The following is a 230,686-nucleotide window of genomic DNA, read 5'->3' on the forward strand; positions in this document are numbered from 1 at the left end:
TGCTGCCCCCTGATTTCCCAAAATATCGGGCAGCAAGTGCGGCAATTTTCTCCATATTACGAAGCTATACGGATTTAGTAGAACCTGTATCGATTGATGAAGGCTATTTGGATGTAACGGAACGCTCCAAATCACAGCATCCGCTCCAATTTGCCGAGGAAATTCAGCAGCGAATTTTACATGAGCTCGATTTACCGTGCTCCATTGGTATTGCCCCTAACAAATTTCTCGCTAAAACCGCTTCAAACATGAAAAAACCGCTCGGAATTACGATTCTTAGAATTCGCGAACTGCCGGAGCTTTTATGGCCGCAGGAAGTCGTGACAATGCACGGGATAGGGGAGAAAACAGCGAAGAAGCTGAATGGGCTAAATATTTTTACAATCGGTGATTTGGCACAAGCGGATGAGCGACTGTTAATACGGAATTTAGGGAAAAACGGAGCTCGACTCATCAAACGTGCAAATGGCATTGATTCACGGCCGGTTGACCCGAACGCTATATTTGATACGAAAAGTGTCGGGAATTCGACGACCCTTCCAAGGGATGAGACCGAATATTATATTTTGAAGGAGACGTTTGAAAAGCTGAGTAAAAGTGTATCCGAACGTCTGAAAGTGAAATATTTGGCGGGGACAACGGTGACAATTCAAATACGCAATTTTGACTGGCAAAATGCTTCGCGCAGTAAAACATTGCGGAACGCCGTCAATCAGGCAGATGAAATATTTGAAATCGCGTGGAAGCTATTTACCGAACACTGGGATGAAACACCTGTTAGACTGATCGGCATTACCGTTTCCAACGTTGTCGATCAATCCGAATTAACCCAGCAGCTCAGTCTGTTTAATTTTGAACAGCATATTAAAGATGAGCCGATTTTGGAACTGGTCGAAACTATTGAAAAGAAGTTCGGAAAAGGAGCCATTAAACGCGGAGTCCGGGCGAAATCAAAAAGCTACGCCTCAAAAACAAGCTTCAGTAAGGACTTTCTGGAGGATCATACGAAGTGAACGCAAGCTGAGTTTAAGTGGAAACTTCTACACAGCTTGCAATGTTTAAATTCTCCGAAACTCGTACATAGTGTTATGAGAATAATTTTCATTTAGTTAGGTAACTACGAAAGACCCATGCTATAATAGGGTTGATATTATGCTTCAGGAGGACAATATGAGTATTCATCCGATCCGGTTTTTACGAATAATGGGCTTACTCGATGGGATTTCGCTCATTACGTTATTACTTATTTCCATGCCGCTTAAGTATTTCGCGGATTTACCGCAAGTTGTGACGGTAAACGGCAGCGTACACGGCGGTATTTTTATGGTTTATTTTCTTGCAATCGTCATCGTGCAACTGCGCATTCAATGGCATATCGGCTGGTCATTGTTAAGCGTGCTCGTCGCATTTATCCCGTTTGGCAATTTTTTGCTTGATAATAAACTGAAAAAAATGCAACCATCATTACATACAAAGCCATTTCCGAAACATTGGCTCGTTTACGCCATCATTTTCTTCTCGTTTTTCGATCTGTTCGTCCAGCTGCCGATCATGAGTACATATGCATTGTCGGTCGGCGCGACAACGTTTATCGCGGGGATTGTCGTTGGTCTATATTCATTTATGAACACATTCGGCAATATCTTTTCCGGTATTTTTACTGATAAAATTGGGGCATTTCGTGTATTAGTATTCGGTTTGTTGACGTCTGCGATCTCGCTATTATGTTACCAGCTTGTCGATAATGCGACGGCCCTTTTAATCGTCCGCTGTATTCACGGTTTCAGTAGCGGGTTTATTACTCCGGCAGCCTTTACATTGCTTGCGAATATGCGTGCATCGAACGAACAGGGAAGCGGAAGCGCGGTTACTGGTTCGTTTGTCGGCATTGCGGCGATTGTCGGTCCGGCTTCAAGTGGTATTTTAGCAAGCAAAATTTCAGTGCCGAATGTGCTTGGAATCGTTGCACTGTACGGCATTGTCTTATTGGTCGGCCTGTTCGTGTTTTTACGCAAATCACCGTTACCAAAACGGAATAAGCAGCAGGTAACCGAAAAGTTGAACTGGAACAGCGGTATTTTAAAGGCATATGGCGGCGCATTTTTCCTTATGTTTTCACAAGGTGTTCTCGCGTATTTATTGCCGATTTACGTACAGGATTTAGGGTATGGCTCGCGAGTATCCGGTACATTACTAAGTGTATTCGGAATCGTCGCTGTCCTGATCTTTATTTTACCGACGAACAAAATTTTTGATTATTTGAATCCGCAAGTGACATTGTTTGCAGGAGTGCTATTACTCGGACTTGCTCAATTCGGCATCGGCCTGACAACGGAAATGTCATGGCTGTATGCAATACTGGCACTATACGGAATCGGGTTTGCGTTTTTATTCCCTTCTATTAATGCCATATTAATTGAAGCAACGACAGAACAGACTCGCGGGAAAGCATACGGCTATTTTTATGCGTTTTTCTCTATCGGGGTAGTCGCAGGGTCTTCACTATTAGGTGCACTTGATTTAGTAGGAACATCCGGTTTTGTATTTACAGGAACATTATTGTTTAGTTTCTGTATCGTTGTGCTCTATTCATTTATGAAATCGGGTGCGGTATTCGTGAAAGTTCAGCATAAAGAAAAAATACATCATTTATAAATATCAGGTTTTCCGTTTTGAAAGAAATTTCTTTCTAATGCGCTTTAAACAATAGTCATGTATACTGGACTAGGTGATTTTTTAACGGGCGAATATGGAATCGAAAGGAATTATAATCATGGTACAATTACAATTAGAAGTTTTAGAACGATGCAGTAAAGAAACAGAAGATACAATTACAGTGGAAAGTAATGCATTTGCATCAACACCAATCCACTATTTAAAGGACAATCAAGGTGAATTTATTTATGTGGAATGTGCACAATTCAACGATATCCGAATCGATGCGGTAGCACTTGAATTTGATGATGCATTTAATCTGTATACGGCATTATTCGGCTTGAAACTGCAAAAGAAACATGGTGAAGTAATTCGTCAATATTTGAAAGACAATGTGAAATCTGCATTAGGAAGCAGCAGTGCAGCATTCTCCGGACAAGAAGGACTTTGGGAACTGAACATTGCGGTTGACTGCATAGAAGGCTTCCATGAGAAGATGCCGATTACAGAAGTTTGTGAAATGCTTTACCAATTTGTTGCGCAATTATTATCGACAGTCGAGAAATAAATGACGCAAAAATACTTATATAGTTTTACTTGGCAAAGAGATGAATATGAACTTTCACGTTTGGAAATGCGCACATTTTTTAACTTTCACGTGGAAGGAAATGTTTTAATTAGCCAAGAAAAAATAGAGCCGAGTCGTAGTCCGTATATGCGTTCAAGGCTAGCTGTTTTGCATGAAGCAAGTTCAATAGAGCAGCTGGTAGAAATGGCGGCACAGCTGGAGCTTGGACAAAAGACCTACAAAATTCACTGTTTGAACAATAGTAGTGATGCGATTAAGCCAAAACTTAACCGAGCGATTCGAAACGACTATATGATTCGCGTCAGCTCAGCAATCAATGCCGAACCGGAACTTGTAAAGCCGGATGTAGTATTGGGTCTTGTTATTCACGAGGAGCGCTATTATTTAGGTGAGCTTACATACGGTGAAGCGGTTTGGCTAAAGCATATGCAAAAGCCTGAAATGTACTCTACGGCACTAAGTACACGGGATGCCCGTGCGATTGTCAATATCGCGGTACCGTTTCCGGACGGATTAAAGGTAATCGATCCTTGCTGCGGTATCGGTACAGTGCTTGTGGAAGCGATGAGTATGGGCATTGCGATTGAAGGGCGCGACATCAATAAACGTGTTGTGTGGGGTTCCCAAATTAATCTTCGCCACTTCGGCTATGAACCGAATGTGGAGATCGGTCCAATTGAAGAGGCAAATGAAGGCTATGATGTGGCAATTATTGATATGCCGTACAATTTATTTACGCATATTACGGGTGAGCTCCAGCAAAGCATCATTACAAATGCCCGTCGGATCGCAAAACGGGTCATCATTGTGACAATCGAATCGATGGATGATAAGATCCACGAAGCCGGTTTAACAATTATCGATCGAGCCGTATTGAAAAAAGGAAAATTCGAGCGCCAAGTTTTAATATGTGAATAGAAGAAACGTTTCAATTCAGGGTGAACCTGGATTGGAACGTTTTTTGTTTGACACTGCATTTTTTACATGGTATATTTATCTCGAATTAAAGATAAATGAATTCGTGATAACAGGAAGGAGGGTACTTTATGAGTAAATATGACAAACAATTAAAAGCATTTACTGTTTTGCATCGGGCTCAAACTTCCGTTCAAGAAGCGACGAAAAAAGATATCCAGCAGCATGATCTGAATTTAACGGAGTTTGCTGTGATGGAATTGCTTTATCATAAAGGAGATCAGCCTATCCAAATTATCGGTAAAAAAGTATTGATCGCAAGCAGCAGCATAACATATGTCGTCGATAAACTGGAGAAGAAAAGTCTCGTTGCACGTGTTGCCTGTCCGACAGATCGCCGTGTTACGTTTGTTTCGTTAACTGATGAAGGAAAACAGATGATTGAATCGATTTTCCCTTCACATGAAGAAAAGATTGCATCGATTTTTGATGTGTTATCGGATGAAGAACTGCAAAACTTAACAGATTATTTAAAGCGCGTGGGACACTATGCGAACAAATTTTAGAGTGATTACAAGCATCGGGATCGGTGCATTTTTCTTAAACTAATATCTCGATATCGAGAAAAAATGGAGGCAATACAGATGAACCATATTAAAGGGATCCACCACGTAACAGCTATTACAAGCAGTGCAGAAAAAAACTATGAATTTTTCACATATGTATTAGGAATGCGACTAGTGAAAAAAACAGTCAACCAGGATGATATTCAAACATACCACCTGTTCTTCGCGGATGATAAAGGTTCTGCAGGAACAGATATGACATTCTTTGATTTCCCGGGTATCCCGAAAGGTCGTCACGGTACGGACGAAATTTACAAAACAGCTTTCCGTGTACCGAATGATGCTGCACTGGAATATTGGGTAAAACGTTTTGACCGCCTGAAAGTGCAGCATGAAGGCATTAAACCATTGTTCGGTAAGCAAACATTATCATTCGTCGATTTCGATGACCAGCAGTATATGCTCATTTCAGATGAAAACAATGAAGGGATCGCTTCAGGTACACCTTGGCAAAAAGGTCCGATTCCATTAGAGTTTGCGATTACAGGATTAGGTCCAATTCATGTGCGCGTTTCGAACTTTGATTATTTCAAGGAAGTACTTGAAAAGGTCTTAGTAATGCGTGAAACAGGTAAAGAAGATTCACTGCACTTATTTGAAGTAGGAGAAGGCGGCAACGGAGCATCTGTTATTGTCGAGCACAATACGGTGTTACAGCCAGGCCGTCAAGGTTTCGGTACAGTTCACCATGCAGCATTCCGTATAGAAGATACAGCCGTATTACGTGAATGGATCGGGCGTCTTGAAAGCTTCGGGTTCGGAACTTCAGGCTATGTGGACCGTTTCTTCTTTGAATCGCTATATGCACGTGTAGCACCGGGAATTTTATTTGAATGGGCAACAGATGGACCTGGATTCATGGGCGATGAGCCATATGAAACAGTAGGGGAAATACTATCATTGCCGCCATTCCTTGAAAGCAAACGCGACTATATTGAAAGTGTTGTGCGTCCGATTGATACAGTACGCTCTACAAAAACAATCGAAAAAGAATACGAATAATTCGACTATCAAAACGAGAATGGAGAATGCCCGATGAACTATATTTTTAATAAAGGTAAAGAAGACAAGCCGGTATTTTTACTGTTGCACGGTACAGGCGGAGATGAGAACAGCCTGCTTGCACTGGCAGAAATTATTGATCCGGAAGCATCGGTTTTAAGTGTACGCGGCAATATTTTAGAACACGGGATGCCACGGTTTTTCCGACGTTTAGCTGAAGGTGTTTTTGATATGGAAGATTTGGCTTTCCGTACGAAGGAACTGTATGAATTTATCGGCGAGAAAGCAAGTGAATACGGCTTTGACCGACAAAACATCATTGCAATCGGTTATTCAAACGGTGCCAATATCGCAGCAAACTTGTTATTCGAATATGAAAATGCATTAAAAGGTGCGGTTCTGCATCATCCAATGGTACCGAATCATGAAGCAACTGTTGCGAAACAAGACGGCACACAAGTATTTATCGCAGCAGGGGTGAATGACCCGATTTGCCCGCAGGAAGAAGCGATTGATCTGGAGCGTTACTTAACGGATGCAGGAGCGAACGTGACATTGGAATGGGAATCGAACGGTCACCAGCTGACGATGAATGAAGTACAAAAAGCGAAGGCTTGGTATGATCGCACGTTTTAATTAAAGGTTGTTCATGCATAAAAGACCCTTTCCGGTTTCAGGAAAGGGTCTCTTCTCGTTAAGTGTTTTTCTTTCTACATTTTTTATTATCCGCAAAGACAGCAATTAAGGTTCCGGATAACACCGTCATCCATAAAATAAGGCTTATTTTTTCAACTCCAATCGTTTTCTTCATTACTATATGTTTAATGATAGGGAAGGATTAGTTGAGTAGTTAGTTTGGCCCGTGACGCAGGTTTTTAATAGGGATTAAGGAAAGTTAAACTTAATTTCTTGCTAATCAAGTGTAGAAGTGGGAAATTATTATCATTCCACATGGTCATTTCTTTTGCCGCCTCATTTTTTCTTTGCATAAACTTATTTGCGACCTATAATAAATACAACGTTAGTAAAAAGCTTCTACATGAGGCAAACTAAACTCGTGTTAGGAGGAAATGACATGCAAATCCAATTTTTAGGTACCGGTGCAGGGATGCCGTCAAAAGAACGCAATACGAGTTCGATCGCATTCAAACTGCTGGAAGAACGGGGCTCAATTTGGCTGTTTGACTGCGGGGAAGCGACACAGCACCAAATTTTGCATACAACGATTAAACCGCGCAAAATCGATAAAATCTTTATTACACATTTACACGGCGACCATATTTTCGGGCTGCCCGGCTTTTTAAGTTCCCGTTCCTTTTTAGGCGGAGAGGACATACTTACAATTTACGGGCCGGCGGGATTACAACAATGGATTGAACAAACATTACAATTATCTAAAACCCATTTAACATATCCGATTGAATTTGTCGAAGTAAAAGATGGCATCGTATTTGAAGATGAGAAGTTTACGGTACGTGCACTGTCGCTTCAGCATGTTGTCCCATGTTTCGGCTACCGGATTGAACAAAAGCCGATGCAGGGCGAGCTGCTGATCGACAAGGCTTTAGCATTAGGTGTGCCAAAAGGTCCGTTATTAGGCCAATTAAAAGCAGGTCATTCTGTAAAATTGGAAGATGGAACAGTTGTGGAAAGCAGCGATGTGACGTCACCACCACAGCAAGGGTTCACAGTAGTCATTTTGGGGGACACAAAGTATTGCGAAAACAGTATCCGATTAGCACAAAATGCGGATGTTGTCGTACACGAAGCAACCTTTGACCATTCCACAATAGAACTGGCGGGCAAGTACGGACATGCGACAAATACAGAAGCGGCAAAAATCGCGAAAGAAGCACAAGCGAGACATTTGCTGTTGAATCATATAAGCGCCCGTTTTTTAAAGCATGATCTGATTCCGTTTTTGGAAGAAGCAAAAGCGATCTTCGAAAACAGCTATTTAGCAAATGATTTCAGCCAATACGAGTGGCGGAAAAACGAATTGCTGGAAATCGAATAGATGAATTTAATCGAGGTGTATAGTAAATGGGGTGATATTTACTATATGCCTCTTTACTTTTTTAAGAGAATTTTGCCCAAATTACAGAAAGTTTCCGCTATAATGGAGAAAAGGGGGATGAATGATGCAGCAACCGACAATTTCACCGAAAGTATTACGATTGCTAGTTATTTTTCCAAATGTCATGAGCTATATTCTGTTATTTGGGGTCGTTGTGTACATAAGAACAAACTTGGAAATGCTGAAGGCGACAGACGGCTTAACGACATGGCTGATCATTGCCGCAGTATTAGGGCCAATTTCGCTCTATACGACATTCAGTATTGTGAAGCGGATTAAGAATGGATTATTGTAAAGGTTCCGGTTCGCGTAAGGGGAAAAATATTAATTGATCACATGCCAAAACACTCAGTATTTTTTGAACTGAGTGTTTTTTATTATCTACTCTCTAATTAATCGAAGCAACTGCAACCCATCAGATGGATTTCCACTATATCCCGACATCCAGCGAGGATAGGTAATGGGTATGATCGTGATGAAAAATTGAAACAAGTTTAAGATTGCGGTTGCCCTTAAGATTGAATGCATATCCCCGGTAGAAATAGTGATTGTGAAAAAGAAACAAATTACGGAAATTAATAATGACATTGCCGGTCCACCTACTAAACTACAAATGCATTGTTGTTTATTCAATTTACTTCCCCAGTAACAGTATCCGATATATGACCAATTGATATGAAAATGAAGTCTTCCCAACCGGAAATTTTCCGTATTCTTTTCATCTGGTTTCCCTAAATAAATTTTGGCTTGAGCTTTTGAAGAAACGATCACTCCAAGTCCATGTCCAATTTCATGCAATAAGGTCGTCATTGGCCATACGATTAAATAAAAAATTAGAAATACTAACAAATCATTTTCTCCTCACATAGCACACTCTTATCTCTTAATTAGATATTTAGAGGATTTCTCCTTCCTAAAGATTAAAAAGTAATACACCAGCTCTTATTCAAGCACTTTGATGAGTCATTCACTTACCTATTAAATATTTACTTTCTACAGCAGGGATTTCTCCAACGATGGGTGATGCCAAGAAAATTTTAGATGTTAACCTGACAGGAACAATTAATGTATTAAATGCATTTCATCCGCTGGCAACTGAAGGTACTTCAGCGGTAATTATTTCATCAATGAGTGGTTATATGGTACCGCCACAAGGCCCGCACATGGATGTGATTCGCAATCCATTTGGTGAAAATACAGTCGAAACGCTAGAGCAGTTCTCACAAGGTAACCCCGGCGCAGCCTATACATTTTCAAAATTAGCTGTGCAAATAATTGCTGAAGACCAGGCTTGGCATTGGGGTGAAAAAGGTGCACGTATTAATTCGCTTTCTCCAGGGACGATTAATACAGCAATGGGTCGCCAAGAGGCACAACAGTCAGCGCAAATGGCACAATTACTTGCGGTTACACCGTTAAAAAGAGAAGGGGAAGCACGTGAAATCGCAACGGCAGTTGAGTTTTTATTAAGCGATGCAGCTTCTTACATTACAGGTATCGATTTACGTGTAGATGGCGGAACAGTGCCAAACCTGCGTAAAGTCCAAGCCGCACAGCAATAATAAATGGGAATTGTTAAAGAAGAAGGGCTTAGGTGCAAATACCTTAAGCTCTTTTTTTATTCTATATACATAGTAGTCTTTAATTGCTCACCCATCTTTAAACGGAAATATGCTAATATTGGCCTAACCTTGTATAAAGGAGGATATTTTTGAATAAGTTTGGCAGAGGGATTGTAGCATTATTAGGAATTTTGCTTACTATAATTTCAAGTATTATATCAGGTGTGAATTTCTTTGATTTGAGTGGTGGTAAAGGCTTAAATACAGAAAAGATAGAAAAGAATATAGAAAAATTAAAAGGCTATTCCTGGTTTACTGAAGTATTTAAAATTGAGGAGCATCAGCGTTCATTTTATGTAAGCTTAAAAATTAGAAAGTACTTACAAAGCTCAATGCGTGTAAATAGATTAATTCGTAGTGAAAAAGAGCAAGTAAAGTTTATTTTAATGTTAGAAGAAGTGGCCCGATTACGTAATAAATGATTATTTAAATTTACCTTGTGAACCGGTTGTTAAAGAATAAATTTATACGGAGGAAAGGCACATGAAAAAAATAATTCTCTTTAATCTAATATTTTGTATAGTAGTTGTTATTGTTGCATTCAATTATTTTAATATTAAATCTCGAAGCGCGGTTGTATTCAATTATGTGGGAGACTACATGGAAACTAACTATGGGGTTGATCGGGAAAATATCATTTTAGTAGAAAATAATTACCGAAGAGGAATGGGGTTGTTTGAAATAGAAGTTAAAGATGTAGTTACGGAAACCTATTACTTTTATGAAGTCGACATTAGGGATGACTATTCATTATATTATATTAGAGATCTTTCAGAGCTACATCGTAAAAATAAGGCTGATCAAGAAGGGTGAGAGGTGGGAAATGATGAAACAAATTTATGCTTTTGAAAGTATTCCGGATTATGAAAAGTATAAAGACGAAATCGATTTATTGAATAAAAAATTAAAGACGTATAAAGAATTGTTAATTAACCAATTTGAGCTCATAGAGTTACCCAAATCAATCGTTTGGACAAGTAGTAAGAATGCTACTAACGTATTTTCACAAGTCCCTGTACCTGCCTATACCAATCGGGAAACAATTTATATGTCGCCAAGTGTTAGCGAATGGAAGGCATTTTACCTTTCCCAATTGGATGGTGAGGAACTGGAGCATAATGATGAAATTCAGTACATAAAAAATTATTTCCAATCACTGACAATCGATGATGTTTTTTGTATATTAGCACATGAGCTTACACATCATATTGAACTCTTTCCTGATGAATTTGAAGAAGAGCGCCATAATAGTATTTGGTTTGAAGAAGGAATGTGTGAATATCTCTCTCAAAGAATGACATTATCGGAACAGCGATATAATGAATTAAGGAAAAATGAAAACTTATTGATTAAACTATTTAAGCCAAAGTATGGCGGCTTTTCATTAAATGATTTTGGAGCAGGTAGCTATAATCAAACATCGTTAGCTTCAATTATGCTGAATTATTGGAGAAGCTCCGCTGCAGTTCATTATTTAGTAGAATGCTGCTACGAAGGCGACGTTATGAAGGTCTTTAGCAAATATGAAGAATGGCATGAAAATGGGAGACAGCAACCACTAACTGAATATTTTGGTGTGGAGAAATTTTAAATCCAACAAAGGGGTGGAATTCATAATGAAGAATTCCGCCTTTTTAGCTTAACTAATTTATATAGTGATATGTAAGGTGTGTCCGTTTCATCAAATAAGTAATCTGTTTGTGCTAATATAATCAATAAGTCTTTGCAATAGGAGGTCCCCATGGATTTAATAGCGCAACATCCTTATTTTAAAGTAGAAAGAACTGTGACAGGTACTGAACAGTTTGAAGTAGAACATGACCGAATTATTTACTTATACCACGATAAAGTCGTTACTCAGCATCGAGAATTTCCGACTAAGATTGTGATGGATTTTTCTTACCGGGAAATTGCAAAACAAGGGGGGATTCTCTATTTACATACGCTGCAAGGTGTATATGCGTATACTGTGAAATCCTCACCTGAAGCATTCATCAGTGCATATAGAGCTTACTTCAAGTGAAAGTAGTATTTAAATAATTGGTTTTTTATGGTAGTATTCTGAGTGAGTCTTGAATGAACACAAAAAGTTTAGTCGCATAACAAGGAGGAGAAATTTGTTATATTTCACACTATTAATAGGCTTGTTTCTAGTCATAATGACAACGAAGCTTACTCAAAAATTTAAATTATCAAGCATTTGGTTGATAGTAGGTCAAATTGGCGCATCATTACTCATTATATTGTTTGGCGATCTTGAGGTTACTTATATTAATCAAATTGAATTAGGATTCTTGGCAATTCCATTTTCTTTATTATTTCTAGTAGGGTTAACTAATGTAATGAATATAGAAAAAGAGCAACAGCCCATAATCTTGCTGCTCCCATGTATTTCTTTACTTTGTCTTTCCATAGTGGCTCTATTGATGGATTATACATTTGTTTCTATTTCCGGACTATTTGCTGTGTTAACTATTATGTTATGTGCTTCTATTTCAGGGAAAAAAAATTTAGGGAGAACCTTTACGACATCTATAGGTTTTGTAATAGCAGTGCTGTCACTATTTTTATTTGAAATTTCATTTATTACAATCTACATTCCAATTTTTACTTTAGCATTACCGTTAGCAATTTATCTTTTCTTACAAAATAAAATAACTAGTGCACAATCAATGATTATTAGCGCTTCAGTAGCAGTATTGTTCGGGTTACTAATGTTTGTCATTCCATTTAATGTAGTATGGTACATGGTCGTTGGGGCAACTGTTATTTTGGCCATTTCACAATTATCCAGTAAGTATCGATTTATTTAGTGAAATCCAATTTTCTTTTAATAAACTATTAGTAGGTGATGACAATGGGATATATTATGGAGTTACGAAAGAAGATTGGTACGGATCCCATAATTATGGTGGGAGCTTGCGTTTTAATATTGAATGAGAAAGCACAACTGCTTCTCCAACAGAGAAAAGATAATAAAAGCTGGGGACTTCCTGGTGGGGCAATGGAATTAGGTGAAAGCTTGGAAGAGGTAGCAGTAAGGGAAATGGAAGAAGAAACCGGATTAATCCCAACACGGTTAGAGTTATTAAAAACATTTTCAGGTAAAGAATTTTATTACAAATATCCTCATGGTGATGAGGTTTATAACGTCGTTACTGCATTTATCTGTAAAAACTATGAAGGTTCAATTAAATACGATGAATCAGAAGCCATTGATATAGGATTTTTTGATTTATCAGATTTACCTCTACGTATAAGTCCACCAGATTATTTAGTAATTATGGATTTCTTAAAAACACAACATTCAATTTAAACGGTAAGCAAAAATGCTCAGAAAATCTGAGCATTTTTTGCTTAATTCACGATTAATATTTTAGAGATAGGCGGTACTTGATTCTCTCGACCATTTCGTGTTCTTCATCGTGCATCGTATCATATGCAGATTGCGGATTGTACGAAACAATATCTCTAAAATCTTTAATAATGAAACGAATTGCCTGGAGAACTTGATATAAATCAGCAACCTCTTCTTTGGTAAGTGATGCTCCATAAACATAATCGATTAAATATGTACGTACATTTGATACTCTATATTGCAATTCTGCATGGACTGAAGCATTACTGCCTATAAATAAGAGATTACTTGTTATAGTACGGAAATCCTCGGATACCTTTGAAATCATACTATTGTTTTCATCAGTTATCGGCTGATTGAAATTATAATTCAGGAGCTGCTCAGACACATTTTCTAATAAAGAGATGTCGTTTATATAATGTTCACCGATTTGTACCTCAAGGATACTTACTTTTTCCTCTAATTGATTTACTTCTATTTTTGTAGGGAGTTTAAACCAAACAACTGTACATAAAGCTATTACTACTACAAGTCCAATTACATACTTTAACCATTTCACTCTATCACACTCCAATTTTAATACATTAACTACTACTTGTTAAACCTATTTAGTCTGCAATTCCTTGTAAACAACCAATATCCTTGTTTAATAAATAGTATGTTATTATATTGCTATATTAACATAAATAACCAGTATTTTCTGTTCGGCTTATAGGGAATCGAAGTTGTGTCGGAAGGCGATGGGATTTATGTTAAAATCTAGTGAGTTATTTTTAAGGTTTTCAATAATAAAATAAATATTTAGGAGGTAGAGAATGAAAAATATACTTGGTTTAATAATAGGAACTTTTGCAGGTTGGCTAATATGGGGATATTTTACGGGTGAATTTTCAGGGGAAAGGTTTTTCATGTTTTTAATGGGAATCATTATGGGGTACATTATCGGTAGAATTAAACCAAAGGGAAAAAAGTTTGATTTAGAAACTTGATGGTTGCTTATCATTTTATGAGAAAAATATATTCATGAATGCTTTATTTAAATAAGCATTTTAATTAAATGGGCGTAATTCTGAAACAAGAATTAGCGTCCTTTTCTCTTTTAAGAGCCATATTATGTAGGAGAAATGTTATGAAGTGCATGAATTTAAAAGAGGATAAAGTAGCGGATTACAAAAACCCTATTGACTATGTATATTTCATATCTAACAATAACCTTTATGCAGAAGCTGATTCGTCAGACTAGAAGGTGGAATAAAACGTGAGAAGAACGGAAAGAAGACAGCAAGAAAAATTAACCTGGAATATATGGAGTAAGGTTAAAGATAAAAAAATAATGGTGAAGGTTATAGCAGTGGGTTCAGTATTTTTATTATGCTGTTTCCTCATATTTAATATTTTTATTTGGGCAAGCGATGTCAGTAAACTAGAAGACCCCACTCCGCAGCCAACGATTATTTATGATCAAAATGGAGATATAGCCAGCAAGGTAACGGGTTCTAAAATAGATGGGGTCAGTATAGGACAGATTCCGGAACATCTTATTCATGCTGTAATTGCAACGGAAGACCAGAAGTTTTACAAGCATGGTGGAATTAATATGATAGGGATTGTTCGGGCATTGACTCAAAACATGATGAGTGGAGAAATAGTGGCTGGAGGCAGTACGATTACACAGCAGTTAGCTAAAAATGTCTTTCTAACACAAGAACGTACATATACGAGAAAGTTAAAAGAACTCATATTGACGAAGAAAATTGAACGAACATACGATAAAGACGAAATAATGGAACGGTACTTAAACCAGATTTACTTTGGTGAAGGCGCATGGGGCATACAGCGTGCTTCCGAAACGTACTTCGGCAAAGATGTTAGTGAATTAACATTAGGTGAGTCGGCTATGCTTGCGGGGTTGATTAAAGCGCCGTCAGTTTTGTCACCATTAAAAAATATGAATAAATCAGTTCAACGGAGAGACCTTGTTCTAGCATTAATGGAAAAGGAAGGTTACATTACTCAAAACGATGCAAAAAAAGCAAAAGAACAACCTATCGAATTAGAGGGCAAAAAGATGGATGATTATAAGGGGAAATATCCTTATTATGTAGACCATATTATTGACGAAGCGATCGAACAATACGGGCTTACAGAAAATGAGGTACTTTCGGGTGGACTTCATATTTATACAGAACTTAATCCTGCAATACAAAATGCAGTTGAACAGGTATATAAAGATAATGAAATGTTTCCTGAAGGGCAATCGGACCAGTTAATCCAAAGTGGAGCAATCTTCATCAATCCCTCAACCGGAGGAATCACTGCACTAATTGGAGGTAGAGGGGAACATACTTTTAGAGGATTTAATCGAGCTACTCAATTAAAACGTCAGCCTGCGTCAACTATGAAACCATTGGCGGCGTATACTCCTGCTTTGGAGCAAGGATACGAAATCTATGATAAGTTACAAGATTCACCTATTAATATTGACGGGTATCAACCAATGAACTATGACAAACGATTCCATGGTGAAGTAACGATGTATGAAGCATTGGTGAATTCATACAACATCCCACCGGTATGGTTATTAAATAAAATGGGATTGAAATACGGTATAAATGCTGTTGAGCGTTTTGGTATTAAATTAAAAGAAGAGGATCATAATTTAGGGTTAGCACTTGGTGGTTTAAGGGAGGGTGTATCGCCTTTACAAATGGCTCAGGCATATTCCACATTTCCTAATGATGGTGTAATGGTAGCAGCACACTCTATACAAAAAATTGAAGATGCAGATGGCGAGGTCATTGCTAAGTGGCATCATAATGAGACGAGTGTTACGAAGCCCCTAGTCGCTCAAGAAATAACATATATGCTTAAGGGCGTTGTTGAAGAAGGTTCAGCAAAGAACGCTCAAGTGGAAGGATGGGAAGTAGCAGGTAAAACGGGCACGACCGAGCTTCCTTTTGCGAATTCAGGGGGCGCGAAGGATCATTGGTTTGTTGGATATACGCCAGAAATTGTTGGGGCAGTTTGGATGGGATATGATCAAACAGATGAAAATCATTATTTGATGGGAACTGGCGGATCTACTGTCACAAAGATTTTCAAAGCAGCTTTGGCTGAATCTATGACGGAATTTAACCAAAAAGAATTTAACTTACCTCTACTGGGCAAACAGCTAAAAGAGCAGGCGAAGATAGAGGAAGAGCAGAGGAAGAAAGAGAAAGAGATAAAGAAAAAAGAGAAGAAGGGGAAGGATAAAGAGAAGAAGGAGAAAGAAAAAGAGAAGAAAGAGAAGGATAAGGAGAAGAAAGAGAAAGAAAAAGAGAAGAAAGACAAGGAAAAGGAGAACAAAAAGGAGGAAAAAGAGTAATTTGAAATGATCGAGGTTTATTATGAGGGACATCCTACTTTTCTAGATATAATCTGTTTGCCGACTTTTGTAGCCATTTTTTCTAAGCAATTATTCATTTAGCCGAAGAGAGGGGTTCCATACCATCTTTATTAAAAAAGTTTAAGTTTTAAAATTTTTTAATCTAAAGTGAAAAAGCCCGTGAAAAAATCTCACAGGCTTTGCTAATAAATTTATCAAGACTTAGGTTTTCTACTTATCAAAATTCGCACCATTATCACGCTTAAATGCTTGGTCTTTAGTAGGGGGGAATTCCTTTGCAATCTCTTCTAGGCTCTTCTGTTTTGATTTCATCGGAGCAAACGCATTGGACATTCGATTTGTTTGATTATTGGCAGGGAGGAATTCTTTCGCAATTTCTTCCTGGCTTTTCGGTTGTGATTTCATTGAAGCAAATGCATTGGACATTCGGTTAGCTTGATCAGCAGGAAGGAACTCTTTTGCAATTTCTTCGATTTTGGATTTAGCATCGGTTGAAAGGATGGGTGAAAATTCTTTCGCGATCTCGTAAAGAGTACCTAGCTTCGATTGATCATTACTTGCCTGCTTGTTTTCTTTATTGTTCTTATTTGACAATGTTATCATCTCCTCATTCCTTAATATGAGAGATAGTGAATGGAATTATATCAAGAAATGATTGACAAAATTTTTAGTGATATTCTTGTTTTTTAGATAGGTGAAAGTCATGAAAAGAATAAAAATAAAATTGATTATCGGGCGCGATTCTATCAAAAGAATCAGCGCTCTATCGTTATGACGCTTGTATGTAGCTTAGTTGTTTTTCTTTTATTCCGAATCAATTTTTAATGTATTCCAAATAGAACCCCAATTTTTACTTTGTACTCGATTTGAATAAATAGGATGTAATTTGGAGTCTGGATTAAATGGAGGAGTAGGTCTAACTAGTCCTTCAAATAAATCATTTAAGCCATAAGGAGCTAAGATTTCTATCTGATTGTTATTTAAACGAACGGCTACTGCAGTTGGAGTTTCAGGGAAATGAGCAACACTTTCAAATGATGATGAATAGGGAGAAAGTCTGTTTTTAACATGCATTCTGGCTTGATTTTTTACGGACCAGGGCAGATGAGGCATACTCTTTTGCAACTCGGATTCTAACGCTTTTTCAGACTCTATTGAACTATTCAACTCGTTAAAATATATAACATCAATATCATTTATTTCAGTTTGTACATTATGTAAGTAATCCCAAATTTTATTTCGAATAACACCCGCTGCGACCCAGCAATCATTTAATTGTAATTCTTGCACGGTTTTTAAAATCGACATCATAAGTTGATCTGATTTTATAATGTTCGTTAACTCTAATTCGTAATCCAAATGTAATCATCTCCTTTTTTACTGCTATTATATCCTTTGTAACTAGCTATTCCTTATAAAAGATTATACAAACTTAATGCTTACAATGTTTTGCCTTAGAGAAGCACTGGAAGTCAGATTGATTTCATTATGGGAAATTCTTAACAAGTTTTCAGTTTAACTGGTAAAGTATGTATATGGAGGGGAGTTTAATGGGGAATTTTTTAGTTGTACTAATGATCTTTTTAATCGTTATTGCAAATGTTATTGGGTTTATAATCTTCAAAAAGGAGAAAAGCCTGTACTCTGCTGCATTAATAATATTACTGCTGGCAGGTGTATTTGGGGGACTAGGAATTGCGTTATCATTATTTATTAATGATGCCTTTGCCATATTCTACGGGCTGAATCTTGCCGGCTATTTACTAATTAATAGTCTGATTGTATTCCTTATTGCCATTTTAGTAACTATAATTAAGAAATTTTACAGTATTTTCTAAAATCGAATTATAAAGGCAATCCTCATCAGATGAAGATTGCCTCAAATTGGTTATTTATAGAGAAGACTTCACTCTCTTATGCAACAGTATCATCGGTAGTATGTTTATTTCCTTTATAGATAAAATATAGGGAGATAAACATAAAGAATAAGGCAAAGGTTCGTTTAACATCTAATTCTATGACTAAACTATTGAACCACCCGAAATGATCAATAATCACTCCGATTACTAGTTGACCAGCTATACCAGCAATACTGGTTGCAATCACTCCAATTCGTGGTACTGCCATAACTGTCAACAGTAAATACATAGTACCTAAAAACGCTGCACTTAATTGCCATTTTGGCGCCTCTAAAATTCCTAGCAGATTCCCGTTACCAAAAAATAAAATAAATATGGTCAAAAACATTGTCCCAGTGAGAAAGGTTAAAAATGTTGTTTCAATTGTTCCGGCTTTTTGACTAAATGTACCATTGATAGATGATTGTGCGCTTAATGTGATACCGCCAATCAATGTGAATAGAATCATAAATAATCCCATGGAAATGCCTCCTAATTTATTAATATAAGTGCAATGATCATTGAAATAACTGCATATATTTTTTCTTTATTAATCTTATTTTTCTTACTACCTAACCACCCGAAATGCTCGATCGTCATACTCATCACCAATTGCCCGATGATGACAGCAACCATTGTTATGCCTACTCCGACGAACGGAACACTTACAACGATGGAAGTTAAATAAACAACACCTAAGAGCCCTCCAAGCAATGCCCATTTAGGTGCCTCCAATGTATAGGAAATCCTGCCTTTTCCAAAAAAGAGCCACAAAAGCCCCATGATGATTGAGCCCATAAAGAAGTTATAAAAGCTTGTTTCTATTTGTCCGATTGTTTTTCCTAGTTCAGCGTAAATTGCGCCTTCAAAGCTAAGTGCTGCTCCAGCTAAAAAAGCAAATAGATAAAATATAAAGCGCATAGATGAAATCCTCTTTTCGGTATAATTGTATATCTAGAAATATCGATATAAGTATTGATAAAAAAACAGAAATCAATAATATTAGATATCTGTTTTAAAGTATTCAGCTAACTGTTGAATAAATTCTTCATTACGTCTGTAGTATGTCCATTGTCCATGGCGAATCGACTCAAGTAAACCAGCTTTTTGCATCATATTTAAGTAGCTAGAAACAGTAGATTGAGAAATTTTGGCCTTTTCCTGAATATCCCCAACACATACTCCACCCTTGTAACTTACCTCCTTCGGTAGGTGAGCGCCTTGTTTTGGGAAATGTTTCTCGGGTTCCTTTAACCACTCTAAAATATTGAGTCTTGTTTCATTCGATAATGCTTTGAATACATCAATAGGTTCCATGCGTGTAATTATATATCTAGAATTTTCGATATGTCAAGGTAATTTATTGAAGTATTTCCCAGGAAAAGGTCCCACTAGTTTAACTTATCTATGGTTATAGTTAGAATAAAACTATTAAAAAGTACTACATTTTTAATGATGTAAATGTGTTTGGTTTGAAAATTGATTTTAATAAATATTAAGATTCGAAAGAGATATATCCTATACTATTCAACAATAAGGCGCGACGCGTTTTTCAAGGTCATTTTCTGGAATAATATTTAAATAGTAAGTTTGATATTTATGTTAAAATTCAATGATAATTAATTTATTTAAATAAGTGAGAAATAGTACAAGTGTAATGATTGTGGTAATCATAATTGCAATAATTCTTTATTCAATTGCTGTTTTCTTTTAAATATAATTAACCTAATATAAAATGTGAGTATTTTCCTTATTAACTAACGAAGTGCTTTAGTTTTTTGTTTAGTAAACGAGCATTTTCTTCTTACGTCTCTAGAAATAAGTAAACCATTCGTTTTTGAAAGGGGAGCTACATATGAATTTTGGGAAAGTTGGTTTTTTGGTTATCTTGCTCGGTATTTCTCTTCTATCTGCTTGTGGACAGAAAACCGTTATATTTTCTGGGGAAGGTGAAAACTGGAGAGTTCAAATTGAATATGAACATAGGGGTGAAGATAGTAAAAAAACTGGTTACATTAAATATATTGGTACAGAACCAATTCCAAAAGAAATTGAATATTCGTTCACTGTTGTTTCTTCTTCTGGAAAAGGAGCATTAGGTTCAGATGGGGTCATGTCATTGGGAATAAGTGAGTGCAGTCCTTGTACCTCTCCAAGTGAGGATTCGGAAATTGTAGGATTAATAAAATGGAACAATCGATCAGAAACAATTACCATAACAGGAGAGTAATTCGGACAGCTATTTTAGTAGTAATCAATTCTTGATCTTCAACAATTGGGTGCGATTCTTCAATAAGAAAATCGCATTTTTCCGTTATAGGGTTATATTGTTGAACAATGCCTCTAAAGAAATTAAAGATGAGCTGTCATCTTAAAGACTGGATTTTAATAACAAAAAGAGGTGACTTGAATGAGAAAGACTTCTATTGCAAAGATGCTAATTGCCCCGATAATAGTAGCATTAGTTACCATATTAAGTATCGTATTTATCGAAGGAGTATTCCGATCCGAAATAATGCCTCCTTCGACAGCTGAGAAAATACAGCTTGCTGTACTGCTCTATTTAGGAATCTATTTATTTACTATTATCTTTGTAGTCCCTATTGATATTTATTTAACTAATAGAATAAAAAACAAAATACTTTTTTTTGTTCTAACAAATGTTATCGGTTTATTTTTGGTGTGGTGCATTGATCTTTGGTTCTTTACTCTTGGTGGTTTTATGTCTATATATTTGATTTTCCCATTGTTCTCAATTTTAACGTTAATACGATTCAATTCTGATGCGAAATAAAATATATAGAGAAGGATGAGTGAAGGTTGGTTATCATTCTTTCAATATTCAACCATCGGGTGCAATTCTTGATAAGACATATGCCTTCTTCAGCTAAAGAGCCATATTGTTGAATAACATTCTTTTAAGAAGGTTCCCAAACGCCGCTTTTGGAACGATTATGCTATATTTGCGTGGAATTACCGAAACTTTTTGAATTCTAATCCGTAAATGTAATAATAGTTTCGAAGGAGGTGAAAATTTTGAAGAAGTTTTCTGTATTTATAATTAGTTTCATAATATTATTTCTAGCATTTCAAATATTATCGGGTTTGATACTTACTGCTTTTCACACTCCCAATCTCCCTTCAATTGCAAATGATTTAAATCAAGAAATATCATTTGGAAGTGCCTCAAATCCATTACTATTGGCATTGTTAACAGCCACAGTTGCTTATTCTCTATCTCAAAAGATATTTAGAGTATCAAACACTCAAACCAGCTAACTTGTGCTTATATTCCACAAGGGTGTATAAAGTTTTTAAATACGTTCCCAAATAAAAGTTTGGAAACACAGAAAACGATATTCAACAATCGCGCCGAGTATTGAATGATGACATTTTCTTTTTTTCATAGCCACAATCTTTGAGAAAAGTGATTTAAGTAAAGTAATGACCAAAAATTTAAAAAAACATCCATTATCTCAATAAAGGTTTAATGGATGTTTTTTAGTTTTATTAAAAATTTTTGTTATATACAACAAAACTTAAATCCCCTAAATATAAGTACTGTTTTATTTTATTATACTTTTCACCCTATATTCGAATTATTAGTAGGTGTTTTTTTATTCCTCACGCGCCAGTTCCCTTGAACGGTTTTCGGCACTTCGAACACAGTTCACAATCGCTTCGTTAAAGGACATCGATTCAAGTGCTTTGATCCCGGCTTCAGTCGTTCCTCCTGGACTTGTTACTTTTTTGCGCAGTAGGGAAGGTTCCAAATTACCGGATTTCAGCATTTCCGCGGAACCAGCAATCGTCTGTACCATCAGTTCCCGTACAATTTCCTTTGATAGACCAAACTCAGCACCAGCCCGTTCAAATGCTTCAACCAAATAGTATAAATAGGCAGGACCACTTCCGGAAAGGGCTGTAACTGCATGAAGTTTTTCTTCCTCCACTTCGATTACAATGCCAATCGCTTCTAACATTTGAATATAAAGCGCACGCTTCACGTCTGTTACATGGTTATTGAATGCAATGCCGGATGCAGACATGCCGATTGTTGCGGAGGTGTTCGGCATTACACGAGCGATTGGGCGGCTGCCGAGATGCTGTTCAATCGTATCAATGCTGACACCAGCCAGTACCGATAAAATTGCAGTATCAGCACTTAGATGGGGTGCGATGACTTCCATAGCAGCACGCGCATCTTTCGGTTTCATTGCTAAAATAACGAGGTCTGCATCCCGCAAGTGTGTAAGGTCCTCCAATAGGTTGACATTATAGCTTTCCACCAGTTCGTTTAGACGTTCTTTATTCGACCGATTGGATATAAACAGGGCATGCGGGTTGATGACATTCTTTTTAATCCATCCATGAATGAGTGCTTCTGCCATCGAGCCTGCGCCAATAAAAATAATTTTTTGCATAAAGTATCCCTCCGATTTTTAAATCCGATTCCTTAAAGGAACATAAAAAAAGCATTTCCATCCCTACAATTAAGTAAGGACGAAAATGCATTGATCTCCGCGGTACCACCTTTATTCACACATAATGTGTGCAGCTTCAGCCTTTTTATCGCAAAGGGTACGGTTATGTTGTCATAACGGCTCAAAAGGAGGTTCAATTATTCCAGCGGGTTATGCCGATTTCAGCAAAGACGGCACTCTCTATAACCTTAAAATAATCTACTTGGCTTTTTCATTGCCTGTAAATTTTGAATTATCCAAAATTATAGTGCTGTATTGAAAAACTGTCAACCTTTGACGTGACGAATGAAGAAAAAAGAGTTAAAATAAATGAATAGTCATTCATTACGAGCATATCAATTACGCCTCGGCGTAATTGCGTCCAGATTTTTTTGAGTTTAGGCCCACATGACGTGGGTCAGTCAGCCGTTGTCGCAGGATGCGGCGTTTTTAGGCTGACTTCCTCATTAAATTCAATTTAAAATCTGTGACATCTGCCAGAGGCTTATCTTTATTCAGCTGGCTTTTGTACCAGCAGCTGGGTTAAACAAAACAAGCAGCTATCATCTACTTGAAGAGGTGAGTGATTGCTGAATTAAGATAAAGGGGATTAAAATATGGAAGTACATAAAATTGTTATACCGACACCATATGCAGTGGGAGATGTAAATGCTTTTCTAGTAAAGGGGGAGGCACTGACATTATTCGATGCAGGTCCGAAAACGGAAGAAGCATATGAAGCAATCAAATGGGGTTTACACAGTGCAGGTTATGACTTGAAAGACGTGGAACAAGTCGTGCTGACACATCATCATCCGGACCATGCCGGTTGGATCGACGCATTTCCAGCTGCGGAAGTATTAGGGCATCAATATGTTGATTACTGGATGAAGAAAGAACCGGAATTTCTGCAGTATCATGAGCGGTTTTTTAAAAAGCTTTTAATCGAGCAAGGAGTACCGGAAAAATACGTAAACCGGATTTTACATGTTAAAGGGGAAATTGAGTTATTCGGTACAATTCCATTGACTGGCTATTTAAAAGAGGGCGATGAAGTGCCAGGTCATCCTGGTTTGAAAGTATATGAAACACCCGGTCATGCACAAAGCCATCTGATTTTTGTCGACGAGACTACTCGGGAATGTATCGGTGGAGATTTACTGCTGGAACGCACATCATCGAATCCATTAATCGAGCCACCACTAGATTTATCGATGGAACGTCCTAAATCATTGCTGCAGTATAATGAATCACTCAAGCGACTGAAAAATTTAGAGATTTCAAAAGTGTACGCGGGGCACGGAGGGGAACTGACAAATATCGAACCACTCATCGATGAGCGCTTGGAAAAACAAAGACAACGTGCATTAAAAGTATACGGTCTGCTTCAAACACCGCAGACAAATTTTGAAATGACTACTCAATTATTTGAACGCATTTACCAGCAGCAGTTAGGATTGACACTATCGGAAACATTAGGGCAGTTTGATTACTTGGTCGATCAAGGGATGGTCGAGATTGAAGAGCGGGATGGGATTCATTATTATAAGAAAAGTGATATTTCCCGTCATGCTTCAAGAGAAGCGAATAAATCATTAAATAAAACAGGGTATTAATAGAAAAATGAAAAAATCTTAAAGATGTTCAGTATTTATTAGAGCACAATGACAATGGGTGGGAAATTTCTTCTTTAGATATAAACTATTTCGCTGAAACGATTTCCCTTATAGTTGAAAGTGTGAAAGGCCAAAATATTATTAAAACGCATGTAACTTTTAAAGAAGTTATTTCTTATTTTATTTATCAGGAACCGGTCGTGTATGATCAGGAGTCAAACAAAACGTATAGGTTAAATGACCGCAAATATAATGATAATAATTTTGTCAGTGAAATTGGCTACCATCAGAATGGATTCGGAAAAATTAAAATTGAAAGTTTAAACCGAGATTTAACAGCGATTGAAGATATCAGTTCAAATACAAATTTTTACTTCCAGGTGAATAATAAAGATCACTTTTTTATTGAAGCGAACAAAGTTCAAATCAATGATGAAACATTTAGTGATATACTTCAAAGCAGTGGTAATTTTAAAATTCAATAGTTCGGATGCCTCCTAATTAAAAATTGGGAGGTTTTTTTGTAACCGGGTTGATTTAAATATTTTTCAAGTGACGTCTAACATATAAACAACTGCCTTTCATCAACTGACCAATTCATGTTCCTGCCTCCAATTTGCCTTTTGCCCTATATATGCCTCCCAAAAACAAAAAAGGGGACAAACTAAATGAAAATAATTTCTGGGTAGAGGAGATTATTAAAAGCCATAAAGAAAAAACTACCCGGTTGCGTTTTAACGCAACAATATATATTTTTTAAATTATTTAAAAGATATAAGATCTTTTTGAGGGGACGTTTTTGGCCACATGTGGATGGGATATAATTGACCTGTTCTGGAGGAGTCAGAACCGTCCGATGGGATGGACTAATTTGTACGTAAACAGGAAAGTGTAGAAGTTAAAGAAATTTCTATTTTAAAATAATAATTATAAAGTGGTGAGGAATAAAAAGTGTTATTTCTATAAAATAAAGCTCAGTAAGATTTTTAACAAAAATCGTTTACTGGGCTTTAATTTACAGATATTTGTTTATACACAAATTAATTGAACGATTTAGTTTTCGGAATCTGCTTCACCATTCTTTGAATCCTCTTCCATAACGTCAGGGAAGACCATTGATTCAGTTTGTTCACCAGTTTTTTCGTCGATTAAATTAACCTTAGTTTTAATATCGTCACTAGATTTGCCATCAAATGCACTGTAAAACATAGATACATAGGCCAATCCCATTAACCCAAATGCATCAAAACTATTTTCAAAGCTTGCCGTATCCACTGTTACGTCAAATTCTGTGAAATCTTTGTTATATGAAATTTCTTTAAATGATTTAAAATCTTCGCCATTTACAAGATCATCGACCGTACTGACGATACTTTCTTCCATTTCTTTCATCATTTTTTTATGAGCAGACTTACTCATTTTATAATAAACAGAACCGTCTGGATTAACTTTTACTTCCTTAACACCTTTTTCTTTAGCAGCTGCTTCGATTTCTTCTGGCGTTTCATCTTCAAAAAACTCTGCAGGTAAAGTGAGTTCAACATTTAAAAGCCCTTTTTCTACCTCTAAACTTTGTTCCTTTTGACTATCTGATTGCTTCTTATCTTCTTCTGCACTACAAGCCGTTAAAAATAATAGAGCTGTACTTATAATAAATAATGATTTTTTCATCCTATATACTCCTTCGTTTACCAAGTGAAGCCGTAGCTTTTTACTTCGATTTTATTTACTTTTGAACCAATATTATCTGGTAAGGGCGGGTAGCTAAGTTCAAATCCTGCTTCACCGCCAGCAGCTAATCCTACATCAACACTGCCTAATAATCCGCCTAAAATTTTACCGTTCGCATCATATAAAATGGCCGCAAGACGTATATCTTCTTGCTGAACGTCTGTAGGGTTTTTAACAATCCCTGTAACACTATAGCCGTAGTCACTGGGAATCCCTTTAACTGCACTAACTTCCATTAAGTTTGAATCTTCTTCAGTTGCATCAAAATTAAAATTAAAGGTTGTTTCAGCAAAATTATCCAGTGATGTTGCTTCATCGAGTGTTGTGCCTTCTACGATAAATGCTGATTCTCCAGGCTGAACAATTTCAGGAACAGCATAAATCATAGTTGAAGTTCCTAAAATACTACCGTCTTTTCCTTTGTAATTCATTTGTGTTTCACCAATATCAACTGGCATATCGCCTGTGTTTTTAAAAATGGCTGCTGTATTGATCCATATTGAGTCAATAGAGTCGCTCCATACATTAGATCCTGAATCTTCAATTTCTAATTTAGCATTGGCTTTTACTTCAGTATTTGCACTTTCTTCAGTTTTACTTTCTTTATCTGCAGATTGTGAAATTGTTTGTTTTGAATCTCCACATGCAGTCAATATGAAAAGTAAACTAAACATTAATATCGTAAGTTTTTTCATTTAATTTCCTCCTTTTATAATACTTTATATTAATATAATTCCTGAATGATTATAGCATAGTCTAAAAGTTATATTTAATTTTTCCATAAATCAAAAATTACTGAAAAATTCCACCATGTACGTCGTTTCAAACTTCGCAAAAACCTACAATATTTTACTATCTTCCCCGTACTTTTTTTAGCATTTCCTATCTACAGCTAGACTTCAAATAGTAAGATTTTATATGCTGATTTCAACACGATTTGAATACAAAGGATGGGATACGATGCAGCATAGTACGGCGGTTTATAATATTGAACAGTTTGGTGCGGTTGGTGATGGCTGGGCCAATAACACATCGGCGATTAAGCGTGCAATAGAGGCTTGTTCACAAGGCGGGGGAGGAACGATATATGTGCCTGCCGGTGTGTATGTTACCGGTGCGATTGAATTAAAAAGTAATATGCATCTGCATTTGGAAGCGGGTTCCGAGCTTTTGTTTTCAAATGATCGAGCGGATTACCCGGTCATTTCTTCACGCTGGGAAGGGGCGAGTCGTGATGTGTATATGTCCTGTATTTATGCCTGTCATGCGGAAAATATCGCCATTACCGGTTTTGGCACATTGAATGGGCAGGGTGCATATTGGTGGAAGCTGTTTAAAGAAGATTCTCTTGCATACCCACGCCCTAATTTAGTGAGCTTTGATCATTGTGAGCGTGTACATATCGAGCAGGTGAAAATGATCAATTCTCCGAGCTGGACCATCCATCCGAATGTTTGTGATAATGTGACCGTTTCGGGAGTTACGATTATAAATCCGGCGAATTCCCCGAATACGGACGGCATTAATCCTGAATCATGCCGCAATGTGAAAATTTCCGATTGTTCGATTGATGTAGGGGATGACTGTATTGCGATAAAAGCGGGTACCGAGGATGCGGAGCGCGCAATTCCTTGTGAAAATATAACGATTACGAACTGTACGATGCTGCATGGTCATGGCGGGGTTGTCTTTGGCAGTGAGATGAGCGGGGACATTCGCAATGTCGTCGTATCGAACTGTATTTTTGAAGGAACAGACCGGGGCATTCGCTTTAAATCACGGCGCGGCCGAGGCGGTACGATTGAAAATATCCGTGTAAGCAATATTGTGATGAATAATGTCATTTGTCCGTTTATACTAAACTTATACTATTATCATGGTCCAAGAGGTTTGGAGCCCTATGTTTCGGATAAGAGTGCGCAACCTGTGACAGCGCTGACACCGAAGTTCATGCATATTCATTTTTCAAATATTACTGCAACAAACGTAACGGCGGCTGCGGGATTCTTATACGGTTTACCTGAAATGCCGGTTGAGGATATTACATTCAGCCATATCCGTGTTGCGATGAAGTCGGGTGCTGAACCGGATCTGCCGGCAATGATGATGGATTTGGAACCGATGAAACAACGTGGTTTTTTCTGTTCCAATGCAGAAGATGTATTGTTTGAGCATGTGACGGTCCAACAACATGAAGGGCCGGCATTTGAAATAATAAATAGTAAAAATATCGTAATGGAACATTGTCGCTCCAAAGAGACGGCAAAGGATGAAAGACTTGTTCAAATGACGAATGTTATAAGCTAGCTGGCGTTAAGGGGGAATCACATTGAGCAGCTTAAGAAAAACCTATTTGTTTTATGTCTTCCCCATTTGTTTACTATTCTTGCTCTCGGGTTGTTCAAGTGAGGAAGTAGAAAAAGTGGATGGCACGCAAAAAGATGTGACATTAACTTTTTGGTTTGATGATGCCGGTCCGTTAAGAAATGCTATTTGGGAAGAAATGATCGCCGCTTTTGAAGAGGAGTATCCACATATTCATATTGAATACAAAGGCTTCGTGAAGGATATTGCAAAAGTGAAATTCAATTCGGCACTCGCGATGCAGTCACTGCCGGATGTAGGAAGTATATATACAAGCTGGTTACCGGAATATACATACCGTGAAGCATTGGTGCCACTCGATACCTATTTTGGAAATTGGCCGGACGGTGATAAAATTGAGGAATCTGTCATTAATTACAATCGTCAATTAACACCGGATAATAAATTGTACGGATTGCCTTACACGCGAAATATGGATGTCCTTTGGGTTCGCAAAGATTGGCTCGCCGACTATGGTCTGGAAACGATTGAAACATGGGATGACTTTTTTCATACCGTTGAAACCTTTACAGATAAAGAGCTACAACAGTACGGCTACAGCATTCGTGGCGGGGAAGGGTCGTCACTGCAGCTGCAGCGGATGATGTATGCCTACTCCGGGATTTCGACGTATATCGAAAATGGTGAAAGTACGATTGATGATCCCCGCCATGTGGAGTTTCTGGAAAAATATTTGTCGCTATATGATTTGCATACATCCAGAAATGATATTGTAAAAGATTATAAAGGAATGCTCGATGATTTTGAGCATGGGGCTGTCGGTTTAATCCAGCATAATATCGGCTCTTATGCAGAACATCAAAAAGTGCTGTCTCCGGATCAGTTCCAGTCATTGCCATTGCCGAAGTCAGTTGATGGGCACTTTACTGTCGAGGCAGGCAACACGATGGACATGGTGATGTTCGAGGGTACGAAACATCCAAAAGAGGCGTGGACATTTATTTCTTTTATCGCGTCGCTAAAGGGACAAAGCCATTGGAACAAACGGGTTGGACAATTGCCGACACATCAGGAAGTGCTGCAGGAAGATTGGGTGCAAAATTCCCCGCATTTGCAATCGGCGCTTTCTGTCTATGAAGATCCGAAAACAAAAATGTACGAGCCACCTTTTTATTTAATTAGGTACAACTCCATCCGGTATACGATTGTTGAACCGGGGCTCCAGGAAGTGCTGAGCGGTACGAAAACAATCGAGCAGTTCTTGAAAGAGTGGAGCGTGGCCATTGAAAATGAATATGCACTATATGAAAAATATCATGCCCAAACATCGAAGCGCTGAGTAAGTGAAAAACTTGCTCGGCGCTTTTTTTATGACATCTAAATGTGAAGATTCTTAAAATTTTTATCTAACATCTTAATATTTTGAATATTTCGGGAAAGCGTTTTCAATTAGAATAATGTGTAAGAAGGGAGGAAATTTAATGAGTTATTCCCCAGAAGTAAATGAACCAGTATTGGAAAAAAAGAAAAGCGAAAAAGTCCGTAAATTTAATAAGGCGAAGTTGGTTCCTTATCTATTCATTACGCCGGCCGTACTAATGGTTGTAAGTTTCCTTTTCTACCCGATTGGAATGGTATTTTATTATAGCTTCCAAAACTATGATATTTCGGCACCTTACTATAATAGTTTTGCAGGGCTCGATAACTTCGTGAATATTTTTACCAGTGATAAGCTGTTCTTCCCGAGTTTACTTAATAGTTTGAAGTGGGTTGTTACAGAAGTGGGGCTTCAATTGGTATTTGGTTTGATTTTGGCTCTATTGCTGAACCAGACATTTAAATTCAGAGGGATTATACGTGCGGTTGCTTTTATTCCTTGGGCGATTTCAGGTGTACTGGCATCTGTTATCTGGTCACTGATGTACAACGAACATATGGGTGTACTGAATGATATCCTGATGCGTTTCGGCATTATAGATTCACCGCAAGCCTTTTTGGCAAGTACATCTACCGCATTTGGTGCAGTAGTTATTGCCGAACTGTGGAGGGGGATTCCATTCTTTGCGATTACCCTTTTGGCCGGTCTGCAAAGTATTCCGCAAGAATTGTACGAAGCAGCGCGCGTAGATGGTGCGAGCCGCTGGAAATCATTCCTGTTCGTAACATTGCCGCAGCTGAAAAATACGATTATTTTAACGACACTGCTGCGAGTGGTTTGGGAGTTTAATAACGTTGACCTGATCTTCAACTTAACAGGCGGCGGACCTGCCCATTCAACAACGACACTGACTATGTATATTGCAGAATTAGCTGTTCATGGCAGTAACTTTGGATATGGCTCAGCGCTTACAGTCATTTCGTTTGGTATTCTATTAGTTTTCGCGGCGCTTTATCTGAAATTATCGCGCTATGAAAAGGAGTGATAGCCTATGTTTTCTAAAAATAAAAAAATAGATAAGTTATTGACACTTTATGTGCCGCTCGGTATGTTGTTAAGTTTTACCCTTTTCCCACTCTATTGGACAATCAATACGGCATTCAAGCCTGAGGGAGATATTATGAAACGTCCGCTTGAATATGCGCCGCTTAATCCGACAGTGGAAAACTTTGTGATGGCGTGGAATAATGTCGGGTTTGCCACATTCATGAAAAACAGTTTGATCGTCGGCGTCAGTACAGTGATTGTCGTATTGATCTGTTCAACATTATCCGGCTATGCATTGGCCCGTTATCAGTTCAAGGGAAAACGCGCCTTTATGCTGATGCTGTTATGTACGCAATTTATACCGAGATCAATGATGATTATCCCGTTATTTATCATTTTCAAAAATTTAGGGCTGATCAGCAGTCCACTCGCTCTAATTATTACGTATACGGCGATTGAGATTCCGTTTACGACCATATTGATGAGCGGGTTCATCGCAAACGTTCCGAAAGAGTTGGAGGAAGCGGCGATGATTGATGGGTGTACGAAACTTCAGTCCATCCGCCATGTCGTGTTCCCGCTGCTGCTTCCAGGTATTGTTGCAACAGGGGTGTTTACATTCATTTACACATGGAATGAATTTTTAATTGCCTTAATGCTCACAAATCGTCAGGACCGGTTCACCTTGCCGGTCGGTCTAAGTACGATGATGGGCGAATTCAATGTCAACTACGGTGCGTTGGCAGCAGGCAGTGTCATTGCCTTAATTCCGGCAGTAATTTTATTTGCATATGCACAAAAGCATTTAGTCAATGGTATGGGTGGAGCAGTAAAAGGTTAATTGTACATGAATTCATAAGGGGTGAAGGTTGATGTTCAAAAGCAAGTTCAGAAAATCGATAGCAGTAGGTACGATTGCAACAGCGTTATTATTGGCCGCTTGCGGGGATGATGAGTCGGCGGGTAAAAAAGAGGTGTCTGCAGAAAACGGAAAGCCGGTAAAAATTACGTTCTGGGATGAAAATGCCGGACCGCAGCGTACACCGATTTGGGAAGAGTTAATCTCCCGTTTTGAAGAAGAAAATCCGATGATTGATGTGGAGTATGTCGGATTACCGAAAGACTCGGCAAAATCAAAAATGGATGCAGCCATTGCAGCGGACGATACGCCTGACTTGGCGTCTGTCCAAACGAGCTGGCTACCTGAATTCTCGATTCGTGAAGCATTACTGCCACTGGATGATTACTTTGCTGATTCGGAACTGAACGGTCTGATCAATGAAGGGGCACTGAATTTCAATAAAGAAATCGTAGCGGATAAAAAGCTATATGGAATTCCTTACACACAAAACCTGGATATCCTTTGGGTACGTAAGGACTGGTTTGAAGAAAAAGGAGTAAAAATTCCTGAGACTTGGGATGAGTTTTATGCGGCTGCAGAAGCAATGACGGATAAAGCGAATAATCGCTACGGCTACACAATCCGTGGAGGTGCAGGCGGATCATTCCAGATTCAGCGTATGATGTATGCATACAACGGGTTTGAAGATTATTTGACGGAAGACGGCAAAGCAACGATCAATGATCAGAAAAACGTCGAGTTTATCGAAAAGTATTTATCGTTATATGAAGATTACACACCGAAAAGCGATATTACAAACGGCTATAAAGAAATGATCGCCGGCTTTGATACAGGTGTAGTGGCAATGGTACAGCACAACATCGGTTCATTCGGTGAGCACAAAGAAGCACTGGAAGAAAGTCAGTTCCAGGCGATCCCATTGCCTAAATCGGAAAACGGCAACTACGTGGCAGAAGGCGGTAATACGATCGGTATTTCAATTTTCAACGGGACAGATAATCCGGATGAAGCTTGGAAATTTGCAGAATTCCTGAACTCGGCTGCTAGTCAAAGTTTCTGGAATGAGCAAGTCGGTCAGATCCCAACGAACAGTGACGTGTTAAAAGAAGACTGGATTAAAAATTCACCTCATATTCAAACAGCATTTGAAGTGTATGATGATCCGAACACAGTTCTTTATAAGCCGCCATTCTATTTACCAGAATACCGTTCAATCCTGGATGGTACGGTCGATGCCGGAATTCAATCGGTTATGAGTGGTAAAGCGTCAGCACAGGAATTTTTAGATGAGTGGGCGGGTGCGATGGAAGCTGCAGAAGCTAAATACTCAGAGCACTTCGGCAAATAATACAAAAAAAGGGTGCGGTGCTTCAGCCACACCCTTTGTTTTTTGAAAAATACAAACAACGCTAAAGCTAAAGGAGATGGCATAAATGAGAACGACATCTGAAAATATTACGGTTAATACACCGCTTGCACTGGCGGAAAAAGCATGTAAGGCGATTATGAATACGTATACACCGGACCAGCTGCCACCGGCGAATTCCTTTCACTATCATCAGGGGGTATTTTTATACGGTATGCTTCGTGTATGGGAAGCGACAGGTGATCAGCAGTACTTTGAATATATGAAAGGCTATATCGATAGCCTGATTGACGAAGAAGGTAACTTATACTTTGCACGGGATGAGCTGGATTCTGTGCAGGCCGGCATTTTATTGTTCCCATTATATGAACAGACGAAGGACCGTCGTTATTTAATTGCAGCGAAAAAACTCCGTCATCTGCTGTATTCGATAAACCAGACGACAGAGGGCGGCTTCTGGCATAAAGACAAATATCCTTATCAAATGTGGCTGGACGGGTTATTCATGGCAGGTCCGTTTATGCTTATGTACAATAACCATTTTGTCGAAGAAGAGCTTGTGCTGAATGTCGTACGCCAGGAAAAACTGATGCGTACACATATGAAAGATGAGAAAACAGGCTTACTATTCCACGCATGGGATGAAAAAAAAGCTCAACCATGGGCAGACCCGGAAACAGGGTGCTCACCAGAGTTATGGGGACGTTCTGTCGGCTGGTACGGGACGGCGCTCGTCGATATATTGGAACTGATCAACGGTGCACGCGGTCAGGAAGATATCGTCCAGTCATTGAAAGATCTAGTGCCTGCTATTAAAAAGTTCCAGGATGAGAAGACGGGATTATGGTATCAAATCGTGGATAAAGTTGATCATACCGATAACTGGCTGGAATCTTCATGCTCGTCGCTGTTTATTTACTTCATTGCAAAAGCGATTAAACTAGGTTTAGTTGATGATTCGTACCAATCAGTAGTAAATAAAGCGTATGACGGGTTAATCGAGCATATGGTCGATGTGAAGGAAGATGTGGCCAATCTAAAAGGCATCTGCATCGGCACATCGGCAGGGGTATACGACTATTATGTGGACCGCCCGACATCAGAAAACGATTTACACGGTATGGGCGCATTCATTCTAGCAAGCATAGCTTTGCATGATATAACGGTAAAATAGTAATAGTTAAGAAAAAGTACCCGAATCAAGGGTACTTTTTTCTTGCCTCTGAAAAAATAAATGTCAAGTGTTTACATATTATGTTAGAATTATTGGAATATAAAGAAAATATAGATTATACTACTTTATTCTATTTGTATGCGCTTTAAGCTTGGAATATCTTATTTTTATATGAAAACGGAATGTTTGGTAGGTGTGGCATCTGGAACGACTAAGGACATTTATGTATAAATATATTTTTCATTCCTTTAAAACAACGATGAATATGTTATTTTTGCCGATTGTGATTATATGTATTTTAGTAACCGGCGGTGTGTCGACTTATATTGCTACCGCCCAAATTGAAGAGAATACGTATCAAAGTATGAACGATACGATTTATCAGACGAAGAATTATTTAGACCATACCCTTTCGGATTTGTTTTCGCAGCTAGTGTCCATTTCGTATGATACACGGCTCGTCAACTTATTGATGAAGGAGCAGGAGCAAATCGTACCGGAAGATTACATTCCGATCGATAAAAATCTGCAGATCATTTACGGACGTTACAGTACGATTTTGGAGTCGGCTACGATTGATCTGAACGAAGGGGAATTTTTGATTTATCAAAGTGAATTTACGAGGAAACCTGTCATTGATTATGATGACTTTTTTGTGAATTACCGGGCAGATAGTGAGAATTTTAAATGGAAAAATGTGCATGAAGACGTAGCGTTCCATACCGGAAATGCGGTGATGTCGATGTACAAGCTTTTGGAACTGAATGATCTGGAGAAAAGAGGTATTGTGCTCTTTAATATTCGTGAGGAATTTTTCGGAAAGGTGCTGAGCCGATCACTCATCGGGGAGAATGGTTATTTGGCGCTCATTTCAGAAGATGGTATCTATCAGTCGAAGGAACTTGAGTCTAAATATACGCTTGATGATGAGACCTTTCAGAAATTGCATCAATTATCAACTCCAAAAAATCAAATTACATATACAAATGAAGACAATGAAGAAATGATTGTCATTTACGATACGCTTGAATCCAATGGTTGGAAAATCGCGGCGATTGTACCTGAAGATGATCTGTTGAACAAAGTGGAGTATATCAAAATATTCGCTGTGTTCTTAATAATCATCATGATCGGTCTCGTCGTATTTGTGACGAATATTTTTATTTCCTATATGTCAAAACCGTTTCAAAAATTAGCAAAACAGATGGATCTCGTCAATGAAAACCATCTTTATCTGGAAGAAAGAATTTCAGGACCGAAAGAGATGCGCGTGTTGAACCGCGGATTTATCGAACTGATCGACCGGATTAACGTGTTGATGGACCAGGTGATTTTGGAGCAGGAAGAAAAACGCCAGCTGGAATTTGCGATTATGCACGCGCAAATCAATCCGCATTTCCTCTATAATACGCTTTACTCGATTAAAGGGCTTTGTGACATGGGTATGACAAAGGAAGCGAGCCATATGGTCACGGCGTTATCGAATTTTTTCCGTATCGGGATTAGTAAAGGGAAGGAAATTATCTCGGTCAAAGAAGAAATCGAGCATATCGAAAACTATTTAATCATACAGGAGATGCGCTATGGGGATGATTTCACGTATGAGATCGATGTGGAAGAAAGTATTTTAGATAATGAGATTGTTAAACTTTCGTTGCAGCCGATAATTGAAAATGCGATCTATCATGGCGTAAAGCAAAAGCGCGGTCAAGGAAAGATTGTTATTAAAGGGTATTGCGACGCAAATTATATTTACTTGGAAGTTTCTGACAACGGCACAGGGATTACGGAGGAGCGGCTTGAAGCGATTCATGCCGAGCTGCAGCTGAATTATCAAGAGCAGAAGCAATATATCGGAATTGGCATAAAGTCTGTCAATGACCGGATTAAAATGCAGTACGGGGAAGCTTACGGACTCACAATCCGAAGCAAATATGGTGAAGGAACATCGATGATTATTACTATTCCGGTAACAACAGGGGGCTTGACAAAGGATGTATAAAATAATCGTAGTAGAGGATGACCGCATTATTCGTCGAGGCATTTGCCAGACGATTCCATGGGGAGAAAACGGGATAGAGGTTGTAGGAGAAGCAAGTGACGGGGAAATGGCACTTGAACTGATTGCACAGCAGCAGCCACATCTCGTCATTTCAGATATTAATATGCCTTTTTTAAATGGGCTCGATATGGCACGTCAATTAAAAGAAATTAGTCCACAGACAAAATTTATCTTTTTAACGGGTTATGAGGATTTTAGTTACGCGCAGCAGGCCGTTCAGTTAAAGGCATTTGACTACTTACTGAAACCGGTCGATTCGGAACTGCTGCTGGAAAAGGTGAAGGAAGCACTCGCTGAATGGTCCGAAACGTTTTCGAATGAACAGTTGCTCGTGGAGTCGCGTGCAATACGGCAACAGAAATTCTTTAAACAGCTCATGGCAGTTGGTGAAACGGAAACCGATATCGAAAAAGGGCTTTCAGATTTGGATGTACACTTAGATGGGACATGCTATTCGGCAATTGTTGTTCATGATGGATGCGAAGGACAGTTGCTTAATGAGCAGATTGTTCAACTTGCTTCGAAAAAGCTTGATGAAGATAAATTTCATCTGCTCTCGGTCGAGGACAATGAATGGGTACTGCTGATCGGACATGATGCAGCAGTAGAGGCTGTAGACATGGCAACCTTCTTGCTTGAACAGTTGCCGGATGTAACGTTGGCATATGGGCGTCCATATACGAATTTGTTCGAGATTGGCCGTTCGTTTATTGAGGCCAAAATGGCGCTGGATTTGCGTTATATTATGGGGACAGGCAAATTGTTTTCAATTGACGATAAAGTGACGAATGGTGAGCAGACAGCGGAAAATTTAAGAGCGTTTGATGTGAAACTGATTGCACAGATTAAGCAAGGAGTTCCGGAAAAGGTGGAAGAGCTGCTTGAAGAATTTCATGACGCAATCATCAACTATCAATCGTTATCGCTCACGGATCTTAAAGTGATGACGCTAAAATATGCAACACTGTTATCATTTGAAATCGACCGCTGGAGTAAAGACGAGGCATCGACCCATTCGGCTGATGTATATAAGGCAATAATGGAAATGAATTCACTGTACGACATGATGCAAATTATCCGGGAGCTTATTCAACAATGGTCTGAAACTCTTTATCAAAAAGAGGAAAGTAAGTTTAAAAGCCATGTTGATTTAGCGATCCACTATATGAATGAATATTATTCGGACAGCACATTAACATTGCAGAAACTGGCCAAAATGATTCATGTAAGTGCACCGTATTTAAGCAATCTGTTTAAACTCGAAAAAGGGTTTAATTTTGGGGATTACTTACTGGAATTGCGCATGAAAAAAGCGATGGAACTGCTGCGAGAAGAAAGTTTGAAAACATATGAAATCAGTGAGCAGGTAGGGTACAGTAACCCGCAATATTTCAGTATTTGTTTTAAGAAATACACTGGCCATACCCCGGCCGAATTTAAAAAGAAACTGAATCCTAATGTCAGCTAGCGGTATTAAATGCCGCTAGTTTTTTTATGTTTCAGACTGAAGCAATGCTTATGAGTACAAATATTTAAGAAAAGCGTTTGATATTTTAAGGACATCGTTACGTAACATTGTAAACCCTTACATCGTTTTTTATAATCGGGTTGTAACAATATTCAGAAAACAATAATAGAGGTTATGGAAAACAGACCTAGATGATTAAAACTGTTCATTAACCGGAGGAGGTAGCAAAATGGAAACACGTTATGCCAATCACCCTGAAGAGATTAAACGCTATAATACGGACAAATTACGTGAGCATTTTTTAGTGGAAGCATTATTTGAACTTGGAAAGGTACATTTAACATATACACATGTCGACCGTATGATTTTTGGCGGGGTGACACCAGCTGATACGGAACTGACGATTGAACTGGATAAAGAATTGGGCGTGAGTTACTTTTTAGAACGCCGTGAACTGGGCATCATCAATATCGGCGGTGACGGGGTTGTCGTATTGGATGGTATTGAATATGACATGCAGCGCCGAGATGGATTATATGTGAGCCGCGGTACGAAACAAGTGCTGTTCCGGTCAAACGATGCAGCAAACCCGGCGAAATTCTATATCAATTCCACACCGGCGCACCATACATACCCGACGGTGAAGATTGATATTAACAACATCAAACCGTTAGAAGCTGGTGCACCGGGTAGATTGAACGAACGAAAAATTTATCAATATATTCATCCGAATGTTTGCGAGAGCTGCCAGTTGCAGATGGGCTTGACGATGCTGTCACCGGGAAGTGTGTGGAATACAATGCCTGCTCATACGCATGAACGTCGCATGGAAGTATATTTATATTTTGATATGGAAGCTGATACACGTGTTTTCCACTTTATGGGGCAACCGGATGAAACACGTCATCTTATTCTGAAAAATGAACAGGCGGTAATTTCGCCGAGCTGGTCGATTCATACAGGTACAGCGACAAGTAACTATACATTCATTTGGGGAATGTGCGGAGAAAACATTACGTATGACGACATGGACCATGTAAAAATGGAAGATTTACGCTAAGCGAATGGAGGAATAATAGATGACACAGGAAGTAGCCGGTTTTTCATTAGATTACTTTAGCTTAAAAGGAAAAGTTGCCATTGTAACAGGCGGCAATAAAGGATTAGGCCAGGCATATGCGGTCGCTTTGGCAAAAGCGGGTGCAGACATTTTTGTTATTGCACGCAGCGCGGACTGGAGTGAGACAGAACGTTTAATTAACGAAACAGGCCAAAAAGTGACGTTTTATCAGGGGGATTTAAGCGATCGTACGATTATCAAACCTGCTGTAGAAGCTTGCCTGCAAAAGTATGGCACAGTGGATATTTTAGTAAATAATGCCGGTACGATCCGCCGTTCACCATTACTGGACTACCAGGAACAGGACTGGGACACGGTAATGGAAATTAACTTAAACTCTCTATACCTCTTAAGCCAGGAAGTTGCGAAAGTAATGGTAGAAAAAAAGAGCGGGAAAATTATTAATATCGCATCGATGCTATCATATCAGGGTGGCAAATTTGTTCCGCCATATACAGCGAGTAAACATGCCGTTGCCGGTTTAACTAAGGCATTTGCCAATGAACTCGCAGAACATAATGTACAGATTAACGCGATTGCGCCAGGTTATGTGGCGACAGATAATACGGCGCCAATTCGCCAGGATGAAAAACGCAGCGCGGAAATTTTATCCCGTATTCCTGCAGGACGTTGGGCTACGACTGCAGACTTGATGGGATCTGTCGTGTACTTGGCTAGCCGCGCTTCGGATTATACGAACGGTCATATTTTAGCCGTTGATGGCGGCTGGCTGGCAAGATAACTACTAAAAATAATAGGAAATAATTATAAGCCGTATCACGCAATGCTGATACGGCTTTTACTAAAGGATGTGGGAATAATGAAAGCAAATTTAGGTATTCGTGCACATGATCTGGAAGCTGAAAATTTACAGGAACTCGCCGCAAACGTCAAAGCTAGAGGTTTCTCAGCTGTCCAGTTGGCGCTTGCAAAATCCATAACTGCATTTTCAACTAGTACAGGGGCATTATCACCTGGGTATGGCCACTATATAAAATCGGTATTTCAGCAGCACGATGTTCGGATCGCTGTTTTAGGCTGCTATATTAACATGATTCATCCAGATTTAACTGAAAGACAGCGTCAGCTTGATCGCTTTAAAGAGCATATCCGCTTTGCACGTGATTTCGGCTGCAGTATTGTCGGAACAGAAACGGGCAGTGTCATTCCGTCACTCGGATACAGTGAAGATAATTTTACTGAAGAAGCTTATTCAGCAGTTGTAAATAGTGTGCGTGAGCTCGTAGAAGAGGCAGAAAAATTTGGTGTCATCGTCGGCATTGAAGGCGGTATCAATCATCCGATTCACACACCGAAACGGATGAAGCGTTTACTGGAAGATGTACCGTCGCCGAACTTGCAAGTCATTTATGACCCGGCGAATTTTATGAGCTTGGAAAATATCCATGATCAGCATTTCGCAATGGATGAAGCCTTCGAATTATTCGGCGATCGGATCGTTATTGTTCATGCGAAAGACTTCATTGTGAACAACGGTGAAATTGTAATGGTACCAGTCGGGACCGGCCAGCTCGATTATAAGTATTTAGCGGAACGACTGAAGAAGGAGAAGCCGTTCATCAATATTCTTTTGGAAAATACGCGCGATCCTCATATTGCCGAAAGCATTCGTTATATACAAGACCGGTATAAACAAGCTTAAAAGAGTGCAGTAGTGAAACACAATGTGCATATATGCCACTTATTATAAGATTTTAAACAATTATCTAAAAATTTTAAATTATTTCTGAAAGCGTTTTCTATTACTATTAAATTAAGAAATACATTAGCAGTGTTCACATGGAATCGATTGAGGGGGTAAGGAAATGGCAGAATTAAAATTAAATAATATTTATAAAATTTACGATAATAAAGTAACCGCTGTAGATAATTTTAACTTGCATATCGAGGATAAGGAATTCATCGTTTTTGTTGGTCCTTCGGGTTGCGGAAAATCGACAACATTACGGATGATGGCCGGTTTGGAGGAGATTTCAAAAGGGGATTTCTATATTGATGATAAGCGTGTCAATGACATCGCACCAAAAGACCGCGATATCGCAATGGTATTCCAAAACTATGCATTGTACCCGCATATGACGGTTTATGACAATATTGCATTTGGTTTAAAATTACGGAAGCTGCCGAAGTCGGAAATCGATGAGCGAGTGCGCAATGCGGCGAAAATTTTAGGCATTGAAAATTATTTAAATCGTAAACCGAAAGCTTTATCTGGTGGACAAAGACAACGTGTTGCATTGGGCCGTGCCATTGTACGGGATGCGAAGCTATTCTTAATGGACGAGCCGCTGTCAAATCTGGATGCAAAGCTGCGTGTCCAAATGCGTGCGGAAATTATTAAATTGCACCGTCGTATCGGAACAACGACAATTTATGTAACACATGACCAAACAGAAGCAATGACGATGGCGAGCCGTATTGTCGTAATGAAGGACGGTATTATTCATCAGGTAGGCGCACCGAAGTATATTTATGATAATCCGGAAAATGTGTTTGTTGGCGGCTTTATCGGTTCACCGTCTATGAACTTTTTAGATGGACGTGTAGAAGATGGCTATTACCAGCTAGGAGATAGAAAAATTATCATTCCTGAAGATAAAATGACGATGCTTCGTCAGCAAGGCTATGTCGGGAAGGAAGTTATTTTAGGAATTCGTCCTGAGAGCTTTTTCGTAGGAGAAGAGACGGCAGAGCTTGATCCTTCTGTTGTGTCTCAATATGAAATTGAGGTTGCGGAGTTAACAGGTTCTGAAATTATGCTGTATTTCAAAATCGGTGATCAGGAAGTTGTAGCATTGACGGATGCCCAACAAACAATTGAAGCAGGACAAAAAATCAGTTTTGCCGTTAATACGAATAAAATGCATTTCTTTGATAAAGAAACAGAAATCCGTATTCGTTAATAACGGAGTGGAAGAAACAATAGAAAAGCTTCTAACTTAATAGAAGAAATAAGGCTGTCCAAAGGTCATTCACTTTTAGGACAGCCTTTCTTTCAACGATTACTTGTATGAAGGCAGGGGGAGAGCTCATGGAACGACACTATATTTTTACTTTAGGGGATGCACTAATTACATTTAATCCAGTGACTACAGGTCCGTTACGCTATGTTAATTCCTTTGAGCGCAAGTTAGGCGGGGCCGAGCTGAATTTTGCCATTGGCTGTGCCAGATTAGGGCTTCCCGTTAAGTGGATGAGCCGATTAGGCGGGGATGAATTTTCGAAATATATTTATAACACAGTGCGCGGTGAAGGCATCAATATGGAATATGTGGAGCATGTTTCCGGCTATCCGACTTCGCTGAATTTTAAAGAAATATTGGAAAACGGCTCCGGAAAGACGTTTTACTACCGGTATCAGTCACCGATTTTAACAATGACCGAAGAGGATATCGAGGAATCGATGTTTGATGACATAGCGTATGTTCATCTGACGGGCGTATTTCTGGCAATTGCACCTCAAAACCTGCAAATTGCATTGGCTATTTTACGCATCGCAAAAGCAAAAGGTATTCCGGTTTCTTTTGACCCGAATATCCGTTTGAAACTTTGGACATTGGAGCAAGCAAGGGCTGTCTATTTTGAGATTTTCCCGTATGTCGACATTTTATTGACCGGGCTGGACGAAATCGAAATGATTATCGGTACTCAGCCATTTGAGCAGTTTGCCGCACAGTATAACATTTCCGAACTCGTCATTAAGGACGGTGCAAATGGATCGAAAGCTTATGTAGACAGACAATGGCATATAGCGGAACCGTTTCAAGTTAAACCTGTCGATACGGTAGGTGCTGGTGACGGCTATGATGCAGCATATATTTTCGGGGTGATGAAAAACTATGATGTGACCGAGCGTCTGCGCATGGCGAATGCTGTTGGTGCAATGGTGACAACGGTAAAGGGTGACAATGAAGGTTTGCCTGAATACACAGATGTGGAAGTGTTTTTAGGACAGAAAACGCTAGTTGAAAGGTAAGGGTCTTATGAAAAAATATGAAGTGATTCACCAACTGAAAGAACATAAAATTGTAGCGGTCATTCGCGGAAGTTCGGTTCAGGAAGCGACAGAAATTATTCAAGGTGCTGTACAAGGAGGAATTCGCCTTATAGAGCTTACATATACAACACCATTTGTTCAGGGAGTATTTGAGAAAATCCGTTCTTTAGATGCAATCATAGGAGCTGGAACCGTATTAGATTCGGAAACGGCAAGACATGCCATTTTATGTGGTGCGAAATTTATTGTCAGCCCGAGCTTTAATGCGGACATCGCGAAATTATGCAACCGCTACGGCATACCCTATTTACCAGGGTGTATGACTTTAAATGAAATAGTAACCGCATTGGAAGCGGGCTGTGACATCGTAAAACTTTTCCCGGCGAACCATTTCTCACCCGGCTTTATCCGTACGGTGAATGGGCCGTTGCCTCATGTGGAAATTATGCCGACAGGCGGGATTAACGCCAACAATATGCAGGAGTGGCTCGATGCAGGTGCTGTCGCTGTAGGGATCGGCAGTGATTTAACGAAGGCCTATGCGACAGGTGGAATAGATGCTGTCGTAGCTGCAAGTCAGGAATATTGCAGGAAGCTGTAAGCAGAGTTTGGTTGACAGTTAGTTCACTCCTCATATTCTCCATTTAAAACGTCAAAACCTTTTATCAATGATTGGTTTTGACGTTTTATTATTTATTCTTAAACACCCACAAACCGTCTACAGTTAGTCAATAAAAAATTAATATTAAGAATCCGATATAACGAGTGGTAAAAGTGTAATTAATAACCAATAACGGGAGCGCATTAATTTTATTTTATCAGTATAATATTTCCATATGCATACATAACGAGTCTGCACAATGTTATACAAGAAATAAAATGAAGCAGGAGGCTGTTTATGAAAACGATGTTGCAGTTACCTTTCCAATTAAAAAGCTTTTTGGAATTGGGTGATGCTGTACTGATTACAGACAGTGATCATATTATTTTAGCTGTTAATGATACATATGAAGAGGTAACAGGCTTTGAAAGAAATAAAATCATCGGTGTGAAAGCGGGCTTTATTAAATCGAACCTTACGAGTAAAGAAACGTATCGGTCAATGAAAGATTCATTAAAGCAGCATATCCCTTGGTCAGGAATTTTTGTGAATCGAAAGAAATCCAGGGAACTTTGGCATTCATCTATTACCATTACGCCTTTCAAAATTGAGGATGAATGGTTTTATATAGGAGTTTTTCGCGCGTTAGAACAGCTGGAAGAGGGCTTATACTTATCGGAAGACAAGATGATAGAAGTGCAGAGAGAGCTGTTGAAAGTGCTGGCCATCTCCTGTGAAATCCGTGATCCCGGAACGGAAGAGCATTTACTAAGAGTTCAGGCATTGACGGAAAAACTTCTGAAGGCACACAATGAGAAAAACAACCTTCAATTAGAATCTAATTATATGAACAATGTGATTCATTCCAGCATACTGCATGACATCGGAAAAGCGGGTATGCCAGAAGGGATTTTATATAAACCGGGTGCATTGTCCATTTATGAAAGAAAAATAATCGAGATGCATCCGTTGACAGGGGCAGACATTCTTAACAAAATGTCGAAGGAAATCAATTATGATTTTATAAAAAGTATGGAAGTGGCAGAAAATATTATTTTGTATCACCATGAAAAATGGGATGGAACGGGCTACCCATTCCAGTTAAAAGGCGAGCAGATTCCACTTGAAGCAAGAGTCGTATCAATCGTCGATGTGTTTGATGCGTTAACGACGCGCAGACCGTATAAAGATTCCTGGCCTGAAGAAAAAGCATTGGCATTTATTGAGGATAACAAAGGTAAACATTTTGATCCGTTAATTGCGGAAACGTTTATCAGCCTGTTTTAAATATGAGTCCGGTATTACACCGGACTCATTAATTTTAAGATGAAATTTATTAATAGTGGTGCTAACATATTAGAAGTTCTCGGCAGCTTATTAGAAGACCTCGACCACTTATTTGAACATCGGCGACTTATATTAGAAGATCGGTGTTTTATTAGAACCTTTTCGGGTTTATTAGAACATCTCACCACTTTATTAGAAACATAGTAAGTAAATAGTAGTGAAAGGGGAGGAAAACAAAAAACCAGTCCCCGGTATGGTTACCGGAAACTGGCCGTTTCTCCTTCATAATAAATTAAGCCGTTTTCTTAATCTGCAACGCCATCGCTGCACCGAAGAATTCATAATGAATTTTCTCAGCAGGTACACCCAGCTCAACTAAGTATTGGATTACAGTTTCCATGAATACTGTTGGACCACATACATACACTTCTGTACCAGGCACCAGGAATTCCTCGATTTGCGCTTTTGTAATATAGCCGTCTAAATCTGAATATACCGCTTTATATTTACCGTCTGTCGCTGCAACGTTTTCTTCGATTGTTTCTTTAAATGCCGCTACATTTTCATTGCGTGCACATTGGATAAATGATGCTTGGCGGCCTTCAATTGTTTTTAGCATCCCTTGTAATGGTGTTACACCAACACCACCGCTGATGAATAGAACTGGGCTATCATTTTCCACTAATGTGAATACACCTGCAGGAGCACTAACATCCACTTTTGTACCGATTTCTGCTTTGTGCAGGAAGTTTGAAACAATTCCGTTTGGTGTTACATCATCTTCACGTTTTACAGAAATGCGGAAATAATCTTCCGAACCGTCTGTTAATGTATATTGGCGGTTCATTAAGTATTGTTCACCAGGTACTTGTGTGCGCAATGTAATGAATTGTCCAGCTTTGAATGGAGGCAGTTTCTCGCCGTTAACTGGTTTTAAGTAGAATGATTTTACTGCTTCGCTTTCTTCCACAACTTCTGCAATTGTAAATTCTTTGAATGCGCGCCAGCCTCCAGCATTTTCTGTTGCTGTGTATAAATCTTCTTCAACAGAAATGAATACATCTGCAATAACTCCGTAAGCTTTACCCCAAGCGTCGATAATTTCATCTGTCGCCGCATCTCCTAGAACTTCTTTGATCGCTTCTAATAAATACTTGCCGACAATCGGATAATGCTCCGGTAAAATGCCTAAACTTACATGTTTATGGGCAATTTGAACAACAGCCGGAACGATTGCCTCCAAGTGATCGATGTGAACTGCTGCTGCATAAACCGTGTTTGCTAAAGCTGTTTGCTGACGATCTTTCTTTTGGTTTGTATGGTTAAAAATATTTAATAATTCAGGGTTTTCTCTGAAAAGGTTTGAATAGAAAGTTTTAGTAATTGCTAATCCGTGTACCTCCAATACAGGTACTGTTGATTTAATAATATTAATTGTTTGTTGTGCTAACATATAGTGCACGTCCCCTCGAAATTGGTTTGTTTATTTCTTGCACCATCAATATACTGCTAAAAAAAACTTAAAGCAATATTAAAAATACATCTTTAACAGATCTGTCACAAAGATATATCAAAAATACACCTTTAACAAAATGGACACAAAACATTATAATGAATTCATCGATAAACATAAGCCGTTCTATTCGAACATTTTATTTAAAATGTTATACTTAAGTTGAAGAAAGATGGTGAACAGCGTGCGGTTAACAGTATATACAGATTATTCTTTACGTACGCTCATGTATTTAGGTGTACGGGGCAGAGAAAATTTAGTTACGATTCAAGAAATTGCAGATGCGTATCAGATTTCCAAAAACCATTTAATGAAAGTAACCCATGATTTAGGGAAACATGGCTATATTGAAACGATTCGCGGACGCGGTGGCGGCATTCGTCTGGCACTTGAACCTGAACAAATCAATATCGGTGATGTTGTCCGTAAAACAGAAGATGACTTTCACCTTGTAGAATGTTTCAATCCGGAAGGAAACCTTTGTAAAATATCACCGGAGTGCAGGCTGAAATTTGCTTTACAGGAAGCATTAAAAGCGTATTTGGCTGTGCTTGATACCTATACATTGGCGGATGTGCTCGTATCGAAAGACATTTTAAGTGAATTATTCGGCATTACCCAAACTAGTAAATAATCATTTACTAGTTTTTATATACATAAAAATAAACGGATAAAGAGGGAAGCTATGAAAAAGACAGTTTTTATTACAGGTGCGACAAGCGGTATTGGACGCATCATTACAGAATTGCTTGTAAAAGAAGGTCATACTGTTTATGCAACCGGCAGAAATGACAGTGCCATTAACTATTTAAATGGGATAGGAGCGGTCGCCTTTAAAGCGGATTTAAGAATTCCATCTCATATAGATGAAGTCGTATCGCAACTACCACCAATCGACATCGCCATTTTAAACGCCGGACTGGGCTATTTTGAAAGTGCAGTTGACTTGGCAGACCAGGAAATCGACCAGATGCTCGATGTAAATGTTCGTGCGCCGATTTACTTGGCGAAGCGTTTGGCACCGGCAATGATTGAAAGAAAGAATGGTCATTTTATCTTTGTCGGCTCACAGGCAGGCAAGGTCGCTACGAAAAAAGCGAGTGTTTATGCAGCGAGTAAACATGCAATTACCGGTTTTGTGAATGGCCTTCGTCTGGAGCTGGCGGAATACAATATACACGTTACCGGAATTTATCCGGGACCGATTGATACACCGTTTATTCAAAAAGCCGATGCAACGAACGCTTATAAAGAAGCAATCGGGAAATTTCTGTTACCGGCTGAAAAAGTCGCGAAAGAAGTTGTCCATGCAATCGAGAAGCGTCCGCGCGAAGTGAATCTGCCTCGTATTATGAGTGTAACGAGTAAATTATATGCGGTAGCGCCAGCACTTGTAGAATTTGTCGGCAAAGGATTCTTTAATAAGAAGTAAGTGTGAGAGCATTCGATTTTTAATCATAAAAATTGAAATGCTCTCTTTTGAAATCTGCTGCAATTAATAGCATATTTATGCATGAACGAGAGCTTGTGAAAACTTCCGGAATGAATGTTTTTAGATTGTATCAAAAAGTGAAAAAATTTATATAAATGCAGTTGCGTTTATTTTTATAACGTGTTACTATTCGTGTATAAACTATTAATTCAATGTATAAACATACATCATTTGGGGGCAATTAACATGGCGAACAAGAAAGTCGTATTAGCATATTCAGGTGGTCTTGATACATCAGTAGCAATTCCGTGGTTAAAAGAACAAGGTTGGGACGTAATCGCAGTATGTCTTGATGTTGGTGAAGGTAAGGACTTAGAATTTATCCGTAACAAGGCACTTCAAGTAGGTGCTGTTGAATCATATATGATCGATGCAAAAGATGAGTTTGCAGAAGACTTTGCATTAATCTCATTACAAGGACACACTTGGTATGAGCAAAAATATCCATTAGTTTCTGCATTATCTCGTCCATTAATTTCTAAAAAATTAGTAGAAATCGCAAATGAAACAAATGCCGATGCAGTAGCACACGGTTGTACTGGTAAAGGAAATGACCAAGTACGTTTTGAAGTATCAATTAAAGCATTAAATCCGGATCTTGAAGTATTAGCACCTGTACGTGAGTGGGGCTGGAGCCGTGACGAAGAAATCGAATATGCAGCAAAACACGGTGTTCCAATTCCTGCAACACTCGATTCACCATTCTCGATTGACCAAAACCTATGGGGCCGTGCAAACGAAGCTGGCGTAATGGAAGATCCTTGGGTTGCACCACCAGAAGAAGCATACGGTTTAACGGTTTCATTGGAAGAAGCACCAGATACACCGGAATACGTTGAAATCGAATTTATTGAAGGAAAACCTGTTTCAATTAACGGAATTCAAATGAAACTAGCAGATTTAATTCAAGAATTAAATAAAATTGCCGGTGAACACGGTATCGGCCGTATCGACCACGTTGAAAACCGTCTAGTTGGTATTAAATCTCGTGAAGTATACGAAATTCCAGGTGCGAAAGTGTTATTAACAGCGCATAAAGAATTAGAAGATATTACATTAGTAAAAGAATTGGCGCATTTCAAACCAATCATTGAACAAAAACTATCTGAAATTATCTATAACGGTCTTTGGTTCAACCCGATCCGTACAGCTCTAGAAGCGTTCTTAAAAGAAACGCAAAAGTATGTAAACGGAACAGTTCGCGTAAAACTTTACAAAGGTCATGCGATTGTTGAAGGACGTAAATCTCCAAATTCTCTATACTCTGAAGAATTGGCGACATATTCTAAACATGACCAATTCAACCACGCTTCAGCTGTAGGCTTTATCGAATTATGGGGTATGCCAACAGTTGTAGCATCAGAAGTAGCAAAAAGCACAAAACAAACAGTAAATAAATAATTAGATATACGGTTAATGAAGTGAGCGATTCGGAACCCGAGTCGCTTCTTCTATTATGAGGAACAAAAGTTGAGGAGTGAAACTACTATGGCAAAATTATGGGGCGGTCGTTTCCAAAAGTCTGCAGAAAGCTGGGTTGACGAGTTCGGGGCATCGATTGGCTTTGATCAGCAGTTAGTATTGGAAGATATTGAAGGATCTGTAGCGCATGTCACAATGCTTGGAGCACAAAATATTTTACCAAAAGAAGATGTCGAGAAAATTCTGGATGGTCTGGCACAATTAAAAGTAAAAGCCGAAGCAGGTGAACTGGAGTTTTCAGTTTCAAATGAAGACATCCATTTAAATCTTGAGAAAATGCTGATTGATCTGATCGGTCCTGTTGGCGGGAAGCTGCATACAGGGCGCTCACGTAATGACCAAGTCGCAACAGATATGCACTTGTTTTTGAAGAAACGCGTACCTGAAGTGATCGGTTTAATCGAACATTTCCAAAAAACGATTATCGAACAGGCGGAGCAGAATGTGGATACGATTGCACCTGGCTACACGCATTTACAGCGTGCGCAGCCGATTAGTTTTGCCCACCATTTAATGGTGTACTTCTGGCAGCTGCAACGTGATAAAGAGCGTTTTACAGAATCGATAAAACGCATTGATATTTTACCGTTAGGTGCCGGCGCGATGGCAGGTACAACATTCCCGATCGACCGCTTAAAATCGGCAGAACTGCTTGGATTTGCGGAAGTGTATGCCAATTCTATGGATGCGGTAAGTGACCGTGACTTTATCGTCGAATTTTTATCGAATTCAGCATTATTAATGACACACTTATCACGTTTTGCGGAAGAAATCATTATTTGGTCTACGGATGAATTTAAATTTATCGAGCTGGATGATGCATTCTCAACGGGTTCATCCATTATGCCACAAAAGAAAAACCCGGATATGGCGGAACTGATCCGCGGGAAAACAGGCCGTGCTTACGGGAACTTGATGGGGCTGTTAACAGTTTTAAAAGGTACGCCGTTAACATATAACAAAGACATGCAGGAAGATAAAGAAGGCATGTTCGATACGATGGAAACGGTATTAGGCTCACTGAAAATCTTCGAAGGTATGGTTCGTACGATGACGGTCAATAAAGCGCGTCTACACAGTGCAGTACATTCAGACTTTTCGAATGCAACAGAGCTTGCGGATTATTTGGCGACAAAAGGAATGCCGTTCCGTGAAGCGCATGAAGTAACAGGGAAGCTTGTATTTACATGTATCCAGCAAGGAATCTACCTACTGGATTTGCCATTGGAAGAAATGCAGAAAGAATCTGCATTAATTGAAGAAGATATTTATGCAGTACTTGCACCGGAAGCTGCTGTGAGCCGACGTAATTCATTGGGCGGCACAGGTTTTGAGCAAGTGGCACTTCAAATCCAAAATGCGAAACAGCTATTAGTTTAACAATGGATGTCCTGTAAAAATTTTTACAGGGCATTTTTGTTCCTTTTTTTGGTACTTTTACTTAGTCAATTTCAAAATTAGCAGTATAATAATAGGTAACTTAAAAAGAAAGGTGTCTTTTTATGACGAATGCGAAGACTTCACAAACATGGGTGCTTACGTTATTTGCACTTGGCGTATTTATGGCGGCACTCGATAATGGAATCATCAGTGCAGCTCTCACTACGATCAACAGCTCGTTCAATGTTGAAGCAAACTGGGGAGCTTGGGGTGTCACGTTGTATACTCTTGGCTTGGCAATCAGTGTTCCGATCGTAGGGAAACTTTCGGACCGTTATGGACGAAAAAAACTGTTTATTGTTGAAATTGCATTGTTTGGTCTAGGTTCACTGCTCGTTGCACTAAGCCCGAACTTTACGTTTTATTTAATTTCCCGCTTTATCCAGGCGATGGGCGGAGGCGGTATTTTTATTATCGGTACTTCGTATGTCGTGAGTACACTGCCAGCAGAAAAGCAGGGGAAAGCATTAGGATTACTTGGCGGGATGAATGGGGTTGCAGCTGTTTTAGGTCCGAATATCGGAAGTGTCATTTTGGATCTGACAGGCAGCTGGCATTGGCTGTTTTTAATTAATGTGCCAATCGCAATTTTCCTTGTCATCATGGGTTTTCTCAAACTGGAAGAAACGAAAGACGCAGCACCCGGCAAGCTTGATATGACGGGTACGGTCCTACTTTCTGTCGCTATTTTAGGGATTATGTACGGACTGACAAATATTGAGGGCATCAACTTCTTTAGCTCTCTTATCGAACCAACAGTATATCCGTATTTGCTAGCTGGCATTATCGTACTTATTATCCTTTATTTCTATGAAACACGTCTTGAACGCCGTGGAGGGGACCCGATTTTACCGGTGGCATTAATGCGTCAGCCGACTTATTTACTGACATTGCTGCTAGGTCTTCTTTCAGGTGCGATGCTTGCGGCAATGATTTTCATTCCGGCCTTTTCAGAACAAGTATTGGGCATTAAATCCGAGCATGCCGGGTACTGGATGACACCACTTGCACTAGCTGCAGGTATCGGGGCAGCGGTTGGCGGTATTTTAGTTGATAAGCGTGGTCCGGTTTTAGCAGTACTGTTTTCAGGTCTCGTTGCTGCAATTGGCTTTTTCCTGTTCCCGACATGGATTGATGCCAAATGGCAGTTTGTTATTGCATCCGTAATTGGCGGTGTAGGCATGGGAGTTCTTCTAGGAGCACCACTGAACATATTGGCGACGGAAAAACTCGAAGCAAATAAAGGGACTGCTCTAGCGTCATTATCGTTAATCCGAACAATCGGGATGACGATTGCGCCGACAATATATGCAGGATTTATCGCACGCGGATTCAGCGAAATCCCATCGATTTTTAAAAACGATTTTCAAGGGATTCTGCAGCAAAATGTACAACAGGCGAATTTATCGGAACAGGCAACTGCGGAACTTGCTCAAGTGGGCAGTCAGTTCGCGGCGGGCGGTCAGTTTTCCGAAGACCAAATGATGACTGTCGTCCAAAATATTCAGGATCCGACATTAAAGGAAGTCATTTTGAATTCTGTCAATGAAGTAACAGTCATGGCGGCACAAAACGGCTATGGCGGCTTGTTTTACTCGGCAGTTGTCATTGCCATCTGTATTTTTGCAGTTGGTTTGATTTTAAAACCGATTCGAAAAAAATCACTGGAAATTTAAAAAAAGTGTTTTAGGTTGAACGATTTGGGGTAATTTATCTTTAGACTCATGCAAAGCTTGTGTGGGTGTGAAGTCTCTCCCCCAATAGTAGACTTACAAAAAGTGCCCTTTTGCGCATAAAAGGGCATTTTTTGTTGTCTGAAAGCGATGCATTTGTTTTCCGGTAGCCTTAAATTAGAATATTCACAATGTTTTGCGTTATAATTAGCAGCAACAACATGAAACTTTTCATCAAAATTTACGTAAATACTAGTAATACATAGAATGGAGGAATCGAACATGGCTGAAAATCCATTATTTGATGATTTAAATAAACGAGCTGAGCAAGAGCCGGCACCAACGACTGATATAGTCGAACAACCACAAAAACAACTTGTTTCGGAACAGGAGCTTTCTCAAATCCGTCAGCGTCAGGAACAATTAAAACAACAGCCGCAAGTTCAGCAGCTTGCAGAAAAAATTGACGTGAAAAACCAAATCGCGGTTCTCGAATTCGGTAAAGAAACGGCTCAGGGCATTTCAACGTTTTCAGATCGTATGCTTGCAACAATTAAACAAAGCAATTTGGAAAAATCAACTACATTACTAAACAATTTAAATAAAATTATGGACCGCTTTGATCCCCAGGATTTCCAGGAGGAGCAGAAAAAAGGCTTCCTGAAAAAACTGTTTTCAAAAAGCAAGGAGCAATTGGAGCGCATTTTATCTAAATACGACACGTTGAACAAAGAAGTCGATGTCGTTTATAACGAAATTCAGAAGTATGAAGTGGAAATGAAACAAAACACGGTGCAGCTGGAACAAATGTATGATGAGAACTTAAACTACTTCCATACGTTAAGCGAGCATATTGCGGCAATCGATATTAAAGTAAATGATTTACGACAGCAACTGCCGGCATTGTCAGCGAAAGCGGATTCCGGTGACCATGAAGCAATTATGGAGCTTGAAACGGTTACACGCGGAATCGAGTTACTGGAGCAACGAGGCTACGATCTTGAAATGGCACAGCAAGTTTCATTCCAGTCAGCGCCGCAAATTCGTTTAATGCAGCAAGGGAACAACCATTTGATCGGAAAAATCAACTCGGCATTCGTGACGACAATTCCGATTTTCAAACAAGGTCTGATCCATGCCGTTACAATGCAGCGACAAAAGCTTGTTTCCGATTCGATGGCTGAACTGGACCGTCGAACAAATGAAATGCTTGTACGAAACGCGGAAAATGTGCGACAAAATTCAGTGAACATTGCGCGTCAGGCAGGCAGTCCGAGCATCAAAGTCGAAACGATCGAAACAACGTGGAAAACGATCATTTCCGGTATTGAAGAAACAAAACAAATTCAGGCAGAAACAGTGCGCAATCGTGAAGAAGGTCGTAAGCGTATTGAACAATTACAACTTGAATATGAAAAATTAAAGAGCATGTAATCAATACATTATTCTTACAGGCATCGAGCAACCATTGCTCGATGCCTTTTATCATTTTTCGGAACGCCCTTTACTTTTTTTAAAATGCCAAGCTTTTAATATTTTCAATTATAGGAGGGTTGGGGGGCTGCCATCTATTGTGGCATACACCTAATATTCGATAAATATATATTCAAAAATACGAATTAACATTCAATTTAAAAGCTTGTTATATTAGGCAAATAAGCGGTCTAAAATTTCCTCTTGGTGATTAATTAGGGGTGAATTTGGTGAAATTGGGTAAATAACAACAAAAGAAGATTTACACAAGTATTGCCATGAGGGAAGGGAAGACAAAGATGGAAAAGAACTTAATGAAAATCGACGAATTTCTTAAAATGCCTAAAAGTGTTATACGCAGAGCAAATGAACGGGACGTATTGAGTATAAAGAATGAACTGCTGATATTAATGAATGAAAAAAGCGATATGTATGATAAGGCGCATATCCGAAAATTAATTAATGAAATACAATTTTTAAATGTGTTTGTAGTAAAGGATGATTTTGATAAAACCGTATTTTCCTACGAACCCCCAAAGTACGCATCACCCCGCGTAACGATTAAAGAAAGTGGCTGGATCGAGCTAATCAAATAATAAGTACTATATTCCCGACAATGGAATCATGATAAAATTTTATTATGATTAGAACGTTGGAAGAAGGTAGTAGTTGTGGAACGATTGAAAGGCATAGCGATGATAATAGTAGGCTCGATGTTTTGGGGGGCTACCGGTCCGATGATGGAATGGCTCCTGCAAAATACAGCGATGACCGCCGAATTTATGCTTGCTGTAAGGTTAATGATTGCAGGCATCTTAATACTTGGCATTGCAGCTATGCAGAAAAAATTGGTATTCTCCATTTGGAAAAACCGGAACCATTCCGTACAATTACTTGTTTTCAGTGTAATCGGAATGGTAGGGTTACAATTTACGTTTGTAAAGTCAATTGAAGTGAGCAATGCGATAATTGCAACACTATTGCAGTTTTTAGCGCCCATCTTCATCGTCATCTATACATCGGTTATTGGGAAGGTTCTTCCTCCACGCAGTCAACTAATCGGTATTTGCGGTACGCTTTTCGGGCTGTTTCTATTGCTGACAAATGGCTCGGTTTCTGGGTTACTTGTAAGCAATGAAGCGCTTGTATGGGGGCTGCTGTTAGGATTTACGTATGCATTTTATACACTGTATCCTGCTCGGTTAATGGCTGAAGTAGGGGTAATCATTATAATCGGCTGGGGTATGATCATAGGCGGGCTTATATTTTCGGTAACGGGACAGCTTTGGGAACCGGAGCAATGGCTGTTGCTGCTGGATCCGGTAAATGTAGTCATCATTATTGCTACTGGCATTTTGGGATCCTTCGCCTATATTTTATTTTTAACAAGCCTGAAATACATATCACCAGTTGAAACGAGTATTTTATCGAGTTTCGAACCGTTGACGGCAATGGCGATTTCCGTTGTCTGGCTCGGTGCGACATTGTATAACTGGCAGTATGTCGGTATTTTATTAATGCTAGTATTTGTCGCCTATTTATCAATTGCCGGGAGCAAAAAGTCTCCCACTTCGAATGTCTAAGTGAATGTCACTTAGGCATTTTTGGGTATAGAAAACGAAGGAGGCGTTGTTATGGAAGCATTCGATTTTTTTACATTGCATGAAAAGGATATAAAAGATGATATTAAACGCTTAGTATTAGCCGATTCACCTTCGCAAAACAAAGAGTTGCTTGATCTATGCAAAGATGTACTACAGTCGATGTTTTATGACTATTTTCATGTAAAGGCAACGGAATATGCGATGGAGCATAACGGCAATCATCTCCGCTTTGAAATGGGCGAAGGAACCGAACAGATTTTAATGATCGGTCACTATGATACCGTTTGGGATAAAGAGGTTTTACCGTACCGGGAGGAAGAAGATAAAATTTTTGGTCCTGGTATTTTGGATATGAAATCAGGTCTCGTCAGTGCTATCTGGTTTTTTAAATATGTCCAAAAAATGAATCTACCTTTGAAGCGGCGGGTTGTTTTTTTCCTGAACAGCGACGAAGAAATTGGAAGCCCTACATCCAGAGCGCTAATCGAAGAAGAAGCAAAAAAGTCGGTGGCGGCTTTTATATTGGAGCCTGCTGTTACTGTTTCGGGTGAACTGAAAATTGCGCGGAAAGGGACATCCAGGTATTTACTGAACATTCGAGGGCTAGCATCGCATGCGGGCAATAATCCGCGGGATGGTGTCAGTGCGATTACGGAAGCAGCAAGGCAAATCCTGAATATTGATGCACTCAACGATTACGAGAAGGGAACAACGCTGAACGTCGGTATGATTCAGGGCGGCGGTAAACTGAATGTCGTACCTGATGAAGCGCACGTAGGAGTCGATGTCCGATCGGTTACTCGCACAGAGCAGGAACGTATCGACGATTATTTTGAAGAGCTTAAACCATATGATCAGCGTACGAAAATCGAAATCGATGGGGGAGTTAACCGGCCGCCGATGGAACGTGATGAAGACAGCGAAGAATTGTTCGAAATTGCGCAGGAAGAGGCGGAGGAACTTGGTTTTGATGTAGATGAAGCGTCAGTCGGCGGTGCCAGCGACGGCAATTTCACGTCGTTATACACGCCAACATTGGATGGTCTTGGACTAGTTGGGGACGGTATTCACGCAGAACATGAGCATATTTTAAAAGAGCATATCATTGAACGTTTTGCACTTTTGACGAATACATTGCTGGAAGTTGTGAATGAAATTGAGATGGAGGGGAATCGGAATGACGGCTGAAACACTGGCTCACTTGATAAAAGATTCGAATCGTACGGTCGTGCTGACAGGTGCGGGGATGTCGACTGAATCGGGCATACCGGATTTTCGCTCGTCAACAGGCTTGTGGCAAAATATCGATCCACGTATTGTTGCCTCTACAGAAAGTCTGCAAAAGAACTATGAACAGTTCCGTGAGTTTTACCAGATGAGGATTACCGCATTGGTCAATTGCAAACCCCATCAAGGACATCTAATATTGGCGGACTTCGAAAAGCGCGGACTTGTTTCGCTTATCGCAACCCAAAATGTCGACCAGCTTCACCAGCAGGCCGGAAGTAAAAATGTAGCGGAACTTCATTGCAATATCGTGTCAATTCGCTGTCAAAAATGCGGCAAACCCCATGGAAAAGAGCAGTTTTTGAATAACAGTATTTGCACATATTGTTCGGGGAAATTACGACCGAATGTAGTGCTGTTTGGTGAAACATTACCGACAGAGGCATGGGAACGTACGCTACACGAAATACACGAGGCAGACCTTGTCATAGTGATCGGCACAAGTTTGGAAGTATACCCTGTCAATCAGTTGCCGAGCATGTCGAAAGGGAAGCTCGTCTATATTAACCGCGAGCAAACATCCACGAGCTTACATTATTCTTTTGATTTAGTGTTGGAAGGGTCGGCCGGGGAGATTTTGGCACATGTTCATCGAGAGTTGGGGGATTTCAAAAAGTTATAACAAAGCCTGTATGAAAATGCAGGCTTTTTACTTTGGCAGTAATGAAAGCTATAAACAACAAATTGCAAATTTACAAACATTTACTCAAGCACTCCTTTATAATAGAATTTAGTAATTATCCCTAAAAGGAGAATATGTAACATTATGCAATTATCTATTTACACGAAAAATCCGCATGCGAGAGCAATTTCACATTTACTGGCGAAAAACCCGGCTACCGTTTATGAGCGCAAAGTAAAAGGGCACGCAGTACGATTTGTATATCATAAAATGACAGATGACGAATTATACGCTTCCATCTTTGTTACACCTGATTCATTGGCGCTTGTAAAAGACAATGAAGCGTTTGATATTACCCATTACATTAATGACCGTGAATTTGCTGTAAGTACCATTTTCTTATCGCTTATTCGTTCAGCTTTAGGCACAGCGCTGAACGGAAAGCCTAAAGAAGAATATTTACAATTTGCAGCAATGGACTTTCCGTTTACATTTGAGTTTGGTCCAATTTCATCAAAGCTCACAGACGAGGAACTCCGAAATTTATGGGAACCGTTAGGCTATGAAGTAACGATTAATACGATGACTGACGCTAAACGCGCACGATTCTTAACGCTTGCAAATACCATTACGTTAAAGAAAGCACTACAGCAAATTTTTATATTAATCCCGGTTATGGATGACTATAAGCATTATTTTATTGATGAAGCCGAGCGGGAGCGTTTGGAAAACTACGGTGAGGGCTGGCTTGAAACTCATCCGATGCGTGAATTTATTTACAAAAAAGCATTGCGCTTTAAACAATTGTATATGACAGAAGAGAATGAGCAAAAAGTCGATAAACCATCTTTAAATACGCGTCGCTATGAAACAATTGCCGAGGTAGTTACAGCATTAAAACCTGAAACGGTTATCGATATGGGGGCAGGAGAAGGGAAGTTATCGATGCTCCTTGCGCAAATCGAATCGATTACAAAGCTGTACAGTGTCGATCCTAGTAATCATGCACTTGCTAAAATGCAAAAACGTTTTGCCGATCAGCAATTTGCTACAAGACCTATTATTAAGTGGGGATCACTTTACTATGAAGATAAAGAGTTTACAGAGGCGGATGTCTTTATTTTATGCGAGGTTATTGAACATATAAATGAGGAACGACTGCCTCAAATGATGCAGCTCATCACACAAAATTATACGCCTAAGCATTTAATTATTACGACACCAAACGCAGAGTATAATACGGTTTACGAACTTGAAGATATGCGCCACGATGATCACCGCTTTGAATGGAATCGCAAGCAGTTTGAGGCATGGTGTAAAGCAGTTGCGCCAAACTATGATTTACAATTTGAAGGGATCGGTTCTGTACATGAACAATATGGTGCTCCTACTCAAATGTGTATCATGACAAGGAGAGATTCACATGCAATTTAAACTTCCAAACGGGGCCATCGTACTTGTAATAGGGCCATCAAATAGCGGGAAATCCACATTACTGCAATCATTAGTCGATTCAGGTCAGCTCCTTGAAAGCGAGATCATTAGCTCTGACTACTATCGTCGGCTTGTGGCGGATATAGATTTCATCGATTTTACAGCGGTATCTAAAGATGATGAGGATATTGTTTATGAAGAATATCAGCGTATTTCAGAGCAGGCGTTTCATGTGCTTCATACGGTTGTGGAAGCCCGTGCAAAGCTAAATAAAGTATCGATAATTGATGCCACAAATTTACGCGGCTTTGAACGTGTCAAATATTTTGAAATTGCTAAACGTCAACATGTACCTGTTTTAGCGCTAATTTTGAATACAACAAAAGAGCAGCTGCTTGCACGTGATGTATTGCGTGATAACCCTAGAGGTCGTAAACGTGTGCTGCAACAATTTAATACGTTGAAATATGAGTTGAAAACAATAAAGAAAGAGCCATTCGCCAAAATTTATAAAGTAAATGACGAAAGCGTCGAGATAGTGCGAGAACCGAATAAGCTTTGTTTAGAAATCGAAAGCGGTTTTGATATTATCGGGGATATTCACGGCTGCTATGATGAGATGCTTGTGCTCTTGAAGGATCTTGGATATGGGCAGCGCGGCGATGTATATGTTCACCCAGCTGGACGCCGGTTAATTTCTGTCGGCGACATTATGAGCCGCGGCCCTAAATCAATTAAAACAATGCAATTTTGGTTGAATCAGATTGAAGCAGGATTAAGCTATATGACAGACAGCAATCATGGCTGGAAATTAGCGCGCTGGTTGGACGGGAAAAATGTATCTCTAAATCATGGGGATGAACTTGTCGAGCAAGAATTTACCGAGTATGAGAAGGTGCATGGCGAAGAGGCTGCTAAGGCACTAAAAGAACAATTTGCTAACATGCTTTTAAAAGCACCGTCACATTATATTTTAACGAAAAATAATATGACAAAAGCTGTTGTTACACACGCCGGCATTAAGGACCATTACATCGGGAAGGAATCTAAACGCATATCTGATTTTTGTCGATACGGTGATATTCAGCAAACGGACAGCTCCAGTAAGCCTGTTCGCGGTGATTGGTTCTCGCAGCATAAAACGAGCGAACTGATCATTTGGGGACATGACGTGAAAGTACAGCCGTTTAAAGCAAACCGAACAATTAATATTGACCAAGGTGTTGTATTTGGCGGGGAGCTTACGGCATTTCAATATCCTGAGCAGACATTAAAAAGTGTTAAGGCATTCGCGAATTATGCCGGGACTGAGGACAACCCTATTTTAGAGGCGAAAAATAAGCGGTTTAGTCCGCCAAATGTTGCACAATTTATAAATGGCTTTGCGGTTCATACAACGAGCGGGGATCAAATAACAATCCCGAGAGAAAATGCATTGGCAGCAATGGATACATTTTCTCACTATACATTGCCCTTGGAGCAGGTAATTTACATTCCGCCAACAATGAGTCCAACTCCCCAAACATCTGCGTTACCGGATTACTTGGAACACCCTGCAGATGCTTTTCATTACTATAAGAAAAACGGTATTCAAAAATTGATTGCCCAGAAGAAGCATATGGGTAGCCGCGCTGTTATCTTTATTGCAAAAAATAAAGAAGTTGCAAAAGAGCTCATTAACAGTGATAGTCTGGGCTACATTACAACTCGTACAGGCCGCGCCTTCTTTGAACAAAAAGGGCAGCAACAGATGGTGGAGAATATTCATGCTGAGCTAGTCGGTAAAAATTACTTCGAGCAATTTAATACAAATTTCGTCTTAATGGATGCCGAAATATTACCATGGAATTTAAAAGCACAAAGCTTAATCGATCAACAATATGAAACGGTCGCTGAAAATGCGTTGATGGATCGCTATAAACTTATCGAAAAGTTGAAAGCAACAGAGCATGTGGACGTGACGAGCTGGATGGAGGAATATACCGATAAATATAAAAATGCTGCACGCTTCGATGCGGTTTTCAAAAACTATTGCTGGCCAACAAATGAGCTTTCAGGCATACAAATAGCACCGTTCCATATTCTTGCACATAGCTCATCAGCAAACTTCCACCAGTCTCATAGCTGGCATATGAAAATGAATGCGTATTTGGCCGAAAACAGCTCGCTATTTATAGCGACAGAATACCGTTTGATTGAAAGCGAGCAGGATGAACAGGAAGTAATAAATTGGTGGAAGGACATGACTGAAAATGGTCATGAAGGCATTGTTATTAAGCCATTTGATTTCCTGGCTTATCATAAAGGGAAATTACTGCAGCCGGCTATAAAAGTACGTGGCCGTGAATATTTACGCATCATTTATGGCATGGACTATACAAATGAAGACACTATGAAGAAGTTAAAACAGCGTAACCCTTCCCGTAAAATGAAGAACGCTTTATTGGAATTTAAATTAGGTCTGGAAGGGATTTCACGCTTTGTAAGTTTGGAAAGCAGCAATCGTGTACATGAATGTGCACTTGCAACGCTTGCGTTAGAAAGCGATACAATCGATCCGCGCTTATAAAATAATATGAGACTCCCTTTAATTCAGTTAATTGGATTGGAGGGAGTTTTTGTTTTGCTGCAAGACTTTAAATTGCTAGGCAAACAAGTAGAAATTAGCCACTGTATAATTGGGTGTATAAATCCTGAAAAGGAACTTTTTTGAAGATGTTTCGTTAAAATAACTGATCTTTGAGTGCATGAATCAACATAAAGGGAGGTTGGAAAGTTGAAAAAAGTTATAATTACAGTGGTTGTGATATGTTCAATATTGTTAGGCGGATGTAATAAAATTGAGGTAATAGAAACCGAGCAGGAAGTTATAGTTTCTTATAAAACCTTATTTGCGGAATTACAAAATGAAATTATAGTATCAGTTACAGAGAAAACGGAACTTGAAAGTGATGCGCTCGCACTAATGATAGATGGTGGAGCAAGTGATTTAACAGTTTCAGTAGGTTACCCGAAAGATTCAAAAATTGATGCTACGTTGATTCAACAAATAGTAGAAGACTCGATTAAGAATATTTCTGAAAAAGATACAACTAGCGAAGAGAGAGTAAAAATAACTATTAAAATCGAGAAATACTAGCAGATAGTATGGTTGAAAAGAGTATGTGGAGGTTTGAAGTTGTTTAAGTATGTGTTGCAAATTATAGCTGGGATCTTAACATTAGTAGTATCAACTTTTATTGCATGGTATGAAGGAAGCGCAATTATAGAAAATACATTAGAATGGAAGTACTCAACACCTTTTACTAGTTTGTTTCAAAGGGAGATTATTAATGGGCATGATATTAGCCAACTCGATTATTTCGTTTATGCAGCTAAATTTCAGCCTTTCTTTCCCACAATTATGATAGCAAGTGTCCTCTATATTCTAAGTGTAACTGGCTATTTTCTTATAAAAAGAAAACCGAAATGGGAAATTGGTTTCTGTGGATTAATAGGTTTTATACTCTTATTATTTAGTAGCTTGTTTTATAATTCCACAACTATGGGGGGGAATGTTTTTTTCTGGATTTCCTCAATAAGCGGACTTTTATTTATAGTAATTACAGTTTTACAGTATAAGTTGCATAATACTAAAATGTTAACGGAGGTTAAATAATGCCAGTTATTATGACGAGTGTTTTTTCGGCAATCATCATTTTTATTACTGTTTTTTCTATGATTAAAGTATTAAGTATAGCCTATAAAAGAAAAGAGATTTCTAAGTCAAAATATAGAGTGTATGCAACATGTTTTATCGTGGCAGGGATTTTAGTTGCTGCAATAATACCTTTTGGTTATCAAAAAATATACGAAATGATCCTCTAACTGTGTCATGCAATTTAGCATAGTGAAATTATGATTGGAGCTGGTTAAAGCAGTGAAACAATTAATACCTATGAATGAAGTTGAATACGATACATACATAAAAGATAAAACGGAGAGGTATGCTCTTACCCTTGAAGAAAATACTTTTGAAATGATAAGTGAAACTGCTTTTGTTAGAGCAGAAAAAGCGATAAAAGGATATTTGCCAAATGGATTCAACACAGAAAATCATGAATTCTATAATATTTTAGAAAATGAAAAAGTGGTAGGTTATGTATGGATAAAAATAGTAAAAGAAAACAAAAGTGCCTTTTTATATGAAATCTATCTCAAAGAAGAGTTTCGTTCTAAAGGGATTGGGAAAAAGGTGATGACTGAGCTTGAATCCCTTTTAGCTGTTCGTAAAATTGCCTTTTTTAAATTACATGTTTTCGGAAATAATGAACATGCTCTAAATTTATATAATAATTTGGGTTTCCGTGTTGCAGGTATCAACATGTATAAAGAAATAGACAAATAAATATCTATTTTAAATCTGTGAATTTATTTTAATATAGGGAGGGGTAGTAATTAGCCCAGCAGTGATTATTGGATTATTTATAGTTACAAGCGGTGTCCTTGCTGTTAGCTTGCTAGCTTTTCTTTTACCTAGAAAAGTTAGAAAGTTTATTTGGATTTTATTGATTATTGTTCTAATAGGTTATTTTAGCTATTACGGAGCGATTAGGCCATTTATAATACAGAATCAAACGCATCAGGCTATCGAGGAATTAGAAGACCATTTAAAAGAGAAGTATCCTGAAGATTCCTGGAATATAACCGATACGGATCAAACTGTTATAAAACCTGACATATATCTTCATGTGATTTTTGAAAGTGAACCAAGAATAGTTTATGAATATAAAGTTAAAGACACAATAATAAGTCAAGAGGATATATGGACCGTAGCAGGCAGTCCTATTGAAGAAACAGATATTGATCCTCAACATGAAGAATGATCTCTTACTTAAATAAAAGTCAATTTTTATACCAAACTATCGGCTTACTTAAACTAGCGCGACAATCTGTAAGAAGGTGAGTAATAAAACAAATGAGCCAGCATATGGATTCAAAAATTTTGTATTATAAAAAATTTAAAGGTGAAGAAATGCCTATTAACTACATTAATTGGGCTAACAGCATGTTGGAAAACGAAAACTCTACAACATCCCTAAATATCCTTGCTTCTTTGAGAGAACCGTTAAATATTTTTGAAATTGAAGAATATTTTAAAAGAGCTTTGGGTGAATTAGGTATGAAGGAGCCTTCAAATGTAGAATGTGCTAAACACTACATACGTCATTTATTGAAGGAAATATTAAATGATAAAAATAATGCAATAAACTTAGCTTATGAAATATATGAAGTGGTGCGTGAACACTTTTTTAATGAGGAGTTAGAGATATGGTATATATGGTATGGAATAAGTGAAATGATAGACGACTTTCGATATGGAGATAATCCAAGAAACATCACTCTTGAATACCTAATTTCCATTATTGTACACGAAACGAAAAAACAATTAAGTAACAAGTTTTATATTTACTAAGGTGATTTTTCTTAAAAAACGTATTTTAACAAACCTGTGTTTTCCTTGAAAATGTAAAGGTCTTTTTGCGTTAAGTACTGGTTTGCGACATCGATATAAAATGCTGCATTAACAATATCAAAAGAATAGGCACGAAATGCTGATATAACTACATTCGTGCCTTACTGCTGTATTCCCAATCTTTTAGAAACGTTATTTTGTTTGAAGATGTGTAAGCTTATACTCCATAAAAGGATATATTCTACCAGGTATAACTGTTGATTCCACATAAATTATTCTTTTTGCACCCATTTTTAAGTAAAATTCATATGCATTTGGATCACTATTAAAATGGAAGCTACTTAATCCAAATTCTGCCGCCTTCAGTAAAATATCTTTCCATAATAATCTCCCTAAGCCTTGACCAATGTATGTAGGGGCTACAAATAAGGATTCTAATTCTTTCGTTTCTATACACAAACAATAGAACCCTTTAATAGCCTTTTCTTCTTCTAGCAGATAAATAACTTTAGACTGGATATCGTCTACTGTAAGTGTTAAAACATCTTTCCATGCATTCATAAAATCATCTGAATAACCCCAATAGCCTTTTGCTTTAAAAGCTATATCCGTCAGTGTCGCTGCATCCTCGACATTTGCTTTTCTTATCTTATTCATAACTTATTCCTCTTGATTCATATTTTCAATATGCCGCATTCATTCCAATCAACAAATTCTTAATTCCTGATGAAGGATTGGGCTTAAACTTTTAGTATTTACTTCATCTTTTAATCTCCCTTATTTCCTAATGCGCTGTACAGACGGAAAAAACGAGAAATAGTTTCAATATATTTTAGATTTTTATGAAACGCCCATATCTCCATATATGCCAGTCCTTGAATTAGAATGGTCCTTGTCATTATCTGGCGTTTTCCTTGAGGAAGAGTCTTTTTTTATTGAAAGCCACACATTCAATTAAGAAAAATTGAGGATAATTTTGGTTAATAGTTGTAAAATAGTAAAAGAAAGAGAATGTTTGGGTATAAGGGGGGAATTCAAATTGTTTTAAAGTTATCGTTGATGGAAATTCTAAATAAGGTTTAACGGACAGAGAACAACTAATTTTACAAAATTCAATTTTACATTTTTCAACAATGACAAATGCAATTATTACAGACGCAGGTGTTATGTTAAACCCGCCGGATGAAGGTACAATTGGGATTACTTTTGCATATCCTGAAGCGCTAGATGCTGAAAAGGAAGTTGAAGTTCGGGAAAGTATTGTTAAAAGATTGAACAGCTTTTTTGTGTCAAATCTTGAATTAAATGCAGTTATTACTTGAAAAATCAATCATCAAAAATTGGGCACTTTTGCTGGAAGACTGTCAGAGTGGTCTTTTCGGAGGAGGAAAGATGAAAAGCAAAAATATTATAAAAATAATAAACTGGGTTACATTTATTATAATTTTATTGGTCGGAATTTTTACAGCAGGGTTTTCGCTGGATGACTTAAGTACACAGGTTGCCTTAGGGGAAGAAGGGCAGTCTCGCGCAGGATTCCGGTGGGGGATATTCCACATCATCATTTTAGTTATAATAGTAATGTCAGCTACTTTTTTAGGTTTTGCTTGGAAATTATTATTCCCGTTTAATGTACCCATTGCAATAATAATAGCTGGTTTATGCTATCAACTATTTTTCCTTACGTTCACTATTGGTTGGGTCGGTTTAAATGGAACATTTGGCTTCGTTATCGCATTTTTGATTGGAATAATATTAATTATTTCTTACACAGTTTTAAAATTTCTAGAAAGCCGTAAGCGCAGTGAAACGAATTAAAAGGTTCAATGCTATTTTATTCAATTAGTGCTGTTAAGAGGGGGCATTATTATGGGCGGAGATTCTATTGTTTGGTTGGTTATAATTTTGTCTATTTTAATTTGTGATGGAATAGCCGTGTATTTATACCGTATAAAAAAATTCCCTATATGGGCATCGGCAATTTTTATAACCCTTTTAGTTCCAGTGATCGTTTATATTTTTGTTTCTTTAGGAATTGATTATTTTAAAAAAACCAATACCGATCTGGATGATACAGGAGAAGGAATAGCTTTTGCAGGTGGATTTATTGCAATAGTACTGGCATTCAATGCGATAGTTATGTTTGGAACTGGAGTTATTTTAAATATCTACACTTTCATAAAAAAGAAATAAAGGGTATAACTGCATTTGAAATAATCCTTTGGGTGATAGTTTGTTAAGAATAATTTTTTCGGTAGTATCCGCATTCTTTGTATTTTAACAATTTCATTATTTAATAAAATTCCTCTTCATTTGGGGGGAAAATTTTTAATAAATACAAAATATAAGGGGTTTAAATTGTGAAATATAAGCTTTGGAATGGTGCATCAGCCATTATAATTAAAGATAATCGTATTTTAATGATACGTACAAAAGATTCTAATAGTTGGAACATTCCTTCGGGGGGAGTAGAAGTTGGTGAAACCGCAGAGGAAGCTTGCATACGCGAAATTTCTGAAGAAACAGGTTATGAAGCTAAGATAGTTAAAGAATTACATACCAAAAAAATAATTATCAAAGAATATAAAGTAACAACACAATATTTTTATGTGAAGTAACTGGTGGGGAAATTCAATATCAAGACCCTGATGAAGAAATTGAAGAAATTTCTTGGAAGAATAGCAATGAATTTTCAAAATTAATGCTTACATATCCTGAAGACCAAGAAGTTATTGAACAACTATTATCCGATTTTTCTTAATAAAACCTTCAACAATCGGGCACGGTTCTTCAATAAGAAGTTCGTGTTATCCGTTAAATGGCTATATTGGGAATAGCTTTTATCTAGAGGTGGCGTCAGAAAATTTCAGATTTTGCCGATAAGAAATTTGTTATTCCTGTTTCATACAAATTAATGAACATTTCCAGCTTCCATTAAAAAATCGGTAAACGTTACTACAACAACGTTTACCGATTTTTCTGTTGACCCCAAACTTTAATTTGAGAACCATTTTTGAATGAAGTTGTATAATTTAAACTAAAGCATAAGCTAATTATTGCATGTCATCTTTTGATGCATTTAATAATAATGGTTTTTTACTTTGGCGATTTATTAAAAGAATTACTCCAGCCTGTATAGTCATTGATAAAACAAGAAGGATTAAATGTGTATAACCATGACCAATCCATGAAAAGATATAGTAAAGTGGTGCTGATGAAAGGTACGAAATATATTGATTTTTTGTTAAGATAAAAATTATTGTTGAGATACAAGAAGTCACCAATAAAACCTCTAAAATAATTCTAGCAAAGTCTAAATTAAAAGAATTCATATAGTATAGTTCATTAAGTAATTCCATTTTATTCCCCCTCTTATCTTGTTACCTTCCATATTCTTCAATTTAAAGTATCAATCCTTCTAAAAATATAAAAAACTTTCCAACCATGAACTACCTCCTTATTAGTGTGTGGGTGCAGTTCATCTTTCGGGATTTTCTTGTACTTAACTTGGTGAATGTATAGATTTAATGCTCCTAGTTATTCCATAATCGGCAGCGATTCTTCATTAAAAAAACCGCGCTTTTCAGTTAAAGGACCATTTTCTTGAATAAATATTTTGGAGATTTATATTAAAATCCAATTAAGTTGGTAATGTAATGTACTTCATCTAACGGGTCCGGTTCGTGAAGGGAGGCTATGCTATAATAAAAATGCGAAAAGAAGTTTTTTGAATTCAAGATCTAGGATTGAGTCAATATTTATTTATGTCCTTATTAAAAGTTAAGTTTCAAAAGCTAATTCCTTTTGTACGATATTGGCGAGAAAACAGTAAATAACAATGGTTTTGGAAGTGCAATTAGCAAACTAATTCGCACTTCCTTTTTTGTAGTTGTATCAGTGAAAGATAACTATTTTTGGGAGATTTACGGTTGCATTCCTGACGATGTTACCATTTCTGATAGTTCAATTTTTTCTTATTCCTTCCGATAATGTCTTTTTAACCATTGGTGGGGCAGGTCTTATGGCAACGGTCTGTTTTTTACTCTCACCATTTGTTGTTCGATACAAAGAGAGATTGTGAGGAAAACTTTTAGTAACGGAGGGCTTTAGTTTAATTAGGTTAGTAAAATATTATATCAAAATTTTTCGCCCTTTTTTGATTGATTCGAGATATGTTTCGTGTAATGCCATTTGATGTATCATGAATTCTCCTCCAGTTACATTTAATTTTTATTCTAAATGTAATAAATCACTTTTTGAATTGGATGTAGAAAACCCTTGTTGGGTAATATCATGTTTATTACGAGCGAAATATGTATATTCCACTTGTGGTTCATTATCAAATATGACACCAATAAAATATGGATTCGAGGATTCATAACCATCTTCACGATGAGGCACTGTTCGAAATTCCCATGTTTCCCCAGGGTACTTTTTCTCCAAATGCAACTGTATATAACTTACCTTCTTTTCAATTTGCATATCTGTCCAAGATGGACGTACGAAATAAATGATGCCAAAAGACACTAAAAATAATAGAGCCAACCCCTGAATCCTTTTTCTCCGCTTTCCTTTAAAGATAAAAGAAATGAATAAAATAAAAACTAAAATTCCACTGGCTAGCATCAATTGAATAAATTCTATTGGGTGCAATGAATCCCCCCCTTTTTCAGTTAGTCCGTTAATCAAATTAAAAAGTCCCCAAACCTGAAGTGACTATTCTTCCGATTCACTATAAGGATATACATACATATCAATATCAATAAATGCATTGATATCAGAATCAAATTGACTAAATTCAGGTGAAATTACCAAACCAGGTGTTTGACCATCATGCATTGTTATCATTAACCACTAGAACTCTTTAATAAATGCGTTCAGTAAAAGAATTAAAATTCCTAATACAACACAAATATCAACAATGACTATACCAATTTTGTTATTATTCTTTTCTTCGTTACGCTGTTGTTTTATTTCCCTATATAAACCTTGCACTTTTCTTTGCATTTGAATTTTATCGTGTTTATTTTTGCTCAATCATTTCTCCTCCTTTAATTATAATAATATTTCTAGAAGACTTTTCTGTATTCCTTTAAATGTGCCGAAAGCGGTGGCAACTTTTGAACAATGACTTCTCCCAATTCCGTTATATAATAGCTGGATTGGTAGTCCTCATTCGGGTTACAACGCTTGGGGAATGCTAAAATTGAACTAATAAAGGTTTGACAAATAGAAGGGGAGAATAAAAATATGAAAGAATTTTGCTGTGAGTATATGGATTATCATGCAAATTTCAAGTGTGATATTCATAAAAATCCTTATGATTGTCCTGATAATATAATTATATTTTATGAAAAATCTAATGACTACGGAATAATAATTCATGATGGTGGTTCTTCAAGAATAGAAATTAACTTTTGTCCATGGTGCGGAAAAAAATTATAATATGTTCCCAATTTGTCAAAGGCTTTAGGGAAATAAGCAAAAGATTATCAATGATGAATAGTGAAAATTAAAATTAAAGGTGTTCTATCGTTCTATGTAATATTCATTGGCAATGAATATACTTCATTGGTAAATAATCCTAAGTAAACTGAAACCAAATGAGAGTTCAACCGTATTAGTAGTATTAGTTTACTGGGGTGATGCTAAAATGCTGCAAAAGGTGTTAGAAATAATTATAGGGGTTATCTTAACTATTCCACTATATGGGATATTAATTTGGAGTTATTTCTACCCTGAAGAAAGCTTACTAGTTGGAAAACGGTGGATGTACAAAGAGGAACCTGAAATATCGGATGGCGCTATTCGTTACATAAAAATTGCATCAGTAACCAGTATTATTGGATTAACACTATTTTTCGGTATTTTCATATTAGCACAACTTAGAAATTGATACTTTGCAGGGAGATTGAGATTTTGGAATGGCATTACAAGTAAATAAAAAGGGTCATACATAATCGTGCACTTTCCTTTAAAAAGGAAGGTGCATTTTCCAGTAAAGGCCATAATTAGCTCACATTTGAGTTGATAGAAAATATCTGTTGTTACTCTTCTCTTTTCAGCCAATCATCTAAAGTCATCATCTTAAAATCTTCTTGGAAATCTATTCGGATGGGAGCGATTAATTCAATTGAATTACCATCTGGGGCATCAAAGTATATTGCAGCATGTGCATGTGGATGATTAGGTAATACTAGTGGTTGACGATCTTCATTAAAGCCAAATGAAGTACGAATAGCGATTCCTCTTTCATTCAGCCATTTTTTAGATGAGATGATATCCTCTTTCTCTACTCGAAATGCGATATGACGTATAGAAGGATGATAGGCTAGCTCAACTTTTTCGCTTTCCCATAAACCAAGCCAGCTTTCATCTTTTACTAAATTTCGGTAAAACAAAATGGAGTTTTTTAAGTTACTTACTGGTAAATGTGCTTCATATAAACCTTTTATCATAGTGACACCCCTAGTTTCAAATATTGTATTCATATTACCGTTTTATGGGAGTTGCCGCTTCATTCAAAGGTCTAATATTCCTTCATTAAGTCCTCAATCTATCTTCTTTAATCAGCATACATGCCCTGATGCCCAAACATATTTGTCTATTTATGTTAAAATATAACAGAATGAAATATATTTAAACTAACGAATCGTATAGTAAATCAAGAAGGATTGCTGAAATCTCGAGTTGTTTATGGAGATATTAAATGTCTATTTCAATACATCTGATTTATAAGAAAGGAAGAGAAAAAATCATGTCGATTTTTTATAAAGAGATTGGAGAAGGCTTCCCAATCATTATGTTGCATGGTTGGACACTTGACCATCAAGTGATGTTACATGCAATGGAACCTTTATTTGAGAATAGAAGCGGTTGGAAGAGAATATACATAGACCTGCCTGGTATGGGTCATTCCCAGTCACAACAATCTATTCAAAATTCTGATGATATTTTAGCATCAATATTGCTTCTTCTGGATGACATTATCCCTAATCAACCGTTTATAATTTGTGGTAATTCGTATGGTGGATATATTGCAAGGGGTATAGTCCAATCACGACAGGATACAGTTCGTGGATTATTGCTGATGGCACCATTAACTATACCTGAAATCGATAAAAGGGTAGTACCACAGCATACCGTCTTAAAAAGAGATTGCAACTTAATATCAGATTTGTCTCCGGAAGATGCTCACGAATTTTGCTCTATGGGGGTAGTGCAAGGTCAAACTGAGTGGGAGAGGTTTCAAAAGGGAATTTTAGTTCCTTCTCAAAAAACAAATTACGAATTTTTAAACCACATTCGTCAAAACGGGTATGGATTTACCTTCGATATTAAATGTAAACTTGAGTATCCCACGCTCATTATTACAGGGCGTCAGGATAATGTAGTCGGTTACCATGATGCATGGCGATTAATTGAAGATTATCCAAGGGCAACTTTTGCCGTACTTGATATGGCTGGTCATAATCTCCAAATTGAACAAACTGATGTCTTTAACGAATTAGTTCATAACTGGTTAAACAGGCTTGAGTTAGAAAATTCTAGACCGGTATCACCTTAATGATTAAGATTGCGAAGAAACTTAAAATAAGACTCTTTTCAAAAGGAGAATATCATGAGCTATATTGAATCACTTAGAAGTATTATTGGAACAGCACCAATTATTGCTCCCGGATCAGCGATAATTGTGATGAATAACGATAATGAGTTATTACTACAATTGCGTTCCGACACAAAAGATTGGGGAATTCCAGGAGGCGGTATGGAATTGGGCGATAGTTTTGAAGAGACAGCTAAAAAAGAGTTGTATGAAGAAACAGGACTTATTACAAATCACTTAGAAATTTTAGGAGTAGCTTCTGGTAAGGAGTTTTATTATAAATTTCCTCATGGGGATGAGATATACAATGCCACTGTTATCTTTAAAGCTATGGATATAAGTGGAAAGTTGAAAAAAGATGAAGAAAGTTTAGAGCTGGCATATTTTCCATTAGATTCTTTACCCGTTTTAAATTATACTACCCAAAAGATTTTAGAAAAGATTGAACTCATAAAGTAGTAGAGTAGGTTTGTATTCCTTTCCGCGGAATAATCCGTGTAAACCTAGATTTTTGCAGTATTTAAGACTCGTGAACAATCGTGCGCCATTCACATTATATACTTTTGAAGTAAATGAAAACGCACAACAATTTTTCGAAAAGAACGGCTTAAATCATATCTAGAGGGCACGAAAATGAAGGAAATTTACCTGATGTTCTTTATAAATGGATTTCCAATAAATAATGGAGAAAATGGAGTGATAGTTTGTTAAGAGTAATTTTTTCAGTTGTATCCGCATTTCTTTGTTTTTTAACAATTTCATTATTTGCTGAAATGCCTTTTCGTTTGGGGGAAAAGATTTTTAACTTAATAGTTGCTCCTAATTTATACTTACCATTTGGATTAGGTGTTTTAGGATTTTTATTTGCTATGTTCGGTATGAAAGGATATATAAGGCTTACATTACTAGGATTAAATATAGTTGGTTTGGTTGGCTATCTTGTGATATTTCTAATGGCAACAGTGGGTTTTCAAGAGCCATAATATTTTCTACTTATCTTCTAAACAGTATGTAATAGCTAACAATGGAAGGGGCAGCGCATTTGTATCAATATTTTAATAGTTTCGTCATTAGAGAAGGCACTGAAGGGATACCTGCGGAGTTTATTGAATCCTTGTTTAAAGACGCCGGATGGGCAAAAAATATTCCATCATGGCAAAAAGAAAAATACTCACTAATTTTCAAGAATTCAACTTGGGCATTTACTGTCTGGGATAATGAGAGAATGATTGCGATGGTGAGGGTGATATCTGATCAAATCATGGCAGCGAATATTATGGATTTAGTCGTTTTAACAGAATATAGAGGCAATGGGATAGGAAAAAAACTTGTTGAGTTATGTATTCAAAAGCTTCCGCATGGAGACTGGTTTGCGCACACTTCAGCAAATAATTTCAAATTTTATGAGAGCTGTGGAATGGAATTAAAAGATTTATCTACCCATGGGACGTGTGTCTATTATGGTTATATCCAAGCAAGGAAAGATGGACACCGTTAAAATCTATTACTCAGATAGAAGTTTATATGGAGGGGAAAAATGACTACAACTTATGTTAATTGGGGCAAATCAAGAGTTAAATTAACTTGGGAAGAAAACCCTTTACTTCCTCAATATAATTTAATTAATAGTGTACATGGTTTTTGTTTTCTAGAAGATCAGCTGTTACTAGTCGACTTAAAGGATCTAGGGTGGGATTTTCCAGGAGGACATATTGACCCAGAGGAAACTCTAGAGGAATGCTTTAAACGGGAAGCTTTGGAAGAGGGGGATATTGAAGGGGAATGCAAGTTATTAGGGTATATAATCGTAGATCAATGTGAAAATCCAATCTGGACAGAACGCAGTCCATATCCTAAAATCGGTTATCAGGTTTTCTACAAAATGAATATCACAAAACTGGTACCGTTTGAGGGGAGATATGAATCTACCCGACGTATCTTTATCAACCCTAATGATATTTCCGACTATTATACAAAATGGAATAGGATTTATCAGGAAATAATGGACTGTGCTAAACAATAAATGGCGTATGAAATTTTATACATATACCTTATGTTTTTGATGTTGATGTAAATTAACTGAACTGATCGAGCTTAAAGAGATGGGTGCAGGATATTCAAATATCCGTGCGCCTTTTGCTGTTTATAAAAATAGTAGAGAACCCCTCAATGCAATTAACTTATATTAAGGGATTAAATTATTTCAATCCCCTTTTTTTGGTATTTCTAGATTAATTAATGAATGTAGTGCAATTAAAATCCTTTTTTACTGTTCAAGGCAGAACCGGGAATGGACTAATAGTTGGCATAATCTAAATACGGTTTACACCCATTCAATTGTAGCCTTTCATGTATTTATAACATATTTTTCTAATTAAAGAAATAAAAGCAACTTTCGACGTTACCCAGTCGTCTCACTTTTGAAGGGAAAATGGTTCAGGGAGATTAAAAATGTCTAAAATGAATCCTTTAGTTCTAATTGAAGAAATATACAATGAGCATTATGCATATTTAAGGAATTTTTTATTAGGTCTTACCAAGAGTGACATAATAGCTGATGATATTATACAAGATTTTTTTACAAAAATTCTAGTTTCGCCTTCAGTAGTTACAGATGTTAAGTATATGAGGAGTTGGTTAATAACAGGGGTTAAAAACACTCTACTTGATTATTATAAAAAGAAGAAGCCTGAATTGCTTCAAGATGAGAATATTATAGAAACGTTGTTGGTTGACAATTATACACCAGAAGTAAGTGCAACAATAAACAATGAATTGGAAACAATTTTAGGCAAGCTATCCACTTCTGAAAAAGCAATTATTATAGCAAAAGAATATTATGGTTATGACTATAATGAAATTAGCGATCTTTTAAATATACCAGTATCTACAATAAAATCGATAGTGTTCAGAATGAGGAAAAGAATGATTAAAGCGAGGTAGTTCTATGGATTCTTTTAAAAAAATACATCTTTTATCCCTAGAGTTGATTCCCATAATTAATGACTTGGACGAAGAACCAAGACAGGTTATTTTAGGACACATCACAAACTGTGAAGATTGCAGAAAATTATATGATAATACTGAGAAGTTTAATAATACTTTGCTAAAACACGATTACTCACAGAATGTGGAGTTGAAGCCCTTAAAAAAATTAGTTCAGTTTAATAATGGATTAAAGTTATTACTGATTACTGTAAGAGCGATAATTTTGTTTTATATTGTTTACTCGAGCTTTAAATATAATGGTGCGGAGTCTGTATCATCATTGCTGGTGTACATTAAATCAGGAATATTTCTATTTTATATACCAGCTGCATTATTTCTATTAGTATTTACATTTACTTTCTTCAATAAAAAATGGGTCTGGATATCCCTGGTGACGGATTTAGTAATTATTTTATTTTTAGAAAAAGTGTTGCAGTTATTTTTATAGAGGGAGGTGCTAACATGATCTATTTAATTATGTTGGTCGGATTGTTTTTAGGTATTTTATTTTTTGCGTTTGTTTTTATTGCTTCAAAAAGGAACGGCAAATACTATTTGGCACCTGTCATTACTTTTCTCTTTTCAGGGATGACTGTTGCGTACGGCATAGTCATGGTTGGAGGATTTGAAGGGATGGGTTATTTGTTTCTAGCAGTAGGTTTTTTTATTGTTAGTATATTGGGGACATTATTTTTACCCTTACTAATACGTAGAATTGAATCACAGCATCTTAATAAGAGAGATAAAATCAGTTTATTCCTTTTACCTATTATATTTTTTGCAACAATCGGGATATCTATTTTTTCACAGGATGGATATTGGATTATTGAACAGGCAAGTGCTGCTCCTGTTGAAACAGAAGGTTATCGAATTTCCACTATTTCTGAAGGAAGTAAAGCAATTACTTTACTGTTAGGTGAAAAATATCTCGGAAAAGAAATTGAAGTGGAAAGCGTGAGCAAATGGGGCTCTACGGAAATTATTTTGAAATTTGTAGATGGTGGGGATGAGGATAAAGTTCCTTTTATACAAATAGGCCTTAATGAAATAAACGAATCATTGAAGGTACAAACAACAGACGGTGAAATCCTTCAACCAATAGGAAGTCCATGATTGTGAAATAGAATCCAGTGACATCACCTCTTTCAGTGACGATGAACCCACACTCTTTTAGTAGTGCGGGTTTTTTTAAAGACTACAATTGAATGACAGAAAAAATAGAATATCAAAGATTAAAAAGGGATAGACATCCTTTACAAAGAGATTTTTGAAAAGATTGAATTATTATAAACTTAGTTACAGAAAAGGGTCTACTCGAGATTAAAATGGGGGTGAATGAATTAAATTCAGATAATATACTCTTTGAAAAATACAATAAGCATAGGATAGTCTTATCGAAGGATAATTGGCCAACAAGGGAGATGATGTGTTGATTATAATGTTAAATGGAGCATTTGGTGTGGGTAAAACTACAATTGGAAATAGGCTCTTGCACGAAATAGAAAATTGTATGATTTATGACCCGGAAGAAATAGGTTATATGTTAAGAAATGTTATTCCCACTGATATCAAAAGAACTGAATCCGTTACAGGAGACTTTCAAGATCTGGATTTATGGAGAGAGTTAACAGTTGATATGGCAAAGAAGTTAATTTCTAAATATGAAATCAATCTAATCGTACCAATGACAATCAGAAAAATTGAATACTTTCAATACATATACAACGGATTTAAAAGTATTGATGAACAAACCTATCATTTTTGTTTGAATGCAAGTAAAGAGACCATTTACGAAAGGTTAAGACTACGTGGGGAGGAAGAAGGTAACTGGTGTTTTCAACAAACCGATAAATGCTTAGAAGCCTACAATCGATACGATTTTGGAGAATATATAGATACTGAAAGAAATAGTATCGATGAAATTATTCAAGAAATAAAAGGAAAGTTAAAGCTTTCTTAAGTAATAAATTCAATTATATTAATCTGTAATTCTTTAAAAATAGAGGGGTGTTCAATGAAAAAATTCGCTGCTGCAATACTATCTTTAGTGTTATTAACAAGTTGTTCTCAAAAGGAGCTTGTTATAGAGGACAAAATACAATTTGAAATTCAAAATGTAAACGAGCAGGAACTTGAATTATTGATTAATCGTGCAAGTAACTTTACTAAACAAGAGATTGATCAGTATTATGCAGTGATTGTTGTAGACTATCAAATATTAAACGGGAATGAGTTTAACAAGTTAACCGTAAAACATGATTTTGATTGGGCTGCATTTATGGATGAAATTGAATTAGAATATGGACCTATGTACATGAATGGTGAAGGTAGATCAAGCAATTATAAAAATGGCAGCTTTAAGCAGGATTCTATGCGTTTTATTTATTATACGAAAGATTTTTCGAGAGAGCAGTTACAAAGTATTTTTGAAACATATAAGCTTAATTTATCATGGCAACAGAAAGATGATGGTGAAATTATGGAAAAGACGATTCAAATTGGGGATTACTTTCAGGATAAGCGCTGAGTTATTCTACCGTAAAGGATGATGTTAATATGGAAATTTTATATCCAGTAAGTGCTTTATTGTTCTCGATCCTATGGTTTCTAAATTTAACTCAGCTCTTAGAAAAGTTACATCAAGGGAAAAATATACATAATCAAAAGATATTAGGCTGTGTTTGGACTGCTTGTTTAATTTTATCAATCATCATTTCTACATCTATCGGTTTATAACATCTTAAACTGACAGATGACGAATTTACTTTACTTTAAAGTTTAATATTTTTACAATTGTGCAGATTTTTATAGGATAGAAAGGGAAGTTAAAATGACAACACAGATTACACTAGCGCCTGTACAACATGACGAGCTACAGCAATTGAAAGAAGAATTACAGGAAGCTTTTATGAAAGGTTTGCAGGATAGTTTTATAGATGTAGAGGACCCGACGGAAATGGGACCATTACCGTCTGATGAGGACTACGAGCATTCATTGCATGCAAAAGGCTCGGTTGTACGCCAACTGATGCAAAATGGTAAAAGAATCGGTGGCGTTGTCCTTCAAATAAATGAAGAAACAGGACGAAATGAAGTTGATTTCTTGTACACATTATCTTCAGCACACGGCAAAGGCATCGGTACGAAAGCATGGTTTGCAATTGAATCAGCATTCCCGGAGACGAAGGTATGGGAACTGCATACACCATATTTTGAAAAGCGTAACATACACTTTTACGTCAATAAGTGCGGCTTTAAAATAGTCGAATTTTATCATAAAGGAAATCCTGGTCCAAATGTGGAAGGCGAGGAACCAACATCAGATGAAGAGTATGAGTTTTTCCGCTTTGAAAAGGTCATGACAAAAGAAAATAGTGACTTATAAGGCAGAGGAAGGTTCATAGCTGTAGAAGACGAAACGATATGGAAGTCGCAGTTCCAGACAAACAGTTAACGCTATTTGACTAATGGAGGCTATTAGTTACAGAGAAAGTTGGGGGAACATGATATTTCAATTTCGGCTGGAAGATGAGCATTTAAAACAAGATCAGAGGGCATTTGACAATGATTATATTGAAGGAGATTTACAAATTTACGTAGATGGACAACTGTATTTGACTGAAACCTGTGTAAATATGGTAGAGCTGGCGAATCAGTTGGGTAAATGGCTACAATCGGTGACTAGTGGTAACCTATGTGAATTTAAGTATGAATGCAATAATCGTGACGAACTTCTTTTACGTTTTTTGGTACAAGAAAACGGGATTATGATACAGGCAAACCTTGAAAGCTATGAGCAACCAATTTTACCTGTTGAAACGGTGAAAAATGCAGTTATTCGTTTTTTAGTAGCGTTAAATGTAGCGCTTCATCAAACCTTTCATATGGAGAAGCTAGACCAATCTTTAACAGGTCTCATTTCGGAAAATACGAGAGCGATTATGCTGTTAGAGCAAAATAACTATGATGAATCCTTTACGCTATTTAAAAAGCTGGCTACAGAAACACCGTCTGTTCAAAGTCTTAATAATTTGGCATGGTTTATGCTGCGTGAGGAAGAGAACCGAGATGAAGCAAGGACATTATTAGAGCAAACGCTGGTCTTTAACCCGAAGTCTTCCTTTCCGTATATGCTGCTCGGTGAAATTGCATTACATAACAAAGAATATAATGAAGCAAAGCATTATTTATTGCAGGCACTCAGCTTCAGCGAGACGGAGGAAGCGACCTATAATTTAGGAATGGCGCATTTTCAGCTCGGTGAATATGAGCAAGCAGCGAAAGTCTTTTCTCGCTGTGATGGTGATTCGGGAATTACGCAATTATACGAGGTCGTATCATGGCTGTATGCAGGTCATGTTAACAAGGCAAAGGCACTTTTAGCCAATTGGAATGATGAAGCGGATGATTACACAGGTGCTATGGAAATTGCAGATGTTTACGTAGAGCTTGGTTGTTACAATGAAGCACGAGTACAGTTTGAAAAAGAATGGAACAGCTATTACACTTCACCTTATTGCGTCAGTCGCTATGCGTATACCCTGTGGCAATCAGAGGACTATGATGCTTGCCGGGCAGTCGTTCAACAAGCTATTCAACAGAAAAAAGAAGAACGAATCGATGAACAACAAAGGGAGCTAGATGAGCATTGGACAGCGCAGGATCGTGACGAGTGCATAATTGAATTAATCGAACAGCAACAAACCCTCGAAACGCTATGGCATCGCTTAGAAAATGGTGTTGTACCACCCTTTGAATATGATATGTACCCTAATGGCGGCTGTCAGCTTTTTGGCTGCATGCAGCATGGTCATCCTGAATATGAAGAGGTGACAAATTAATTAAGCACTATGTGTACGAATGGCACCGGCACTTACGTGGAGAAATACTGTAAGCAATAAAGTCCGTAATGCTTAAAATTTAAGCTATACGACTGGCTAGCAACCAGTAGTGATTAAATATGTTAGTTGAAGTGGATGGGTATGATCAGCAAGTGCAGCTATCTGGACCAAGCTATACATTAAAGCAGTTAAACAAAATATATAGACAAGCACAAAAGCAGGCATCCTCCAGCATAGAAATTACGCAGTTTATTTGTTCATATTATCAATTTAGCCGAATTCCGTATGATGCAACGATTCAGGTGGAATTTGTGATTGATACGGATACAGGGAGAATTTATTCACCGACATATTAAATAATGAGGGATAAGGAGAGTTGAGTTGGTAAAAGGAAATACAGTACTGAAGCAATTCATCCGTAAAAATTGACTTACTTAATAAAAGAAGGTGTTTAAACGTGTTTACAAACGAACAGTTGAAAGCAATGATTCGTCAGGAAATCATTAGCGAGCAATATCCGTATTCGGAGCAAGATGACCAGGTACTCAAAAATTATTTGAAGGCGGTTCTTGCTGAGCTAGCAAAAATGAACATTCGCTATAAAGTAGAGCCCGACCATTTCGGCAGCGGCTATGCTTCGTACATACAGTGGTTTGTTTATGATAATTCAGGAGTGCAAATAGAAGAAGACCGCTTTACACGTACGGAAAACATAACGGGGCTCCATGTACTCATTAGCCGATTGGCACCCGTCATTGGGATTGGTGATGCGGACCAAACAAGCACGTATATCCTGAAAACAGGCGCGTATTCAAACGGAGGTCAGTCTGTTATTTGTGAACCAAAAGATCTTTCGGTTGATTCAACACGGCATCAGCTTGCCAATCAACTAGAGCGTCTATTTATGAAATATCAATTTACGATTTTACGAAAAGAGGATTTGGAATCACCGTTACCGTTTAATGCCGACATCCCAACCATTTGGCGTAAAAAACGTGATTATTTAGTTTGGGATGCGGTGTTTTATTGGGAGGATTAGATGAAAAATTAGCTATCTGTTTTGGTTAACGAACCAAAATTTCTGTAAAAAAAAGGGAATTGTTTGTATTGTAAATATATTGAAACTATTAAGTATTGTAACCGTATATTAGGTACAGGATTATTTAGGGAGGTGTTGAAAATGGTGGGGGTATTTTTATCGATCATTATTATATATGGAGTTTTAATATGGACCTATTTCAACCCAGAGGAAAGTTTGTTATGGGGAAAACGTGGGATGTTCAAAGAAGAACCTCAATTAACTGAGAGTGTAATTCGCAACACAAAATTGAAAGCCTTAATCAGTATTATTGTAATAACGCTAATCATTATTATTTTTATATTTACTCAATTTTAAATAAGTAAAAAACAGCAATCAGGAGTCATACTTGAAAAATTGATGCTCATTTATTCAATGATAATAACAACTTAAAGAATTATCTTTTCTCCAATATTTTTTAGATCCCTTTTTAAGTTAAAAATAATAAGTATTTTATGAGACCTTTCTGTGACTCGACCAAAATCCACCACTTGCTGGATTTCCACTATGTCATTTGTATAAACTTTTTGTGAATCTCTAACTTCAATAATTTTCTCGCCTATATTAGTAGTATCCCAATTCAAAATGTTTAGTTCTACTGCATCTTGATAAGAAGTTTTTTGACTCAAGTCTTCATCTCCTGTATTTTTTAAAAATTATAACATATTCCATCAATTAAATGGAATAAAAAGGATTTTATCTGGATTAGGGAACCAAATTATTACAATTCATGTCTATATTAGCAATGGAAGAAAAAAGGTCTGGAGGCAATATGATGTGGATATTAATAGGTGTTATTGCAATAGTGGCAACTTTTATAAACTTGTTTATGTACATAACCGGTAAAGATTACAAACTTGCGATGGCAATGGGGCTATCATTTACAGCATTAACACTTTGTGCCGAATACACTCTAATAACGAATTGGGTAGAAGTAAAAGATTGGGCGGCAATTGAAGATGTAGTTCCAAGTATGGAAAAAGCATTATGGTTTTTAACTATTGTTTCTATCTTATTAAATATAACACCGATATTTCTAGAAAAAAAAAAGAAATAGCAGCAATTAACGTATCGCAATTGGTACTTTAAAAAACCGTGGAACACTAAGTATTGGATAGCATAAAAAGGCTTTAATTTTTTATGCTATTTTTTCTCACAAATCACCGGAGACCAAAACCCATCTTTCTTTACCACTACTTCTTCTGCTTGATCGAAGTTTTCAAAGCATTTCTCGATAATAAGTTCATTTGCTTGATGATTCTTATAAATTTGGTTAAGTGCTATACCGCCAATAGTTAGAATAAAAATACTTCCAACTATGGCCATTAACATACTACGATTATTATTATTCAATGGCAATATCTCCTTTCTTGTAAATCCATATATATTTTTTCTAACTCACTCATCTATTGAACGGAATACTGATAAAATAATTTATCCACTTGTAATACAGGGAAGCTTTCAGGTAATTCGTTAGGATTTATCCTTGTAAATCCATTCTTTTCGTAAAATCGGTGAGCGGCTAAAAATTGTGGTGTAGTTCCTAGATAGATAACCTCTACTAAATGTTCTTTTGCCCATTCGATTGCACTGTTTAATAAAAGACTTGCAGTTCTAAATTTGGCTCCGCGATAGTTTTTATCAACAAACATCTTCCTTAATGCAACTCGGTTATCACCTATATCCAAAAGACTTATTGTACCTACAACCTTTTCATTATAAATAGCTACCCAAAAGTTACCGTTTCCTGTCTGATAAAATTCTTCTATTTTAAACAAATCGGGTTGATCATTTTTAGTTATCGGAATGTTGTATTCCTGCTGCTGAATATGAAGAATTAAATCTACCACTTGAGCTTGATATTCATTACTATACTGTTTCACAATGGGGTAGTTCATTTTCTGTTTACACCGCCTATAAATATATGTATTTTCTAAATTTTACAATATAATTCAGTTTTAGCAACCCTATATTTAAAAACTCTAAAGATATGAAAGTATATTTTGTCGAAATTATTATTTAATATAGACTAAAAGAATAACTTGGAGTTGACGGGAGGACCAAATATGGGGATTGATTTTCATAATGAAAATTCCCGCAATATTTATACAAATCGAAAAGCAGTTAAGTAATTTAGTCGGATGATTAAAAGAATAGAAGGAGCTAGGAATCAATGATAGATAAAGAACTTTATAATGCAGTAAAAGAATTAGTGAATGTGAGATATCCGATTGGTTGGGGTGGTGCAGCAGCGGTTCGTGTTGAAGATGGGACGATTTATACAAGTGTGGCACCAGAAATTATCATTGATGCAACAGCTCTTTGTATGGAAACGGGTGCTATTTTAGAAGCGCACAAATTCAATAAAAAAGTTACACACAGCATTTGCTTAGCAAGGGAAAATGAACATTCACCATTAAAAGTACTTTCACCTTGTGGTATCTGCCAAGAACGCTTATTTTACTGGGGACCTCAAGTACAATGTGCGATTTCAAATGATACAGGAGCAATTATTTTTAAAACTTTAACAGAACTGCAGCCTTACCATTGGACAGATACATATTACGAAGAAATGGACGAACATTGGCAGAAATTATAGTCGCTTAGAATTAAATTTCTATACATAAAATCGAATTTGTTAGAGGTGAGTGGAGATGTTAATCAAACCTGAAAAATTACAGCCGGAAGACCGGATTACTACAGTAAGTCCTTCTTGGGGTGGTGCGGGTGAACCAGGTGCGAATGTTGATTAAACAATATTCGTACCTTTTTGTTGTTTAAATCCGACATTTTGTGGAAGAGTTGATTTTATTTCGGTATATTAAATGCAAGGAAATAAAAAAGATTTTATTTTTGATCTTACCGATTGAATTAATAGAAATATCACATGTTATGGAAGGGAGAATCATATGGGGAGTTTTAATACTTTTAAAGACAAACGTTACTGGATTCTTTTAGTTCCATTCCTAATCATCTTAGTCCTGTACATTTATTTTACTCCTAGTTATATCCTTGAAAAGCCGTATGTTTCAGCACTTTCACTTTTTATTTTTCCGACATTATTTTGGGCTACATATCATCTTTGGAAATATTTTGGAGATAAAAAGAAAAGAAATGATATGGAAAGTGGTAGCGACTTGTAACTTATAGAGGATGGTCATAGAAAGCTTATGGCGATTTTTTTCGTAGCAACATCAAATAGCCCCCACCTAACTTTAGATGGGGGAAAGCTGTTATTGTCGTTTCTTCGTTTTCTTATTATTTAGTCTCTCGGCAGCTGTCAACGGTTCGTTTGCTAGTTCGTGATCAAGCTCCCTTGATAAATTTTTTCTTATTGCTTGCTCATCACTAGTGCTGCGATTGTTTTTATTGTTAGAACTCACTCTATACACCTCCATGATCGTAGTTTGCCACAGGGTGTCATGAGTATGCATTTTAGTTAAGCCACGCTAACGTCATTTGACTCATTAATTCTACTCCAATTAAGGAAGGCTATTCTTCAACAGAAGAGCAGCTTTTTTTATTTTTATAAGGGGCGTAGGCTAGGTATCAATACATGAAATTCTCATTAGAAAAAAATTTTTATTTTCTTGTAAACTTTTTGATGAAAAGAGACTCTTTAGTAGTGAAGGCTTTAGAAAGGAGTACCTATGGATTCGCATCTTTTGTTGGAAATATACAAAAAGCAAGCAAGGATGATTTATTTTTATTTAAAAAAGAACGGCTGTAGTCATGAAGATGCAGAGGATATTGTTCAAGAAAGCTATACGAAATTCATTGCTTATAGCAGTGGTGTTCCTTCTGATAAAGCACTTTCCTACATTTTTACGATTTCCATGAATGAACTAAAAAAACTGTTAAGGAAACAGGGCAAGGAACATTCCATATCAATTGACAATGAATATTTCTGGAACAATTTTGCTGATGACCAGGATACGGAACTGAGTGTATTATCGATTGAAATGAACCATGAAATCACAGCTGTATTGGATGGTATTCAAGAAATCTTTAAGCAGCTTTTACTATTAAAATATGAGCTGGAACTTAGTTATAAAGAGATTGCTTTGTTACTGGGCATGAAGGAAGAAACGGTAAGGACTTATTTATTTCGAGCAAGAAAAGAATTTCAAAAGAAGTGGAGAGAGCTACATGAATGATTTTCCGGATGATCTTTTTGATGAAAAGAAAATCAAGAAAGCAGTAAGAAGAGGGAAAATGAAAACAATCATTACGGTAATTATTATTTCTTTCTTGGTATTCGTCGTTTTAAACATAGCTAATTCTGCAATTTTGGCAAACTATAGTGAAAAGGCATTTAAGCAGTGGGATGCTTATGTCCGTCTCAGCACGCCAAACGGTTACATAAGTGAAACCGTAGAGTCCAGAGGTTTATTGGGCGGAGTAAGCAACTATGAAATTTCGAAAGACTTTAAAATCAAATCGGTTGTGATTGAACGAAAACAATATTCATTTGGTCTGTTGCCATCTGTTCTAACATCTAGATACTCAGGTGGGAAAATAGGGTTGAAAGATAAAGATTGGCATTTTGGCTATAAAGAAAATGGTTGGCGAGAAATGATGTTTTTCCATCCGAATGTAACCTATAAAAAATATAAAGATGATGAAGGACAGATAGAGCGTATGCAAGGCGATAAAATTTATGAAGTGGCACTTTCCTTTGATCGGCCATACAAACCAGGAGAAATTTTCGTACAGCTTCCCGAAATGACATGGTTTTGGATAGATACTTATAGTAGTGAACAATTAAACGAGTTTCAACAAGAGGCAAAAGAAAATGATGGGTCTTCAACATTTATTAGGGAATATGATACGCTGGGGTTTTCAATAAACAGGCCTTATATTTCAATCCATGATTTAGAAGGAGAGTATGACGAATTTCTGGAATTATTGCAAATGAGTATTTCCCCTGATCACCAACAAGCTTTTAACAGGATGAAAGATATCAAGTTAGAGGATGTAGAAATATTGGGGGCAGTTGTTTATGGAACAAAGAAAGAAATTGTAGAAATATTAAAAGAGCCGATGATAAAAGCTTCATCAATAGGAGGAGTCATTGAAAATTATTAGTTGATGTGAACCTGATATTCCAACGGAAAGGTAATAGAATCCTTACTAAAGAAGGGTTTATTCCGTAAAGGAAATTTTGCGGAAAGTAAAAAAATCCAGTTTTCTTACAAAGGAAAACTGGATTTTTGTTTCGTTTCCAATGGGAACGGTATTTTACAAATCAGCGCACAGCACAAAACTATTTAACGATAAGGGAGGCTTTGCTTGCTCATTCATTAAATAGGCATAACTATGAATCAATGACTGAATTTTAGTCGGAACCTCCGGGAATTCATTTAGCAAGTAATTACTGTAGTCGACTTCCCAAGACCCGTCCTGCAAATAGCTGGCGTCGACGGTTTGTTCAACATTGATCGAAAAGCCTTCACTATGCATAAGTTCCTTTATTTGCGTTTTATGAAAGAGATTTTGGATATTCCCATCATTTTCTGTAAAAGCTGTATAAAGCAACGTAATATTGGCTGCGCAAAAATGGGCACGCTGGGCATCCATTGTATAATCGATATCCCATTCAGCAAAACAGATTCGATCTGCTACTTGCTTGATTTTTTGCATGTAATTCTTTAAGAGCTCAATACTTTCGAAATACCATGAACAATGGGATAGTACAACGACATCAAATTTCTCGTCGAACGCCATTTGCAAAAAGTCCGTTTCAAAGTGGAAGTCGATTCGCTGTCCTAAAGGCGAGTGTGAAATTGTTTCTGCTGCTTCGCCTAACGTGATCGGGGCACCATATTCAGTTGAGGCAATATCGATGGCTACAACATGTCCTGTCTCTCCGACCGCATCTGCCAATACGACGGTTGTGTCACCTTGTCCGCATCCGATTTCAAGTACTTTCATACCTTTCTTAACTTGAAAGGTTTTTACAAGCTCAATACGATGTGTTAATTGTGTGCGTTGGATTGTATCGTCCCCGATGATTTTCATACAGTTTAATAAATGTTCCAATGTTTTCAGCTCCAATAATGTTTGATTTTTAAGCCTATTTTTCAGCTCAATATTAGTTCTGAACGTTCCACCTGTTTTATAACATCAATTCATCGACTCCTTTTTATAAGTCTATTAATACATGGGGACTAGTAAGAGAGCAATGATTATTTGAAAGTAAAATTACAGAAATAAGAAAATAAGATGTTTTAATAAATAATTTGGTAATAGCTATTGTAGAAATAGGTAAATATTAGTATTTTGTGAATTCCTAGTTGACTAATAAGGAATGTTTGTAATAAGATGATTTTAATTCAATAATCAAGTTAGTTGATTGGAAAACCAAAGACTACAATTATCTCTTTTTCTATAAGGGGGAAATTGTGGTCTTTTTTCTTTTTCTTATTTACATAACTTACATACATTAGAGGGGGATAACCATGAGCAAATTTAGTTACGTATCACATTTAGAATGTCCGAAATGTGATGAAAAATATAGGGAAGATCAAATTCATCACTTATGTAATTGTGGATCACCATTATTGGTTCGTTATGACTTAGAAAAAGTTAAGAAAAATGTTTCAAGGGATGATATTTCAAATCGTAAAAATAGCTTATGGCGCTATCATGAACTACTACCTGTACATAGCGAAGAAAATGTCATTTCCCTTGGTGAAGGTATTACACCATTTGAAAAACTCAATACTTTGGGCGCAGAGTACGGTTTAAACAATTTATATATTAAAGATGAAGGCATTATTCCAACCGGCTCTTTTAAAACGAGAGGAGCTAGTGTAGGGGTATCAAAAGCATCAGAGCTTGGCGTTAAACAATTAGCGATGCCGACGAATGGTAATGCAGGTGCAGCATGGGCACTTTATGCATCGAAAGCGAACATCAAAGCAACGATCGTTATGCCACTGGATGCGCCCGAAATTACACGAAAAGAAGTGTATATTGCAGGCGGTGATTTGCATTTAATTAACGGTTTAATCAGTGATGCAGGGAAGGTAGTTGGCCAATTAGTACAAAATGAAGGAGTTTACGATGCTTCAACACTAAAAGAGCCTTACCGTATCGAAGGTAAAAAAACGATGGGATATGAAATTATTGAGCAGTTTGGCTGGAATGTACCGGACGTCATTTTATATCCGACAGGCGGCGGTGTAGGGATTATAGGGATTTACAAAGCAATTGTTGAGTTACAGGAATTAGGTTGGATCGAAAAAGGGAAATTCCCTCGATTAGTGGCTGTCCAAGCTGAGGGTTGTGCACCGATTGTAGAAGCGTGGAAGAAAGGCCAAAAAGAATCGGTTTTCTTTGAAAATTCTAAGACGTGTGCGTTTGGTATTAATGTCCCGAAAGCATTAGGAGATTTCTTGGTACTAGAAAGCATTTATACGACGGAAGGCTGTGCGATTGCAGTTTCAGAGAAAGAATTATTAGAAGCACAGAAGCAGGTAGCTTCATTAGAGGGGAATTTTATTTGTCCGGAGGGTGCGGCTACATTTGCGGCTGCGAGAAAATTGCGTGAGCAAGGATGGATTCAAGCCGATGAGCACGTAGTTTGTCTTAATACTGGATTAGGGGTTAAATATCCTGAAACGGTTGAAATTGAAGGTGTGCAAACACTACAGCCAGGAGACAAGATTTATGTAAATAATTAATCGTTAGCTAGCGGGGAGATAAATTATGGATTGGCAATATTTCAGTGAAGTATTACCACATTACAAAATGGCACTTTGGCTAACGGTAAAGCTTGCTACAATCGGGATTTTCTTTGCGGTAATTGTAGGTGTTATTTGCAGTGTCATTCAATACTTCAAAATTAAAGGGTTACATCAAATAGTTCAAGTATATTTGGAAATTACTCGTAATACACCGCTGTTAATCCAGTTATTTTTCCTGTATTTTGGCTTGCCGAAAATAGGCATCACGCTCAGTGGCGAAATGTGCGGAATTATCGGATTAACTTTTTTAGGTGGTAGCTATATGGCAGAAGTTATCCGATCTGGAATGGAGGCAGTTTCGAAAACTCAATTAGAAAGTGCAAAGGCATTAGGGCTGAGTAATATGCAGTTAATGCGTTATGTCATTATTCCACAGGCAATTTCATATAGCGTGCCAGGTTTGGGTGCCAATTGTATTTTCTTAATTAAAGAAACATCTGTATTTAGTGGAATTGCAATTTTAGAGCTGACTAATACGACAAAAAATTTAATGGGAATCTACTACAAAACGAATGAAGCTCTTTTCATGCTCGTCATTGGTTATTTAATCATTTTACTTCCTCTTACATTCTTCTTGATGTGGTTGGAAAGGAGAGTGCGAAATGCTGAATTCGGGGCTTAATGTCCTTTTTGAAGGAATAAATTTTCTTCGCTTATTAGAGGGGCTTGTTCATACGTTACGTATTGCTTTTATAGCAGTTATTATTTCGCTAGTGATGGGGACGATTATTGGGGTTATCCGAACATCCAATAATAAGTTTGTTCAGTTTCCATTTAAAATTTATTTAGAGTTATTTCGTATCATTCCAATTCTAGTCTGGCTTTTTGTCATTTATTATATTGTACCGGTAAACTTCGATGTGGAATTAAGTGCAGAAACAGTTGCACTCATCGTTTTTAGTTTATGGGGGGCAGCAGAAATGAGTGATATTGTGCGCGGTGCAATTATTTCATTGCCTAAACACCAGGTGGAGTCAAGTAGAGCATTGGGTCTTGGGAAAATTCAAATGTACCGTTATGTACTGGTGCCTCAAGCTGCAAAACGTTCGATTCCGCAGATAATCAACCTTATTACACGTATGATTAAAACTACAGCATTGCTAACGATGATCGGTGTAGTCGAGGTGATTAAAGTAGGGCAACAAATTATTCAAGTGAATAACACTGAATATCCGACAATTTCGTTTTGGATATACGGAGTGATATTTTTGTTATATTTTTGCATCTGTTTTCCATTATCACGTATTTCACGAAAACTGGAACAGAAATGGGCGATGTAAGGAGTTGGACATAATATGGCAGAACAAATGCCGATTTTACAAATTAATGGCCTTGTCAAAAAATTTGATGACAAAGTCGTCTTAAATGGCATCGACTTGCATGTTGAGCAAGGGAAGGTTATTGCAATTTTAGGGCCGTCTGGTTGCGGGAAAAGCACATTTCTACGCTGTTTAAACGGGCTGGAGGAAGTGCAGAGTGGTGAAATTATCTTTGAAAACCAAAATCTTATTAAAGAAACTTCCAGATGGCGCGAAGTACGCCAAAAAATCGGAATGGTTTTCCAAAGCTATGACTTGTTTCCGAATTTAACGGTGATGGAAAATATTTTATTGTCTCCTACGAAAGTGCAAAAACGTTCGCGACATGAAGTTGAGGCGCAAGCAAATGAGCTGCTTGAACGAGTTGGACTGGCGGATCGTGCAAATGATTATCCGCGCCAATTATCTGGTGGGCAAAAACAGCGAATTGCAATTGTCCGTGCACTTTGTATTAACCCGGAAATTATGCTGTTTGATGAAGTAACCGCTTCTCTTGATCCAGAGATGGTACGGGAAGTATTGGATGTTATCGCGCAGCTGGCCAAGCAGGGTATGACAATGCTTATTGTGACACATGAAATGAATTTTGCAAATCTAGTAGCGGATGAAGTGATATTTATGGATAAAGGAAAGATACATGAACGAGCATCTGCGAAGGATTTTTTCTCAAATCCTAAAACGGAGCGCGCCAAGCAATTTTTGAATATATTACAATTTTAGGAGGAGAAAAATTGAAAAAGATTTATTTATTCTTTTTTGCGGGGATATTAACTTTAGTATTAGCTGCATGTAGTGGTGATAATGAGGCAGTATCAGGTAATGCAATATCAGAAACAGATTCAGCAATTGATAAAATAAAAGAGCGTGGCACATTACGTGTAGCAGTATTTAGTGATAAACCGCCTTTTGGTTACGTTGATTCAAATGGTGACAACCAAGGCTATGACATTTTACTAGCAAAACGTGTTGCGAAAGATTTATTAGGTGATGAGTCAAAAATTGAGTATATCATTACAGAGCCGCAAGCACGTGTTGACTTATTAAAATCAGATAAAGTAGATATTGTTTTAGCAAACTTTACAGTAACACCAGAACGTAAAGAGCAGGTTGATTTTGCCAATCCATATATGAAAGTAGCAGTAGGTGTTGTGTCACCGGAAGGGTCGCAGATTACCTCGGCAGAACAATTAGAAGGTAAAAAACTAATTGTCCCAAAAGGTACCACTGCAGAAACATACTTCATGAAGAATCACCCTGATGTGGAGTTAGTTAAGTATGACCAAATTACAGAGGCTTTTGAAGCGTTAAAAGATGGTCGTGGCGATGCATTGGCACAAGATAATGCACTATTATTCAGCTGGGCAAATAATAATCACGGATTCGTAGTAGCACTGCCAACATTAGGTGAACAAGATTACATTGCACCAGCAGTTAAAAAGGGCAACAAAGATCTATTAGATTGGTTAAATAGTGAGCTTGAAACATTAGGCTCTGAACAATTCTTTACCCAAGCATATGAAGAAACATTGAAGCCAGCATTCGGTGATTCAATTAGTGCGGATGAAGTAGTAGTTGAAGGTAAGACAGAATAAGTAACATTTCCTATTCTAATAAAGCCTAAAGAAATTACAAAACTAGGTAAATCGAAGAAGCTACTGTCTGTATTTTACAGGAAGTAGCTTCTTAATTTGGGTTTAAATAAAGTACTTCTTTTAATTCACAAAATGTTTCTCTTCCTCTGGAGATAAATAATATTATGTTAAATTAACTGTATGTAGCTATTTACAAAGGAATAATCTCAAGAAAATAGCTGAAAATCCGAACGATTAACTTTAATCTAATAAAATAATTCGTTTTTAGGTTGACAACGCTTTCAATGTTTTGTAAAGTAACAGATGTCGAATGATTATTATAAAAACACGAAAAATGTTCGTATTTAGGAGTGTAGTGAAATGATAGATACAGTTTTTGATTATGAAGATATTCAATTAATCCCTGCAAAGTGCATAGTGAAAAGTCGTACAGAATGTGATGCAACAGTAACTTTGGGTAATCATACATTTAAACTTCCGGTAGTTCCGGCAAACATGCAAACAATTATTGATGAGCAATTAGCAGAAAAATTAGCTGCACAAGGCTATTTCTATATTATGCACCGTTTCCAACCTGAAAAGCGTGCGCAGTTTATCCGTGATATGCACAGTAAAGGCTACATCGCATCAATTTCTGTTGGTGTAAAAGATGAAGAGTATACGTTCATCGAAGAGCTGAAAGATGCTCAGCTTGTACCGGACTATATTACGATTGATATCGCACACGGTCATTCAAACCAAGTCATCGAAATGATCGGTCATATTAAAAAGCATTTACCGAACAGTTTTGTTATTGCTGGAAATGTCGGTACTCCTGAAGCAGTACGTGACCTTGAAAATGCAGGTGCGGATGCGACAAAAGTTGGTATTGGTCCAGGTAAAGTGTGTATTACGAAAATTAAAACTGGCTTTGGTACAGGGGGCTGGCAGTTGGCAGCACTTCGCTGGTGTGCAAAAGCTGCTTCAAAACCGATTATCGCGGACGGCGGTATTCGTACACATGGCGACATTGCCAAATCAGTACGTTTCGGTGCATCAATGGTAATGATCGGTTCACTTTTTGCAGGTCATGAAGAATCACCGGGTCAAACCGTGGAAATTGACGGCAAACAAGTGAAAGAATACTTCGGTTCTGCATCGGAATTCCAAAAAGGCGAGCGTAAAAACGTTGAAGGCAAGAAAATGTATGTTGACTCAAAAGGATCGATTTTCGATACGTTAACTGAAATGGAACAAGATCTGCAGTCATCAATTTCATATGCAGGTGGTAAAACATTATCTGCGATTCGTAACGTTGATTATGCAATAGTAAAAAATTCAATTTTCAACGGCGATAAAATTTAACTTATTTTATTGCGCAAAAGAAGTTAGCCCTGGCGGATTTCAACTTCATTATGCTGAATTGAAATTTAAATTTTCTGATAATAAGTGTTGACATTTTATTTCATTGCCGGTAAACTTCATTTCAAGGTAATATCTAGGCAATGATTGGAAGTAGTAAATAGCTTGTATACTTTAAGAGAGCCAGTGGGTGGTGCAAACTGGCAGATACAACTGTTGAACTCGTCCATGAGCTACGACCTGAAATTAGAGTAGGGAAGTCGGAAGTCTCCGTTAAAAGACTGGCAAACTATTTGTCGATAAGTGGAATGTTTCAGCAATGGACATTCAATTTAGAGTGGTACCGCGAGTTTAACCTCGTCTCTATGGAATTTTTCATAGAGGCGAGTTTTTTTATTTTTATTTACTGTTTAAAAATCAATTTGAGAAGAAAAGGGGAAATGAAAATGAGCAGAAAAATTTGGGTTTTTGATACAACATTACGTGATGGTGAGCAAGTGCCAGGGGCTAAACTGAATTTATATGAAAAAGTGGAAATTGCCCAGCAGTTAAAAAAGCTCGGTGTTGATATTATTGAAGCCGGATTCCCAGCGTCTTCACAAGGTGATTTTGATGCAGTAAAAGCTGTGGCGCAAAAGGTCGGCCATAATTCGAATATGATGATTACGGCACTTGCCCGTGCTGTAAAAGATGACATTGATTCTGTTTACAATGCAGTCAAATATGCAAATAATCCGATGATTCATATGGTTCTAGGGACATCCGATATTCATGTGGAGAAGAAGTTCAGTAAATCGAAGGACCAGATTCTGCAAATCGGGGTAGACGCAGTGAAATACGCGAAAACGTTACTGCCGCAAGTACAATATTCAACGGAAGATGCATCCCGCTCTGATTTTGAATACCTTTGGAAAACGATTGAAGCGGTCATGAAAGCCGGAGCAACGATGATTAACGTACCGGATACAGTCGGGTATGCCGAGCCGGAACAGTGGGGCGAGATGATTGCCAAGCTGAACGATCGAATGAAAAACCTGGATGATTCCGTACTGCTTTCAGTTCACTGCCACAACGATTTAGGGATGGCGACTGCCAATACGTTAGCGGCGATCAAAAACGGTGCAGATAAAGTAGAAGTGACGATGAACGGTATTGGCGAACGTGCCGGAAACGCGGCATTAGAAGAAGTGGTTATGGCAATTAAAACACGCGGGGACGTTTACGATGTGTTCACAGATATTAATACAAAGGAAATAATGAATACATCTCGCTTAGTGTCGAGCTTTATGGGACTGGATGTCCAAGTAAACAAAGCGATTACAGGTGACAATGCTTTCGCCCATTCATCAGGTATTCACCAGGATGGCTTACTGAAATCACGTGATGCTTATGAAATCGTTCATCCGGAAGATGTAGGCCTTGATGATATGGAACTTGTCTTAACAGCACGCTCTGGTCGTCATGCAGTAAAAAATGCACTGTCTAAACTGGGATTTGATGATTTTGCGGAAGAAGAGTTTGAAGGCATTTTTGAAAGCTTCCTAAAGCTGGCTGATTCGAAAAAAGAAGTTTACAATCATGATTTATATGTCATTGTTGAAAACTACTATGAAAAAACAGAAAAGAACAATCCGAATAAAGAATCATACTCTGACCAATTTTATGATATTGAAGACTTACAGATTATTTCAAACGCTGCTTTCCCGTCTGCCAGCGTAAAAATCCGCCGCGGAGAAGATATTTTCAAATCAAGTGCGGTCGGCTCCGGTCCGATTGACGCCCTTTACTCAGCGATTGCGGATGTTACTGGAATCAAGGTAAAGCTTGTTGAGTACAATATCAGCTCCGTATCACGCGGCCAAGAAGCATTAGGGAAAGTTAAAATCATTATCGAATACGGCGGGGAAAACTATATCGCAAAAGCAGCAGATACTGATATTTTAAAAGCTTCTGCAATGGCTTATATTAATGCGGTAAACAGCGTCATCGTATCAAAAATCGCCCCGCAACCCGTTACGACGACAGCTACAGTGTAACTAAACAGGTAGAAGTGAATAAGATTTAAAAATGAGAGCCAGTTCAAATTTTACGATAAGTAAAGTTTGGACTGCTTTTTTAGCAGCTTTGTCATTATTATTCTTAGACTGCATTACCAACGGACTATATGTAAAAGAAAAAGGTAGTGCCACTTGAAATTTCAAACGGCACTACCTTATTAAACTATTATTATTTATTAAACTGTTCCATTAATAGACGATAGCTGTTCAGGCGCTGATCAATCGTATATAAATTACAGTTTATCATCGCTTCGTCAAAGCCATAGTATTCCTGTTCTTCTCTAATCTGATTCGCTACTTCCTCAGCAGAGCCGATCAGCATAAGCGGACGGTTTTGCTCCAGAAGCATTTTATCCATCTCAGTAAGCGGGATGTCATTCGCTTCTTCAGGAGAAAGCACGTTTATAATCTTTCCGCGCATTAAGTTAAGACGACTGATCTGCATCGGCATTGATAAGTATTCCGCTTCTTCAGCCGTTTCAGCTACACTGATTGCATAGGTAGTAATAATTTGCGGCTGTTCCATGAAGTACGAAGGCTGGAAACTGTTACGGTATGCATCGAATATCCCTTTAGACATTTGTCCATTGAAGAACTGGGCAAAGGAATAGCCCACACCCGCTTCACCCGCTTTTTTCGCACTTTGTCCGCTTGATCCAAGCAGCCAGCTTTGCGGAAGCTGTATTTTGAAAGGAGCGGCTACAACATTATCATAAACCGCTTCACCTGTACGCTGTTCATTCATTAATTGTAAAATGACTTCGAGTTTATCATATTGTTCCGTCAGATCAGGTCTGCGTCCACTTGCAAGCGCGGTCATTGCGGGCATATCCCCGCCAGGAGCGCGGCCTGCGCCAAAATCAATGCGTCCCGGTGCCAATGCAGCCAATGTTTTGAAAACTTCTGCCACTTTATACGGGGAGTAGTGCATCATCATAATGCCGCCCGTTCCGACACGGATACGCTCTGTTTTCGCAGCTATATAAGCAGCTGTTACTTCAGGCGCAGAGCTTGCCAGTGTTGTTGTATTGTGATGTTCTGCAAACCAGATTCGTTCATAACCGTGCTCATCACCAAGTTGGGCAAGCTTCACTGCATTAGCTAGTGCATCGGTTGATGTCATGCCTTTGGAAATAGGTACTTGATCTAATATACTAAGTTTCATTGAAATTCACCTCAACTGTTCGTTACAGTTTACGATAACGAATTGAACGGCAAATGTAAAATTATTGGCCTCTCGTATAGGCCTTAATGATTGCAAGACGTTCGCGAATACGTGATTTTGTGTTGATGACTTTTGGAGTAGGGGCTGCGACCACATCTGCCTTTAGACCGAGTTTTCGGGCAAGAATTGTTGCACGTTTCAAGTGGAAATCATTTGAAATAATCGTGATGCTCGTTGTATTTTCGGGCAACAGTTTTTTTGCGAACAACAAATTTTCATAAGTCGATGTAGACTGATCTTCCAATAAGACCCTATCTTCAGCAATCCCGTGTTCGATTAAATAGTCTGCCATAACCGACGCTTCTGTACGATCTTCATCAGCACCCTGGCCACCTGTAACAATCGCTTTTAAAGTGGGATATTTTTGCAGATAATCCACTGCCGCATCTAAACGGTTTTTTAATGACAGGGAAGGGATGCCACCTGGTTTTACTTTTGCGCCTAAAATGACAACATATTCATTTGAACCGTCTGCCTCATTTTTTAACGCTGCTTTCATTTCATAGTCAAGCCAGTAGAAAATTAACACGAGTATAATTAGAATAAATAATAGTGCGAAAATAATTCTTTTCAAAAAAATCCCCCCTTTATGTAGTATACGATGCATAAAGGGGGAATGTTTCGCTATTGCGGAACAATTATGAAATGGCTTCTTTTTCTTCTCGGATGACTCTGCGCTGTTGTCGTACTTGTACGGATAAGTAGTTGATATAGCGGATAAAGACGTAAAATACAATTATTGCAGAGAATGTTAATTGAAAATAAAAATACGTTTCCAGCCAGCTTGTCGACATCCCATTTTGCTCGAAATAATGAATGACACCATAAGTGGCAGTCGCAGAAATAACTAATGGGAATGTAAAGGCAGCATAGCTTGGATAAAAAGGCAGCTGTAATGCACTCGGTAATTTCGAGAGTACTAAAAGATACAATATTTGCGCGACAATGAATAATGTCAAAACAATACCGAAATGACTTTCAAACTGCTGGAAATAAGCAGCTAAACTGATCGAAGCGGGTGCAGTTAAAATCGTAAGCATCGGAATCGTAGGCTCCGGCAAATCTTTTCTAATAAATACACGGAAAATAAGAATCGGTACTAACACAATAAAAGCGCATATCGCAAAAATAACAATCGCTTTTGTGAATAGGCCTGAAAGATCACTCGCTGTTAAAGGCAGAACCGCTGTTCCGACAAACATAATAAGCCAGCTTGGATAAATATCCGAAATCGTAATCCGTTTTTTCCAAATAAATGTTCGAATAAAATAAAAGATAATAAAAATTTGAGTCGTTGCAGCAAGAATCCAGATCATATGTATAACGAATTCGCTTATACCGTAATAGTGCAAACCACTACTTATCGATAAAGTCCCCATCGTAAAAGTGGGGGATACTGACGCAATAATCGGATTTTGCATTTCTGCAAGGATACTGGAAAACGCAAAAATCAGTTTTCCAATGATTAATAGAAATAAAAAGATTCCTATAAAAAAACAGACATGACCGAAAGCGGCTTTGTCCATACTTAAAAATAAATTTCCCAATGAAACCAGTCCGAGCATTAGCCCGCTGATTGGAATTGGGACGACTTGAAATAAATTTCTCACGATGGCCTCCAAAATATAACAACAATGTGCACAAACTATGAAAATATACATGAAATGTACACATTGTTTCTACTAAATCCATTCTACTGCGTAATTTTTAATCCGACAACCGCAATAATAATAAACGAAATAAATAGAATTCTCTTCCAGTCTTTGGATTCGTTATAGATAAACATCCCTACAAGGGTGCCGCCGACTGTACCAATTCCTGTCCATACAGCATAAGCAACTCCCATAGGCAATTCCTTCATTGCCATTGAAAGGAGTGAGAAACTGAAAATAAAGGAACCGATTAGAAATGAATAGGAGCCGAGTGACTTTTTCTGGGCAACTTTGTTCATTCCGATGACACCACCGACTTCAAAAAGTCCGGCAAAAATTAAATAAACCCAAGCCATTATGCATCCCTCGTTTCTTCCGGTTCATTTGAAATGAGTTTCAACCCAATAACACCGATTAATAATAATCCGATAAATCCTATTTTCGTTAAGCTAAAGGGCTCGTTGAAAATGACCGTTTCCGCTATGACTGTACCGGCCGTACCAATTCCCGTAAATACCGCGTAAACGGTAGCGACCGGCAGTTTCTCTGTTGCGATGATTAAAATATAAAATGATACAACGATCAATGCGGCAACGCCGACCCATAGCCACACTGTATTTGCGTATTTCAGTCCCATTGCCCAAACAATTTCAATGATGCCTGCCAATAGGACGAGTATCCAGTATTTTGTCATGATGTCTACACCTCAGCTCTTATTCCTCTGTAAAATATTGTCCATCCAGCCTGCAAACGCTTTTCACAACGTTCACTGCCACCATATAGCATTTCGACATAAAGGCTATCAAGCAATGCCAAAAAACCAATTGCTGCTTTATTTGCAGAAACGGACAATTTTTGTTCTTTTAAATAATCCGTGAACAGCCTTTCTAATTCGTCTAAATAGATGTAGGTTTGTTCACTTAATAGCTGCTCCAAATGCTGTGGCATTAAGAAAATCGAACGCATGAAAAATTTAGTTTCCGCAATGGATTCAAAGCGTTGTGGAAAAGACTGCAGAAATGGCAGCAATACTTTTTCGACAGAAAGTTGTTGATGCTTTTCGATAAATTCTTTTGCAAATAACAGTTCAGCTTCCATTGCCTGTTTCGAAATTGATAAATAGAGCGCATCTTTACTTTTAAAATACGTATAGATCGATTGTTTCCGTATTCCTACTTCTTCTGCGATCTGGGCCAGTGATCCGCCACTGTATCCGTGTTCGCTGAAATTAAGCAGAGCGGCTTGTATTATTTTCTCTTTAGTCACAATATCACCTTCCTGACGTTCGTAAGGTAAGAGTAACAAAAATTGTTTGCGATTGCAAACGAGTTGGATTACAGTGGTTAAAAAGAGGTGAGGACATGGAGCGTTGCAGTTGGGTCAAGCTGGATGAACCTGTATATGTGAAATATCATGACGATGAGTGGGGCGTGCCCGTTTATGACGACCGGAAGTTGTTTGAAATGCTTTGTCTTGAAGGGGCACAGGCAGGCTTAAGCTGGCTGACAATATTAAAAAGAAGAGAAGGGTATTTGGCGGCATTTGATCAGTTCGACGCGGAAAAGATTGTACAATATGATGAAGAAAAACTTGAAGCATTAAGAAATGACGAACGCATTATCCGCAACCGGCTGAAAATCAAAAGTGTTGTCACGAATGCAGAAAGCTTTTTGGCTATTCAAAGACAATATGGCTCCTTTTCGAATTATATTTGGTCTTTTGTCGACGGCAAGCCGGTGATCAATTCATGGGAATCATCCGCACAAGTACCTATTACGACAGAAACAAGCGATCGTATGAGCAAGCAACTGAAAAAAGACGGATTCAAATTTGTCGGCAGCACAATATGCTATTCCTATATGCAGGCAGTTGGCATGGTGAATGACCATACAACGAATTGCCACTGTTTCAAAAGGTAAAAGAGGGGGCGGGCTCCAACAGGAAACGAATGCGGAGTTTCTAACCCCAGTTTTTAGAAATAATCGATTTGAGGATTATATAGCCCGAAGTGAGGATTATTTTGCCGGAACTGAGGATTATATTTTGGATCAGCATAATTTAACCAGATAACTTTTAAAACAGGCTGTAGCAGAAGTTTAAGGTACATTCGGTTCTGCAGATATTAAAACAGCCTTTTTACTTTTCTTGACTTCGTAATTAAAAAAATATTCTTTCTCTACTTCAAAAGAATAATCATTAGTTTTTGGAATAACGAGTTCTTTTGTTTCTCCACCCCAATTTTGAATGATAATCGAATTCTCCTTAATTTCCTTCACAGTAGCAAACTCTGCAACTACAGTATTGCTGCAACCAAACCAAATAATAACAGGAACAATGAGTAATAAAAGTAGTTTTTTCAAAATTATCTCCTCTGTATGGATTTTACTAATTTATTTACGCATTCACGTTAAATAAAATTAGAACAATAAATGTTGAAAAAGGGATACAGTTAATAGAATTGCCGATAAAGTTCCTGCGGATAATAAAGTGATCATCTTTCGTTTGTTCACCGCTTTTGTAGGCTTTGTAGCTTCTTTAGATACAGTAATCCATATCATAGTTGAAACTATGGCTAGTATTATTAGAGCATCATTGGACATAAATAGTTCCTCCCCAGTAATTCTAGTTTTTTATCGCTTGTTCTACATATGCTAAAAAATTTTTATAGTTGGATTTACCATCAAAATATTGCTTCACTTCATAAATGGGACACAATATGTGATCCAATTTTTTAGAATAAAGAACAGATTCATCGTCTACACTCAATCCATAATTATTTAGATGTTCGGTATTTTCTTGAATCGAATTAAAATCAAACCAGCGATATTGCCCGTCTTTGTGATTTTTAATTACTTCGCCTAAATAGGCACCAATACGTGTGATGAAATTTTCTGAATGCTCTTTCAAAAGCTGCTGTCCAAATTCTGTATGGATTAACCGTTCAGCATACTCATTAACGAGACGAACACTATCTATTGAAAAATCCAAATTAGCTTTCGTTAAATGTTCCTGATCCCATTGATCTGGTGAAACATCTTTAAATAACAATTCCGCATTAGATTTCTTACCATTTTTAATTAGTTTGGGCTTTAAGAAAAACACAGTTCCCACCTCATCCTGAATTTGACATGTTGACTCCAATTATATCAGATATACATAAAAAAAAGACAAAACATATTAGTCGCTCTAAAAATGTTTTGTCTTTTCTCTGTTTAGTTTTCCCTTACTTCACAAGCATTGCAGGGCATTGGACGCGCTTCATCACTTTATGTGATACGCTGCCTAGCACCATTTCCTGCAGGCTGTTTAAGCCGCGGCTGCCGATCACCACTAAATCCACATTTTGCGTGTTGGCAAATTTGATGATTTCAGGTCCTGGTGAGCCGTGAATGATTTCCACCTTATAATGGACTTGATTCCCGTTGAACAGTTCCTCGATTGGCACGAGCTTTCGACGACGTTCCATGTAAAGACTTTCGATGGAGCTTGAATGCAATACATCCGTTTTCGCTTTTTCCATATCAATGATAAAGATGATTGTCACCAATGTTTCAGCATTTATTTGGGCTATTTTTAAAGCTTCTTTTGCTGCACGTATCGAGTTTTGCGAACCATCAGCGGCCAGTAAAATATGTTGATACATAAGCCACCTCCTAATCGATTAATGTCGTACCGGTTAACTTCTTCAATAGCTGTTTACTTGACTCATCAATATTCAAGTAGGTTACTTCTATATTTTTCGCTTTCAACTGGTCTTTCACCTTCATTAAAGCACCGATTGCCGAATCATCCCACACTTTACATAGTGAAAAATCGATGACAATTGATGACTGCTCATTTTGAACCGTTTTGAAATAGTCGATAAATCCTTCTGTTGAAGCGAAGAATAGTTGCCCTTTGACAAAGTATGTTTTCCCTTGCTTTGAAATACTTACACGTGAGATTTCGTTGACGAAAAACAGTGCACTGACAATAATACCGGCTACAACACCTAACGCTAAGTTATGTGTATACAGGACAACCGCGATTGTCAGAAGCATTACAAACACATCTTTTTTCGGTGCTGTCACAGCATATTTGAATGATTGCCAGTCAAATTGGGTAATACATACAACAACCATTACACCAGCAAGTACCGGCATTGGAATTTGAACGACATAATCGCCCAGAACGAGTATTAAAAACATTAAAAATACACCAGCAACAAAAGTGGAGAGTCGGCCACGTGCGCCGGATTTTACGTTAATCACGGATTGTCCGATCATCGCACAGCCGGCCATACCACCGAAGAAACCGTTAATAACATTGGCAATCCCTTGTCCGCGCGCTTCTTTATTTTTATCACTTTCAGAAGCCGTCATATCGTCCAAAATTGATGCTGTCAATAATGATTCGACCAATCCGACAACAGCTAAAGCCAACGAATAAGGTAAAATAATCATCAACGTTTCTAAGTTAAACGGAATATCCGGAATTAAAAATGTTGGCAGTGATTGTGTAATTGTTCCCATATCTCCGACTGTATTTAAATTAAAGCCTGAATAAATGGCTACTGCCGATAAAATTACAACAGCAATAAGAGGGGCAGGGATCCCTTTAATGACAAAAGGGATTGCGTAAATAAGTGCAATTGTCGCAAGCAGGAATGCCCAAGTAACGAAGTCGCCACCAATAAAGTGCGGTGTTTGAGCCATGAATACTAAAATCGCTAATGAGTTAACAAAACCGATCATGACTGCATTTGGAATAAACTTCATCAGGCGTGCTATTTTCAGCATTCCGAAAATGATTTGGATAATTCCAGTTAAAATCGTTGCAGCGAGTAAATACTGCAACCCATGGTCTTTTACAAGCGAGACGATAACGAGGGCCATCGCTCCTGTTGCAGCGGAAATCATCGCAGGACGACCACCGACAAAGCTGATTGTTACAGCGATTACAAATGAGGCATAGAGTCCGACCATCGGATCTACACCGGCTAAAATAGAAAAAGCAATTGCTTCAGGGATGAGGGCCAGTGCGACAACAAGTCCTGCCAGCACATCTGAGCGTACATTCCCAAACCATTGCTCACGGATATTGTACATATATTGTGTAGCTCCTTTTAAATATTCTTCTACTATAATAGCACGCAAATCATGCCCGGCAATAGCAACATTATGATGAAATTTAATTCCCTCTATAAATTTTCCGTGTGTTAATACCTAGTCAGCGTTGTATTGATTAAGTATGAGGAACCAATTATTTCGATTTTCGTAATTACTTCTCCACATGGAAATCACTGCGTTTATAATAGAATAACAATTGTTTGTAAAGGAGTGACCCGTATGACTGAGCGATTCAGCGAACAGCTAAACAACTTTGATGAACATAATCCGTTGGAACAATTAATTGAACGGTTAAAACCTTTGCATAGTATTCTGTCTCAAAATAGTTATGTAAAAGATACGACATCCCGTTTAAAACAGATTATAGATGATGCTGACAGTCAGCCAATCGTGCTCTTTCTAGGAAAAGAGCGGGTTGGGAAAACGACAGTAATCAACAGTTTAATCGGCAGAAATCTGCTGGAAGACCGCCCCACAGAACCGACGAGGACCAATACATTTTTAAAATACGGTAATGAGGAATATATAAAAGCTGTATTTTTAAATGGAATGGTAGTGACATTTGATATTGCCAACCTTTCACTATTCACCATTTCAAATACGGAAAGTGCACAAATAATTCGTAAGCACCTGGATTATTTGGAAGTGTATATAACTTGCGAGCTGTTAAAGAAAGTGACAATTGTTGACTCGGTTGCGCTGGAAGCAGGCGCAAATAATACAGCATACTTTTCACCAGCTCTATTACAGCGCTGTAATGAAGTTTTCTGGGTATTGCAAGCGGGTTCACCTGCTACGGAAGCAGAATTGAATTTTATCGAAAAGCTGAACAAAATGGGAATTACTGCTCATTTAGTCGTAAACGGGATTGACCAGGTAGATGGGGAAGTGGAAAACTTTCTTGATATGGAGAAAGAACGTTACGGCTATTTTATAGGAGAGGATGTACCAGTATCGGCTTTACAGGCCCAGGAAGCACGTAATACGAACAGCACACAGCTGCTTATTGATTCACGCATTACACAGCTGTCACAACTGATGTTCCAGTTAATTGATAACAAGCAAAAAAAGACGCGACATATAACAGAGCGGTTTATACAATGGCTGGAACGTCTCCGTATAGAAATTAATACAATTCCTGCAAGAGAACCGTATATTTCGGCATTTGAATATGTCATACAGCATCAAAGTGATTTTCATAGTGATGCAGCTCAATTACAAAAGGATAAAGCGCTCATCGACTCTCTTGACAAACAATATGAATCGGTTAGTAAAGTGTTCAAAGAAGTACAAACTCTTTTTCAGCTTTTACAGACACTGAATGGCCATTCCTATTTACGCGATCCAATCATCGATATGTATGAGGAAATGGCGGTACTTTATCAAAAAAATGTACGTGATTACCGAAAATTGCATGTAGAATATTCAATGGAATATGGACAACTTGAAAAGCAGTTCAAAAAACAAACGGGGACGTCGCTCAAATTCCCGTTAGAAGAGAGTGAACTTACACCGTTTTTGTCCGAGCATATTCAAACGTTAAATAAAGTCCAAAAAAATTGTGAACAAAAACTGGTGCTCATTAAAAAATACGAACAATTTGTACTGGAAAAACTGGATTCAGTACAAAGTCGTCTGAACGAGCTGGTGGAAAACCAATTATTATCAATACACAATCAGTTAAACGAATTGGAATCGAAACGCATTCGTGAACGGGCCAACATGACAGCCTCTGTAAATAAACTGGCCGAATTCAATTGCATTGCCGAAGCACAAAGCTTTATAAAAGATGCACTAGAGCCTCTTTTATTGGAAAGAGTACTGCCGATTAAAGAGCAGGAAAAAATGCAAATTCAACAGACGATTAATCATCTTGTTACGGTTGATTTTACGTATGAAACACCAATTGCAACAGAACCGGATGAAATATTGGAACCGCTGAATTTGAAAGAAAAATATCAACTGTTTGAGCTGCGGTTAACCGAAGAAGATATTATCTCGGATATTCCGGAATTACCTGAAAAAATCGAATTTTAAAAAATTGGCTGCGCGGGATTTTTAACTCGTGCGGCCATTTGCTTTTTAAGGGAGTGCTGCGAATTCCTTGTAAACAATAGCCTTTCCAATGCAAAGTTTTTATGAGAAAATTGTACTCGCAGAAAGGAAGTATTTAAATGAATACAATTTTTAAACCTCATGATGAATGGGAACCATATATTGATATCGACCAACATGGTAAGCTAACTTTATCTAATATAGAGTTTACGACAACAAACTTATGTAATATGAGATGCTCTCATTGTGCAGTAGGATATACGTTATTGACAAAAGAATTACCGGCCATCCCGGCAGATGAAATTATTCGTAAACTGGAAGAGGTTGAAACGTTACGAACAATGAGTTTTACAGGTGGAGAACCACTATTAACTAAAAAGGGAATTAAGGATAACCTGTTACCGCTATTGAAATATGCGAAGAGCAGGGGGATAAAGACACAAATCAACTCCAACCTTACATTACCGATGTCTCATTATGAGCTGGTTGCACCTTATTTAGATGTCATGCATATTTCGCACAACTGGTGTGATGAAAAGGAATTTGTTGAAACAGGATTCGCGATGATGGAAAAAACGCCGTCAGTTGAATATAGAGGGAACTTATATCGCAATATTTTTGACAATGCAAGAGAACTATCAAAAGGCGGCATGTTCGTTTCCGCAGAAACAATGTTAAACCGCAACACAGTGCCGTTTATGGAGAAAATCCACCATGAAGTAGCCAATGAAATGCTATGTAAACGACATGAGATTCACCCGATGTATGCAAGTGATTTTGCTGAAAGCTTAGAAACGATCGGTTTGGATGAATACAGAACAGTTATCAATGAAATCCTGGATTACAGAAATAAAGATATTTGGGTTTTATTCGGAACATTGCCGTTCTATCCGTGCAGCCGTGATGAGCGCGATATCGCATTAATCAACCGAATCAATAATGCATCGAATACAACAATGAGAAATGATGTTGACGGTCGTTCAAGAATGAACCTGAATATATTCTCAGGTGATATTTCGGTTACCGATTTCTCGGATGACGGTCAAGCATTCGGTAATATTAAAAATGAATCATTAACTCAAATCTATAAAAGATGGCTAGATTCAAATATTTCCAAATCGATCAATTGTCATTGTCCTGCGGTGAAATGTTTAGGGGCAAACGTCATAGTTAAAAACATGTATTATCCGTCTACTGAATTTGTCAGTGGGATTGTGAAATAAATAATTTAAATACAACAATCTATCCAGATGTGGGTAGATTGTTTTTTATTTTTTGTTTCACCAATACTAAAAAACCTACCTGCAACAGAAAAAGTCGCAGGTAGTAATGTCATTAGCTGATTTCATCAAGATTCGATGAAATTTCGCTGTTATTTTCACTGTAAAACTTTGAACCGAACGAGTTGTCGACCATTGTTTCGGACAGATAAATTTTCGAATAGTTGACCGCCTGGATGTTGAAATCAAACTTCGCATTTTGAATAATGCATTTCGAAGCATGGAGAACCGATTTGTTTTGTACAAATATATCGGATTCATGGCCTTCAATAATCTGTGTTGTGTTCAGCTCAACAGAAGATTCGGAGTCAATCCATAACTGGGAATACATATGATTGGAAATGAACGTATCCTGAATCAACGCCTCTGCATGGTTTTCAATTATTAAACCGTTCCGTTCACCTTCCATCAACTCGCTGTCTTTTAACACAAGAGAACTGTCATTGATGATGATTTGCGGCATTTTATGACAAGAAATTTGGCTTTCGATAATATGAACCGATGCATCTTTCATCGCCACAATCCCGTTCGTTTCGCCGCCGCTAATTTGGGAATGCTGAATTGTGGCATTCGTATTGCCGACCATTTCAATTTGAATTCCCGTGCCATCTTTCACAACCGATTCGGTTACTTCAAGTTCACATGCATCCATGACAAAGATACTTTTGCCGCCGATTAATTCGCTTTGGTAAATCGTTACCGTACTGTTATTTTTCCCGGCTATATGTGCTAGGTCATTATGATTGAAATGGCAATTGTCCACAGAAGTTTTCGCATGATTGACCGCTAAAATGCCATTGCCTTTATTATGGTGTACCGTCGTATTTAACAGGAATAATTCCGCTTCCATTACCGTTAGCGCCGCATTTTTATGACCTGTAATCGTACTGGAAACAATCGAACATGAAGCACCTTTTTCTGTATAAACTCCAATCTGTTTTCCTTCCTGAATTGTCGCATCTTTTATTGTACAAATGGAGTTATCAGTAATGAAAAGCTGCGGCAGCACATTATAGGCAAACACCGTACTATTGAAGTTTGCGACCGATTTTTCCTTTATATGAATCCCGACGCCTTGGCAGCTGTATACTTCACAGTTCGTCATATTTAGGAAAGACTCGAGCAACAGCTGGACATTTGCGATTTTATGAAAAGCAATCAATGTATTCTCGATCATTGCTTCAGAATAGTCCCGTAAAATAATACCGGATTCATTGCCGTATTGTATTTGGCAATCTGTCACGTTTAGGGAACTTCTTTGCAACCAGATTTGGGGAAGGTGGTGGTGTTGGATTGCTGTTTTCGTTAAATGAATGTTTGAATGGTCTGATGCATATATACCATTACCTTCGCCATGCAGAACTTCGCAGGCATCCATTTCCAATAGGGCATGGTCCTGGATAATGAGCTGTGTGCCGGAATGATGCTGGACTTTCACACGAGTTAAATATGCCCTTCCATGAGATTTAACCCAAAGTGCCTGATTCGCTTTTGAAAGGGTACAATCCGTTAAATGAAGCATTGAATTTTCCGCTAATATATGAACTTTTTTATTGTTTTCAAAGTGACAATGTTCAAACTGGGCTGCACTATTGTAAATCAATGTCACTGCCGCATCCGATGCATCCTTGAATGTTGTTTTTTCACAATGTAATGTTCCGCCGTTCATTGCTAACAGTACATTCGTACGTCCACCTTGAATTACACAGTTTTTTAATATAATTTTACCTTCGACATAAATTTGCGTTGTAGGTTGAATCGTCATGTTTTCAAATGTGACTGTCGCAGATTCAGCGATCACGATAGATCCTTTTAAGCAGACAGTTGCATCCTTTTGCGCTGCAACCGTTCTGTTTTCCTCAAAAGTTAAAGTTTCTTTATATGTCCCGGATGCAACGATAATTTCATCATGGCTCGTTGTTCGTTGCACTGCTTTTTGAATAGTTTTAATGCGTGAAAAAATTGAAGATGACACTCTTACTGCCGCCATACGATTCCTCCTACCAAACATGCTATATGTAATATGTTCACGTAAAATAACAAAATTAATCATTTGCAATTAAAATTGTGTAAAAACATGAAAATAATATTACCTTTGCTCTTACTAAAATAGTGCAAAGTCACCTGAAATATTCCTAGTTCTTTAAAGGAAGAAATATGACAGGCAAAAGGTTTAAAAAACGTACAGGAAGTGTAACGTTATTAGGAGAGGATTACATAAATGTGCGGGTAAACGGATTTACGTAAAAAGGGAAAGGTGGTCAATCAATGTGTGAACAGCTGCAAACGATCCGTCAGCAACTGAATGAATGTTTTTATGATCGGGAAGAAGAAATTGAAGCCTTATTAATTGCCCTATTATCACGGCAGCACCTTTTATTTATCGGTCCAGCGGGGACGGGGAAAAGTGTGTTATCGTCCATGCTTGGTTCAATTGTTGAAGGGAGTCATTGTTTCCAGCATTTATTGACGCCTTTCAGTACACCTGAAGAATTGTTTGGTGTGCTTTCTTTAAAAGATTTGGAGCAGGGAATTTATAAACGGAATGTGACTAATATGCTGCCGGAAGCCCATTTTGCGTTTATTGATGAAATCTTTAAAGCAAACTCCGCGATTTTGAATTCACTGCTGACACTAATCAATGAACGAATTTATTATAACAACGGGGTTCCGATTGCTTCTCCACTTTTGACGATGGTCGGTTCATCCAATGAATATATCGAAGAAGGGGAAGGGCTGGAGGCATTATTCGACCGTTTTTTGCTGCGCTATGAAGTTAATTATATTCGCGAAGAAGAAGCCTTTATTGCAATGTTAAAGGACGATAGCGAAAAGGAAGTAACGAAAATAACATTGGACGAGCTTTATGAACATCAGCAAAAGACGAAACAGATTGCGATTTCAGATACGATTTTTAAAGTACTTGCTAAAATTAGGCAGGCGCTTCAAGATGAAGGCATTCGTCCGTCCGATCGACGTTTTAAACAGTCACTGTCAGTTTTAAAAGCAAAAGCGTATTTAGACGGGCGGACAGAAGTGATCCGGGAAGACTTGCCGATTTTGACGAATATTTTATGGGAAACGGTTGAACAAAAATCATTAACAGAACAAACCATTAAAGAAGTGGCCTTTGATACGGTCGAAGCGTTTATTCACAGGACATCGACAGAGTTTGAGATGATTATTTTAACTGCGAGAAATGCGATGCTTCAAAAATCCCCGTTTGCCAAATCGGAGCTGAGTCAACTGCTCCTGCAAGGGAAAACATTATTTATGGAAGTACAAAATATGAGCCGTCAAATCCCGAGTCGTCCGGAATTAAACAGTCTCAAAACGGAAATGCATAAACAATTACTTCGAATAACTTCAGATGTTATCGGGTTTTAAAGAATACAGAAGGTGGGATGCTCTTTGAGTGAGAACATACATGTAATCTACAGCCGAACTGTTTTTGAGGGGAGCACTGAGCAAAAGACACGGTTTAACGAATTGTTGAAAATGGCCACTTTGTTGAATGACAGCAGCATTGCAGGGGAAAAAATTGTTCCCGGCTTTACGAATATCATCGGGGATTGCTGGCATGCTTTCTATTATAAAGCACCTGTACTAAATAAAAATGCAAAGCAACTGGACAAAATGCAATATGATTTTATGAAAGAGCTGCTGAAAAATGAAGAGTACATCCAATGGCATGAGCTGACAAAAGGTGACGAGCTGTTAAGTGTCCTTACTTCCGTCAGCATTGCAGAACAGCTTCTTAAAAGCTTTCAATATTATGAGGAACAGAAAAACCCATTTCAGATCGAGCAACTGGAAGCCTTTCAAAATCAGCGACAAAGCCCGAATATGACAAACGATTTACCGGAAAAAAGGGAATATTTAAAGCAGTTATCGAAAACGTCTATCGGCATGATGCTGCAGCAAAACAAAAAGAATATTCATCATACAAAAACAGCAGTCATGAAAGTCGGGACGATGGACGGCAAAAAAATGGATCAAGTTCCTTTAAGCGATCAGTTTAAACTGGCGAGAATGATTAGCGAGCGAAAGGAATTGCATAAAATTGCCGAATTAGTCGGCCGTTTTAAAAAAATTGCGACAAGAAAGCAGAAGTCTAAACAAGACGAGACGATTCAGCATCAATCGGTGACTTTTGGTCATGAGCTATCCCGATTGTTGCCGGCTGAATTGGGCAACTATATGTTAGGATATAGCAAGCTCGATTTTTTAAAGCGGTTAAGCGAGCAGCAAACACTCGTTTTTAATAAGAAGGGGAAAGATCGTCAAGGAAAAGGACCGATTATTGTATGCATGGATGAAAGCAGTTCCATGACATCAATTAAAGCCCAAAGTAAGGCGTTTTGTATTGCCTTGCTGAACATCGCTAAAAAACAGAAAAGAGATTTTGCGATTATTCCTTTTGCAACAAATGTGGGGGAAATTAAATTTTTCCGAAAAGGTCAGGCAAAGACGCAGGACCTCATTCAGTTCAGTGACAGCTTCATCGGTGGCGGTACAAATTATGAGCTGCCATTACGTGAAGCATTGAAGCTATTAAAGAAAAGCGAATTTAAAAAAGCGGATTTGCTGTTCGTAACAGACGGGTCCAGCTTTTTACCATCACGTTTTATAGAGGAATTTGCACACACAAAAAAGCTGAAGCAATTTGAATGTACTTCCATAGTTTTAACAAATTTATTCAATACCGTCGATCTGAATGTTGTCGAGCGCTTCTCGGATCGTGTTATTGAAGTAAATGAATTATTTGAAGCAGAAGATGCATTTGTTTTATAAAAACGGGTATATTCAGAAGGTGTGCGTCTATTAGAAGAGCTTTTACCTAGTCAAATGATCATACGTCTCTTACAATATTGTTATGCATTTGGTTAGGAGGCGTCTTTTTGTTAGTGGAGGATTATGAAAAGTTTTTTGAAATGACGACGGAAGAGCGAAAACAATCTATTCAGGAGCACCCGTCGATACTGAATGATATACTGGAGACAATCGGTCATGAAGAAGCAGCAATCCGTGACCAGCTGAATTACCGCCTGTTCATTTTGCTGTTGTCGGAAAATGCACTCGGTGAGACAGTTATTGCCGATTTTGTGAGCAAACTTTCTTCAACAGACGGATTACTTTATAAAGTTGGCGAAAAGGGGACATCTTCTGTTTTTCAGCGTTCCTATGCGGCTCTTTATTTAGCGGCAATCGTGAATGCGGATCGACAGCTTGTCATTTTATCGAGTGAGCAGTTGGAGCTCCTTGCACAAAATGCGGTGGCGCTATTAACGAAGGAGCAGGATTTGCGAAGCTTCGTCGATCCGAAGTCGGGCTGGGCGCATAGCGTTACAAATACAACGGAGTTAATTAACGCCATTATTGCGCATCCGCTTTATCCGATTCGCTTTACGGCTCAAATATTGCAGGCAATCCGCGCAAATATTTGGAAGGGCTATGTATTTGTCGATGATGAAGAAGAACGTTTCTGCAATATCATTCAGGCATTGTTAGCTAAAAACATCGACGAAGAACTGTTTATAGAATGGTTTGAACAGCTGTTTGACCAGCTGGAAATGGTCGCCTATGAGCGCGGCTATGATGCACTTTGGTTTAAAGCTAGAACAAACCAGCTGAACATGGCAAAAACGCTCTACTTTTATTTGAAATTTGCCAATCGGAATGAAAAATTGCGCAGTATTGTGTCCACGCTCATTCAGCGCTGGCTCAAATTAAACTAGTAACATTATTTTAGTACAATAATATATTTAAATTTATTCAAATTTATACACATATGTACTAAAAAATATGCCATTTAAAATACAATCTGAAATTGTTGAGGAATACTGTGTGAGAAGAACTTTCTGACAAAGTAGGATTTCTGAAGGTATTGCAGAAGAAAAGGGCATTTCCGATAGGTCATAATTTTAACTTATCGCAAAAGATAATAATAATGCAATTTACTTATGTTTGAATGTGCGCTATTATTGACTGTGGAGAAAAGAGCATTACAACCTTTTCAATTAAGAAAAACTAGGGGGAACACAACATGGCAAACTTACACAACAGTCGTTCGACTTTTGAAGTTAACGGTAAAACTTATAACTATTTCCGTTTAGCTGCAATTGAAGAAGCTGGTATCGCAAAAGTATCACGCCTACCTTATTCAATTAAAGTATTATTAGAATCAGTATTACGTCAATACGATAACTATGTAATTAAAGACGAGCACGTTAATGAATTAGCTAACTTCGGTAATCACAATGCAGATGCTGAAGTACCATTCAAACCTTCTCGTGTAGTATTACAAGACTTCACTGGTGTTCCAGTAGTAGTTGACTTAGCTTCATTACGTTCTGCAATGAAAGAAATGGGTGGAGACCCAGCTAAAATCAACCCTGCAATTCCGGTTGACCTTGTAATTGACCACTCAGTACAAGTAGACAAATACGGTAACGCAGCAGCATTACAAGCGAACATGGATTTAGAGTTCGAGCGTAACGCTGAACGTTATAACTTCTTAAAATGGGCTCAAACTGCTTATGATAACTTCCGCGCTGTACCACCAGCAACTGGTATCGTACACCAAGTTAACTTAGAGTATTTAGCTCCAATCGTTCACGTTAACGAAACAGAAGAAGGTTTAGTAGCATTCCCTGACTCAGTAGTAGGTACTGACTCTCACACAACTATGATCAACGGTATCGGTGTTCTAGGTTGGGGTGTTGGTGGTATTGAAGCTGAAGCTGGTATGTTAGGTCAACCATCTTACTTCCCAATTCCTGATGTTATCGGTGTTAAATTAGTAGGCGAATTACCAAACGGTACTACAGCTACTGACTTAGCATTAAAAGTAACTCAAGTATTACGTGCTCGTGGTGTAGTAAACAAATTCGTTGAGTTCTTCGGACCTGGCGTACCTGGTTTACCACTAGCTGACCGTGCTACAATCTCAAACATGGCTCCAGAATATGGTGCTACTTGTGGTTTCTTCGCAGTTGACGAAGAATCATTAAACTACATGCGCTTAACTGGCCGTGACGAAGAGCACATTGCTGTTGTTGAAGCTTACTTAAAAGCTAACGACATGTTCTTCAACCCGGACTTAGAGCCTGTTTACACTGATGTTTTAGAAATTAACTTAGCGGACATCGAAGCTAACCTTTCTGGTCCTAAGCGTCCACAAGATTTAATTCCTTTAACTGAAATGAAACGTGTTTACCGTGAATCAGTAGTAGCTCCACAAGGTACTCAAGGTTTCGGTTTAACTGAAGAAGAATTCTCTAAAACATCTACTGCTAAATTTGCAGAAGGTGACGTAGAAATTCCTGCAGGTGCTGTAGCAATCGCTGCCATCACTTCTTGTACAAACACATCTAACCCATACGTATTATTAGCTGCTGGTTTAGTTGCTAAAAAAGCGGTTGAGTTAGGAATCAAACCTGCTAAGTGGGTTAAAACTTCTTTAGCTCCAGGTTCTAAAGTAGTAACTGGTTACCTAGAAGAGTCTGGTTTACAAGACTACTTCGACCAAATCGGTTTCAACACTGTAGGTTACGGTTGTACAACATGTATCGGTAACTCAGGTCCGTTATTACCAGAATTAGAAGAAGCAATCAAATCAAACGATTTATTCGTAACTTCTGTATTATCAGGTAACCGTAACTTCGAAGGCCGTGTACACCCATTAGTAAAAGCTAACTTCTTAGCTTCACCACCATTAGTTGTTGCTTACGCTTTAGCTGGTACTGTAGATATCGATCTACAAAAAGACGCAATCGCTGTAACTCCAGAAGGCAAAGAAGTATTCTTCGCTGATATCTGGCCATCAACTGAAGAAGTTAACGAAGTATTAAATAAAGTTGTTACTCGTGAATTATTCCAAAAAGAATACGAAACAGTATTCACTGCTAACGAAGCTTGGAATGCAATCGAAACTTCAACTGAAAACTTATATACTTTCGATGTTAAATCAACTTACATCCAAAACCCACCATTCTTCACTGGTCTTTCTAAAGAGCCAGGTGCTATCCAAACATTAGCTGGAATGCGTGTAATGGCTAAGTTCGGTGACTCTATCACTACTGACCACATCTCTCCTGCAGGTGCAATCGGTAAAGATACACCAGCTGGTAAGTACTTAATCGAAAACGGTGTTGCAATCCGTGACTTCAACTCTTACGGTTCTCGTCGTGGTAACCACGAAGTAATGATGCGCGGTACATTCGCTAACATCCGTATCCGTAACCAAATCGCTCCAGGTACAGAAGGTGGTTTCACTACTTACTGGCCAACAGGCGAAGTTGAGTACATTTACGATGCTTGCATGAAGTACAAAGAAGCAGGTACTGGCTTAGTAGTATTAGCTGGTAACGACTACGGTATGGGTTCATCTCGTGACTGGGCTGCTAAAGGTACATTCTTACTAGGCGTTAAAACTGTAATCGCACAATCTTACGAGCGTATTCACCGTTCTAACTTAGTAATGATGGGCGTATTACCATTACAATTCATGGCTGGCGATTCAGCTGAAACTTTAGGATTAAAAGGTGACGAAACAATCGACGTTAACTTAACTGATGATGTTAAACCACGTGATATCCTAACTGTTACTGCAACTTCTCCAGAAGGAAAAGTAACTGAGTTCAAAGCGTTAGCTCGTTTCGACTCTGAAGTAGAAGTAGACTACTACCGTCACGGTGGTATCCTACAAATGGTATTACGTGCTAAAGCTGCACAACAATAATTCCATTCTATAACATGAAAGACAAAGTCAATTTCGATTGGCTTTGTCTTTTTTTGTGTAAAAGGACCTAAAGAATGTATTTTTTGTTAAATAACAGTAAAATTTTCCGGAAAATGTGGAAATTTTTATAATATTTCGTTACTATCAAAAGGTAGGTTAAAAATTTTGGGGGGTCTTTTGGATGAAGAAAAAAAGAATGTATTCAGCAACAGCTTTAGCAGCATTTACGGCAGTAGCTGTAGGAGCAACAGGTGTTATGGCAGAAGAGACAATTTTTACGGATGTAACAGTTAGCCATCCATATGCAGAAGGGATCAATGCTTTAACATCTGCAGGTATCGTAAAAGGATTTGAAGACGGTACTTTTAAACCAGATACAACGGTTACTCGCGGACAAGCTGCGAAAATGATTGCGGGTGCTCTTAAACTTGATACAACAAATGTAAAAAATCCTAACTTTAAAGATATTAAAACGTCAAACCAGTATTATAGTCAAATAGCGGCATTAGTAGCTACTGGATTTGTTAATGGTTATGAAGACGGTACATTCCGTACAGCGGATAAAATTACACATAATCAATTAGCTAAAATTTTAACGAATGTTTCTGCGGTATATCCGATTGATGCAACTTCGTTATTAACAGAGTCTAAAGTTGTATTCAACCCTACGAAACAACTTACTCGTGGTGAATTGTCAAGCGTATTGGCAACAATGCTTGCAGCAGCTGCACCAGCACCACAACCACAACCTGAACCGGAAACAAACAATTATAAATTATCAATTATGCATGTGAACGATACTCATGGACGTGTTGATGCATTTCCAAAATTAATGACGGCGGTTAATGAACAACGCGCAAAAACACCAGATGCGCTTCTATTGCATGCGGGTGACGTTTTCAGCGGTACTTTATACTTCAATGAGTTTGAAGGACAAGCTGATCTACCGTTTTTAAATGCATTGAAATTTGATGCGATCACATTAGGGAACCATGAATTTGACTTAGGTTCTTCACCAGAAGGACATAAAGCATTAGCTGAATTCATTAAAGCTTCACAATTCCCGGTTTTAACGGCGAATGCTGACTTTACAAAAGACAGCCTGTTTACAGGTATGTTCTCCGATTTAGTATCAAGCGAGCCAGAAAACGGCAAAATTTACGCTGGTATGATTAAAGAAGTGAACGGCGAAAAAGTCGGGATCTTCGGATTAACGACAGCTGAAACAAAAGATATCGCTTCACCAGGCAGTGTAGCATTTGAAAATTATATCGACGAAGCGAAAAAAGCGGTAAAAGCGTTTGAAGATAAAGGTGTCGATAAAATTATTGCTTTAACACATATCGGATTTGACGATAACCCTGCATATGACAATGATCAAATTCTAGCAAAATCGGTACCTGGCATTGATATTATCGTAGGCGGTCACTCACATACAGAGCTTAAAGAGCCATTCGTAGTTGATACAAACACAGTTGGTGAGAAAAAGGACGCAACATTAATCGTTCAAGCAAAAGAGTATGCTGGATTCCTAGGTACAGTGAATGTTGAATTTGACGAAAATGGTGTCATCGTTAAACATGACGGTCAATTAGTTGAAATCGGTAAACTTGCTGATGACGCTGAAGGTTTAAAAATACTTGCTCCATTTAAAGAAAAAGTAGATGCACTTTCTAAAGCAGAAATCGGTGTTACTTTAGCAGAAGATTTAGTGAGCCCTCGTGCATCAGACGATAATCCAGTGAGTGTACGTAATAGTGAAACGGTATTAGGAAATATCATTACAGACGGTATGCTTGCAAAAGCGAAAAAGTATACGGATAAAAAGGTTGTAATGGCATTGCAAAATGGCGGCGGTATTCGTGCTGCAATTCCAGCAGGCAATATTACAACTGGACAAGTAATTACAGTATTGCCGTTTGGTAATACATTAGCATTAATGGATGTTACAGGTGCTGAATTAAAAGAAGCATTTGAACACTCTGTGAAAGATGCTCCTAAAGAGAATGGCGGATTCCTGCATATCTCAGGTGCTAAACTAGAATACGATTCTTCTAAAGAAGCGGGCTCTCGTGTCGCTTCATTAAAATACTACGATGAAGCAACAAAAGCATATGTAGATGTTGCCGATAACGAAACTTACACAGTTGCTACAAATGCATTCACTGCTAAAGGTGGCGACGGTTTCAGCTCGTTTGAAAAAGCATATGGCGAAGGTCGTGTAACAGACTTAGGTTTATCGGATTGGGAAAACTTAAAAGAACAATTATTATCAATGAAAGAAATTAAGTTTACTACTGAAGGCCGCATTGTAGATACAGCTGCGCCAGTAGAAAAATAATTTAACAGCTAAACCACTAATTTGGGCAACCATTTTAGTGGTTTTTTTATTTTTTTTTTGCAAAATACATTATGTAAATTAAACCTTTCAACATATCACTGGATAACAATAAAATTAGAATATTCAGATAAATAAAGGGGGTCCCGAAATAGAATGTTATTTAACGATTATATTGTCCTATTTTTTGAATATTAATATGAACAAAATTCACGTACTAACAAGAAAATATTTACATTTTCTAGTAGAAATATGTAAAAACTTAGAATATATTATTGTTATACGCAATGAGTATTTATTCATTCGTATAGGTCTAATTTAACAAAAAGGGGGGTTTTTATGGGGTCGTTTCAGTTGTTTGGGAAGGAATTGCAGTCACTGAAAAATCGTAAAGGTTTACTCATTGCGTTGATCGGTGTCATGCTCATTCCAATTGTTTACGTAGCAGTTCTTCTGTCAGCTACATGGGGACCATATGACAACCTGGATAACTTACCGGTTGCGTTCGTCAATAAGGATGCAGGCGGAGTTTCGGGTGGTCAAGCTATCAATGTCGGCAATGATTTAATGGAAACATTAAAAGAAAGTAATTCATTAGGCTGGCATTTTGTGACGGAAGAAGAAGCGATGGAAGGATTGGATAAGCAGGAATTTTACCTAGTGGTAGAAGTGCCGGAAGACTTTTCACAAAAGGTGACAACCGTTCTTGATGCAAATCCGCAAGTACCGGAATTGCGTTATATCCAAAATGAAGGATTAAACTTCATGGGAGCGCAAGTGACAAACAGTGCTGTTGAAAAACTTCGCGAACAATTAGGGGACAAAATTACAGCGACTTATGCCAGAACGGTATTCTCCAGATTTACGGATATCGAAACAGGATTTGCTACTGGGGCAGATGGTTCGAAGCAAATCGTCGACGGCACTGAGCAGCTGGCAAATGGGACGAACACATTATTAACATCGTTGACGGAAAAATCGGCAGATATTAACAAGCTTGCTGTCGGTGCGAAAACGGCAGATGCGGGGGCAAGCCAACTTCTTTCCGCGATCAATGGGGGAACGGGCGATATTAACAAGCTAGCGTCCGGATCACGTCAAGTGGCATCGGGTGCTACACAATTAAAAGGCGGATCTCAGCAAGTATTAGCAGGACTTAATTCATTAAAAGGTGGTTCAACGGAAATCTATACAGGTTTACAGAAATTACAGCCGGGTTCCGAAAATCTCCTGAATGGGTTGCAGCAGCTTTCTGCTGGAGCGAACCAGCTTTATTCAGGTATCGCTGTAGGAGACGGTACGCAGGCGAATCCGGGGTTGGCAAAAGGCCTGAACCAGCTGGCAACCGTATTGAAGTCAAAACAGGCGGATATCGAACAAATGGCACAAGGTGCAGCATTACTGCAAACATTGGCGCAAGCACCTGGCATGGAAGCATATCGTGAAAATTTACTTGCTTTAAGTGCAGGCTTGGGAGAGCTTGGTACCGTTTATCCGGTTGCCGTTCAAAGTGCCAATGCATTAAGCAATGGTGCCAACCAGATGGCGCAATCCATGCCTGCATTGACAACAGGTCTTGAAAATGCAATTGCCGGTCAAAAAACGATCGTGTCCGGTATTGGTTCATTAACGGCTGGACAAGAAAAAGCTGTAAAAGGAATCGATGCACTTGTTTCTGGTCAGACAGCAGTCGTTTCTGGTGCATCTACTTTAGCGGGTGGTGCATCACAAGTAGCAAATGGTAATGCATCGCTAACGAGCTCGTGGAACAAATTAGGTGCAGGTGTTTCCAACCTGAAAAGCGGTTTAACGCAAATCAGCACAGGTAATGAAACTGTTGCAGTTGGTTGGCAAACGATGACAGAAGGCGTTACGTCATTAAATGATGGGGTTAACCGTCTTCAGGCAGGTTCATCGGAATTGGCGACTGGTTTGGAAGGCGGTCGTGAGCAAGTGGCGGCATTACGAATTACTGATGATAATATTGCGATGTTCTCTTCGCCGGTCACATTGGCAGGGGAAAAGGTCAATGAATATGAATATTATCGCGATTCAACAGCTCCGTATATTTTATCTTTGGCACTATTTGTAGGTATGCTTGTGTTGTCCATGTTTGTGGACTTTAAAAAACCGGCTGTATTGCCAAAGTCTGCTGTAAGCTGGTTTGTCAGTAAATGGCTGCAATTAGCACTGTTTGCTACAATTCAGGCTGTATTGGTTACGGTATTTACATTAGTCGTATTACAGCTTTCTGTAGATCATGTGGTGCAGTTTATTTTATTCGGGATTTTTGTCAGCATTGTATTCATGTCGATTATTTTCTTCCTTGTATCGGTTGCCGGCAATATTGGGCGATTTATTGCACTTGTACTGGCTGTTGCACAATTATCGATTACAGGTTCGAATTTACCGATTCCGATGCTTCCTGAAAATTTACAGGCGGTAAGTGCATATTTACCGTTTACGTATTCGATCTCAGGATTTAAATCGGTTATTTCATTAGGTGATCTTTCATTACTATCATCGAATGCTTTAGTCCTTGTTATTTATTTAGTCGTTGCTTCTGTGTTGGCATTGATTGCGTTTATCGTAAGCTATAAATCACTTACGACGAAGTACACACCGGAAGTGCAGCCGACTGCATAACAAAAAAGACCCGTCTACTCTCAAAATAGAGAGTGACGGGTCTAATTATGTTGAATTAAAACTCTACGTGAGCAATCATGCCTTCTTCATCATCAATAGCAAGTGAAATACGGGCTGACATTGAATCACGGCCAAGCTGCTCATCAATATACAGACGAAGTGCCATAATGAAATTCACAGAGTTGTATACTTCCAGTTGTCCGTTGTAGAAAGCTTCCGCTGAATATCCGGCAACATCATCATACATCAGCTCCACTTCCACATCTTCTGGTGCTGTGTTTTTGAATTTTGCATGGAACAGACAAACGGCATTAATTAAATCTTGTTCAAGTAATGTTAGTTTTTCCACGTATCCGTAACCTCTTTATCTTTTTTGCGTTTGATTAACTGGTAAATCTTCACTAGGAAGAAGACAATTGCCGCAATTGCTGCTACGTTGATTAACAGACCTAAAATGTTACCTAACATACCCATGCCGGCAAATAAGCTACCGAATAATAAACCGGCTAAACCACCAAGCATTAAGCCTTTCATTAAACCGCCTTTGTTTGATGCTGTATTTGAATCATTCTTTTTCGTTGTATTATTGTTTTGTTTAGTTGTTGTCGGGTTTGTAGCATCATTATTGTTTTTTTGAATATTAGTATTGTTATTGTTGCTGTTGAAGCCTTTTTTACCTGACTTGTAACCTTTTGCTTCAACTGACTGTGCATCATTAGCAAATAAAATCGTAGTCCCTACACTTGAAAATACAAGTGTGAATGCTAATAAAACCGCTGATAATTTCTTCATGTTTTTCCCCCAATTAGTCTATTTTTTACTTTCTTAGTATATCAAAAATCTACCTGAATAGAAAATGAAAACACTTTTCAGCAAATAATACAAGCAATACGCGAAAGATAACATTTCTTGTGAAAATCACAAAAATTATTGTATTCATAATTATGAAACTGTATGATGAAATATAATTTAGACGAAAATTCTGAATTTACATCATTATGTAAAGAATACACGTCAAATAATTAAGTTGGGGGAATAAATAATGAGTAAAATTCGCATTGGTATTGTAGGTTACGGAAATTTAGGTCGAGGTGTGGAAGCAGCAATTGGTCAAAATGCTGACATGGAATTGGTAGCTGTATTTACGCGTCGTGATCCTGCTTCAGTTGCCATCCAATCACCAAATGTACCGGTTTATTTAGTGGATGATGCACCGAATTACAAGGAACAGATTGATGTTATGATTTTATGTGGTGGATCTGCAAAAGATTTACCTGAGCAAGTGCCGCATTTTGCGCAATGGTTCAACACGATCGACAGCTATGATACACATGCAAAAATCCCGGAATTTTTTGATACTGTTGATGCTGCTGCACAAAAAAGTGATACAGTCTCCATCATTTCGGTTGGCTGGGACCCGGGGCTATTTTCATTGAACCGTCTATTAGGTGAAACAGTTCTGCCTGAAGGAAATACATATACGTTCTGGGGAGACGGCTTAAGCCAAGGCCACTCAGATGCAGTACGCCGCATTGAAGGAGTAAAAAATGCAGTACAATATACTTTACCGATTAAAGAAGCGGTTAACCGTGTTCTCAACGGTGAAAATCCTGAGCTGACAACACGTGAAAAACATGCCCGTGAATGCTTTGTTGTATTAGCTGAAGGTGCAGATGCAGCAACAATCGAAAAAGAAATTAAAGAAATGCCAAACTATTTTGCGGACTATGATACAACGGTGAACTTTATTACAGAAGCAGAATTTAAAGAAAATCACCAAGGTATGCCACATGGCGGGTTTGTTATCCGTTCTGGTCAATCAGGCGAATCAGACAAGCAAATTATGGAGTTTTCTTTAACGCTTGAATCGAATCCGATGTTCACATCTAGCGTTCTCGTTGCCTATGCACGTGCTGCATACAAATTGCACGCGAAAGGAGATAAAGGTGCAAAAACTGTATTCGATATTCCGTACGGTTTATTATCACCAAAATCCCCAGCAGATTTACGCAAAGAATTACTGTAATTTTCAAACAAGCGTCGTCTAATAAATTTAGGCGACGTTTTTTCGATTTTTGCTAGACAAATCGTCGATAAAGACTTTTCTTTCGCGGTTTTGCAACGTAGAATAGAGAAGTTAAGTCTCTGAAATATGGTTGTCCACTTTAGAGCGATTTAAAATCCCCTCATGAATCTGAAATTACAGCAGATTTAAATGGTATACAGAAAGGATGTTTAATGTGCAGGATAAGCGTTTTAAAATCGCACATAAAGAAGCACTAATCGGTGTCGTGCTTGTCATCATCAATTTTGCGATCTGGTTCGGATTTGCATATGGACTCGGTTCCGGTGACCCGCTAGAATATGATTACGTATTCGGATTCCCGGCATGGTTTTTCTATAGCTGTATCGCAGGAACAATTTTCATGATTATTGCCATCTGGATTGCGATGAAGCTTTTCTTCAAAGACATTTCACTTGAAGAGGAGGATGAGCAAAAATGATACATTGGTCTGTTATTATTCCATTATTAATATTTTTAATCATCATTTTTGGCATCGGTATTTGGGCAAATCGCCAAGTACGCACATCTAATTCGTTTTTACAGGAGTATTTTTTAGGCGGCCGAGAAATGGGCGGGTTCATCCTGGCGATGACGATGATGGCGACATATGGGAGTGCCTCAAGTTTTATCGGGGGCCCGGGTGTGGCCTATAATACAGGGCTTGGATGGGTTCTGTTAGCAATGGCACAGCTGCCTGCAGGTTATTTTGTTTTAATGGTGCTCGGCAAGAAGTTTGCGATTGTTGCACGCCGTATTGAAGCCATTACATTAATCGACTTTTTAAAGAAACGCTATGACAGTCATACAATCGTTATTTTATCGGCGATCAGCATCATTATTTTCCTTTTTGCATCGATGACAGCACAATGGGTAGGTGGTGCACGTCTGATTGAATCATTGACAGGACTATCCTATATAAATGCATTGCTCATTTTTGCGGTAGCAGTTTTGGCTTATGTAATTATCGGTGGTTTCCGGGCTGTCGCGTTAACGGATGCATTGCAAGGGTCCATAATGATTATTGGTACAGTCGTTCTCCTTATTGCTACAGTCATTGCCGGTGGTGGTGTTGACACGATTATGCAAGGACTGGTAGCAGAAAATCCGAATTTAGTGACGCCATTTGGTGCAGAACAAAATCTGACACCATTATATGTATCAACATTTTGGATTTTAATTGGACTAGGTGTGATCGGTTTGCCACAAATTGCAGTTCGTGCGATGAGCTACAAAGATTCGAAAAGCTTACATAAAGCAATTCTAATAGGTACAATCGGGATTGGTACAATCATGTTCGGCATGCATTTAATTGGTGTATTTGCACGTCCGGTTATGCCTGGAATTGAAGTCGGCGATAAAGTGATGCCATTGCTGACATTGGAGGTGCTGCCGCCGGTATTGGCAGGAATCGTACTCGCAGCTCCAATGGCAGCCATCATGTCGACGGTCAATGCATTGCTGATTCTAGTTAGTTCAACAGTTGTAAAAGATATTTATTTAAACTATATCAATCCGAAAGCAAGCGATGCACAAATTAAAAACCGCAGCTTCTGGGTGACGAGCATTATTGGGATCGCGGTAGTTATTTTCGCCGTCAAACCGCCAGAACTGTTAATCATGCTGAACTTGTTTGCGTTCGGCGGACTGGAATCAGCCTTTTTATGGAGTGTTGTATTTGGCCTGTATTGGAAGAAAGCAAATAAATACGGGGCTATCAGTTCGATGATTGTCGGCCTGACATTATATATTGTCATCTACCGTTTTGCGGAAAATATTTATGGCATGCATTCCGTAACAATTCCGATCATAGCTTCTCTTATCACATTTGTAGCAGTAAGTATGATTGCTCAAAAGGTAAAAAAAATAGAAGATTACCATTTTTAATAGCCAGAATCGTTTTGGCTCTGTATGATAGAAACCAGAACTATCAATTGATAGTTCTGGTTTATTTGACGTTAAACGCTTATTATTGTAAACTAGGTTACATAAAGTAACTTAATAAAAAATAAAGGTGATAAGATGAAAAAAATAATGGCTATTTTAGAAGATAAAATTCAGCTTGTACGTCGTGATGATCTGCAAAATATTGCAGTAGTCGGACCGGTAAAGCTACCTATAAAACAAGAAAATCTAGAAGCAACATTCCAATGGTATTCATGGACGACTGTTGAAAAAAATCAGACAAAAGAACAGGTCGTAGAATCTGTATCGTCTATGCATTTAGCTTTTGGCCAGCAGTCTTCTGTACTGGTGTATGGAGATTTTGCCAACCAGGATGATGCTTTGATCCGCATGCACAGTATTTGTCATACAGGTGATATTTTTGGTTCGCAGCGTTGTGACTGTGGCTATCAGTTGCATGAATCGATGAAAATGATTGTCGAGCACGGCTGTGGCGCAATCTTTTATTTAGCAGATCATGAAGGGCGCGGTATTGGACTGTTTTCAAAATCATTAGCTTACCTATTACAGGAAGAAGCGTTTGATACAGTGGAAGCAAATCATGCACTTGGTTTTGAAGATGATGTCCGTTCATATGATGATGCAATCCGTGTACTACAGGTGCTTCGTTCAAAACCGGTAACACTCATTACGAACAACCCGAAAAAGCTTGCAGCGCTGCAGGAAAACGGATTACTTGCGGATGGCCATATTCCTTTATGGGGCGGTCTTACGGAAACGAATGAACAGTACTTGAAAACAAAAGTAGAAAAGTCTGGGCATATCGCGATGGTTGAAAAGCTAACTGTGTAAGGAGAATTTCAAATGAAAACTGATCAGGACTATATGCAACTTGCGCTTCAATTGGCGGCAAGTGCCAGAGGGAATACAAATCCAAATCCGTTAGTAGGAGCCGTCATCGTAAAAGATGGTGTCATCGTCGGTACAGGACTTCATCGAAAAGCAGGGGAACCCCATGCTGAAGTCCATGCGGTGAACATGGCAGGCGAGCTTACAAAAGATGCGACCATTTATGTCACATTGGAACCGTGTTCGCACTACGGTAAAACACCACCATGTGCGAAGCTGCTGAAAGAAAGCGGATTTAAACGCGTTGTTGTTGCAACGGAAGATCCAAACCCTGAAGTGGCAGGGCGCGGTATTCGCCTGTTGCGTGAAGCGGGAATCGAAGTGGAGGTTGGAGTTCTTCAGGAGGAAGCTCAAAAGCTGAATGAACGTTTTATTCATAATATGCTGACAGAGTGTCCATTTGTTGTTGCAAAATTCGCAATGACACTTGACGGCAAAATCGCGACATATAACGGGCATTCACAATGGATTACAGGTGAAGCAGCACGTGCGGATGTCCATGAATTGCGTCATGAAGTGGACGGGATATTAGTCGGTGTACAAACAGTTTTAAATGACAACCCGAAACTGACTACTCGTTTAAAGGATAATCGACAAGGTCGTAACCCGATTCGGGTAGTCTTGGACAGTACTTTGAAAACACCGGTTGATGCGCATATTGCGGATACGACAGAAGCTCGTACAATCATTGTCACTTCACTTGATTCAGATACGGTAAAGGCACAGCAGCTGGAACGCAACGGTGTTGAAATTATCCGTGTGGAAAAAGAATCAACAGGCTTGAAAATAGAGGATATGTTGAAAGCATTATATAAAAAGGGCATTACGCATCTGCTTGTTGAAGGTGGCGGCAATGTGAACGCATCATTTTTACGAGGCGGCTTCATTGACCAGTATATGGTATATGTCGCTCCGAAAGTATTGGGAGGGAAAAACTCCATTACGCCGTTTACCGGATCTGATGTGGAAACCATCGATTTGGCTAGCCAGCTTGAATTCGGTGAAGTCACTCGCATCGGGGAAGATTTGCGTATTATAGCCTATCCAAAGAAGGCTGGTTTATATGAATAGAAAAGTGGATGTTTGCATTGTTGGCGGTGGTCCGGGCGGTGCACTGCTTGCCAATATTTTGGCGAAAAATAATGTGTCGGTACTTTTAATTGAGCGGACTAATGACTTTGCGAAGGCATTCCGCGGGGAACACTTAAATGAAGAAGGCGAGCGGATTCTTAAACAGTACGAGCTTTTCGAAAGAATTGAACAGCTCGGTTTGCTTCGCATGGAAACATTGGAATATTGGATGAGCGGTGAAAAGTTTAAAACAATTGAACCGGATCCGGCTGTAGGCCATTTAGGTATCCATGTTCCGCAAGCTCATTTACTTCAGGCAATTATCGAGCAGGCAAAGGGCTATCCAACGTTTAGCTATTTATTGAATACAACGGTTAAAGAGCTTATTCAAAACGAGCATGGACAATATACAGCGGTTCGCGCTAAACAAGGTGATACTGATATTACAATTGAGGCACAGCTGATCATCGGTGCGGATGGACGCTATTCCACAGTGAGAAAATTGGCGGATTTGGATGTAACAATCCGTGATCATGGCTATGACTTGCTTTGGGCGAGAATACCGGCACCTGAAAATTGGACTCCTTCAATTAAAATGGCCTTAGTTGACGGCATGCAAATTTCCTTGTTTACGCAGGCAAAAGGATACATCCAAATCGGCTGGAATATCGAAAAGGGAAGCTATCCGGAATTACGCAAACAGCCGTTTATACTGTTTATAGAAAAACTTGTAAAAGCATTTCCTCAATTGGCATCCGTCGTACAGGAGCATATTCAGTCCTGGAAAGACTTTGTGCTGCTTGATGTATTCAGCAGTACGACCGAACAATGGGGAAAAGAAGGTGTCGCATTAATTGGTGATGCTGTTCATACGATGACTCCGACTGGCGCTTACGGATTAAATAGTTCGTTAATGGATGCCCATGTGCTGGCACAAATGCTGCTGGAAAATGAGGAATTTGATTTTGTCAGCTGCGCAACGGCACGAAAAAAACAAATCGAAAAAATTCAGGCTATACAAATAGAAAAAGAGCAAAAGTTCCATGAAGCTTTTCTCGTATTAAGTTAGGTGAGATATATGAAATTTGGTTTTGATATTGATGATACGTTAATCGATTTACGTCGACATGCTTTTCAATTATATAATAAGAAATTGAACAAGATGATTGGCGAAGATGTTTTCGATACAATCCCTACTGTCGAAATTCACGCACCATTTGGATTAACAAATGAAGAAGGCAGCCAAATGTGGAAAGATACGATGGAAGAAATCTATTTCACGGACTGTCCAAGCTTTGAAGGGGCAAAGGAAGTTTTAAATGCTTTGGCAGATGAAGGACATGAAATCTATTATATAACGTCTCGTCCCAAAGGGTATTGTGAACAGACCCGTGCATGGGTAAAAGCACAAGGATTCCCGGTTGTTGATGAGCGTTTTTACTGCGGCATGGCAGACCATGAGAAAATCGATATCATCAAAAGTTTGGAACTGGACGTTTATGTAGATGATAAGCCGGCTGTTTTAAACACATTGGCGGGGAGTTCAACGAAAGTCATTGTGAAAAATCAGTCCTACAATCAGGCAGTAGAGTATACGCGTCTGACAAGTTGGGATGAATTCAATAAACTGATCGGTTATGCCTCGGTGTAATCGAAAGAAGAAACTCCCGGAGTATTTCCGGGAGTTTTTTTTATATAAAAAGTGAAAATAGTTTGAATTTTTTCCTTTCAAGTGAATGAATATGTGGTATTGTTAACAGTGTATAGACATACCGGTTGGAGGATTTTACTATGATAACACAACAACATTACGAAGCAAGCGTTCATTACAATGGGATTATATTACTGTCGGCTTACTTACAACGCCAGTATGTATATCGTACAATTCAAGTACGTCTGAACGGAGCAAGTGTAGAACCATTAAATAAAGTGAAAAATATGCTTGAACATACAGAGCTGATGCTTAATATTTTTGAGGAATCAAAAGATCTGATGGAAGGCCAGCGCAGCAAACTTAAATCATTTGCAGATGAGGTAGCCCTTTTGATGCAAAATTATATTAAAGAAGATCCGGATTTTAAAGAGCGTCTAGCAGTTGTCGGCTCAACACTTTACTCGGAGCAGCTGATGAATAACGGAATTATTAAACTCGGCTATATTTTCAAGCAAAATATCGGCAAAGATTTCCCGGCACGCGTCAAGTTTTATGAAGAACGTACAAAAGTTATCGACGTGATGGTACAGCTCGTATCGGAAGGTAAAGAAATCGAAAAGGGCATGCAGGACATTTTAAATAAATGGTATGACGGCATTGCCAATCAGAAAAAAGGCATTATGGAAGATTTATCGAAAATTAACGAAATGCTCGATTTTAAAGCAGAATAATTAAAGATTTGTGCAGAAAAGTAGAAGTAAATTAATAAACGGATATTTTGTAAAATTGATTGGAATGGAGGGCGACTCCAGCGGGAACAGCACGACGCCTGAGACTACAGGCTCAGGCCGTGCCCGCGGAAAGCGTCCCGGAATGGAAATCAATTTTTAACGCATAGAAAAAATGCCATTTTTCTCTCTCGGAGGAAAATGGCATTTTTGGGCTATGTCTCACAATTTATGCGCGTTCAAAAAATACTTTATCGATATTGTATTTTGACTGGAATTGATTGATCGCATATGTTTCGTAGATTTCACGTTCCATTGGATCTTCAATTTCATATACTTCAATTTTGTGGATTTCGGCACGGTGGTTTTTCATTGGAGATACATTATCTTCAAAGTGCTTTTTAATACGCTGACGGATTTTACGTGCTTTCCCTACGAATAAAAGCTCGTTCTTTTCGTTGTAGAAGAAGAAGATTCCGCCTTTATCACGCGTAATTTTATGGAAATCAATAAACCCGAAGTACGGAGTAATTTCCACTTCACCTGGTTTTAACACTTGTTCGCGTTGACGAATTACTAAATCTGGTTTTGGCATTTCAATATTAATCAAACTGTTCACGTCCCTAAATTATTCTAAAAGTTTATTTTACACGATATTCCGGTAAATTGCTATTGATATAGTAGTCCAAGCATTGGAGAATTGAAAAATAAGTAGGGATTTTACCGTTATTTTCAAAATCAAAGGGACTACTTACTATATAAATATTCATATTATCCGACACTATACTTTTTTTAATTAAATCACCCCTTCGAACAAACAAACAATAAACTATAATCTACATACCCTTAAGCTAATAAAAAAATCATTTTCAACACTCTAAGGTCAAGCAAAAAATTCTAACTTATTTGCTTGTTTGGATAGATTTTGAATTTTCGCTTTCTTTTTCATGGAAGATTGCTTATGGTAATAATAGTTTGTTCAGCAATAAGCAATTATACATATTAATTTTAAACTGCAGTTTTAACAGAGAGAAGGAATCGTATGCAAAAATTTAAAGGTGAGCTGCTCATGCTCATCACCGCTGTTATGTGGGGAAGCGGTTTTGTAGGAATGGCAAAAGGGCTTGAACATTGGACTGTATTTCAATTGATGGCCGGGAGATTTTTACTGGCCTCCATTATTTTAAGTTTCATTTTCTATAAAAAATTAAAACTAATTTCTAAGGCAGTAGTATGGAAAGGGGCAATTCTCGGCGTAATCCTATTTGTCGCGTTTGCATTACAGACAATGGGTTTGGAATATACAACACCTTCTAAAAATGCATTCCTGACAGCGATTAATGTTATCATCGTTCCAATAATCGCTTATGTCATCTATAAAAGAAGAATTGACCGGTTTGAATTTATCGCAGCTGGTGTAGCAGTTGTCGGAATTGGATTTTTATCATTGCAGGATTCAATGACGATTAATTTTGGCGATTTCCTGTCAATTCTTTGTGCAGTCGGATTCGCTTTTGATATTTTTTATACAAATGTCTTTGTAAAAGCGGAAGATGCTTTAGCGCTGACGATTGTTCAGTTTTATACAGCGACTGTACTGAGTGTAGTAAGTGTCATCATACTTGGGGAAGTACCGACTACTTATACTTCAGAAGGCTTGGGGATCATCGTTTACTTGGCGATATTTTGTACAGCTGTTGCATATGTGTGTCAAAATATCGGAATGCAATATGCAAACCCAACGAAATCAGCCATAATTTTATCGACGGAATCATTGTTCGGTACGATGTTCTCTGTGCTTATTTTAAACGAACTTTTAACAGGTCGTATGCTTGTTGGATGTATCCTCATCTTCTTTGCGATATTGTTTGCGGAAGTCAAACCGACCTTTAGACGAAAGAAATCCTATGTTTAACAAACAGCCATTTTAAGCGATCCGTTTAAAATGGCTGTTTTTGTTTATTATTATAGAAATCCGGAAAAGGATAAGAGATGAAATAAGGGGAGGACTGGTTAAATGTTAAATTATACTCGAAATGGTTTAGGGGAAGTTGTCGTATTAGTACATGGATTTTTAGGGAGTGCAGCAATATTTGAAAAAATTATGGAGCCATTAACAAAGCAATTTGACGTAATTGCAATCGATTTGCCAGGACACGGAAAAAGCGAAATGCCGGAAGGGGAATATACAGTATATCGCTATGCCGAAGATATTATCGATGTATTAGTAACAGAAAAAGTTGAAAAGGCTTATTGGATCGGGCATTCGATGGGTGGCTATATTACATTGGCCGCAATCGAGAAACAATATTCTAAAATCGAAAAGGCTGTCTTGCTGTATTCATCCGACTCATCGGACACACCGGAAGCAATCGATAAGAGAACGAAGCAACAAGAAGAGATTCAGGAACATGGAACTGGATCGTTCGTTGATGGTATTATTCATAACTTCCTTGCGCCTGATGCAAAAACGGAAGATGTACTGTTCGCAAAAGAAGTTGCCTATGAAGCAAAAGAAGAAGGGCTCGTTGCGGCACTTGGTGCAATGAAGTCACGTCCAAACCAACGTGATCTTGTCGATACGTTACCGATCCCAATCCTTGTAATCGAAGGAGAACAGGACAAAGCGGTTACACCGATTACGACTTCCAACCCGAATGTGGAAAAGGTAAAAACAAATACAGGGCATCTCGGGATGGTGGAAGATGCTCAAACCGTAGCAAGAGAAATCATCCGTTTCCTGAACAGCGAAAACTAAAAAGAGAGGGATCCATATTTATTGGGTCCCTCTCTTTTTAACTGTACTGCTTTTTCAAATATAATGTAATCCAATTAAAGCATTCGTTTTTCTCTAAATTGGCGACAAGACCCATAATGATCGCATTTCTTGGATTATCGCTTTTCAGTTCTTCTATTAATAACTGTATGGAATCGAGTTCTAATTTATTCGTTGTCTGTTGTTGAAGTGACAACAAATCCTCCATTATATGGTCAATCGAATAATTTTCGATACGTTTGTAAAACTGGGAAGGATGTTCAAGCAGTGCGATTTTACTTTTCGTTGCTAATAAAGTAGTCTTCTCAACAAGTGAATCAGCAAATTTCCCCGAATCGAATGGCTGGCATGAATCGAAAATATACTGCATATACGATTGTACCATCCCATTTATTATAACGACTAAATCGTATTGTCTTCCTTCGATTTGCTCGCCAAACACTTCGAATAACAGCTTCTCCAAATTTTTATTGGAAAACTCTACATAATAATGAATCCGCTCAATTAATGCTTTATTGATGGCAGAAACGTTTTCCTTCATCAAAATATCCGCAAATCCAGCATAGTGTGACAATACTTTCATAGTATGAACAAAGTAGATATGGAGCTTATCTGAAGGTGTATGGCCTTCACTGACTGCTTGGTCAACTTCGCGAATTATATTGTTCATAAAATGTTCAATAATAGAAAAAACGAGCTCGTCTTTGGATTTAAATGATAAATAAAAAGCCCCTTTAGAAATGCCGCAATGATCGGTAATTTGCTGCACTGACGTAGCTTCTATCCCTTTTTCGGCAAATAAATGTAGTGCTGAATCGATGATCAATTGTTTTCTTGTCATAATATTTTCAAGCCCCTTTCAATTGACACGTGACCGACTAGTCATTATTATAGAATGGTGGTTACATATAGTCAAGAAAGGTAAGGTGGAACCGTGAAAGGCTTAGTAAATTTCGTATTGAAAAATAAGCTTGCCGTATGGTTACTAACAATCATAATCGTGTTTTCCGGTATTTATTCATCCACACGTATGAAAATGGAATCGATTCCAGATATTTCGATCCCGTTCTTAATCGTGATGGGTGTTTATCCTGGTGCAACACCCGAGCAAGTAATGGATGATCTTTCAATTCCTTATGAAAAGGCAGTTGAAAGTCTGGAAGATGTAAAGGCTGTATATTCTACATCTTCATCAAATGTTTCACAAGTTCAAGTGGAATATGAATATGGCGTGGATATGGATGAAAAGAAACGTCAGTTAGAAGCTGCTTTAGATAATATTGAGCTTCCTGAAGGTGCACAAGAACCTTCAATCATGGCAATCAGTATGAACATGATGCCTGTCATTGCATTATCAGTAAGTAGTTCGGATGAAGATATTGTTGAACTGACGTCAACAGTAGAGCAAACGATTCTGCCAAAACTAAACAAAATTGATGGTGTTGCTTCTGCGACAGTTACAGGTCAACATCTTGAAGAAGTAGCCTTCACATATGATGAAGAAAAGATGGCACAATTAGGTCTAACAGAAGACTCTGTTAAGCAAATGATTCAGGCAAGTGACCTTGCAGTCTCGTTAGGATTATACGAGTTTGAAGATGGCGAGCAAGCTGTTGCAGTTGACGGCAAGTTCAAAACAGAAGAGCAGTTAAAAGAAATGCTGATTCCTGTTACGCCTTCTGAAACAAACCCGGTTCCTTTCGTGAAACTAGGGGATATTGCTGAAATCGAAAAAGTAGGTAAAGTGCAGTCTGTATCTCGAACGAATGGTAAAGATGCGATTGCAATCCAAATCGTAAAAGGTCAGGATGCCAATACGGTTACTGTAGCAAATGCAGTAAAAGATTTAATTGAAGAAGAGCAGGAAGCCATTTCTGGTCTTAAAATCGATATTTCTTTAGACCAAGGGAAACCAATTGAAGATTCTGTCTTTACAATGGTTGAAAAAGCGGTGTTTGGTGGTTTAATCGCAGTATTGATTATCCTATTATTCCTGCGTGACTTTAAATCAACAATCATCTCAATCATCTCCATTCCGGTGTCAGTATTCATGGCATTAATGGCATTGCATTGGTTGGATATTACATTGAATATTATGACGCTTGGAGCGATTACTGTTGCGATCGGACGGGTAATTGATGACTCGATTGTAGTAGTAGAAAATATTTATCGTCGTATGCACTTGAAAGAAGAGAAATTACAAGGCCGTGCGTTAATTCGTGAAGCAACAATTGAAATGTTCAAGCCGATCATGTCTTCAACATTAGTTACAATTGCTGTATTCGCACCACTTGTATTTGTAGGGGGTATGGTAGGGGAATTATTCGTACCATTCGCATTAACAATGTCATTTGCATTAATCGCATCATTAATCGTAGCGGTTACAATCGTACCAGCACTTTCACATACATTATTCCGTAAGAAAATTTACGGTGAAAAGTCTGAAAGTCAGCATAAAGAAGTTGGTAAGCTTGCAGTAACATACCGTAATTTCTTGGAAAAAACATTAAACCATAAATGGATTTCATCGATTATTGCTGTAGTTCTATTAGTCGGTTCACTAGCGTTAACACCATTAATCGGCTTTAGTTTCATGGGCTCTCAAGAAGAGAAAGTGATGTACTTAACATACACACCAGGTACTGGCGAATTAATGGATAAAACACTGGAAAATATTGAAGAAGTAGAACAGGAATTACTGAAGCGTAAAGATATCGATGTTTTACAATTATCGGTGAACACGGAAACTTCTACTGATGCTGCAGCAATGATGACTGGCGGCGGTGCAGGCGGCGGTTTAATCTATGCGATTTTCGATCCGGACATGGATGATTTCCCGAAAGCGAAAAAAGAACTAGAAGACTATATCTTTAATGTTGGCCAATCCGGCGAATGGAAAACACAAAACTTCGCGATGGGTATGTCATCGAATGAAGTTAGCTATACACTATACAGTGAAAATTTAGATAAGTTAAACGAAGCAGTTGCTCAAGTTGAAGATGTTCTAGTGGACATTAAAGGACTTGATGAAGTTGAATCAAATGCTTCAGCACCGTATGTAGAAAATGTAATTAAAGTAGATCAGGAAAATGTATTACAATACGGCCTGACTACTGCCCAAATTTTAATGGCTTTACAAACAAATACAGCAAAAGAAGTACTGACAACTGTTGAAAGTGACGGCGCTGATATTAATGTAGTTGTTCAACGTGAAGCAAAATCTGCGGCAGCGGATATTGATGAATTATTGGAAACACCGATTCAAACGGCAACTGGTCAGACAATGACAATTGGTGACATTGTTAAACTTGAAGAAGGCACAACTTTAAATTCATTATCTCGTCAAAAAGGTGAATACTTTGCGACCGTATCGGCAACGATTACAGACAAAGATATTTCAAAAGCAACATCTGCAGCAGATGAAAAAATTGCTGATTTAGATTTACCGAAAGGCGTTACGACTGGTGTAGGTGGTGTTGCAGCAGATATGACTGAAACATTTACTCAACTAGGTGTTGCGATGATTGCAGCAATTGCAATTGTTTACTTCATCTTGGTAGTAACATTCGGTGAAGGTTTAGCACCATTTGCGATTTTATTCTCATTACCATTTACTGTTATCGGTTCATGGATTGGATTATTCGCAACAGGTCTTACAATTTCAGTTTCAGTTATGATGGGATTACTGATGTTAATCGGTATCGTAGTCACAAACGCAATCGTACTTGTTGACCGTATTATCCGTATGGAACATGAAGGTATGAACATGCGTGAAGCGATACTGGAAGCCGGAGCAACTCGTTTACGTCCGATCTTAATGACGGCGATTGCAACAATTGGTGCTATGTTACCAATGGCATTCGGTGGAGCTGGCGGCGGTCTGATTTCTCAAGACTTAGCTGTAACAGTAATTGGTGGTTTATTATCATCAACATTATTAACATTGATCATCGTACCGATTGTATATGAAGTATTATCAAAAATGCTGAAGAAAAATCGTAAAGATGTAAAAGACAATTAATACGAGCAGCCTGTAAGAAGTCATTTCTTACAGGCTGTTTTTTAGTGTAAAGTAATGGGTATAGATGAAAAGTTTTGATATACATAAAAGGAGGCATGAGATGAAGAAATTATTGTTGTTAAGTCTAGTAGTTGCAGCGATATTCAGTTTCAATGCGAGTTCTGCCAAAGCAACTTCAGACACAATCGGGCTTGGCAAAAACCCTGTGCAAGTAATTGTGAAGAAAAATACGGAATTAATTGATGAACAGGGCAAGTTCATCAAAACTGTAGCAAAAGGAGACAAGCTATTACTGCAGGCGATAAAAGGGAAGTCTGGAGTAATTAAATATTCTTCTAAATCAGCTTACATTCCTTTAACCGATGTTCATTATATCCAATTAGTCGATGGTGCGAAAACAATTCCCTATGACGAAATGGCAGCAAAGCTAAAGCTTGTTTCAGCAATGTATCCGTCGCTGACGAAATTGCAGGAAATCGGAAAATCGGTTGAGGGACGGCCATTATATTCATTGAAAGTTGGCTCGGGTAAAAAGGAAGTATTAATGGATGCGTCTTTTCACGGACGTGAACATATGACGACAAATGTTTTGATGGAAATGATTGATTCGTATGTTAAGGCTTATGTAAACGGAACGAAAATCGAAAAATACGATGTAAAGAAACTATTAAGTGAAGTGAGCATCGTATTTGTGCCAATGGTGAATCCGGACGGAGTAACACTTGCACAAGGCGGCAAAGTAAAAACATCGATAACAAAACTGAAAGCGATGAACAATAACAGCACCAATTTCAATCGTTGGAAAGCAAACATTAACGGTGTCGATTTGAACCGTCAATTTAATGTAAACTGGCATTTAATTAAAAAGACAAAACCTTCCTTCAAAGAATATAAAGGTAAAGCGCCAAATACAGAACCGGAAGCGCTCGCAATTAAACGACTAATCGATCGCGGCAATCATTTAGCGTATGTCTCTTATCATTCTTCCGGTCAGATCATATATTGGAGCCAAGCGAAATCAAAATTCAGCCGAACGAAAAAGTTGGTAAAAGGAATATCAAACATTACCGGTTATAAATTGATGCCTGTAACCAAAAAAAATGAACCGATTGCAGCATCTGAAGATTACTTTACAAAAGTAAAAGACCGCCCTGCGATGACGGTCGAAATCGCACCATTTGCAGGGGAAGCATCAGTTCCGTTAAAACGTTGGAATAATGTTTGGAAGCAGAATAAAACAATCGGACTGTACGTAGCCAATGAAGCGCGAAATTGGTAAAAAAACTGGTGAACCCCAATTGCGGAGGTTCACCAGTTTTTAGTTTGCTTATTGAGTGGGTATTTTTCGTTTATGCTTTGGAACGAAAAGTACGATGATAAAGGCGATGATCGTTAATAAGAACATATAGAAATACGTTGAGCTTGCCGCATTTGCATAACTTTCATTTGCCAGTACGGAAGAGTCAGTTAACTGCAGAGAATATACGGTTACGATAACAGCTGTTCCGATTGCCCCTGCGAGTTGCCTTATTGTATTATTCACTGCAGACCCGTGTGATGCCAGTTCTCTCGGAATCGCATTAAGCGCAGCTGTATTTAAAGGCATTGTAATGAACGCTAACCCGATCCGCAAAACAATAGTACGTAATAAAATATATACATACATAGTTGTTGAAGATAGGTCAATAACAAGCCACATTGAAATCGCGATTAATAGTAACCCGAAAATAAATAATGGTTTCGCACCATATTTATCAAAAAGTTTTCCTGTAACTGGTGACAATAGTGCATTAATAATCGCACCGGGAAGCAGCAGCAACCCTGCATCCAATGCGGAAAATCCTCGCCCATCCTGTAAATACATCGGAAGTAAAATCAAGTCTGCATACATGATGATCGTAATTACGACATTAATAATTGTCGTCATGGAATACATTTTATAACGGAATACCGATATATTCAGTAAAGGATCCTGTGAAGACAGTTGACGTTGGCAAAACAGAAAGATAATGATCAATCCCGCACCAATCGTTGTTAAAATAACCCCATCATCCCATCCGCGACTTCCGGCACTACTAAAGCCGAACAACAAGAAACCAAAGCCGAAAGTTGAGTAAAGTAAGCTGATCAAGTCAATTTTTAATTTTGCGCCGTCATTTACATTCATCAAGTATTTATACGCTAAGCCAATAATAATAACGATGAAAGGAATTAAACTGATAAACAGCCAGCGCCATGATAAATAATCAATAATAAATCCGGCAAGCGTCGGAGCAATGGCAGGTGCAAATATAATTGCAAATCCCACTCGTCCCATAATCGCGCCCCGTCTTTCTTCAGGGAACAAGTAGACGATTACGGTCATCATTAAAGGTAAAATAATGCCGGCACCTACAGCCTGAATCATACGCCCTGTTAAAAGCATGCTGAAGTTCATGGCACATGCTGCGACAACAGAACCAGCTAATAAAAATAGCATTGCACTAATAAACAGTTGACGTGTTGAAAATCGCTTCATTAAAAAAGCAGTAATTGGAACTAAAATTCCGTTTACGAGCATAAATCCGGTTGCCAGCCATTGGATTGTCGTAGGCGCAACTGAAAAGGTGGTCATTAAATCACTTAAAGCAACATTGAGTAACGTCTGATTTAAAGTGGAGAAGAAACAGCCTGCGATCATGACAATCAGCAATATTTTTCTTGTTTGTTCAGATAAATCGTTTTGCATTTTAAAACTCCTTACGCTACGATAACTTTATAGACAATCTGTCTAATAAGTATCATAACAAGTAAAACAAGCATTTGACTATAAACAATAAATCACGAACTGTAGACTAATCGACAAATCAGTAAAATATGTAGATATAGTAGCGTTTAATAGACAGGAATGATAAAAATGAAGAAAATGGATCCTCGTACAATTCGTACGAAAGAAATGTTGAAGAGAGCGGTATTTAAACTTTTAAACGAAGGGGTTATGCTCAACCAGTTATCTGTACAAAAAGTAACAAAGCAAGCTACGTTAAATCGTACAACATTTTATTTGCACTATGAAGATATTAATCATTTGCTGGAAGATTTAACAAAGGAGATTTTTAATGAAGTAACAGAAAAAATAACGGATTTAAACCATATTCATTTGTTAAATGAAAAGGAACATTTAGTTGAGCTGCTCAATTATTTAGCCTCACAAAGACATGCTTTACGATTACTTTTCCAGTTTGAACAATTTGAGAAAGTGCTATTTCAATTGATGAAGCAATTAATTGATACAAGAAGGCTGAACAGTGACCGGGTTACATCGAATTCCCTTGTTGACAGCCATATAAAAGCAGCTTCCATTGTTGGCGTGATTTCTTGGTGGTTGAAAGGAGGCGGGCATTTTACTGCTGGATATATTGCAGACCAGATTCACCTCATGTACAGAAGATAGTTTAGCTGCTCCTTGCAACTAAACTATAACTTATACGAAATTGAGAACATGAGAGGTAAAGTCGGCAGTTATTCACTTGGAATAAACCCGAGCGTTTTTAAGTTCTTAATTGCTGATTTTCGGTAAAACCTGTTTAGTCACAACTACTTTTATGAGTGATGCTCGCCATATACGGGCGTATGTAATTGACAATTTTCTGAATTCGTAATATGTTAATATATGAGTATATGTTCATATATAAAAGATAAATGGGGGCGTTTTAAATGGGAGAGCACCATCATCACCATCATTCACATAGTACGAACAAGAAAGTCCTTTTCATATCCTTTTTAATTATTACCGGATTTATGATTGTCGAAGCGATTGGTGGGGTGCTGACGAACAGTCTTGCGCTGCTGTCTGATGCAGGGCATATGTTAAGTGACGCCGTGTCACTTGGAATTGCATTAATGGCTATTATTTTTGCGCAAAAAGTAGCAAATGCCAGTAAAACATTTGGCTACAAACGTATCGAAATTTTAGCGGCCACACTGAATGGCCTGACATTAATTATCATTGCCCTGTTTATTTTTTACGAAGCCATTGGGCGATTTATGAATCCTCCTGAAGTTGCTTCAACCGGAATGCTCATCATCAGCAGTATCGGATTGGCGGTTAATATTTTAGTTGCGTGGATTATGATGCGCGGGGCAGATACGAAAGATAATTTAAATATGAGAGGCGCGTACTTGCACGTAATCAGCGATATGATCGGTTCAATCGGTGCCATTGTTGCCGCTTTACTTATCCTGTTCTTTGATTGGGGATGGGCGGATCCATTAGCCAGCGTTTTTGTAGCTGCACTTGTGTTACGTAGCGGATATCATTTAACGAAAGCTTCATTGCATATCTTAATGGAAGGTACACCTCAGGATGTAACTGTCGAAGAAATTATTCAAACGATTGAAAAGTATGATGAAATAACAGCGCTTCATGACTTGCACATCTGGACGATCACGAGCGGATTAAATGCCTTGTCTTGCCACGTTGTTGTAAATGACGACTTGACGATTAAAGAAAGCGAGCAACTTTTAGATAAAGTCGAACATGATTTACTTCATCAAAATATTCAGCATGTGACGATTCAGGTAGAGACAAATACGCATCAGCATGATCGTTCGGTTTATTGTACAGCAAAGCAGGATATAAGCCATCAGCATCACCACCACCATCATCATTAATCAATTACGCCTGGCGTATAGGAGAAAAGAGTGTTTAATCGTATGACAATGGAAAAAAGAACCCAACATGAATTGGATGAAGAAACATTGTTTGTCGTGTCGCAAACGTTCAAAGCGTTAAGCGATCCAACACGTATCCGTATTTTAAACATGTTATGCTGTGAAGAACATTCGGTAAATGACATTGCGGAAAAGCTTGATTTAAATCAGTCGGCGGTTTCCCACCAATTGCGTTTTTTGAAGAACTTGCGTTTAGTAAAGTTCAGGCGTGAAGGGACGACATTGTACTATACAAGCGCAGATGACCATGTTATCAACTTGCTTCATCAGGCAATTGATCATGCCCATCATTAAGTAAATAAAAACCAGCAACACGCAAAAGTTTTTTGATAAACTTTTACGTGTTTTTTATTTGGTTTCGTCACTTTAGGATGTTGGGTATATCTATAAACGGAAGTCGTAAACTAAAATCATTGCCCATTTAAGGTTAAGGCCGAAGCAAGACTATCGATTAAATCTATAATAATGGAGGTTTTTTTCAATATGAAAGTTGTAGCAATTGTAGGAAGTATCCGCAAAGAATCATACAATCTAAAAATCGCAAAATATATTCAGGGCCGTTATGCAGATCAATTCAACTTGGAAATTCTCGACCTTGCACCTCTACCAATGTACAACCAGGATATCGAAATGGAAGCTCCCGAAGCTGTACGTAATTTTAAGGCAAAAGTAAAAGAAGCAGATGCAGTTCTTTGGATAACACCTGAATACAACGCCACAATACCCGGTGTTCTGGGAAATGCAATTGACTGGCTAAGCCGTGTGGACAAGGTAATGAACGGCAAACCATCTATAATCATGGGGTCATCAATGGGAATGTTAGGTTCTGTCAAAGCTCAAATGCATTTACGCGATATTTTATTTGCAATCGGCTTAAATTCACCGGTTTTACCTGGTAATGAAGTGTATATTGGGGCCGTTCATGAAAAAATCGATGCGCAAGGACAGCTGACAGATGAAGTGACAATCGCATTTTTAGATGGCGTCATTGCAAACTTCCTGGAATGGATGAGACTGTTTTAATATTATTGGCATCTCTTTTTTTTAAAGAAGAGGTGTTTTTTTATGAAATGAGTTTATATGACAATATTAACACAATAATAGGAACTTCGAGCGTAAGATGAAGCGTGAAAGGTCCGGGAACAGCGTTTTGTCAATAGATTAATGTTGCGAAAAAGCAGGTTTTTAAGTGAAAGAAAACTCCCTAAATCCGCTTTTTTATTTACTATAGTTTTTTTCTATCAAAATTATAGGAAGTATCTAATGGACGAAAGACGAATCTCTCATTACAATGTAGATAAGGCGGTTAAAAAATAAGGTGTAACGGATTTTTTAATTGGCTATATGGATTTACAGAAATTCATCGTAACAACGAACTAAAAATACTATTTTGGGGTGATTGTTAATGGGAAAAGATTTAAGTCAATTCATCAGAAATGAAGCGTTTTTAAACAAAGTTGTATCAGCGGAGGAAGCTGCGTCTTGGATTGAAGACGGCATGAATCTGGGTATGAGTGGTTTTACGCTTTTCGGAGAGCCAAAAGAATTTCCGCTTGCACTTTCTAAACGAGGAGAGCAAGAAAATTTCAAAGTAAATCTTTATACTGGTGCATCATTAGGGCCAACTGCTGACCAATCAATGGCAGAAGCAGGAATCATCAACTTACGTGTACCTTATCAAGGAAATGCGATTATGCGCGGTAAAATCAATAACGGAGAAATTTTCTATATTGATCAGCATTTATCACATACAGCGGAAGAAGTTCGTAAAGGTTCACTTGGTAAAATTGACTATGCAATCATTGAAGCAGCAGCAATTACAGAAGACGGCCTAGTAATTCCAACAGGTTCTGTAGGGAACTCACCGATCTTTGTAGAAAAAGCTGAAAATGTCATTATCGAAATTAATACAACTGCCCCAAAAGCATATGAAGGGCTTCATGATATTTATGTTCAGAAAGCACAAGGCGAGCGTAAAGAAATTCCTATCTATAACACAGGGGACCGAATTGGTGAAATCGGAATTAAAGTAGACCCTGCAAAAGTAAAAGGAATTGTTTTATCGGAGCAGCCGGATATCCCTTCACCATTATTCGAGCCAAACGAGGAAACACAGAAGATTGCCGATAATTTATTAGCATTCCTGGCAAATGAAGTGGAAGTAGGGAATTTACCTGAATCATTAGCACCGCTTCAATCAGGTGTTGGTTCGGTAGCAAATGCCGTATTAAACGGCATGCAAAAGTCTCAATTTAAAGATCTTGAAGTATTCTCGGAAGTACTGCAGGATGGTGTGTTTGACCTGATCGATGCGGGTATTGTTAAATTCGCTGCAGGTACAGCATTCTCACTTTCCAAAAAGCGTGTGGACTCACTAGCGGAAGACTTGGAAAAGTACAAAGATAAAATTATGTTCCGCCCACAGGAAATTTCGAATAATCCGGAAGTAATTCGTCGCTTAGGTGTTATTTCATTTAACACAGCAATTGAAGTCGACATTTACGGTAACGTCAACTCAACACATGTTAACGGCACAAAGATTATGAACGGTATTGGCGGTTCTGGTGACTTTGCACGTAATGCGCGCATTACAATTTTCGTAACATCTTCATTAGCGAAAAACGGGGCTATTTCAACAATTGTTCCGTTCGTTTCACATATTGACCATACAGAACACGATGTCGATGTCATCGTAACAGAGCAAGGCTATGCGGATCTTCGTGGACTTCCACCAGTGAAGCGAGCAGAGAAATTGATTGAAATTGCACACCCGAAATATAAAGAACAGTTACGTGCTTATTTCGAAGAGGCAAAAGAAAAAGTAGGCGGCCAAACACCGCATATCCTTGAAAAAGCATTCTCATTCCATAACAATTTAAAAGAGAATGGGACAATGTTATTTGAAGACGACAAAATTAAACACTAATGAGTAAATCGATAAAGGTGGCGTTTTAACATGGATGTAAGATTTCCAATTGGTCCATTGCAAGTACCTGAACAGGTGACACTTGACAATGTAAAGGAATGGTTACAACAAACGGAATCATTTACGACACGTTTAAGAGAAGTTGTCGATTCATTAAATGAAGAGCAGTTAAATAAAACTTACCGTGAAGGTGCATGGAATGTTCGTCAGCTTGTACACCATATTGCCGATTCACAGCTGAACATTTATCAGCGACTGAAGCTGGCGCTAACGGACGACAATCCGACAGTACCGGGGTTTAATGAAGAAAAGTGGGCAGTTCTGCCAGACAATGACTTACCTGTAGAAAGCTCGATTAAAATGCTTGAAGGTATTAACGAGCGCATCGTTTCGTTAGGGCAACGTTTAACTGAAGACCAGTTGAAGCGGGAATTTACCCATGAAACAAACGGGCCGGTCACAGTTGCCGCAAAAGTTGCAAAATTGGCATGGCATGAGGAGCATCATTTCGCTCATATTAAAATAGCGCTTGAAAATTAATCTGATTTTTATCGAATTGGCTTACCCGAATAGGTAAGCCAATTTTTTAATGGAAACGTACTATTTTATCTCCTTGTATAAAAAGACGAGTCGTTCAATTTCTTCAAAACCATTATTTTTATAAAATTGTTCTGCCGGTATATTTCGGTTTGTGAGCAGTGTCATCGATTCTACTGATTTCTCTTTCAGCTGGATTTCTAAATAGTTCAGCATCGCTTTACCAATACCTTTATTTTGCAATGTCTGATCGACGCACATTTCATGGATGAAATATTCATCGCCACTATACCATTTCCGCTGCACACCCATTATAAAGCCAAGCAGTTCACCATGCTCAATAGCAATTACGCCTAGAAAGTTCGGAGTATGGTAGTAATCGGATAAATACTGAAATGCACTATCATCATTCCAGTTATCATTCCATGGCTCTGCATTAAATACTTTTCTAAATGTTGCTGCGCATGTTGCTAAATCAGCTGCTACTATTCTTTTAAACTCCACAATTAATTGCTCCCTTTATAGTTTTTTTGTAAAGCATATAATGCGATTTGCCTCTGTAAAGCCTAGTTTAAGATGAACGTTTAAACTATCTACATTAGACAATTCACAGTCGCTTGCAAACTCTGTGCATCCTTTTGTTTTAGCCCACTGTTCACACGCTTGCACTAAATCTTGCGCAAAATGCAGTCTGCGGTAGGACTCATCGACATATAAGCCTTCCAAATAACCAACCGGACTAGAATGTGTTCCTTCCACATAATCAAACCGGAGCTGACATTGTGCAAATCAAATCGCTTTTTCATCATCAAATGCTAAGAAAACGGTACTGTTCGGATTGGTAATAACGTCTTCCATGTTCTGTACGAATTCATGTAAATCATTGCCTGGCCAAAGGAGTAAAGCAAGTTGAGCTGCTGCAGTTGCTTGGTTCAGTGTCGCTTCGTTAATCATAAGTTCCTCCTGTTTTATAGAGATGAGTATATTTGCTATTATAGAATAAAATGGAAGTGAATAGTGGTTATACGGAATTAAAAGACTAGTTAATTCAATAATAGGAAGGGAAAATGCAAGTAGAAATGGAAATCTTTTATGTAGCTGATAAAATAAAGGAGAGAAATCGCTTTGAGTAAATCATTTATTGAACAAGTACACTATATTCGAATTCCTGTAAAACATCTGGAATTATCTGCACAATGGTATAGAGATGTATTAGGGTTCCATATACTAAACAATACTCAGGAAAGAGCAATTTTAAAAATAAATGAAGGATCGTTCTTACTGATTTTAGTTCCTACTGAAGATGAAACATTTTCACATTTTACAATCGATAATAAACAAGAATTCAGTATTGGCTTTACCAGTCCTGAACTATTCAAATTTTATCAACACTTAATTGAAAATAAAGTTAAGGTAGAGGAGATAAAAGAAGATAATGGTCATGCCTTTTTCCACTTTTATGATCCAAATGGTAATAAACTACAAGTTCACTGGTGATTTTAGATAAGTAAGAAGAAAACATAATTAGATATTTGAACCTAAAATAGCAAGCCATACGATAAACGTAGGCTTACTTTATAATGGCTTTAATGCTTTTGTCTGTTCAATATAAATAAAGGCATCGTACCTTGAACCAACGTTTGACGGAACATAATTCCCATACGCTTCATATTCAGGGTGATAGACAACACCAATTGCACGATGGCCAATCCGATCATTGAATAATTTCCGATTCTCATCAGTAAAAATCAGTATTTTATCTTGTCCGCCAGCTGCGTGGAGCTGTCCTTCCCATGTGTTGAGTTTGGAAGAGGGAACTTGGATTATTTGCAAAGGATCTCCCCAGCTGTCAGCAGCGATGACCGTACCTTCATACGTCCCGAAGCCGATCGCAAAAGTATTGTCCATTCCATATTGTTCACGAATAAGTTGACCGACGTTGATCATCTGATCTTCTTTCATACTTGTGGCGGATGCATCTCCGATATGTGTATTATGTTCCCAAATAATGATTTTTGCATCATCCCCGTGATACTTCAATAATTCATTGATCGCTTCCACCATATGTGAATCGCGTGTATTCCATGAGATTGCATCCTGCATCATTTCGCGGTAATACGTTTCAGCATTTTTCGCGACAAGCGCATTCATCATGACATTTAAATCTTCCTCATGTTTATTCGAGTACTGTTCCTTGTTATTTCGCAGTGATTTCAGCAAATCTGTTACTTCACGGACACATTCATCCGTAAATTGAGCAGTGGAAAGGGCATAATGTTCGGGCATTCTGTTGTAAGGTTCAAAGCAGGAAAATGCCTTCTTTGCGTGCTCAAAATCGGCTTTGTACTTAGGGTTTTTAGATAAAAATTGTATCACTTCATCCATCGATTCAAAGAGACTGTATAAATCAATCCCATAAAACCCGACTTTAGTGCTCAAAGTATTATTTTTATCCTTTAGCCATTCTACAAATTGTTCTACTTCTTCATTTGCCCACATCCATTGCGGCCATCGATTAAAAGATTCCTTCAAAATTGCAGCGGCATTTACATCATCCTCTTCATAACCTTTTACATAGCGGTTCACTGCCTGTGCAGACGGCCAATCTCCTTCTACCGCAATAATATTGAATCCTTTTTGATTAATCAGCAGTTTCGTTAGCTCGGCGCGGACTGTGTAGAACTCCGAAGTACCATGTGAAGCTTCACCGATCATCACAATTTTGGCATTTCCAATCGATTTAACGATTTGATTTAAACTTTTTTCGTTAAAGGGAAGTGCATGCTCTTTTATTGCAGCTACCAGTTTTCTTGGCATGTTTTATTCGCTCCTTTCATACAACGTTATCTTTCCCGTGCTACTCATATGAATACCCCGCTGTGTGTAATTTACTCTGGAACAATGATGAAAAACCAATTTATTTTTAAATTATTATGTATAAAAGTAGATTTAAGCGGTGATACTTTTAATGATGGTCGGTTAGCCATCGAATGATTTGGCGCATGATTCCTCGTGAATCCTATGCGCCTTTAATTTTGCTCATTTTTACATAATGAAGACAATCGTAATCTTTTTATAACTTTCGGGTTAGTAATTTTGTACTTTAGTGATTTTTATAATATGATAGTTTTATACTATATATTGTAGGGAGAATGACTTAATGAGCATTTATAATTATTTAGTGAAAAAAACAAACGGTGAGATTCTTTCAATGGAAACTTATCGTAATCAAGTAATGTTGGTTGTGAATACGGCAAGCAATTGCGGATTTACATTCCAATATGAAGACATGCAAAAGTTATATGAACGCTATGCAGATAAAGGGTTCACAGTACTTTCATTTCCATGCAACCAATTTGGCGAACAGAATCCGGAAGACGGGGAAACGTCTGCAAGACAGTGCAAGCTTCAGTTCGGTGTTACATATCCAGTGTTTGATAAAATCGAAGTGAATGGTAATGAAACTCATCCACTATTCAACTATTTAAAACACGAAGTTGATTGTCCGGAATTTGTTCGTGAGACAATGCAGCAAAAACATTTATACAATACAATTCAAACGAATTATCCGGATTACTTAATCGGCCGCAATATTCGCTGGAATTTCACAAAGTTCCTAGTAGACCGTAACGGCCGTGTCATCCAACGTTTTGAGCCGGATGCTTCCTTCTTGGATATCGAAAAGGCGATTGAAGGGCTGTTGGAAACTGCTGCTGTAAAATAGAATATATATATAGCCCATTTCTTTGTTGGAAATGGGCTTTATTCTAAGCATTTTTCTTCGTCCTTGTAGTTGTTGTACGTTTTCTCGTTTTCGGCTTCTTCGTTTTATCAAGTGAAGCTTGTAATGCGGACATTAAATCGGTCACATTATCAGGCAACGGTCGTCTTTCGTTTGCCACAACTGTACTTTCCGCTTTCTTTTCCTCTATCAGCTGCATAAGTGCTGTCCGGTAATCATCTGTGTATTTGGTCGGATCGAACTCGGTTGTCAATTGTTCAACAAGCATAAGGGCCGTATCTAGTTCCTTTTGAACGACTGCTTCGACACTCGGTATATTCGGTACATCTGCGACATCTCGCACTTCATCCGGGAAATGAATGATTTCCATAACGAGCGTATTTTTGTAAACACGGACAATGGCCAATTGCTCTTTAGACCGAATCGTAATTTTAGCCACCCCAATTTTACCAGATTCCTCCAACGTTTTACGTAACAGTACATACGCTTTTCCACCTGTATTATCAGGGGATAAATAGTACGTTTTTTCAAAATAAATCGGGTCGATTTCTTCAAGCTTCACAAAATCTATAATCTCTACTGATTTATCCTCATTTTCTTTTCGCAAATTTTCCAAGTCCTCTTCATCCAAAACAACGAATTTGTTCTTTGTATACTCGTACGCCTTTACGATATCTTCATCTTTCACTTCTGCCTGACACCCTTCACAAACCTTTTTGTAGCTGATTGGTGTATGACATTCCTTATGGAGCTGCCGAAGTTTGACGTCTTTATTTTCAGTTGCCGCATGAAGTTTTACCGGAATATTCACTAAGCCAAAACTAATACTACCTTTCCAGACAGTATGCATGTTGTCACCTCATTTTTCCTTACTATGGGACTAAAAATTTAATTTATGTATTGTCTGCGAAAAAAAACAAAGGATAATTGAAAAACGAAAGTTGGCCAATATGTGAAACCAATGTTATTAACCGATGCACCTGAAATTCCGTTAGGTGATGATTGGTTATATGAAACTAAATATGACGGTTATCGTTCTGTTTTAATTTGGGAAAAAGGTAATCAATCACCATTACTGAAAAGCCGAAATGGAAACGTTTTAAATGAAAAATTCCCTGAAATTATTCGTTACTGTGAAAGTATTTATGACAAAATCGAAGCTTATTTACCGCTTACCTTTGACGGGGAAGTCGTTTACTTACTAAACGATTTTCAAAGTAAATTCTCGTTTGTGCAAAAGCGGGGCAAAATGACCAACCTAAAAAATATTGAATCGAACGCAAATACATTTCCATGCCATTATATTGTGTTTGATTTGCTGAAATTAAAAGGGAAAGATAAGGGGAATAGCCGGTTAACAACAAGAAAACAATTACTATCCGACTTTTTTGAACGTCTCAATTTACCTGGAACTGTTCAATATAGCGATTCAAGAAGACTCCAAATGATCGATGTATTTGAAAATCCGCATTTACTTTGGCAAAAAGTAAAGACCTATAATGGGGAAGGGATAATAGCAAAGAAGCGCAACAGCAAATGGCTGGAAGATACGAGAACGAAAAGCTGGCTGAAAATAAAAAACTGGAAGCACGTAAATGTCATTCTTACAAAATTTGATCAGTCAAACGGTTTCTTAAATGGTGCAATATATAAAGAAGATAAGCTTATGGAGATTGTGTCGTTTAAGCATGGTTTATCTGAAGAAGAAAGCAAAACATTGGTCGCATTTTTTAAAACAAATGGTACGCTGGTGACGAAAAGTATATTTGAAATTCCTCCTTCAATTTGCGTAACCGTTGCTTGTATTGATTTTGACGGCAGTAAATTGAGAGAACCGCGCTTTCATTCTTTCCAACATCATCTGGAAGTTTCAGATTGTAACTGGCAGCAAATGCAAAGACAATTAAACCCGATTCCGGAAAATGTAACAGTCACAAGTCCGGATAAACCGGTTTTTCCTGCAAGCAATATTACGAAGGATGATTATTTGTATTATTTGCAGACAGTTGCGCCGATAATGCTGCCTTTTCTGCAGGACCGGTTATTGACGGTCATCCGTTATCCTCACGGAGTTCCAGGAGAAAGCTTTTACCAGAAAAACTATACCGAAAATTTGCCGGATTATATTACGACGCAGTTAGTAGACGATACCCATTTCATTTTATGTAACAATATTGAATCACTTTTGTGGTTGGGCAATCAGCTCGCATTGGAATTGCATATTCCATTTCAGCCGGTCACTTCCAAGCAGCCGACTGAAATTGTATTTGATTTGGATCCACCGTCCGTTGATGACTTTGGATTGGCAGTAGATGCTGCACTGAAGTTCAAAACGATAATGGATTATTTTGAACTGACAAGCTTTGTTAAAACGTCAGGCGGAAAAGGTATGCAAATTTATATCCCATTGCCGCCTCACAAGTTCTCCTATGAAAAAACGGGTGTATTTACGGAGTTCATATGCAGATTCCTGGCACAGCAATATCCTGATTCCTTTACAGTCGAACGAATGAAGAAAAACAGAGGGAAAAGGCTGTATTTGGATTATGTCCAGCATAGGGAAGGAAAAACGATTATCGCACCATATTCAGCACGCGGCAATGATAAAGGACTAATCGCCACACCGTTGTTATGGGAAGAAGTAAACGAAAAATTAACGCCCGATTTTTTCACAATTCCAAATGTAATAAAGCGTTTAGAGAGCATAGGCAATCCATTTAGAGAGTTTAGGGAAGCAGGTGAGCGTCAGTCATTCCAAGCTGTTCTTGAGCAAATAAAAGGAAAGCAAGTATAGTTGCAGCGCAAGCAGTCAACTTTAAAAAAAGCCTTTCGCAAATTATGCGAAGGCTTTTGCATGTTAGGAAGGATTGATCACTATTGGAGCGTCCTCATGATGGGCTTGATGAGCCGGGGAGAGCTCATACGCAATCAGTGTTACATTTAATTTTTGCTCCAGTTGTTTAATTGCATCGAGTTTATTCATATCCAGTTCCGCAAATTTCGTATCTTTCACAAAAGCACATCCTTTACAGTTTAGCTTTAGTATGAAAAGTTAATTTATATTTATCCATATTGTATGTTATTGGTAAACAGGTGGAGACAAATAAAAAAGAGAGATAACATTATCTCTCAAGAATTAATAGCATTATAGTTTAATGGATGCAGAATATTTGTAAATACATCTTTTTTTACAATAAAGTATGTTTTTTTATTATATGTAACGACGACTTGCCCCGGTTTAACAAATACTTTGGCTGTTTTTAAATTAGCATATGGCGCACCCAATAATTTTGAAATGTTCATAATAATTACCCCTTTTTAAGTTTCTATTTTTGTTATTCCCAAAATAATAATAGTTTTAAACTATTTCAGATAGATTTATATTAAAAAATGCATCCAGTTACAAGTTAACATGAATACAAATCTACTTATGAATCAAAACTTTCGTACCAATGGGTGCTCTGGATGATAGTTCTAGAACATCGTGATTAAACATTCTAATACATCCATGTGAGCGATTCTTACCGATTGAAGCCGGATTATTCGTTCCGTGTATACCATAATGAGGCTTAGACAATCCCATCCAAAGCACTCCGAATGGTGCAGGAGGATTAAGTTGTTTATTGATAATCGTATAAGATCCAGAAGGTGTTGGGGTCAATATTTTTCCAACAGCAATCGGGTAAATTTTTATAAGATTATTGTTATTCATTAACTTTAATTGGTGTTTTGAAGTGGATATGTCTATCCATATCGCCATGAAGATCAACTCCATTTTTAAAATATAGTATGAAGCAATATAGATAACGATTAATTAGAAGGAACCAAATATTTCAACCTTTTTCCTTGGTGAATACAAAAAAAGACCTGAGCGACCACTCAAGTCCAAAAATGACCACTTATTATAAAATATGTTTTTTAACTACAAATTATTACACTTTCAACACTTTATTATTGTGACTTAACTACCGGAATATAAATATCACAAATTTTCCCTTCATCAAGCATACAACGGTCATCGTACAATTCAAAATCATTACAACCTGGTGCGTATTCGTAACCAGACTTATGGAACCATTCATTAAAAATAAAATTCCATGTGCCTTGAATAGCAGCTACAAAGTTTGTGGCATCAGAAGGAGGTGTTGAAAAAACAGCATAAGTTGCGGGAGGTACTTCACGAACATGGTATTCACCAGCAATTTCAGCACCGTCTTTTGGTTCGACCCCGATTACATATTCAAATTCTCCGGTTGTCGGGTCTTCCGGAAAGCATACGCCATATTCATCGTGTTTTTTAATAAAATTTTCCGAATGAAGTTTTTCCATTCTTCCGCCACTCATATAGTCGTCCCAAAAAGCCGGGATGGCAGTTGAGTTTTCTCCGCCAGTTGAAGTCGTTTTAATGGCATAACCCGCAAGTTTAATAGCAGGCAGTGTAACAAATTTAGGTTCCATAACAATTCCTCCGATAAAGTATTTGTACGTGCAGGAAAGGCTTGGCGGAAACGGACGATTACTGTGCGCATGTAAACGGTAAGTTCCTGGTGAACAGCCGTAAAATCGCCGAAAAGCTTTACTGAATCCAGAGTGAGTTTCAAACCCGTATTCTATTGAAATATCGAGAATTCGCTTGCCCGATGAAAGTTCATGTGCAGCAAACGCAAGGCGGCGGTTCCGGACATAGTTCATCACCGAATATCCGGTACCCCATTGGAATACTCGACTGAAATGCCAAGTTGAATAGCCAGCTTGTGCAGCCAAAATATCCGGACTAATGTTTTCAGTGATATTCTCGTCAATAAACTCTAAAATCATCTGTAAAGTTTCTCTTGTGTCCATTTAAATTCCCCCAGCTGTAAAGTAATTCGTACAGTAAAATCAGTATACCAAAGCGCTGGTGGAAAACTGTTCCAAAATTGCTAATTTGGAAATTAAATTAAAAAGAAGCATTATTGTATTTGAAATTGTATTAGATCAAACACTTCAAGATTTACCGTAATTAATAGAGAATATAGATATGCCAAATAACGAATCTACAGGATTTTTAGAGGAGTGCACCTGGATAAATGCCAGTGCACTTTTTTATATTCAGAATAAGATGAAATAGAGTCATTAGAACAATAGGCAAAGGAGGCGGGATCATGACTTCAGTTTTAAAATGCGCCGAATGCAATAGACCTGCACGGTTATTAAAAGAGACAAGGGAACAAGATAAAAATGGCAATGATTTTGTAAGAAAGGTGTATGAACGGATTTGCCTTTGCGGCGGTGAAATTAAACCGGTAATGGAATAGTGCTTTGAACAGTGTGTATTGGCACTTCTTTCGTTGGTATTTACTGTTGAGAGTATCTGGATCCTGTTAATAACCTTTGTGTAGCTTTTAGTACTGTACTATATAGGAGGTGGTAAATTATATGGATTGGTTAGAGAAGGCTGCAGAAAATTATGCGAAAATCAAGAAAGCTCAGGAGTATCAAAAACAAATTAAGAAAATTTACCCAGAAAAGGTAAGGGAATTATGGGCTTCCTTCAAACATATTCACGATACTATTGGCAGTAAATTTAGCAATTCCACTATTTTTACGAGCAACCTCTATCACATGGAATCAGTAATTGGCGATGTAGTGATTAGGGGAAGAGCAAAGCAAGCATATAAGGCAATTGGATATTACGGTTCGGTTATCATTTCTATCGAATATATTAACTCTAATCGTATTGGAAATGTTCATTTCGATGAATTGTTGTTAGGGAATGTAAATGGAGAGCCGGCGTGGATTTATCGAGGGTTAGTGGATGGGAAAATAAGCGACATAACCTTTGAAAAGGCGGATATTGAAAATATATTTAAAAGCGCCTTATCAATTTACTTATAGTACAAACAAATGGTGTTCCTGTCGAATGCCTTTTTACATTGATAAATTTTTTCCATACGGAAATTGGTTTATTAAAATGGCCTCTTTATTAAAATCCATTACAAATTAAAGTTATTAACGCTATAATACCTCTAGAGGTGAAGAGAATGTATATTTCAGAAACAACAGTAGAAGTGCGCTATGCCGAGACAGATCAGATGGGTGTCGTTTATCATGCCAATTATCTCGTTTGGTGCGAAATCGGGCGTACGCAAATTGTGAAGGATTTAGGATTTAACTATGCGAAGCTTGAAGAAGACGGCTATTTGTCGCCTGTTATGGATTTTTCGATTCAATATAAAGCGGCGATGCGCTATGGTCAAACGGCTACAGTTCGCACATGGATTGAAGAACATACGAAGCTGCGCACTACATACGGCTATGAAATTCTGCATGAAGACGGTACCGTTGCAGTAACGGCGAAGTCTCAACATATTTTAGTGAAAAAGGAAAACTTCCGTCCGGTCGCTTTGAAAAAGATTGATGCGGCATGGGATGCCAAATATGCGGAAGTTGCGAAAATTCAAAGTTAATCGACATGTCCTGTTAAATTGATAACAGGGCATTTTTTCTTTAACGAACTGACGAATATTGTTATAATCATATACGACTAAACGGAACTGTATATAAAAAATCTATGAGGGAGGTGTGTTCATGGCACCAAAAACAATCGCGAATATTCAAACCCGCTGTCATATTTTATTGACGAATACGGCACGTGAAGCGATGAAGGAGCATGTTCCAGATGAACACGCCTTTTTTAATTTACAGCAATATTTCATTGTCGCGATTGAAAAAGTATCGGTCGATGCAGAGCAAACGCATTTGAGCATCTTTTTCGATAATGATAAAAACGTAAAATTAAAAAATAAATTTGAAGAACGCGTTGTCATTATGGACTGTGTATTTGACCGGAAAAACGGTCTTGTGGCAAAAAGCTTTCGAACACGCGGCAAAGGGACACCGGTTGTCACAAATCGCCGCGCCACAATGAAAATCCACTTCGTTGCATCCCGTATTAGTGGCCATACATACCAGGATCCGTTTCTAAAGGCCATTGATGAACTGCCGATTGCACAGGAACGTTTTGATTATGTCAATAAGCGGATCAGCAGCTGGGAAGGCTATTTAAAAGTGTTAAACAAAAATGCGGACATTGAAGATATTCATGCCCGTTTTTCAAGTGTCACGTTTGATGCCGATTTTTCTCATATGACAGTTCGCATCAACAACCTCGATAAAAAGCAGTGGAAACAGCTGGATGGCCTAAGTGCGCGTTTGCGCGGCTATGTGCAGGAAATCGGGGATGTTGCCAAAATCCGCCGGAACGAGAATACCGTTGAAATTGCGTTAAAACCATATTACAGCAATTTGGCGCGGAGAAATGAGCTTCAGTTCCAATCGGAAGACATCGAATTTTCCAATGCTGCGACGAAATCACAGTTAAAGCGGCTTTTAAAAGGGTTTGAACGTTTAAAAGAAGGATTGGCCGCAAATGCGAACCTCGAAACGATACTATTTGAAGATAAGCCGGTCATTGCTGAGCGCAGAAAAACGGTTCCTCTTAATTTTCATAACCGGCTGAATTCTTACCAGCAGCAGGCAGTCGAAGGGGCGATGAGTTCCGAAGATCTGTATGTTATTCAAGGTCCGCCGGGTACTGGTAAAACGACGGTAATTTCGGAAATTTGCTATCAAAATGCAAAAGCAGGTTTGAAAACACTCGTTGCTTCGCAATCAAACTTAGCGGTAGACAATGCATTAAGCCGACTTTTATCGAACAAAGATATCCGGATTTTGCGTTACGGTCGTACAGAAAGCATCGAAGAAGAAGGGAAAAGGTTTATTGAGGAAAATGTTGCAACGTATTGGCAGGAGCAGACATTTGAAGCAATCGGCCATGAAATTTCGCTGCATGAACGAAAAGAGCAGCTTTTAAATAATGAGATCAATGAGGCTCAAAATGAAATTGCTGCGCTTGAACAGAAACAAAAAGAGCTTGAACTTCAAATTGAACAAAAAGAAGCGGCAAAAGCAGAATTGCATGTTCTGGCTGAAAAGATTCTGGCATTAAAAAAACAATTGACTGAATGCAAAAAAGAACTGGAAGACAATGAACGCAAGCTGGAGAAACTGCAGGCAACACAGAGCACAGTAGCCGAAACCGTTGCAAATTTTGAACAGCAAGTAAAAGACGGATTGACTGTCGAGCAATTGACAGAACAAGCACAACAGTTAAAAGAAGCGAGAGAAAACTTCCAGCAGCAACTTACACAAAGTCATTATAAAGCGCAACTTGATCAATTCCAGCAGCGTTTTGATGCTGTTAAAACGAAAATTGAAAAGACCAACGAAACGTCACAGTTTGATTTGCTCGTAGATAAAATTGCCTCTTTGAAAAAAGTGTACGAAATTGAGGAGTTCATGAGTGAATACAATATTCGCCGGAACTATGCAATGGACCGTTTACTTACAGCGCTTGATCGAATTCAGCCGCAAATGGAGCAGTATAAACCGATTAAAGATGTGAAGGAACGTCTGGAAAAGGCATTGCATTACAGTGAAACGGCGTTAGGTATTCATGTAACACCGGACAGGCTGGATATGGGCCATCATTATACGCTTGAAGAAATTCAGGAGTTTTTGACGAAGCTTAGTATCGCTTTTCGGGACCGTCGCGTAAATGCTCAAAACGGAACCCGCTCCATTCAGGGTATTCATTTGCGCATGCAATATATCGAGCAGCTGAACAATAAATATATGGATGCGATCCGTGAAACCGTGCTTATTTTCGAAAAGCTGAAAGAGGAAATCATTCTTCAGTTTAAAGAGCAAAATGATGTGAAAGCACAGCATCTTCAGCAGCTGGAAGAAGAGGCAACTACGGTAAAATCCCAAATGGATGCGATCAATGAAAAAATTGATCCATCGATTACGCTGAACCATTCCACGGACGAGCTGGAAGAACTGCTCGCAACAAATGAACTGGATCAGATGAAAACTGAAACACAGCGCCAAAACCGTGAAAAAGTGGAACTTCAACTAGATAAAAAAGCGGAGGAGCTGGCAGTTTTAAATGAACAGATTGCCCTTGGTACTGAGACTGTCGAACAGTTAACAGTTCGCTTTAAAGGGATCAACAGCGAAGGCGTCCAGCTTGAAAAACGCCGGACAGAACTTGAACAGCTGACAAAACTGAACCCTGAGCAGGCGATCATTGAAGTAAACGAAAAGATCGGGCTTCTTACAGAAAAGATCGAGATGCTTGAAGTGAAAATCAGTTTGCTTCCGGTGACGGCAGAACTTCAAAACGAATGGCACGGTTTACTGAAAAACGCCAATGCCCATGACTTGGACGAAATCCGCAAATTGTATGTGAAACATGCCAATGTGATCGGGACAACTTGTGTTGCATCGGCAAATAAAGAGTTTATGGACAACTATCCGACATTTGATGTCGTGATTATTGATGAAGTTTCGAAAGCAACACCACCGGAACTGTTACTGCCGATGTTAAAGGGCGCAAAAATCATTTTAGTTGGGGACCATCACCAGTTGCCTCCGCTTGTAGGCGATGCGACATTTGAAGAGACATTGGAGCAAGTTGTGAAGGAAAGTACAACATTTGAAGAAAAACGAGAGCTTGAAAAGTTACTGGAAGAATCATTGTTTGAGCGTCTTTATAACAATTTGCCGTCACAAAATAAAACGATGCTCGCCCTTCAATATCGTATGCATAAAAATATTATGTCAACTATCACACCGTTTTACGAAAATGAATCCGAACAGCTGCAGTGCGGGTTAGAGGATTCGGATGCCGTACGCGATCATTTCCTTGAAACATCAAAAGTTACACGAAATCACCATTTACTATGGCTTGATATTCCGAATGCCAAGCCTTATTTTGAAGAGCGTATGAAGGAAGGCTCGAGTTTATTCAATTTAGCTGAGCTGGAACAGATTAAACAGCAGCTTCTTGAATTAAATGCTGCAACGGGACAAGCGAAAGCACAAGGGCTGATTCCACAAGACGCATTAAAATCGGTTGGCGTTATTTCATTCTACGCGGAGCAGGTGAAACGTATTAATCGTCTGATCGAACAGGAAATCAGTGTACCGCATTTACACATCCGTACAGGATCCGTCGATAAATTCCAGGGGATGGAGATGGATGTGATTATCGTCAGCATGGTGCGGAATCATGACAATGAACGCGGAGAAATCGGGTTTGCGAAAGATTACCGACGCCTGAATGTTGCATTATCCCGCGCACGGGAACTGCTCATAATGATTGGCAGTACCGAAATGTTTACAAAGCGTCCAAAGAGCGCGAAAACACGGGATATGTATGCCCATGTATTAACGACAGTAAAAGAGCAAGACGGCTATTTTGCTGTGTAGAAACAGGGGGATTGAATGGATTTACAAAGTACAGTTATACAGCTGCAGAAAGAACTCATCCAAAATCCGTCCATTGAAATCAAAAAGCAAATGCAATACGCCATTCCGATTCACACATTGGAAGTGAAATATCATCCGGTAATGCGTAATGCCATGGATATTTTAATGAAGATGATGCTCATTTCATTTGAGAAGGCGAAGCTGAAAAATGTGGAGTTATTAGCCGAAATTTTATTGGTGGAACCGTTATTTATTCATGATTTGACGAATAAAATGTTACGACTAGGTATGATTGTGAAGGAACAGGAATTTGCACTAACTGCAAAGGGTAAGGCTCAGCTGGAATCGGGCATTTTTGAAGAGGAACTTGAAGAAACAAGTTATTTTATTCAATACAGCCCGATCCATGAGCAGCCATTGGAGGGTGACCTGGAGGAATTTGCGGATTTGGAAGAGTTTCCGGAGCCTTTCCCGACAATCGAAACAGAAGAAATCGAAGCAATTGAAGAGACAGTGCTGATTGATTTCATACAACAGCAACTTTCCGAACAACCGGTGGCGGAAGATGAAGTACCGCACTATATAACGAGTGTTGTTTCGACGGAATCGATCCAGATTAATGATATACCGGTCCTATGTTTTTTACTGTTTGATCAAAAGGAAAACAGGCATTTTGTGCGGGTATACAATACATTGACACGTGTATGGGATGAACGGCTGGAGACAATCTTATTTACTATAGAAAAAGAGCAGCTTTAGTATGCGTGAAATAATATTTTTGGAATTATTGCAAAATTACAAAGTACATGATACACTAATGACAATTTAATAGACTTATCAAGAGAAGCGGAGGGACTTGGCCCGATGATGCTTCAGCAACCTCTAGTTTAACTAGAAAGGTGCTACTTCCAGCAAGGTGTTGACCTTGGCAGATAAGAACGGGTAGAAGCCCCTCTCAATTCTGTTTTGCTGGAATGAGAGGGGCTTTTTTATTGTTCCGGAACGGTTCGTTTCGCTCGTAAAACAATGCATTGCCTGAATACCACAGATTATTAAAAGTTTATTGAAAAAGTTTATGAGGGGGAAAGTGGAATGCCGATTAATATTCCGAAACATTTACCGGCGGGTGAGCTGCTTAGAAAAGAGAAGATTTTCGTCATGGAGGAAGACCGTGCGAAAACACAACAAATTCGACCGTTAAATATTTTAGTGTTTAATTTAATGCCTGAAAAAGAGAAAACCGAACTGCAGTTGCTGCGCTTACTCGGTAATACACCATTACAGGTGGATGTGACATTTTTAAACACGGCTACATACGAATCAAAAAATGTTTCCAAATCGCATTTAGATACTTTTTACCGGACGTTCGACCAAGTGAAGCACCGTCGCTTTGATGGGCTCATTATTACAGGAGCGCCAGTAGAGAAAATGGATTTTGAAGATGTTGGCTACTGGAATGAGATTACGCATGTTATGGACTGGGCAGATGAACATGTCACTTCGATTATGTATATATGTTGGGGCGCCCAAGCTGCCTTGTATCATCATTTTGGCATCGGAAAATTCGAATTGCCGAAGAAATGCTCCGGTGTTTATTCCCATGTGATTACGGATTTAACAGTAGATTTAGTGCGGGGATTCAGTGATGAGTATGTGGCACCTCATTCACGCCACACGTCGGTTTCAATTGATGAAGTGCGGGCACACCCTGACTTGCGACTATTAAGCTATTCGGATGATGCAGGCGTGTTTATCGTGCAATCGAAAAACAATAAACATATTATGATTACAGGGCATCTGGAATATGATGCAACGACCTTATCGGATGAGTATTTCCGCGATATTGAGAAAGATCCGGACAATACGGAAATTCCGATCAACTATTTCCCGAATAACGACCCGTTGCAGGCACCGAAAAATGTTTGGCGTGCCCATTCGCATCTGTTGTTCTACAACTGGCTGAACTACTACGTATACCAAGAAACGCCGTATGAATGGCATTACGTCGATGAAAATATTGAATATCATATTTAATGCTTATAAATGAAACGAACCAGCAAGAGATGGACTCCTGCTGGTTCGTTTCATTTAATTGCGACCCAGGCACGTTCGCGTTCGATCTGCAAACTAATTTCCCGCCCGAAGAAATCGCTTAATAATTCGTCTGTTAAAACAACTTCGCGTGCATTGGCTTCGACATTTTTTCCGTCTTTCATTAAAAGTACATGGCTAAAACAAGGAAGTATTTCTTCTACATGATGCGTCACGTAAATTAGGGTAGGGCCGTTTTCTGCTTGTGCAATCTGTTCTATTGTTTGCAGCAAGTTTTCCCGTTCGATTAAGTCCAGACCACCACATGGCTCATCCAATATTAAAATTTCCGGATCCGCCATAATGGCCCTTGCTATTTGAACACGCTGCCGTTCACCTTGAGACAAATGCTCGAATGATTTATTTGCTAAATGGTCACAGTGAAAATGCTTCATAATAGAAACCGCATGGTCAATTTCTTCTTCCGTCACATCATTGAAAAGGCGAAGGGCACCGAATTTTCCGCTGAGCACGATTTCAATTGCATTATCCTGCCAGTTGAAGTTATCGATCATCGCATTGCTGACCCAGCCGATCCGCGTCCGCAGTTTCGGTATATACGTCTTGCCATATGTTTCACCCAGTACTTGGACCTTACCTTCATTTGGCCAAATATAGCCGTTAATAACTTTCAGCAACGTCGTTTTGCCGGAGCCGTTTAACCCTAAAATAGCCCAATGCTGTCCCTTTTGAACATGCCAGCTTAAATCATTTAAAATCTTTTTGTCATTGCGATATAAATGGATATTTTCAATATGTATCATTTAAAAACACCTCCACTTACTACTATGCACCTTTTTTCATTGTCGTGAAAGTATTTTTTGAAAATTGTAACAATTTAAATGTTAAAAAAAGAAAGCAAACGCATAATGCTTGCTCTCCTCATTATTTATATAACAACACTTTCGACACCTGCAGCGCGGTGGAACAGCTTTCCGTTCCATTTGAGTGCCCATTGTACAACAGGCCCTAAGCCGAACGCCATAAATACAGTACCGACTCCGACTGGTCCGCCCAATACAAAACCTAATACAGCAACCGTTACTTCCATTGTCGTCCGTGCACGGTTGACACTCCAGCCGAGGCGATGCACCAACAGCAGCATTAATGTATCACGAGGTCCTACACCGAGGTTTGCGACCATATACATCCCGCAGCCGAAGCCGAGCAGAACAACGCCAACAACAAACGCCAATGTTTGTTCTAACAGTGTATTCGCATCCGGTAATACTAACAAAAATATATCAATAAAAATCCCTGTCAGGAACATGTCCAAATAAGTTCCGACTTTCGGCAATCTTTTCGTGAAAAACGTATCAACAGCCAGAATGAGCAAACCTAAAATAATCGACCACATACCGACCGTTAATCCCAAGTTTTTTTGTAATCCGATATGAAGGACATCCCATGACCCAACGCCAAGTATTTGTCCTTTGATCGTCAATGCGACGCCTAATGATAAAACAATGATGCCTGCAATAAAAAATACGCAGCGCCAATAAAATTCCTGTTTCACTTTCACATGTAATCCCTCATCAATCCTCGATATAATCCTTACTCATTATAACGATTGAATCGGCAAAAATGGATTTACAATAAATTCGAAACATTTGAACTTTTTGAGCGGCAAATTGTTCGTATTAGGAAGCTGAAATAGGGCCTTTATTTTTCGTACGAATAAGTTAATTCATCGGATGAATCGGCGACATCTACAACTAAATGATGTTCATTAAAAAACCATTCATCGGATTTTTCGATGTAGTAATGAATATCCTCCACAACCGTTTCAATACCTATTTCATGCGGCTGCTCCCGTGTCATCCCTAACGAAAACCCTTCATGAAAAGGTGAAGAACCTCCATACCTTGCATAAAAGCGAATAAAATCGCCTTTTTCTACTTCCATCTCTTGTTTAAACCAATTGAGCGCTTTTTCTGATAGTTTGATTTCCATATATTTCACCTCTACTGCCATTATGCAGTAAATAAAAAAAACTTACAAAGCTCGCGTTCTGAATTTTTAGTACAAAAAAAGACTGAAAGGAAACCCTTTCAGTCAATCGTTTAAAATCCTTTAATTTTCGGTTCAGTACCGGCTTTAATCCGCTTAATATTTTCACGGTGACGGTAAAAAATGAAGCCTGCCAGAACGACAACCAAAATGAATAATGCATATTCTCCTGTTATCATCCAATGACCAATTACATAAATAACCGCTGCAGCGGATACAATCATAGATGATAAGCTGACCATTTTCGTTAACTTTAAGGCGATGACAAATACAATGATTAAAATTAAAAATAACGGTAAATTATAGCCTAAAATAACACCGCCGCTCGTAGCAACTGCTTTTCCTCCGCGGAAACTAGCGAAAATCGGGAACATATGGCCAGCAGCCGCGATGACACCTAAGATTAAAGGATGGACAGTGCTGTCTGCGAAAAACGGCAATAACGGTAGCAATACCGCAGCCGTTCCTTTCAATATATCAATAAGCAATACGGCGATGCCCGGTTTTTTGCCTAATACTCTAAATGTATTAGTCGTTCCTAAATTGCCGCTTCCTTGTTGTCGAATATCCGTTTTGTAAAAAATTTTACCAATCCATAAAGCAGATGGAATGGAACCGATTAAATAAGCACAAATAATAATTAATGCGTTGATCAAGTGTTGTGCTCCTTTCGAATTCAGAATTACTACTTGGTACTAATAGTATGTATTGAATATTTTACAATGTTTTTTAATAGAAGGAAAGAGGTATTATTTTTTCGTTCATCGTAAAAAACAGGGAAAAAGTTACATTTTATTGTTTGCTACTGAAGGATATGCTTTTAAACGTTCGTTTTTGATGATACAATTAATCTTTGCAAAGCCTAAATCAGTACCTTTAAACATTGACATCATGCATATTTGAGCGTACGATTAGGTAGTAAATAGAACGTTTGTTTGTATTTTTGGAGGGGATTACATTTGGTAAAAAACCAAGCCGGTATTTCGTATAATGAAGATGCCATTCAAGTATTAGAAGGTTTAGAAGCCGTACGCAAAAGACCAGGGATGTATATTGGTTCTACAGATAGTCGAGGTCTTCACCACTTAGTGTATGAAATTGTAGACAATGCAGTGGATGAAGCGCTTGCTGGATATGGAAATCATATCATCGTGAAGATTCATGAAGATAACAGTATTAGCGTGCGTGACCATGGTCGTGGTATGCCAACAGGTATGCATAAAATGGGTAAACCAACCCCTGAAATTATTTTCACCGTCCTTCATGCAGGCGGAAAGTTTGGACAAGGCGGTTATAAAACAAGTGGCGGTTTACATGGTGTAGGTTCATCAGTTGTAAACGCCTTATCAACATTTTTGGAAGTAACAATTTATCGTGATGGCCAAGTTTATCGCCAGCGCTTTGAACAAGGCGGGAAACCGGCTACATCGCTTGATATGATCGGAAAAACGAAGGAAACAGGAACACTTGTACATTTCCTGCCGGATCCAACGATTTTTTCAGTCGTTAAATATAATTATGATACATTGGCAGAACGCTTACGTGAATCTGCGTTTTTATTAAAAGGATTAAAAATTGAACTAATCGATGACCGCGGAGAAGGAAAACATGAAATTTTCTATTATGAAAGCGGTATTGAAGCATTCGTCACATACTTAAACGAAGAAAAAGATGTATTACATCCGGTTAAATATGTTGAAGGTAGCATTCAGGAAATTGAAGTGGAGTTCGCACTGCAATTTAATGACGGCTATTCCGAAACGATTTTGTCATTCGTTAACAATGTCCGTACACGTGATGGCGGTACACATGAAACCGGCGCTAAGACAGCGTTGACACGTGTGTTTAATGAATACGCCCGCAAAATCGGATTACTGAAAGAAAAAGATAAAAACCTGGAAGGCACTGATATTCGTGAAGGCCTGACAGCAATTGTTTCTGTACGTATTCCTGAAAATCTGCTGCAATTCGAAGGTCAGACAAAAGGGAAGCTTGGTACATCTGAAGCACGCTCTGCCGTTGATACCGTTGTTTCAGAGCAATTAATGTATGTGCTTGAAGAAAATGCCGAGCTGTCGGCTTCTTTAGTGCGTAAAGCAATTCGCGCCCAACAAGTGCGTGAAGCAGCGCGTAAAGCACGTGATGATGCCCGTAACGGGAAAAAGAAAAAATCGAGTACGCTTCTGTCTGGTAAGTTGACACCTGCACAGTCGAAAAATGCTTCTAGAAATGAATTATACCTTGTAGAGGGTGATTCAGCGGGTGGTTCGGCGAAGCAAGGTCGTGACCGTACATTCCAGGCGATTTTGCCATTGCGCGGTAAAGTTATCAATACCGAAAAGGCAAAGCTTCAGGATATTATGAAAAATGAAGAAATTGCGACGATTATCCATACGATCGGTGCAGGTGTCGGAGCAGATTTCTCGGTGGAAGATGCCGCTTACGATAAAGTTGTCATCATGACCGATGCCGATACAGATGGTGCCCATATTCAAGTATTATTGCTGACATTCTTCTACCGTTATATGCGTCCGCTCATCGAAGCAGGAAAAGTGTATATTGCGTTACCGCCTCTTTATAAAGTATCAAAAGGGTCGGGTAAAAAGCAGGAGCTTATGTATGCCTGGACAGAACAGGAGCTAAGCGCCGCAACGAAAAAAATCGGCAAAGGCTATATTATTCAGCGCTATAAAGGTTTAGGTGAGATGAATGCCGATCAGCTTTGGGATACAACGATGAATCCGGAAACACGTACATTAATCCGCGTAAAAATTGAAGATGGTGCACGTGCAGAACGTCGTATTACAACATTGATGGGCGATAAAGTAGAGCCCCGCCGTAAATGGATTGAATCAAACGTCAACTTCGGCATGGAAGAGGATGCAAGCATTTTAGAAAATGAATTCATCCAGCATGAGGAGGTTAACGAATAATGAGTTTTGTAGAAAAATTTCAAGATCTGCCATTAGAAGAAGTAATGGGTGACCGTTTTGGTCGCTATTCCAAATATATTATTCAAGATCGTGCATTACCGGATACGCGTGACGGGCTAAAACCTGTACAACGTCGTATATTATATGCGATGTTCCATGAAGGTAACACTTTTGACAAACCGTTCCGTAAATCGGCAAAAACAGTCGGTAATGTAATTGGTAACTACCACCCGCACGGTGATTCTTCGGTGTATGATGCAATGGTCCGTATGAGTCAGGACTGGAAAAGCCGTCAGATGCTGGTTGAAATGCATGGTAACAACGGTTCTGTCGATGGTGACCCGCCAGCCGCAATGCGTTATACGGAAGCACGTCTTTCAGCAATTGCCGCGGAACTATTACGTGATATTAATAAAAATACAGTTGAATTCGTACCAAACTTTGATGATCAGGATATGGAACCAACTGTATTGCCATCTCGATTCCCGAATTTATTAGTTAATGGCGCAACAGGGATTTCGGCTGGTTATGCGACGGATATTCCGCCACATAATCTGCAGGAAGCACTTGATGCGGTTTTAATGCGTCTGGACAACAAAAACTGTACAGTCGATGAACTGATGACCGTTATTAAAGGTCCCGATTTTCCTACGGGTGGGATTATTCAAGGTGTTGACGGCATAAAAAAAGCATACGAGACAGGTAAAGGGAAAATTATTGTCCGTTCACGTACAGAAATTGAGCAGTTAAAAGGCAATAAAGAGCAAATTATCATTACCGAAATTCCGTTTGAAGTAAATAAGGCCAATATGATCCGTAAAATGGACGAGCTGCGCGTAAATGACCGCCGTTTAGACGGTATTTCCGAAATTCGTGATGAATCAGACCGTGATGGTTTACGAATTGTTGTAGAGCTGAAAAAAGATGTGCCAGCACAAGGGATTTTAAACTTCCTTTTAAAATCAACGGATTTGCAAGTTTCATATAACTTCAATATGATTGCGATTCATAACCGTCGTCCGATGATGATGACATTGCCGCTTATGTTGGATGCGTATATTGATCACCAGAAGGAAATCGTGCGCCGCAGATCCCAATATGATCTAACAAAAGCAGAAGATCGCTTACATATCGTTGAAGGTCTTATGAAAGCTTTATCCATTTTAGATGAAGTGATTGAAACAATCCGTGCATCGAAAGATAAACGCGATGCGAAAAATAACATTATCGAGAAATTCGGCTTTTCGGAAGAACAGGCAGAAGCAATTGTCAGCCTACAACTTTACCGTTTAACGAATACCGATATTACACAACTGCAAAAAGAGCAAGATGAATTACATGAACTTGTTGTGAAACTGAAAGCCATTTTAGAGGACGAGAAGAAGTTGATCCGTGTTATTAAGTCCGAGTTAAATGACATTAAAAAACGCTTTACTTTACCTCGCCTTTCTACAATCGAAGCAGAAATCGAAGAAATTAAAGTAACGCGTGATGTATTGGTCCCAAGTGAAGAAGTTGTCGTAACCGTAACAAAAGACGGCTATGTAAAGCGGACAAGTCTTCGTTCACACAGTGCGTCAAACGGCAAGGATTTTGCGATGAAGGATTCCGATTACTTGCTGTATGAAGCTAACTTGAACACGCAGCATCATTTACTCCTGTTTACGAATAAAGGGCACTACATTTACCAGCCGGTACATGAATTGCCGGATATTCGCTGGAAAGATCTCGGACAGCATATTTCAAGTATTGTGCCGATCGACTCAAACGAAGAAATTATCGAAGTCATTGGTATTGAAACATTTGAGCAACCGAATATGTATGTATTTACCGCTACAAAAGAAGGGCAAATTAAGCGGTCGGCACTTGCTGACTATATCGTCACTCGTTATTCGAAACCGATTAAGACAATGAATTTAAAAGGCGAAGACGAGATGATTTTTGCGCGTCTTGTTACGGATAAGGAAGAAGTATTGCTTTCTACAAACACGAGCTATACAATCCGTTTCCCTATGGAAGATCTTCCGGTAACAGGTGTGAAAACAGCAGGAGTTAAAGGGATTATTGTTAAAGAGGGCGAGTATCTTGCAGCGGTTGCATTATTAAATCCGGAGCAGGAACAAGAACTCGTTATTGTCACACAGCGCGGTGCCGTTAAACGAATGTTGTTATCGGAACTTGAACTTGGCACCCGGGCAAAACGCGGTGTCGTTATTTTAAAAGAGTTAAAATCGAACCCGCACCGTATTTATACAATTTTAGTTGTTAACTTTAGAAATACGTTTATAATCGAGACCGAAAAAGGTATACAGGAAACAATCTCAGTGACATCCTTAACGAGAGCGGACCGTTATTCAAACGGTTCACTACGGATTGATACAGAAGGCGATGGGGCAATCTGCCGCGCTTATGTGGAGAAAGTAGAATAAATTTGAAAGCGATTGGGCTAAGCCCAATCGCTTTTTTAATAAAAAGCAGAACTAGTCCATCCTCAAAATCTATGCGGTCGCTGTTTTTAATGCAAACTCTATTTTTCTAACCGAACTATCATTAACATGCTATTATTATTTATAACAAACAATAAAAATGGGTGAGTTCAATGCATATACATCAATTCGAAAAAAACGTTTCAAAAGTAATTTTGTCAAGAGGAAAGGATTACTATAACAAAAATCTCATTCGAGAATTTAAGCAAATTGCACATAATGCATGGCGGGCAAAAATTTTAGGTACGGATGAGTACTTTGTTTATATCGAGCTGAAAAATGATAAGATTGTCGAATCTTACTGTACATGCCCGTTTGATGGTACTTGTAAGCATGAAGTTGCGGCGTATTATGCGATTCGTGAAAGCTTGATACAGTCAAATGTAGAAGCCGTCGATTTTATGGCCTTCTTTAATGAAAAGACTAAGGCTGAACTGGTTGATGTATTAGTGGAGATTATGGAGCAATATCCATCTATACAGGAACGCTGGATACCGAAAAAAGTAAATGTTATAAAAAATGCAACTCACCTCATTCTACAAGCAGAAGAGAAAATTTTAAAAAGTGTGAATCGACTTTTTAAAAGAGGCTTTTCGCAAGCGGATGATTTTGAAGAACCCATTGAAAGCATCTTTGAAGTTATGGAACAAGCACAACAACTGACAAATGAAGATCCACTAACTGCATTTGCACTGTTTGAGGTTTGTTTTGAGCGAATTAGCGATATAGTAGATAATTGTCCTTCGTGGCTTTACGAGCAAACACTAGAAGAAATGTATCGTATTTTTTATGATAGTCTTCAGACAGTTCAATCCAATGAACAAGCAATCGAATGGACTAAATGGCTTTTAGTAAAGTTTGACCAAAATGTAAAAGTGAAAAAAGAGTATTTGTTTTTAATGGAAGCTGCCATAACACTTAGTCCTGTTTCCAATATGAAGTATCATATATTGGAAGCCTTACAGCATCATACCAAAAAATCTGGAGATAAGAAGCTGGCATATGACTTAGAATTTCAATTATTAAAGACTGTAGGCGCTGAAAGTGAAATAGAGTCGTTTTATAAAAAAGTCGATATTCATAGCACATTACGTGTACAAATGATTCATTTTGCGATAGACCGGAAACAATATGCAAATGCCCTTACTTTATGCGCAGAGGGAATTGAACAGGATGCAAGCTCTCTGCATTACCGGAATCAATATTTAATATCGGCGTTTTCGATTCATCAAATGATGGGCAATTTGCCAGCTCAACGCACAGTTGCATTTGAATTGGCATTAGGTGGTCAATTAGACGATATTGATCGATTAAAAAATCTTTATGATGGTGAAGAGGAACTACTACACGATATATTAAATGATTTAATTGAAATTCTTGAGCAACAGCAGCCACTCCCAAATCACTATCCAATCCTTTTAGAAAAGACATATCAATGGGACCGATTATTAAAGTATTGTCAACAAGATATTGAGCGGATTTTACGATTTGGCCATTCACTGCAACCACATTACCCGCAAGAAGTTGAAATTTTACATGTACAACATATTTTAGCGCTTGCAAATGTTGCATCTAATCGGGAACATTACAGTCATCTTGCATCTATTATTACATGCTTGCAACAGCTAGGCTATCAGGACAGGGCTATAGAATTAAAAGCCTATTTAATTGAAACATATCCACGAAAAAAGGCGCTACATGATATATTAAATGCAATGAGCATACTATAACCACAATGCATAAAAGAATATGGGGCAGCATAATATAAAAGTAATTCATTGACATGGGAGGCATACTTTCATACAATGAAGTTAGTAAGATTCATGCGTGATGGATCTACAGTAGTACAGAGCGGTTGGGTGGCCCCCAATCGCTTTTTTATTTACCCTTTTATGATGAAAATTAAAAACACCACCTAGATGGCTAGTCTAAGTGGTGAAAACGAATTTTTTACAGCATCATTCGGAAAAAACGATAAATGGTATCGACAATACGAAAAATGTCTGTCGCATAACGAAAAATGGCGAGTTTTTCCTTACGCTTTTTTTCCGAAACAGCCTTAGCCTTTTCTTTGCGTGATGGATAAGACACAGTAGTACACCTCCTTTGCAAAAGGAGTCAGCTGGATGCTGCTTTACTATTGTACCATGAAATATTAAGGAGAATATTCCTGTTTTTAATAGAAAAAAGCATAGTAAAAGCGTCAAATTCCGGCAAGAAATTCTCCGGATGTTGACGCTTTTTTATTCGTAAGCATTTTTACAAAGGTCCATTTTTGTTCAGGCGGCAAAAGGATATTATTCTGTTTTACCGCACCGATCGTAAATCCCGTATAATCTTCCTCGACGACAAACTGGTAAATATCCTGCTGTTCATCGTTCGTTCCTGTAAACTGGACGACATGCTGGCCACTTCGGGCGGTAAAGTACTCCCAATACGTCAATTCATAATGGCCATCAAATACTTCAGCAATGAGTAACTCTTCGTTAAAAGGCCACTGCTGCGCTTTTACATAATCGATATAAGGGGAGTTCCTCTCAATTTCTTTCCCGTTCAGTACAAAGCCGACAATACAGCCCATCACTACGACACAAATGAATACGCGTATATGCTGTCCAAGCGTCATCGCTTCACTCCTCAAGATAGAATAGGGGAGATTTCACAAAACAGTGGAGTTATAAAAAATCAGCCTCTAACAGTGTTAGAAGCTGATTCGTTTTTCCTCAACTCGTCAAAGTAAGGAAGGTTATTTTTAGTGAGAAATGTCTTGTACAGAAATACCTGTTTGAGCTTTTACTTCAACTTCACGGTATTTCAGATCATTTCTTTCTTTAGAAATTAATGTACCGATAAATCCGCCTAAGAAGCCAAGAGGTACAGAAATTAATGCAGGGTTCGTTAACATAATTAACGGTTCACCAACAAAGATTGCTTTACCTTCAACCGGATTCCATACGTTTGGAGATACGGCAACTAAAATCAATGCAGAGATTAAACCTGTTAACATTGCTGTAACTGCACCTGATGTGTTGAAACGTTTCCAGTAGATTGTGTAGATGATTACCGGTAAGTTCGCTGATGCCGCAATACAGAATGCTAATGATACTAAGAAGGCTACGTTTAATGTTTGAGCACCTAAAGCTAATAGAATCGAAACAATTGAGATAATAATTGAACCGATACGAGCTGCTTTAACCGCTTCTTGTTCAGTAACTTTACCTTTTTTAATAATTTGACCGTAAATATCATGTGATAGGGCAGAGGCACCAGAAAGTACTAAACCTGCTACTACCGCTAAGATTGTTGCGAATGCTACCGCACAAACGAATGAGAACAGAATGTCGCCGCCTAGCGCTTGTGCTAGTAGTGGGGCAGCCATGTTACCTGCCGGGTTTGCTGCTACGATTTCGTCTTTACCAACGAATGCTGCTGCACCGAAACCTAGGAAAATCGTTAATACATAGAATAAACCAACAATCCAAGTAGCCCAAATTACTGAAGAACGAGCTGTTTGTGCGTCTTTTACTGTGAAGAAACGCATTAGGATGTGTGGAAGACCCGCTGTACCAAGTACTAACGCCAATAGCATTGAAATTGTATCAATACCATTTGTATAACGTAAACCTGGATTTAAGTAAGCTTCCCCATGCTCTGTTACCGTTGTCATTTGTGTAAACATGTTCGCGATAGAGAAGTCGAATTTTGCTAATACTAAGAATGAAATAATAACAGTACCTAACATTAATAGACATGCTTTAATGATCTGTACCCAAGATGTTGCTGTCATACCACCGAATAATACGTAAATTGTCATCATGACACCAACTAAAAGTACCGCCATCCAGTATTCAATACCTAACAGTAATTGAATTAAGGCACCTGCACCTACAAGCTGAGCAATCATGTAGAACAATACGATTGTAATTGTAGATAATGCTGCCGTACCACGAACTTTTGCTTTATCGAAACGAGCTGTAATCATGTCGGCTAATGTGAATCGGCCTAAGTTACGTAATGGCTCTGCGACGATATATAAAACTACTAAATAGGCTACTAGGTAACCGATCGAGAAGAAGAAGCCATCAAATCCGAATAAAGCAATCGAACCTGCGATACCTAAGAATGATGCTGCCGATAAGTAATCACCGGCAATGGCCATACCATTTTGCCAGCCCGTTAATCCGCCGCCAGCTGTGTAGAAATCCGACGCACTAGATGTACGTTTAGATGCCCACCAAGTAATGACTAAAGTTAAACCTACGATTGCTACGAAGAAGAATATCGCTGTAAAACTCATTTGCTTCTACCTCCTTCATATTCCGCAATAATCGCTTTCGCTTCTGCGTCATATTTATTAGCACGTGCTACATAGAAGTGAGCTAATCCCCATGTCATTACGAACAACCCTGCTGAATAAAGCCATACCCATGTAATATCACCAATCGCTTTTTGATGTAAGATATCTGTAAACGAAGTTAAGATTGGTAATAACATATAAAGTACTAAAAAGATTGCGGTAATCGACCATAAAAATGAATTCTTTTTCCTCGCCAGTTGCCTGAAAGATTGCTGTGATGCAATTCTCTCATAATCAATGATTGGCTTTTGATTATTCCCCATAAACATTCCCCCATTTTGTGATAATTATTACTGCTTAATGTACGTAAAATTCTGCTTTTAGGATTTTACATTTTCATTCTATTTTAGCTGTAACAAAATTGCAACACTTTTTAAATAAATTATGGGGAAAAATTTTTTGCAAAAATAAGTTTAATAGAGAAAAAATAATACATTAACGGGAGAATATTAAAATGTTATATTTTGGATAATCAATAGAAAGGTAGGATTTACATGGGTTTGGAGGGTCCTGAACATGAAAGAATTACAAAAAATCTGAAAATTATTATAAGAAAGTATTATTCATTTCTATAAGTAAAAGTAATATTTAAAAAATAATTTATTTTACAAAAAACTAAAATCAGTATATTCGAAAAGTTATATTCATGTAAAAAATGGTATAAAAAAGCAAAAAACTGCTCAAAAATAGCAAATATTTTCGAGACAGTTTTTATTATTTTTAATCTATTGTTCTAATTTATTTTCTTATAATAATTAATGTGAAACATCTTGTACAGAAATACCTGTATGTGCTTTAACGCGGATCTCTTTATAAACACGTTCTGCTTCTGCTTGTTCCACTTTGTGTGCTGTTAATATAGAGCCTAGGTATCCTGCAAAGAAGCTTAAAGGAATTGTAATAATGGCAGGTACTGCTAAGTTCACGATTGGTTCACCAACAAAAATTGCATTTCCTGTAGGACTCCAAATGTTTGGACCAAGCGCACCTAATATTAGACAAGATACTAAACCAGTTACCATTGCAGCAACCGCGCCGTTTGCATTGAATTTCTTCCAATAGATTGTATAGAGGATAACCGGTAAGTTTGCCGATGCCCCGATACAAAATGCAAATGATACTAAGAAGGAAACATTTAAGCTTTGCGCAAATAATGCCAAAAGGATTGAAACAATCGCAATGGAAATAGAACCGATTCTTGCAGCTAATACTTGTTGCTTTTCCGTTAATTTCCCGTCTTTCAGAATCTCACCATAAATATCATGCGAAATTGCTGATGCACCTGTTAATACTAATCCGGAAACAACCGCTAATATAGTAGCAAACGCAACGGCACAAATGAATGATAGTAAAATATTGCCGCCTAAAAACTCTGCCAATAGTGGGGCAGCCGTGTTACCAGCAGCATTTTCTGCGATGATTTTATCAAATCCGACGAAATGCATTGCACCAAAACCTAAGAAAATCGTCAGTGAGAAGAAGATCGCCGTAATCCATGTTGTCCATGAAATCGATGCACGCGCCGTTTTCGCATCTTTTACTGTAAAGAATCGCATTAAAATATGCGGTAAACCCGATGTACCGAGGACTAATGCAAGCATCATCGAAACCGAATCGATTGTAGATGTGTACTTCATACCAGGAACTAAATATTCGTCCCCGTAATTTGTGCTAACCGTATCAAACATTTTCACTAAATTGAAATCAAACTTTGAGAATACTAAAAATGCCAGTAATGTCGTACCGAACAATAATAGACCTGCTTTAATAATCTGTACCCAGCTCGTAGCCGTCATTCCGCCGAACAGTACGTACGTCGTCATCATGACACCGACAATTAAAACAGCCATCCAATACTCGATACCGAATAAAAGTTTAATTAATGCACCGGCACCAACTAATTGGGCGATCATATACAAAATTACGATAATAATCGTACCTGTAGCCGCTACACCGCGAATCCGTTTTTCATTAAAACGCGATGTCAGCATATCCGCCAATGTATAGCGTCCTAAATTACGCATCGGTTCCGCTATTATATATAGAAGAACTAAGTTTGCAACGACATAACCTACAGAGAAGAAGAAGCCGTCAAAGCCTGTTAATGCAATCGCTCCGGAAACCCCTAAAAACGCGGCTGCAGATAAGTAGTCACCAGCAATGGCAAATCCGTTTTGCCAACCTTTTAAACCACCGCCAGCTGTGTAGAAATCACTTGCTGAAGAAGTTCTTCTGGCAGCGATATATGTAACGATCAGTGTTAAACCTACGATACCAAGAAAGAAACCTGCTGAAACGAGATTCATTGTTATGCACCTGCCTTTTCATATTCTTGTAAAACAGCAGCTGCAGCTTTATCGAATTTAGATGCCATTTTTACGTAGAGTGTACATAAGATAATTGTCATAATGAATAGGGCAAGCGAGTATACCCATACCCAAGTAATGCTGCCGACAGCCTTCTGTTGTAACACAGGTGTGAATGCCAGCACCGGTAGTAAGATGTAAAATGTCAAAAATGTTATAGTTATTCCGAATAAAAATGTGTTTTTCTTCTTTACAAATTGATTGAATGTTTCCATGCGATCGATTTTTTCATAGTTAATGCCATCGCATTTCGCTGAGATTTTGTCCCCTAATTGACTCAACGGAATTCCCCCTTATGAAAAATTATTCTGTTTTAAACGGCATATTACTATTTGAATCCGTTAATAGTACTCATTGTAAGAGGGGATAGAGTATAATGCAATAACAATTTTTCTGAAAAGTTGGAATGTTTGAAATGGTAATGAAGTAGAATTATCAAGTTTTAAGGAGATAAAATTAAAGAAGATGTGCTTAAAATTTACAAAAGATTATTATTTGGGGAAAGGAAAATAATGAAAAACATATTTTAGCTAGAAATTAAATTACATAAAGCACGATATTATATTTCGACAATTAAAATATCTGTAATTTTAGCTGATTTCGTATAATTCAGCACATTGTACTATAACACAAAATGGATAGTAAAAATCTGATATACTAACAATGTAAAAATTTTTATATGACTTGAGGGAGTTTATTCATCTAGGTGAATCTGATTATTTATAAAACATGGAATGATAATATTAATATTTTGACCATGTATGAGAAAAAACCCGAGATATTCCAAATAACAAATCAAAAAAATATCAAATTGGAGGAATACGATGTTGAATTTGACTACGAAGCGGTTAACGTTCGAACGTTATACGGAAAAGGATCTTCCATTTGTGGAAGACCTCGTTTCGGACCCTTTCATGATGAAATTTATTGGCAATGGACAAATAAAGGATAAACATTATGCGATTCATTTAATTGAACGGATGCTTGAACAATATCAAAACTTTGGGGATTACGGGTTACATAAATTGATTCATCGTCAAACGGGAGATTTTATCGGTCACGCGGGGCTTGTTGCACAAGTTATTGACGATACATTTGAAATTGAGCTCGGGTACTGGATTAAACGTACTTATTGGGGACAAGGCTACGGGTTTGAAGCAGCACAGGCCCTTGCAAACTATGCAGATGAAGAAATGTGGTTGCACCGGTATATTTCAGCGATTCAAGTAGGAAATGAAGGATCGAAAAGAATTGCATTAAAAAACGGGATGCATTTGGAGAAAACCATTGAAATGGACGGGAAAATGGTTGAAATATATGTTAAGCTCAATTCATTTGAAGAAGATGAAACGGAAGCGTTATAAGAGGAGTATCGACACATTGTGAAAACGTATTTTGAAAGCTACGAACAGTATAAAAGGCAAGGGAATTCAATCAAAACAACGACCATTACAGCAAAACAGTTGCTGCCTGCGCTTATTGCCCATATGGAGCGTATGGACAGGCAGTTTACGCTGCATATTATCGGCCAGCTGCCAGTACCGATCGATTCTTTAATTAAGGAAGCTTTTGATCAGTGCCATCTAGAACAGCCATTTTATACACAGCATTGTGAAAAGCGCAGCTACAAATATCGCCAATTAACGAAAAACCGGATTAAAGTGGAGTTTACGATGCGTTACCGTATGGCGCGGCAGGAAGAAAAATGGATAGTTGATGAAATTCAAACCATTTTAAAGAATCGAATACATCCAGACATGTCGGCGTTGCAAAAGGTCTTAATTGTCCATGACTTTATCGCAAGAACCTATAGCTATGAACGTCATACTGAAGGTTCACCATTTGCTGTGTATACATTTATGAATGAAAAACACGGTGTTTGTATGGCGTACGCGCTTCTTTTTGAAAAGATGATGGAAGCACTTCGGATTCCTTGTTATTATGTGATTGGAAAAGCAGCAGGAGAGGGAACAGAGGGGCATGCATGGAATATGGTGCAGATGGATGATGATTGGTACCATGTGGACGTGACTTGGGATGATATCGGCTCAATTCCTGGTAAAGAAGTTCGCTATCGCTATTTTTTAGTTGCGGATGAGAAAATGCGTCTTGATCATGAATGGAATGAAAATCATTATCCAATCTGTACGAGTACTAAATTTGAAGCATTTCATCGTTTATATGATGGCTGTCTTGTCAATAATAGCTTATATTATGCCCATCCTGGAAATGGTTATTTATTTGAAATAAAATTTGCAGATTATCCTTTTCATGCAAAACAGAAACTTGCTGTTAACATTCAATTTTGTTTCTATATAGATGGATTTTTATTTTTCAGGAATGATTCTCATAATAGTTATTTGTATCAATTTGAACTAGTTGCTGAGAAATTAACGCAGTTAAGCGCGGTAGCAGTTGTACGAATCTATGAAACTGAAACATCATTGGAAGTCTTGTATGCAGATAAAACGACAGATAGTATTCAGAAGTTGATTTCAGCGGATCCAGAAAGTGAAAATTCTCTAATAGCTGAAACAGATGAAAATCGCTTGGAAGTTCCGTTAAATACATTTGGGGACAGCTGGGTAGCTTCAGTTGAACAAGAAGCGGATTGTCAGCCAATGTTGTTTAAAAGCGCGGATGGAATCGAATTGATTGTAGAAGATCGTTGCAAACAATTAACGGTAGATATATATATTAATAGAGGTTTACATATACAAATAACGAGTAACCGAAAAAATGTGGAATTCAAACAACCAGCACAATTGAAGGTGCCAATTGCGATAATACCGGGCTTGGAGCAGCAATTAAGTAAACAAAACATGTTGGAGTATTTTGCTGATGAAAAATTTATTTATATACAATTATATAAAAGCGTTACGATCCAACTGAAAATGAAAAAATAAGCGAATGGCCATAATTTAACGGGTCCGGTTAAATTATGGCCATTTCAGTAAAAAACGCATTTTGTCTCACTATTATAAGTATACTTTTGAAACGAGATGTAACTTCCTATAATATATATTATGACCGTGTCCCTATTTTTAAAATGAGTTGCAGCCTTTTCGCTCGCCACTTGGAAATTGATGTACAATTACAAGGTTTATTGATTTTTTTCTACAACTTGCAATGGCACAGATTCAATTCCTGTAATTATATCTTCTAGATATTCCCCTAAGATGATTAACTAAATGTATTGTAACCTGATGATTAAAAGCATCGATATGGTCTTGATATTTATTGCCACTTCCATATCCCATACTTACGAGAATAAATGCATTTTTTGTATCGGTATGTTTTAGTAATTGGTATATATAGGATGCTTCTTCTTTGGAGTCTAACGGTAACTTTAATTTATTATTCCTCCCTTTTTCACTTAATATTTCTTGGAAGTCTATTGTATTTTGTGTACATTCAGATATATAGTCTTTAAACAGCTATTGTTTTCAATAAATAATAAAAACCTTGATAAATCTTGTTGTTCTGAACCTAGGCAGTCAATGATGCATTCTATATTTGTATTAGAAAGAATTTCTTTTTTCTAATAGCACATTATCTTTCCATATTCCATCTAATTGAGCAATCTTTTCTCGCACCCCAACAACACGAAAGCCATTCTTGATGTGTAAGTTGAGGCTAGCAACATTCTCTTTAAAGATTTTGGATTCTAGAGTCCAAAAACCTTCCTTTTCAGAAGCTATAATCATATGCTTTAATAATAAATCACCGATTCCTTTCCCTTTAGCGTGTGTATCTATATAAATACTTACTTCTCCTACCCCCTTATACACATTTCGTTTGGAAACGGGAGATAATTTACACCAACCTAAAATATGAATTTCCTCATATGCCACAAATGAACATTGAGGATTTGCTTCACCAAACCATTCATCATAGGATGCTGGTGCTTTCGATTCGAATGTAGCCATTTTTGTTTCTATCCCTGCTTCATAAATTCGTTTTACATCTTGCCAATCTTCACTTACAACAGACCGCACTTTAATTGCCATCGATTAACCTCCATATAAATTAATTGATAATTAAAATAATAAATTCAATAGTTGCATTTTACAAGTATTTTTGATTTAATTTTATTAGAGGTGATTGAATGGAAAATAAACGCGAAATTTTTCACATACTAACACGAAGATTTGGCTTATTAAACAAAAATTGCTGCACTGTTGGATCGTTTGAAATTTCTACAATCCAAAGTCATATAATTTATGAAATCGATAAAAAGAAAACACCTTCTATGCAACAAATAGCTGAAACACTCGCAATGGATATTACAACATTCAGTCGTCAAATTCAAACACTTATTAAAATGGATTTGGTGAGAAAAACACCGTCTCCACAAGATAAACGTGTATCGATTTTATCGTTAACAACACAAGGGAAATTTGTCGCAACAACAATTGATGAGTCCATGAATACCTATTTAGAAGAAGTATTTTCACATATGAATGATTTTGAAAAAGAAACTGTGCTACGCTCTATTCAACTACTAAATGAAGCTATGTCCAAATCAAAAGTATGCTGCACCCCTCTTTACTAAGCAAGAGCAATCTTACTTTTCATTTTCGAAATATAGTTGTACTTTGCAACTAAATAAATTTGATGGAGGATTTTCAAATGGAAATTAAATTAACGGTTAAATCACAAACTTCAAGTTGTTGTTCAGCTACTCCTGAACCAACTACAACATGCTGTGGATCTACTGAGCAAACTAAAAAAGAAACAACAAGTAATGAAATGGCATTTCATTTAAATAAACAATATCCTGTGGCAATACTTGGTGCAGGTCCAGTTGGTTTAGCTGCAGCAGCACATTTAGCAGTAGCTGGTGAATCTTTTATTGTTTTAGAAAAAGGTGCTGACGTTGCGAAAAATATAAAATCATGGCAACATGTTCGTCTATTCTCTCCTTGGCAATATAATGTTGATAAAGCAGCTAAAGAGCTTTTACAAAAGCACGGCTGGAAAATGCCACAGGAGGATGAGCTTCCAACAGGTCAAGAAATTCGCGAACACTATTTACAGCCACTAGCCAATATCCCTGAAATTAAACCATTCATATCATTTAATACAACAGTGGTTGGTATAAGTAAAAAAAATCACGATAAAATGAAGTCTGCTAACCGTGATCAGGCTCCGTTTGTTTTATATATTGAACAAGACGATGAAACAAAACAAATTTTAGCAAGTGCAATCATTGATGCTACAGGCACGTGGACTCAGCCAAATCCGATTCTTTCAGATAATGTATGGACAAAAGCTGAAAAGCAATTAGCTAATAATATTTTTTATGGCATTCCAAACGTAGATGAATTGAAAAATCGCTATTCAGGAAAACATGTCGCTGTTGTAGGTGGCGGACACTCTGCGATTAATACAATTTTAGAGTTAGAAAAGCTTAAAGATGTTGAAATTACATGGATTTTACGTAAAAAACGTGTGGAAGATGCATATGGTGGTGAAGACAAGGATGCACTTGCCGCACGAGGTGAACTAGGTAGCCGAATTCACAACTTAGTTGATGAAGGTGAAGTAAAAGTATATACACCTTTCTATATTCAGAATCTTGAACAAACAAAAGATGGCATCATCATCAAGGGCAAAGGTACAAACGGTGAACAACAACTTCCTGTAGTTGATGAAATCATCTCCAATACGGGTAGTCGTCCAGACTTCTCTTTCTTAAATGAAATTCGATTATCGATTGACGCTGCTGTTGAAAGCGTAGAGACGCTTGCACCACTGATTGACCCAAATGAGCATAGTTGTGGTACCGTGCGTCCCCACGGCGAGCTAGAGTTGCGTCAACCAGAAGCTGGCTTCTATATTGTTGGTATGAAGAGTTACGGACGCGCACCAACGTTCTTAATGGCAACTGGCTATGAACAGGTTCGCTCCATTGTCGCTTATTTAACAGGTGATATAGAGGCTTCGCGTAAGGTGGAGTTAGATTTACCTGAAACGGGTGTATGTAGTTTAGATTTAAGTGCATCTAATACCAAAACAACATGTTGCTAATTAAAAGGGCCACGCTAGCTGAACTAGTGTGGCCCTTTTAATTAACAAGAAAGTCTTGTCCATGTACATTAAATTCTAATCAACAATATGGTCCAAAAACGCGAACTTCTTATTGAAGAATCGCGTCCGAATGTTGAATAATATTGATTTATATTAACTGGTTAATGAGTACTATTTAATTCACCATTTTTTATTGGTTTAATTGTAGAATAAATTAACTCTCCAGTTTCGGAAAGTGCTCTAATGTTTACAGGCATTAACATCTCATAATCTGATTTAACAAAGAAAAATTGCGCTCCCACACTGTTAATGATCAAAGCATCTTCAAAGAAGCCTTTCTTTGTTTCAACTTCTATTCTCTTAATAATAGGATTGATAATTTGACCAAAATAGTAGGATCTGTTTCGTTCCTTTGAACCTGATGCACTCCAAGTAAATTCATCATCTTCAATAGGTGGAAAATATGTTGAAATTAATGTAGATTCTAATCCCTCATCATTTCTTAACTCCCAATTCCCCAACCAATTTTGCTCTAATCGAGCCATCATAATTGAATCCCAATTTCTAAGTATGGTTAACCAGTCCCCATCTATTTTTCTAACAAGATAGACCTCTTCTGTTGCAGAAGACCATTTTTCCGTAAATTTAAATACATCCTCTTCTGTGGGTGGTTGTTTGTGATTATAAATTAGAAATACAGTTATCGATACCGTTAATGTTACTATCCAAATAAATATCTTCCTCAATTAATCCCCCCTTTTTTTCTGAAAAAGGCGAACTTCTTTTCAAGACTCCCGATTGTGGAATATTGTTTTTATGTATCCCCAAATTTTTCATTTGAGAGCGTTTATTGAATTTACTATTTTTATCCTTTTTCACTAATTTTGTATAATTTATTTTGCGATAAACATGAAATATTGTTTAATAAGATTTTTTATCAGTGGATTAATTCCTTCAGGTAACTCACTTACTCTAAAAAACATTACTTCGGTAGTTTCTTGACCATCTGCTTTAAGAACACCACCTTTAATTTCTTTTGAAATATATGCAATTGTAACAGGGTAAAATTGGTCGCCGTTTGGTAACTTCACAAAATGCTGTTTTCCAGAATAGACACCCACTAAATCAAGTTTACCTATTTCAAGCCCTGTTTCTTCTAATACTTCTCTTCTTCCTGCTTCTTCAGTAGACTCTCCTAATTCGATAAATCCGCCGGGAACACCCCATTGCCCATCATTTCTTCTTTGCAGCAATAAATCTCCATTTTCGTTAATCACAGCTACCGCAACTCCAACTAAATTGAGAGGTTGGTTACCCACAATCTTGCGTAAATCTTCAACATATCCCATAGTTTATCCTAAAAAAATATAATAAGTGTTTACCAATTATATTTCGATAAATTTAAAAATTTTCCTTTTGCAAACCTTGCAAAACACTTCCAAGGCCTCATTCGAAAGCATTTCTTAAAAAAATGTTATTCAACAATATGGCCCTATAACGGAAAAACGCGATCTTCTTATTGAAGAACCGCGCCCGATTGTTAAGTAATATTAGATTTTTATTGGTTAATTCTAAATACACATATCTTGGGGACACATTACAGATGAAGCAAACCTTTGATGGCATTTAAATACATAATTGACCTATCAAAAAAACTTTAAAAAATGTTGAAACTATTTCTCGTTTTTTCCGTCGGTACAGGGCATTACATAATAAAGGAGACTTAATAATGAAGAAAAGTATCAAAAGGAGGTCTTTCATGTTGAAAGCCAAACTAACAATAGTAGGGATTATTTTAATCATTATTGCTGCAAACCCATTCCAAGCACAAGCGGCTACTCAGTTTTCTGATGTGAATAGTCATTGGGCGAAGAAAGAAATCATGTATTTATCTGATCTCAATATTATCGGTGGCTATCCGGATGGAACATTCAACCCGAATGAGCCGATCACGCGATCACAAGCATCTGCTATGCTCATCAAAGCACTTAAGATTCCGCTGAACGAAGATACATCAATTCAGTTCAAGGACGTGGCGAAAGATTCCCCTTACTACAAAATTCTCGCGACGGTGAATGAAAAAGGAATCCTTCGCGGTAACAATGGCTTCATGCGTCCCGGAGAAGAAACATCACGCGCGCAAATGGCTGCAATCTTACGTCGTGCATTCGACATGCCGCTTGATAAGCAACCGACATTCATTGATGTCACACCAGCAAACTGGGCATATCAGGATATCAACGGAATCGCAAAACAGCGTGTAGCAGGTGGTTCTAACGGCAAATTTATGCCAAAAGACGCTGTCACACGTGCGCAGTTTTCGGCATTTTTAGTGCGTGCAATGGATGATAAAATGAAATTAAGCAACTATCGTTCATATGTCAGCATAAAAGGTAAAGCAATTGAACAGGATGGCTTGCTCTACTCTATCGCTAAAGACAAAGATGGTTATAATCAAATTATTAAAGAAAATATGGAAACCGCTAAACAAGAGGTTTTATTAAAAGATGAAGACATCCCACGTAGTACTTGGGATTATTCCCCTTTGTACTTGCATAACAATACTCAATTGATTCTCTATAACAATGAAATTTTTATTCCTTATCATAGTGGCGATTTTGCTGAAGCAGACGAAGTTCCATATGCTTATGCAGTAATGAAAATGAATACAAATGGACAGGAACTGAAGAAAATGAAAGAACCTTCAGGCAGTAACTTCCGTAATATGTTCGTTTGGAACGACCGGATTTTCTATACGGATGTAGATGCAGAGAATTGGAATTACTTGAATCGTCGTATTGTACAGGACAATGAGAAATTTGTGGACAGCAAGCTAGAACTTTATTCTACAAAGATGGATGGCAGTAGTGATAAGAAAAAAGAATTCAGCTTTGATGCGCGTATAACTTTTGATGTATACAGTTACAGTTACGGGGATGGAACACCTATCGAGGCGGGTGGAGAAAATAAATCTGTATTATATGACCATTCTTCAATTTATTACTTTAACAATAAAGGTATCTTCAAATATAGTTTGCTTGATAAAACGACAAACAAGCTTTCCAATGTTTTAGCTAAGGATATGAATATTTCAGATACACAATTAGTTGTGACAGATCTAAACGGAAAGAAACATACACTAAAGAAATAACCTATAAACAAAAAAGTGGTCTTTTGATAAATCGTACTTACTTATGGTACAGTTCACCCATGTTAATCCAAAAGCCTTTTAATTTACCAATGAGTCCTTTGAATTCTTATTCAAGAAAAGCGCCCGATTGTTGAAGATCGTTATTCAACTAAAGGCCCTGGAATCGAAATATTGGAGCGAAAAAAATGCAAGTTTACAGCGTTAATAAATTTTCTCTGTATACAGGTTTTTATTCAAATAACAACTCATAACGTTTTCTCCAAAGTCTTATTGTTGCTATGTTTATATACCATTGCATAAAAAGCTGTATAAACAAGGTTACATACAAAAACCCACAAACGTTGATTTAACAATGTTTGTGGGTTTTCTGTACGTGTCCAAACTTTTATTTGGGAACGTTTATTAAGTTTGTTTTGTATACGCTATTAGTTCTAATTGTAATTAAGAATTATAGTAACTTGTTATGTTAAATTGGAATATTTCAGTTTCAAAATTATTTCTTTTAATAACGTCAGTTGCAAACTTTTGTACTTCTTTTTTGGTTTTTTCATCGAACTTATCGTGTGGTAACACTAATTTTATTATGACGTTATTGTCTGAGGATACTTCCCCCTGTATGGCAACATCATAACCTAATTCATTTAAACTTAGCATGATGTCTCCCATTAAATCATTGTAACTTAGCCTTTGTGAAACATGATTTCCTTCTTTTTCCGAACTATAAAAACTTGTTATGTTAAATTGGAATAAATCAGAATCAAAATCATTTTGTTTAATAACGTCAGTTGCTATTTGTTTTATATCTTCTTTAGTCTTTTTATCAATCTTGTTACTTCCTAATTTCACGATTACTTCAATGTTTCTGTTAGGCAAAACAGCATGGTCTAAAGTAAATCCGTAATTTTCCGCACGTAAACTTTTGCTTATCTGTGCCATCAAGTTTTCTAATTCATGTCTTTCCCCTTGTGATAACTGAAAATCACCATTAGTACCTTCTTTTTCTTTACCAGAAACCTGTATATATAAAAATAAGGATGCTAAAACCAGGAATAGTGAGACAAAGCCGATTACTCTATTTGTCCCTTTTTTTATAACAACACCTCCCTATTTTAAGGTATGCCTATATTTTTTAAAAAGAAGATAAAAAGGTTCTTGCTTAACTACTCTACGTTGTTAATTAAAGAAAAAATGCACCCAAAGCGATGTTTGGTCACATTTAGAAATATTTATTGCACTAAGCCTTTTTATCAAACTTTATTATAAATCAAATTAATGCTTCTTTGTTGTTCTATTGGTTGCAGCAATCTTTATAATTTAAAGTACTTATACATCCTTAGTTGTATAAAGTGAAGGAGGACTCCAAATGAATAAAGTTGTATTAATTACTGGTGCTGCAACAGGTTTAGGCCGTGCAACTGTTTTAAAATTAGCAAAGCAAGACTATAAAATCGCTGTTGTAGATTTTAACGATGTAGAAGGTCAAAACACTGTGACAATGGCCAAAGATTTAGGGGCGGAAGCGATTTTCATTAAAGCGGACGTATCAAATGAAGAGCAAGTAAAAAATTATGTGCAGCAAACAATCGAAGCTTTTGGCAAAATTGACGTATTTTTCAACAATGCAGGCTTAATGGTGCCATTCCGTTTAATTCATGAATATGATGAAAACGAGTATGATCGTATTATGAATGTAAACGTGAAAGGTGCATTTTTCGGCGTAAAATATGTGATACCACATATGCTTAAAAATGGCGGCGGAACAATTGTGAATACCGTTTCTTCAAACTCTTACAAGCCAACAGCATATAACGGTGTCTATTCAATGTCGAAGCACGCGGTAAATGCTTTAACTAAATCAATCGGTCAAGATTACCAAGAGAAGCAAATTTTCGCTGTCGGCGTAGTACCTAATGCGATGCTTACGAATATTGCAGCAAATGCAACAGTAACAATGAACGAAGAAATCGGCAAAGCGATTTTCGTCACTACACCACCAAACATCGCAGCAACGCCAGAGGAAGTAGCAGATGCAATGCTGTTCGCAATGAACAACAGCAAAATGTTAAACGGCTCAACGATTAACTGTGCTGGTGGTCAAATCTTTAACTAATGTTGCAAGCAAACATTGCGAAGGAATCTCAATATGAAGTATGGATTAACGAATCTATGCCTATCGGTCGTGTCGCTGAACCTGCTGAAGCAGCATTATGGCTTATATAAGAGCAATCTTCATTTGTACTAGGACAAACATTAAATGTTGATGGTGGTTGGACAGTCAATTAACTAAATCAACAATATAATCAACTGAAAATCAAGATCAATAAAACTTTCATATACAAAATATCATTCAACTATTAAAGCAGCTGAGATTAAAATGAAATCTTAGCTGCTTTAAGTTTGATCTTGAATTTTCAATATATATATTAGATGACAGGATGAAACCATTACTTTAGCATCTTCTTCTGTAAAGAATTAGGTTTAAACGGATTTTTTTGTTACTGATTTGGTCATCATTATTGCCTCTCCTAGTTAGATTAAATAACACTTGTCAATAACTAAGATAGTACAGCCTGAATATTATCGCCTGTTCAAAGATTCCACTTACCTCTTGCGACACATCTGTATACTTATTTTTTTAACTCTTCGTTTACAAACTGCTGTATACGAGCACCGATCGCATCCCGTACTTGCTGGAACACTGCCCATTTTTCTTCCTCTGTACCCGTAGCTTTAGCGGGATCTTCAAATCCCCAATGCTCACGGCGCACACCTGGAGGAGTCATTGGACACTTATCCGCCGCATCTCCGCAAAGTGTTACGACTAATGTTGCTTTGTTTAAAATATCTTGGTTAATTAAATCCGAAGTATGGTGAGTAATATCGATTCCTACTTCATTCATTGCCTTAATCGCATTGGGATTGACACCATGCGTTTCAATTCCAGCTGAATACACTTTCCAATCTTCCGGTAATAGCTTTTGTGCCCATCCGTCCGCCATTTGTGAACGGCATGAATTTCCTGTACATAAGAAATATAGTGTGTTTATTGTCATATTATAAACTCCTTTAAAAGATTCGTAATGTAATATAAAGTCCCATTAATGTAAAAATTAAGATCGGCACCGTTAACACAATCCCTGTTTTAAAGTACGTACTCCAAGAGATTTTCACACCTTTTTGAGACAATACATATAACCAAACCAGTGTCGCAAGTGACCCGATTGGTGTAATTTTTGGACCTAAGTCTGAGCCGATAACATTAGCGTAAATTAATGCTTCACGTAACGTACTATCCGTCGTCGTTTCTGCAATCGCTAAAGCATTGACCATCACAGTTGGCATATTGTTCATGACAGATGATAGAAATGCCGCGATAAAGCCCATTCCAACTGTAGCTGCAAACAAACCTTGCTCTGCTGTCCATTCAATTACACTAGCTAACATAGGGGTTAATCCTGCATTGCCTAGTCCGTATACAACAACGTACATCCCGATTGAGAAGAATACGATATTCCAAGGTGCCCCTTTCACAACGGCTTTTGTATCCACGACAGCACTTTGTCTTGCCATGACTAAGAAGAAAATCGCGATAACGCCTGCTACGAGCGAAACCGGTACACCAATAAATTCACTTGAGAAATAGCCAACTACTAAAATTGCAAGTACAAACCAAGATAACTTGAACATTTTCATATCTTTAATCGCAAGGCGTGGTTCCTTTAACATCGATTCATTGTATTCACGTGGAATCGATTTGTTAAAGTAAATCAGCAGTACAACAATCGTTGCCGCAAGCGAGAACAAGTTCGGAATAATCATACGTGAAGCATACTCCACAAACCCAATATCAAAGAAGTCTGCTGATACGATGTTGACTAAGTTACTCACTACAAACGGTAAGCTCGTTGTGTCTGCAATAAAGCCACTCGCCATAATAAACGGGAAAATCATTTTTTCGCTAAATTGTAAATTTCGCACCATCGCTAACACTATTGGCGTTAAAATTAGTGCCGCTCCGTCGTTCGCAAATAATGCAGCCACAACCGCTCCAAGCAAACTGACAAACACAAACATTTTTACACCATTGCCTTTTGCTGCCCGCGCCATATGTAATGCAGCCCACTCGAACAGACCAATCTCATCTAATACAAGTGAAATTAAAATAATTGCAATAAACGATAATGTGGCATTCCATGTAATATCTATTACTGTCCCGACATCGTTAAAATCGACCACACCAACAAGTAATGCAACGATTGCTCCAGCCATTGCCGACCAGCCAATATTCAGTCCTTTTGGCTGCCAGATGACAAAAATCAGGGTAATGATAAAAATGAGTGCCGAAATAACAAACATATTCATATTTTAGCCCTCCACACAGTCACTGTTAATTTTACATCCACATGTCGAATCCTCATTAATTGAAGCAAGTATATTTTGCATTAATGAAGTTTGATTTTCATGAATACGGTAATGCTTCCACGTCCCGACTTTACGTTCTGTAATAATGCCAGCTTCCTTTAGCTTTCGTAAATGCTGACTCACAGCAGGCTGTGAAATTTTAAGGACGTCCGTAAAATCACATACGCATACTTCCCCTTTTTTCAGACAGGCTAAAATGCGTAAACGATTGGCGTCCGCAACAGCCTTCAACTGCTTTTCCATTAAATCGAGCTCCATCATATCCCTCCATAGCTATATAATAATATGCTTATATTATGATTAAAAAATAAATCACTATATAATGATATGCTTATATTATGTTATGACCATTATTTTTGCAACCCTATTATTTACTATTGCATCAAAGAAATGAGAAAACAGTTCAGTTCGCAAATCCTTTTTTTAGATAAAAAAGACTCACTTTAGAAAAACGTTGATTAAAAATGAAAAGGGCTTCCATATTCCGGAAGCCCTTTTCATTATTCTTTTACTCTTATAAGCCGTAAACTATTTAGCGATACCAAAAGTGTGGCTCCCATATCTGAAAGTATGGCAATCCACAATGTTAACCAGCCGGGTATTACTAAAAGTAGCGCAAGGAATTTAATACCTACCGCAAAAGCAATGTTAACCTTAATAACATTTAATGCTTTTCGGCTTAACTTTACAGTGAATGGGAGTTTTTTTAAATCATCGCCCATTAAGGCAACATCAGCGGTTTCTAATGCTGTATCGGTACCAGCACCACCCATCGCAATACCTACTGTAGAAGCTGCTAACGCAGGTGCATCGTTTACACCGTCGCCTACCATCGCTACATTGCCATACTCAGCTCTTAATTTTTTTATAAAACTCAATTTATCTTCAGGCATTAAGTCGGCTTGTATTTCTGATACCCCAACATAGTCACCTATTGCCCTAGCAGTTCCTTTATTATCACCCGTAAGCATGATTGTTTTTTGAACGCCAAGTTGATGCAATTTATTAATTACCTCTTTGCTTGATTCACGGACTTCATCAGCAACAGCAATAATTGCAAGTATTAATTTTTCAGTTCCAATTACCATCACAGTTTTACCTTGATTTTGAAATTCGGTTACATCCTGTTCTAGATTGTGACTGAAATTTATCGAGTCCATCTCCTTAAATAGTTGGGGACTACCAATATAATAAGTTGTTCCCTTAATTGTACCCTTAACGCCTTTCCCTGTAATTGAAGTAAAGTCTTCTACTACAACACCCGTAAAAGAAATTGAATCATTTTCTGCTTTTTTAACAATTGCCGATGCAAGGGGGTGTTGGGAACGATTTTCAAGCGCCGCAATCACTGCAAGTAAATCTTCTTCATTTATATTATTTTCAGTCATTTTATAATCTGTAACAACGGGTATACCTTTTGTTAAAGTCCCTGTCTTATCAAATGCGATTGCTTTTAAAGCGCCCATTTCTTCTAAATAAACGCCACCTTTAATAAGGACACCCTTATTAGCTGCATTTCCGATTGCCGAAACAATAGAAATAGGTGTAGAAATGACGAGTGCACATGGACAACCAACTACTAAAACGGATAATCCTTGATAAACCCCAATTTCCCAACTACCATCAAAGAAAAGAGGTGGCACTACTGCAACTAAACCTGCGATCAGCATAATAATGGGTGTATAATACTTTGCAAATTTATCTACGAATGCCTGTGAAGGTGCTCGTTCAGCTTGTGCTTCCTCAACTAATTCAATAATTTTTGAAATGGTTGTATCTTCGACTAATTTTGTTATTTTAACTTCAAGTAAACCTTCTTCATTTAATGTACCTGCAAATACTTCATCATCTACTGATTTACCGACAGGAACTGATTCACCCGTAATAGCGGCCTGGTTTACAGAAGAATAACCGTTTACGACAACACCATCCATCGCAATTTTTTGACCAGGTTTTACAATCATGATGTCCCCGACTGTGGTTTCTTCTACATGAAGCATTAATTCTTGACCATTTCTTCTAACGAGGGCCTCTTTTGGAGCGATATCCATTAATGAGCGAATTGATTGTCTTGCTTTCTCCATTGAATAGCGCTCGAGTGCTTCGCTGATCGCAAAGAGAATCACAACAATCGATGCTTCTGCCCATTCACCGATGAACGCTGCACCAATTACAGCAACTGTCATTAAAGTTTTCATATCAAAATCAAGATGACGCAAATTTTGGAAACCGACTTTAAAAAGAGAGTATCCTCCAATAACAATTGATGTGATAAACAATAACGAAGTGATGAGATTATCTTCCCCGTTTATAAACTGTGAAAGATAGCCAAAGACAATAAATAACCCGGCATACATTAAAGTACTGTGCTTTTTATAAAAAGGTACTTTTACCTCTGTAAGTCGATTATTTCCATTCGTATAATTGCCTTCTTCGCGAACAGGCTTATCAGGAATCACTTTCAGATTCTCAAAAGCACCTGCTTTTTCTAATTCCTCGATTGTCGCATCCCCATACACGCTAATTTTCGAAGCGCCAAAATTCACCTTTGCTTCCTGAACCCCAGTTAGTTCTTTTACATTGCGCTCAAACTTCCCTGCACAGTTTGCACAGGAAAAACCCTCAACTCTATATACCTTTTTATCCATTAATGAGTCCGTTGAATTATTCAACTTGAACACCTGCCTTTTGATGGGCAAATGCTATTTCAATAAGTTGTTTTACATGATCGTCATCCAATGAATAATAAACTAATTTCCCTTCTTTACGGTATTTAGCTATTCCGAGATTTTTAAGTAGTCTTAAATGATGTGAAGCTGTAGCTGTAGTTGCTCCTACAATATTGGCAACGTCACAAACACACAGTTCATTTTGTGACAATGCATAAGCAATTTTAATTCTTGTATCATCTGATAAGGCTTTGAAAATTTTGGCTACTTCTATTGGGTTTTCCATAGATAATTTCTTTTGAATCCAGACGACATTGTCCTCATTTATACACGTGATTTCACACACATCATTTGCTTTCTGCAAAGTATTCACCTCTATATTCTAATATACGTTTGATTGTATATATTAGGTTATGCTTCTTCATCCAAATAGTCAAATGAATTTTTGAATGAAGTATCGATGTTATTCGACAATAGAATAAATTGTATTATCCTTGATTTAAAGGCAAATTTGTATAAAGAGATTTACTCCAGGGTAGACTTTTTAAAGAAAAATCTGGAGGTGCGTTTACGTGTTAGAGAAAAAATTAGCAGTTCATGAAACAATGGAATTTCATGAAGTTATAAACTTTATGACAACTAGTTTACTTAAATCGAAGTTAAGTCAAGGTGTTGTCTTTGATGATGATTTAAGGGCTTTATTAGATAAAAATGTGAAATTATCTACCCCAGCACTTGCCGCAATGGTTAAGCTCTACTCTAAATCGGAACTGGTATATTAGGAGGTCAAATTTATGGAAGACTATTTAGATCCGATCAATTCAATCGGAATGCCTGAACTAACGGATTCGGGAGTTGCGCTTGAGTTTTTGCTTACAACAAAGACGGGAATTCGAAATCTTTCAATCGCCTTAACCGAAACAGCTTCCCCAGCACTGCAAAAAATCATGAGAACGCAACTCAATGTGATGATTGATCTATATTTTGAGATTTCTGAGCTTATGATGAAAAAAGAATGGCTGAAGCCTTATCATCTAGAAGGTCAAAAAGAGTTGGATATTAAATCTGCTGAAAATGCGATAAGTATTGCACAGTTGGATTTATTTCCTAAGAGCATGAATCGCAAAGGAATGTTCCCTACCCCACCAAAAAAGTAAACGGAAACGAGGGATTTTTTAATGAAAGCTGTTACTTTTCAAGGTATAAAAAATGTTGAGGTCAAGGAAGTAAAAGACCCTAAAATTAAAAAAGCCGATGATATTATAATCCGTCTAACAACAACAGCTATTTGCGGATCTGACTTGCATCTGATGCATGGAATGATACCAAATATAGGCCAAGATTATGTCGTTGGGCATGAACCAATGGGAATTGTAGAAGAAGTCGGCAAAGATGTGACGAAGGTTAAAAAAGGTGACCGGGTTGTCATTCCTTTTAATATTGCCTGTGGTCAATGCTGGTATTGTAATCACGAGCTGGAAAGTCAATGTGATAATGCAAATGACAATGGTGAAATGGGCGCCTACTTCGGTTATTCAGATACAACAGGCGGTTTTCCTGGAGGACAGGCAGAGTATATGCGTGTTCCCTATGGCAATTTTCTCCCTTTTAAAATTCCGGAGAAATCTGAAGTTCCTGATGAAAGTCTCGTTCTCCTTGCCGATGCTGCCTCTACTGCTTTTTGGAGTGTAGAAAATGCCGGTGTGAAAAAAGGAGATACGGTTGTTATTCTTGGTTGCGGACCTGTTGGGCTATTGGCGCAAAAATTTACTTGGTTAAAAGGTGCAGAAAGAGTAATCGCAGTTGACTATATAGGATATCGTCTTAAACACGCAAAGAAGACAAACAAGGTTGAAATCGTTAATTTTGAAGACCATGAAAATTGTGGTGAATATTTAAAAGAGATTACAAAGGGCGGCGCGGACGTTGTCATTGATTGTGTCGGGATGAGCGGAAAAATGACGCCATTAGAGTTTCTGGCAAGTGGTATAAAACTGCAAAGTGGTGCTATGGGAGCGATTGTGACCGCCAGTCAAGCAGTACGCAAAGGAGGAACGATCCAAATTACCGGTGTTTATGGTGGCCGGTACAACGCTTTCCCACTCGGTGACATCTTCCAACGCAATGTAGCAATACGCACCGGACAAGCCCCTGTCGTGCATCTCATGCCTCATGTCTATAACTTAATCGCTGATGGTAAGGTGAATGCAGGTGATATTATTACACATGTCCTCCCACTTGAAAAAGCAAAACATGGCTATGAAATATTCGATACAAAGCAAGATGACTGTATAAAAGTTGTTTTAAAACCTTAAATATAAGTATTCGGTACTTTTGTAACTACTCTTTGCAAAAGTACTTTTTTATTATAATAATTACCTTCTCTCCACCTACTTATCACGAGAATAATCTTCAGCCACCCCTTTAACAATTTAACGCCATCTCCCCGAAAAGGTATTTACAATTAATTCGACACATTTTATATAAATTCCATTAAATATATCAATTTATTAATAAACATTTGCTCTACATAAAAATATTACCAGTATTATTATCCTACAATAACTAGTAATATATATTTAGAATCAAAAAGGAGGATTTACCGCGTTGAAGAAAGCATTTAAACTTGGTTGTGGCGGATTTTTAGCCCTTATTATATTAATAGTAATCATTGCCGTGTTCAGTGATGGAGAAACATCTGAAGTGGATTCAGATACAAAAGTTGAAGCGACAACTGAACCGAAAGAAAACGCAGCAGATACAAAAGAAGCTGTAAAAGAAGAACCAAAAGAAGAAGCAAAAGAAGATAATGTACCGCGCGAATATAAATCTGCGTTGAAAAAAGCTGAAATGTATGCGGAAACAATGCAAATGTCTAAAGCTGGTATTTACGATCAATTAATTTCGGAGTATGGAGAAGGTTTTCCTAAAGAAGCTGCGCAATATGCAATCGATAACCTGGAGTTTGACTGGAAAGCGAATGCATTAGAAAAAGCAAAATCATACGCTGAAACAATGGCAATGTCTGACTCTGCTATTTATGATCAATTGATTTCCGAATACGGAGAAAAATTTACGGCTGAAGAAGCACAGTATGCAATTGATCACTTAGAATAAAATGAAAGCCTTCCTTCGAATTGATGGAAGGCTTTTTTCGTTAAAGTTCATCGATTTCCTTAATGACCGTTTTTAACAAATCAATTGAACGGACAGGATCGCCCTTATACTGCAGGCTGTGATCCGCTCCTTCCAGTAGTCTTGACACCAGTTTTGGATTATTGGCGAATTGACGATATCTTTCCGCATTATAATGCGTGTCATCATCCCCAATAAAACATAAACTTTCGTTACGGCTGTGTAACATTGATTCAAAAACATCATCCCGATTAAGAAGCGGCGTTAACCATACAGCCTTTGCATTATGAAAGATTTCTTTGTCTAACAATGAAGCCATAGCAATCGTTCCTAGAGACTTTCCAACAAGATAATAGCCATCATATGAGTTCTCTTCTAAAACTTTATCAATGACTGTACCTACATCATGTTTAATCGCTTCCACGAGCTCATCCATAGTGAAGGAATCATAAAACTTATCGTTATACGTATAATTCACCTGCAGCACATCCACCGATTTATGTGAAAACACGCCCGTCGAATAATGAAGAAGTGGTGCTTGCGCGGTATAGCCAGCTCCAGGAAGCAAAATCGCCAATTTTGAGGCATGCTCATCGGTACTTAAAACAGTATAATCAATATCCTTACCTTTATAACCTTTGATAAAATCTGTTTTAACTTTAAACATATATAACACCCCTCCTATAAATTATTTATTACTTGGTTCAGTTGCATTTTGATCGACATCAACGGTCCATGAAACAATTGTTGTACTGTCCCGTACACCCTTTGCTTCAACCTCCTTTAATAGCTGCCTTACAGAATCGTTTGGAGACTGGGCATGGTCAAATACATTCATAATATCCTTCGGGTTATCAAATGTAGTATGAGGACATTCCGTTAGTCCGTCCGTTGTCAAAAACAGCTGATTCCTTCCTTTTCGCAATTCTCTGCGACCCGTACTGTAACACGGCACATCCAATTCAAATGTATTGACACTCCCGATCCACTCGTAGAAATTTCTTTGATTTAACTGATATTGCTGCATTTCAGCCAATTCGGGATGAAATAAATGAAAAATACAGTCCCCAACTGAAAACCACCAAATATATTTGTCTTTCCTTAACACGATCAGACATGCCGTTTCCCCTTGTACTTCACGGCAACGGGCTAAAAAGAGCGGATTTTGAAAAATATGTAGGATATGATGATCTAATTCCAGAAAAGCTTCAGAAAGTGGCTTGTTAAAAATTGAAGTCAGATTATGTACTTCTTTCGTAAAAGTTTCCACGACAAGTTCGGCACTTTCCGCACTGTTATGAGCATCCAAAATCATGACAAATTCCCAATTCTGTTCTTCATTCACCCAGACGATACAACCATCCTCGTTTTTATATTGCCCTGCTATTGCCCTGCTGATGAATTGCCGCCAAACCGTCCAATTGTAAGATTCTTGAATTGCTGAATGTGCGGTAAATCTACAAAATGCGTTTCGCTCCCTACCCAACTGAATTTGAACATTTCTACTAACCTCCTTATACTCTTTATAGATTTCCATAGTATAGCACCAATAAAATGAATTTGTAAAATATGGAATAAATTTAGGGGGGAAAGGTAGGAAATTCGCCACTTTATATAACAAAAAAGCAATCGGTTCCCCAATTGCTTTCATCATTTTTTATTAAACTTCTACACGGTAACGCCAATTTGCGTGTTTAACATCCTCATAATTGATATACGCAACACTTGCTTCAATGACGTCGTTTAAATTCAGGCTATGATCCTTTGCAAATTCTTTCAGGCTATCCAGTAATTCTTTATCGCATGTCGTCCGGAATTCGATGCGATCTTTAGGCCGGTTTTTTTTGTCGTAAACGATTGAACCGGATTCGATTAAATTACTATAACCATTTTCCAATAAATAACCGATATGTGTGTCATATTTTTCGGCAAGCTGCTTTAAACTGTTAATAATTGCCGCGCTCATTCGCGTTTTGTACCGGATTCTAGATTCATCTGTTGTTTGAATCAGTTTCCCATTATGTATCTTCCACATTGTCATTCTCCTATCAGCAATTCGTTACGTATATTATAGCCATTATTGCACAAAAGAAAACACTCCTTATGGCATAAGGAGTGAAAGGCGTAAAGTTGCGGTCGGTATTGCCTATTAAGTTGTAATGTTTCGTACGTTAGTTTAACATCATATAAAACGTTTGAGCTGAAATTTTCAATGGTATATCTCAATTCGTGTATGCATTTCGCTCGCCTAACTTTTGCTGGCATCTTTCGAAAATCTTCGTTAAAGCATTTTTGTTCATTAATTGCCTAAAATAAACTGTGAATGTTGCTTTATAAACGCATACAACGAAGCTAATAGAAATCATCATATAAACAATCTAAACTAGTGGTTAACTTACATCTACTCTTCAGTGACCGCAACTTTACTTACAAGTAATATACCACGTCAAAACATCCTTAAACCTAATTTGCGAACTTTTTTTTCGGAATTTCAATGATTCAAGTATATAATAGTAGGAACGGAGGTGTCTTAGCATGCTAAAAATTAAAAAGATCGAGTTTATTAAAGTTCTGTATGATGACGCATTAGCGCAAAATATCTTTTCAATCGCGAATATTACGTTTTCAAATAGAAATCCGATTCAAGGAGCCCTCCTCTACTGGCAGCAAAATGAATCAAAGGAACCTTATACAAAAGAAGGCGATTACAAGTTTTTCTATGACTTGGCAAAAGCGCAATATTTTGCTGCTGTAAAGTTTCCGAAAGACTGTGAGTTAACACGGGATGAACGCCAGGAACTTGCCTATATCTTACTGGAAGAGCGCGGAGCAATCGGGACGTATAGTTTTGTTTCGACGAAGCCAAAAGCAACTTTCCATTTAAATAGTGCTTTTCAGGAAATTCCGTTCCCTGCACAGTTTTCGGTAGATGATTTTAATGATCTGTCCATTGTGAAACAAATGGAATCGAATGATGAAACTGTTTACGAGCAGCTTCCATATGACCGTGTATTTTTAGAAGCTTACCGAAACTGGTGCCATCAAGCAGTCCAGTTGCATCCTTCCCGCTTGACGGCTTATTTTCAATACTTGCCGTTTACGTATGTAAGTTATGCGAACCCGCTTCTATCAGAGCAGTTTATAATCGATTATTTGCCCGAAGTGGATCTGGAAGCACTCCAGTATAACAAGCCTGTACTTGCGCGGTTGTCGATGTCCTTTAAACGTTATTTAGTAACAACATTAATGGCCAACAAAAAGCGTTTGAATCCGGATTTTGTCGATCAACTGGATGACTTCATTGGAAGTAATGTCTTTTATAATTCATTTGAGCTTATTTATTTACCGGAAGCCGATGAAATCCCGGATATGGATATGCAGCTCTTCGAATATGACCGAGGTTCGTATAAATGGTCTGGCAGTGAGCATTTAGTGAAAGGAATTCCGTCACTAGTCAGTCAGAAGTATAACCGGTATGGGGACCGACGATTAACAAATGCAGAAATGGATAAAAAATTTAAGGCATACAGTGACGAACAAAAACAGTTATTTACCGCAATTGCGGAGCTGCATTGGCTGAATAAGTACAAAAATGAGCTGGATTGGTCTTACATTTGCCAATATAATGTGCATTTAACGGAACAATTTTTAACGGCGCATATCAATTATGTCGATTTTAATGCGCTGGGCCAAAACACGGATATTGCAGTAAATGAGGATTTTTTATCGACCTATTTACACCGGTTTAACCATCAAAAAGCGGTTCCGTTAATAATCTCTCATTTAACAGAGCAGTTCTATTTAACACATAAAGATGAAATCAAAGTCGATCTCGATTTGCTGTATAAATATATGGACAATATCGATGAGGAAGAGTTTTTGCGAATTGAAAGTTATTTGCTTGATTAATAAAGGGCTGCTTTGTAACTCGATTACGAAGCAGCCTTTTTGATTTACAAAGAGCCAAACAATAAAAAAATCAATCTACAACGGATTCGTAGATTGATTTATAACAGTAGATTAAGTTGTAATTTCATAAACACCTCGATGCAGCATGGCGTAATTTGCACATATGTGGGACATTTCCATCGTCAGATCTGGCTGGATATAGTGGATGTTCACGAGTTCGATTGAATGAATCGGCATTACATCCTTATAATAAACTGTTTCGGTTTGAGGACTAATCATTTTGTCTCATCTCCTGTTCCATTGCATAGCCGTTATACGCAAGTAATTGCTGATAGGAAAGCTGATTTACGTAATACCGGAAATTTAATGGCTGTAATCCAAACTGTTCACACTTTTCTACATACATTTTATACCCTTTTTCAAAATAACTCATTGTTCTTCTCTCCTTTGTTATATAACAGTTTTTATTTGTAAATTAAATATATAACAGTTTAGGGGCAGTGTCAATGAATTATCTGAATCTTTATTTTACTTTCGGAAATTTTCGACAAGGGTTTTTATCAGGAATCCGCAGTAGACAATCATTTCATCTTATCGACATCTTTGTTACCATAGGAGGCGGGAGGAATTAGATGAATCTTATTTATAAAAAACTAATCGATTTTGGCGTAAATACAATAGTTGCTGAGTATCTCTCAGTGGGAATCATGATTATTTTTATCGTGCTCCTTTGTTTATTGGCAAACTTTATAACTAAAAAGATTGTCATCAGATTTATTACACATATTGTGAATAATAATAAATATACGTGGGATAACATCCTTTTAGAAAAGAAAGTATTCCACAAGTTATCTCATATCGTTCCGGCGATTATTATTTATCATTTTGCTGAAGCTTTTACGTATCAGGACCTCATTGAAAAAGGGGCCACTACGTATATCATCATCGTCGTAATAAGTCTAATAGGCAGTTTATTGAATGCTGTTCATGATATTTATCAAACATTTGAAATTTCCAAAGTTCAGCCGATTAAAGGTTATATTCAAGTAGCGAAAATTATTGTCTATGTCCTGGGGATTATATTGATCATCGCGAACTTAATTGGGAAAAATCCACTGATCATCCTAAGTGGACTTGGTGCACTGTCAGCTGTGCTGCTGCTCGTTTTTAAAGACTCCTTATTAGGTCTTGTCACAGGGATTCAATTAACATCTAATGATATGGTCCGTGTAGGAGATTGGATTGAAATGCCGAAATACGGCGCAGACGGTGATGTCATTGATCTTTCATTAAATACCGTAAAAGTTCAAAACTTTGATAAAACAATAACAACGATTCCTAGTTATGCATTGATTTCGGATTCTTTTAAAAACTGGAGAGGTATGCAAGTTACTGGTGGCAGAAGGATAAAACGCTCCATCTTTATTGATACAACAAGTATCGCGTTTTGTTCTGAGGAAAAGATCAAGGAGTTGCGCAAAATTCATTATCTTACGGACTATATTGATACGAGACAACGGGAAATTACGGAATACAATATTAAACATCGTATTGATATTAGCCATCAGGTGAATGGCAGAGCACTGACAAATGTCGGGTTGTTCCGAACATATATTAGCAACTATTTAAAAAACCATCCAGGAATCCATAAAGATATGACAACGATGGTAAGACAATTGGCTCCAAGTGAACATGGGTTACCACTTGAAATTTACACGTTCTCAAACGATATCAACTGGGCAGTTTATGAGTCGATCCAATCGGATATATTCGATCATCTCTTTGCAATCGCATCCGAGTTTGACCTGAGACTCTTCCAAAATCCAACCGGAAATGATTTTAAAGCAATGAGCTCCATACAACTGAATAAAAATGAAGGCGAATTACATTAATTGATCGCTTAAAAAAACACCCGTTTTCTAATAAATAGAAAATGGGTGTTTTTGGATTTTAACAGGATATGTGCCGATCTTCTTTCCTGTTTAAGTCTTTTATATTTATTTAGTTTACATAATATTATTATTATAAATTATTGAATGGATTATTTTTAAGTACTTCCTGAATTTGTTCGTCTTCGATATGCGTATAAATTTGTGTTGTTGCTACACTCGAGTGGCCAAGAATATGCTGCAATGTTCGAATGTCCGCTCCGGATTTATACATCATGGTCGCGGAAGTATGTCGAAGTTTATGCGGTGTCAGCTTTTCTTTCGGTGACTGACTGTTGGCGTTGATCACTTTCACGATCCGTGCAATCGACTGTCTCGCAAAACGTGTCCCTTTTTGAGAAATGAACAGCGGTTCTTTCCCTTCCCCTTTATATGCATGTCGCTCCTGTAAATACTTTTCTAATGCATTTATACACGCATCATTTAAATACACATGCCGTTCTTTATTCCCTTTCCCGATCACCGTCAGCATTCGTCCATTGATGGATTCGATATTGAGTGAACACAACTCGGAAACACGAATACCGAGGTTCAGGAAAAAGACCATCATGCATTCATCGCGTGCACTGTACGATTGTATCTGTACAGCACCGATAAAATCCTTTGCCTCATTATAATTTAAATAAACCGGTTGGCGTCGTCCGATTTTTGGTGTTTCCAAATGTTCAGCCGGGTTTTCATTAATTAGACGGCGCTTTCCTTTTAAATATTTGAAAAAGGATTTTAATGTTGCTACTTTACGAGCGCGGGCTGCTGAGGAGTTGCCGCGTTGTACTTCGCAATACTCCATAAACAAATATAAGTCTTCCAGAGACACTTCTTTAATTTGATCAACTGTAAACGTAGAAATGTCGATTGTATGTAAACGGTCTAACGGGATATCTTCTTCGATCGCTTTTAGAAAACGCATGAACAAAATAAGATCATATTCATATTCTTTTCGGGTTCTTTGGGACTTTCCCGTAATCGTTGTTAAGTAAATTAAAAAATCACGTAAAAATTTCGGCAGCTTCATTTTCGTCCAATCCCCTTCTATTTCGCTCTAATTATAGCATAAAAAATGTTCCCAAATTCATATTTGGGAACATTATTGCTAATTTAGTAGATTTAAGCGGTTTTTCGACAATAAATAGAAACATATGTTCTTGTTTCGCAATTTCGCTCTCAGACGAAGTGAAATGTCGAATCGTGTATGATGACCCGTGTCGAATCGTCTGAGATCGATTTCTGTCGAAGCCCTTTTTGGTTAAATTTATCGAATTTTGGGAATAGATGTTCCAGGAGGTGAAAGGATGAATTCGCTAAAAACCCACTATGTTTTTTATTATCCTTTCAATTATCGACAGTACGATTTTGAAAAGTTACAGCAAGTATTAAAGCGCAACAAATTTTATCACTTTACGATCGATGAAGAGGAATTTAACGAAACACTTTACGGACCCGATATTAAAGTATCCCCCCAATTGTTAACGCAATTCTTTTATCCTTTCATGGAAGAGAAATTATTGAATGACGAAATTTCCGTACGAAACTTCAACCGTTACTCGAAAAAAATCCAATGTGAAGGAAAAATGAAGACGGTATTCGATGAAATTCCATTTACGTTATTGAGTGCGGATATTAATCTGTGTCCATTTGGTATTGGAATTTTAGCGCTGAGAATTCAGTTGGCGGATAATGTCGATATGAATGCCGCGTTATCATTCGGTCATTTTTTTAGAGTGCTGCGGCCAAAAATTGATGAAGAGCTTGGTACGGAAATTTATTACGACAATTTTTTCTTTAATAATACAGATGAATTATTATTAAAAAAAATCGCCCCATTTTTGGAAAATTATTTTGTTGATTATTCATCAATTCACAAAAACATAAGCAAAATTCCATTTTTCGAAGATGAGCGCATGTATGTCAGTGCTTTTTTTCATATGGGAGAAGACGTGGAAATCGATGAACATTTACTGTATCGGGCAGGACAATTAAATGGTCGGGACAGCAAAGGGGGTCCTTATATTTCGAGTACAAATGAGGAGTATATCAAACGCTTTGTTGAGGAACATTGCTACGAAAGATGGGCACCAAAATTTCATATTATTACAACATTGCAAGGCCATATTCACCTATCATCCGTAGATGACAAAAGCATGTATAAAAATTTAAACAGCTTTCACTCAGTCTCTTACTATACATTGCTTATTCACTATTTTTATAAGCTGATGTTGTTAAAGCTCGTATTCGAACATAGTGAATTAAAGTTTTCAAAAGATAAGGATATTGTAAAGGAGTTAATCGAACAGATTACGAAGTTTGCATCGAGGTATTATTTTACTGAGGTATCGGCACGTACAGAGGGGAAGGAAATCTCGCACTATTTCAGGAAAGTATTCCGTATTGACGGACTATACCGCGAGACGAAAGAAACGCTAGAAGAACTGTACCGGATACAGGAAGACCGTTCAACAGACCGGTTAAATAAACTGATTTTTATTTTAACGATTTTCAGTATGATTTCCGGTATATACGGAATGAACCTTGTCATTGAAATGTTGGCAGAGCCATTTAAACTATCCGAAATTTTTAGTTTTACTTTCTTTGAATGGATCGCACTTATACTGATGGTTATCGGCTTACTGACGCTGGCACTGCTCATTTTAAACCAGGTTTATAAATATTCAATTAGCTATTACGGGAAAATAAACAGGCGACGACAACGCTAAAGGGGGGTATGGGATGAGTCAATTGACTGTTCCCATATCCCCTTTTTATACCAACTAGACAAATAATGTAATTAGTTCCCCATTACGCTCGACTTTCCAGTTTGAAGAAAGCATTCCGCGAATGTGCTGTTCAGTGATCGGATCGACTTTTAATGATTGCAGACCGTTCCCTTCAGGCAGCAGTTCATACTGGTCATCGGAAATTTGAAAACGCATGCGCAGCAAGTTTTTCAAACCATTGATCGTTACAAATTTCACCTTATAGTTTCCTGCAAAAGCCCGTTCCATCTCTTCAGCCTTTTCATTCAATAAAATTTTCAAACTATCTGGATCTATATCATAAGTATCTGTTAATAGATACATTTCGTCATTTTCAATATAGTGTTTAACTTGTTCAAATGTATAAGGATGAGTTTTTAATAATTCAATCGTATATGCTTCCATCATTGAAATTGCCATTGTATTCCCTCTCAATCTTTCATCAATCATATTAATTACTAGCCGTTTTTCGGGAATCGTTGTTCTCGTTCAAGCAGGACGCCTTTTCTCGCATAGCCGAACTGCTCGTACAAAACTTTTGGATCCTCTTTTTTTGTTAAAAGTTTTTGAATTGCGTGGTAGCGCATATTGGTAGCGGTCACTTTAAATTGGAGCTGTTCGGACATCGCCTTAAAAATCCGTTCGATCGTTTTGACGGTGACCGGCTCCCCCATTTTATTACCGACACCGAGCCAAACATACGGTGACTGCTCCGTTAGCGGCATGAATTCAATTGTATGGCGTTTATAGTCCTCAAGCAGTTCGAGCAGTTTTTTTGAACACTGCAAAACACGGTAACTTTTCGAAGCCAGTACAATGATTTCTCGCTTTTCGGCATGGATATGCTTCCATTCCATCCGCACAAGTTCTGCTGGTTTAATACCAAGCTCCGCAATGGTAAAAACAATGACGGTATTACGTAATGCAAGCCATTCATGATCCTCATTTAACGCAATCTCATACTGTTTCGGCCAATAGGCTAATGCCCGATTAAATTGCTTTTCCTTCAGTACATTCAGTTCCGTTTCCTGCTTTGTCAACGGAGCAATGATTTCTTCGTTATATACGGAAATCACACCGCGCAGCTGTAAGAAAGTAAGGAAATGGCGAATGGATGCGAATTTGCGGTTGACCGAATTGAACGAAGGATACTTTTCCTGAATCATTTTTGAATAAAGTTGCAATGCTTCATTAATCTGATTCTCATGTTGAATGATTTCCGCGAATTGCTTTGCGTCCAATGTATATTGTTTCGTCGTATGAAAGGATTTATTTAATGACTTCAAGTAAGCTGTAAAAGCTTTAACATACGGTTGGATTTCTTCCACATTTTTCGCCCCTTTCTTTATATTGTAACATGCGAAGTGGTTAGAATTACACGGATTTCATACATGAAATTGCTGAATATTCGATATATTTACTTGAACCATCCGGAATGCATGTTATTGTATATTGTTTCGTCTATAATGACTATGTATACATAATTAAGGGGGACCATCAATGCAAGTACGTACGACAAGACTTGAAGCAGAAGAAGCGAAAATCATTTATCAGGAAACTGCGGGGCTCGCCATTATTACGATTCATCGCCCGCAACTTAAAAATGCATTAACGGCGAATATGTGGGATCAGCTTGCCAAAATTGCATTGCGTACATTGGAAAATCCAAAAAACAAGGTGCTGTTATTGCGCGGATCTGGCGAGAACTTTACAGCAGGCTCGGATATTAAAGAATTTAATTCGATTTCTCTGGAAAAAGCGGAAGAAGCCTTCGTGCATATGGAAAAAACGATTTCGACAATAGAAAACTTGCCGATTCCGGTGATTGGTGTCATTAACGGACCGGCAATGGGTGCTGGGCTGGAGCTTGCCCTTGCATGTGATATTCGTATCGGCTCGGACAAAGCGAAAATGGGTATCCCGGTCGGTAAGCTCGGCATTACGTTGAATAATAAATTCGCTAAGCGATTAGTCGATTTGGTCGGACCATCCGCAACGAAAGATTTTGTATTCACTGGACGAATGTATAAAGCAGAAGAAGCATTTAAAGCTGGAATGCTCAATTATTTAGTTGCCGAAAAAGATCTGAACCGTTTTGCAATCCGTATGGGTAAGCTTGTTGCCGGTATGTCACCTGATTCCTTATTAGCAGTAAAACGCTCGGTTAAAGAATGTGTGGATTCGGCCCCTGTTTTATGGGAAGGATCAACACCATTTGTTTCCGAAAGAGACTTTTCTGAAGGTGTTCGTGCATTTGTTGAAAAACGTCAGCCGGTTTTCACAAGACAGCTTCCAAAACAATAAAAAAACTGCCTCCTTTATGCGAGGCAGTTTTTTCGTTAGGAATGCATCAAATTATAGTTCCTTAATTAGACGCCATTCGTGCAGAATATACAAAGTCGTTTGAGCTGTTTTTAACAAGACGCTTGTCAAATGCTGTTGAATTGCCTGTAGTTCAATTGTTTTTTATTTAAGTTCTGTAACTGTAGCGAATTTCGACAAATCGTTCAACCACTAATCAAGAAAAATTTTGCCGGGGTTCATAATGTTGTTCGGATCAAATACCCGTTTAATCTCTTTCATCCACATGTAGGCAAGTCCGTGTTCTTGCTGTTGGTACTTTTTCTTACCATAACCTACACCATGTTCTCCCGTACAAGTGCCACCAAGTGACAAGGCGTATTCAACGACATGTTCATTCAGTTCTTTTGCTCTTGCAATCTCTTCTTTACTTTCCATATCTACCATCAGCAATATATGATAATTGCCGTCTCCTACATGCCCGACAATCCCCGCGTCAATCTGCATGTTTTCAATTTTCTCGCGGGAATTTTGAATCGCGTCCGGCAATGAGTTAATTGGTACAACAACATCTGTAGACATCAGTTTTTTCCCTGGTGCGGAATGAATATATGTATAAGCCATGTTATGTCGTAGCTCCCATAATTGATTGCGCGCACGTTCGTCCTGTTCAAATGCCAGCTCAATACAGCCATTGTCGTTCAATAATTCAGTCGCAAAAATAACATCTGACTGCAAACCTGCTTCATTACCATGGAACTCCAAAAATAGCGTAGGAGTCTCGGGGAAATCGGTTCCGGAAGCAAAGTTTACTTTTTCAATACTTTGTTTATCGACAAGTTCCATTCGGGCCATTGGTATACCGGCTTGTTTTAACGAAACAACAGCATCGACCGCTTTCTGTATCGTCTCAAATGTCGCGCGGCCGGCAACAATGCTTTCCGGAATCCCGAATACACGCAATGTCAATTCAGTAATGACCCCAAGAGTCCCCTCGGAACCGACCATTAAACCATTCAAATGATAGCCTGAAGAAGATTTCGCGGCCAATCCTCCAGTATGGATTACATCACCATTTGCCAAAATCACTTCTAAATCACGGACTTGGTCACGCATGATGCCGTAGCGTACAGAAGTTGTTCCACTCGCATTCGTCGCAGCCATTCCGCCTAATGTCGCATCGGCACCCGGATCGACTGAAAAGAATAAGCCATATTTCTTTAATTCTTTATTTAGCTGGCTGCGCGTGACACCTGGTTGGACCTTTACAAGAAAATCTTCCGGTCGTACTTCCAATACGGCATTCATAAGCGATAAATCCAAAGAGATTCCGCCTTGATAAGGTATCACATGTCCTTCTAGACTTGTACCAAGACCAAATGGCACTACTGGAATGCGCTGTTCATTTGCAAGCGCTATAATTTCGCTTACTTCCTTTGTAGTTTTCGGGTAGACAACAACATCCGGTAAATGCGGTTCATGATAAGACTCATCTCTCCCATGTTGTGTACGTAACACTTCATTTGTTGTCACTTGCTCATGTGTTAAAATTTGCTGTAACTGTTCCATGTAATTCATTTCATTTCCCCCTTACTATTCTCATTGCAACTTTAAAAGATTTGATCCAATCAGTACTTAATAATTAGAATATACTTAATCATCTAAAAATAGAAACTACAAATTTATTATACAATATTCTCCATATAAAAAGAGCTGACATATACATGCCAACTCCTCTTATTACTATTCACTTGATTCCTTTTATTTGCACATGAATCGTTTCCGGTTCAATACCGAAATGCAATGAAAATTCCTGTGAAATTTCATTCTGAAGTTTATATAGATATTCCGGCACAACATAGGATACAGGTGACTTTAAATAAAGCCCGATTGTCATTTGCGGTACGCCGTCGGTTTGGATATTGGCTATTTCGAATTTTGCCAGTTTATCCTGTTTTTCAAGTACATGGTCCAACACGTCGGTAAATACATTCCGAGAAATATAAACACTATTTTGATGAAAATCCGGCTGTACAATCGTCGTTTCGCCAAGCTTAACTTGTGAAGAAGAGAAAATTTCCTTCCCCCGCTGAATAAGGCGTTTGAAAAAGTTCTGTTCTACTTGGCGGTACGGAACAGGCATAACATGTTTGCCCTGAATTTCCCGCACATATTTTGCAATGCGGATTTCCTTTTCTGTTCGGATATTATGGACATAGTGAAATTCATCGATTTCTCCTAGCTGTAACCGAGCTGCAATTCTTTTCGTCATTTTGTCGGATGTGCCGATCAGTAAAATGGATTTCACATCATGGGAGCTAATTGCCTCCAGTACTTCCGATTTATGTATGTCATCATCCAAAATGGCGCGGCGCACTGCTTTTAACGTATTTTTCTCAAATTTAGCGGATGTCCCCGCGATTTTTTCACCGTTTACGATCAATATGCCGTCATCAATGATGGCTTCAATTTCATTGTCATGTGCAAATTGTAAAGCACTCGTACTCTTCCCAGTACCGCTTGGCCCACTTAATGAATAGATTTTCATCCTACACCTCTTAATCATTTATTTTCCTAAGAATAATATTTTCCAGTACCTATATTGCTATTCCACTACGGTTTCGTGCTTTATGCAGTGAATTAATTCTCTTTTCTGATTTCATCCCCATTATACGTGATGTGTGTGATAAAATGGTGCTTACAATTGAAAGTTTTAAGGAGTGTTAAAGATTGAATATCCAACCGTCTAAAAAAATGTCATTATTTGTGCCGGCTATATTTGGTGACTTAAAAAAACATGCAAAATTGCAAGAGCAAAAAGGAACGGTACTCATTGATTTAAGCCTTGGGAGCCCTGATATTGCTCCGGCGGAGAATTTACGCCAAAAAATGTCCGAGCTTACGGCACTCTCGTCTTCTTACGGCTATACTTTAACGGGTATTCAAACATTCAATGAAGCGGTATGTCGCTATTATAAACGAGTAAACAATGTTGAATTAGATCCGGAAACTGAAGTTGTCCAAACAATTGGCTCTCAGGAAGGTTTAGTCCATTTGCCAGTCGCATTCTGCGATCCTGGTGATATCGTACTTACTACAAACCCGGCATATGTCGCTTATGATGCAGGGATTCATTTGGCAGGTGCAACACCTTACTATATGCCATTAACTAAAGAAAATCAGTATTTACCGGATTTAACAGCCATTCCAGAAGAGATTCGCCAAAAAGCAAAATTACTAATTTTAAACTTGCCGGGTAACCCGGTACCAGCCATGCCATCGATCGCATATTTTGAAGAAGTCGTGGCATTCGCGAAAAAGTATAATATTATCGTTCTGCATGATGCGGCCTATTCGGAATTTTACTTTAAGGGGGATGCCCCAATCAGCTTCCTTGCTACACCTGGTGCGATGGAAGTCGGTTTGGAAATCAACTCTTTATCAAAAAGCTTCAGTCTGGCTGGTACTCGTATTGCCTACATAGTTGGAAATGCACAATTAGTCGGGATTATGAAACAGCTGAAGTCGAACCTGGATTTTGGTATTTTTGAACCGATTCAGCAAGTAGCTGCTTTAGCGTTGGACAATGCCGAGCAAGTTACTACTGTACTGAGAGAAACCTTCTCTGTTCGTCATAAAACACTGATGGAAGGCTTAACATCAATCGGCTGGGAAGTTGCGCCAAGTGATGGCGGGATGTTTGTTTGGGCAAAATATCCGTATGATATTAAATGCATCGACTTTGCTTATAAGGCAATTGAACAAACAGGTGTCGTGATGGTGCCGGGTACGGTATTTGGCACAGCCGGTGAAGGCTATATGCGTCTCGCATTAGTGCAGCCTGTCGAGCAACTGCAAGAAGCTGTTAAACGACTGTCTACAATAAAACTATAAAAGAAAAGGCGTTGCTGTATGTAAGTATCAGCAACGCCTTTTCTTTTATTCAATGGCGCTATACGATATAACACCTTTTTCTTCGATTTCCATACCATCTAAAAATACAACGGTCGTTTGCAAGATGAGTTGCTCATCTTTACCGCATACCCAGCGTTCGTCTGGAATAATCTCAAATGGAATAATTTCACCATCTTTTGATCGGATCCCGCCAACTAACTGAAACGAGTGTTTGCCGACAATGGATAATTCGCCATCCAATTCTTCACAAAGTACTAGTAATGAAATGTAATCGATTTTATCCTCTTCATCCTCTGTATGTGATGTCACATAAACAGAACCATTTAATATATCTCCTTCAACAAGCTCTGTCTTTTCAATGACGGTCTCAACCTTCACGCCATTCTCTTCTAATGATGTTAGCCATTTGCTTAACATGTATACTCCTCCATTATAAATATGTAATTGGTAAAAAATTTTAAAAAGGGAGCGTGTTAAAAGTTTCGCTTTTAACACACCCCATCTTTACGTTATCCTGTTTAATGTTATTTCAATTCTTCATACAAATTCGTCTCGTCTGACTGAAAACGGTTGTAACGCAGTTTAAAGATTCGATAAGTATGTGAAATGAGCACTTTTATTAAAGCATAACCAGGAATACCTAGCACGACACCAGGGACTCCAAATAAAGAGCCAGCTGTTAATAATACAAAAATAATTGTAATAGGATGGATACTTAATGATTTACCCATAATCTGAGGGGATATAAACTTCCCTTCAATTAATTGTACAATTGTCCATACAATAGCTAACTTTACTAACAGCCATGGTGAATTCACAATCGCGATAATTGCAGCAGGTGTAGCTGCAATGGCGGGTCCCAAATATGGAACAACACTTGTGATCATTGCCAGGAAGCCAAGTAATAAAGCGTACGGCATTCCGATAATTAAAAAGCCGATTGTCATCATGACACCAATACAAAACGATACTAAAATCTGGCCTTGTATGTAGGAGCTAATTTGCTTGTCCATATCATGCAATACATCTCCAATTCGCTCACGCATACGCGGTGGGAATAGAAGTAAGATGAAGCGCGGCATTTTATCGCCCTCATATAATAAATAAAATGTAATAAACGGCACAATGACCAGCGATAAAATGATGCCTGTAACAGTTGATAGGAAACCTGTTATCCCAGAGGCTACACCAGTAGCTAAACTACCTAAAGTTACTTTTACCGTTGTAATAAAACTATCTGTAAAGTCCGTTAGAATCTGATTGTAGTCAAAATTAATTTTTTCGAAATACTCACTGAAATGAGAGTTATTTAAAAATGCTAATAAATCATTTGCAAGAGCCATTAAAACTACAGGGAATTCTTGCACTAAGTTTGTAAACTGATCACGTAAAAACGGAAAAACAAGTAACACAAGTAACGTGATCAAAGCAATTACTATAATATACAAAATTAGAATCGCCAATGCACGCGGCACTTTCCATCTCACTAAAAGCTTCAATGGCGGGCGTAATAAGTAAAACAAGATGGCCCCTAGTACACCAGGCAATATGATGACTTCAAATAATACATGTAACGGCTCGAATATAAAGGAAATTTTATCGTACACGAATACCGTACAGCCAACCAATAAGATGATCACTAATAAGAATAATAAATTTTTACCACCTAAAAATCGAATAAATTTAGAAGAGAAAAATTTAGACGTTTCCTGGGGTAATGAATTCATTTTATTCATTTCATTTTTTCTTTCCAAAAGACCACCTCAATATTTCAACAATATTTAATTTATACTTTATTTTAGCATGAATAACGAATGTACATATAATGCTTACTCGTTTAAATTTAAAAAATCATGTAAAATTTGCGAATTTTTCGCTATATCGATTTCCAGTACTTCCCCTGCATGTCGGTACTTGTTAATTTTGTAAGTACCCTCTGCTGGAATCGTCATTTTTTCAACATTGATTTCACCGCCAGACACGGCTTTTAATGCAGTTGTCAGCTGGTCTTTACTTGTTAAATCTGTCGTAATGTAACCTTGAGTAGCACCAATGAATTTAGGGATATTCGCTACGTTTTTCGGTGAAAATAGCTGATCCTTTAGAGCTTCAATTACCTTTTGCTGACGTGCCACACGTCCAAAATCACCTTCAGCATCACTTCGGAAACGGGCATAGCCGAGCAGTTCTTTACCGTTCAGATTTTGAATGCCTTTTTTAATTTCCACATAGATTAATCCGCCCATATCTTTTTCAACATCCATTTCAATACCGTTTGGAGCTAAAATATCAATTAATGTTTCAAAGCTTTTAAAATCAATCATTGCATAATGATGGATTGGTATATCGAACATATTATTTAACGTTTCCTGAAGTAACGGTACCCCGCCTAAATAATAGGCCGTATTCAGCTTATATGATTGATAACCAGGTATGTCCGCATAAATATCACGCATAAATGATACGAGCTTCATATCATTTGTTTTTCTGTTCCAGGAAAGAAGCATCATCGTATCGGAACGCGATTTTTCCTCCCCTCGAGTATCAACACCTAAGATTAAATAATTTTCTATAGTCGGGTGATTATCATTTGGTTCAAAACCTTCTACTTCAATTTTTTTATCGCTAGCCAAGTTCTTCCCCTTATTATATTGTACATAGCTATATCCAATTACACTTAAAAGTAAAAGAAATACAACTACGAATAGTAATCGCCCTTTACGCATTTTTCTCTTTCGATAGCGCGTTTGTCGCGTCTGTTCTTCCATTCCTACAACTTCCTTTCTATTTCTGTGAAGTTTAGACGATTTACATTAAATTTAGTTGCAAATTACTTATAGTATACCATTTTATGCACATTTTCTTCCTAACTAATGAAATGTCCGCATATCTTTTTTCTTTATTTTTATTACGCGACACATTATTATATGCTATTAAAAGATTAATAAATTGAAAGTCATTCCTTATCCATGTTAGAATACAGCATATTTAACAGCTATATTGAAATAAAGTACAGGTTGAATATGTGTACTGGTTTATGAGGAGTGATTCAAAATGGAGAAGGCAACATTTGCAGGTGGGTGTTTTTGGTGTATGGTCAAACCTTTTGATCAATGGGAAGGCATCGAAAAAGTAACGAGCGGTTATATGGGTGGACATGTGGAAAACCCTACATATGAAGATGTAAAACGTGGAGACACTGGACATGTGGAAGTTGTCGAGATTGAATTTAACCCGGAGATTTTCAGCTATGAAAAACTATTGGATATATACTGGATGCAAATTGATCCGACAGATGCTGGCGGTCAGTTCCACGATCGCGGTGAGTCTTACAAAACAGTGATTTTTACACATAGTGATGAACAGTATGCGGCGGCAATGCAGTCGAAGCAAAATTTGGCGGAAAGTGGACGATTTAAAAAGCCGATTGTAACTGAAATTAAACAGGCAGAAACTTTTTGGCCAGCGGAAGGTTACCATCAGGATTATTACAAAAAAGAAGAATCACATTATCAAGAAGACCGTGCAAAATCCGGGCGCGATGAGTTTATTGATGCTCACTGGAAAGAAAGCTAATCATTCTGAATAAAGAAACGTACCATTCGATATTTCGAGTGGTACGTTCTTTTTTGTATAGTGTTATTGAAGTTAAATGAATATTTCATTGAAAGCTTTGTAAATAAATTTCTTGTAAATTGTCTCGGGAAAGTCCTCTACACCATTTTTCGCAAAAATGATATCACGTTTTGCGGCTACTGCATCATTTTCATAGTATGAAGCTAATGCCCGTACAGCAAAGAACTGATAATATTTAGCCAAATCAATGGGATGGTGTAAGTAGTCAGGAATGGTTAAAGCAGTACCGATTTGGAGTGCTTTCGAGTAGTTTTGTAATTTAAATTCCGCATACATCTCTTCACCGATGAAGATAGGATTTTTAAATAAAAATAAGTAATCCTTCAGTTTTGTTTTATAATGATTAATTTCCGGAACGATTTGTGCGTAGTTCTTTTCAACAATGTTCATATAATGCAGCTTGCTGTATAAATAACGTACCGATATCGCTGGATCATCAGCAAACTCCGATAAAAGCATTAATTTTTCTATGTACTCTTTACTCTTGTTAATATCCTCATTCGCAATCGATTGAATAAACAACAAATGATAAAAGCGGTCCATACGATAAAATATTTGCTTCTTTTTAGCCATGTTTAATGCCTTTTGTAAATAGTGTTCAGACATTCTAATATCATCCGCTGCTGAATAGGAAATCGTTAAATTATAGTACAAATCAAGGATTACCATAGGGTCCATCATTAGCTCATATGGTTCGATACGTTTTTCACCTTGCTTTAAAATAGCTAATGTTTCATTGTAATTCCGCTGATCGATCGCAGCCTGGCACAAATAAAAATAACAACGAAGCATTCGACTATATGCATGGATTTCTTCGTACTGATCGATAAACTTCCAATATTCGTCGAGTGATTTGGCCTTGTTAATTGTACGATTCATTAAAAAATAAACTTCTCTTAGGCGAATTTGTTCATAGTTCGTGCCTTGAATTTCCGATAAATAAGGTTCAATTTTTTCGATTATTTTAATCGTAAGTAATTGAAGCTCTTTAGGGTCGCGTATGAGCTTTCTTCGCTCTACATCTTCTTCGATTGTAGTGTACAAGTTTCTGAGCATTGTAAGTGTCCCGTCATCCAGAAGATAATCGACATCGACATTTAATCTTTTGGCAATAAAACGTAGACTTTCCATTGACGGTTGTGCTTTACCGTTCTCAATTAAACTTAGCATACCTTTCGTTAAACGTTCCCCTACTAACTCGGTTTGAGTTAATTTTTTCTGTTTCCTCAGCTTTTTGATGCGTTCACCTAGTATATTCAATATTTCACCTACACTTCTTAACTGAATATTCTTATTAAACTATGAATACAGAATTTTTACAATATCTTAACTTAAAGTTTAATGATTTAAACCGTAAAATAGTAAAAAAAGAATGTACTGCACTTGGCAATACATTCCTTTAGTATAGTGAGATAGCAAATTTCATGAGTAAAATGAATTTATTCGTTTAAAAATATTTTATAAAATAAATTGGATAACTTTAAAATATTTGTGAAAAGTTTAATTCAGAACAATCGTTAAAATTGTAATTATTTAACAATAAATTATGAATTTGCAACAATCGCCTCAATAAATGTTTTACCATACTTCTCCAATTTGCTCTCCCCGACACCGCTTACCTCTAAAAATTGTGTACTGTTTTTAGGTTTACGGACACACATATCTTTTAATGATTTATCTGAGAAAACAACAAAAGGTGGAACTTTCTCACGATCGGCAATTTCTTTTCGTATTTTACGAAGAGTTTCAAATAGAGGATCGTTTGGCTCTACTGTGGATTCAATAATGCGTGCTTCTTTACGCAATACCTTTTTTTGACCAAGCAGTACTTCTTTTCCTGCATCAGAAATGGATAACGTCGGGAACTGCCCATTATTTACGACAATCAGTTTTTCTGAAATTAAAAACTCGATAAAATTGGCAATCTCTTTCGCATTCATTGCACGCAAAATGCCATATGTCGGCAACTTTTGAAAATTAAATTCAAGTACTTTCTTACTGCGCGAGCCAGCCAATACTGAAGCGGTTAATTGTTTACCGAATTTTTGACCCATTCGGACGATACAGGACAATACTTTCTGTGCATCTGTTGTTACATCCAGCTGCGGACGGTTATCTGTGCAATTCGCACATCTGCCGCAATCTTGACCTGCCTCGTCACCAAAATATTCAATAATATAACTTTGTAAACAGCGTTCTGTATGACAGTAATCAATCATCGCATGCAGCTTTTGCAGTTCAAAAGGAATGCGAGAGCGATCTTGTGCCTGATCGATTAAAAAACGCTGTGTTTGTTCGTCGGAAGAGCTGTAAAGCAATATACACTCACTATCCAGTCCATCACGCCCTGCACGGCCTGCCTCCTGATAATAGCTCTCCATATTACGAGGCATATTGTAATGAAGCACATAGCGTACATTTGTTTTATTGATCCCCATCCCAAAAGCATTTGTTGCGACCATTATTTGAACTTCATCATTTAAAAAGCGATTTTGTTCATATGTACGGTCTTCTTCAAACATACCACCATGATATTTTGCTACTGCAAAACCAGCTTTGTTCAGCATTTCATAGACGGATTCCACTGATTTTCGGGTTGCTGCGTATATAATCCCTGCTTCATTTTCATTTGCTTTTACATATTTTTTTATATAGGTTTCTTTGTTTTCTCCAAGTAAAACCGAAAATGACAAATTTTCACGTGCGAAACCAGTAATAAATGTATTTTCTTTTTCGATGGAAAGAAGCTGTTGGATGTCTGCACTTACCTCTTCAGTAGCCGTTGCCGTCAATGCAATAACGGTCGGTTTCTTTTTCCATAAATGCAGCAGTTGCTGGATAGAACGGTAACTTGGTCGAAAATCATGCCCCCACTGAGATATACAATGTGCTTCATCAATTGCCAAGAGTGGTACATTTATTTGAGAAAGTTCCATACAAAAGCGCTCATTTTCGAGACGTTCCGGTGCAATGTAAAGCAATTTGATTTTACCGCTTTGGACACCATACATAACGTCCTGCACTTCTTCATAGCTTAGTGAACTATTAATATAAGCCGCTGAAATTCCACTGGATACAAGCATATCTACCTGGTCTTTCATAAGAGAGATCAATGGTGAAATAACAAGTGTCGTTCCTTCCATACACAGTGCTGGAATCTGATAGCAAAGGGATTTCCCGCCCCCTGTTGGCATAATAACAAGCGTATCGTTGTTATTTAATACGTTATCGATAATTTGGGTTTGACCAGGACGGAAAGAGTCATAACCAAAATTAGTTTTTAAATGTTGTAATGCTAGTGAAATCATAATCCCTCCTAAATAACTTCAATTTCTTTATTATACATGCAAATAAAAGTTCGTAAAAGTAACTTTAGTTTACATAATATATTTATAGAATAATTCACAATCACTGAAGAGATAATTTATATATTTATGTCCCCTATTTCCAATATTTTCGACATATAAAAATAGAACCCTTTCTAAATAGGCAAACAATTTATTTGCATTATTTTTTGGGTTCCTTTATTTCTTATGAGCTATTTTTTGTAATTAAATTTATAATATATAGTGTCGGATAATATGTTCTATTGAAAAAATCGCCTATTCTCTATTCTTATCTTTCGAATGTGGCGATAATATAATTTTCACTTTTTGTGTTAATACAACCGTTTAATACAAGGTGATTCTCTTTCACACCGATGAAATTGCATGTAAATTGCGCAGAACCATTGTTGACAACAATTCCCTTGTCATCATGTTTCATATTCCACTGAAGTTCACCTACAGTTAATTGAATGGCCGGCAGTTGCTCTATTATAAATAATTGTAATGCAGGTACTGCTTCCATTTCCTGTTCATCGGATAGTTGAACTTCCGGTACCATTTCTTCCGGCCGATACTCGTCTATTAGAAAATTTGCTCCGATTACTTTAAATTGCTGTTGTTCTTGAACAAATGTGAGGCGTACTTCTTCTTTTTGTTCGTCCACCCCATCCACAAAATAATAGACCCCTTCTTTTCGCGCATCTTTTATTTGATAACCTTTAATCGGTTTCTTTATATACTGCAGTGCTTGTACTACATCATCTGAAGCGGTATATCCTTTTAAAGGAGTGTGGTCTTTCTTTACTATAGAATCATTTAGTTGGTTAATAAAATCCAGACCCGCCTTCTTTAGTTCATCACTATTGTACGTAAATATATTTTTTTCATAGTACTTCGTAAAGTTATCGATCTGTTCTTGATTTGTGTGTTCCAGCAAATCGGTATTTTTTTGCAGCCGCTGTCGCCAATCCATCTTCTCTTCCATTGCTTCATCTAATAAACGGTCAATTTGATCTTTGTTCGCAGCAAATTCCTTATTTGCGTGTATATCTTCAATCGAATAGTCTTTGCCATTACGGATATGAATGATTGCGATATTATTTGCAACGTCGATTGCCTCTGTTTCCCCGAGCGTAATATTTTCATCATAAATAAGTGAATTCGGATGACTTGCAACGTCCTGTGCATTTACTACAATCCATTTATCTCGCTTACTTTGATGGATGACAAAGCCGCTAGTTGTTGTATTCGGTGAATGAATCGCCACTTCCCCATTCAATACAACCGGTTCTTTCTTTTCTTCATTTGGTAATGTTTGAGCAACCCATTTGGCATCACCGGGTTTGTCGGAACATGCCGCCAATAAGAGAACAAAGATTAAGATAAATAATTTTTTCATGCACTTCTCCTTTACCATAATTGTATTATGTAAACTAAAACGATTCATTAAAAAAAGAAGTGACTGAACGGATTCAGACACACCTCCATTATACTGGTTTCTTTTGTCCTTGCATTGAGATGATCGAAAATGACATAAAACCGAATAATATGACGATAATCCACTTCAAAACGTAATGAGTACCGATCATATCATACTCAATTGCAATGATTTGTGGGCCAATCGCACTTATCATAAAACCAACTGACAATACCTTGGAACTCCATCGTTTGCTTCGGCTTTGTTTTTTGCTTCACATCGTTTCTCTTTTAATAACTCATTAGTAAAACGGATTATAAATGTGTGACAACTAAATGATTCAGCTGTATAAGATTCGGTTATTTCCGATACGCTGTTATTTAATTTAACAATAAGACATGCTATAATAGAAACATTGTGTGCAAAAGAGAATTCTCTTTTTTAAGCAATCGAAAATACAAAGAAACAATTCAAGGAGGTACTTGCATGATTCAAGTATCAGGTGTAGGTCTACGTTATGGTGACCGTAAATTATTTGACGATGTAAATATTAAATTCACACCAGGTAACTGTTATGGTCTTATTGGAGCAAACGGTGCTGGTAAATCGACATTCTTAAAAATCTTATCTGGTGATATTGAGGCACAAGAAGGCCACGTATCAATGGGTAAAGATGAGCGTCTTTCAGTATTAAAGCAAAACCACTTCGAATACGATGAATTTAACGTATTAGATACAGTTGTAATGGGTAACAAACGTCTTTGGGAAGTAAAAGCTGAAAAAGATGCTATCTACATGAAACCGGAAATGACAGACGAAGATGGTATGCGTGCTGCTGAACTTGAAGGCGAATTCGCTGACATGAACGGTTGGGAAGCAGAATCTGATGCTGCAACACTTTTAAACGGTCTAGGTATCGGCGATGACTTGCACTACATGATGATGGCTGACTTAGAAGGTTCGGACAAAGTAAAAGTATTACTAGCGCAAGCTTTATTCGGTAAGCCGGACGTATTACTGCTGGATGAGCCTACAAACCACTTGGACTTAAAAGCGATTAAATGGCTGGAAGAGTTTTTAATTAACTTTGAAAACACAGTAATCGTTGTATCCCATGACCGTCACTTCTTAAATAAAGTATGTACACATATCGCTGACTTAGACTTTGGTAAAATTCAGCTTTATGTTGGTAACTACGATTTCTGGTATGAGTCAAGTCAATTAGCGCAAAAAATGATGGCAGACCAAAACAAGAAAAAAGAAGAGAAAATTAAAGAATTAAAAGAATTCGTTGCACGTTTCTCTGCAAACGCATCGAAATCTTCTCAAGCAACGTCTCGTAAAAAAATGCTTGATAAGATTGAGCTGGATGACATCCGTCCTTCAAGCCGTAAGTACCCGTTCATCAACTTCCAAACTGGTCGTGAAATCGGGAATGACGTATTAACAGTTGATGGCTTAACAGCTTCACAAGATGGCGAAACATTATTCAAAGACATCCGCTTCTCAATGAACAAAGAAGATAAAATTATCCTTTTAGGTTCACCAAATGCAAAATCTGCATTTATGGATATTTTAATGGGTCGTAAACAAGCAGATGCCGGTACGTATAAATGGGGTGTCACAACATCTCAAAGCTACTTCGAAATGGATCATGACCAATACTTTGGCGGTAACGAAAAGTCATTAGTTGAATGGTTACGCCCTTATTCTCCGGAAGATGAAACTGAATCGTTCTTACGTGGTTTCTTAGGCCGTATGCTATTCTCAGGTGAAGAAGTGAAGAAATCTCCTGCTGTACTTTCAGGTGGAGAGAAAGTTCGCTGTATGCTTTCAAAAATGATGCTTTCAAACTCGAACGTATTGTTATTAGATGAGCCAACAAACCACTTAGACCTTGAATCAATTCAAGCATTGAATGAAGGCTTAATCCGCTTCAAAGGTGCGATGATCTTTACATCACATGACCACCAATTCATTCAAACAATCGCAAACCGCGTAATCGAAATCCGTGAAGACGGTTCTATTTTAGATAAACCATTAACATATGATGAGTATCTAGAGTGGAAAGATGCACAAGGCTTAAGCTAATGAACGAAAAAGAAGGAGGCAGTTGTTCTGCACTCCTTCTTTTTATTTATTCGGTAATCGTATTTTTATAAATATCGAGTATGTCATGCAATTGGTTTTTCTTTGTTTCATCCGCCTTTAATTGATCCAGTTTGTCTATATATTGTGTAATCGAATAACGGGAAAGTACCGGTAAATCAAACGTTTTGACAAGCAGATCAAATAATATTTGCTGTTCATCAGATAAATAGATCGGAAGTGTGAAACTATAAGTAAAAACATATTCTCCTTTTTTATTTATACCTAACTGCGCATATTCCGGTAAGGAAAATGATAAATTAGGCTGCGGCTCAAGTGGCTCCACAATTTCCTCATCATCCATCGACCACATTTTCTCAAATTTATCTTCCCACGTGAAGTCTGCAGCCATTCTGTAGCGCGCTTCGATCCAGCCTTTATTGTACCGACCATTATGATCAAGACCTAAATTTTGCTCTTTCATTAGCTGCAACAAGAGTTTATATTCCTCCATCACTAATAAGTAATCATCTATATAAGTAGATAATGGAATATCAAATGTCTTCAATAAATCATCCATATACTTTTTAAAATAAGGATTCTCCAACTGCTCTGCCAGAGATTTTTCAAGCTGTACCCGCGCATTGATACGTGCTGCTTCATCTAATTCAATTTCAAAATCCTGCTTCAAATAATTAAATAAACCATACATTGCCCCTACTTCTTCATTGGCAATTCGGTAAGCATAGGATTTATTAGGGATGTTTTCTGCACGGTAATAATATTCATGCTCAAACAGCTGTAAAGTAATGTTTTGATGCTTCCGCAATTTACTGACGTCGTATGAAGGGATTTCGCTGAACTGATAATTTACCACTTCGCCAAGAACCATGTCTATACTCCGCTCCACTACTTTAAATAATTCCAGTAACTCGTCCGCAACCGGCGCATTTTCATTTCCCGATGCCGCTTCTTGCTGTAAGGCATTTTCATACAATTTGAAATTATACCGCGCCAATTCCTGAAGGTTATATTTTTCTCTAACTTCGTGAATTAAGGAATTCTGTTCATCTGTTAAACCCATCATATTAAAATCACTTGAGGTTAGAATAATTTCCCCATCTCGATTTTTAGCGAACTCGAAAAGATAAGAATCAACTGTAAAAGGCAAATCCAAATCAGTAACCGAAGGCTCGATATGGACGAATTCGCTTTCTGCTAAATATTCAAGGTAATCGAATGATATTCCCATCTTATTTGCGTACAGTTCATCCTGGTCACCAGCTGGATAGCTTGAGGTGCCCGACTCATCCAAAACCAAGCCTTTACCAGTATCTTACATGTTCCTGTATAAAATATCATGTTCTTTGTTTACAAGTAAATATTCCTCGATATAGTCCTGTTTGCTAATTTCAAGCTCTTGGAACATCTTTTCAAAATACACTTTTAATATTGGGTTTTGCATATCATACGTAATCTGCTCATCTAATATTTTCAGTTGTAATTGGCGCTTTTCATCACTTAGAGTAATATTTTGCTGCTGTAAATAATTGATAAGCGCATATTTAGATATCGCTTCACTTAATGCAGAAGATTTTACCGCTTCTTTTGAACGCATGGGATTGTCTCGGTAAAAAAGCTCGTATTGGTGTATTTTTAAATACGTTCCGCTTATCGGTCTGAATTTGATTTCACTATCTGCCAGTGCATTCACTTGTTCGTTTGACTGCTTACTTTGTTTTTGCAAGTATAATAATCCGAACAAACCGGCCAATATTAGTATAATAATTACTCCCCATTTTAACGGCCTGTTATTGTTAGAAATTGCATTATGTACGTTTCGTATTGGTATCTCAACCTTCCCTATGTATTCCATAAATTATAACAATATATGTAAAAAATATGTAATATATAAATAGAAAAAGCTGCGTAAATTGATACGCAGCTTCGAAATTTGTACTATTATAGTTTGATTACATTCGATGCTTGTGGTCCGCGGTTGCCATCTACAACTTCGAATTCCACTTGTTGTCCTTCTTCTAATGTTTTGAAACCTTCACCTTGAATTGCAGAAAAGTGTACGAATACATCGTTTTCCCCTTCTACTTCGATGAAGCCAAAACCTTTTTCTGAGTTAAACCATTTTACTGTACCTTGTTTCATCAATAAATACCTCCAAAATAAAAGTTAACAATTAAAAAACCAAATAAAAAAACACATATTACAAGAGTACCGATCCACTAACTCGATTACTTTTTGTAATATGTGAAGCCATTGTATTCGGTCAATCTTTCAATTGTTAAATATAGTATATATATCATAATTATGACTGTCAATTACCATTTGGCAAATTAAGCAAATTTTCAATTAAATGTTGTTATTGTGTAATCGCTTCTGGTGTTAATACAATAATGCCATGATAAATTTGGGCATCATCATCACAGGCTTCACAAAATTCACATTCATCCTCTGACCAAAATGCATAAAATCGTTCATTTTTATGTGCTTCAAACTCATATTTGTTTCGAAACTGAGCAAGCAAATGATTCAATGCCATTTGGAATTGATGCTCTGTATCATACTGCTCTGTTGATACGATATACTCTTCCCAACCGTCAAATTGCCACCAAGGCTCATAATCTGCCTTCATATAAATAATTTTATACATATACATTATCCTTTCTTTCTCTATATCTTATACACTTTTGTCCACGATGTCTAATAATGCTCATTATAATTAGGGGAACAATGGAAATCATAATAATTGTTTAGCTTTCCAAATCTTTTTACTTTTTAATAGCGCCAAAACTTGTTACGATTAATAAAAAGCCGCCATTTCATCTTCTTTAGAACTGTGTGACTTTAAATAACTAATTCCACTGATTTTTCTGCAATAAAGGAAGTAGTATTGAAACTTTTTTACGTTTCATACGTATCAATAGTATCGAGTAAAGGAGGTATGACAATGCTTGGTCCTATAAATTTTCTAACACGACATCTAATTAATGTATTAGTTTTATCAACAGCGGTCACTCTTACGTTTGTTAATTTTACCGGCATAACAACGATGCTGGCATTACCTCTTGGAGCAGCAGCATATTTCATCAGTAATAAAGTAACTTACGCTATTCAAAAAACGGCACAAAGTAAAAAAATCGGGCTTTCCAAATCGGAATACAATTTAATCGAAGCACAATTAAAACAGGCCCGTTCACATATTCAGGCATTAAACCAGCAATATGTCAGAGTGCGTTCGGTACGTTCTTTTAAGCAAATAAATGAAATGTCAAAACTGGCAAAGCGCATTATTAATATAGTGCAGACAAATCCGCACAAGTTTTATGCAGTGGAAGATTTCTTCTATGCACACTTGCCGTCAGCCGTACAGCTTTCTGATAAATATACGTTGCTGACAAAAGAGCAAGTACCTGGTACGGAAGTACATTTAGCGTTGGAAGATACGCGCAGAACTTTAAAAGAGCTGCAAATTACGATGGAATCTGATTTGAAAAGTGCTTTATCTTCGGATATCGAAAACTTGAAAATCGAACTCGACTTTGCAAAATTGTCGAATGAAAAGCGTAAAGATCGATTAAAAATCGGCGGTGAGTAACAAATGAATATGACAAACAATCCTTTTGATGCCTTTACAGCGAGTGAAAACGTTGACTTGCAAGTAAGTAAAGAACAATTTGCGGTGAATGTTGCAAACAATGCAGCCTCACCGCTTTTCGCATCATTATCAAATGATATGAAACAGCGGGCACTGCAATTAGCCCAAAATTTAGAGCCAAAAAATTACGAAACGGTTTTGGCATTTGGTTTACCCGCACAAGAAGCACTAAAAAAATTCACGACCCAGATGCTGCAGTATATTCAGCGCAAAGATGTTCGGAAAGTCGGTGAAGTATTATCCGATTTAATGCAGCATTTGGAGATGATTGACCCGGATGCATTGATTGAACAGGATAAAGGTTTTTTTGCTAAACTTTTCAGCCGTTCCACACAGTCTATTCAAGAAATTATGACCCACTACAATAAGTTAAGTAAACGCATTGATCGCTTAAGCATCCAACTGGAATATAATCAAAATGCACTATTAAACGATTACCAGTTTTTAAATAAACTCTATGCGATCAATGAAGATTATTTTCAGGAAATCAATGTTTATATTGCAACACTGGAAATTAAAAAACAGCATATGCGGGATGTTGTCCTACCTGCACTGCAAAAAGAAATTGTAGATGGACAAAATCCGTTTAAACAGCATGAACTGAAAGATATTGAAATGCAAATCGAGTGGATTGACCGCCGTATGTATGATTTGGAGCTTTCGCGTGAAGTGGCAATTCAATATGCACCGCAAATCCGAATGATTCAGCAAACAAATCAAATGTTAATCGAAAAAATTCAAAGTTCGATTATGACGACCATCCCATTATGGCAGTCTCAAATAACCATGTTATTAAACATGAACAATCAGCGTCGTGCGATACGATCTCAGGAACGTCTTATGGATGCATCGGAACAATTGATGCGTAAAAACGGCAAGATGTTGGAAGTGTCCAAAAAAGCTGCTAATCGACCAGCATTATCCCATAGTGATATTGACCGATTTAAACAAACCCAGATGCAATTGCTGCATGATATTGAGGATACATTACGCGTGCACGTACAGACAGACGAAAGGCGCCATGAAATCGAGCATACGATACTGGAACAGAAATAAAAAAGGTGTGTGAAAAGCCATAAGACTTTTCGCACACCTTTTATTTTTAAGCGAAGTATTCTTTGTAGAAACCGCCAACTTCACCTGTGTTGTCGATTACAAAGATGAACTCTTCAGTTTCGTTTTTTACTTCATATTCTTTGCCTACTGTTAATACGTTTGATACTAAATATTTCGATGCATCTGTATGTACACATTTTACCGTGCGAATTGTCGGTGCATCTTTCCAATTTAAATGTAGCATGTTATTCCCTCACTTTTAACTAATATCGATACTCTCCTATTTTATATGATTTTCCTGCCAGTGGAAAGCGCGTTGTAGTAAAAATCAACTTTTCTTGCTTCTAATATAAATACAAGGAAACCAACCACATAAAAATAGTTTTAATTTATCGCTGTTTCCGATATTTGATAGAACAACTATTCCATGTTAAACTCACAAGCAGAGGTGGAATGTATGGCATTTGGTAGTATTCCAATGTGGTTTTTCGCAATTGTAATTGCTTTTGCAATTGTATTTATTTTAATAAGCGAATGGAACTCACGAAAATAAGCTCGCAGTTAACTGCGAGCTTTTTGCTATTACCGTAATGTTCGTTTCAAGAACTCTTTTGTGCGGTCGTGTTTTGGGTTTACAAGCAATTGTTCCGGAGGGCCTTCCTCAACGATAACCCCTTTATCCATGAATACAATCCGGTCCGATACTTCCTTGGCAAACTCCATTTCATGTGTAACGATCAGCATCGTATTTCCTTGATCTGCCAGATGGCGCATTACTTTTAACACTTCCCCTACCATTTCAGGGTCAAGTGCTGATGTCGGTTCATCGAACAGCATTACATCCGGATCCATCGCTAATGCACGTGCAATTGCGACACGTTGTTTCTGTCCACCGGATAAATGTTTCGGTTTCGCATTTTTATAGGCGCTCATCCCGACAAGTTCCAAATATTTTATTGCATTCCGTTCTGCTTCATCTTTTGAACGCTTTAGCACTTTGATTTGGCCAACAATACAGTTATTTAGTACATCCAAATTATTGAATAAATTGAACTGCTGGAATACCATACCTAAATGCGTACGGTACTTTTCAATTTGATGTCCGTCATTTAAAATATTTTCACCATTATAGATTATTTCCCCTGCTGTTGGTGTTTCCAGTAAATTAATACAGCGTAAAAGTGTTGATTTTCCGGAACCTGAAGAGCCGATCAATGTTACTACTTCCCCTTTGTTTACTTGGAAATTAACATCTTTCAATACTTCATGATCACCGAATTTTTTATTTAAATGGTTAATATCAATTACAACTGTCATTTTATTCACCATCCTTATCTAGCTTGTTGCCTGTAATGAGCTCCACTTTATACGAGGAAGGTCCGTCCATCTTTTTCTCGAATAATAGTAAGAAACGAGTTACAGTAAATGTCATAATAAAGTATAATACCGTTGCGATAAAGAACGCTTCAATATATTTATAGTTACTGCCCGCAATCGAATTCGCAGTAAAGAACAGTTCCACTACCGAAATAACACTTAATACAGATGAATCTTTAATATTCATAACGAACTGATTCCCTGTTGCAGGTAAAATATTGCGTGCTACTTGCGGCAGAACAATATGAATCATCGTTTGCAGGTGATTCATTCCAATCGCTTGTGCAGCCTCGAATTGGCCTTTATCAATTGATACGATACCACCACGCACATACTCGGCCATGTAGGCTCCTGTGTTTAAACTAATAACGATAGAAGCTGCTAGAAAGCGGTCAATATCGATCCCTAAGTAGACAAGACCATAAAATACGACCATCGCCTGTACCATCATTGGCGTGCCCCTGAAAATTTCCACATAAGCCGTTAAAATAAAGTTAAAGACTTTCAGAATAGCTGATTTAATATTTTTTTTGCGTTGTGGAATTGTGTGCATAATTCCAATGAAAAATCCGATCAGTGTTCCACAAATTGTCCCGATAATTGCCAACAGAAGTGCAGTCCAAGCTCCACGTACAAATAAATCCCAGTTGTTCGTAAACAAGTTCCATGATGATTCTAAAAATGCCATCGCCTTGTCCTCCATTTCTTTCTTTGTTTCTACTATTTATGTATGAAATCATAATTTTAATAGAAAAAGGTTGTCTTCCGTTTGCCGGCAAGACAACCTCATTAAAACTGTTAATGCTACACGATTATTGTGCTGCTGGTTGATTTGCAATTGCGTCTTCCATTAATTGTTGACGCTCTTCATCCGAAATTTCAGATAAAACTTTGTTAATTTGTTCACGTAAATCTGAACCCTTTTTCAAACCTACTGCTACAGCTGTTGAGGCTTCGTCTGCTTCGAAGTTTGGTTCAGGTACGATGTATTTAATATTGTTCAGAGCCATTTCAGCTGAGATACCTTCTGGACGTTCTGAAACGTATCCGTCAATTGCGCCTGACTGTAATTGCACGCGCATTGCACCAAAATCAGTTGCCGCTACTTGTTTTTGAACACCTTCGATTTGATCGATTACATCATAATGTGTTGTCGCTTGCTGACCTGTAATTTTTGCATCTGCAAAGTCAGATAATGAAGTTGCATTTGCATATGGGCCGTCTTCTTTTACAACAATGACATAGTCACTTGTATAATAGTTCTCCGTGAAATCAATTACTTCCTTACGTTCAGGCATTGGTGACATACCAGCAATTACTAGATCAATGGCACCTGATTGTAATGATGGAATCAAGCCATCCCAGTCTGTTTTAACAATTTGTAATTCCATGTCCAGACCTTCTGCAATTTTTTTTGCAATTTCCACATCATAGCCTGCTGCGTATTCCTTTGAACCTGCAATTTGAACTCCGCCATTGGCATCATCTTTTTGTGACCAGTTAAAAGGCGCATACGCTGCTTCCATACCGATTTTAATAACTTTTTTGTCTGAATCTGAACTGCTTGTAGTACCTTCATCGCTTGTACCACAAGCTGCTAGCAATAGCATTGTCATGGCAGTCAATAAAATTAATAGTCTCTTTTTCATAGAAAATCTCTCCTTATTTGTTAAATTTCGGGCGCCAAATATACAAAAAACGACCTAAAAGAAGAACTTTAGGTCGTTTAAATTATAATTAGCCCGAATCCTCTACAGTTCCCATTTTGAGATAGCACAACTCAACCATCAGGGATATAGATGATTGAGACAGTTCTGCAATTATTCACTGCAGACCCAGCATTGTATAATTGAGCATTTACAACACTTCGGCGATATTTCCTTCTCTTATATCTCACAGCCAGCTCATGGCTCCATATAAAACTGTTAAGTATCGCGCCTCTACCTCACGAGAGTGTGAGGTTTTAATATGAAATTGATATGTTTATATTACATTATTGCGACATTTCCGTCAACACTCATTTTTCTGAAATTTCACTGTAAGAATAAATGCGCTAAAGCGCCCGTTCAACTCTGACATACATTGGAGGGCCCGGCGCAAAAGTAAACGCTCCACCACTTTTGCACGGAGGGACCTAATGGTGCGAGGAGTTGGCGCTTTAGCCTAGACGTGGATAAAACTATATTTTTACGTTATCTACAATGCAATATTCTATAGTTTCCTTAACAAAAAAGCTAATGCGCAATATACAGAATATCGCGCATTAGCATAGAAAATACTATTAAGAATTTAATAATAAATCTTCTGGGTTTTCGATCATTTCTTTTACTGTTTTTAAGAAGCCAACAGAATCTTTACCATCGATGATACGGTGGTCGTAAGATAATGCTACATACATCATTGGACGAATTTGAACTTCCCCATTAACAGCTACTGGACGGTTTACGATTGAGTGCATACCTAAAATACCAGCTTGAGTACCATTCATGATTGGTGTTGACATTAATGAACCGAACACACCACCGTTAGTGATTGTAAATGATCCGCCAGCCATGTCGTTTAAGCCTAATTTTTTGTCGCGTGCTTTACCAGCTAATTCCGCAATGTTTTTCTCAATTTCAGCGAAGTTTTTAGCGTTTGCATCACGAACAACCGGTACTACTAAACCTTCTTCTGTTGATACAGCAATACCGATATCGAAGAAGTTGTTTAAGTGAATTTCATCACCGTTAATTTGTGCATTTACATATGGATATTTCTTTAATGCTGCTACTACAGCTTTTGTGAAGAATGACATGAAGCCTAATTTAATATCGTTAGCTTTCACGAACTCATCTTGTTTACGCTTACGTAATGCCATAATGTTCGTCATATCAATTTCATTGAAAGTAGTTAACATTGCAGTTGATTGTTTTACTTCTAATAAACGTTTTGCAATTGTTTGACGACGGCGGCTCATTTTTTCAACTGTTACACGGTCTGTATCAGCTGCTGGTGTGAAGATCATTGGACCATTACCTGCTGCTGGAGCTTGGGCAGCTGATGCTGCAGGAGCTGCTGGTGCTGTACCATGTGCTGCAACGTCTTGTACACGTACGCGACCTTGTGGGTCAACAGGTGAGATTGCTGCTAAGTCAATACCTTTTTCACGAGCTAATTTACGAGCTGCCGGTGAAGCGATTACACGCTCACCTGAAGTTTCTTCAACTGCAACTGGTGCAGGTGCTGCTGCTTTAGGAGCTTCTTCTTTTGCTGGAGCCGGAGCTGCTGCTGGTGCTTCTTCTTTAGCAGCTGGTGCAGGTGCTGCGCCTTCGCCTGCTTCAACTACTGCGATTACTTGTCCTACTAATACAGTATCGCCTTCTTCAGCTAAAATTTGTTTTAAAACGCCTGCTTCTTCAGAGATGATTTCAGCATTAACTTTATCAGTTTCTAACTCAACGATGAATTCGCCTTTTTCTACGCGATCTCCAACTTTTTTCACCCACTGGGCAATTGTACCTTCAGTAATTGATTCTGCTAATTCAGGGACTTTAATTTCAGCCACGTTCATATCCTCCTTTAATTACGCTACACATTCATTGTATAGCAAGCCACTTCTATTTTAAATAGAAGCAGCTCTTTTTAAACAAATCATTTATTACTTTTCAAGTGCTTCGTTCACTAATTTAGCTTGTGCTGCTTTATGTGAATCGCCATCGCCTTCAGAAGTTGAGCTCATTGCAGGACGTCCTACATAGCGCACTTTTTTGCCTTCTGCGATATCATATAATGTTTCAAGAACATATGTCCATGAACCTTGGTTTTTCGGTTCTTCCTGTACCCAAACGATTTCTTTAACATTCGGGAAACGAGCGATAATATCTTTCACTTGTTGTGCAGGGAATGGATAAATTTGTTCAACACGGATGATGTGTAAGTGATCAAGCCCTTCGCCGTCTTTCACGCGTTCTGCTAAATCAATCATTACTTTACCAGTACCAAGTACTACTTTTTCAACCGCTTCTGTGTTTTTGCCTAAACCTTCTTGCTCGATTACTTCCTGGAAGCGACCAGTTGCAAGTTGTTCAGCAGTAGCTGCAGCAAGTGGGTGACGTAAAAGTGATTTTGGAGAAACCACTACTAATGGACGTACACCTTCTGTACCTAGTAATGCAGCTTGACGTCGTAATAAGTGGTAGTAGTTGCCTGCATTTGAACAGTTTGCTACGAACCAGTTATTTTCTGCAGATAATTGCAGGAATCGTTCCATACGGCTTGATGAGTGTTCCGGACCTTGACCTTCATAACCATGTGGTAAAAGAAGTACGAATCCAGATTTTTGACCCCATTTAGCGCGGGCACTTGAGATGAAGTTATCAAACATTACTTGCGCCATGTTTGCAAAGTCACCGAATTGTGCTTCCCATACTGATAATACATTTTGGTTTTCTAAATTGTACCCGTATTCAAAACCTACTACACCTGCTTCTGTAAGTGGTGAGTTATAAACTGAGAATGATGCTTTTGCACCTTCAATGTGATGTAATGGTGTGAATTCAGAACCATTGTTTTTATCATGTAATACTAAGTGACGTTGAGAGAACGTACCACGCTGTGCATCCTGACCAGTGAAACGAACTGGTGTGCCATCTTGTGTGATTGTTGCATATGCTAATGTTTCAGCATGACCCCAGTCAATTTTACCATCTGCGAATGCATCACGGCGTTTTGCTAAAATTTTACCTAACTTGTTTTGCGGTTCAAAACCATCTGCAAACACAAGTAAATCTTCATTTACTTTAGCCAGACGCTCAGCATCTACTTTAGTATCGATTTCAGGGAATTCGATTTTTAGTTCTTCCGGCATATTAGGCGTTACATGCTCGTCTTTTTCAGCCATTTCTTTTACATGATCATACGCAGCTTGCATTTCCGCATAAATAGCAATATCTAAAGCTTTTACTTCATCAGCAGATAAAACACCCGCTTCTGCTAATTCTGCACCATACAATGCACGAATCGGCTCATGTTTTGCAACTAATTTGTATGTTTCAGGGTTTGTAACAGTCGGATCATCTGTTTCGTTATGACCGTATCGGCGGTAACCGATTAAGTCGATTACGATATCCTTTTTGAACTTCGCACGGTATTCCGCAACAAAGCGACCAACAGCTGCCACTGTTTCAGGGCTGTCAGCGTTTACATGAATAACCGGAATATCATAGCCTTTTGCAGGGTCAGATGAATAATTAGATGAACGTGAATCATGTAACTCAGTTGTGAAACCGATCATGTTGTTCGCGATAATTTGAACTGTACCACCTGTTTTGAATCCTTCTGTTTGAGAGAAGTTGAAGCCTTCAGTTACAATCCCTTGACCAGCGAATGCCGCGTCACCATGCAGGATGATACCGAATGCATTTGATGGATCATGTTTCGCAACACCAGCTGCTGATACATCATCTTGTGCTGCACGTACAGAACCGATTACAAGCGGATTTCCTACTTCTAAGTGAGACGGGTTGTAAGCTAATTTAACGTTCAATCCAGAATCATGAGTGTAAGATGCACCCATATGATATTTCACGTCGCCAGTCCAGCCTTTTGTAATTTCTAATTTACCATCTTCAGGGAAGAAAAGGTCGTTAGAAACATGGGCGAAATCAGAGAACATCATATCGTATGGTTTTTTTAATACGTGAGTTAATACGTTTAAACGACCACGGTGTGCCATACCGATTCGAACGTTTTTTACACCTTTAGCTTCTGAAGATTTGATAATTTCGTCTAATAAAATGATTTGAGTGTCTAAACCTTCTCCAGAGAAACGTTTTTGACCAACAAATGTTTTATGAATGAATTTTTCAAAGTTTTCAATGCGTGTTAAACGCTCTAATACTGCTTTCTTTTCTTCGGCAGATAACGTTGTTTTGAAAGTTCCGCCTTCAACTTGAGCTTCGATCCAAGCACGTTCTTCCGCATTTTGTAAATGTGCAACTTCCACACCTATTTTATCTGTGTAAACAGATTTCAAATAATCAATTGCTTCCTTACCGTTTGTAACACCTGCAGGAACATTTGCAAAAAATACTGATGCAGGGATAGCTTGTAAATCTGCTGCTGTTAAATTGAATACGCTTTCTTCAATGCGTGAAGTATCTAATTGACGATTTTTTAATGGGTATAAATCTGCTGCTAAATGGCCATATTCACGAATTGATTCTGCCAGCTTAACTGCTGCTAATACTTTTTTGTAGTCTCCAGTACCTGTTACTGCTGCTGTTGCAACCGGTTGTTGACCATCTGCAAATACAGGACCACCGTAAGCTTGGAATAATTCTACTAGTTCCGGTTCCACTTCTTCAGGAGATTGCAGGAATAAGTCATACTGCTCTAATACGTAACCTAAGTTAGGACCAGAAAACGCTGACCATGGAGAACCTGCAGGTAATACATTGTTCGACATGAAAATAACCTCCAAATTTTGCCTTATGGCTGTTCCAATAATTTACTTAAAAAGGTATAATATTGTATATCACAATACAAA

Annotated in this window: 237 protein-coding genes, 2 pseudogenes, 2 riboswitches and 2 other annotated features (1 of these 243 cut by a window edge); of the genes and pseudogenes, 146 read left to right on the forward strand and 93 right to left on the reverse strand. The window is 37.9% G+C overall.

Annotated features, from left to right (window positions below; genetic code table 11):
• The 9 genes from AC6CH1_RS05915 to AC6CH1_RS05955 all read left to right on the forward strand — a co-directional run.
• Window positions 1-1,013: the 3' portion of a DNA polymerase IV gene (locus AC6CH1_RS05915; protein ID WP_498316600.1), read on the forward strand. 220 nt of this gene lie to the left of the window's left edge; the window shows 1,013 of its 1,233 coding nt (coding positions 221-1,233); its start codon lies off the left edge, out of view; its stop codon occupies window positions 1,011-1,013.
• Between the two features lie 157 nt (window positions 1,014-1,170).
• Window positions 1,171-2,655, forward strand: a complete 1,485-nt coding sequence (locus tag AC6CH1_RS05920) for an MFS transporter (RefSeq protein ID WP_498316601.1) — start codon at window positions 1,171-1,173, stop codon at window positions 2,653-2,655.
• 118 nt (window positions 2,656-2,773) lie between these two features.
• Complete coding sequence (locus AC6CH1_RS05925; protein ID WP_498316602.1) at window positions 2,774-3,223, forward strand: protoporphyrinogen oxidase; 450 nt, start codon at window positions 2,774-2,776, stop codon at window positions 3,221-3,223.
• Complete coding sequence (locus AC6CH1_RS05930) at window positions 3,224-4,162, forward strand: TRM11 family SAM-dependent methyltransferase (protein ID WP_498316603.1); 939 nt, start codon at window positions 3,224-3,226, stop codon at window positions 4,160-4,162.
• 128 nt (window positions 4,163-4,290) lie between these two features.
• Complete coding sequence (locus AC6CH1_RS05935; RefSeq protein WP_498316604.1) at window positions 4,291-4,725, forward strand: MarR family winged helix-turn-helix transcriptional regulator; 435 nt, start codon at window positions 4,291-4,293, stop codon at window positions 4,723-4,725.
• Between the two features lie 78 nt (window positions 4,726-4,803).
• Window positions 4,804-5,787, forward strand: coding sequence for a ring-cleaving dioxygenase (locus AC6CH1_RS05940; protein WP_498316605.1), 984 nt, complete (start codon window positions 4,804-4,806; stop codon window positions 5,785-5,787).
• A 33-nt stretch (window positions 5,788-5,820) separates the two neighbouring features.
• Entirely contained in the window at window positions 5,821-6,423 is a 603-nt protein-coding gene (locus AC6CH1_RS05945; protein WP_498316606.1) for an alpha/beta hydrolase, read from the forward strand.
• 439 nt (window positions 6,424-6,862) lie between these two features.
• Complete coding sequence (rnz, locus tag AC6CH1_RS05950) at window positions 6,863-7,804, forward strand: ribonuclease Z (protein ID WP_498316607.1); 942 nt, start codon at window positions 6,863-6,865, stop codon at window positions 7,802-7,804.
• Between the two features lie 124 nt (window positions 7,805-7,928).
• Window positions 7,929-8,159: an acyl-phosphate glycerol 3-phosphate acyltransferase gene (locus AC6CH1_RS05955; RefSeq protein WP_251688276.1), complete on the forward strand. Its 231-nt coding sequence runs from the start codon at window positions 7,929-7,931 to the stop codon at window positions 8,157-8,159.
• A gap of 86 nt (window positions 8,160-8,245) precedes the next feature.
• On the opposite strand, the gene AC6CH1_RS05960 is transcribed toward AC6CH1_RS05955, so the two are convergent.
• Window positions 8,246-8,713, reverse strand: a complete 468-nt coding sequence (locus tag AC6CH1_RS05960; RefSeq protein ID WP_498316608.1) for a hypothetical protein — start codon at window positions 8,711-8,713, stop codon at window positions 8,246-8,248.
• Window positions 8,714-8,880: 167 nt separating this feature from the next.
• Here AC6CH1_RS05960 and AC6CH1_RS05965 point away from each other — a divergent pair, with 167 nt between their 5' ends.
• The 7 genes from AC6CH1_RS05965 to AC6CH1_RS05995 all read left to right on the forward strand — a co-directional run bounded on the left by AC6CH1_RS05965 (window position 8,881) and on the right by AC6CH1_RS05995 (window position 12,802).
• The gene (locus AC6CH1_RS05965) at window positions 8,881-9,426 is read left to right on the forward strand and encodes an SDR family oxidoreductase (RefSeq protein ID WP_498316609.1); all 546 of its coding nucleotides are present in this window, start codon (window positions 8,881-8,883) and stop codon (window positions 9,424-9,426) included.
• 149 nt (window positions 9,427-9,575) lie between these two features.
• On the forward strand, window positions 9,576-9,908 hold the full coding sequence (locus tag AC6CH1_RS05970) for a nitrite reductase (protein WP_498316610.1): 333 nt from the start codon (window positions 9,576-9,578) through the stop codon (window positions 9,906-9,908).
• A gap of 61 nt (window positions 9,909-9,969) precedes the next feature.
• A complete protein-coding gene (locus tag AC6CH1_RS05975; RefSeq protein ID WP_251688272.1) occupies window positions 9,970-10,299 on the forward strand; it encodes a histidine kinase in 330 nt (109 codons plus the stop codon).
• Between the two features lie 13 nt (window positions 10,300-10,312).
• The gene (locus tag AC6CH1_RS05980; RefSeq protein WP_498316611.1) at window positions 10,313-11,077 is read left to right on the forward strand and encodes a hypothetical protein; all 765 of its coding nucleotides are present in this window, start codon (window positions 10,313-10,315) and stop codon (window positions 11,075-11,077) included.
• Window positions 11,078-11,227: 150 nt separating this feature from the next.
• Complete coding sequence (locus tag AC6CH1_RS05985) at window positions 11,228-11,509, forward strand: hypothetical protein (protein WP_014824066.1); 282 nt, start codon at window positions 11,228-11,230, stop codon at window positions 11,507-11,509.
• Between the two features lie 94 nt (window positions 11,510-11,603).
• Window positions 11,604-12,299 carry an MraY family glycosyltransferase gene (locus AC6CH1_RS05990; protein ID WP_498316612.1) on the forward strand — a complete coding sequence of 232 codons (696 nt, stop codon included), beginning with the start codon at window positions 11,604-11,606 and terminating at the stop codon, window positions 12,297-12,299.
• A 44-nt stretch (window positions 12,300-12,343) separates the two neighbouring features.
• Complete coding sequence (locus AC6CH1_RS05995) at window positions 12,344-12,802, forward strand: NUDIX hydrolase (protein WP_498316613.1); 459 nt, start codon at window positions 12,344-12,346, stop codon at window positions 12,800-12,802.
• A 52-nt stretch (window positions 12,803-12,854) separates the two neighbouring features.
• On the opposite strand, the gene AC6CH1_RS06000 is transcribed toward AC6CH1_RS05995, so the two are convergent.
• Complete coding sequence (locus AC6CH1_RS06000) at window positions 12,855-13,403, reverse strand: hypothetical protein (RefSeq protein ID WP_498316614.1); 549 nt, start codon at window positions 13,401-13,403, stop codon at window positions 12,855-12,857.
• A 256-nt stretch (window positions 13,404-13,659) separates the two neighbouring features.
• On the opposite strand from AC6CH1_RS06000, the gene AC6CH1_RS06005 reads away from it, so the two are divergent.
• A complete protein-coding gene (locus AC6CH1_RS06005; RefSeq protein ID WP_498316615.1) occupies window positions 13,660-13,833 on the forward strand; it encodes a tRNA U-34 5-methylaminomethyl-2-thiouridine biosynthesis protein in 174 nt (57 codons plus the stop codon).
• A 269-nt stretch (window positions 13,834-14,102) separates the two neighbouring features.
• Complete coding sequence (locus AC6CH1_RS06010) at window positions 14,103-16,211, forward strand: transglycosylase domain-containing protein (RefSeq protein ID WP_498316616.1); 2,109 nt, start codon at window positions 14,103-14,105, stop codon at window positions 16,209-16,211.
• Window positions 16,212-16,442: 231 nt separating this feature from the next.
• Here the strand turns inward: AC6CH1_RS06010 and AC6CH1_RS06015 are convergent, their stop codons facing one another.
• The gene (locus tag AC6CH1_RS06015; RefSeq protein ID WP_498316617.1) at window positions 16,443-16,835 is read right to left on the reverse strand and encodes a cohesin; all 393 of its coding nucleotides are present in this window, start codon (window positions 16,833-16,835) and stop codon (window positions 16,443-16,445) included.
• A 201-nt stretch (window positions 16,836-17,036) separates the two neighbouring features.
• Window positions 17,037-17,591, reverse strand: a complete 555-nt coding sequence (locus tag AC6CH1_RS06020) for a nucleotidyltransferase family protein (RefSeq protein WP_498316618.1) — start codon at window positions 17,589-17,591, stop codon at window positions 17,037-17,039.
• 191 nt (window positions 17,592-17,782) lie between these two features.
• Between AC6CH1_RS06020 and AC6CH1_RS06025 the strand changes: the two genes are divergently transcribed.
• Window positions 17,783-18,070 (forward strand): hypothetical protein, encoded by a 288-nt coding sequence (locus tag AC6CH1_RS06025; RefSeq protein WP_014824058.1) that lies wholly within the window; start codon window positions 17,783-17,785, stop codon window positions 18,068-18,070.
• Window positions 18,071-18,146: 76 nt separating this feature from the next.
• Here AC6CH1_RS06025 and AC6CH1_RS06030 read toward each other — a convergent pair whose 3' ends face one another.
• The 3 genes from AC6CH1_RS06030 to AC6CH1_RS06040 all read right to left on the reverse strand — a co-directional run bounded on the left by AC6CH1_RS06030 (window position 18,147) and on the right by AC6CH1_RS06040 (window position 19,447).
• A complete protein-coding gene (locus tag AC6CH1_RS06030; RefSeq protein ID WP_251688256.1) occupies window positions 18,147-18,611 on the reverse strand; it encodes a DMT family transporter in 465 nt (154 codons plus the stop codon).
• An 11-nt stretch (window positions 18,612-18,622) separates the two neighbouring features.
• Window positions 18,623-19,051: a DMT family transporter gene (locus AC6CH1_RS06035; protein WP_251688254.1), complete on the reverse strand. Its 429-nt coding sequence runs from the start codon at window positions 19,049-19,051 to the stop codon at window positions 18,623-18,625.
• 81 nt (window positions 19,052-19,132) lie between these two features.
• Window positions 19,133-19,447: an ArsR/SmtB family transcription factor gene (locus AC6CH1_RS06040; protein WP_008407867.1), complete on the reverse strand. Its 315-nt coding sequence runs from the start codon at window positions 19,445-19,447 to the stop codon at window positions 19,133-19,135.
• Window positions 19,448-19,985: 538 nt separating this feature from the next.
• Between AC6CH1_RS06040 and AC6CH1_RS06045 the strand changes: the two genes are divergently transcribed.
• From AC6CH1_RS06045 to AC6CH1_RS06055, 3 genes are all read left to right on the forward strand, one after another.
• Entirely contained in the window at window positions 19,986-20,360 is a 375-nt protein-coding gene (locus AC6CH1_RS06045; RefSeq protein WP_498316619.1) for a phosphoadenosine phosphosulfate sulfotransferase, read from the forward strand.
• 180 nt (window positions 20,361-20,540) lie between these two features.
• Window positions 20,541-20,924: a pilus assembly protein PilB gene (locus AC6CH1_RS06050; protein WP_498316620.1), complete on the forward strand. Its 384-nt coding sequence runs from the start codon at window positions 20,541-20,543 to the stop codon at window positions 20,922-20,924.
• A gap of 242 nt (window positions 20,925-21,166) precedes the next feature.
• Complete coding sequence (locus AC6CH1_RS06055; protein ID WP_498316621.1) at window positions 21,167-21,409, forward strand: hypothetical protein; 243 nt, start codon at window positions 21,167-21,169, stop codon at window positions 21,407-21,409.
• Window positions 21,410-21,747: 338 nt separating this feature from the next.
• Here AC6CH1_RS06055 and proC read toward each other — a convergent pair whose 3' ends face one another.
• The gene (gene proC / locus AC6CH1_RS06060) at window positions 21,748-22,554 is read right to left on the reverse strand and encodes a pyrroline-5-carboxylate reductase (protein WP_498316622.1); all 807 of its coding nucleotides are present in this window, start codon (window positions 22,552-22,554) and stop codon (window positions 21,748-21,750) included.
• A gap of 72 nt (window positions 22,555-22,626) precedes the next feature.
• Window positions 22,627-22,838: a binding site (T-box leader), on the reverse strand.
• Between the two features lie 372 nt (window positions 22,839-23,210).
• Here proC and AC6CH1_RS06065 point away from each other — a divergent pair.
• Window positions 23,211-24,209 carry an MBL fold metallo-hydrolase gene (locus AC6CH1_RS06065; protein WP_251688242.1) on the forward strand — a complete coding sequence of 333 codons (999 nt, stop codon included), beginning with the start codon at window positions 23,211-23,213 and terminating at the stop codon, window positions 24,207-24,209.
• Between the two features lie 59 nt (window positions 24,210-24,268).
• Window positions 24,269-24,694 (forward strand): annotated as a pseudogene (locus tag AC6CH1_RS06070) (YxiG family protein); the annotation flags it as partial.
• 568 nt (window positions 24,695-25,262) lie between these two features.
• Here AC6CH1_RS06070 and AC6CH1_RS06075 read toward each other — a convergent pair.
• On the reverse strand, window positions 25,263-25,880 hold the full coding sequence (locus tag AC6CH1_RS06075) for a hypothetical protein (RefSeq protein WP_427710174.1): 618 nt from the start codon (window positions 25,878-25,880) through the stop codon (window positions 25,263-25,265).
• Between the two features lie 17 nt (window positions 25,881-25,897).
• Window positions 25,898-26,635: an FxLYD domain-containing protein gene (locus tag AC6CH1_RS06080; protein WP_498316623.1), complete on the reverse strand. Its 738-nt coding sequence runs from the start codon at window positions 26,633-26,635 to the stop codon at window positions 25,898-25,900.
• Window positions 26,636-26,900: 265 nt separating this feature from the next.
• On the opposite strand from AC6CH1_RS06080, the gene AC6CH1_RS06085 reads away from it, so the two are divergent.
• The 15 genes from AC6CH1_RS06085 (at window position 26,901) to AC6CH1_RS06155 (ending at window position 44,648) form a co-directional block, all read left to right on the forward strand.
• Window positions 26,901-28,247 (forward strand): glycoside hydrolase family 28 protein, encoded by a 1,347-nt coding sequence (locus AC6CH1_RS06085; protein ID WP_498316624.1) that lies wholly within the window; start codon window positions 26,901-26,903, stop codon window positions 28,245-28,247.
• Between the two features lie 22 nt (window positions 28,248-28,269).
• Window positions 28,270-29,604, forward strand: a complete 1,335-nt coding sequence (locus tag AC6CH1_RS06090) for an ABC transporter substrate-binding protein (protein WP_498316625.1) — start codon at window positions 28,270-28,272, stop codon at window positions 29,602-29,604.
• Between the two features lie 142 nt (window positions 29,605-29,746).
• A complete protein-coding gene (locus AC6CH1_RS06095; RefSeq protein ID WP_008407851.1) occupies window positions 29,747-30,688 on the forward strand; it encodes a carbohydrate ABC transporter permease in 942 nt (313 codons plus the stop codon).
• 6 nt (window positions 30,689-30,694) lie between these two features.
• Window positions 30,695-31,531, forward strand: coding sequence for a carbohydrate ABC transporter permease (locus tag AC6CH1_RS06100; RefSeq protein WP_008407849.1), 837 nt, complete (start codon window positions 30,695-30,697; stop codon window positions 31,529-31,531).
• Window positions 31,532-31,562: 31 nt separating this feature from the next.
• Window positions 31,563-32,900, forward strand: a complete 1,338-nt coding sequence (locus tag AC6CH1_RS06105) for an ABC transporter substrate-binding protein (protein WP_251688226.1) — start codon at window positions 31,563-31,565, stop codon at window positions 32,898-32,900.
• A gap of 85 nt (window positions 32,901-32,985) precedes the next feature.
• The gene (locus AC6CH1_RS06110; protein WP_498316626.1) at window positions 32,986-34,092 is read left to right on the forward strand and encodes a glycoside hydrolase family 88/105 protein; all 1,107 of its coding nucleotides are present in this window, start codon (window positions 32,986-32,988) and stop codon (window positions 34,090-34,092) included.
• Window positions 34,093-34,315: 223 nt separating this feature from the next.
• Entirely contained in the window at window positions 34,316-36,094 is a 1,779-nt protein-coding gene (locus tag AC6CH1_RS06115) for a sensor histidine kinase (protein WP_498316627.1), read from the forward strand.
• The gene (locus AC6CH1_RS06120) at window positions 36,087-37,622 is read left to right on the forward strand and encodes a response regulator (protein WP_498316628.1); all 1,536 of its coding nucleotides are present in this window, start codon (window positions 36,087-36,089) and stop codon (window positions 37,620-37,622) included. Before AC6CH1_RS06115 ends, AC6CH1_RS06120 begins: the two co-directional genes overlap by 8 nt.
• Window positions 37,623-37,851: 229 nt before the next feature.
• On the forward strand, window positions 37,852-38,682 hold the full coding sequence (gene kduI / locus AC6CH1_RS06125) for a 5-dehydro-4-deoxy-D-glucuronate isomerase (protein WP_498316629.1): 831 nt from the start codon (window positions 37,852-37,854) through the stop codon (window positions 38,680-38,682).
• Window positions 38,683-38,701: 19 nt separating this feature from the next.
• Entirely contained in the window at window positions 38,702-39,484 is a 783-nt protein-coding gene (kduD, locus tag AC6CH1_RS06130) for a 2-dehydro-3-deoxy-D-gluconate 5-dehydrogenase KduD (RefSeq protein ID WP_498316630.1), read from the forward strand.
• A gap of 78 nt (window positions 39,485-39,562) precedes the next feature.
• Window positions 39,563-40,405: a sugar phosphate isomerase/epimerase family protein gene (locus AC6CH1_RS06135; RefSeq protein ID WP_498316631.1), complete on the forward strand. Its 843-nt coding sequence runs from the start codon at window positions 39,563-39,565 to the stop codon at window positions 40,403-40,405.
• Window positions 40,406-40,568: 163 nt separating this feature from the next.
• A complete protein-coding gene (locus tag AC6CH1_RS06140; RefSeq protein ID WP_251688212.1) occupies window positions 40,569-41,666 on the forward strand; it encodes an ABC transporter ATP-binding protein in 1,098 nt (365 codons plus the stop codon).
• A gap of 128 nt (window positions 41,667-41,794) precedes the next feature.
• Window positions 41,795-42,739, forward strand: coding sequence for a sugar kinase (locus AC6CH1_RS06145; protein ID WP_251688210.1), 945 nt, complete (start codon window positions 41,795-41,797; stop codon window positions 42,737-42,739).
• Between the two features lie 7 nt (window positions 42,740-42,746).
• A complete protein-coding gene (locus tag AC6CH1_RS06150) occupies window positions 42,747-43,361 on the forward strand; it encodes a bifunctional 2-keto-4-hydroxyglutarate aldolase/2-keto-3-deoxy-6-phosphogluconate aldolase (RefSeq protein WP_427710147.1) in 615 nt (204 codons plus the stop codon).
• Window positions 43,362-43,658: 297 nt separating this feature from the next.
• Entirely contained in the window at window positions 43,659-44,648 is a 990-nt protein-coding gene (locus tag AC6CH1_RS06155; RefSeq protein ID WP_427710145.1) for an HD domain-containing phosphohydrolase, read from the forward strand.
• Window positions 44,649-44,940: 292 nt separating this feature from the next.
• Here the strand turns inward: AC6CH1_RS06155 and hmpA are convergent, their stop codons facing one another.
• Window positions 44,941-46,101 carry an NO-inducible flavohemoprotein gene (gene hmpA, locus AC6CH1_RS06160; RefSeq protein ID WP_498316632.1) on the reverse strand — a complete coding sequence of 387 codons (1,161 nt, stop codon included), beginning with the start codon at window positions 46,099-46,101 and terminating at the stop codon, window positions 44,941-44,943.
• A gap of 244 nt (window positions 46,102-46,345) precedes the next feature.
• Here hmpA and AC6CH1_RS06165 point away from each other — a divergent pair, with 244 nt between their 5' ends.
• From AC6CH1_RS06165 to AC6CH1_RS06250, 18 genes are all read left to right on the forward strand, one after another.
• Window positions 46,346-46,795, forward strand: coding sequence for an RrF2 family transcriptional regulator (locus AC6CH1_RS06165; protein ID WP_251688202.1), 450 nt, complete (start codon window positions 46,346-46,348; stop codon window positions 46,793-46,795).
• A gap of 51 nt (window positions 46,796-46,846) precedes the next feature.
• Window positions 46,847-47,593, forward strand: a complete 747-nt coding sequence (locus AC6CH1_RS06170; protein ID WP_498316634.1) for an SDR family NAD(P)-dependent oxidoreductase — start codon at window positions 46,847-46,849, stop codon at window positions 47,591-47,593.
• Between the two features lie 246 nt (window positions 47,594-47,839).
• Window positions 47,840-49,054, forward strand: a complete 1,215-nt coding sequence (locus tag AC6CH1_RS06175; protein ID WP_251688197.1) for an argininosuccinate synthase — start codon at window positions 47,840-47,842, stop codon at window positions 49,052-49,054.
• An 87-nt stretch (window positions 49,055-49,141) separates the two neighbouring features.
• Window positions 49,142-50,515 carry an argininosuccinate lyase gene (gene argH / locus AC6CH1_RS06180; RefSeq protein WP_251688195.1) on the forward strand — a complete coding sequence of 458 codons (1,374 nt, stop codon included), beginning with the start codon at window positions 49,142-49,144 and terminating at the stop codon, window positions 50,513-50,515.
• Window positions 50,516-50,637: 122 nt separating this feature from the next.
• Window positions 50,638-52,251 (forward strand): MFS transporter, encoded by a 1,614-nt coding sequence (locus AC6CH1_RS06185; RefSeq protein WP_498316635.1) that lies wholly within the window; start codon window positions 50,638-50,640, stop codon window positions 52,249-52,251.
• Between the two features lie 279 nt (window positions 52,252-52,530).
• Window positions 52,531-53,682 carry a toxic anion resistance protein gene (locus AC6CH1_RS06190; RefSeq protein WP_498316636.1) on the forward strand — a complete coding sequence of 384 codons (1,152 nt, stop codon included), beginning with the start codon at window positions 52,531-52,533 and terminating at the stop codon, window positions 53,680-53,682.
• 338 nt (window positions 53,683-54,020) lie between these two features.
• Entirely contained in the window at window positions 54,021-54,317 is a 297-nt protein-coding gene (locus AC6CH1_RS06195) for a hypothetical protein (RefSeq protein WP_079526514.1), read from the forward strand.
• A 75-nt stretch (window positions 54,318-54,392) separates the two neighbouring features.
• Window positions 54,393-55,304, forward strand: a complete 912-nt coding sequence (locus tag AC6CH1_RS06200) for a DMT family transporter (RefSeq protein WP_498316637.1) — start codon at window positions 54,393-54,395, stop codon at window positions 55,302-55,304.
• Window positions 55,305-55,355: 51 nt separating this feature from the next.
• On the forward strand, window positions 55,356-56,513 hold the full coding sequence (locus AC6CH1_RS06205) for a M20 family metallopeptidase (protein WP_498316638.1): 1,158 nt from the start codon (window positions 55,356-55,358) through the stop codon (window positions 56,511-56,513).
• A complete protein-coding gene (locus AC6CH1_RS06210) occupies window positions 56,503-57,234 on the forward strand; it encodes an NAD-dependent deacylase (protein WP_498316639.1) in 732 nt (243 codons plus the stop codon). The genes AC6CH1_RS06205 and AC6CH1_RS06210 overlap by 11 nt, the downstream gene beginning before the upstream one ends.
• A gap of 144 nt (window positions 57,235-57,378) precedes the next feature.
• Window positions 57,379-58,668, forward strand: coding sequence for a methyltransferase domain-containing protein (locus AC6CH1_RS06215; protein WP_498316640.1), 1,290 nt, complete (start codon window positions 57,379-57,381; stop codon window positions 58,666-58,668).
• A complete protein-coding gene (locus AC6CH1_RS06220) occupies window positions 58,658-61,237 on the forward strand; it encodes an AAA family ATPase (RefSeq protein ID WP_498316641.1) in 2,580 nt (859 codons plus the stop codon). Before AC6CH1_RS06215 ends, AC6CH1_RS06220 begins: the two co-directional genes overlap by 11 nt.
• 207 nt (window positions 61,238-61,444) lie before the next feature.
• Window positions 61,445-61,807, forward strand: a complete 363-nt coding sequence (locus tag AC6CH1_RS06225; RefSeq protein ID WP_498316642.1) for a topoisomerase — start codon at window positions 61,445-61,447, stop codon at window positions 61,805-61,807.
• Between the two features lie 39 nt (window positions 61,808-61,846).
• Complete coding sequence (locus AC6CH1_RS06230; RefSeq protein WP_498316643.1) at window positions 61,847-62,326, forward strand: YjdJ family protein; 480 nt, start codon at window positions 61,847-61,849, stop codon at window positions 62,324-62,326.
• Window positions 62,326-62,535, forward strand: coding sequence for a hypothetical protein (locus AC6CH1_RS06235; RefSeq protein WP_498316644.1), 210 nt, complete (start codon window positions 62,326-62,328; stop codon window positions 62,533-62,535). The genes AC6CH1_RS06230 and AC6CH1_RS06235 overlap by 1 nt, the downstream gene beginning before the upstream one ends.
• Before the next feature lie 52 nt (window positions 62,536-62,587).
• Complete coding sequence (locus AC6CH1_RS06240; protein ID WP_427710116.1) at window positions 62,588-63,055, forward strand: GNAT family N-acetyltransferase; 468 nt, start codon at window positions 62,588-62,590, stop codon at window positions 63,053-63,055.
• Window positions 63,056-63,116: 61 nt separating this feature from the next.
• Window positions 63,117-63,533 (forward strand): DUF3139 domain-containing protein, encoded by a 417-nt coding sequence (locus AC6CH1_RS06245; protein WP_498316645.1) that lies wholly within the window; start codon window positions 63,117-63,119, stop codon window positions 63,531-63,533.
• 104 nt (window positions 63,534-63,637) lie between these two features.
• On the forward strand, window positions 63,638-64,123 hold the full coding sequence (locus tag AC6CH1_RS06250; protein WP_498316646.1) for a hypothetical protein: 486 nt from the start codon (window positions 63,638-63,640) through the stop codon (window positions 64,121-64,123).
• Between the two features lie 192 nt (window positions 64,124-64,315).
• Here the strand turns inward: AC6CH1_RS06250 and AC6CH1_RS06255 are convergent, their stop codons facing one another.
• A complete protein-coding gene (locus AC6CH1_RS06255) occupies window positions 64,316-64,780 on the reverse strand; it encodes a GNAT family N-acetyltransferase (RefSeq protein WP_498316647.1) in 465 nt (154 codons plus the stop codon).
• A 476-nt stretch (window positions 64,781-65,256) separates the two neighbouring features.
• On the opposite strand from AC6CH1_RS06255, the gene AC6CH1_RS06260 reads away from it, so the two are divergent.
• The 4 genes from AC6CH1_RS06260 (at window position 65,257) to AC6CH1_RS06275 (ending at window position 66,741) form a co-directional block, all read left to right on the forward strand.
• The gene (locus AC6CH1_RS06260) at window positions 65,257-65,445 is read left to right on the forward strand and encodes a hypothetical protein (protein WP_498316649.1); all 189 of its coding nucleotides are present in this window, start codon (window positions 65,257-65,259) and stop codon (window positions 65,443-65,445) included.
• Window positions 65,446-65,515: 70 nt separating this feature from the next.
• Entirely contained in the window at window positions 65,516-65,941 is a 426-nt protein-coding gene (locus tag AC6CH1_RS06265) for an RND transporter (protein ID WP_498316651.1), read from the forward strand.
• Window positions 65,942-65,992: 51 nt separating this feature from the next.
• On the forward strand, window positions 65,993-66,316 hold the full coding sequence (locus AC6CH1_RS06270; protein WP_498316652.1) for a hypothetical protein: 324 nt from the start codon (window positions 65,993-65,995) through the stop codon (window positions 66,314-66,316).
• Window positions 66,317-66,483: 167 nt separating this feature from the next.
• The gene (locus AC6CH1_RS06275; protein ID WP_498316654.1) at window positions 66,484-66,741 is read left to right on the forward strand and encodes an NUDIX hydrolase; all 258 of its coding nucleotides are present in this window, start codon (window positions 66,484-66,486) and stop codon (window positions 66,739-66,741) included.
• 435 nt (window positions 66,742-67,176) lie between these two features.
• Here the strand turns inward: AC6CH1_RS06275 and AC6CH1_RS06280 are convergent, their stop codons facing one another.
• The 4 genes from AC6CH1_RS06280 to ynzI all read right to left on the reverse strand — a co-directional run bounded on the left by AC6CH1_RS06280 (window position 67,177) and on the right by ynzI (window position 69,160).
• The gene (locus AC6CH1_RS06280; protein WP_498316655.1) at window positions 67,177-67,482 is read right to left on the reverse strand and encodes a hypothetical protein; all 306 of its coding nucleotides are present in this window, start codon (window positions 67,480-67,482) and stop codon (window positions 67,177-67,179) included.
• A gap of 871 nt (window positions 67,483-68,353) precedes the next feature.
• Window positions 68,354-68,776: a hypothetical protein gene (locus AC6CH1_RS06285; RefSeq protein WP_498316656.1), complete on the reverse strand. Its 423-nt coding sequence runs from the start codon at window positions 68,774-68,776 to the stop codon at window positions 68,354-68,356.
• A 63-nt stretch (window positions 68,777-68,839) separates the two neighbouring features.
• Window positions 68,840-68,971 carry a DUF4279 domain-containing protein gene (locus tag AC6CH1_RS06290; protein ID WP_251688158.1) on the reverse strand — a complete coding sequence of 44 codons (132 nt, stop codon included), beginning with the start codon at window positions 68,969-68,971 and terminating at the stop codon, window positions 68,840-68,842.
• A gap of 6 nt (window positions 68,972-68,977) precedes the next feature.
• Window positions 68,978-69,160, reverse strand: coding sequence for a small membrane protein YnzI (gene ynzI, locus AC6CH1_RS06295; protein WP_251688156.1), 183 nt, complete (start codon window positions 69,158-69,160; stop codon window positions 68,978-68,980).
• A 213-nt stretch (window positions 69,161-69,373) separates the two neighbouring features.
• Here ynzI and AC6CH1_RS06300 point away from each other — a divergent pair, with 213 nt between their 5' ends.
• On the forward strand, window positions 69,374-69,568 hold the full coding sequence (locus AC6CH1_RS06300; RefSeq protein WP_427710100.1) for a DUF6980 family protein: 195 nt from the start codon (window positions 69,374-69,376) through the stop codon (window positions 69,566-69,568).
• 208 nt (window positions 69,569-69,776) lie between these two features.
• Entirely contained in the window at window positions 69,777-70,019 is a 243-nt protein-coding gene (locus AC6CH1_RS06305) for a hypothetical protein (RefSeq protein WP_498316658.1), read from the forward strand.
• A gap of 151 nt (window positions 70,020-70,170) precedes the next feature.
• Here the strand turns inward: AC6CH1_RS06305 and AC6CH1_RS06310 are convergent, their stop codons facing one another.
• On the reverse strand, window positions 70,171-70,581 hold the full coding sequence (locus AC6CH1_RS06310; protein WP_498316659.1) for a VOC family protein: 411 nt from the start codon (window positions 70,579-70,581) through the stop codon (window positions 70,171-70,173).
• 299 nt (window positions 70,582-70,880) lie between these two features.
• On the opposite strand from AC6CH1_RS06310, the gene AC6CH1_RS06315 reads away from it, so the two are divergent.
• The 14 genes from AC6CH1_RS06315 to AC6CH1_RS06380 all read left to right on the forward strand — a co-directional run bounded on the left by AC6CH1_RS06315 (window position 70,881) and on the right by AC6CH1_RS06380 (window position 80,597).
• Window positions 70,881-71,690 (forward strand): alpha/beta fold hydrolase, encoded by an 810-nt coding sequence (locus AC6CH1_RS06315; protein WP_498317745.1) that lies wholly within the window; start codon window positions 70,881-70,883, stop codon window positions 71,688-71,690.
• A gap of 54 nt (window positions 71,691-71,744) precedes the next feature.
• Window positions 71,745-72,188 carry an NUDIX hydrolase gene (locus AC6CH1_RS06320; RefSeq protein ID WP_498316661.1) on the forward strand — a complete coding sequence of 148 codons (444 nt, stop codon included), beginning with the start codon at window positions 71,745-71,747 and terminating at the stop codon, window positions 72,186-72,188.
• A 245-nt stretch (window positions 72,189-72,433) separates the two neighbouring features.
• Complete coding sequence (locus AC6CH1_RS06325) at window positions 72,434-72,712, forward strand: hypothetical protein (protein WP_251688146.1); 279 nt, start codon at window positions 72,434-72,436, stop codon at window positions 72,710-72,712.
• Window positions 72,713-72,771: 59 nt separating this feature from the next.
• Entirely contained in the window at window positions 72,772-73,227 is a 456-nt protein-coding gene (locus AC6CH1_RS06330) for a GNAT family N-acetyltransferase (RefSeq protein ID WP_498316663.1), read from the forward strand.
• Between the two features lie 39 nt (window positions 73,228-73,266).
• Window positions 73,267-73,752 (forward strand): NUDIX hydrolase, encoded by a 486-nt coding sequence (locus tag AC6CH1_RS06335; RefSeq protein ID WP_498316664.1) that lies wholly within the window; start codon window positions 73,267-73,269, stop codon window positions 73,750-73,752.
• A 428-nt stretch (window positions 73,753-74,180) separates the two neighbouring features.
• Window positions 74,181-74,672, forward strand: coding sequence for an RNA polymerase sigma factor (locus AC6CH1_RS06340; RefSeq protein WP_498316666.1), 492 nt, complete (start codon window positions 74,181-74,183; stop codon window positions 74,670-74,672).
• A 4-nt stretch (window positions 74,673-74,676) separates the two neighbouring features.
• Window positions 74,677-75,165: a hypothetical protein gene (locus tag AC6CH1_RS06345; RefSeq protein WP_498316667.1), complete on the forward strand. Its 489-nt coding sequence runs from the start codon at window positions 74,677-74,679 to the stop codon at window positions 75,163-75,165.
• 14 nt (window positions 75,166-75,179) lie between these two features.
• Entirely contained in the window at window positions 75,180-75,830 is a 651-nt protein-coding gene (locus AC6CH1_RS06350; RefSeq protein WP_498316669.1) for a YesK family protein, read from the forward strand.
• Window positions 75,831-76,155: 325 nt separating this feature from the next.
• On the forward strand, window positions 76,156-76,677 hold the full coding sequence (locus tag AC6CH1_RS06355; protein ID WP_498317747.1) for an AAA family ATPase: 522 nt from the start codon (window positions 76,156-76,158) through the stop codon (window positions 76,675-76,677).
• A gap of 54 nt (window positions 76,678-76,731) precedes the next feature.
• Entirely contained in the window at window positions 76,732-77,244 is a 513-nt protein-coding gene (locus AC6CH1_RS06360; RefSeq protein ID WP_251688140.1) for a hypothetical protein, read from the forward strand.
• Window positions 77,245-77,547: 303 nt separating this feature from the next.
• A complete protein-coding gene (locus AC6CH1_RS06365) occupies window positions 77,548-78,102 on the forward strand; it encodes a GNAT family N-acetyltransferase (protein WP_498316670.1) in 555 nt (184 codons plus the stop codon).
• Between the two features lie 118 nt (window positions 78,103-78,220).
• Window positions 78,221-79,558 (forward strand): tetratricopeptide repeat protein, encoded by a 1,338-nt coding sequence (locus AC6CH1_RS06370; RefSeq protein ID WP_498316672.1) that lies wholly within the window; start codon window positions 78,221-78,223, stop codon window positions 79,556-79,558.
• A 119-nt stretch (window positions 79,559-79,677) separates the two neighbouring features.
• Complete coding sequence (locus AC6CH1_RS06375) at window positions 79,678-79,914, forward strand: hypothetical protein (RefSeq protein WP_498316673.1); 237 nt, start codon at window positions 79,678-79,680, stop codon at window positions 79,912-79,914.
• Window positions 79,915-80,015: 101 nt separating this feature from the next.
• Entirely contained in the window at window positions 80,016-80,597 is a 582-nt protein-coding gene (locus tag AC6CH1_RS06380) for a hypothetical protein (RefSeq protein ID WP_498316675.1), read from the forward strand.
• A gap of 428 nt (window positions 80,598-81,025) precedes the next feature.
• On the opposite strand, the gene AC6CH1_RS06385 is transcribed toward AC6CH1_RS06380, so the two are convergent.
• A complete protein-coding gene (locus tag AC6CH1_RS06385; RefSeq protein WP_251688132.1) occupies window positions 81,026-81,265 on the reverse strand; it encodes a hypothetical protein in 240 nt (79 codons plus the stop codon).
• A 146-nt stretch (window positions 81,266-81,411) separates the two neighbouring features.
• Between AC6CH1_RS06385 and AC6CH1_RS06390 the strand changes: the two genes are divergently transcribed.
• The gene (locus AC6CH1_RS06390; protein WP_498316676.1) at window positions 81,412-81,693 is read left to right on the forward strand and encodes a hypothetical protein; all 282 of its coding nucleotides are present in this window, start codon (window positions 81,412-81,414) and stop codon (window positions 81,691-81,693) included.
• A gap of 86 nt (window positions 81,694-81,779) precedes the next feature.
• On the opposite strand, the gene AC6CH1_RS06395 is transcribed toward AC6CH1_RS06390, so the two are convergent.
• Both AC6CH1_RS06395 and AC6CH1_RS06400 read right to left on the reverse strand, forming a co-directional pair.
• Complete coding sequence (locus AC6CH1_RS06395) at window positions 81,780-81,989, reverse strand: hypothetical protein (protein WP_498316678.1); 210 nt, start codon at window positions 81,987-81,989, stop codon at window positions 81,780-81,782.
• 53 nt (window positions 81,990-82,042) lie between these two features.
• Window positions 82,043-82,534 carry a GNAT family N-acetyltransferase gene (locus tag AC6CH1_RS06400; RefSeq protein ID WP_498316679.1) on the reverse strand — a complete coding sequence of 164 codons (492 nt, stop codon included), beginning with the start codon at window positions 82,532-82,534 and terminating at the stop codon, window positions 82,043-82,045.
• A 275-nt stretch (window positions 82,535-82,809) separates the two neighbouring features.
• Here AC6CH1_RS06400 and AC6CH1_RS06405 point away from each other — a divergent pair, with 275 nt between their 5' ends.
• A complete protein-coding gene (locus AC6CH1_RS06405; RefSeq protein ID WP_498316681.1) occupies window positions 82,810-83,235 on the forward strand; it encodes a cytidine deaminase in 426 nt (141 codons plus the stop codon).
• Between the two features lie 634 nt (window positions 83,236-83,869).
• On the opposite strand, the gene sspO is transcribed toward AC6CH1_RS06405, so the two are convergent.
• Window positions 83,870-84,019 carry a small acid-soluble spore protein SspO gene (sspO, locus tag AC6CH1_RS06410; protein ID WP_251688123.1) on the reverse strand — a complete coding sequence of 50 codons (150 nt, stop codon included), beginning with the start codon at window positions 84,017-84,019 and terminating at the stop codon, window positions 83,870-83,872.
• A gap of 267 nt (window positions 84,020-84,286) precedes the next feature.
• Here sspO and AC6CH1_RS06415 point away from each other — a divergent pair, with 267 nt between their 5' ends.
• Entirely contained in the window at window positions 84,287-84,793 is a 507-nt protein-coding gene (locus AC6CH1_RS06415; RefSeq protein WP_427710069.1) for an RNA polymerase sigma factor, read from the forward strand.
• A complete protein-coding gene (locus AC6CH1_RS06420; RefSeq protein WP_498316684.1) occupies window positions 84,786-85,724 on the forward strand; it encodes an anti sigma factor C-terminal domain-containing protein in 939 nt (312 codons plus the stop codon). Before AC6CH1_RS06415 ends, AC6CH1_RS06420 begins: the two co-directional genes overlap by 8 nt.
• A gap of 153 nt (window positions 85,725-85,877) precedes the next feature.
• Here the strand turns inward: AC6CH1_RS06420 and AC6CH1_RS06425 are convergent, their stop codons facing one another.
• Window positions 85,878-86,678, reverse strand: a complete 801-nt coding sequence (locus AC6CH1_RS06425) for a class I SAM-dependent methyltransferase (RefSeq protein ID WP_498316685.1) — start codon at window positions 86,676-86,678, stop codon at window positions 85,878-85,880.
• Between the two features lie 419 nt (window positions 86,679-87,097).
• Between AC6CH1_RS06425 and AC6CH1_RS06430 the strand changes: the two genes are divergently transcribed.
• The 7 genes from AC6CH1_RS06430 to AC6CH1_RS06460 all read left to right on the forward strand — a co-directional run bounded on the left by AC6CH1_RS06430 (window position 87,098) and on the right by AC6CH1_RS06460 (window position 94,675).
• A complete protein-coding gene (locus AC6CH1_RS06430; protein WP_340801128.1) occupies window positions 87,098-88,324 on the forward strand; it encodes a threonine synthase in 1,227 nt (408 codons plus the stop codon).
• A 25-nt stretch (window positions 88,325-88,349) separates the two neighbouring features.
• A complete protein-coding gene (locus AC6CH1_RS06435; protein ID WP_498316686.1) occupies window positions 88,350-89,009 on the forward strand; it encodes an amino acid ABC transporter permease in 660 nt (219 codons plus the stop codon).
• Window positions 88,990-89,667, forward strand: a complete 678-nt coding sequence (locus AC6CH1_RS06440) for an amino acid ABC transporter permease (protein WP_251688112.1) — start codon at window positions 88,990-88,992, stop codon at window positions 89,665-89,667. The genes AC6CH1_RS06435 and AC6CH1_RS06440 overlap by 20 nt, the downstream gene beginning before the upstream one ends.
• Window positions 89,668-89,682: 15 nt before the next feature.
• Window positions 89,683-90,426: an amino acid ABC transporter ATP-binding protein gene (locus AC6CH1_RS06445; RefSeq protein WP_285848760.1), complete on the forward strand. Its 744-nt coding sequence runs from the start codon at window positions 89,683-89,685 to the stop codon at window positions 90,424-90,426.
• 11 nt (window positions 90,427-90,437) lie between these two features.
• Window positions 90,438-91,298, forward strand: a complete 861-nt coding sequence (locus tag AC6CH1_RS06450; protein ID WP_251688110.1) for a cysteine ABC transporter substrate-binding protein — start codon at window positions 90,438-90,440, stop codon at window positions 91,296-91,298.
• Window positions 91,299-91,661: 363 nt separating this feature from the next.
• Window positions 91,662-92,642 carry a GMP reductase gene (gene guaC, locus AC6CH1_RS06455; protein WP_353056568.1) on the forward strand — a complete coding sequence of 327 codons (981 nt, stop codon included), beginning with the start codon at window positions 91,662-91,664 and terminating at the stop codon, window positions 92,640-92,642.
• A 131-nt stretch (window positions 92,643-92,773) separates the two neighbouring features.
• Window positions 92,774-93,007 (forward strand) — a binding site (T-box leader).
• A 78-nt stretch (window positions 93,008-93,085) separates the two neighbouring features.
• Window positions 93,086-94,675, forward strand: coding sequence for a 2-isopropylmalate synthase (locus AC6CH1_RS06460; protein ID WP_251688106.1), 1,590 nt, complete (start codon window positions 93,086-93,088; stop codon window positions 94,673-94,675).
• A gap of 190 nt (window positions 94,676-94,865) precedes the next feature.
• Here AC6CH1_RS06460 and AC6CH1_RS06465 read toward each other — a convergent pair whose 3' ends face one another.
• The 6 genes from AC6CH1_RS06465 to AC6CH1_RS06490 all read right to left on the reverse strand — a co-directional run bounded on the left by AC6CH1_RS06465 (window position 94,866) and on the right by AC6CH1_RS06490 (window position 98,839).
• Window positions 94,866-95,861, reverse strand: a complete 996-nt coding sequence (locus AC6CH1_RS06465) for an LLM class flavin-dependent oxidoreductase (protein WP_251688105.1) — start codon at window positions 95,859-95,861, stop codon at window positions 94,866-94,868.
• 61 nt (window positions 95,862-95,922) lie between these two features.
• On the reverse strand, window positions 95,923-96,495 hold the full coding sequence (locus tag AC6CH1_RS06470) for a YdcF family protein (RefSeq protein WP_251688104.1): 573 nt from the start codon (window positions 96,493-96,495) through the stop codon (window positions 95,923-95,925).
• Window positions 96,496-96,559: 64 nt separating this feature from the next.
• Entirely contained in the window at window positions 96,560-97,531 is a 972-nt protein-coding gene (locus AC6CH1_RS06475; RefSeq protein ID WP_251688103.1) for a TDT family transporter, read from the reverse strand.
• 83 nt (window positions 97,532-97,614) lie between these two features.
• The gene (locus tag AC6CH1_RS06480; protein ID WP_251688102.1) at window positions 97,615-97,929 is read right to left on the reverse strand and encodes a DMT family transporter; all 315 of its coding nucleotides are present in this window, start codon (window positions 97,927-97,929) and stop codon (window positions 97,615-97,617) included.
• Entirely contained in the window at window positions 97,929-98,267 is a 339-nt protein-coding gene (locus tag AC6CH1_RS06485) for a DMT family transporter (RefSeq protein WP_251688100.1), read from the reverse strand. The genes AC6CH1_RS06480 and AC6CH1_RS06485 overlap by 1 nt, the downstream gene beginning before the upstream one ends.
• A 5-nt stretch (window positions 98,268-98,272) precedes the next feature.
• Window positions 98,273-98,839, reverse strand: coding sequence for a TetR/AcrR family transcriptional regulator (locus AC6CH1_RS06490; RefSeq protein ID WP_251688098.1), 567 nt, complete (start codon window positions 98,837-98,839; stop codon window positions 98,273-98,275).
• A 95-nt stretch (window positions 98,840-98,934) separates the two neighbouring features.
• Between AC6CH1_RS06490 and AC6CH1_RS06495 the strand changes: the two genes are divergently transcribed.
• The gene (locus tag AC6CH1_RS06495; RefSeq protein WP_251688096.1) at window positions 98,935-99,492 is read left to right on the forward strand and encodes a DNA-3-methyladenine glycosylase I; all 558 of its coding nucleotides are present in this window, start codon (window positions 98,935-98,937) and stop codon (window positions 99,490-99,492) included.
• Window positions 99,493-99,669: 177 nt separating this feature from the next.
• Here the strand turns inward: AC6CH1_RS06495 and AC6CH1_RS06500 are convergent, their stop codons facing one another.
• From AC6CH1_RS06500 to AC6CH1_RS06520, 5 genes are all read right to left on the reverse strand, one after another.
• Window positions 99,670-99,933 carry a glycosyl transferase gene (locus AC6CH1_RS06500; RefSeq protein ID WP_251688094.1) on the reverse strand — a complete coding sequence of 88 codons (264 nt, stop codon included), beginning with the start codon at window positions 99,931-99,933 and terminating at the stop codon, window positions 99,670-99,672.
• Between the two features lie 57 nt (window positions 99,934-99,990).
• Window positions 99,991-100,173 (reverse strand): hypothetical protein, encoded by a 183-nt coding sequence (locus tag AC6CH1_RS06505; protein WP_251688092.1) that lies wholly within the window; start codon window positions 100,171-100,173, stop codon window positions 99,991-99,993.
• A gap of 22 nt (window positions 100,174-100,195) precedes the next feature.
• A complete protein-coding gene (locus AC6CH1_RS06510) occupies window positions 100,196-100,675 on the reverse strand; it encodes a hypothetical protein (protein WP_251688090.1) in 480 nt (159 codons plus the stop codon).
• A 121-nt stretch (window positions 100,676-100,796) separates the two neighbouring features.
• Window positions 100,797-101,216: a universal stress protein gene (locus AC6CH1_RS06515; RefSeq protein WP_251688088.1), complete on the reverse strand. Its 420-nt coding sequence runs from the start codon at window positions 101,214-101,216 to the stop codon at window positions 100,797-100,799.
• A gap of 10 nt (window positions 101,217-101,226) precedes the next feature.
• Window positions 101,227-102,660 carry a SulP family inorganic anion transporter gene (locus AC6CH1_RS06520; RefSeq protein WP_251690018.1) on the reverse strand — a complete coding sequence of 478 codons (1,434 nt, stop codon included), beginning with the start codon at window positions 102,658-102,660 and terminating at the stop codon, window positions 101,227-101,229.
• Window positions 102,661-102,900: 240 nt separating this feature from the next.
• Between AC6CH1_RS06520 and AC6CH1_RS06525 the strand changes: the two genes are divergently transcribed.
• Both AC6CH1_RS06525 and yfkAB read left to right on the forward strand, forming a co-directional pair.
• The gene (locus AC6CH1_RS06525; RefSeq protein ID WP_251688086.1) at window positions 102,901-104,718 is read left to right on the forward strand and encodes a dynamin family protein; all 1,818 of its coding nucleotides are present in this window, start codon (window positions 102,901-102,903) and stop codon (window positions 104,716-104,718) included.
• 137 nt (window positions 104,719-104,855) lie between these two features.
• Window positions 104,856-105,959: a radical SAM/CxCxxxxC motif protein YfkAB gene (yfkAB, locus tag AC6CH1_RS06530; protein ID WP_251688084.1), complete on the forward strand. Its 1,104-nt coding sequence runs from the start codon at window positions 104,856-104,858 to the stop codon at window positions 105,957-105,959.
• A gap of 112 nt (window positions 105,960-106,071) precedes the next feature.
• Here the strand turns inward: yfkAB and AC6CH1_RS06535 are convergent, their stop codons facing one another.
• Entirely contained in the window at window positions 106,072-108,006 is a 1,935-nt protein-coding gene (locus AC6CH1_RS06535; RefSeq protein WP_251688082.1) for a right-handed parallel beta-helix repeat-containing protein, read from the reverse strand.
• Between the two features lie 278 nt (window positions 108,007-108,284).
• Here AC6CH1_RS06535 and AC6CH1_RS06540 point away from each other — a divergent pair, with 278 nt between their 5' ends.
• The 6 genes from AC6CH1_RS06540 (at window position 108,285) to AC6CH1_RS06565 (ending at window position 119,743) form a co-directional block, all read left to right on the forward strand.
• Window positions 108,285-109,403, forward strand: coding sequence for an AAA family ATPase (locus tag AC6CH1_RS06540; protein WP_251688080.1), 1,119 nt, complete (start codon window positions 108,285-108,287; stop codon window positions 109,401-109,403).
• Window positions 109,404-109,427: 24 nt separating this feature from the next.
• A complete protein-coding gene (locus AC6CH1_RS06545) occupies window positions 109,428-110,810 on the forward strand; it encodes a vWA domain-containing protein (protein WP_251688078.1) in 1,383 nt (460 codons plus the stop codon).
• Window positions 110,811-110,923: 113 nt separating this feature from the next.
• Window positions 110,924-111,754, forward strand: a complete 831-nt coding sequence (locus tag AC6CH1_RS06550; protein WP_251690017.1) for a DUF2785 domain-containing protein — start codon at window positions 110,924-110,926, stop codon at window positions 111,752-111,754.
• Between the two features lie 308 nt (window positions 111,755-112,062).
• Entirely contained in the window at window positions 112,063-114,759 is a 2,697-nt protein-coding gene (acnA, locus tag AC6CH1_RS06555) for an aconitate hydratase AcnA (protein ID WP_498316690.1), read from the forward strand.
• A gap of 181 nt (window positions 114,760-114,940) precedes the next feature.
• Entirely contained in the window at window positions 114,941-117,100 is a 2,160-nt protein-coding gene (locus tag AC6CH1_RS06560; protein WP_498316692.1) for a 5'-nucleotidase C-terminal domain-containing protein, read from the forward strand.
• Window positions 117,101-117,436: 336 nt separating this feature from the next.
• Window positions 117,437-119,743: a YhgE/Pip family protein gene (locus AC6CH1_RS06565; protein WP_498316694.1), complete on the forward strand. Its 2,307-nt coding sequence runs from the start codon at window positions 117,437-117,439 to the stop codon at window positions 119,741-119,743.
• Window positions 119,744-119,798: 55 nt separating this feature from the next.
• Here the strand turns inward: AC6CH1_RS06565 and AC6CH1_RS06570 are convergent, their stop codons facing one another.
• On the reverse strand, window positions 119,799-120,092 hold the full coding sequence (locus tag AC6CH1_RS06570) for a YxcD family protein (protein WP_251688070.1): 294 nt from the start codon (window positions 120,090-120,092) through the stop codon (window positions 119,799-119,801).
• On the reverse strand, window positions 120,080-120,535 hold the full coding sequence (locus AC6CH1_RS06575; RefSeq protein WP_251688068.1) for a hypothetical protein: 456 nt from the start codon (window positions 120,533-120,535) through the stop codon (window positions 120,080-120,082). Before AC6CH1_RS06575 ends, AC6CH1_RS06570 begins: the two co-directional genes overlap by 13 nt.
• 250 nt (window positions 120,536-120,785) lie before the next feature.
• Here AC6CH1_RS06575 and AC6CH1_RS06580 point away from each other — a divergent pair, with 250 nt between their 5' ends.
• The 8 genes from AC6CH1_RS06580 to AC6CH1_RS06615 all read left to right on the forward strand — a co-directional run bounded on the left by AC6CH1_RS06580 (window position 120,786) and on the right by AC6CH1_RS06615 (window position 128,075).
• The gene (locus tag AC6CH1_RS06580; protein WP_498316696.1) at window positions 120,786-121,769 is read left to right on the forward strand and encodes a diaminopimelate dehydrogenase; all 984 of its coding nucleotides are present in this window, start codon (window positions 120,786-120,788) and stop codon (window positions 121,767-121,769) included.
• A gap of 205 nt (window positions 121,770-121,974) precedes the next feature.
• The gene (locus tag AC6CH1_RS06585) at window positions 121,975-122,247 is read left to right on the forward strand and encodes a YhdT family protein (RefSeq protein WP_251688064.1); all 273 of its coding nucleotides are present in this window, start codon (window positions 121,975-121,977) and stop codon (window positions 122,245-122,247) included.
• Window positions 122,247-123,692, forward strand: coding sequence for a sodium/pantothenate symporter (gene panF, locus AC6CH1_RS06590; RefSeq protein WP_498317749.1), 1,446 nt, complete (start codon window positions 122,247-122,249; stop codon window positions 123,690-123,692). The genes AC6CH1_RS06585 and panF overlap by 1 nt, the downstream gene beginning before the upstream one ends.
• A 135-nt stretch (window positions 123,693-123,827) precedes the next feature.
• Complete coding sequence (locus AC6CH1_RS06595; protein WP_427710020.1) at window positions 123,828-124,562, forward strand: GTP cyclohydrolase II; 735 nt, start codon at window positions 123,828-123,830, stop codon at window positions 124,560-124,562.
• Between the two features lie 12 nt (window positions 124,563-124,574).
• Window positions 124,575-125,690, forward strand: a complete 1,116-nt coding sequence (gene ribD / locus AC6CH1_RS06600) for a bifunctional diaminohydroxyphosphoribosylaminopyrimidine deaminase/5-amino-6-(5-phosphoribosylamino)uracil reductase RibD (RefSeq protein WP_251688060.1) — start codon at window positions 124,575-124,577, stop codon at window positions 125,688-125,690.
• Window positions 125,683-126,759, forward strand: coding sequence for an FAD-dependent monooxygenase (locus tag AC6CH1_RS06605; protein ID WP_498316697.1), 1,077 nt, complete (start codon window positions 125,683-125,685; stop codon window positions 126,757-126,759). The genes ribD and AC6CH1_RS06605 overlap by 8 nt, the downstream gene beginning before the upstream one ends.
• Before the next feature lie 9 nt (window positions 126,760-126,768).
• Window positions 126,769-127,341, forward strand: a complete 573-nt coding sequence (locus AC6CH1_RS06610; protein WP_251688056.1) for a 5' nucleotidase, NT5C type — start codon at window positions 126,769-126,771, stop codon at window positions 127,339-127,341.
• A gap of 140 nt (window positions 127,342-127,481) precedes the next feature.
• Window positions 127,482-128,075 (forward strand): transcriptional regulator, encoded by a 594-nt coding sequence (locus AC6CH1_RS06615; RefSeq protein WP_498316699.1) that lies wholly within the window; start codon window positions 127,482-127,484, stop codon window positions 128,073-128,075.
• A 226-nt stretch (window positions 128,076-128,301) separates the two neighbouring features.
• On the opposite strand, the gene AC6CH1_RS06620 is transcribed toward AC6CH1_RS06615, so the two are convergent.
• Window positions 128,302-128,682 carry a nucleotide excision repair endonuclease gene (locus AC6CH1_RS06620; protein ID WP_251688052.1) on the reverse strand — a complete coding sequence of 127 codons (381 nt, stop codon included), beginning with the start codon at window positions 128,680-128,682 and terminating at the stop codon, window positions 128,302-128,304.
• A gap of 432 nt (window positions 128,683-129,114) precedes the next feature.
• On the opposite strand from AC6CH1_RS06620, the gene AC6CH1_RS06625 reads away from it, so the two are divergent.
• Both AC6CH1_RS06625 and AC6CH1_RS06630 read left to right on the forward strand, forming a co-directional pair.
• Entirely contained in the window at window positions 129,115-129,987 is an 873-nt protein-coding gene (locus AC6CH1_RS06625) for a DMT family transporter (RefSeq protein WP_251688050.1), read from the forward strand.
• A 102-nt stretch (window positions 129,988-130,089) separates the two neighbouring features.
• Window positions 130,090-130,830, forward strand: a complete 741-nt coding sequence (locus tag AC6CH1_RS06630; protein WP_498316701.1) for an alpha/beta fold hydrolase — start codon at window positions 130,090-130,092, stop codon at window positions 130,828-130,830.
• A 37-nt stretch (window positions 130,831-130,867) separates the two neighbouring features.
• Here the strand turns inward: AC6CH1_RS06630 and AC6CH1_RS06635 are convergent, their stop codons facing one another.
• Window positions 130,868-131,689: a TetR/AcrR family transcriptional regulator gene (locus tag AC6CH1_RS06635; protein ID WP_498316702.1), complete on the reverse strand. Its 822-nt coding sequence runs from the start codon at window positions 131,687-131,689 to the stop codon at window positions 130,868-130,870.
• 93 nt (window positions 131,690-131,782) lie between these two features.
• Between AC6CH1_RS06635 and AC6CH1_RS06640 the strand changes: the two genes are divergently transcribed.
• Window positions 131,783-134,869 carry an efflux RND transporter permease subunit gene (locus AC6CH1_RS06640; RefSeq protein WP_498316704.1) on the forward strand — a complete coding sequence of 1,029 codons (3,087 nt, stop codon included), beginning with the start codon at window positions 131,783-131,785 and terminating at the stop codon, window positions 134,867-134,869.
• Between the two features lie 100 nt (window positions 134,870-134,969).
• Window positions 134,970-136,148: a M14 family zinc carboxypeptidase gene (locus AC6CH1_RS06645; protein ID WP_498316705.1), complete on the forward strand. Its 1,179-nt coding sequence runs from the start codon at window positions 134,970-134,972 to the stop codon at window positions 136,146-136,148.
• A 48-nt stretch (window positions 136,149-136,196) separates the two neighbouring features.
• Here AC6CH1_RS06645 and AC6CH1_RS06650 read toward each other — a convergent pair whose 3' ends face one another.
• Window positions 136,197-137,597 carry a DHA2 family efflux MFS transporter permease subunit gene (locus AC6CH1_RS06650; protein ID WP_498316707.1) on the reverse strand — a complete coding sequence of 467 codons (1,401 nt, stop codon included), beginning with the start codon at window positions 137,595-137,597 and terminating at the stop codon, window positions 136,197-136,199.
• 159 nt (window positions 137,598-137,756) lie between these two features.
• Here AC6CH1_RS06650 and AC6CH1_RS06655 point away from each other — a divergent pair, with 159 nt between their 5' ends.
• The 6 genes from AC6CH1_RS06655 (at window position 137,757) to AC6CH1_RS06680 (ending at window position 143,048) form a co-directional block, all read left to right on the forward strand.
• Window positions 137,757-138,302 carry a TetR/AcrR family transcriptional regulator gene (locus tag AC6CH1_RS06655; protein WP_498316708.1) on the forward strand — a complete coding sequence of 182 codons (546 nt, stop codon included), beginning with the start codon at window positions 137,757-137,759 and terminating at the stop codon, window positions 138,300-138,302.
• Window positions 138,303-138,565: 263 nt separating this feature from the next.
• Window positions 138,566-139,522, forward strand: coding sequence for a cation diffusion facilitator family transporter (locus tag AC6CH1_RS06660; RefSeq protein WP_498316710.1), 957 nt, complete (start codon window positions 138,566-138,568; stop codon window positions 139,520-139,522).
• A 42-nt stretch (window positions 139,523-139,564) separates the two neighbouring features.
• Window positions 139,565-139,876 (forward strand): ArsR/SmtB family transcription factor, encoded by a 312-nt coding sequence (locus tag AC6CH1_RS06665; RefSeq protein WP_079528762.1) that lies wholly within the window; start codon window positions 139,565-139,567, stop codon window positions 139,874-139,876.
• A gap of 189 nt (window positions 139,877-140,065) precedes the next feature.
• Complete coding sequence (locus tag AC6CH1_RS06670) at window positions 140,066-140,605, forward strand: NADPH-dependent FMN reductase (RefSeq protein ID WP_498316712.1); 540 nt, start codon at window positions 140,066-140,068, stop codon at window positions 140,603-140,605.
• A 382-nt stretch (window positions 140,606-140,987) separates the two neighbouring features.
• Window positions 140,988-142,508, forward strand: coding sequence for a succinyl-CoA:acetate CoA-transferase ScpC (scpC, locus tag AC6CH1_RS06675; RefSeq protein WP_251688032.1), 1,521 nt, complete (start codon window positions 140,988-140,990; stop codon window positions 142,506-142,508).
• A gap of 30 nt (window positions 142,509-142,538) precedes the next feature.
• Complete coding sequence (locus AC6CH1_RS06680; protein ID WP_498316714.1) at window positions 142,539-143,048, forward strand: YfiT family bacillithiol transferase; 510 nt, start codon at window positions 142,539-142,541, stop codon at window positions 143,046-143,048.
• A 60-nt stretch (window positions 143,049-143,108) separates the two neighbouring features.
• Here AC6CH1_RS06680 and AC6CH1_RS06685 read toward each other — a convergent pair whose 3' ends face one another.
• Together AC6CH1_RS06685 and aac(6') are read right to left on the reverse strand one after the other, a co-directional pair.
• Window positions 143,109-143,549, reverse strand: coding sequence for a GNAT family N-acetyltransferase (locus AC6CH1_RS06685; RefSeq protein WP_427709977.1), 441 nt, complete (start codon window positions 143,547-143,549; stop codon window positions 143,109-143,111).
• A gap of 15 nt (window positions 143,550-143,564) precedes the next feature.
• A pseudogene (aac(6'), locus tag AC6CH1_RS06690) lies at window positions 143,565-143,999 on the reverse strand (aminoglycoside 6'-N-acetyltransferase).
• A gap of 171 nt (window positions 144,000-144,170) precedes the next feature.
• On the opposite strand from aac(6'), the gene AC6CH1_RS06695 reads away from it, so the two are divergent.
• Window positions 144,171-144,542 carry a VOC family protein gene (locus AC6CH1_RS06695; protein ID WP_427709975.1) on the forward strand — a complete coding sequence of 124 codons (372 nt, stop codon included), beginning with the start codon at window positions 144,171-144,173 and terminating at the stop codon, window positions 144,540-144,542.
• Between the two features lie 78 nt (window positions 144,543-144,620).
• Here the strand turns inward: AC6CH1_RS06695 and AC6CH1_RS06700 are convergent, their stop codons facing one another.
• The gene (locus tag AC6CH1_RS06700; RefSeq protein ID WP_498316717.1) at window positions 144,621-145,862 is read right to left on the reverse strand and encodes an erythromycin esterase family protein; all 1,242 of its coding nucleotides are present in this window, start codon (window positions 145,860-145,862) and stop codon (window positions 144,621-144,623) included.
• A gap of 343 nt (window positions 145,863-146,205) precedes the next feature.
• Between AC6CH1_RS06700 and AC6CH1_RS06705 the strand changes: the two genes are divergently transcribed.
• Window positions 146,206-146,769: a glutathione peroxidase gene (locus AC6CH1_RS06705; RefSeq protein ID WP_251688020.1), complete on the forward strand. Its 564-nt coding sequence runs from the start codon at window positions 146,206-146,208 to the stop codon at window positions 146,767-146,769.
• A gap of 43 nt (window positions 146,770-146,812) precedes the next feature.
• Here the strand turns inward: AC6CH1_RS06705 and ku are convergent, their stop codons facing one another.
• Window positions 146,813-147,637 (reverse strand): non-homologous end joining protein Ku, encoded by an 825-nt coding sequence (gene ku, locus AC6CH1_RS06710; RefSeq protein ID WP_498316718.1) that lies wholly within the window; start codon window positions 147,635-147,637, stop codon window positions 146,813-146,815.
• 102 nt (window positions 147,638-147,739) lie between these two features.
• Here ku and AC6CH1_RS06715 point away from each other — a divergent pair, with 102 nt between their 5' ends.
• Complete coding sequence (locus AC6CH1_RS06715) at window positions 147,740-149,581, forward strand: DNA ligase D (protein ID WP_498316719.1); 1,842 nt, start codon at window positions 147,740-147,742, stop codon at window positions 149,579-149,581.
• A 63-nt stretch (window positions 149,582-149,644) separates the two neighbouring features.
• Here the strand turns inward: AC6CH1_RS06715 and AC6CH1_RS06720 are convergent, their stop codons facing one another.
• The 4 genes from AC6CH1_RS06720 to AC6CH1_RS06735 form a co-directional block, all read right to left on the reverse strand.
• Entirely contained in the window at window positions 149,645-149,800 is a 156-nt protein-coding gene (locus AC6CH1_RS06720; RefSeq protein ID WP_251688014.1) for a uroporphyrinogen-III decarboxylase, read from the reverse strand.
• 116 nt (window positions 149,801-149,916) lie between these two features.
• On the reverse strand, window positions 149,917-150,090 hold the full coding sequence (locus tag AC6CH1_RS06725; protein WP_251688012.1) for a hypothetical protein: 174 nt from the start codon (window positions 150,088-150,090) through the stop codon (window positions 149,917-149,919).
• Window positions 150,091-150,211: 121 nt separating this feature from the next.
• The gene (locus tag AC6CH1_RS06730) at window positions 150,212-150,547 is read right to left on the reverse strand and encodes a L,D-transpeptidase (RefSeq protein ID WP_251688010.1); all 336 of its coding nucleotides are present in this window, start codon (window positions 150,545-150,547) and stop codon (window positions 150,212-150,214) included.
• Window positions 150,548-150,738: 191 nt separating this feature from the next.
• Complete coding sequence (locus AC6CH1_RS06735) at window positions 150,739-151,629, reverse strand: effector binding domain-containing protein (RefSeq protein ID WP_498316721.1); 891 nt, start codon at window positions 151,627-151,629, stop codon at window positions 150,739-150,741.
• A 302-nt stretch (window positions 151,630-151,931) separates the two neighbouring features.
• Here AC6CH1_RS06735 and AC6CH1_RS06740 point away from each other — a divergent pair, with 302 nt between their 5' ends.
• The 6 genes from AC6CH1_RS06740 (at window position 151,932) to metA (ending at window position 159,138) form a co-directional block, all read left to right on the forward strand.
• Window positions 151,932-152,084 carry a hypothetical protein gene (locus tag AC6CH1_RS06740; RefSeq protein WP_498316723.1) on the forward strand — a complete coding sequence of 51 codons (153 nt, stop codon included), beginning with the start codon at window positions 151,932-151,934 and terminating at the stop codon, window positions 152,082-152,084.
• Between the two features lie 121 nt (window positions 152,085-152,205).
• Window positions 152,206-152,664 carry a hypothetical protein gene (locus tag AC6CH1_RS06745; protein WP_498316724.1) on the forward strand — a complete coding sequence of 153 codons (459 nt, stop codon included), beginning with the start codon at window positions 152,206-152,208 and terminating at the stop codon, window positions 152,662-152,664.
• A 146-nt stretch (window positions 152,665-152,810) separates the two neighbouring features.
• Entirely contained in the window at window positions 152,811-153,236 is a 426-nt protein-coding gene (locus AC6CH1_RS06750; RefSeq protein ID WP_251687993.1) for an acyl-CoA thioesterase, read from the forward strand.
• 121 nt (window positions 153,237-153,357) lie between these two features.
• Window positions 153,358-157,104, forward strand: a complete 3,747-nt coding sequence (locus tag AC6CH1_RS06755; RefSeq protein ID WP_498316725.1) for a DEAD/DEAH box helicase — start codon at window positions 153,358-153,360, stop codon at window positions 157,102-157,104.
• Between the two features lie 15 nt (window positions 157,105-157,119).
• Window positions 157,120-157,863 (forward strand): nucleoside-diphosphate sugar epimerase, encoded by a 744-nt coding sequence (locus tag AC6CH1_RS06760; RefSeq protein WP_427709948.1) that lies wholly within the window; start codon window positions 157,120-157,122, stop codon window positions 157,861-157,863.
• Window positions 157,864-157,935: 72 nt separating this feature from the next.
• Window positions 157,936-158,043, forward strand: a riboswitch (SAM riboswitch).
• 153 nt (window positions 158,044-158,196) lie between these two features.
• On the forward strand, window positions 158,197-159,138 hold the full coding sequence (metA, locus tag AC6CH1_RS06765) for a homoserine O-acetyltransferase MetA (protein WP_014823882.1): 942 nt from the start codon (window positions 158,197-158,199) through the stop codon (window positions 159,136-159,138).
• A gap of 50 nt (window positions 159,139-159,188) precedes the next feature.
• On the opposite strand, the gene AC6CH1_RS06770 is transcribed toward metA, so the two are convergent.
• The 4 genes from AC6CH1_RS06770 to plsY form a co-directional block, all read right to left on the reverse strand.
• On the reverse strand, window positions 159,189-159,959 hold the full coding sequence (locus AC6CH1_RS06770) for an ABC transporter ATP-binding protein (RefSeq protein WP_014823881.1): 771 nt from the start codon (window positions 159,957-159,959) through the stop codon (window positions 159,189-159,191).
• A gap of 125 nt (window positions 159,960-160,084) precedes the next feature.
• Window positions 160,085-160,711 (reverse strand): YczE/YyaS/YitT family protein, encoded by a 627-nt coding sequence (locus AC6CH1_RS06775; RefSeq protein WP_427711603.1) that lies wholly within the window; start codon window positions 160,709-160,711, stop codon window positions 160,085-160,087.
• 146 nt (window positions 160,712-160,857) lie between these two features.
• Window positions 160,858-161,148, reverse strand: a complete 291-nt coding sequence (locus AC6CH1_RS06780) for a HesB/YadR/YfhF family protein (protein ID WP_251687986.1) — start codon at window positions 161,146-161,148, stop codon at window positions 160,858-160,860.
• A gap of 110 nt (window positions 161,149-161,258) precedes the next feature.
• Window positions 161,259-161,861 (reverse strand): glycerol-3-phosphate 1-O-acyltransferase PlsY, encoded by a 603-nt coding sequence (gene plsY, locus AC6CH1_RS06785; protein WP_079526708.1) that lies wholly within the window; start codon window positions 161,859-161,861, stop codon window positions 161,259-161,261.
• A gap of 303 nt (window positions 161,862-162,164) precedes the next feature.
• On the opposite strand from plsY, the gene parE reads away from it, so the two are divergent.
• From parE to AC6CH1_RS06800, 3 genes are all read left to right on the forward strand, one after another.
• On the forward strand, window positions 162,165-164,138 hold the full coding sequence (gene parE / locus AC6CH1_RS06790) for a DNA topoisomerase IV subunit B (RefSeq protein ID WP_427709943.1): 1,974 nt from the start codon (window positions 162,165-162,167) through the stop codon (window positions 164,136-164,138).
• Window positions 164,138-166,567 (forward strand): DNA topoisomerase IV subunit A, encoded by a 2,430-nt coding sequence (gene parC, locus AC6CH1_RS06795; protein ID WP_251687982.1) that lies wholly within the window; start codon window positions 164,138-164,140, stop codon window positions 166,565-166,567. Before parE ends, parC begins: the two co-directional genes overlap by 1 nt.
• Before the next feature lie 170 nt (window positions 166,568-166,737).
• On the forward strand, window positions 166,738-168,354 hold the full coding sequence (locus AC6CH1_RS06800; protein WP_498316728.1) for an SWIM zinc finger family protein: 1,617 nt from the start codon (window positions 166,738-166,740) through the stop codon (window positions 168,352-168,354).
• A 220-nt stretch (window positions 168,355-168,574) separates the two neighbouring features.
• On the opposite strand, the gene AC6CH1_RS06805 is transcribed toward AC6CH1_RS06800, so the two are convergent.
• The 6 genes from AC6CH1_RS06805 to AC6CH1_RS06830 all read right to left on the reverse strand — a co-directional run bounded on the left by AC6CH1_RS06805 (window position 168,575) and on the right by AC6CH1_RS06830 (window position 173,628).
• Complete coding sequence (locus tag AC6CH1_RS06805) at window positions 168,575-168,715, reverse strand: hypothetical protein (protein ID WP_176142089.1); 141 nt, start codon at window positions 168,713-168,715, stop codon at window positions 168,575-168,577.
• Between the two features lie 112 nt (window positions 168,716-168,827).
• Window positions 168,828-169,250 carry a hypothetical protein gene (locus AC6CH1_RS06810; RefSeq protein ID WP_498316730.1) on the reverse strand — a complete coding sequence of 141 codons (423 nt, stop codon included), beginning with the start codon at window positions 169,248-169,250 and terminating at the stop codon, window positions 168,828-168,830.
• A gap of 126 nt (window positions 169,251-169,376) precedes the next feature.
• Window positions 169,377-170,921, reverse strand: coding sequence for a solute symporter family protein (locus AC6CH1_RS06815; protein ID WP_251687976.1), 1,545 nt, complete (start codon window positions 170,919-170,921; stop codon window positions 169,377-169,379).
• Window positions 170,918-171,244, reverse strand: a complete 327-nt coding sequence (locus AC6CH1_RS06820) for a DUF485 domain-containing protein (protein WP_251687974.1) — start codon at window positions 171,242-171,244, stop codon at window positions 170,918-170,920. The genes AC6CH1_RS06815 and AC6CH1_RS06820 overlap by 4 nt, the downstream gene beginning before the upstream one ends.
• Before the next feature lie 492 nt (window positions 171,245-171,736).
• Window positions 171,737-173,287 carry a solute symporter family protein gene (locus AC6CH1_RS06825; protein WP_251687972.1) on the reverse strand — a complete coding sequence of 517 codons (1,551 nt, stop codon included), beginning with the start codon at window positions 173,285-173,287 and terminating at the stop codon, window positions 171,737-171,739.
• 2 nt (window positions 173,288-173,289) lie between these two features.
• On the reverse strand, window positions 173,290-173,628 hold the full coding sequence (locus tag AC6CH1_RS06830) for a DUF485 domain-containing protein (RefSeq protein WP_427709935.1): 339 nt from the start codon (window positions 173,626-173,628) through the stop codon (window positions 173,290-173,292).
• A 543-nt stretch (window positions 173,629-174,171) separates the two neighbouring features.
• Between AC6CH1_RS06830 and AC6CH1_RS06835 the strand changes: the two genes are divergently transcribed.
• Both AC6CH1_RS06835 and AC6CH1_RS06840 read left to right on the forward strand, forming a co-directional pair.
• Window positions 174,172-174,711 (forward strand): GNAT family N-acetyltransferase, encoded by a 540-nt coding sequence (locus AC6CH1_RS06835; RefSeq protein ID WP_498316732.1) that lies wholly within the window; start codon window positions 174,172-174,174, stop codon window positions 174,709-174,711.
• A gap of 18 nt (window positions 174,712-174,729) precedes the next feature.
• Entirely contained in the window at window positions 174,730-176,253 is a 1,524-nt protein-coding gene (locus AC6CH1_RS06840) for a transglutaminase domain-containing protein (protein WP_498316733.1), read from the forward strand.
• Window positions 176,254-176,868: 615 nt separating this feature from the next.
• Here AC6CH1_RS06840 and AC6CH1_RS06845 read toward each other — a convergent pair.
• Window positions 176,869-177,357, reverse strand: a complete 489-nt coding sequence (locus AC6CH1_RS06845; protein WP_498316735.1) for a GNAT family N-acetyltransferase — start codon at window positions 177,355-177,357, stop codon at window positions 176,869-176,871.
• Between the two features lie 98 nt (window positions 177,358-177,455).
• On the opposite strand from AC6CH1_RS06845, the gene AC6CH1_RS06850 reads away from it, so the two are divergent.
• Window positions 177,456-177,902 (forward strand): MarR family winged helix-turn-helix transcriptional regulator, encoded by a 447-nt coding sequence (locus tag AC6CH1_RS06850; RefSeq protein WP_251687963.1) that lies wholly within the window; start codon window positions 177,456-177,458, stop codon window positions 177,900-177,902.
• 77 nt (window positions 177,903-177,979) lie between these two features.
• Window positions 177,980-179,380, forward strand: a complete 1,401-nt coding sequence (locus AC6CH1_RS06855) for an NAD(P)-binding domain-containing protein (RefSeq protein ID WP_498316737.1) — start codon at window positions 177,980-177,982, stop codon at window positions 179,378-179,380.
• 161 nt (window positions 179,381-179,541) lie between these two features.
• Here AC6CH1_RS06855 and AC6CH1_RS06860 read toward each other — a convergent pair whose 3' ends face one another.
• A complete protein-coding gene (locus tag AC6CH1_RS06860; protein WP_498316739.1) occupies window positions 179,542-180,126 on the reverse strand; it encodes a hypothetical protein in 585 nt (194 codons plus the stop codon).
• A gap of 147 nt (window positions 180,127-180,273) precedes the next feature.
• Window positions 180,274-180,729 (reverse strand): NUDIX hydrolase, encoded by a 456-nt coding sequence (locus AC6CH1_RS06865; RefSeq protein ID WP_498316741.1) that lies wholly within the window; start codon window positions 180,727-180,729, stop codon window positions 180,274-180,276.
• A 410-nt stretch (window positions 180,730-181,139) separates the two neighbouring features.
• Between AC6CH1_RS06865 and AC6CH1_RS06870 the strand changes: the two genes are divergently transcribed.
• Entirely contained in the window at window positions 181,140-182,531 is a 1,392-nt protein-coding gene (locus tag AC6CH1_RS06870) for an S-layer homology domain-containing protein (protein WP_498316743.1), read from the forward strand.
• Window positions 182,532-182,972: 441 nt separating this feature from the next.
• Here AC6CH1_RS06870 and AC6CH1_RS06875 read toward each other — a convergent pair whose 3' ends face one another.
• Entirely contained in the window at window positions 182,973-183,467 is a 495-nt protein-coding gene (locus AC6CH1_RS06875) for a hypothetical protein (RefSeq protein ID WP_498316744.1), read from the reverse strand.
• A gap of 427 nt (window positions 183,468-183,894) precedes the next feature.
• On the opposite strand from AC6CH1_RS06875, the gene AC6CH1_RS06880 reads away from it, so the two are divergent.
• A complete protein-coding gene (locus AC6CH1_RS06880; protein ID WP_498316746.1) occupies window positions 183,895-184,641 on the forward strand; it encodes an SDR family NAD(P)-dependent oxidoreductase in 747 nt (248 codons plus the stop codon).
• Between the two features lie 517 nt (window positions 184,642-185,158).
• On the opposite strand, the gene arsC is transcribed toward AC6CH1_RS06880, so the two are convergent.
• From arsC to AC6CH1_RS06905, 5 genes are all read right to left on the reverse strand, one after another.
• Entirely contained in the window at window positions 185,159-185,584 is a 426-nt protein-coding gene (gene arsC / locus AC6CH1_RS06885) for an arsenate reductase (thioredoxin) (protein ID WP_498316748.1), read from the reverse strand.
• A 13-nt stretch (window positions 185,585-185,597) separates the two neighbouring features.
• Window positions 185,598-186,893 (reverse strand): arsenic transporter, encoded by a 1,296-nt coding sequence (locus tag AC6CH1_RS06890; RefSeq protein WP_498316750.1) that lies wholly within the window; start codon window positions 186,891-186,893, stop codon window positions 185,598-185,600.
• A 3-nt stretch (window positions 186,894-186,896) separates the two neighbouring features.
• Window positions 186,897-187,211, reverse strand: coding sequence for an ArsR/SmtB family transcription factor (locus AC6CH1_RS06895; RefSeq protein ID WP_251687946.1), 315 nt, complete (start codon window positions 187,209-187,211; stop codon window positions 186,897-186,899).
• Window positions 187,212-187,453: 242 nt separating this feature from the next.
• A complete protein-coding gene (locus AC6CH1_RS06900) occupies window positions 187,454-189,601 on the reverse strand; it encodes a heavy metal translocating P-type ATPase (RefSeq protein WP_498317750.1) in 2,148 nt (715 codons plus the stop codon).
• A gap of 16 nt (window positions 189,602-189,617) precedes the next feature.
• Window positions 189,618-189,986 carry an ArsR/SmtB family transcription factor gene (locus AC6CH1_RS06905; protein WP_339199373.1) on the reverse strand — a complete coding sequence of 123 codons (369 nt, stop codon included), beginning with the start codon at window positions 189,984-189,986 and terminating at the stop codon, window positions 189,618-189,620.
• Between the two features lie 208 nt (window positions 189,987-190,194).
• On the opposite strand from AC6CH1_RS06905, the gene AC6CH1_RS06910 reads away from it, so the two are divergent.
• The 4 genes from AC6CH1_RS06910 (at window position 190,195) to AC6CH1_RS06925 (ending at window position 192,739) form a co-directional block, all read left to right on the forward strand.
• Window positions 190,195-190,404: a spore coat protein gene (locus AC6CH1_RS06910; RefSeq protein ID WP_340801224.1), complete on the forward strand. Its 210-nt coding sequence runs from the start codon at window positions 190,195-190,197 to the stop codon at window positions 190,402-190,404.
• 12 nt (window positions 190,405-190,416) lie between these two features.
• Entirely contained in the window at window positions 190,417-190,779 is a 363-nt protein-coding gene (locus AC6CH1_RS06915; protein ID WP_079526734.1) for a spore coat protein, read from the forward strand.
• A 21-nt stretch (window positions 190,780-190,800) separates the two neighbouring features.
• Window positions 190,801-191,937 carry a zinc-dependent alcohol dehydrogenase gene (locus tag AC6CH1_RS06920; protein ID WP_427709852.1) on the forward strand — a complete coding sequence of 379 codons (1,137 nt, stop codon included), beginning with the start codon at window positions 190,801-190,803 and terminating at the stop codon, window positions 191,935-191,937.
• A gap of 292 nt (window positions 191,938-192,229) precedes the next feature.
• Window positions 192,230-192,739, forward strand: coding sequence for an Ltp family lipoprotein (locus AC6CH1_RS06925; RefSeq protein ID WP_498316752.1), 510 nt, complete (start codon window positions 192,230-192,232; stop codon window positions 192,737-192,739).
• Between the two features lie 40 nt (window positions 192,740-192,779).
• On the opposite strand, the gene AC6CH1_RS06930 is transcribed toward AC6CH1_RS06925, so the two are convergent.
• From AC6CH1_RS06930 to AC6CH1_RS06940, 3 genes are all read right to left on the reverse strand, one after another.
• A complete protein-coding gene (locus AC6CH1_RS06930; protein WP_498316754.1) occupies window positions 192,780-193,424 on the reverse strand; it encodes an alpha/beta family hydrolase in 645 nt (214 codons plus the stop codon).
• Window positions 193,425-193,445: 21 nt separating this feature from the next.
• On the reverse strand, window positions 193,446-194,102 hold the full coding sequence (locus AC6CH1_RS06935) for a PP2C family serine/threonine-protein phosphatase (RefSeq protein WP_498316756.1): 657 nt from the start codon (window positions 194,100-194,102) through the stop codon (window positions 193,446-193,448).
• A 315-nt stretch (window positions 194,103-194,417) separates the two neighbouring features.
• Window positions 194,418-194,792 carry an rRNA methyltransferase gene (locus tag AC6CH1_RS06940; protein WP_251687934.1) on the reverse strand — a complete coding sequence of 125 codons (375 nt, stop codon included), beginning with the start codon at window positions 194,790-194,792 and terminating at the stop codon, window positions 194,418-194,420.
• A 500-nt stretch (window positions 194,793-195,292) separates the two neighbouring features.
• Here AC6CH1_RS06940 and AC6CH1_RS06945 point away from each other — a divergent pair, with 500 nt between their 5' ends.
• The gene (locus AC6CH1_RS06945) at window positions 195,293-196,666 is read left to right on the forward strand and encodes a nucleoside-diphosphate sugar epimerase (protein WP_498316757.1); all 1,374 of its coding nucleotides are present in this window, start codon (window positions 195,293-195,295) and stop codon (window positions 196,664-196,666) included.
• 111 nt (window positions 196,667-196,777) lie between these two features.
• On the opposite strand, the gene AC6CH1_RS06950 is transcribed toward AC6CH1_RS06945, so the two are convergent.
• The gene (locus AC6CH1_RS06950) at window positions 196,778-196,945 is read right to left on the reverse strand and encodes a hypothetical protein (RefSeq protein WP_251687929.1); all 168 of its coding nucleotides are present in this window, start codon (window positions 196,943-196,945) and stop codon (window positions 196,778-196,780) included.
• Window positions 196,938-197,099: a transcriptional regulator gene (locus tag AC6CH1_RS06955; RefSeq protein WP_251687927.1), complete on the reverse strand. Its 162-nt coding sequence runs from the start codon at window positions 197,097-197,099 to the stop codon at window positions 196,938-196,940. Before AC6CH1_RS06955 ends, AC6CH1_RS06950 begins: the two co-directional genes overlap by 8 nt.
• 199 nt (window positions 197,100-197,298) lie before the next feature.
• Here AC6CH1_RS06955 and AC6CH1_RS06960 point away from each other — a divergent pair, with 199 nt between their 5' ends.
• The gene (locus tag AC6CH1_RS06960) at window positions 197,299-198,558 is read left to right on the forward strand and encodes a mechanosensitive ion channel family protein (RefSeq protein WP_498316759.1); all 1,260 of its coding nucleotides are present in this window, start codon (window positions 197,299-197,301) and stop codon (window positions 198,556-198,558) included.
• A gap of 130 nt (window positions 198,559-198,688) precedes the next feature.
• Here AC6CH1_RS06960 and AC6CH1_RS06965 read toward each other — a convergent pair whose 3' ends face one another.
• On the reverse strand, window positions 198,689-199,630 hold the full coding sequence (locus tag AC6CH1_RS06965) for a tyrosine recombinase XerC (RefSeq protein WP_498316761.1): 942 nt from the start codon (window positions 199,628-199,630) through the stop codon (window positions 198,689-198,691).
• Between the two features lie 277 nt (window positions 199,631-199,907).
• Here AC6CH1_RS06965 and AC6CH1_RS06970 point away from each other — a divergent pair, with 277 nt between their 5' ends.
• Entirely contained in the window at window positions 199,908-201,329 is a 1,422-nt protein-coding gene (locus AC6CH1_RS06970; RefSeq protein ID WP_498316763.1) for a sugar phosphate isomerase, read from the forward strand.
• Window positions 201,330-201,383: 54 nt separating this feature from the next.
• Here the strand turns inward: AC6CH1_RS06970 and AC6CH1_RS06975 are convergent, their stop codons facing one another.
• Entirely contained in the window at window positions 201,384-201,788 is a 405-nt protein-coding gene (locus AC6CH1_RS06975; RefSeq protein WP_498316765.1) for a hypothetical protein, read from the reverse strand.
• Between the two features lie 38 nt (window positions 201,789-201,826).
• Window positions 201,827-202,696, reverse strand: coding sequence for a tyrosine-type recombinase/integrase (locus AC6CH1_RS06980; protein ID WP_498316766.1), 870 nt, complete (start codon window positions 202,694-202,696; stop codon window positions 201,827-201,829).
• Between the two features lie 172 nt (window positions 202,697-202,868).
• Between AC6CH1_RS06980 and AC6CH1_RS06985 the strand changes: the two genes are divergently transcribed.
• Window positions 202,869-203,672 (forward strand): enoyl-CoA hydratase/isomerase family protein, encoded by an 804-nt coding sequence (locus tag AC6CH1_RS06985; protein WP_498316768.1) that lies wholly within the window; start codon window positions 202,869-202,871, stop codon window positions 203,670-203,672.
• 210 nt (window positions 203,673-203,882) lie between these two features.
• On the opposite strand, the gene AC6CH1_RS06990 is transcribed toward AC6CH1_RS06985, so the two are convergent.
• Entirely contained in the window at window positions 203,883-205,247 is a 1,365-nt protein-coding gene (locus tag AC6CH1_RS06990; protein WP_498316769.1) for an FAD-binding oxidoreductase, read from the reverse strand.
• Between the two features lie 169 nt (window positions 205,248-205,416).
• Complete coding sequence (locus AC6CH1_RS06995; protein ID WP_427709830.1) at window positions 205,417-206,217, reverse strand: nucleoside/nucleotide kinase family protein; 801 nt, start codon at window positions 206,215-206,217, stop codon at window positions 205,417-205,419.
• 182 nt (window positions 206,218-206,399) lie between these two features.
• Between AC6CH1_RS06995 and AC6CH1_RS07000 the strand changes: the two genes are divergently transcribed.
• Window positions 206,400-207,563, forward strand: a complete 1,164-nt coding sequence (locus AC6CH1_RS07000; protein ID WP_498316771.1) for an aminotransferase class I/II-fold pyridoxal phosphate-dependent enzyme — start codon at window positions 206,400-206,402, stop codon at window positions 207,561-207,563.
• A 45-nt stretch (window positions 207,564-207,608) separates the two neighbouring features.
• On the opposite strand, the gene AC6CH1_RS07005 is transcribed toward AC6CH1_RS07000, so the two are convergent.
• The 3 genes from AC6CH1_RS07005 to AC6CH1_RS07015 form a co-directional block, all read right to left on the reverse strand.
• Complete coding sequence (locus tag AC6CH1_RS07005) at window positions 207,609-208,001, reverse strand: cysteine synthase (RefSeq protein WP_251687907.1); 393 nt, start codon at window positions 207,999-208,001, stop codon at window positions 207,609-207,611.
• A gap of 107 nt (window positions 208,002-208,108) precedes the next feature.
• A complete protein-coding gene (locus AC6CH1_RS07010; protein WP_427711591.1) occupies window positions 208,109-209,320 on the reverse strand; it encodes an AI-2E family transporter in 1,212 nt (403 codons plus the stop codon).
• Window positions 209,321-209,413: 93 nt separating this feature from the next.
• Entirely contained in the window at window positions 209,414-210,352 is a 939-nt protein-coding gene (locus AC6CH1_RS07015) for an LCP family protein (RefSeq protein ID WP_251687905.1), read from the reverse strand.
• A 286-nt stretch (window positions 210,353-210,638) separates the two neighbouring features.
• On the opposite strand from AC6CH1_RS07015, the gene msrA reads away from it, so the two are divergent.
• Window positions 210,639-211,160 carry a peptide-methionine (S)-S-oxide reductase MsrA gene (msrA, locus tag AC6CH1_RS07020; RefSeq protein ID WP_251687903.1) on the forward strand — a complete coding sequence of 174 codons (522 nt, stop codon included), beginning with the start codon at window positions 210,639-210,641 and terminating at the stop codon, window positions 211,158-211,160.
• Between the two features lie 72 nt (window positions 211,161-211,232).
• On the opposite strand, the gene AC6CH1_RS07025 is transcribed toward msrA, so the two are convergent.
• From AC6CH1_RS07025 to AC6CH1_RS07040, 4 genes are all read right to left on the reverse strand, one after another.
• On the reverse strand, window positions 211,233-212,480 hold the full coding sequence (locus tag AC6CH1_RS07025; protein WP_498316773.1) for a helix-turn-helix domain-containing protein: 1,248 nt from the start codon (window positions 212,478-212,480) through the stop codon (window positions 211,233-211,235).
• A gap of 284 nt (window positions 212,481-212,764) precedes the next feature.
• On the reverse strand, window positions 212,765-214,528 hold the full coding sequence (gene recQ, locus AC6CH1_RS07030) for a DNA helicase RecQ (RefSeq protein ID WP_251687899.1): 1,764 nt from the start codon (window positions 214,526-214,528) through the stop codon (window positions 212,765-212,767).
• 307 nt (window positions 214,529-214,835) lie between these two features.
• On the reverse strand, window positions 214,836-215,945 hold the full coding sequence (locus AC6CH1_RS07035) for a hypothetical protein (RefSeq protein WP_498316775.1): 1,110 nt from the start codon (window positions 215,943-215,945) through the stop codon (window positions 214,836-214,838).
• 88 nt (window positions 215,946-216,033) lie between these two features.
• Window positions 216,034-216,195 (reverse strand): hypothetical protein, encoded by a 162-nt coding sequence (locus tag AC6CH1_RS07040; RefSeq protein WP_251687896.1) that lies wholly within the window; start codon window positions 216,193-216,195, stop codon window positions 216,034-216,036.
• Window positions 216,196-216,449: 254 nt separating this feature from the next.
• On the opposite strand from AC6CH1_RS07040, the gene AC6CH1_RS07045 reads away from it, so the two are divergent.
• Window positions 216,450-218,054, forward strand: coding sequence for an ABC-F family ATP-binding cassette domain-containing protein (locus tag AC6CH1_RS07045; RefSeq protein WP_065215942.1), 1,605 nt, complete (start codon window positions 216,450-216,452; stop codon window positions 218,052-218,054).
• Between the two features lie 46 nt (window positions 218,055-218,100).
• Here the strand turns inward: AC6CH1_RS07045 and AC6CH1_RS07050 are convergent, their stop codons facing one another.
• The 4 genes from AC6CH1_RS07050 to AC6CH1_RS07065 all read right to left on the reverse strand — a co-directional run bounded on the left by AC6CH1_RS07050 (window position 218,101) and on the right by AC6CH1_RS07065 (window position 220,719).
• Window positions 218,101-219,366: a hypothetical protein gene (locus tag AC6CH1_RS07050; RefSeq protein WP_498316777.1), complete on the reverse strand. Its 1,266-nt coding sequence runs from the start codon at window positions 219,364-219,366 to the stop codon at window positions 218,101-218,103.
• A 21-nt stretch (window positions 219,367-219,387) separates the two neighbouring features.
• Window positions 219,388-219,798 (reverse strand): hypothetical protein, encoded by a 411-nt coding sequence (locus AC6CH1_RS07055; RefSeq protein WP_498316779.1) that lies wholly within the window; start codon window positions 219,796-219,798, stop codon window positions 219,388-219,390.
• 215 nt (window positions 219,799-220,013) lie between these two features.
• Window positions 220,014-220,214 carry a cold-shock protein gene (locus AC6CH1_RS07060; RefSeq protein ID WP_079526785.1) on the reverse strand — a complete coding sequence of 67 codons (201 nt, stop codon included), beginning with the start codon at window positions 220,212-220,214 and terminating at the stop codon, window positions 220,014-220,016.
• Between the two features lie 214 nt (window positions 220,215-220,428).
• A complete protein-coding gene (locus AC6CH1_RS07065; protein WP_251687892.1) occupies window positions 220,429-220,719 on the reverse strand; it encodes a DUF1033 family protein in 291 nt (96 codons plus the stop codon).
• Window positions 220,720-221,016: 297 nt separating this feature from the next.
• Between AC6CH1_RS07065 and AC6CH1_RS07070 the strand changes: the two genes are divergently transcribed.
• Entirely contained in the window at window positions 221,017-221,664 is a 648-nt protein-coding gene (locus tag AC6CH1_RS07070) for a 5-bromo-4-chloroindolyl phosphate hydrolysis family protein (protein ID WP_251687890.1), read from the forward strand.
• 3 nt (window positions 221,665-221,667) lie between these two features.
• Window positions 221,668-222,780: a toxic anion resistance protein gene (locus AC6CH1_RS07075; protein WP_498316780.1), complete on the forward strand. Its 1,113-nt coding sequence runs from the start codon at window positions 221,668-221,670 to the stop codon at window positions 222,778-222,780.
• 46 nt (window positions 222,781-222,826) lie between these two features.
• Here the strand turns inward: AC6CH1_RS07075 and AC6CH1_RS07080 are convergent, their stop codons facing one another.
• The 6 genes from AC6CH1_RS07080 to AC6CH1_RS07105 form a co-directional block, all read right to left on the reverse strand.
• The gene (locus AC6CH1_RS07080; protein ID WP_079526794.1) at window positions 222,827-223,024 is read right to left on the reverse strand and encodes a DUF6501 family protein; all 198 of its coding nucleotides are present in this window, start codon (window positions 223,022-223,024) and stop codon (window positions 222,827-222,829) included.
• A gap of 338 nt (window positions 223,025-223,362) precedes the next feature.
• A complete protein-coding gene (locus AC6CH1_RS07085; protein WP_251687886.1) occupies window positions 223,363-224,097 on the reverse strand; it encodes an amino acid ABC transporter ATP-binding protein in 735 nt (244 codons plus the stop codon).
• A 1-nt stretch (window position 224,098) separates the two neighbouring features.
• A complete protein-coding gene (locus AC6CH1_RS07090; protein WP_251687884.1) occupies window positions 224,099-224,845 on the reverse strand; it encodes an amino acid ABC transporter permease in 747 nt (248 codons plus the stop codon).
• Window positions 224,846-224,969: 124 nt separating this feature from the next.
• Window positions 224,970-225,806 carry a transporter substrate-binding domain-containing protein gene (locus AC6CH1_RS07095; protein ID WP_498316781.1) on the reverse strand — a complete coding sequence of 279 codons (837 nt, stop codon included), beginning with the start codon at window positions 225,804-225,806 and terminating at the stop codon, window positions 224,970-224,972.
• A gap of 114 nt (window positions 225,807-225,920) precedes the next feature.
• A riboswitch (Lysine riboswitch) is annotated at window positions 225,921-226,108 on the reverse strand.
• Between the two features lie 330 nt (window positions 226,109-226,438).
• The gene (gene odhB / locus AC6CH1_RS07100) at window positions 226,439-227,704 is read right to left on the reverse strand and encodes a 2-oxoglutarate dehydrogenase complex dihydrolipoyllysine-residue succinyltransferase (protein WP_427709812.1); all 1,266 of its coding nucleotides are present in this window, start codon (window positions 227,702-227,704) and stop codon (window positions 226,439-226,441) included.
• A 93-nt stretch (window positions 227,705-227,797) separates the two neighbouring features.
• Window positions 227,798-230,605, reverse strand: coding sequence for a 2-oxoglutarate dehydrogenase E1 component (locus tag AC6CH1_RS07105; RefSeq protein WP_498316782.1), 2,808 nt, complete (start codon window positions 230,603-230,605; stop codon window positions 227,798-227,800).
• Window positions 230,606-230,686: the final 81 nt, after the last annotated feature.

Source organism: Solibacillus sp. GQ1, assembly GCF_059758555.1.

What these genes read in the sequence shown, in the direction of transcription:
- AC6CH1_RS05920 (WP_498316601.1), top strand. Translation starts at nt 1,171, where the DNA reads ATGAGTATTCATCCGATCCGGTTTTTACGAATAATGGGCTTACTCGAT.
- AC6CH1_RS05925 (WP_498316602.1), top strand. Translation starts at nt 2,774, where the DNA reads ATGGTACAATTACAATTAGAAGTTTTAGAACGATGCAGTAAAGAAACA.
- AC6CH1_RS05930 (WP_498316603.1), top strand. Translation starts at nt 3,224, where the DNA reads ATGACGCAAAAATACTTATATAGTTTTACTTGGCAAAGAGATGAATAT.
- AC6CH1_RS05935 (WP_498316604.1), top strand. Translation starts at nt 4,291, where the DNA reads ATGAGTAAATATGACAAACAATTAAAAGCATTTACTGTTTTGCATCGG.
- AC6CH1_RS05940 (WP_498316605.1), top strand. Translation starts at nt 4,804, where the DNA reads ATGAACCATATTAAAGGGATCCACCACGTAACAGCTATTACAAGCAGT.
- AC6CH1_RS05945 (WP_498316606.1), top strand. Translation starts at nt 5,821, where the DNA reads ATGAACTATATTTTTAATAAAGGTAAAGAAGACAAGCCGGTATTTTTA.
- rnz (WP_498316607.1), top strand. Translation starts at nt 6,863, where the DNA reads ATGCAAATCCAATTTTTAGGTACCGGTGCAGGGATGCCGTCAAAAGAA.
- AC6CH1_RS05955 (WP_251688276.1), top strand. Translation starts at nt 7,929, where the DNA reads ATGCAGCAACCGACAATTTCACCGAAAGTATTACGATTGCTAGTTATT.
- AC6CH1_RS05965 (WP_498316609.1), top strand. Translation starts at nt 8,881, where the DNA reads ATGGGTGATGCCAAGAAAATTTTAGATGTTAACCTGACAGGAACAATT.
- AC6CH1_RS05975 (WP_251688272.1), top strand. Translation starts at nt 9,970, where the DNA reads ATGAAAAAAATAATTCTCTTTAATCTAATATTTTGTATAGTAGTTGTT.
- AC6CH1_RS05980 (WP_498316611.1), top strand. Translation starts at nt 10,313, where the DNA reads ATGAAACAAATTTATGCTTTTGAAAGTATTCCGGATTATGAAAAGTAT.
- AC6CH1_RS05985 (WP_014824066.1), top strand. Translation starts at nt 11,228, where the DNA reads ATGGATTTAATAGCGCAACATCCTTATTTTAAAGTAGAAAGAACTGTG.
- AC6CH1_RS05995 (WP_498316613.1), top strand. Translation starts at nt 12,344, where the DNA reads ATGGGATATATTATGGAGTTACGAAAGAAGATTGGTACGGATCCCATA.
- AC6CH1_RS06005 (WP_498316615.1), top strand. Translation starts at nt 13,660, where the DNA reads ATGAAAAATATACTTGGTTTAATAATAGGAACTTTTGCAGGTTGGCTA.
- AC6CH1_RS06015 (WP_498316617.1), bottom strand. Translation starts at nt 16,835, where the DNA reads ATGATAACATTGTCAAATAAGAACAATAAAGAAAACAAGCAGGCAAGT.
- AC6CH1_RS06025 (WP_014824058.1), top strand. Translation starts at nt 17,783, where the DNA reads ATGGGGAATTTTTTAGTTGTACTAATGATCTTTTTAATCGTTATTGCA.
- AC6CH1_RS06030 (WP_251688256.1), bottom strand. Translation starts at nt 18,611, where the DNA reads ATGGGATTATTTATGATTCTATTCACATTGATTGGCGGTATCACATTA.
- AC6CH1_RS06035 (WP_251688254.1), bottom strand. Translation starts at nt 19,051, where the DNA reads ATGCGCTTTATATTTTATCTATTTGCTTTTTTAGCTGGAGCAGCACTT.
- AC6CH1_RS06040 (WP_008407867.1), bottom strand. Translation starts at nt 19,447, where the DNA reads ATGGAACCTATTGATGTATTCAAAGCATTATCGAATGAAACAAGACTC.
- AC6CH1_RS06045 (WP_498316619.1), top strand. Translation starts at nt 19,986, where the DNA reads ATGAATTTTGGGAAAGTTGGTTTTTTGGTTATCTTGCTCGGTATTTCT.
- AC6CH1_RS06050 (WP_498316620.1), top strand. Translation starts at nt 20,541, where the DNA reads ATGAGAAAGACTTCTATTGCAAAGATGCTAATTGCCCCGATAATAGTA.
- proC (WP_498316622.1), bottom strand. Translation starts at nt 22,554, where the DNA reads ATGCAAAAAATTATTTTTATTGGCGCAGGCTCGATGGCAGAAGCACTC.
- AC6CH1_RS06065 (WP_251688242.1), top strand. Translation starts at nt 23,211, where the DNA reads ATGGAAGTACATAAAATTGTTATACCGACACCATATGCAGTGGGAGAT.
- AC6CH1_RS06075 (WP_427710174.1), bottom strand. Translation starts at nt 25,880, where the DNA reads ATGAAAAAATCATTATTTATTATAAGTACAGCTCTATTATTTTTAACG.
- AC6CH1_RS06080 (WP_498316623.1), bottom strand. Translation starts at nt 26,635, where the DNA reads ATGAAAAAACTTACGATATTAATGTTTAGTTTACTTTTCATATTGACT.
- AC6CH1_RS06085 (WP_498316624.1), top strand. Translation starts at nt 26,901, where the DNA reads ATGCAGCATAGTACGGCGGTTTATAATATTGAACAGTTTGGTGCGGTT.
- AC6CH1_RS06095 (WP_008407851.1), top strand. Translation starts at nt 29,747, where the DNA reads ATGAGTTATTCCCCAGAAGTAAATGAACCAGTATTGGAAAAAAAGAAA.
- AC6CH1_RS06100 (WP_008407849.1), top strand. Translation starts at nt 30,695, where the DNA reads ATGTTTTCTAAAAATAAAAAAATAGATAAGTTATTGACACTTTATGTG.
- AC6CH1_RS06105 (WP_251688226.1), top strand. Translation starts at nt 31,563, where the DNA reads ATGTTCAAAAGCAAGTTCAGAAAATCGATAGCAGTAGGTACGATTGCA.
- AC6CH1_RS06110 (WP_498316626.1), top strand. Translation starts at nt 32,986, where the DNA reads ATGAGAACGACATCTGAAAATATTACGGTTAATACACCGCTTGCACTG.
- AC6CH1_RS06115 (WP_498316627.1), top strand. Translation starts at nt 34,316, where the DNA reads ATGTATAAATATATTTTTCATTCCTTTAAAACAACGATGAATATGTTA.
- AC6CH1_RS06120 (WP_498316628.1), top strand. Translation starts at nt 36,087, where the DNA reads ATGTATAAAATAATCGTAGTAGAGGATGACCGCATTATTCGTCGAGGC.
- kduI (WP_498316629.1), top strand. Translation starts at nt 37,852, where the DNA reads ATGGAAACACGTTATGCCAATCACCCTGAAGAGATTAAACGCTATAAT.
- kduD (WP_498316630.1), top strand. Translation starts at nt 38,702, where the DNA reads ATGACACAGGAAGTAGCCGGTTTTTCATTAGATTACTTTAGCTTAAAA.
- AC6CH1_RS06135 (WP_498316631.1), top strand. Translation starts at nt 39,563, where the DNA reads ATGAAAGCAAATTTAGGTATTCGTGCACATGATCTGGAAGCTGAAAAT.
- AC6CH1_RS06140 (WP_251688212.1), top strand. Translation starts at nt 40,569, where the DNA reads ATGGCAGAATTAAAATTAAATAATATTTATAAAATTTACGATAATAAA.
- AC6CH1_RS06145 (WP_251688210.1), top strand. Translation starts at nt 41,795, where the DNA reads ATGGAACGACACTATATTTTTACTTTAGGGGATGCACTAATTACATTT.
- AC6CH1_RS06150 (WP_427710147.1), top strand. Translation starts at nt 42,747, where the DNA reads ATGAAAAAATATGAAGTGATTCACCAACTGAAAGAACATAAAATTGTA.
- AC6CH1_RS06155 (WP_427710145.1), top strand. Translation starts at nt 43,659, where the DNA reads ATGAAAACGATGTTGCAGTTACCTTTCCAATTAAAAAGCTTTTTGGAA.
- hmpA (WP_498316632.1), bottom strand. Translation starts at nt 46,101, where the DNA reads ATGTTAGCACAACAAACAATTAATATTATTAAATCAACAGTACCTGTA.
- AC6CH1_RS06170 (WP_498316634.1), top strand. Translation starts at nt 46,847, where the DNA reads ATGAAAAAGACAGTTTTTATTACAGGTGCGACAAGCGGTATTGGACGC.
- AC6CH1_RS06175 (WP_251688197.1), top strand. Translation starts at nt 47,840, where the DNA reads ATGGCGAACAAGAAAGTCGTATTAGCATATTCAGGTGGTCTTGATACA.
- argH (WP_251688195.1), top strand. Translation starts at nt 49,142, where the DNA reads ATGGCAAAATTATGGGGCGGTCGTTTCCAAAAGTCTGCAGAAAGCTGG.
- AC6CH1_RS06185 (WP_498316635.1), top strand. Translation starts at nt 50,638, where the DNA reads ATGACGAATGCGAAGACTTCACAAACATGGGTGCTTACGTTATTTGCA.
- AC6CH1_RS06190 (WP_498316636.1), top strand. Translation starts at nt 52,531, where the DNA reads ATGGCTGAAAATCCATTATTTGATGATTTAAATAAACGAGCTGAGCAA.
- AC6CH1_RS06195 (WP_079526514.1), top strand. Translation starts at nt 54,021, where the DNA reads ATGGAAAAGAACTTAATGAAAATCGACGAATTTCTTAAAATGCCTAAA.
- AC6CH1_RS06205 (WP_498316638.1), top strand. Translation starts at nt 55,356, where the DNA reads ATGGAAGCATTCGATTTTTTTACATTGCATGAAAAGGATATAAAAGAT.
- AC6CH1_RS06210 (WP_498316639.1), top strand. Translation starts at nt 56,503, where the DNA reads ATGACGGCTGAAACACTGGCTCACTTGATAAAAGATTCGAATCGTACG.
- AC6CH1_RS06215 (WP_498316640.1), top strand. Translation starts at nt 57,379, where the DNA reads ATGCAATTATCTATTTACACGAAAAATCCGCATGCGAGAGCAATTTCA.
- AC6CH1_RS06220 (WP_498316641.1), top strand. Translation starts at nt 58,658, where the DNA reads ATGCAATTTAAACTTCCAAACGGGGCCATCGTACTTGTAATAGGGCCA.
- AC6CH1_RS06235 (WP_498316644.1), top strand. Translation starts at nt 62,326, where the DNA reads ATGCCAGTTATTATGACGAGTGTTTTTTCGGCAATCATCATTTTTATT.
- AC6CH1_RS06250 (WP_498316646.1), top strand. Translation starts at nt 63,638, where the DNA reads ATGGATTCAAAAATTTTGTATTATAAAAAATTTAAAGGTGAAGAAATG.
- AC6CH1_RS06255 (WP_498316647.1), bottom strand. Translation starts at nt 64,780, where the DNA reads ATGAATAAGATAAGAAAAGCAAATGTCGAGGATGCAGCGACACTGACG.
- AC6CH1_RS06260 (WP_498316649.1), top strand. Translation starts at nt 65,257, where the DNA reads ATGACAAATGCAATTATTACAGACGCAGGTGTTATGTTAAACCCGCCG.
- AC6CH1_RS06265 (WP_498316651.1), top strand. Translation starts at nt 65,516, where the DNA reads ATGAAAAGCAAAAATATTATAAAAATAATAAACTGGGTTACATTTATT.
- AC6CH1_RS06270 (WP_498316652.1), top strand. Translation starts at nt 65,993, where the DNA reads ATGGGCGGAGATTCTATTGTTTGGTTGGTTATAATTTTGTCTATTTTA.
- AC6CH1_RS06280 (WP_498316655.1), bottom strand. Translation starts at nt 67,482, where the DNA reads ATGGAATTACTTAATGAACTATACTATATGAATTCTTTTAATTTAGAC.
- AC6CH1_RS06290 (WP_251688158.1), bottom strand. Translation starts at nt 68,971, where the DNA reads ATGATAACAATGCATGATGGTCAAACACCTGGTTTGGTAATTTCACCT.
- AC6CH1_RS06300 (WP_427710100.1), top strand. Translation starts at nt 69,374, where the DNA reads ATGAAAGAATTTTGCTGTGAGTATATGGATTATCATGCAAATTTCAAG.
- AC6CH1_RS06305 (WP_498316658.1), top strand. Translation starts at nt 69,777, where the DNA reads ATGCTGCAAAAGGTGTTAGAAATAATTATAGGGGTTATCTTAACTATT.
- AC6CH1_RS06310 (WP_498316659.1), bottom strand. Translation starts at nt 70,581, where the DNA reads ATGATAAAAGGTTTATATGAAGCACATTTACCAGTAAGTAACTTAAAA.
- AC6CH1_RS06315 (WP_498317745.1), top strand. Translation starts at nt 70,881, where the DNA reads ATGTCGATTTTTTATAAAGAGATTGGAGAAGGCTTCCCAATCATTATG.
- AC6CH1_RS06320 (WP_498316661.1), top strand. Translation starts at nt 71,745, where the DNA reads ATGAGCTATATTGAATCACTTAGAAGTATTATTGGAACAGCACCAATT.
- AC6CH1_RS06335 (WP_498316664.1), top strand. Translation starts at nt 73,267, where the DNA reads ATGACTACAACTTATGTTAATTGGGGCAAATCAAGAGTTAAATTAACT.
- AC6CH1_RS06340 (WP_498316666.1), top strand. Translation starts at nt 74,181, where the DNA reads ATGTCTAAAATGAATCCTTTAGTTCTAATTGAAGAAATATACAATGAG.
- AC6CH1_RS06345 (WP_498316667.1), top strand. Translation starts at nt 74,677, where the DNA reads ATGGATTCTTTTAAAAAAATACATCTTTTATCCCTAGAGTTGATTCCC.
- AC6CH1_RS06350 (WP_498316669.1), top strand. Translation starts at nt 75,180, where the DNA reads ATGATCTATTTAATTATGTTGGTCGGATTGTTTTTAGGTATTTTATTT.
- AC6CH1_RS06355 (WP_498317747.1), top strand. Translation starts at nt 76,156, where the DNA reads ATGTTAAATGGAGCATTTGGTGTGGGTAAAACTACAATTGGAAATAGG.
- AC6CH1_RS06360 (WP_251688140.1), top strand. Translation starts at nt 76,732, where the DNA reads ATGAAAAAATTCGCTGCTGCAATACTATCTTTAGTGTTATTAACAAGT.
- AC6CH1_RS06365 (WP_498316670.1), top strand. Translation starts at nt 77,548, where the DNA reads ATGACAACACAGATTACACTAGCGCCTGTACAACATGACGAGCTACAG.
- AC6CH1_RS06370 (WP_498316672.1), top strand. Translation starts at nt 78,221, where the DNA reads ATGATATTTCAATTTCGGCTGGAAGATGAGCATTTAAAACAAGATCAG.
- AC6CH1_RS06375 (WP_498316673.1), top strand. Translation starts at nt 79,678, where the DNA reads ATGTTAGTTGAAGTGGATGGGTATGATCAGCAAGTGCAGCTATCTGGA.
- AC6CH1_RS06390 (WP_498316676.1), top strand. Translation starts at nt 81,412, where the DNA reads ATGTGGATATTAATAGGTGTTATTGCAATAGTGGCAACTTTTATAAAC.
- AC6CH1_RS06400 (WP_498316679.1), bottom strand. Translation starts at nt 82,534, where the DNA reads ATGAACTACCCCATTGTGAAACAGTATAGTAATGAATATCAAGCTCAA.
- AC6CH1_RS06405 (WP_498316681.1), top strand. Translation starts at nt 82,810, where the DNA reads ATGATAGATAAAGAACTTTATAATGCAGTAAAAGAATTAGTGAATGTG.
- AC6CH1_RS06415 (WP_427710069.1), top strand. Translation starts at nt 84,287, where the DNA reads ATGGATTCGCATCTTTTGTTGGAAATATACAAAAAGCAAGCAAGGATG.
- AC6CH1_RS06420 (WP_498316684.1), top strand. Translation starts at nt 84,786, where the DNA reads ATGAATGATTTTCCGGATGATCTTTTTGATGAAAAGAAAATCAAGAAA.
- AC6CH1_RS06430 (WP_340801128.1), top strand. Translation starts at nt 87,098, where the DNA reads ATGAGCAAATTTAGTTACGTATCACATTTAGAATGTCCGAAATGTGAT.
- AC6CH1_RS06435 (WP_498316686.1), top strand. Translation starts at nt 88,350, where the DNA reads ATGGATTGGCAATATTTCAGTGAAGTATTACCACATTACAAAATGGCA.
- AC6CH1_RS06440 (WP_251688112.1), top strand. Translation starts at nt 88,990, where the DNA reads ATGCTGAATTCGGGGCTTAATGTCCTTTTTGAAGGAATAAATTTTCTT.
- AC6CH1_RS06445 (WP_285848760.1), top strand. Translation starts at nt 89,683, where the DNA reads ATGGCAGAACAAATGCCGATTTTACAAATTAATGGCCTTGTCAAAAAA.
- AC6CH1_RS06460 (WP_251688106.1), top strand. Translation starts at nt 93,086, where the DNA reads ATGAGCAGAAAAATTTGGGTTTTTGATACAACATTACGTGATGGTGAG.
- AC6CH1_RS06465 (WP_251688105.1), bottom strand. Translation starts at nt 95,861, where the DNA reads ATGAAACTTAGTATATTAGATCAAGTACCTATTTCCAAAGGCATGACA.
- AC6CH1_RS06480 (WP_251688102.1), bottom strand. Translation starts at nt 97,929, where the DNA reads ATGGCTTGGGTTTATTTAATTTTTGCCGGACTTTTTGAAGTCGGTGGT.
- AC6CH1_RS06485 (WP_251688100.1), bottom strand. Translation starts at nt 98,267, where the DNA reads ATGACAAAATACTGGATACTCGTCCTATTGGCAGGCATCATTGAAATT.
- AC6CH1_RS06495 (WP_251688096.1), top strand. Translation starts at nt 98,935, where the DNA reads ATGGAGCGTTGCAGTTGGGTCAAGCTGGATGAACCTGTATATGTGAAA.
- AC6CH1_RS06505 (WP_251688092.1), bottom strand. Translation starts at nt 100,173, where the DNA reads ATGTCCAATGATGCTCTAATAATACTAGCCATAGTTTCAACTATGATA.
- AC6CH1_RS06515 (WP_251688088.1), bottom strand. Translation starts at nt 101,216, where the DNA reads ATGTATCAACATATTTTACTGGCCGCTGATGGTTCGCAAAACTCGATA.
- AC6CH1_RS06520 (WP_251690018.1), bottom strand. Translation starts at nt 102,660, where the DNA reads ATGTACAATATCCGTGAGCAATGGTTTGGGAATGTACGCTCAGATGTG.
- AC6CH1_RS06525 (WP_251688086.1), top strand. Translation starts at nt 102,901, where the DNA reads ATGACTGAGCGATTCAGCGAACAGCTAAACAACTTTGATGAACATAAT.
- yfkAB (WP_251688084.1), top strand. Translation starts at nt 104,856, where the DNA reads ATGAATACAATTTTTAAACCTCATGATGAATGGGAACCATATATTGAT.
- AC6CH1_RS06535 (WP_251688082.1), bottom strand. Translation starts at nt 108,006, where the DNA reads ATGGCGGCAGTAAGAGTGTCATCTTCAATTTTTTCACGCATTAAAACT.
- AC6CH1_RS06540 (WP_251688080.1), top strand. Translation starts at nt 108,285, where the DNA reads ATGTGTGAACAGCTGCAAACGATCCGTCAGCAACTGAATGAATGTTTT.
- acnA (WP_498316690.1), top strand. Translation starts at nt 112,063, where the DNA reads ATGGCAAACTTACACAACAGTCGTTCGACTTTTGAAGTTAACGGTAAA.
- AC6CH1_RS06560 (WP_498316692.1), top strand. Translation starts at nt 114,941, where the DNA reads ATGAAGAAAAAAAGAATGTATTCAGCAACAGCTTTAGCAGCATTTACG.
- AC6CH1_RS06565 (WP_498316694.1), top strand. Translation starts at nt 117,437, where the DNA reads ATGGGGTCGTTTCAGTTGTTTGGGAAGGAATTGCAGTCACTGAAAAAT.
- AC6CH1_RS06575 (WP_251688068.1), bottom strand. Translation starts at nt 120,535, where the DNA reads ATGAAGAAATTATCAGCGGTTTTATTAGCATTCACACTTGTATTTTCA.
- AC6CH1_RS06580 (WP_498316696.1), top strand. Translation starts at nt 120,786, where the DNA reads ATGAGTAAAATTCGCATTGGTATTGTAGGTTACGGAAATTTAGGTCGA.
- AC6CH1_RS06585 (WP_251688064.1), top strand. Translation starts at nt 121,975, where the DNA reads ATGTTTAATGTGCAGGATAAGCGTTTTAAAATCGCACATAAAGAAGCA.
- AC6CH1_RS06595 (WP_427710020.1), top strand. Translation starts at nt 123,828, where the DNA reads ATGAAAAAAATAATGGCTATTTTAGAAGATAAAATTCAGCTTGTACGT.
- ribD (WP_251688060.1), top strand. Translation starts at nt 124,575, where the DNA reads ATGAAAACTGATCAGGACTATATGCAACTTGCGCTTCAATTGGCGGCA.
- AC6CH1_RS06605 (WP_498316697.1), top strand. Translation starts at nt 125,683, where the DNA reads ATGAATAGAAAAGTGGATGTTTGCATTGTTGGCGGTGGTCCGGGCGGT.
- AC6CH1_RS06610 (WP_251688056.1), top strand. Translation starts at nt 126,769, where the DNA reads ATGAAATTTGGTTTTGATATTGATGATACGTTAATCGATTTACGTCGA.
- AC6CH1_RS06615 (WP_498316699.1), top strand. Translation starts at nt 127,482, where the DNA reads ATGATAACACAACAACATTACGAAGCAAGCGTTCATTACAATGGGATT.
- AC6CH1_RS06625 (WP_251688050.1), top strand. Translation starts at nt 129,115, where the DNA reads ATGCAAAAATTTAAAGGTGAGCTGCTCATGCTCATCACCGCTGTTATG.
- AC6CH1_RS06630 (WP_498316701.1), top strand. Translation starts at nt 130,090, where the DNA reads ATGTTAAATTATACTCGAAATGGTTTAGGGGAAGTTGTCGTATTAGTA.
- AC6CH1_RS06635 (WP_498316702.1), bottom strand. Translation starts at nt 131,689, where the DNA reads ATGACAAGAAAACAATTGATCATCGATTCAGCACTACATTTATTTGCC.
- AC6CH1_RS06645 (WP_498316705.1), top strand. Translation starts at nt 134,970, where the DNA reads ATGAAGAAATTATTGTTGTTAAGTCTAGTAGTTGCAGCGATATTCAGT.
- AC6CH1_RS06650 (WP_498316707.1), bottom strand. Translation starts at nt 137,597, where the DNA reads ATGCAAAACGATTTATCTGAACAAACAAGAAAAATATTGCTGATTGTC.
- AC6CH1_RS06655 (WP_498316708.1), top strand. Translation starts at nt 137,757, where the DNA reads ATGATAAAAATGAAGAAAATGGATCCTCGTACAATTCGTACGAAAGAA.
- AC6CH1_RS06660 (WP_498316710.1), top strand. Translation starts at nt 138,566, where the DNA reads ATGGGAGAGCACCATCATCACCATCATTCACATAGTACGAACAAGAAA.
- AC6CH1_RS06665 (WP_079528762.1), top strand. Translation starts at nt 139,565, where the DNA reads ATGACAATGGAAAAAAGAACCCAACATGAATTGGATGAAGAAACATTG.
- AC6CH1_RS06670 (WP_498316712.1), top strand. Translation starts at nt 140,066, where the DNA reads ATGAAAGTTGTAGCAATTGTAGGAAGTATCCGCAAAGAATCATACAAT.
- scpC (WP_251688032.1), top strand. Translation starts at nt 140,988, where the DNA reads ATGGGAAAAGATTTAAGTCAATTCATCAGAAATGAAGCGTTTTTAAAC.
- AC6CH1_RS06680 (WP_498316714.1), top strand. Translation starts at nt 142,539, where the DNA reads ATGGATGTAAGATTTCCAATTGGTCCATTGCAAGTACCTGAACAGGTG.
- AC6CH1_RS06700 (WP_498316717.1), bottom strand. Translation starts at nt 145,862, where the DNA reads ATGCCAAGAAAACTGGTAGCTGCAATAAAAGAGCATGCACTTCCCTTT.
- AC6CH1_RS06705 (WP_251688020.1), top strand. Translation starts at nt 146,206, where the DNA reads ATGAGCATTTATAATTATTTAGTGAAAAAAACAAACGGTGAGATTCTT.
- ku (WP_498316718.1), bottom strand. Translation starts at nt 147,637, where the DNA reads ATGCATACTGTCTGGAAAGGTAGTATTAGTTTTGGCTTAGTGAATATT.
- AC6CH1_RS06725 (WP_251688012.1), bottom strand. Translation starts at nt 150,090, where the DNA reads ATGAACATTTCAAAATTATTGGGTGCGCCATATGCTAATTTAAAAACA.
- AC6CH1_RS06730 (WP_251688010.1), bottom strand. Translation starts at nt 150,547, where the DNA reads ATGGCGATATGGATAGACATATCCACTTCAAAACACCAATTAAAGTTA.
- AC6CH1_RS06735 (WP_498316721.1), bottom strand. Translation starts at nt 151,629, where the DNA reads ATGGACACAAGAGAAACTTTACAGATGATTTTAGAGTTTATTGACGAG.
- AC6CH1_RS06740 (WP_498316723.1), top strand. Translation starts at nt 151,932, where the DNA reads ATGACTTCAGTTTTAAAATGCGCCGAATGCAATAGACCTGCACGGTTA.
- AC6CH1_RS06745 (WP_498316724.1), top strand. Translation starts at nt 152,206, where the DNA reads ATGGATTGGTTAGAGAAGGCTGCAGAAAATTATGCGAAAATCAAGAAA.
- AC6CH1_RS06750 (WP_251687993.1), top strand. Translation starts at nt 152,811, where the DNA reads ATGTATATTTCAGAAACAACAGTAGAAGTGCGCTATGCCGAGACAGAT.
- AC6CH1_RS06755 (WP_498316725.1), top strand. Translation starts at nt 153,358, where the DNA reads ATGGCACCAAAAACAATCGCGAATATTCAAACCCGCTGTCATATTTTA.
- AC6CH1_RS06760 (WP_427709948.1), top strand. Translation starts at nt 157,120, where the DNA reads ATGGATTTACAAAGTACAGTTATACAGCTGCAGAAAGAACTCATCCAA.
- metA (WP_014823882.1), top strand. Translation starts at nt 158,197, where the DNA reads ATGCCGATTAATATTCCGAAACATTTACCGGCGGGTGAGCTGCTTAGA.
- AC6CH1_RS06770 (WP_014823881.1), bottom strand. Translation starts at nt 159,959, where the DNA reads ATGATACATATTGAAAATATCCATTTATATCGCAATGACAAAAAGATT.
- AC6CH1_RS06780 (WP_251687986.1), bottom strand. Translation starts at nt 161,148, where the DNA reads ATGGAAATCAAACTATCAGAAAAAGCGCTCAATTGGTTTAAACAAGAG.
- parC (WP_251687982.1), top strand. Translation starts at nt 164,138, where the DNA reads ATGAGTTTTGTAGAAAAATTTCAAGATCTGCCATTAGAAGAAGTAATG.
- AC6CH1_RS06800 (WP_498316728.1), top strand. Translation starts at nt 166,738, where the DNA reads ATGCATATACATCAATTCGAAAAAAACGTTTCAAAAGTAATTTTGTCA.
- AC6CH1_RS06810 (WP_498316730.1), bottom strand. Translation starts at nt 169,250, where the DNA reads ATGACGCTTGGACAGCATATACGCGTATTCATTTGTGTCGTAGTGATG.
- AC6CH1_RS06815 (WP_251687976.1), bottom strand. Translation starts at nt 170,921, where the DNA reads ATGAGTTTTACAGCGATATTCTTCTTCGTAGCAATCGTAGGTTTAACT.
- AC6CH1_RS06820 (WP_251687974.1), bottom strand. Translation starts at nt 171,244, where the DNA reads ATGGGGAATAATCAAAAGCCAATCATTGATTATGAGAGAATTGCATCA.
- AC6CH1_RS06825 (WP_251687972.1), bottom strand. Translation starts at nt 173,287, where the DNA reads ATGAATCTCGTTTCAGCAGGTTTCTTTCTTGGTATCGTAGGTTTAACA.
- AC6CH1_RS06835 (WP_498316732.1), top strand. Translation starts at nt 174,172, where the DNA reads ATGTTGAATTTGACTACGAAGCGGTTAACGTTCGAACGTTATACGGAA.
- AC6CH1_RS06845 (WP_498316735.1), bottom strand. Translation starts at nt 177,357, where the DNA reads ATGGCAATTAAAGTGCGGTCTGTTGTAAGTGAAGATTGGCAAGATGTA.
- AC6CH1_RS06850 (WP_251687963.1), top strand. Translation starts at nt 177,456, where the DNA reads ATGGAAAATAAACGCGAAATTTTTCACATACTAACACGAAGATTTGGC.
- AC6CH1_RS06855 (WP_498316737.1), top strand. Translation starts at nt 177,980, where the DNA reads ATGGAAATTAAATTAACGGTTAAATCACAAACTTCAAGTTGTTGTTCA.
- AC6CH1_RS06865 (WP_498316741.1), bottom strand. Translation starts at nt 180,729, where the DNA reads ATGGGATATGTTGAAGATTTACGCAAGATTGTGGGTAACCAACCTCTC.
- AC6CH1_RS06870 (WP_498316743.1), top strand. Translation starts at nt 181,140, where the DNA reads ATGTTGAAAGCCAAACTAACAATAGTAGGGATTATTTTAATCATTATT.
- AC6CH1_RS06875 (WP_498316744.1), bottom strand. Translation starts at nt 183,467, where the DNA reads ATGGCACAGATAAGCAAAAGTTTACGTGCGGAAAATTACGGATTTACT.
- AC6CH1_RS06880 (WP_498316746.1), top strand. Translation starts at nt 183,895, where the DNA reads ATGAATAAAGTTGTATTAATTACTGGTGCTGCAACAGGTTTAGGCCGT.
- arsC (WP_498316748.1), bottom strand. Translation starts at nt 185,584, where the DNA reads ATGACAATAAACACACTATATTTCTTATGTACAGGAAATTCATGCCGT.
- AC6CH1_RS06890 (WP_498316750.1), bottom strand. Translation starts at nt 186,893, where the DNA reads ATGAATATGTTTGTTATTTCGGCACTCATTTTTATCATTACCCTGATT.
- AC6CH1_RS06895 (WP_251687946.1), bottom strand. Translation starts at nt 187,211, where the DNA reads ATGGAGCTCGATTTAATGGAAAAGCAGTTGAAGGCTGTTGCGGACGCC.
- AC6CH1_RS06900 (WP_498317750.1), bottom strand. Translation starts at nt 189,601, where the DNA reads ATGGATAAAAAGGTATATAGAGTTGAGGGTTTTTCCTGTGCAAACTGT.
- AC6CH1_RS06915 (WP_079526734.1), top strand. Translation starts at nt 190,417, where the DNA reads ATGGAAGACTATTTAGATCCGATCAATTCAATCGGAATGCCTGAACTA.
- AC6CH1_RS06920 (WP_427709852.1), top strand. Translation starts at nt 190,801, where the DNA reads ATGAAAGCTGTTACTTTTCAAGGTATAAAAAATGTTGAGGTCAAGGAA.
- AC6CH1_RS06930 (WP_498316754.1), bottom strand. Translation starts at nt 193,424, where the DNA reads ATGTTTAAAGTTAAAACAGATTTTATCAAAGGTTATAAAGGTAAGGAT.
- AC6CH1_RS06940 (WP_251687934.1), bottom strand. Translation starts at nt 194,792, where the DNA reads ATGTGGAAGATACATAATGGGAAACTGATTCAAACAACAGATGAATCT.
- AC6CH1_RS06945 (WP_498316757.1), top strand. Translation starts at nt 195,293, where the DNA reads ATGCTAAAAATTAAAAAGATCGAGTTTATTAAAGTTCTGTATGATGAC.
- AC6CH1_RS06950 (WP_251687929.1), bottom strand. Translation starts at nt 196,945, where the DNA reads ATGATTAGTCCTCAAACCGAAACAGTTTATTATAAGGATGTAATGCCG.
- AC6CH1_RS06955 (WP_251687927.1), bottom strand. Translation starts at nt 197,099, where the DNA reads ATGAGTTATTTTGAAAAAGGGTATAAAATGTATGTAGAAAAGTGTGAA.
- AC6CH1_RS06960 (WP_498316759.1), top strand. Translation starts at nt 197,299, where the DNA reads ATGAATCTTATTTATAAAAAACTAATCGATTTTGGCGTAAATACAATA.
- AC6CH1_RS06965 (WP_498316761.1), bottom strand. Translation starts at nt 199,630, where the DNA reads ATGAAGCTGCCGAAATTTTTACGTGATTTTTTAATTTACTTAACAACG.
- AC6CH1_RS06970 (WP_498316763.1), top strand. Translation starts at nt 199,908, where the DNA reads ATGAATTCGCTAAAAACCCACTATGTTTTTTATTATCCTTTCAATTAT.
- AC6CH1_RS06975 (WP_498316765.1), bottom strand. Translation starts at nt 201,788, where the DNA reads ATGGCAATTTCAATGATGGAAGCATATACGATTGAATTATTAAAAACT.
- AC6CH1_RS06985 (WP_498316768.1), top strand. Translation starts at nt 202,869, where the DNA reads ATGCAAGTACGTACGACAAGACTTGAAGCAGAAGAAGCGAAAATCATT.
- AC6CH1_RS06990 (WP_498316769.1), bottom strand. Translation starts at nt 205,247, where the DNA reads ATGAATTACATGGAACAGTTACAGCAAATTTTAACACATGAGCAAGTG.
- AC6CH1_RS06995 (WP_427709830.1), bottom strand. Translation starts at nt 206,217, where the DNA reads ATGAAAATCTATTCATTAAGTGGGCCAAGCGGTACTGGGAAGAGTACG.
- AC6CH1_RS07005 (WP_251687907.1), bottom strand. Translation starts at nt 208,001, where the DNA reads ATGTTAAGCAAATGGCTAACATCATTAGAAGAGAATGGCGTGAAGGTT.
- AC6CH1_RS07010 (WP_427711591.1), bottom strand. Translation starts at nt 209,320, where the DNA reads ATGAATAAAATGAATTCATTACCCCAGGAAACGTCTAAATTTTTCTCT.
- AC6CH1_RS07015 (WP_251687905.1), bottom strand. Translation starts at nt 210,352, where the DNA reads ATGGAAGAACAGACGCGACAAACGCGCTATCGAAAGAGAAAAATGCGT.
- msrA (WP_251687903.1), top strand. Translation starts at nt 210,639, where the DNA reads ATGGAGAAGGCAACATTTGCAGGTGGGTGTTTTTGGTGTATGGTCAAA.
- recQ (WP_251687899.1), bottom strand. Translation starts at nt 214,528, where the DNA reads ATGATTTCACTAGCATTACAACATTTAAAAACTAATTTTGGTTATGAC.
- AC6CH1_RS07035 (WP_498316775.1), bottom strand. Translation starts at nt 215,945, where the DNA reads ATGAAAAAATTATTTATCTTAATCTTTGTTCTCTTATTGGCGGCATGT.
- AC6CH1_RS07045 (WP_065215942.1), top strand. Translation starts at nt 216,450, where the DNA reads ATGATTCAAGTATCAGGTGTAGGTCTACGTTATGGTGACCGTAAATTA.
- AC6CH1_RS07060 (WP_079526785.1), bottom strand. Translation starts at nt 220,214, where the DNA reads ATGAAACAAGGTACAGTAAAATGGTTTAACTCAGAAAAAGGTTTTGGC.
- AC6CH1_RS07065 (WP_251687892.1), bottom strand. Translation starts at nt 220,719, where the DNA reads ATGTATAAAATTATTTATATGAAGGCAGATTATGAGCCTTGGTGGCAA.
- AC6CH1_RS07070 (WP_251687890.1), top strand. Translation starts at nt 221,017, where the DNA reads ATGCTTGGTCCTATAAATTTTCTAACACGACATCTAATTAATGTATTA.
- AC6CH1_RS07075 (WP_498316780.1), top strand. Translation starts at nt 221,668, where the DNA reads ATGAATATGACAAACAATCCTTTTGATGCCTTTACAGCGAGTGAAAAC.
- AC6CH1_RS07080 (WP_079526794.1), bottom strand. Translation starts at nt 223,024, where the DNA reads ATGCTACATTTAAATTGGAAAGATGCACCGACAATTCGCACGGTAAAA.
- AC6CH1_RS07085 (WP_251687886.1), bottom strand. Translation starts at nt 224,097, where the DNA reads ATGACAGTTGTAATTGATATTAACCATTTAAATAAAAAATTCGGTGAT.
- AC6CH1_RS07090 (WP_251687884.1), bottom strand. Translation starts at nt 224,845, where the DNA reads ATGGCATTTTTAGAATCATCATGGAACTTGTTTACGAACAACTGGGAT.
- AC6CH1_RS07095 (WP_498316781.1), bottom strand. Translation starts at nt 225,806, where the DNA reads ATGAAAAAGAGACTATTAATTTTATTGACTGCCATGACAATGCTATTG.
- AC6CH1_RS07105 (WP_498316782.1), bottom strand. Translation starts at nt 230,605, where the DNA reads ATGTCGAACAATGTATTACCTGCAGGTTCTCCATGGTCAGCGTTTTCT.